The 219,805-nt window shown below is 68.9% G+C and carries 222 protein-coding genes, 3 tRNA genes, 3 rRNA genes, 1 other RNA gene and 1 pseudogene (1 of these 230 cut by a window edge); 138 read left to right on the forward strand and 92 right to left on the reverse strand.

What is annotated here, in order from left to right; all coding sequences use genetic code 11:
- Positions 1–151 precede the first annotated feature (151 nt).
- From ACV7GQ_RS00005 to ACV7GQ_RS00035, 7 genes are all read left to right on the forward strand, one after another.
- A 16S ribosomal RNA gene (locus tag ACV7GQ_RS00005) occupies positions 152–1,622 on the forward strand.
- Between the two features lie 103 nt (positions 1,623–1,725).
- Positions 1,726–1,797: transfer RNA gene (locus ACV7GQ_RS00010), tRNA-Ala, on the forward strand.
- 203 nt (positions 1,798–2,000) lie between these two features.
- Positions 2,001–4,926 (forward strand): 23S ribosomal RNA (locus ACV7GQ_RS00015).
- 132 nt (positions 4,927–5,058) lie between these two features.
- Positions 5,059–5,181: ribosomal RNA gene (gene rrf, locus ACV7GQ_RS00020) — 5S ribosomal RNA — on the forward strand.
- The 16S, 23S and 5S rRNA genes sit together here with 1 tRNA gene alongside, the layout of an rRNA operon.
- 107 nt (positions 5,182–5,288) lie before the next feature.
- Positions 5,289–5,546 (forward strand): DUF5789 family protein, encoded by a 258-nt coding sequence (locus ACV7GQ_RS00025; RefSeq protein WP_470311519.1) that lies wholly within the window; start codon positions 5,289–5,291, stop codon positions 5,544–5,546.
- Between the two features lie 46 nt (positions 5,547–5,592).
- Positions 5,593–5,668 (forward strand) — tRNA-Cys (locus ACV7GQ_RS00030).
- Between the two features lie 191 nt (positions 5,669–5,859).
- Positions 5,860–6,720: a hypothetical protein gene (locus ACV7GQ_RS00035; protein WP_470311520.1), complete on the forward strand. Its 861-nt coding sequence runs from the start codon at positions 5,860–5,862 to the stop codon at positions 6,718–6,720.
- 25 nt (positions 6,721–6,745) lie between these two features.
- On the opposite strand, the gene ACV7GQ_RS00040 is transcribed toward ACV7GQ_RS00035, so the two are convergent.
- From ACV7GQ_RS00040 to ACV7GQ_RS00055, 4 genes are all read right to left on the reverse strand, one after another.
- Positions 6,746–6,961, reverse strand: coding sequence for a DUF8123 family protein (locus tag ACV7GQ_RS00040; protein WP_470311521.1), 216 nt, complete (start codon positions 6,959–6,961; stop codon positions 6,746–6,748).
- Between the two features lie 340 nt (positions 6,962–7,301).
- A tRNA-Lys gene (locus ACV7GQ_RS00045) sits at positions 7,302–7,375 on the reverse strand.
- Between the two features lie 34 nt (positions 7,376–7,409).
- The gene (locus ACV7GQ_RS00050) at positions 7,410–8,075 is read right to left on the reverse strand and encodes a DUF7119 family protein (RefSeq protein WP_470311522.1); all 666 of its coding nucleotides are present in this window, start codon (positions 8,073–8,075) and stop codon (positions 7,410–7,412) included.
- A 49-nt stretch (positions 8,076–8,124) separates the two neighbouring features.
- Positions 8,125–8,274, reverse strand: coding sequence for a hypothetical protein (locus tag ACV7GQ_RS00055; protein ID WP_166966917.1), 150 nt, complete (start codon positions 8,272–8,274; stop codon positions 8,125–8,127).
- Between the two features lie 267 nt (positions 8,275–8,541).
- Here ACV7GQ_RS00055 and ACV7GQ_RS00060 point away from each other — a divergent pair, with 267 nt between their 5' ends.
- The 19 genes from ACV7GQ_RS00060 (at position 8,542) to ACV7GQ_RS00150 (ending at position 26,653) form a co-directional block, all read left to right on the forward strand.
- Complete coding sequence (locus tag ACV7GQ_RS00060) at positions 8,542–8,883, forward strand: DUF8134 family protein (protein ID WP_470311523.1); 342 nt, start codon at positions 8,542–8,544, stop codon at positions 8,881–8,883.
- Positions 8,884–8,976: 93 nt separating this feature from the next.
- Positions 8,977–10,740 carry a nitrite/sulfite reductase gene (locus ACV7GQ_RS00065; protein ID WP_470311524.1) on the forward strand — a complete coding sequence of 588 codons (1,764 nt, stop codon included), beginning with the start codon at positions 8,977–8,979 and terminating at the stop codon, positions 10,738–10,740.
- Positions 10,741–10,846: 106 nt separating this feature from the next.
- Complete coding sequence (locus ACV7GQ_RS00070) at positions 10,847–11,785, forward strand: AAA family ATPase (protein WP_470311525.1); 939 nt, start codon at positions 10,847–10,849, stop codon at positions 11,783–11,785.
- A gap of 45 nt (positions 11,786–11,830) precedes the next feature.
- Positions 11,831–12,221: RNase P RNA component (gene rnpB / locus ACV7GQ_RS00075), an RNA gene on the forward strand.
- Positions 12,222–12,268: 47 nt separating this feature from the next.
- Positions 12,269–13,261 carry a matrixin gene (locus ACV7GQ_RS00080; protein ID WP_470311526.1) on the forward strand — a complete coding sequence of 331 codons (993 nt, stop codon included), beginning with the start codon at positions 12,269–12,271 and terminating at the stop codon, positions 13,259–13,261.
- A 40-nt stretch (positions 13,262–13,301) separates the two neighbouring features.
- Positions 13,302–13,913 carry a rubrerythrin family protein gene (locus tag ACV7GQ_RS00085; RefSeq protein WP_470311527.1) on the forward strand — a complete coding sequence of 204 codons (612 nt, stop codon included), beginning with the start codon at positions 13,302–13,304 and terminating at the stop codon, positions 13,911–13,913.
- A gap of 162 nt (positions 13,914–14,075) precedes the next feature.
- Positions 14,076–16,142, forward strand: a complete 2,067-nt coding sequence (uvrB, locus tag ACV7GQ_RS00090) for an excinuclease ABC subunit UvrB (protein ID WP_470311528.1) — start codon at positions 14,076–14,078, stop codon at positions 16,140–16,142.
- A 94-nt stretch (positions 16,143–16,236) separates the two neighbouring features.
- Positions 16,237–17,772, forward strand: coding sequence for an ATP-binding protein (locus ACV7GQ_RS00095; protein ID WP_470311529.1), 1,536 nt, complete (start codon positions 16,237–16,239; stop codon positions 17,770–17,772).
- A 64-nt stretch (positions 17,773–17,836) separates the two neighbouring features.
- Complete coding sequence (cbiT, locus tag ACV7GQ_RS00100) at positions 17,837–18,421, forward strand: precorrin-6Y C5,15-methyltransferase (decarboxylating) subunit CbiT (protein ID WP_470311530.1); 585 nt, start codon at positions 17,837–17,839, stop codon at positions 18,419–18,421.
- Entirely contained in the window at positions 18,418–19,203 is a 786-nt protein-coding gene (locus ACV7GQ_RS00105; RefSeq protein WP_470311531.1) for a cobalt-factor II C(20)-methyltransferase, read from the forward strand. Before cbiT ends, ACV7GQ_RS00105 begins: the two co-directional genes overlap by 4 nt.
- Positions 19,200–20,075, forward strand: coding sequence for a cobalt-precorrin-4/precorrin-4 C(11)-methyltransferase (locus ACV7GQ_RS00110; RefSeq protein WP_470311532.1), 876 nt, complete (start codon positions 19,200–19,202; stop codon positions 20,073–20,075). The genes ACV7GQ_RS00105 and ACV7GQ_RS00110 overlap by 4 nt, the downstream gene beginning before the upstream one ends.
- Positions 20,075–21,040, forward strand: a complete 966-nt coding sequence (gene cbiG, locus ACV7GQ_RS00115; protein WP_470311533.1) for a cobalt-precorrin 5A hydrolase — start codon at positions 20,075–20,077, stop codon at positions 21,038–21,040. The genes ACV7GQ_RS00110 and cbiG overlap by 1 nt, the downstream gene beginning before the upstream one ends.
- The gene (locus ACV7GQ_RS00120; protein ID WP_470311534.1) at positions 21,037–21,954 is read left to right on the forward strand and encodes a precorrin-3B C(17)-methyltransferase; all 918 of its coding nucleotides are present in this window, start codon (positions 21,037–21,039) and stop codon (positions 21,952–21,954) included. The genes cbiG and ACV7GQ_RS00120 overlap by 4 nt, the downstream gene beginning before the upstream one ends.
- Positions 21,955–21,957: 3 nt before the next feature.
- Entirely contained in the window at positions 21,958–22,917 is a 960-nt protein-coding gene (gene cobJ, locus ACV7GQ_RS00125) for a precorrin-3B C(17)-methyltransferase (protein WP_470311535.1), read from the forward strand.
- A complete protein-coding gene (locus ACV7GQ_RS00130; RefSeq protein ID WP_470311536.1) occupies positions 22,917–23,180 on the forward strand; it encodes a ferredoxin in 264 nt (87 codons plus the stop codon). The genes cobJ and ACV7GQ_RS00130 overlap by 1 nt, the downstream gene beginning before the upstream one ends.
- Positions 23,177–23,836: a cobalamin biosynthesis protein gene (locus ACV7GQ_RS00135; protein ID WP_470311537.1), complete on the forward strand. Its 660-nt coding sequence runs from the start codon at positions 23,177–23,179 to the stop codon at positions 23,834–23,836. The genes ACV7GQ_RS00130 and ACV7GQ_RS00135 overlap by 4 nt, the downstream gene beginning before the upstream one ends.
- Entirely contained in the window at positions 23,833–25,056 is a 1,224-nt protein-coding gene (locus ACV7GQ_RS00140) for a CbiX/SirB N-terminal domain-containing protein (protein ID WP_470311538.1), read from the forward strand. The genes ACV7GQ_RS00135 and ACV7GQ_RS00140 overlap by 4 nt, the downstream gene beginning before the upstream one ends.
- Positions 25,057–25,062: 6 nt before the next feature.
- On the forward strand, positions 25,063–25,434 hold the full coding sequence (locus ACV7GQ_RS00145) for a DUF3209 family protein (protein WP_470311539.1): 372 nt from the start codon (positions 25,063–25,065) through the stop codon (positions 25,432–25,434).
- Positions 25,427–26,653, forward strand: coding sequence for an outer membrane protein assembly factor BamB family protein (locus ACV7GQ_RS00150; RefSeq protein WP_470311540.1), 1,227 nt, complete (start codon positions 25,427–25,429; stop codon positions 26,651–26,653). The genes ACV7GQ_RS00145 and ACV7GQ_RS00150 overlap by 8 nt, the downstream gene beginning before the upstream one ends.
- Before the next feature lie 100 nt (positions 26,654–26,753).
- On the opposite strand, the gene ACV7GQ_RS00155 is transcribed toward ACV7GQ_RS00150, so the two are convergent.
- From ACV7GQ_RS00155 to ACV7GQ_RS00165, 3 genes are read right to left on the reverse strand one after another with little or no spacing between them, the layout of a single operon-like run.
- The gene (locus ACV7GQ_RS00155) at positions 26,754–27,620 is read right to left on the reverse strand and encodes a carbohydrate ABC transporter permease (protein WP_470311541.1); all 867 of its coding nucleotides are present in this window, start codon (positions 27,618–27,620) and stop codon (positions 26,754–26,756) included.
- Positions 27,620–28,639: a carbohydrate ABC transporter permease gene (locus tag ACV7GQ_RS00160; RefSeq protein ID WP_470311542.1), complete on the reverse strand. Its 1,020-nt coding sequence runs from the start codon at positions 28,637–28,639 to the stop codon at positions 27,620–27,622. The genes ACV7GQ_RS00155 and ACV7GQ_RS00160 overlap by 1 nt, the downstream gene beginning before the upstream one ends.
- 6 nt (positions 28,640–28,645) lie before the next feature.
- Positions 28,646–29,998 (reverse strand): ABC transporter substrate-binding protein, encoded by a 1,353-nt coding sequence (locus ACV7GQ_RS00165; protein WP_470311543.1) that lies wholly within the window; start codon positions 29,996–29,998, stop codon positions 28,646–28,648.
- A 113-nt stretch (positions 29,999–30,111) separates the two neighbouring features.
- Between ACV7GQ_RS00165 and ACV7GQ_RS00170 the strand changes: the two genes are divergently transcribed.
- The 6 genes from ACV7GQ_RS00170 to ACV7GQ_RS00195 all read left to right on the forward strand — a co-directional run bounded on the left by ACV7GQ_RS00170 (position 30,112) and on the right by ACV7GQ_RS00195 (position 35,793).
- The gene (locus ACV7GQ_RS00170; RefSeq protein ID WP_470311544.1) at positions 30,112–32,040 is read left to right on the forward strand and encodes an amylo-alpha-1,6-glucosidase; all 1,929 of its coding nucleotides are present in this window, start codon (positions 30,112–30,114) and stop codon (positions 32,038–32,040) included.
- 33 nt (positions 32,041–32,073) lie between these two features.
- Positions 32,074–32,766, forward strand: coding sequence for a DUF624 domain-containing protein (locus tag ACV7GQ_RS00175; protein WP_470311545.1), 693 nt, complete (start codon positions 32,074–32,076; stop codon positions 32,764–32,766).
- Positions 32,763–33,212, forward strand: a complete 450-nt coding sequence (locus tag ACV7GQ_RS00180) for a hypothetical protein (protein WP_470311546.1) — start codon at positions 32,763–32,765, stop codon at positions 33,210–33,212. The genes ACV7GQ_RS00175 and ACV7GQ_RS00180 overlap by 4 nt, the downstream gene beginning before the upstream one ends.
- A gap of 62 nt (positions 33,213–33,274) precedes the next feature.
- On the forward strand, positions 33,275–34,432 hold the full coding sequence (locus tag ACV7GQ_RS00185; protein ID WP_470311547.1) for an ABC transporter ATP-binding protein: 1,158 nt from the start codon (positions 33,275–33,277) through the stop codon (positions 34,430–34,432).
- 25 nt (positions 34,433–34,457) lie between these two features.
- Positions 34,458–35,513: a TrmB family transcriptional regulator gene (locus ACV7GQ_RS00190; protein ID WP_470311548.1), complete on the forward strand. Its 1,056-nt coding sequence runs from the start codon at positions 34,458–34,460 to the stop codon at positions 35,511–35,513.
- A gap of 112 nt (positions 35,514–35,625) precedes the next feature.
- Positions 35,626–35,793 (forward strand): zinc-ribbon domain-containing protein, encoded by a 168-nt coding sequence (locus ACV7GQ_RS00195; RefSeq protein ID WP_470311549.1) that lies wholly within the window; start codon positions 35,626–35,628, stop codon positions 35,791–35,793.
- A 1-nt stretch (position 35,794) separates the two neighbouring features.
- Here ACV7GQ_RS00195 and ACV7GQ_RS00200 read toward each other — a convergent pair whose 3' ends face one another.
- From ACV7GQ_RS00200 to ACV7GQ_RS00210, 3 genes are read right to left on the reverse strand one after another with little or no spacing between them, the layout of a single operon-like run.
- A complete protein-coding gene (locus ACV7GQ_RS00200; RefSeq protein ID WP_470311550.1) occupies positions 35,795–36,502 on the reverse strand; it encodes a CbtA family protein in 708 nt (235 codons plus the stop codon).
- On the reverse strand, positions 36,502–36,690 hold the full coding sequence (locus tag ACV7GQ_RS00205; RefSeq protein ID WP_470311551.1) for a CbtB domain-containing protein: 189 nt from the start codon (positions 36,688–36,690) through the stop codon (positions 36,502–36,504). Before ACV7GQ_RS00205 ends, ACV7GQ_RS00200 begins: the two co-directional genes overlap by 1 nt.
- Before the next feature lie 53 nt (positions 36,691–36,743).
- Positions 36,744–38,837 carry a VWA domain-containing protein gene (locus ACV7GQ_RS00210; protein ID WP_470311552.1) on the reverse strand — a complete coding sequence of 698 codons (2,094 nt, stop codon included), beginning with the start codon at positions 38,835–38,837 and terminating at the stop codon, positions 36,744–36,746.
- A gap of 35 nt (positions 38,838–38,872) precedes the next feature.
- Here ACV7GQ_RS00210 and cobN point away from each other — a divergent pair, with 35 nt between their 5' ends.
- The 3 genes from cobN (at position 38,873) to ACV7GQ_RS00225 (ending at position 44,360) form a co-directional block, all read left to right on the forward strand.
- On the forward strand, positions 38,873–42,829 hold the full coding sequence (gene cobN / locus ACV7GQ_RS00215; protein WP_470311553.1) for a cobaltochelatase subunit CobN: 3,957 nt from the start codon (positions 38,873–38,875) through the stop codon (positions 42,827–42,829).
- A complete protein-coding gene (locus ACV7GQ_RS00220; RefSeq protein ID WP_470311554.1) occupies positions 42,819–43,535 on the forward strand; it encodes a precorrin-8X methylmutase in 717 nt (238 codons plus the stop codon). Before cobN ends, ACV7GQ_RS00220 begins: the two co-directional genes overlap by 11 nt.
- 66 nt (positions 43,536–43,601) lie before the next feature.
- On the forward strand, positions 43,602–44,360 hold the full coding sequence (locus ACV7GQ_RS00225) for a cobalt-precorrin-7 (C(5))-methyltransferase (RefSeq protein ID WP_470311555.1): 759 nt from the start codon (positions 43,602–43,604) through the stop codon (positions 44,358–44,360).
- Here ACV7GQ_RS00225 and ACV7GQ_RS00230 read toward each other — a convergent pair.
- Positions 44,357–45,133 carry a CbiX/SirB N-terminal domain-containing protein gene (locus ACV7GQ_RS00230; protein WP_470311556.1) on the reverse strand — a complete coding sequence of 259 codons (777 nt, stop codon included), beginning with the start codon at positions 45,131–45,133 and terminating at the stop codon, positions 44,357–44,359. The genes ACV7GQ_RS00225 and ACV7GQ_RS00230 overlap by 4 nt on opposite strands.
- Before the next feature lie 139 nt (positions 45,134–45,272).
- On the opposite strand from ACV7GQ_RS00230, the gene ACV7GQ_RS00235 reads away from it, so the two are divergent.
- The 4 genes from ACV7GQ_RS00235 to ACV7GQ_RS00250 all read left to right on the forward strand — a co-directional run bounded on the left by ACV7GQ_RS00235 (position 45,273) and on the right by ACV7GQ_RS00250 (position 49,074).
- Positions 45,273–45,764, forward strand: a complete 492-nt coding sequence (locus ACV7GQ_RS00235; RefSeq protein ID WP_470311557.1) for a cation:proton antiporter regulatory subunit — start codon at positions 45,273–45,275, stop codon at positions 45,762–45,764.
- Positions 45,757–46,959 carry a cation:proton antiporter gene (locus tag ACV7GQ_RS00240; RefSeq protein WP_470311558.1) on the forward strand — a complete coding sequence of 401 codons (1,203 nt, stop codon included), beginning with the start codon at positions 45,757–45,759 and terminating at the stop codon, positions 46,957–46,959. Before ACV7GQ_RS00235 ends, ACV7GQ_RS00240 begins: the two co-directional genes overlap by 8 nt.
- Positions 46,960–47,110: 151 nt before the next feature.
- A complete protein-coding gene (locus ACV7GQ_RS00245; protein ID WP_470311559.1) occupies positions 47,111–48,004 on the forward strand; it encodes an FAD-dependent oxidoreductase in 894 nt (297 codons plus the stop codon).
- 227 nt (positions 48,005–48,231) lie between these two features.
- Positions 48,232–49,074 carry an alpha/beta fold hydrolase gene (locus tag ACV7GQ_RS00250; RefSeq protein WP_470311560.1) on the forward strand — a complete coding sequence of 281 codons (843 nt, stop codon included), beginning with the start codon at positions 48,232–48,234 and terminating at the stop codon, positions 49,072–49,074.
- A 178-nt stretch (positions 49,075–49,252) separates the two neighbouring features.
- Here ACV7GQ_RS00250 and ACV7GQ_RS00255 read toward each other — a convergent pair whose 3' ends face one another.
- The 4 genes from ACV7GQ_RS00255 to ACV7GQ_RS00270 all read right to left on the reverse strand — a co-directional run bounded on the left by ACV7GQ_RS00255 (position 49,253) and on the right by ACV7GQ_RS00270 (position 56,699).
- Positions 49,253–49,408: a DUF7331 family protein gene (locus ACV7GQ_RS00255; RefSeq protein WP_470311561.1), complete on the reverse strand. Its 156-nt coding sequence runs from the start codon at positions 49,406–49,408 to the stop codon at positions 49,253–49,255.
- A gap of 3 nt (positions 49,409–49,411) precedes the next feature.
- Positions 49,412–49,711 (reverse strand): HalOD1 output domain-containing protein, encoded by a 300-nt coding sequence (locus ACV7GQ_RS00260; protein ID WP_470311562.1) that lies wholly within the window; start codon positions 49,709–49,711, stop codon positions 49,412–49,414.
- Positions 49,712–49,789: 78 nt separating this feature from the next.
- Positions 49,790–52,708, reverse strand: coding sequence for a bacterio-opsin activator domain-containing protein (locus ACV7GQ_RS00265; RefSeq protein ID WP_470311563.1), 2,919 nt, complete (start codon positions 52,706–52,708; stop codon positions 49,790–49,792).
- 88 nt (positions 52,709–52,796) lie between these two features.
- Entirely contained in the window at positions 52,797–56,699 is a 3,903-nt protein-coding gene (locus ACV7GQ_RS00270) for a PAS domain S-box protein (protein WP_470311564.1), read from the reverse strand.
- Between the two features lie 241 nt (positions 56,700–56,940).
- On the opposite strand from ACV7GQ_RS00270, the gene ACV7GQ_RS00275 reads away from it, so the two are divergent.
- Both ACV7GQ_RS00275 and ACV7GQ_RS00280 read left to right on the forward strand, forming a co-directional pair.
- Positions 56,941–57,246 (forward strand): DUF7344 domain-containing protein, encoded by a 306-nt coding sequence (locus tag ACV7GQ_RS00275; protein ID WP_470311565.1) that lies wholly within the window; start codon positions 56,941–56,943, stop codon positions 57,244–57,246.
- Positions 57,247–57,285: 39 nt separating this feature from the next.
- Complete coding sequence (locus tag ACV7GQ_RS00280) at positions 57,286–58,218, forward strand: hypothetical protein (protein ID WP_470311566.1); 933 nt, start codon at positions 57,286–57,288, stop codon at positions 58,216–58,218.
- Here the strand turns inward: ACV7GQ_RS00280 and ACV7GQ_RS00285 are convergent, their stop codons facing one another.
- The 3 genes from ACV7GQ_RS00285 to ACV7GQ_RS00295 all read right to left on the reverse strand — a co-directional run bounded on the left by ACV7GQ_RS00285 (position 58,219) and on the right by ACV7GQ_RS00295 (position 62,341).
- Positions 58,219–59,160, reverse strand: coding sequence for a M48 family metallopeptidase (locus tag ACV7GQ_RS00285; RefSeq protein WP_470311567.1), 942 nt, complete (start codon positions 59,158–59,160; stop codon positions 58,219–58,221).
- A 790-nt stretch (positions 59,161–59,950) separates the two neighbouring features.
- A complete protein-coding gene (locus ACV7GQ_RS00290) occupies positions 59,951–61,687 on the reverse strand; it encodes an excinuclease ABC subunit C (protein ID WP_470311568.1) in 1,737 nt (578 codons plus the stop codon).
- A 33-nt stretch (positions 61,688–61,720) separates the two neighbouring features.
- Positions 61,721–62,341: a hypothetical protein gene (locus ACV7GQ_RS00295; protein ID WP_470311569.1), complete on the reverse strand. Its 621-nt coding sequence runs from the start codon at positions 62,339–62,341 to the stop codon at positions 61,721–61,723.
- Between the two features lie 79 nt (positions 62,342–62,420).
- Between ACV7GQ_RS00295 and ACV7GQ_RS00300 the strand changes: the two genes are divergently transcribed.
- The 3 genes from ACV7GQ_RS00300 to ligA all read left to right on the forward strand — a co-directional run bounded on the left by ACV7GQ_RS00300 (position 62,421) and on the right by ligA (position 66,360).
- Entirely contained in the window at positions 62,421–62,936 is a 516-nt protein-coding gene (locus tag ACV7GQ_RS00300) for a hypothetical protein (RefSeq protein ID WP_470311570.1), read from the forward strand.
- Between the two features lie 69 nt (positions 62,937–63,005).
- Positions 63,006–64,112 (forward strand): pyridoxal-phosphate-dependent aminotransferase family protein, encoded by a 1,107-nt coding sequence (locus ACV7GQ_RS00305; protein ID WP_470313125.1) that lies wholly within the window; start codon positions 63,006–63,008, stop codon positions 64,110–64,112.
- A 145-nt stretch (positions 64,113–64,257) separates the two neighbouring features.
- Positions 64,258–66,360 carry an NAD-dependent DNA ligase LigA gene (gene ligA / locus ACV7GQ_RS00310; protein WP_470311571.1) on the forward strand — a complete coding sequence of 701 codons (2,103 nt, stop codon included), beginning with the start codon at positions 64,258–64,260 and terminating at the stop codon, positions 66,358–66,360.
- Positions 66,361–66,426: 66 nt separating this feature from the next.
- Here ligA and ACV7GQ_RS00315 read toward each other — a convergent pair whose 3' ends face one another.
- From ACV7GQ_RS00315 to ACV7GQ_RS00325, 3 genes are all read right to left on the reverse strand, one after another.
- Positions 66,427–67,452: an ABC transporter permease gene (locus ACV7GQ_RS00315; RefSeq protein WP_470311572.1), complete on the reverse strand. Its 1,026-nt coding sequence runs from the start codon at positions 67,450–67,452 to the stop codon at positions 66,427–66,429.
- Positions 67,449–68,372, reverse strand: a complete 924-nt coding sequence (locus tag ACV7GQ_RS00320) for an ABC transporter ATP-binding protein (RefSeq protein WP_470311573.1) — start codon at positions 68,370–68,372, stop codon at positions 67,449–67,451. Before ACV7GQ_RS00320 ends, ACV7GQ_RS00315 begins: the two co-directional genes overlap by 4 nt.
- A gap of 72 nt (positions 68,373–68,444) precedes the next feature.
- Positions 68,445–68,720 (reverse strand): DUF7967 family protein, encoded by a 276-nt coding sequence (locus ACV7GQ_RS00325; protein ID WP_470311574.1) that lies wholly within the window; start codon positions 68,718–68,720, stop codon positions 68,445–68,447.
- A 142-nt stretch (positions 68,721–68,862) separates the two neighbouring features.
- Here ACV7GQ_RS00325 and ACV7GQ_RS00330 point away from each other — a divergent pair, with 142 nt between their 5' ends.
- From ACV7GQ_RS00330 to ACV7GQ_RS00340, 3 genes are read left to right on the forward strand one after another with little or no spacing between them, the layout of a single operon-like run.
- Entirely contained in the window at positions 68,863–70,149 is a 1,287-nt protein-coding gene (locus tag ACV7GQ_RS00330) for an O-acetylhomoserine aminocarboxypropyltransferase/cysteine synthase family protein (RefSeq protein WP_470311575.1), read from the forward strand.
- Positions 70,146–71,351 carry a homoserine O-acetyltransferase MetX gene (metX, locus tag ACV7GQ_RS00335; protein ID WP_470311576.1) on the forward strand — a complete coding sequence of 402 codons (1,206 nt, stop codon included), beginning with the start codon at positions 70,146–70,148 and terminating at the stop codon, positions 71,349–71,351. The genes ACV7GQ_RS00330 and metX overlap by 4 nt, the downstream gene beginning before the upstream one ends.
- Positions 71,352–71,385: 34 nt before the next feature.
- Positions 71,386–71,688, forward strand: a complete 303-nt coding sequence (locus ACV7GQ_RS00340; RefSeq protein ID WP_470311577.1) for a DUF7130 family rubredoxin-like protein — start codon at positions 71,386–71,388, stop codon at positions 71,686–71,688.
- A gap of 28 nt (positions 71,689–71,716) precedes the next feature.
- On the opposite strand, the gene ACV7GQ_RS00345 is transcribed toward ACV7GQ_RS00340, so the two are convergent.
- Complete coding sequence (locus ACV7GQ_RS00345) at positions 71,717–72,280, reverse strand: hypothetical protein (protein WP_470311578.1); 564 nt, start codon at positions 72,278–72,280, stop codon at positions 71,717–71,719.
- Between the two features lie 81 nt (positions 72,281–72,361).
- On the opposite strand from ACV7GQ_RS00345, the gene ACV7GQ_RS00350 reads away from it, so the two are divergent.
- Positions 72,362–73,270 (forward strand): ketopantoate reductase family protein, encoded by a 909-nt coding sequence (locus ACV7GQ_RS00350; RefSeq protein ID WP_470311579.1) that lies wholly within the window; start codon positions 72,362–72,364, stop codon positions 73,268–73,270.
- Between the two features lie 54 nt (positions 73,271–73,324).
- On the opposite strand, the gene ACV7GQ_RS00355 is transcribed toward ACV7GQ_RS00350, so the two are convergent.
- A complete protein-coding gene (locus tag ACV7GQ_RS00355; RefSeq protein ID WP_470311580.1) occupies positions 73,325–74,191 on the reverse strand; it encodes a beta-keto acid cleavage family enzyme in 867 nt (288 codons plus the stop codon).
- 125 nt (positions 74,192–74,316) lie between these two features.
- On the opposite strand from ACV7GQ_RS00355, the gene ACV7GQ_RS00360 reads away from it, so the two are divergent.
- Both ACV7GQ_RS00360 and ACV7GQ_RS00365 read left to right on the forward strand, forming a co-directional pair.
- Positions 74,317–74,541, forward strand: coding sequence for a hypothetical protein (locus ACV7GQ_RS00360; RefSeq protein ID WP_470311581.1), 225 nt, complete (start codon positions 74,317–74,319; stop codon positions 74,539–74,541).
- The gene (locus ACV7GQ_RS00365; protein WP_470311582.1) at positions 74,531–75,646 is read left to right on the forward strand and encodes a GNAT family N-acetyltransferase; all 1,116 of its coding nucleotides are present in this window, start codon (positions 74,531–74,533) and stop codon (positions 75,644–75,646) included. Before ACV7GQ_RS00360 ends, ACV7GQ_RS00365 begins: the two co-directional genes overlap by 11 nt.
- A gap of 115 nt (positions 75,647–75,761) precedes the next feature.
- Here ACV7GQ_RS00365 and ACV7GQ_RS00370 read toward each other — a convergent pair whose 3' ends face one another.
- From ACV7GQ_RS00370 to ACV7GQ_RS00380, 3 genes are all read right to left on the reverse strand, one after another.
- Positions 75,762–76,787: a lysylphosphatidylglycerol synthase transmembrane domain-containing protein gene (locus ACV7GQ_RS00370; protein WP_470311583.1), complete on the reverse strand. Its 1,026-nt coding sequence runs from the start codon at positions 76,785–76,787 to the stop codon at positions 75,762–75,764.
- A 1-nt stretch (position 76,788) separates the two neighbouring features.
- Positions 76,789–78,291, reverse strand: a complete 1,503-nt coding sequence (locus ACV7GQ_RS00375; protein WP_470311584.1) for a sulfatase-like hydrolase/transferase — start codon at positions 78,289–78,291, stop codon at positions 76,789–76,791.
- A 77-nt stretch (positions 78,292–78,368) separates the two neighbouring features.
- Positions 78,369–78,590: a hypothetical protein gene (locus ACV7GQ_RS00380; RefSeq protein ID WP_470311585.1), complete on the reverse strand. Its 222-nt coding sequence runs from the start codon at positions 78,588–78,590 to the stop codon at positions 78,369–78,371.
- Between the two features lie 312 nt (positions 78,591–78,902).
- Between ACV7GQ_RS00380 and dgoD the strand changes: the two genes are divergently transcribed.
- Complete coding sequence (dgoD, locus tag ACV7GQ_RS00385; RefSeq protein ID WP_470311586.1) at positions 78,903–80,051, forward strand: galactonate dehydratase; 1,149 nt, start codon at positions 78,903–78,905, stop codon at positions 80,049–80,051.
- Between the two features lie 72 nt (positions 80,052–80,123).
- Positions 80,124–82,124, forward strand: coding sequence for a beta-galactosidase (locus tag ACV7GQ_RS00390; protein ID WP_470311587.1), 2,001 nt, complete (start codon positions 80,124–80,126; stop codon positions 82,122–82,124).
- Between the two features lie 235 nt (positions 82,125–82,359).
- On the opposite strand, the gene ACV7GQ_RS00395 is transcribed toward ACV7GQ_RS00390, so the two are convergent.
- Positions 82,360–82,725: a NifU family protein gene (locus tag ACV7GQ_RS00395; RefSeq protein WP_470311588.1), complete on the reverse strand. Its 366-nt coding sequence runs from the start codon at positions 82,723–82,725 to the stop codon at positions 82,360–82,362.
- Positions 82,726–82,839: 114 nt separating this feature from the next.
- On the opposite strand from ACV7GQ_RS00395, the gene ACV7GQ_RS00400 reads away from it, so the two are divergent.
- Positions 82,840–83,421: a peroxidase-related enzyme gene (locus ACV7GQ_RS00400; RefSeq protein ID WP_470311589.1), complete on the forward strand. Its 582-nt coding sequence runs from the start codon at positions 82,840–82,842 to the stop codon at positions 83,419–83,421.
- 6 nt (positions 83,422–83,427) lie between these two features.
- Here the strand turns inward: ACV7GQ_RS00400 and ACV7GQ_RS00405 are convergent, their stop codons facing one another.
- Together ACV7GQ_RS00405 and ACV7GQ_RS00410 are read right to left on the reverse strand one after the other, a co-directional pair.
- On the reverse strand, positions 83,428–83,976 hold the full coding sequence (locus tag ACV7GQ_RS00405) for a halocyanin domain-containing protein (protein ID WP_470311590.1): 549 nt from the start codon (positions 83,974–83,976) through the stop codon (positions 83,428–83,430).
- A 272-nt stretch (positions 83,977–84,248) separates the two neighbouring features.
- The gene (locus tag ACV7GQ_RS00410; protein WP_470311591.1) at positions 84,249–85,865 is read right to left on the reverse strand and encodes a hypothetical protein; all 1,617 of its coding nucleotides are present in this window, start codon (positions 85,863–85,865) and stop codon (positions 84,249–84,251) included.
- On the opposite strand from ACV7GQ_RS00410, the gene ACV7GQ_RS00415 reads away from it, so the two are divergent.
- Both ACV7GQ_RS00415 and ACV7GQ_RS00420 read left to right on the forward strand, forming a co-directional pair.
- The gene (locus tag ACV7GQ_RS00415) at positions 85,855–86,598 is read left to right on the forward strand and encodes a DUF7407 domain-containing protein (RefSeq protein ID WP_470311592.1); all 744 of its coding nucleotides are present in this window, start codon (positions 85,855–85,857) and stop codon (positions 86,596–86,598) included. The two genes, ACV7GQ_RS00410 and ACV7GQ_RS00415, sit on opposite strands and share 11 nt — an antisense overlap.
- Before the next feature lie 145 nt (positions 86,599–86,743).
- On the forward strand, positions 86,744–87,571 hold the full coding sequence (locus tag ACV7GQ_RS00420) for a hypothetical protein (RefSeq protein WP_470311593.1): 828 nt from the start codon (positions 86,744–86,746) through the stop codon (positions 87,569–87,571).
- Here ACV7GQ_RS00420 and ACV7GQ_RS00425 read toward each other — a convergent pair.
- Complete coding sequence (locus tag ACV7GQ_RS00425; protein WP_470313126.1) at positions 87,568–88,290, reverse strand: alanyl-tRNA editing protein; 723 nt, start codon at positions 88,288–88,290, stop codon at positions 87,568–87,570. The two genes, ACV7GQ_RS00420 and ACV7GQ_RS00425, sit on opposite strands and share 4 nt — an antisense overlap.
- A 177-nt stretch (positions 88,291–88,467) precedes the next feature.
- Positions 88,468–89,679: pseudogene (locus ACV7GQ_RS00430) on the reverse strand (sodium-dependent transporter); the annotation flags it as partial.
- A 176-nt stretch (positions 89,680–89,855) separates the two neighbouring features.
- Between ACV7GQ_RS00430 and ACV7GQ_RS00435 the strand changes: the two are divergent.
- The 11 genes from ACV7GQ_RS00435 (at position 89,856) to ACV7GQ_RS00485 (ending at position 101,865) form a co-directional block, all read left to right on the forward strand.
- Complete coding sequence (locus tag ACV7GQ_RS00435) at positions 89,856–90,017, forward strand: hypothetical protein (RefSeq protein ID WP_470311594.1); 162 nt, start codon at positions 89,856–89,858, stop codon at positions 90,015–90,017.
- 102 nt (positions 90,018–90,119) lie between these two features.
- A complete protein-coding gene (locus ACV7GQ_RS00440) occupies positions 90,120–91,796 on the forward strand; it encodes a hydroxysqualene dehydroxylase (protein ID WP_470311595.1) in 1,677 nt (558 codons plus the stop codon).
- Positions 91,793–92,722: a pyridoxamine 5'-phosphate oxidase family protein gene (locus ACV7GQ_RS00445; protein ID WP_470311596.1), complete on the forward strand. Its 930-nt coding sequence runs from the start codon at positions 91,793–91,795 to the stop codon at positions 92,720–92,722. Before ACV7GQ_RS00440 ends, ACV7GQ_RS00445 begins: the two co-directional genes overlap by 4 nt.
- A gap of 737 nt (positions 92,723–93,459) precedes the next feature.
- On the forward strand, positions 93,460–94,530 hold the full coding sequence (gene gfo6 / locus ACV7GQ_RS00450; RefSeq protein WP_470311597.1) for a D-xylose 1-dehydrogenase Gfo6: 1,071 nt from the start codon (positions 93,460–93,462) through the stop codon (positions 94,528–94,530).
- Between the two features lie 99 nt (positions 94,531–94,629).
- The gene (locus ACV7GQ_RS00455) at positions 94,630–95,607 is read left to right on the forward strand and encodes a Gfo/Idh/MocA family protein (RefSeq protein WP_470311598.1); all 978 of its coding nucleotides are present in this window, start codon (positions 94,630–94,632) and stop codon (positions 95,605–95,607) included.
- A gap of 387 nt (positions 95,608–95,994) precedes the next feature.
- Positions 95,995–97,038, forward strand: a complete 1,044-nt coding sequence (locus ACV7GQ_RS00460; RefSeq protein WP_470311599.1) for a zinc-binding dehydrogenase — start codon at positions 95,995–95,997, stop codon at positions 97,036–97,038.
- 69 nt (positions 97,039–97,107) lie between these two features.
- Complete coding sequence (gene twy1, locus ACV7GQ_RS00465) at positions 97,108–98,091, forward strand: 4-demethylwyosine synthase TYW1 (RefSeq protein WP_470311600.1); 984 nt, start codon at positions 97,108–97,110, stop codon at positions 98,089–98,091.
- A gap of 187 nt (positions 98,092–98,278) precedes the next feature.
- Complete coding sequence (locus tag ACV7GQ_RS00470) at positions 98,279–98,977, forward strand: DUF120 domain-containing protein (RefSeq protein ID WP_470311601.1); 699 nt, start codon at positions 98,279–98,281, stop codon at positions 98,975–98,977.
- A complete protein-coding gene (gene ribB, locus ACV7GQ_RS00475) occupies positions 98,964–99,635 on the forward strand; it encodes a 3,4-dihydroxy-2-butanone-4-phosphate synthase (protein WP_470311602.1) in 672 nt (223 codons plus the stop codon). Before ACV7GQ_RS00470 ends, ribB begins: the two co-directional genes overlap by 14 nt.
- Positions 99,636–99,756: 121 nt before the next feature.
- Positions 99,757–100,752, forward strand: coding sequence for a hypothetical protein (locus ACV7GQ_RS00480; RefSeq protein ID WP_470311603.1), 996 nt, complete (start codon positions 99,757–99,759; stop codon positions 100,750–100,752).
- Positions 100,753–100,932: 180 nt separating this feature from the next.
- On the forward strand, positions 100,933–101,865 hold the full coding sequence (locus ACV7GQ_RS00485) for a branched-chain amino acid transaminase (protein WP_470311604.1): 933 nt from the start codon (positions 100,933–100,935) through the stop codon (positions 101,863–101,865).
- Here the strand turns inward: ACV7GQ_RS00485 and ACV7GQ_RS00490 are convergent, their stop codons facing one another.
- Entirely contained in the window at positions 101,866–102,525 is a 660-nt protein-coding gene (locus ACV7GQ_RS00490; RefSeq protein WP_470311605.1) for a DUF502 domain-containing protein, read from the reverse strand.
- 54 nt (positions 102,526–102,579) lie between these two features.
- Positions 102,580–103,416, reverse strand: a complete 837-nt coding sequence (locus ACV7GQ_RS00495) for a proline dehydrogenase family protein (RefSeq protein WP_470311606.1) — start codon at positions 103,414–103,416, stop codon at positions 102,580–102,582.
- Positions 103,417–103,520: 104 nt separating this feature from the next.
- Between ACV7GQ_RS00495 and ACV7GQ_RS00500 the strand changes: the two genes are divergently transcribed.
- The 5 genes from ACV7GQ_RS00500 to ACV7GQ_RS00520 are packed head-to-tail and all read left to right on the forward strand — an operon-like array spanning position 103,521 to position 107,968.
- Positions 103,521–104,066: a CDP-2,3-bis-(O-geranylgeranyl)-sn-glycerol synthase gene (locus ACV7GQ_RS00500; RefSeq protein ID WP_470311607.1), complete on the forward strand. Its 546-nt coding sequence runs from the start codon at positions 103,521–103,523 to the stop codon at positions 104,064–104,066.
- A 53-nt stretch (positions 104,067–104,119) separates the two neighbouring features.
- Positions 104,120–105,268: a hydroxymethylbilane synthase gene (hemC, locus tag ACV7GQ_RS00505; protein ID WP_470311608.1), complete on the forward strand. Its 1,149-nt coding sequence runs from the start codon at positions 104,120–104,122 to the stop codon at positions 105,266–105,268.
- Positions 105,265–106,023: a uroporphyrinogen-III C-methyltransferase gene (gene cobA / locus ACV7GQ_RS00510; protein ID WP_470311609.1), complete on the forward strand. Its 759-nt coding sequence runs from the start codon at positions 105,265–105,267 to the stop codon at positions 106,021–106,023. The genes hemC and cobA overlap by 4 nt, the downstream gene beginning before the upstream one ends.
- The gene (locus ACV7GQ_RS00515; RefSeq protein WP_470311610.1) at positions 106,023–106,775 is read left to right on the forward strand and encodes a uroporphyrinogen-III synthase; all 753 of its coding nucleotides are present in this window, start codon (positions 106,023–106,025) and stop codon (positions 106,773–106,775) included. The genes cobA and ACV7GQ_RS00515 overlap by 1 nt, the downstream gene beginning before the upstream one ends.
- Positions 106,775–107,968, forward strand: a complete 1,194-nt coding sequence (locus tag ACV7GQ_RS00520) for an MFS transporter (RefSeq protein WP_470311611.1) — start codon at positions 106,775–106,777, stop codon at positions 107,966–107,968. Before ACV7GQ_RS00515 ends, ACV7GQ_RS00520 begins: the two co-directional genes overlap by 1 nt.
- Before the next feature lie 9 nt (positions 107,969–107,977).
- On the opposite strand, the gene ACV7GQ_RS00525 is transcribed toward ACV7GQ_RS00520, so the two are convergent.
- Positions 107,978–108,703 carry a PspA/IM30 family protein gene (locus ACV7GQ_RS00525; protein WP_470311612.1) on the reverse strand — a complete coding sequence of 242 codons (726 nt, stop codon included), beginning with the start codon at positions 108,701–108,703 and terminating at the stop codon, positions 107,978–107,980.
- Between the two features lie 232 nt (positions 108,704–108,935).
- Between ACV7GQ_RS00525 and ACV7GQ_RS00530 the strand changes: the two genes are divergently transcribed.
- The 10 genes from ACV7GQ_RS00530 to ACV7GQ_RS00575 all read left to right on the forward strand — a co-directional run bounded on the left by ACV7GQ_RS00530 (position 108,936) and on the right by ACV7GQ_RS00575 (position 117,313).
- The gene (locus ACV7GQ_RS00530) at positions 108,936–109,196 is read left to right on the forward strand and encodes a hypothetical protein (protein WP_470311613.1); all 261 of its coding nucleotides are present in this window, start codon (positions 108,936–108,938) and stop codon (positions 109,194–109,196) included.
- Positions 109,197–109,199: 3 nt separating this feature from the next.
- Positions 109,200–109,745, forward strand: coding sequence for a hypothetical protein (locus tag ACV7GQ_RS00535; protein WP_470311614.1), 546 nt, complete (start codon positions 109,200–109,202; stop codon positions 109,743–109,745).
- A 119-nt stretch (positions 109,746–109,864) separates the two neighbouring features.
- Positions 109,865–110,395, forward strand: coding sequence for a hypothetical protein (locus tag ACV7GQ_RS00540; RefSeq protein ID WP_470311615.1), 531 nt, complete (start codon positions 109,865–109,867; stop codon positions 110,393–110,395).
- A 45-nt stretch (positions 110,396–110,440) separates the two neighbouring features.
- The gene (locus ACV7GQ_RS00545) at positions 110,441–111,901 is read left to right on the forward strand and encodes a DHHA1 domain-containing protein (protein ID WP_470311616.1); all 1,461 of its coding nucleotides are present in this window, start codon (positions 110,441–110,443) and stop codon (positions 111,899–111,901) included.
- 90 nt (positions 111,902–111,991) lie between these two features.
- Positions 111,992–112,225: a hypothetical protein gene (locus ACV7GQ_RS00550; RefSeq protein WP_470311617.1), complete on the forward strand. Its 234-nt coding sequence runs from the start codon at positions 111,992–111,994 to the stop codon at positions 112,223–112,225.
- A gap of 44 nt (positions 112,226–112,269) precedes the next feature.
- A complete protein-coding gene (locus tag ACV7GQ_RS00555; protein ID WP_166966725.1) occupies positions 112,270–112,590 on the forward strand; it encodes a DUF5783 family protein in 321 nt (106 codons plus the stop codon).
- A 168-nt stretch (positions 112,591–112,758) separates the two neighbouring features.
- Complete coding sequence (locus ACV7GQ_RS00560; protein WP_470311618.1) at positions 112,759–114,771, forward strand: heme-binding protein; 2,013 nt, start codon at positions 112,759–112,761, stop codon at positions 114,769–114,771.
- Between the two features lie 267 nt (positions 114,772–115,038).
- Complete coding sequence (locus ACV7GQ_RS00565; protein ID WP_470311619.1) at positions 115,039–115,692, forward strand: helix-turn-helix domain-containing protein; 654 nt, start codon at positions 115,039–115,041, stop codon at positions 115,690–115,692.
- 112 nt (positions 115,693–115,804) lie between these two features.
- Entirely contained in the window at positions 115,805–116,944 is a 1,140-nt protein-coding gene (locus ACV7GQ_RS00570) for an aromatic ring-hydroxylating oxygenase subunit alpha (protein WP_470311620.1), read from the forward strand.
- A gap of 6 nt (positions 116,945–116,950) precedes the next feature.
- Positions 116,951–117,313, forward strand: a complete 363-nt coding sequence (locus ACV7GQ_RS00575; RefSeq protein WP_470311621.1) for a hypothetical protein — start codon at positions 116,951–116,953, stop codon at positions 117,311–117,313.
- Between the two features lie 21 nt (positions 117,314–117,334).
- Here the strand turns inward: ACV7GQ_RS00575 and ACV7GQ_RS00580 are convergent, their stop codons facing one another.
- From ACV7GQ_RS00580 to ACV7GQ_RS00600, 5 genes are all read right to left on the reverse strand, one after another.
- Entirely contained in the window at positions 117,335–118,102 is a 768-nt protein-coding gene (locus ACV7GQ_RS00580) for a class I SAM-dependent methyltransferase (protein ID WP_470311622.1), read from the reverse strand.
- 325 nt (positions 118,103–118,427) lie between these two features.
- Positions 118,428–118,856 (reverse strand): Fe-S cluster assembly sulfur transfer protein SufU, encoded by a 429-nt coding sequence (gene sufU / locus ACV7GQ_RS00585; RefSeq protein ID WP_470311623.1) that lies wholly within the window; start codon positions 118,854–118,856, stop codon positions 118,428–118,430.
- Positions 118,857–118,927: 71 nt separating this feature from the next.
- Positions 118,928–119,932 carry an aldo/keto reductase gene (locus tag ACV7GQ_RS00590; protein ID WP_470311624.1) on the reverse strand — a complete coding sequence of 335 codons (1,005 nt, stop codon included), beginning with the start codon at positions 119,930–119,932 and terminating at the stop codon, positions 118,928–118,930.
- 93 nt (positions 119,933–120,025) lie between these two features.
- The gene (locus tag ACV7GQ_RS00595) at positions 120,026–120,940 is read right to left on the reverse strand and encodes a CheF family chemotaxis protein (protein ID WP_470311625.1); all 915 of its coding nucleotides are present in this window, start codon (positions 120,938–120,940) and stop codon (positions 120,026–120,028) included.
- A 123-nt stretch (positions 120,941–121,063) separates the two neighbouring features.
- Positions 121,064–122,032, reverse strand: coding sequence for a DUF7351 domain-containing protein (locus ACV7GQ_RS00600; protein WP_470311626.1), 969 nt, complete (start codon positions 122,030–122,032; stop codon positions 121,064–121,066).
- Positions 122,033–122,202: 170 nt separating this feature from the next.
- Here ACV7GQ_RS00600 and ACV7GQ_RS00605 point away from each other — a divergent pair, with 170 nt between their 5' ends.
- Positions 122,203–122,472 (forward strand): hypothetical protein, encoded by a 270-nt coding sequence (locus ACV7GQ_RS00605; RefSeq protein WP_470311627.1) that lies wholly within the window; start codon positions 122,203–122,205, stop codon positions 122,470–122,472.
- 75 nt (positions 122,473–122,547) lie between these two features.
- Here ACV7GQ_RS00605 and ACV7GQ_RS00610 read toward each other — a convergent pair whose 3' ends face one another.
- Positions 122,548–123,795, reverse strand: coding sequence for an aminotransferase class V-fold PLP-dependent enzyme (locus ACV7GQ_RS00610; RefSeq protein WP_470311628.1), 1,248 nt, complete (start codon positions 123,793–123,795; stop codon positions 122,548–122,550).
- Between the two features lie 135 nt (positions 123,796–123,930).
- Between ACV7GQ_RS00610 and ACV7GQ_RS00615 the strand changes: the two genes are divergently transcribed.
- The gene (locus ACV7GQ_RS00615) at positions 123,931–124,440 is read left to right on the forward strand and encodes a carbohydrate-binding protein (protein WP_470311629.1); all 510 of its coding nucleotides are present in this window, start codon (positions 123,931–123,933) and stop codon (positions 124,438–124,440) included.
- A 10-nt stretch (positions 124,441–124,450) separates the two neighbouring features.
- Here ACV7GQ_RS00615 and ACV7GQ_RS00620 read toward each other — a convergent pair whose 3' ends face one another.
- Genes ACV7GQ_RS00620 through ACV7GQ_RS00630 form a run of 3 tightly spaced genes read right to left on the reverse strand, consistent with a single transcriptional unit; the run spans position 124,451 to position 125,735 of the window.
- On the reverse strand, positions 124,451–124,741 hold the full coding sequence (locus ACV7GQ_RS00620; RefSeq protein ID WP_470311630.1) for a DUF424 domain-containing protein: 291 nt from the start codon (positions 124,739–124,741) through the stop codon (positions 124,451–124,453).
- A complete protein-coding gene (locus tag ACV7GQ_RS00625) occupies positions 124,738–125,469 on the reverse strand; it encodes a tetratricopeptide repeat protein (RefSeq protein WP_470311631.1) in 732 nt (243 codons plus the stop codon). Before ACV7GQ_RS00625 ends, ACV7GQ_RS00620 begins: the two co-directional genes overlap by 4 nt.
- Positions 125,470–125,501: 32 nt before the next feature.
- A complete protein-coding gene (locus tag ACV7GQ_RS00630; protein WP_470311632.1) occupies positions 125,502–125,735 on the reverse strand; it encodes a hypothetical protein in 234 nt (77 codons plus the stop codon).
- 82 nt (positions 125,736–125,817) lie between these two features.
- Between ACV7GQ_RS00630 and thpR the strand changes: the two genes are divergently transcribed.
- Positions 125,818–126,381 (forward strand): RNA 2',3'-cyclic phosphodiesterase, encoded by a 564-nt coding sequence (gene thpR, locus ACV7GQ_RS00635; RefSeq protein WP_470311633.1) that lies wholly within the window; start codon positions 125,818–125,820, stop codon positions 126,379–126,381.
- Between the two features lie 82 nt (positions 126,382–126,463).
- Positions 126,464–127,276: a ZIP family metal transporter gene (locus tag ACV7GQ_RS00640; RefSeq protein ID WP_470311634.1), complete on the forward strand. Its 813-nt coding sequence runs from the start codon at positions 126,464–126,466 to the stop codon at positions 127,274–127,276.
- Here ACV7GQ_RS00640 and ACV7GQ_RS00645 read toward each other — a convergent pair.
- Complete coding sequence (locus tag ACV7GQ_RS00645; RefSeq protein ID WP_470311635.1) at positions 127,273–127,788, reverse strand: hypothetical protein; 516 nt, start codon at positions 127,786–127,788, stop codon at positions 127,273–127,275. The two genes, ACV7GQ_RS00640 and ACV7GQ_RS00645, sit on opposite strands and share 4 nt — an antisense overlap.
- A 144-nt stretch (positions 127,789–127,932) precedes the next feature.
- Between ACV7GQ_RS00645 and ACV7GQ_RS00650 the strand changes: the two genes are divergently transcribed.
- Genes ACV7GQ_RS00650 through ACV7GQ_RS00660 form a run of 3 tightly spaced genes read left to right on the forward strand, consistent with a single transcriptional unit; the run spans position 127,933 to position 129,031 of the window.
- Complete coding sequence (locus ACV7GQ_RS00650) at positions 127,933–128,085, forward strand: 50S ribosomal protein L39e (RefSeq protein WP_166966678.1); 153 nt, start codon at positions 127,933–127,935, stop codon at positions 128,083–128,085.
- Complete coding sequence (locus tag ACV7GQ_RS00655; protein WP_220619105.1) at positions 128,085–128,363, forward strand: 50S ribosomal protein L31e; 279 nt, start codon at positions 128,085–128,087, stop codon at positions 128,361–128,363. Before ACV7GQ_RS00650 ends, ACV7GQ_RS00655 begins: the two co-directional genes overlap by 1 nt.
- 2 nt (positions 128,364–128,365) lie before the next feature.
- A complete protein-coding gene (locus ACV7GQ_RS00660; protein WP_470311636.1) occupies positions 128,366–129,031 on the forward strand; it encodes a translation initiation factor IF-6 in 666 nt (221 codons plus the stop codon).
- Positions 129,032–129,045: 14 nt separating this feature from the next.
- Here ACV7GQ_RS00660 and ACV7GQ_RS00665 read toward each other — a convergent pair whose 3' ends face one another.
- From ACV7GQ_RS00665 to ACV7GQ_RS00680, 4 genes are all read right to left on the reverse strand, one after another.
- Positions 129,046–129,207 carry a hypothetical protein gene (locus ACV7GQ_RS00665; protein ID WP_470311637.1) on the reverse strand — a complete coding sequence of 54 codons (162 nt, stop codon included), beginning with the start codon at positions 129,205–129,207 and terminating at the stop codon, positions 129,046–129,048.
- 224 nt (positions 129,208–129,431) lie between these two features.
- Entirely contained in the window at positions 129,432–129,776 is a 345-nt protein-coding gene (locus ACV7GQ_RS00670; protein ID WP_470311638.1) for a DUF5658 family protein, read from the reverse strand.
- 50 nt (positions 129,777–129,826) lie between these two features.
- On the reverse strand, positions 129,827–130,813 hold the full coding sequence (locus ACV7GQ_RS00675; protein ID WP_470311639.1) for a DUF7351 domain-containing protein: 987 nt from the start codon (positions 130,811–130,813) through the stop codon (positions 129,827–129,829).
- Positions 130,814–130,853: 40 nt separating this feature from the next.
- The gene (locus ACV7GQ_RS00680; protein WP_470311640.1) at positions 130,854–131,150 is read right to left on the reverse strand and encodes a hypothetical protein; all 297 of its coding nucleotides are present in this window, start codon (positions 131,148–131,150) and stop codon (positions 130,854–130,856) included.
- A 170-nt stretch (positions 131,151–131,320) separates the two neighbouring features.
- Between ACV7GQ_RS00680 and rpl18a the strand changes: the two genes are divergently transcribed.
- The 5 genes from rpl18a to ACV7GQ_RS00705 all read left to right on the forward strand — a co-directional run bounded on the left by rpl18a (position 131,321) and on the right by ACV7GQ_RS00705 (position 136,719).
- Positions 131,321–131,494 carry a 50S ribosomal protein L18Ae gene (gene rpl18a, locus ACV7GQ_RS00685; protein WP_220619100.1) on the forward strand — a complete coding sequence of 58 codons (174 nt, stop codon included), beginning with the start codon at positions 131,321–131,323 and terminating at the stop codon, positions 131,492–131,494.
- On the forward strand, positions 131,491–131,958 hold the full coding sequence (gene pfdA, locus ACV7GQ_RS00690) for a prefoldin subunit alpha (protein ID WP_470311641.1): 468 nt from the start codon (positions 131,491–131,493) through the stop codon (positions 131,956–131,958). The genes rpl18a and pfdA overlap by 4 nt, the downstream gene beginning before the upstream one ends.
- Before the next feature lie 7 nt (positions 131,959–131,965).
- Positions 131,966–133,204: a signal recognition particle-docking protein FtsY gene (gene ftsY, locus ACV7GQ_RS00695; protein WP_470311642.1), complete on the forward strand. Its 1,239-nt coding sequence runs from the start codon at positions 131,966–131,968 to the stop codon at positions 133,202–133,204.
- Between the two features lie 223 nt (positions 133,205–133,427).
- On the forward strand, positions 133,428–135,149 hold the full coding sequence (locus tag ACV7GQ_RS00700) for a nitrite/sulfite reductase (protein ID WP_470311643.1): 1,722 nt from the start codon (positions 133,428–133,430) through the stop codon (positions 135,147–135,149).
- Positions 135,142–136,719 (forward strand): Coenzyme F420 hydrogenase/dehydrogenase, beta subunit C-terminal domain, encoded by a 1,578-nt coding sequence (locus ACV7GQ_RS00705; RefSeq protein WP_470311644.1) that lies wholly within the window; start codon positions 135,142–135,144, stop codon positions 136,717–136,719. Before ACV7GQ_RS00700 ends, ACV7GQ_RS00705 begins: the two co-directional genes overlap by 8 nt.
- Positions 136,720–136,746: 27 nt before the next feature.
- Here ACV7GQ_RS00705 and ACV7GQ_RS00710 read toward each other — a convergent pair whose 3' ends face one another.
- The 4 genes from ACV7GQ_RS00710 to ACV7GQ_RS00725 all read right to left on the reverse strand — a co-directional run bounded on the left by ACV7GQ_RS00710 (position 136,747) and on the right by ACV7GQ_RS00725 (position 140,903).
- The gene (locus tag ACV7GQ_RS00710) at positions 136,747–138,591 is read right to left on the reverse strand and encodes a PDC sensor domain-containing protein (RefSeq protein ID WP_470311645.1); all 1,845 of its coding nucleotides are present in this window, start codon (positions 138,589–138,591) and stop codon (positions 136,747–136,749) included.
- Positions 138,592–138,886: 295 nt separating this feature from the next.
- Positions 138,887–139,537, reverse strand: a complete 651-nt coding sequence (locus ACV7GQ_RS00715; RefSeq protein WP_470311646.1) for a bifunctional 4-hydroxy-2-oxoglutarate aldolase/2-dehydro-3-deoxy-phosphogluconate aldolase — start codon at positions 139,535–139,537, stop codon at positions 138,887–138,889.
- Between the two features lie 45 nt (positions 139,538–139,582).
- Positions 139,583–139,957: a cupin domain-containing protein gene (locus ACV7GQ_RS00720; RefSeq protein ID WP_470311647.1), complete on the reverse strand. Its 375-nt coding sequence runs from the start codon at positions 139,955–139,957 to the stop codon at positions 139,583–139,585.
- A 37-nt stretch (positions 139,958–139,994) separates the two neighbouring features.
- Entirely contained in the window at positions 139,995–140,903 is a 909-nt protein-coding gene (locus ACV7GQ_RS00725; RefSeq protein WP_470311648.1) for an AEC family transporter, read from the reverse strand.
- 106 nt (positions 140,904–141,009) lie between these two features.
- On the opposite strand from ACV7GQ_RS00725, the gene ACV7GQ_RS00730 reads away from it, so the two are divergent.
- A complete protein-coding gene (locus ACV7GQ_RS00730) occupies positions 141,010–142,407 on the forward strand; it encodes a signal recognition particle protein Srp54 (protein ID WP_470311649.1) in 1,398 nt (465 codons plus the stop codon).
- Between the two features lie 96 nt (positions 142,408–142,503).
- Positions 142,504–142,905: a universal stress protein gene (locus ACV7GQ_RS00735; protein WP_470311650.1), complete on the forward strand. Its 402-nt coding sequence runs from the start codon at positions 142,504–142,506 to the stop codon at positions 142,903–142,905.
- 26 nt (positions 142,906–142,931) lie between these two features.
- On the opposite strand, the gene ACV7GQ_RS00740 is transcribed toward ACV7GQ_RS00735, so the two are convergent.
- The 6 genes from ACV7GQ_RS00740 to ACV7GQ_RS00765 all read right to left on the reverse strand — a co-directional run bounded on the left by ACV7GQ_RS00740 (position 142,932) and on the right by ACV7GQ_RS00765 (position 148,629).
- On the reverse strand, positions 142,932–143,606 hold the full coding sequence (locus ACV7GQ_RS00740) for a thioredoxin family protein (protein ID WP_470311651.1): 675 nt from the start codon (positions 143,604–143,606) through the stop codon (positions 142,932–142,934).
- A 1-nt stretch (position 143,607) separates the two neighbouring features.
- Positions 143,608–144,351, reverse strand: coding sequence for an ABC transporter ATP-binding protein (locus ACV7GQ_RS00745; protein WP_470311652.1), 744 nt, complete (start codon positions 144,349–144,351; stop codon positions 143,608–143,610).
- Positions 144,348–145,106, reverse strand: coding sequence for an ABC transporter ATP-binding protein (locus ACV7GQ_RS00750; protein ID WP_470311653.1), 759 nt, complete (start codon positions 145,104–145,106; stop codon positions 144,348–144,350). The genes ACV7GQ_RS00745 and ACV7GQ_RS00750 overlap by 4 nt, the downstream gene beginning before the upstream one ends.
- Complete coding sequence (locus ACV7GQ_RS00755) at positions 145,103–146,179, reverse strand: branched-chain amino acid ABC transporter permease (protein WP_470311654.1); 1,077 nt, start codon at positions 146,177–146,179, stop codon at positions 145,103–145,105. Before ACV7GQ_RS00755 ends, ACV7GQ_RS00750 begins: the two co-directional genes overlap by 4 nt.
- Positions 146,176–147,114 (reverse strand): branched-chain amino acid ABC transporter permease, encoded by a 939-nt coding sequence (locus tag ACV7GQ_RS00760; RefSeq protein ID WP_470311655.1) that lies wholly within the window; start codon positions 147,112–147,114, stop codon positions 146,176–146,178. Before ACV7GQ_RS00760 ends, ACV7GQ_RS00755 begins: the two co-directional genes overlap by 4 nt.
- A gap of 117 nt (positions 147,115–147,231) precedes the next feature.
- The gene (locus tag ACV7GQ_RS00765; protein ID WP_470311656.1) at positions 147,232–148,629 is read right to left on the reverse strand and encodes a substrate-binding protein; all 1,398 of its coding nucleotides are present in this window, start codon (positions 148,627–148,629) and stop codon (positions 147,232–147,234) included.
- Positions 148,630–148,765: 136 nt separating this feature from the next.
- On the opposite strand from ACV7GQ_RS00765, the gene ACV7GQ_RS00770 reads away from it, so the two are divergent.
- A complete protein-coding gene (locus tag ACV7GQ_RS00770; RefSeq protein WP_470311657.1) occupies positions 148,766–149,665 on the forward strand; it encodes a DUF7537 family lipoprotein in 900 nt (299 codons plus the stop codon).
- Positions 149,666–149,668: 3 nt separating this feature from the next.
- Here the strand turns inward: ACV7GQ_RS00770 and surE are convergent, their stop codons facing one another.
- Positions 149,669–150,541 carry a 5'/3'-nucleotidase SurE gene (surE, locus tag ACV7GQ_RS00775; RefSeq protein WP_470311658.1) on the reverse strand — a complete coding sequence of 291 codons (873 nt, stop codon included), beginning with the start codon at positions 150,539–150,541 and terminating at the stop codon, positions 149,669–149,671.
- 117 nt (positions 150,542–150,658) lie between these two features.
- Between surE and ACV7GQ_RS00780 the strand changes: the two genes are divergently transcribed.
- From ACV7GQ_RS00780 to ACV7GQ_RS00790, 3 genes are read left to right on the forward strand one after another with little or no spacing between them, the layout of a single operon-like run.
- Positions 150,659–151,237 carry a magnesium transporter gene (locus ACV7GQ_RS00780; RefSeq protein ID WP_470311659.1) on the forward strand — a complete coding sequence of 193 codons (579 nt, stop codon included), beginning with the start codon at positions 150,659–150,661 and terminating at the stop codon, positions 151,235–151,237.
- A 43-nt stretch (positions 151,238–151,280) separates the two neighbouring features.
- Positions 151,281–151,802 (forward strand): magnesium transporter, encoded by a 522-nt coding sequence (locus ACV7GQ_RS00785; protein ID WP_470313127.1) that lies wholly within the window; start codon positions 151,281–151,283, stop codon positions 151,800–151,802.
- A gap of 52 nt (positions 151,803–151,854) precedes the next feature.
- Positions 151,855–152,892 (forward strand): nucleoside recognition protein, encoded by a 1,038-nt coding sequence (locus ACV7GQ_RS00790; protein ID WP_470311660.1) that lies wholly within the window; start codon positions 151,855–151,857, stop codon positions 152,890–152,892.
- Here ACV7GQ_RS00790 and ACV7GQ_RS00795 read toward each other — a convergent pair.
- Both ACV7GQ_RS00795 and ACV7GQ_RS00800 read right to left on the reverse strand, forming a co-directional pair.
- Positions 152,889–153,623 (reverse strand): GNAT family N-acetyltransferase, encoded by a 735-nt coding sequence (locus tag ACV7GQ_RS00795; RefSeq protein WP_470311661.1) that lies wholly within the window; start codon positions 153,621–153,623, stop codon positions 152,889–152,891. The genes ACV7GQ_RS00790 and ACV7GQ_RS00795 overlap by 4 nt on opposite strands.
- 61 nt (positions 153,624–153,684) lie before the next feature.
- On the reverse strand, positions 153,685–154,578 hold the full coding sequence (locus ACV7GQ_RS00800; RefSeq protein WP_470311662.1) for a CBS domain-containing protein: 894 nt from the start codon (positions 154,576–154,578) through the stop codon (positions 153,685–153,687).
- A 75-nt stretch (positions 154,579–154,653) separates the two neighbouring features.
- On the opposite strand from ACV7GQ_RS00800, the gene ACV7GQ_RS00805 reads away from it, so the two are divergent.
- Positions 154,654–155,619, forward strand: a complete 966-nt coding sequence (locus ACV7GQ_RS00805) for a lamin tail domain-containing protein (protein WP_470311663.1) — start codon at positions 154,654–154,656, stop codon at positions 155,617–155,619.
- Between the two features lie 30 nt (positions 155,620–155,649).
- On the opposite strand, the gene ACV7GQ_RS00810 is transcribed toward ACV7GQ_RS00805, so the two are convergent.
- Positions 155,650–155,868 carry a hypothetical protein gene (locus ACV7GQ_RS00810; protein ID WP_470311664.1) on the reverse strand — a complete coding sequence of 73 codons (219 nt, stop codon included), beginning with the start codon at positions 155,866–155,868 and terminating at the stop codon, positions 155,650–155,652.
- Between the two features lie 161 nt (positions 155,869–156,029).
- On the opposite strand from ACV7GQ_RS00810, the gene ACV7GQ_RS00815 reads away from it, so the two are divergent.
- Complete coding sequence (locus ACV7GQ_RS00815) at positions 156,030–157,085, forward strand: molybdopterin-dependent oxidoreductase (RefSeq protein WP_470311665.1); 1,056 nt, start codon at positions 156,030–156,032, stop codon at positions 157,083–157,085.
- A 2-nt stretch (positions 157,086–157,087) separates the two neighbouring features.
- On the opposite strand, the gene ACV7GQ_RS00820 is transcribed toward ACV7GQ_RS00815, so the two are convergent.
- The 7 genes from ACV7GQ_RS00820 to ACV7GQ_RS00850 form a co-directional block, all read right to left on the reverse strand.
- Positions 157,088–157,702: an HAD family hydrolase gene (locus ACV7GQ_RS00820; protein WP_470311666.1), complete on the reverse strand. Its 615-nt coding sequence runs from the start codon at positions 157,700–157,702 to the stop codon at positions 157,088–157,090.
- Complete coding sequence (locus tag ACV7GQ_RS00825; protein ID WP_470311667.1) at positions 157,699–158,115, reverse strand: RNA-binding domain-containing protein; 417 nt, start codon at positions 158,113–158,115, stop codon at positions 157,699–157,701. Before ACV7GQ_RS00825 ends, ACV7GQ_RS00820 begins: the two co-directional genes overlap by 4 nt.
- A complete protein-coding gene (locus ACV7GQ_RS00830; protein WP_470311668.1) occupies positions 158,112–158,675 on the reverse strand; it encodes an AAA family ATPase in 564 nt (187 codons plus the stop codon). The genes ACV7GQ_RS00825 and ACV7GQ_RS00830 overlap by 4 nt, the downstream gene beginning before the upstream one ends.
- A 69-nt stretch (positions 158,676–158,744) precedes the next feature.
- Positions 158,745–159,587: a polyprenyl synthetase family protein gene (locus ACV7GQ_RS00835; protein WP_470311669.1), complete on the reverse strand. Its 843-nt coding sequence runs from the start codon at positions 159,585–159,587 to the stop codon at positions 158,745–158,747.
- Between the two features lie 124 nt (positions 159,588–159,711).
- Positions 159,712–160,665: an electron transfer flavoprotein subunit alpha/FixB family protein gene (locus tag ACV7GQ_RS00840; RefSeq protein WP_470311670.1), complete on the reverse strand. Its 954-nt coding sequence runs from the start codon at positions 160,663–160,665 to the stop codon at positions 159,712–159,714.
- The gene (locus ACV7GQ_RS00845; RefSeq protein ID WP_470311671.1) at positions 160,665–161,456 is read right to left on the reverse strand and encodes an electron transfer flavoprotein subunit beta/FixA family protein; all 792 of its coding nucleotides are present in this window, start codon (positions 161,454–161,456) and stop codon (positions 160,665–160,667) included. The genes ACV7GQ_RS00840 and ACV7GQ_RS00845 overlap by 1 nt, the downstream gene beginning before the upstream one ends.
- Before the next feature lie 71 nt (positions 161,457–161,527).
- Complete coding sequence (locus ACV7GQ_RS00850; protein WP_470311672.1) at positions 161,528–162,661, reverse strand: helix-turn-helix transcriptional regulator; 1,134 nt, start codon at positions 162,659–162,661, stop codon at positions 161,528–161,530.
- A 154-nt stretch (positions 162,662–162,815) separates the two neighbouring features.
- Here ACV7GQ_RS00850 and ACV7GQ_RS00855 point away from each other — a divergent pair, with 154 nt between their 5' ends.
- Positions 162,816–164,057: a DUF7096 domain-containing protein gene (locus tag ACV7GQ_RS00855; RefSeq protein WP_470311673.1), complete on the forward strand. Its 1,242-nt coding sequence runs from the start codon at positions 162,816–162,818 to the stop codon at positions 164,055–164,057.
- 80 nt (positions 164,058–164,137) lie between these two features.
- On the opposite strand, the gene ACV7GQ_RS00860 is transcribed toward ACV7GQ_RS00855, so the two are convergent.
- Positions 164,138–164,758 (reverse strand): methyltransferase domain-containing protein, encoded by a 621-nt coding sequence (locus ACV7GQ_RS00860; RefSeq protein WP_470311674.1) that lies wholly within the window; start codon positions 164,756–164,758, stop codon positions 164,138–164,140.
- Positions 164,759–164,913: 155 nt separating this feature from the next.
- Here ACV7GQ_RS00860 and ahaH point away from each other — a divergent pair, with 155 nt between their 5' ends.
- The 11 genes from ahaH (at position 164,914) to ACV7GQ_RS00915 (ending at position 175,449) form a co-directional block, all read left to right on the forward strand.
- Positions 164,914–165,246, forward strand: coding sequence for an ATP synthase archaeal subunit H (gene ahaH / locus ACV7GQ_RS00865; protein WP_470311675.1), 333 nt, complete (start codon positions 164,914–164,916; stop codon positions 165,244–165,246).
- The gene (locus ACV7GQ_RS00870) at positions 165,233–167,452 is read left to right on the forward strand and encodes a V-type ATP synthase subunit I (protein ID WP_470311676.1); all 2,220 of its coding nucleotides are present in this window, start codon (positions 165,233–165,235) and stop codon (positions 167,450–167,452) included. The genes ahaH and ACV7GQ_RS00870 overlap by 14 nt, the downstream gene beginning before the upstream one ends.
- 208 nt (positions 167,453–167,660) lie before the next feature.
- On the forward strand, positions 167,661–167,918 hold the full coding sequence (locus tag ACV7GQ_RS00875) for a F0F1 ATP synthase subunit C (RefSeq protein ID WP_470311677.1): 258 nt from the start codon (positions 167,661–167,663) through the stop codon (positions 167,916–167,918).
- Positions 167,919–167,939: 21 nt separating this feature from the next.
- On the forward strand, positions 167,940–168,524 hold the full coding sequence (locus ACV7GQ_RS00880; RefSeq protein ID WP_470311678.1) for a V-type ATP synthase subunit E: 585 nt from the start codon (positions 167,940–167,942) through the stop codon (positions 168,522–168,524).
- Complete coding sequence (locus ACV7GQ_RS00885) at positions 168,521–169,597, forward strand: V-type ATP synthase subunit C (protein ID WP_470311679.1); 1,077 nt, start codon at positions 168,521–168,523, stop codon at positions 169,595–169,597. Before ACV7GQ_RS00880 ends, ACV7GQ_RS00885 begins: the two co-directional genes overlap by 4 nt.
- Entirely contained in the window at positions 169,594–169,917 is a 324-nt protein-coding gene (locus ACV7GQ_RS00890; protein WP_470311680.1) for a V-type ATP synthase subunit F, read from the forward strand. Before ACV7GQ_RS00885 ends, ACV7GQ_RS00890 begins: the two co-directional genes overlap by 4 nt.
- 2 nt (positions 169,918–169,919) lie before the next feature.
- Entirely contained in the window at positions 169,920–171,680 is a 1,761-nt protein-coding gene (locus ACV7GQ_RS00895; protein ID WP_470311681.1) for an ATP synthase subunit A, read from the forward strand.
- Between the two features lie 2 nt (positions 171,681–171,682).
- Positions 171,683–173,098, forward strand: coding sequence for an ATP synthase subunit B (locus ACV7GQ_RS00900; protein ID WP_470311682.1), 1,416 nt, complete (start codon positions 171,683–171,685; stop codon positions 173,096–173,098).
- Positions 173,099–173,288: 190 nt separating this feature from the next.
- Positions 173,289–174,044, forward strand: coding sequence for a bacteriorhodopsin (locus tag ACV7GQ_RS00905; RefSeq protein WP_470311683.1), 756 nt, complete (start codon positions 173,289–173,291; stop codon positions 174,042–174,044).
- Positions 174,045–174,324: 280 nt separating this feature from the next.
- Entirely contained in the window at positions 174,325–175,017 is a 693-nt protein-coding gene (locus ACV7GQ_RS00910) for a V-type ATP synthase subunit D (protein WP_470311684.1), read from the forward strand.
- A gap of 39 nt (positions 175,018–175,056) precedes the next feature.
- On the forward strand, positions 175,057–175,449 hold the full coding sequence (locus tag ACV7GQ_RS00915) for a DUF6276 family protein (protein WP_470311685.1): 393 nt from the start codon (positions 175,057–175,059) through the stop codon (positions 175,447–175,449).
- Between the two features lie 179 nt (positions 175,450–175,628).
- Here the strand turns inward: ACV7GQ_RS00915 and ACV7GQ_RS00920 are convergent, their stop codons facing one another.
- Together ACV7GQ_RS00920 and prf1 are read right to left on the reverse strand one after the other, a co-directional pair.
- The gene (locus ACV7GQ_RS00920) at positions 175,629–176,894 is read right to left on the reverse strand and encodes a right-handed parallel beta-helix repeat-containing protein (RefSeq protein ID WP_470311686.1); all 1,266 of its coding nucleotides are present in this window, start codon (positions 176,892–176,894) and stop codon (positions 175,629–175,631) included.
- A gap of 123 nt (positions 176,895–177,017) precedes the next feature.
- Positions 177,018–178,271 carry a peptide chain release factor aRF-1 gene (prf1, locus tag ACV7GQ_RS00925; protein WP_470311687.1) on the reverse strand — a complete coding sequence of 418 codons (1,254 nt, stop codon included), beginning with the start codon at positions 178,269–178,271 and terminating at the stop codon, positions 177,018–177,020.
- A 291-nt stretch (positions 178,272–178,562) separates the two neighbouring features.
- Between prf1 and ACV7GQ_RS00930 the strand changes: the two genes are divergently transcribed.
- On the forward strand, positions 178,563–178,991 hold the full coding sequence (locus ACV7GQ_RS00930) for an ester cyclase (RefSeq protein ID WP_470311688.1): 429 nt from the start codon (positions 178,563–178,565) through the stop codon (positions 178,989–178,991).
- Between the two features lie 32 nt (positions 178,992–179,023).
- Here the strand turns inward: ACV7GQ_RS00930 and ACV7GQ_RS00935 are convergent, their stop codons facing one another.
- Positions 179,024–179,179, reverse strand: a complete 156-nt coding sequence (locus ACV7GQ_RS00935) for an FmdB family zinc ribbon protein (RefSeq protein WP_470311689.1) — start codon at positions 179,177–179,179, stop codon at positions 179,024–179,026.
- Between the two features lie 163 nt (positions 179,180–179,342).
- Between ACV7GQ_RS00935 and ACV7GQ_RS00940 the strand changes: the two genes are divergently transcribed.
- Complete coding sequence (locus tag ACV7GQ_RS00940) at positions 179,343–180,164, forward strand: MinD/ParA family ATP-binding protein (RefSeq protein ID WP_470311690.1); 822 nt, start codon at positions 179,343–179,345, stop codon at positions 180,162–180,164.
- A gap of 24 nt (positions 180,165–180,188) precedes the next feature.
- On the opposite strand, the gene argS is transcribed toward ACV7GQ_RS00940, so the two are convergent.
- The 4 genes from argS to pyrH all read right to left on the reverse strand — a co-directional run bounded on the left by argS (position 180,189) and on the right by pyrH (position 186,203).
- Positions 180,189–181,925 (reverse strand): arginine--tRNA ligase, encoded by a 1,737-nt coding sequence (argS, locus tag ACV7GQ_RS00945; RefSeq protein WP_470311691.1) that lies wholly within the window; start codon positions 181,923–181,925, stop codon positions 180,189–180,191.
- Positions 181,926–182,004: 79 nt separating this feature from the next.
- Complete coding sequence (locus ACV7GQ_RS00950; RefSeq protein WP_470311692.1) at positions 182,005–183,768, reverse strand: site-2 protease family protein; 1,764 nt, start codon at positions 183,766–183,768, stop codon at positions 182,005–182,007.
- A 94-nt stretch (positions 183,769–183,862) separates the two neighbouring features.
- Positions 183,863–185,512: a lysine--tRNA ligase gene (lysS, locus tag ACV7GQ_RS00955; protein ID WP_470311693.1), complete on the reverse strand. Its 1,650-nt coding sequence runs from the start codon at positions 185,510–185,512 to the stop codon at positions 183,863–183,865.
- Entirely contained in the window at positions 185,505–186,203 is a 699-nt protein-coding gene (gene pyrH / locus ACV7GQ_RS00960; protein WP_470311694.1) for a UMP kinase, read from the reverse strand. Before pyrH ends, lysS begins: the two co-directional genes overlap by 8 nt.
- Positions 186,204–186,541: 338 nt before the next feature.
- On the opposite strand from pyrH, the gene ACV7GQ_RS00965 reads away from it, so the two are divergent.
- The 3 genes from ACV7GQ_RS00965 (at position 186,542) to ACV7GQ_RS00975 (ending at position 188,417) form a co-directional block, all read left to right on the forward strand.
- The gene (locus ACV7GQ_RS00965) at positions 186,542–186,790 is read left to right on the forward strand and encodes a DUF7123 family protein (RefSeq protein ID WP_220619046.1); all 249 of its coding nucleotides are present in this window, start codon (positions 186,542–186,544) and stop codon (positions 186,788–186,790) included.
- 97 nt (positions 186,791–186,887) lie between these two features.
- Complete coding sequence (locus ACV7GQ_RS00970) at positions 186,888–188,072, forward strand: site-2 protease family protein (RefSeq protein WP_470311695.1); 1,185 nt, start codon at positions 186,888–186,890, stop codon at positions 188,070–188,072.
- A 204-nt stretch (positions 188,073–188,276) separates the two neighbouring features.
- Positions 188,277–188,417, forward strand: a complete 141-nt coding sequence (locus ACV7GQ_RS00975; RefSeq protein WP_470311696.1) for a hypothetical protein — start codon at positions 188,277–188,279, stop codon at positions 188,415–188,417.
- Here the strand turns inward: ACV7GQ_RS00975 and thiL are convergent.
- Positions 188,414–189,280 carry a thiamine-phosphate kinase gene (gene thiL, locus ACV7GQ_RS00980; RefSeq protein WP_470311697.1) on the reverse strand — a complete coding sequence of 289 codons (867 nt, stop codon included), beginning with the start codon at positions 189,278–189,280 and terminating at the stop codon, positions 188,414–188,416. The two genes, ACV7GQ_RS00975 and thiL, sit on opposite strands and share 4 nt — an antisense overlap.
- 86 nt (positions 189,281–189,366) lie before the next feature.
- Between thiL and ACV7GQ_RS00985 the strand changes: the two genes are divergently transcribed.
- From ACV7GQ_RS00985 to hisS, 5 genes are all read left to right on the forward strand, one after another.
- On the forward strand, positions 189,367–190,407 hold the full coding sequence (locus ACV7GQ_RS00985) for a lysylphosphatidylglycerol synthase transmembrane domain-containing protein (protein ID WP_470311698.1): 1,041 nt from the start codon (positions 189,367–189,369) through the stop codon (positions 190,405–190,407).
- Between the two features lie 62 nt (positions 190,408–190,469).
- Positions 190,470–190,931 carry a 30S ribosomal protein S19e gene (locus ACV7GQ_RS00990; protein WP_470311699.1) on the forward strand — a complete coding sequence of 154 codons (462 nt, stop codon included), beginning with the start codon at positions 190,470–190,472 and terminating at the stop codon, positions 190,929–190,931.
- Positions 190,932–190,997: 66 nt separating this feature from the next.
- Entirely contained in the window at positions 190,998–191,348 is a 351-nt protein-coding gene (locus ACV7GQ_RS00995; RefSeq protein ID WP_470311700.1) for a DNA-binding protein, read from the forward strand.
- Positions 191,349–191,948, forward strand: a complete 600-nt coding sequence (locus tag ACV7GQ_RS01000; RefSeq protein ID WP_470311701.1) for a DUF7411 family protein — start codon at positions 191,349–191,351, stop codon at positions 191,946–191,948.
- Positions 191,949–192,032: 84 nt separating this feature from the next.
- Positions 192,033–193,331 carry a histidine--tRNA ligase gene (hisS, locus tag ACV7GQ_RS01005; protein ID WP_470311702.1) on the forward strand — a complete coding sequence of 433 codons (1,299 nt, stop codon included), beginning with the start codon at positions 192,033–192,035 and terminating at the stop codon, positions 193,329–193,331.
- Here hisS and ACV7GQ_RS01010 read toward each other — a convergent pair.
- The gene (locus ACV7GQ_RS01010; protein ID WP_470311703.1) at positions 193,328–193,834 is read right to left on the reverse strand and encodes a GNAT family N-acetyltransferase; all 507 of its coding nucleotides are present in this window, start codon (positions 193,832–193,834) and stop codon (positions 193,328–193,330) included. The genes hisS and ACV7GQ_RS01010 overlap by 4 nt on opposite strands.
- 232 nt (positions 193,835–194,066) lie before the next feature.
- Between ACV7GQ_RS01010 and tnpA the strand changes: the two genes are divergently transcribed.
- The 5 genes from tnpA to pan2 all read left to right on the forward strand — a co-directional run bounded on the left by tnpA (position 194,067) and on the right by pan2 (position 199,809).
- Positions 194,067–194,459 carry an IS200/IS605 family transposase gene (gene tnpA / locus ACV7GQ_RS01015; protein ID WP_470311704.1) on the forward strand — a complete coding sequence of 131 codons (393 nt, stop codon included), beginning with the start codon at positions 194,067–194,069 and terminating at the stop codon, positions 194,457–194,459.
- 1 nt (position 194,460) lies between these two features.
- Positions 194,461–195,732 carry an RNA-guided endonuclease TnpB family protein gene (locus ACV7GQ_RS01020; RefSeq protein WP_470311705.1) on the forward strand — a complete coding sequence of 424 codons (1,272 nt, stop codon included), beginning with the start codon at positions 194,461–194,463 and terminating at the stop codon, positions 195,730–195,732.
- A 108-nt stretch (positions 195,733–195,840) separates the two neighbouring features.
- Complete coding sequence (gene truA / locus ACV7GQ_RS01025; protein ID WP_470311706.1) at positions 195,841–196,644, forward strand: tRNA pseudouridine(38-40) synthase TruA; 804 nt, start codon at positions 195,841–195,843, stop codon at positions 196,642–196,644.
- 40 nt (positions 196,645–196,684) lie between these two features.
- The gene (gene pepF / locus ACV7GQ_RS01030; protein ID WP_470311707.1) at positions 196,685–198,475 is read left to right on the forward strand and encodes an oligoendopeptidase F; all 1,791 of its coding nucleotides are present in this window, start codon (positions 196,685–196,687) and stop codon (positions 198,473–198,475) included.
- A 113-nt stretch (positions 198,476–198,588) separates the two neighbouring features.
- Positions 198,589–199,809: a proteasome-activating nucleotidase Pan2 gene (gene pan2 / locus ACV7GQ_RS01035; RefSeq protein ID WP_470311708.1), complete on the forward strand. Its 1,221-nt coding sequence runs from the start codon at positions 198,589–198,591 to the stop codon at positions 199,807–199,809.
- 55 nt (positions 199,810–199,864) lie between these two features.
- On the opposite strand, the gene ACV7GQ_RS01040 is transcribed toward pan2, so the two are convergent.
- Entirely contained in the window at positions 199,865–201,367 is a 1,503-nt protein-coding gene (locus ACV7GQ_RS01040) for a hypothetical protein (RefSeq protein WP_470311709.1), read from the reverse strand.
- A 106-nt stretch (positions 201,368–201,473) separates the two neighbouring features.
- Between ACV7GQ_RS01040 and ACV7GQ_RS01045 the strand changes: the two genes are divergently transcribed.
- Positions 201,474–202,688, forward strand: coding sequence for an outer membrane protein assembly factor BamB family protein (locus ACV7GQ_RS01045; protein WP_470311710.1), 1,215 nt, complete (start codon positions 201,474–201,476; stop codon positions 202,686–202,688).
- 131 nt (positions 202,689–202,819) lie between these two features.
- Here ACV7GQ_RS01045 and ACV7GQ_RS01050 read toward each other — a convergent pair whose 3' ends face one another.
- Positions 202,820–204,223 (reverse strand): MBL fold metallo-hydrolase, encoded by a 1,404-nt coding sequence (locus ACV7GQ_RS01050; protein WP_470311711.1) that lies wholly within the window; start codon positions 204,221–204,223, stop codon positions 202,820–202,822.
- Between the two features lie 199 nt (positions 204,224–204,422).
- Between ACV7GQ_RS01050 and ACV7GQ_RS01055 the strand changes: the two genes are divergently transcribed.
- Complete coding sequence (locus ACV7GQ_RS01055; protein WP_470311712.1) at positions 204,423–204,893, forward strand: pyruvoyl-dependent arginine decarboxylase; 471 nt, start codon at positions 204,423–204,425, stop codon at positions 204,891–204,893.
- A gap of 75 nt (positions 204,894–204,968) precedes the next feature.
- Positions 204,969–205,322 carry a DUF5811 family protein gene (locus ACV7GQ_RS01060; RefSeq protein ID WP_470311713.1) on the forward strand — a complete coding sequence of 118 codons (354 nt, stop codon included), beginning with the start codon at positions 204,969–204,971 and terminating at the stop codon, positions 205,320–205,322.
- Positions 205,323–205,325: 3 nt separating this feature from the next.
- On the opposite strand, the gene ACV7GQ_RS01065 is transcribed toward ACV7GQ_RS01060, so the two are convergent.
- The 3 genes from ACV7GQ_RS01065 to ACV7GQ_RS01075 form a co-directional block, all read right to left on the reverse strand.
- A complete protein-coding gene (locus ACV7GQ_RS01065) occupies positions 205,326–205,526 on the reverse strand; it encodes a DUF8015 family protein (protein WP_470311714.1) in 201 nt (66 codons plus the stop codon).
- 145 nt (positions 205,527–205,671) lie between these two features.
- The gene (infB, locus tag ACV7GQ_RS01070; protein ID WP_470311715.1) at positions 205,672–207,477 is read right to left on the reverse strand and encodes a translation initiation factor IF-2; all 1,806 of its coding nucleotides are present in this window, start codon (positions 207,475–207,477) and stop codon (positions 205,672–205,674) included.
- An 82-nt stretch (positions 207,478–207,559) separates the two neighbouring features.
- A complete protein-coding gene (locus ACV7GQ_RS01075; protein ID WP_470311716.1) occupies positions 207,560–208,078 on the reverse strand; it encodes a plastocyanin/azurin family copper-binding protein in 519 nt (172 codons plus the stop codon).
- Positions 208,079–208,165: 87 nt separating this feature from the next.
- Here ACV7GQ_RS01075 and ACV7GQ_RS01080 point away from each other — a divergent pair, with 87 nt between their 5' ends.
- Positions 208,166–208,405, forward strand: a complete 240-nt coding sequence (locus tag ACV7GQ_RS01080) for a PRC-barrel domain-containing protein (RefSeq protein ID WP_470311717.1) — start codon at positions 208,166–208,168, stop codon at positions 208,403–208,405.
- A complete protein-coding gene (locus tag ACV7GQ_RS01085) occupies positions 208,406–208,864 on the forward strand; it encodes an NOB1 family endonuclease (RefSeq protein ID WP_470311718.1) in 459 nt (152 codons plus the stop codon).
- 4 nt (positions 208,865–208,868) lie between these two features.
- Here ACV7GQ_RS01085 and ACV7GQ_RS01090 read toward each other — a convergent pair whose 3' ends face one another.
- The 4 genes from ACV7GQ_RS01090 to ACV7GQ_RS01105 form a co-directional block, all read right to left on the reverse strand.
- Positions 208,869–209,015, reverse strand: coding sequence for a CopG family transcriptional regulator (locus ACV7GQ_RS01090; protein ID WP_470311719.1), 147 nt, complete (start codon positions 209,013–209,015; stop codon positions 208,869–208,871).
- 74 nt (positions 209,016–209,089) lie between these two features.
- On the reverse strand, positions 209,090–209,884 hold the full coding sequence (locus tag ACV7GQ_RS01095) for a lysostaphin resistance A-like protein (protein WP_470311720.1): 795 nt from the start codon (positions 209,882–209,884) through the stop codon (positions 209,090–209,092).
- A gap of 75 nt (positions 209,885–209,959) precedes the next feature.
- The gene (locus ACV7GQ_RS01100; RefSeq protein ID WP_470311721.1) at positions 209,960–210,169 is read right to left on the reverse strand and encodes a hypothetical protein; all 210 of its coding nucleotides are present in this window, start codon (positions 210,167–210,169) and stop codon (positions 209,960–209,962) included.
- A gap of 65 nt (positions 210,170–210,234) precedes the next feature.
- Positions 210,235–211,530 (reverse strand): glucose-6-phosphate isomerase, encoded by a 1,296-nt coding sequence (locus tag ACV7GQ_RS01105; RefSeq protein WP_470311722.1) that lies wholly within the window; start codon positions 211,528–211,530, stop codon positions 210,235–210,237.
- Positions 211,531–211,616: 86 nt separating this feature from the next.
- Between ACV7GQ_RS01105 and ACV7GQ_RS01110 the strand changes: the two genes are divergently transcribed.
- The 4 genes from ACV7GQ_RS01110 (at position 211,617) to ACV7GQ_RS01125 (ending at position 215,246) form a co-directional block, all read left to right on the forward strand.
- Positions 211,617–212,150 carry a DUF8056 family protein gene (locus ACV7GQ_RS01110; RefSeq protein WP_470311723.1) on the forward strand — a complete coding sequence of 178 codons (534 nt, stop codon included), beginning with the start codon at positions 211,617–211,619 and terminating at the stop codon, positions 212,148–212,150.
- 45 nt (positions 212,151–212,195) lie between these two features.
- Positions 212,196–212,663, forward strand: coding sequence for a DUF5812 family protein (locus tag ACV7GQ_RS01115; protein WP_470311724.1), 468 nt, complete (start codon positions 212,196–212,198; stop codon positions 212,661–212,663).
- A 163-nt stretch (positions 212,664–212,826) separates the two neighbouring features.
- Positions 212,827–213,690: a protein translocase subunit SecF gene (secF, locus tag ACV7GQ_RS01120; protein WP_220619017.1), complete on the forward strand. Its 864-nt coding sequence runs from the start codon at positions 212,827–212,829 to the stop codon at positions 213,688–213,690.
- Positions 213,687–215,246, forward strand: a complete 1,560-nt coding sequence (locus ACV7GQ_RS01125; RefSeq protein WP_470311725.1) for a preprotein translocase subunit SecD — start codon at positions 213,687–213,689, stop codon at positions 215,244–215,246. The genes secF and ACV7GQ_RS01125 overlap by 4 nt, the downstream gene beginning before the upstream one ends.
- 509 nt (positions 215,247–215,755) lie before the next feature.
- On the opposite strand, the gene rnhB is transcribed toward ACV7GQ_RS01125, so the two are convergent.
- Positions 215,756–216,391, reverse strand: a complete 636-nt coding sequence (rnhB, locus tag ACV7GQ_RS01130) for a ribonuclease HII (RefSeq protein ID WP_470311726.1) — start codon at positions 216,389–216,391, stop codon at positions 215,756–215,758.
- A 101-nt stretch (positions 216,392–216,492) separates the two neighbouring features.
- Between rnhB and ACV7GQ_RS01135 the strand changes: the two genes are divergently transcribed.
- Positions 216,493–216,840, forward strand: coding sequence for a DUF7344 domain-containing protein (locus ACV7GQ_RS01135; RefSeq protein WP_470311727.1), 348 nt, complete (start codon positions 216,493–216,495; stop codon positions 216,838–216,840).
- 100 nt (positions 216,841–216,940) lie between these two features.
- Here the strand turns inward: ACV7GQ_RS01135 and ACV7GQ_RS01140 are convergent, their stop codons facing one another.
- The 3 genes from ACV7GQ_RS01140 to ACV7GQ_RS01150 form a co-directional block, all read right to left on the reverse strand.
- The gene (locus ACV7GQ_RS01140; protein WP_470311728.1) at positions 216,941–218,149 is read right to left on the reverse strand and encodes a right-handed parallel beta-helix repeat-containing protein; all 1,209 of its coding nucleotides are present in this window, start codon (positions 218,147–218,149) and stop codon (positions 216,941–216,943) included.
- Between the two features lie 243 nt (positions 218,150–218,392).
- Entirely contained in the window at positions 218,393–219,598 is a 1,206-nt protein-coding gene (locus ACV7GQ_RS01145; RefSeq protein ID WP_470311729.1) for a right-handed parallel beta-helix repeat-containing protein, read from the reverse strand.
- A gap of 81 nt (positions 219,599–219,679) precedes the next feature.
- A protein-coding gene (locus ACV7GQ_RS01150) for a tRNA pseudouridine(54/55) synthase Pus10 (RefSeq protein ID WP_470311730.1) crosses the window boundary here: on the reverse strand, positions 219,680–219,805 show its 3' portion. 1,152 nt of this gene lie beyond the right edge of the window; 126 of the gene's 1,278 nt are visible here — the last part of the coding sequence; its start codon lies beyond the right edge, outside the window; its stop codon occupies positions 219,680–219,682.

Genomic DNA, 219,805 nt, shown 5'->3' on the forward strand with positions numbered 1-219,805 from the left:
CCCCTGCGGTCCGCCGTCAAGATGGGATCTGATGTTAGCCCTGATAGTTCGGTGACACCCGGTCGATGGGTGTCCTCGAACACCCTTCGATAGCGACCACACCCTTACGGGTGTGATCCCGCCTAACCCTCCCGGCCTCGCGCCGGGATACATTCCGGTTGATCCTGCCGGAGGCCATTGCTATCGGAGTCCGATTTAGCCATGCTAGTCGCGCGGGTTCAGACCCGCGGCGTATAGCTCAGTAACACGTGGCCAAACTACCCTATGGACAGGGACAACCTCGGGAAACTGAGGCTAATCCCTGATACAGCTCTCATGCTGGAGTGCCGAGAGCTGGAAACGCCCCGGCGCCATAGGATGTGGCTGCGGCCGATTAGGTAGATGGTGGGGTAACGGCCCACCATGCCAATAATCGGTACGGGTTGTGAGAGCAAGAGCCCGGAGACGGTATCTGAGACAAGATACCGGGCCCTACGGGGCGCAGCAGGCGCGAAACCTTTACACTGCACGACAGTGCGATAAGGGGACTCCGAGTGCGAGGGCATATAGTCCTCGCTTTTCTGTACCGTAGGGAGGTACAGGAACAAGTGCTGGGCAAGACCGGTGCCAGCCGCCGCGGTAATACCGGCAGCACGAGTGATGGCCGATATTATTGGGCCTAAAGCGTCCGTAGCCGGCCGTGCAAGTCCGTTGGGAAATCGACGCGCTCAACGCGTCGGCGTCCAGCGGAAACTGTTCGGCTTGGGGCCGGAAGACCTGGGGGGTACGTCCGGGGTAGGAGTGAAATCCTGTAATCCTGGACGGACCACCAATGGCGAAAGCACCTCAGGAGGACGGACCCGACGGTGAGGGACGAAAGCTAGGGTCTCGAACCGGATTAGATACCCGGGTAGTCCTAGCTGTAAACGATGCTCGCTAGGTGTGCCACAGGCTACGAGCCTGTGCTGCGCCCTAGGGAAGCCGAGAAGCGAGCCGCCTGGGAAGTACGTCTGCAAGGATGAAACTTAAAGGAATTGGCGGGGGAGCACCACAACCGGAGGAGCCTGCGGTTTAATTGGACTCAACGCCGGACATCTCACCGGTCCCGACAGTAGTAACGACAGTCAGCTTGACGAGCTTACTCGAGCTACTGAGAGGAGGTGCATGGCCGCCGTCAGCTCGTACCGTGAGGCGTCCTGTTAAGTCAGGCAACGAGCGAGACCCGCACTTCTAGTTGCCAGCAATACCCTCGAGGTAGTTGGGTACACTAGGAGGACTGCCGCTGCTAAAGCGGAGGAAGGAACGGGCAACGGTAGGTCAGTATGCCCCGAATGGACCGGGCAACACGCGGGCTACAATGGCTGCGACAGTGGGATGCCACGCCGAGAGGCGGAGCTAATCTCCAAACGCAGTCGTAGTTCGGATTGCGGGCTGAAACTCGCCCGCATGAAGCTGGATTCGGTAGTAATCGCGTGTCAGAAGCGCGCGGTGAATACGTCCCTGCTCCTTGCACACACCGCCCGTCAAAGCACCCGAGTGGGGTCCGGATGAGGCCAGGATACCCTGGTCGAATCTGGGCTCCGCAAGGGGGCTTAAGTCGTAACAAGGTAGCCGTAGAGGAATCTGTGGCTGGATCACCTCCTACTGATCGGGATCGAGGCTCTGCCTCGACCCACCTACGGTGTTCGAGAACACTCGTCGACCGGGCACCTATGAACTATCAGGGCTAACACCTGCGGATCTGTCGGGCCCATAGCTCAGCGGCAGAGCGCCGCCTTTGCAAGGCGGAGGCCCTGGGTTCAAATCCCAGTGGGTCCATGTCACGTGCCAGCCCCGAACCGTGCCCCTTAAGTGTGGGACGGCGATGGGATATGGTACGAAGACCGGTGCACTATCCCGGGTAAAACCGAGGATAGGAAGGGTCGATTCGCCCACCATCTACCACCTTGGGGGCGAGGATGAAACCGTGTGTACGTGCGATCCAGGCGTCCACTGGACTCGTTCAGTGTAACGAGTCACAACGACGTTGGCTACTATGCCAGCTGGTGGATAGCTCGGCTCGAGAGCTGAAGAAGGACGTGCCAAGCTGCGAAAAGCCTGAGGGAGCCGCACGGAGGCGAAGAACTCAGGATTTCCGAATGAGAATCTCTTCACAATTGCTTCGCGCAATGAGGAACCCCGAGAACTGAAACATCTCAGTATCGGGAGGACAAGAAAACGCAACGTGATGTCGTCAGTAACCGCGAGTGAACGCGATACAGCCCAAACCGAAGGTCTCACGACCAATGTGGTGTTTGGACTGACTCTCATCAGCAGACCATTTCGATGAAGTCCCTTGGAACAGGGCGTGATACAGGGTGACAACCCCGTAATCGAAACCAGTACGCTGTGCGTCAGTTCCGGAGTAGCGGGGGTTGGATATCCCTCGCGAACAACGCAGGCATCGACTGCGAAGGCTAAACACTCCTCGAGACCGATAGTGCACAAGTAGTGTGAACGAACGCTGCAAAGTACCCTCAGAAGGGAGGCGAAATAGAGCTTGAACTCAGTTGGCGATGGAGCGACGGGGCATACAAGGTCCCCTGACGAATGACCGAGACGCGAGTCTCCAGTAAGACTCACGGGAAGCCGATGTTCCGTCGTACGTTTTGAAAAACGAGCCAGGGAGTGTGTCTACATGGCAAGTCTAACCGGAGCATCCGGGGAGGCACAGGGAAACCGACATGGCCGCAGCCTCACGGCGAGGGCCGCCGTCTTCAAGGGCGGGGAGCCACGTGGACACGACCCGAATCCGGACGATCTACGCGTGGACAAGGTGAAGCGTGCCGAAAGGCACGTGGAAGCCTGTTAGAGTTGGTGTCCTACAATACCCTCTCGTGATCTACGTGTAGGGGTGAAAGGCCCATCGAGTCCGGCAACAGCTGGTTCCAACCGAAACATGTCGAAGCATGACCTCCGCCGAGGTAGTTCGTGGGGTAGAGCGACCGATTGGTGTGGCCGCCTCCGAGAGGAGTCGGCACACCTGTCAAACTCCAAACCTACGAACGCCGTTCGACGCGGGGATTCCGGTGTGCGGGGTAAGCCTGTGCACCAGGAGGGGAACAACCCAGAGATAGGTTAAGGTCCCCAAGTGTGGATTAAGTGTAATCCTCTGAAGGTGGTCTCGAGCCCTAGACAGCCGGGAGGTGAGCTTAGAAGCAGCTACCCTCTAAGAAAAGCGTAACAGCTTACCGGCCGAGGTTTGAGGCGCCCAAAATGATCGGGACTCAAATCCACCACCGAGACCTATCCGCACCCGTCAAAAGGTGACCGAGTAGGTTGGCGCTCTATTTGGATGGAAGCGGGGGCGAGAGCTCCTGTGGACCGAATAGTGACGAAAATCCTGGCCATAGTAGCAGCGATAGTCGGGTGAGAACCCCGACGGCCTAATGGATAAGGGTTCCTCAGCACTGCTGATCAGCTGAGGGTTAGCCGGTCCTAAGTCATACCGCAACTCGACTATGACAAAATGGGAAACGGGTTAATATTCCCGTGCCACTATGCAGTGAAAGTCGACGCCCTGGGGTCGATCACGCCGGGTTTTCGCCCGGTCGAACCGTCCAACTCCGTGGAAGCCGTAACGGCAGGAAGCGGACGAACGGCGGGATAGGGAAACGTGATTCAACCTGGGGCCCGTGAAAAGACGAGCATAGTGTCCGTACCGAGAACCGACACAGGTGTCCATGGCGGCGAAAGCCAAGGCCTGTCGGGAGCAACCGACGTTAGGGAATTCGGCAAGTTAGTCCCGTAAGTTCGCGATAAGGGATGCCTGCTCCGGAACGGAGCAGGTCGCAGTGACTCGGATGCTCGGACTGTCTAGTAACAACATAGGTGACCGCAAATCCGCAAGGACTCGTACGGTCACTGAATCCTGCCCAGTGCAGGTATCTGAACACCTCGTACAAGAGGACGAAGGACCTGTCAACGGCGGGGGTAACTATGACCCTCTTAAGGTAGCGTAGTACCTTGCCGCATCAGTAGCGGCTTGCATGAATGGATTAACCAGAGCATCACTGTCCCAACGTTGGGCCCGGTGAACTGTACATTCCAGTGCGGAGTCTGGAGACACCCAGGGGGAAGCGAAGACCCTATGGAGCTTTACTGCAGGCTGTCGCTGAGACGTGGTCGCCGATGTGCAGCATAGGTAGGAGACATTACACAGGTACCCGCGCTAGCGGGCCACCGAGTCATCAGTGAAATACTACCCGTCGGTGACTGCGACTCTCACTCCGGGAGGAGGACACCGGTAGCCGGGCAGTTTGACTGGGGCGGTACGCGCTCGAAAAGATATCGAGCGCGCCCTAAGGCTATCTCAGCCGGGACAGAGACCCGGCGAAGAGTGCAAGAGCAAAAGATAGCTTGACAGTGTTCTTCCCAACGAGGAACGCTGACGCGAAAGCGTGGTCTAGCGAACCAATTAGCCTGCTTGATGCGGGCAATTGATGACAGAAAAGCTACCCTAGGGATAACAGAGTCGTCACTCGCAAGAGCACATATCGACCGAGTGGCTTGCTACCTCGATGTCGGTTCCCTCCATCCTGCCCGTGCAGAAGCGGGCAAGGGTGAGGTTGTTCGCCTATTAAAGGAGGTCGTGAGCTGGGTTTAGACCGTCGTGAGACAGGTCGGCTGCTATCTACTGGGTGTGTCATGGTGTCTGACGGGAACGATCGTATAGTACGAGAGGAACTACGATTGGCCGCCACTGGTGTACCGGTTGTCCGAGAGGGCAGTCGCCGGGTAGCCACGCGGCACGGGGTAAGAGCTGAACGCATCTAAGCTCGAAACCCACCTGGAAAAGAGACACCGCTGAGAGTCCCTGTACAAGACAGGGTCGATAGACTCGGGGTGTACGCACTGAGGTAACGAAGTGTTGAGCCCACGAGAACTAACAACTCGAAGCCACAATCATACGCACTGTGACTCGCTTCACCGACGATTCACTCGTCGCTGAGCGAGTCCAGGCGCACACTGGATCGCACGGACATGCGGTGGGAAGACCACCGAGACTGGTGTATCACGGTTCGATTCCGTGACTCGGCGTTAGGCGGCCATAGCGGCGGGGTTGCCTCCCGTACCCATCCCGAACACGGAAGATAAGCCCGCCAGCGTTCCAGGGAGTACTGGAGTGCGCGAGCCTCTGGGAAAGCTGGTTCGCCGCCACCATTCATACTCATACTTTCATCGAGCCTCGCGGAGAGATATCTCTCCGCGGGGCTCTCTGTATTTCATAAGCTGTAGGTAACTATGCGCCCCCCGAGAGAGCCGTCTGTATGACACACGAGGTCAAACTGAACGAACTGACCGAGTTGCTCGGGCGCGTGTCGTATCCACTCTCGTGTGATTCGATGCGTGCGGAGTTCGACGACGTCACGCTCGTCTACGCCGACGGGTCCGAACAGCTCTCGACCGTCCTCGACCGCATCGAGAGCGACCAGTTCGACTCGGCGGAGGACGCCCAGACGTCAATTCTCAATGTGGTTCCCGTCGAAGGCGTGGGGGAACCGGGGCAGTCCGAAGGAGAGGGTTAGACGAATTCGCTAGCCTTAAGCGACCGACTTCACTACGTCTACTCGCGCCAAGGTGGCAGAGTCCGGCCTAACGCAGCGGCCTGCAGAGCCGCCCATCGCCGGTTCAAATCCGGCCCTTGGCTTTTTGAAACGACGTCGGAAGACGACCGATAGAATCGAGAGTGGTACGACCGGTCTCGGATTCCTCCCGAGCGGACCGATGTGTGGTGTCGTCCGTGGACAGTGAGCGCGTGGGAACCGTCCGGACGCGGGTGGTCGTCCTCCTGGGGTCGAAAAGTAATCATTAAACCGCGCGCCGACCGACCGTCAGAACATGCAACGACGAGCCGCGGCGGCATACTTCGCGTTCTTCCTCGTCGTCAGTGTCGCAGCCTACGCGTACATTGGCGTCGCGGAGAGCCAGCGGCCGGAGGTGGAGCTCGAGGCGAACGGCTTGAGCAACGACAGCACGTTCAGCGTCGACGGAACGACCTACACCGTCTCGAACATCCACATGTCCGGTGGTGGCGGCGGACACGGTGGTGGCGGCGGGTCGATGGTCGCGGACCTCTCGTGGACCAACGAGTCGTGGCAGTACTCCGGGACCTTGGAGAACGGGTCGACGACGTCGATAAACAACCAGACCTGGTTGGTCACGACGGACAACGAGTCCAGCACCGTGACCTACACCGAACAGTTGAACGCGACGCAACTCGCCGCCGAGGACCCGGCGGTGGAGAACTCGCTGGCGACCCAGAACGGGACGCAGTACGTCGTCTACAAGGAGAACGGGACGCTCCGCCCGGTCAGTGAGTGGCTCCCGGAACCGGAGACCCGGACCTACCAGCAGTCCGAGACGATTCCCTACCAGAGCGACAGTGGCGTCCAGCAGACGACGGTGTCGCAAGTGACCGGGAGCAGTGCGACCGTCACGTGGATCGCTCCACGTGAACGGACTGTCGAGCTCACCGAAGGTGGGAACCTCACGCTGCAGGGGCAACAGTACTTCGCCCACTTCCCGGACCACAGTACGGTGCAAGTCGTCAGCGTCGACCAGTACGCCACCTATCAGGAGCAACTCGATAGGCAGGATTACTTCCACGAACGCGAGAACGGGCTCTGGGGCGTCTCTATCCTCTCCGGTATCGCCGCCGTCCTCATGCTGGGGATGGCGTACCTCCCGACTCGCGGCTGACTGGAACGAGCCGTCTTTTCGTCGATCAGTCGCCGTCCGACAGTCCGAGGTAGGCGAGTCCGGCCCCGACGATGGCCATCAGGACGGCGCCGACGACCTGCACCACGGCACTCGCTATCGTCGCGTGGGTCGTCCACGGTGCGCCGGCGATCGTCCCCAGAGCGGCGAGGACGAGGAACGTACCGGCAGCGACGCCGAAGGGTTTGAGTGGGCCGCCGAAGCGCTCGGTGAGTGTGTCCATGTGCGACCGCTCGCCGGTGAGCGTGGTAAATCAATCGGTCTCTGAACGGACAGACAGCGCGTCCCGCGTGTCCGCACACGCGCCGCATCGGGGGCCACGCTCGCTCGCAGAGAGACGGACCGGGAGTTAACCACTGTTCCTCGCTCACGACGTTCGCGCGGACCGTAGAACGCCCTTGCTCGGTTCGGTCACGAGCCGCGACGCTCGTCAGTTCGTTGCACGGGCCGGGAGGGAGTTGAACCGGAGGAAGACATGCTCGCTCCGCTGTACGTGCCTTCCAGGGTTCAAATCCTTCCTGCCGGTTCATTCACTGACTCGCTGCGCTCCTCAGTTCGTTGCACGGGCCGGGAGGGAGTTGAACCCCCGACCATCTGGTTAAAAGCCAGACGCTCTGCCTGACTGAGCTACCGGCCCTCGGTAGTCGGTGGGGGAAGTGACGGTTAAGACCTTACGGTCCGTTGTCGAGCGTCGTCTCCAACGCGTCGGTGACGACGGTACTCGGGTCGGTAGCGTCGAGGGCCGCCCGCCGTCGGAGTTCGCAGTAGGCGTCGACGTCGACGTCGACAGTGAGGCGCCCCAGCTGGTACCCCTCCGTGGCGAGTGCGTCTTCGATACTCGCGCCGTCGTTGACGCTGCTCGCGACCGACCGGATCTGCCGGACCGTCAGGTCGTGGTCGAGTGCGGCCCACGCAAGCAGCAGGCGGGCCTCGCCGGCGACCCGGGCGATATGTTTGGCCGCGGTCGGGGCGATTTCGCCCTTCGCGACGTGGATACGGATCGAACGCGGGAGGTCGTGGACACGCGACCACTTCCGGATGAACGAGACGGTGGCCTCGCCGCCGGCCCGTTCGGCGGCGGCCTTGTACGACCCCTCTCCGCGGACCAGCGCCGCACACGCCGCCGCGCCGCGGAGCATGTAGACGTTGTCGTCGGCGCCAGCGGTGTTCTGGGAGAAGCGGCGAACCGTCTGTGCGGCGAGCTCGAGGCTCTCCGGGTCGTCGGGGTCGAACTCGACGGCCTCGTCGGCGTGCTGGCCGGTGAAGTTCGGGTCGCCACGGATGACCGGTTTCCCGACCGGTGATTCGCGGTCGGTCGACGGGGCGTCCTCTGGCATCGTCACGTGGTTGGCGGCCAGCGCACAAAAGTATCCCGTCCGGCGGGGGTCAGTCGTCCGAAGCGCTCTCGCGCTCCTCGCTCATGTGTTCCCAGATTTCGGTGCAGCCACACCCGTCCTCGACGTTGTCGAGGTGGTCGGTGGACGGTTCGTCGATTTCGGCGTCGGTTTCGTCGTGCGTCTGTTGTGCGTTCGTCATCGTTTCTGTTGGCACGGCGACGTGAGCCGCCGCGTGTCGGTATCCCTTCGTAACAGACCCACCATCATAAGGGCGCACTCTCCTGTAATTGTGACCCGCACTGCGGCTTACCGGCAACGCGTGCAGCTACCTTGTACGCGACCTGACAGAACACGAATCGTGGTAACTCGAATCACGGGGCGCACGACGGGAGTCGGATGCAGCCGACCCCGGCGAATCTTGCGAGCGCCGACGCGCTCAGGTAGTCGGGGAACCTAATGAGATGTAATGACGACCGACGTTCACCAGCTCGACGACGGGGCGTGGATATCCGTCAACGACTCCAGGGAGGTGAACGTCTCGGACCTGTGGCTTCTGGCGCGCAGTGACTTCTGTGACTGTGAGACGACCGATTTCCTCGCCGAGGGGTTCGTCAAGGTCGGCGTCGACCACCCGAACATCGAGGCTCGCATCGCGGGGCAGTGTATCGCGTGTGGCGAGAGCGGCGTCACGGACTGGCTGATCGTCGGGCGCGTCGTAGACCCGGACGTGGGTGATTTCTACGGTGTCGTCCACGAGAGCGTGCATTTCCCGGAGAAGCGCACCCGTCTCGCCCGTCCGCCGGAATAGGCAACATCATCCTGTTTCGGGGAGTGGGGGAGACGGTTGACGGCAAAGCGTGTCGTATAAGGCTGGGTCTCTAGTGACTGTACACGATCAGCCATGCCGAGCAAAGTAGAGAAATGGAAAGACGAAGTCTACGGTAACGAGATTCGGGAGCATCTTCTGGAGTTCGCGGAGCAGGGTTGGGAGTCTATCCCCGAGGACGAACACGACGCGTGGTTCGAGCGCTTCAAGTGGTGGGGCCTGTACCACCAGCGCTCCGGGCAGGAGTCGTACTTCATGATGCGTATCGGGACGCCGAACGGCGTCATCAAGCCGGGCCAGCTGGAGGTCATCGGCGAGGTCGCGAAGGAGTACGCCACCGGCCCCGCCGACAACCCCGAGTTCGGCGACGCCTACTGCGACTGGACGACCCGCCAGTCCATCCAGCTCCACTGGATAAAGCTGGAGGACATCCCGGAGATATTCGAGAAGCTCGAGTCCGTCGGGCTCTCGACCCAGCAGGCCTGCGGTGACTCCTGGCGGAATATCGTCGGCTGTCCGGTCGCCGGCAAGGACAAGCACGAGCACATCGACGCGTGGCCCGTCGCCGAGGAGCTCCACGAGACGTTCAAGGGCAACGACGACTACGCGAACCTCCCCCGGAAGTGGAAGGTCGCCGTCACCGGCTGTGACGAGGGCTGTGGCCAGGGCGACATCAACGACCTCGCCTTCGAACCGGCCGAGAAGGACGGCGAACTCGGCTTCAACGTCCGCGTCGGCGGCGGGCTCTCCCGGAAGGAGGCCCGCCTCGCCCGTGACATCGACGTCTGGGTGCCCCCGGAACAGGCGGCCGACGTCGCCGCCGGCATGTCCGCGCTGTTCAACGAGTACGGCGACCGCGAGGACCGCTTCAACGCCCGCATCAAGTTCCTCATGGACGAGTGGGGGCCCGAGAAGATGCGCCAGGTCCTGCAGGACGAGTTCGTCGACTTCGAACTGGAGACGGCGGGCGAGGACATGCGCGACCAGTACACCTACAACTCCGGCGGCAACGAGGGCCACGACGACCACGTCGGCATCCACGAACAGGACGACGGCAACTACTACGTCGGCCTGAACGTCCTCGTCGGCCGGATGGGCGCCGACGACACGCTGGAACTCGCCGACCTCGCCGAGGAGTACGGCTCCGGCGAGGTCCGTCTGACCCAGCGCCAGAACGTCATCATCATGGACGTGCCCGAGGAGAACCTCGAGGACCTCACGAGCGAGCCCCTGCTGGAGGACTACTCGCCCGAGCCCTCGCCGTTCATGCGTGGCTCCATCGCCTGTACCGGCACGGAGTACTGCTCGCTGTCCATCGTCGAGACGAAGAACCGGCAGGTCCGCTACGCCCGCTGGCTCAAGGACAACGTCGAACTCCCCGCCGACCACGAGGACTTCCACATCCACCTCTCGGGCTGTACGGCCTCCTGTGCCCAGCCCCAGATCGCCGACGTCTCCCTGCGCGGCATGAAGACGCGCAAGGACGGCGAACCGGTCGAGGCCCTGGACATCGGGCTGGGCGGCGGCCTCGGCGAGGACCCGCGCTTCGCCGACTGGGTGGAGATGCGCGTCCCCGCCGACGAGGTGCCCGGCGCGATTCGGAACCTCGTGGAGAACTTCAAGGACCTGCGCGAGGACGGCGAGACGTTCCGCGATTTCGTCGAGGCGCGCGACGAGGACACCCTCGCCGACCTCGTCGAGCCCGAGGAGACTGACTACCACGACCCGTACATGCACAACACGAAGATGACGTGGTACCCCTACGCCGAGGACGACGACATGCAGTCCTCGCCCGCCCCGACGAACGGGGAGGGCGAACCGCTGCCCTCGGACGACTGAGCGCTCTCCTGCTCGGCAGGCCCCTCTTCTACTCCGCTCGCTGGCCGACCGGCACACCGCTCGTAACCGTCGGTACGTATAAGCGAGTCCGTTCGCCCAACAGTGTATGGACGCGGCTGGGACGCAGACACAGGCGGAGTCGTTGGTCGACGCGGTGTCGGCTGTCGTCCCCGGCGACAACGCCACGCTCGACACGTTGCTGACCGCTCTCGTCGCCGACGCCCACGTTCTGGTGGCCGCGGGCTCTCCCGACGGCCTCGCGCGCACGGCACGAGAGGTCGCCGCGGCGCTGGACCTCGAGTGCTCGCGGCTGCAGTTCCCCACCGACCTCGAACCGGCGGCCATCGCCGGCGGGCAGGTGTCGGAGGGGAGCGACGGCGTCACCGGTTTCGTCCCCGGCCCGGTGTTCGCCAACGTGGTCGTCGTCGAGGGGTACGGTCGGGCCTCGCCCGCCGCCCGGTCGGTCCTGCAGGACGCGGTCGCGACGGGGACCGTCACCGTCGACGGCGAGCGCCACGACCTGCCGGACCCGTTCTGCGTCGTCGCTACGCCGGGGCGCTCCGAGAGCGCCCGCGCCACCGACGCGTGCTCCGACGGGTTCGGCCTGTCGGGGTTGATAGCCCACCCGGACCGGGCGGACGACCGCTCCCGTCGAGACGCCCGCCCGGTCCGTTCGCCGTTCCAGCAGGTGTCGACGGCGGCGGCGATACGGCGACGGCGGGCCCGCGCCGACGCGGTGACCGTCGCGGACGACCACCACCGCTTCGTCACCGACCTCGGCCGTGCGACCCACCGACACCCGGCGGTCGAACGCGGTGTCACGCCCGCCGGGATACGGCGACTGGTCGCCCTCCTCCGTGCGCGGGCGAGCGCCCACGGTCGGTCCGTGGTCACCACCGCGGACGTGCGGCGGGTCGCTCCGGCCGCGCTGGCACACCACCTCACGCTGTCGCGAGCGCGCGCGGACCGGCGGCGCGCACGCGCGGTGGTCGAGAGCGTACTCGACGGACTGGACGCGCCGGCCGAGACCCGACTGACGGCCTGACGCCGGGTGGTAAGTCTTATCGGCGGCAGTATCCTACGCTCACCCGGCAGCGGGAGGCCGGCTCCCGTGCCGAGAGGCATGAGGAAAGTCCCCCCACCCGCCGGACAGGTGACCGGGCGCAAGCCCGGGGCGGGAGACCGTCGGCTATGGAACAGCAACGACACGTCGTCGTGGGACCGATGAGGTGCGCGAATCCCGAGCGACGGGGCGTGTGCGGCACGCCGTACCGCGTCCCGGAAGCGAGGGAGAGCTAACCCACCGAGGGCTATCGAGGGCCACCGTCCGGTGCCCCTCGCCTACGACGGACCGATGGAACGGCGAATCCTCACCGGTGCAAGGCCGCGTCGACAGGTAGTCCGGTACCGCGCGCGAGCGCTGGACGCGGCCGCTGAGCCGAATGCCGGCCCGAACAGAAGGGGGCTTACTCCCCGCAGCCGTCTTGCGGCCACAACCGTCTAGTAGCGACGCCTCGATGGGTAGACGATGGACCGACGACTGGCCGCGCTGGTGCTGTGTCTCCTGCTCGGCGGCCTCGCCGGGTGTAGCGTCGCCTCAGAGTCGCTCGACTCGGCGTCCCGACTCGTCGACCAGCGACATCCGTTCGCCAACGAGACGGTGACCGTCGCCGTCGACGGGACGGCCCGCGAGCGAGCGCTCGCCGCGGACGGACTGGCCTACTGGGAGGCCCATGCGCCCGAATACGCCGGGTTCGCCGTCGACTTCCGCCTCCTCGAACCGGGCGAGACGCCCCCTGACGGGCCGCCGGACGTCGCGGTGACCTTCACCGAGACAGTCACCGACTGCGGCGGGTCCGACTACTCCGCCGGATGTGCGCCGCGCCTCAACGCCTCCACGCGGGTCGACCGGCCGGTCGAGGTGTCGATAAAACGCGGCTTCGCCAACGAGTCGACCCGGCGGGTCGTCGAACACGAGGTCGGCCACGTGCTGGGCCTGCGCCACGGCGACCCGCCCCGGGGGGTGATGCGCCACCGGAGCACGCTGGCGACGCTCCCGCGGCCGAACGCCAGCGAGCGTCCGGTCCCCTGGAACGACACGACGCTGACCGTGGCGGTCCGGACCGAGGGTCTCTCGGCCGCGGAACGGACGGCCTACCGCGAGGAGGTGGCCTACGCGCTGGCGTACCTGACCGAGGGTGCCGACGGCACCGTCCCGTCGAACGTCTCCGCGACCCTGGTCGACGACCCCGACAGGGCCGACGTCGTCGTGACCCCCGCCGCCTCGAGCGACTGCCGGAGCGACGCCGGCTCCTGCCTGCTCGTGGAGGGGACGGACCCGGACCGCGACGGCGCCATCGAGACGTACACGCGAGCGGAGGTCCTGCTCGTCGACCTCGACAGGGAGGCCGCCAGCTGGCACGTCGCCCGGCAACTGCTCGGCGTCCTCGGCGACGACCGCCTGCCCGACCGTCTCACCGACGCCAGCTACGAGACGCGCCGGGGTGCGTGGCACGGGTAGGTCCGACGGTTTCAAGCCCGCGCCGGGCGGAGTCGCCCCTATGACCGCCGACGACCTCATCGAAGCCGTCCGTGACGACCAGCAGACAGAACTCTCCCGACTCGGTTCCTCGAAGACGCTGTACGCCGACACCCGCGGCGAGATGGATCCGGACACCGTGCGCGCGGCCGCCGCCGCCCGGGAGCAGGCCGCCCACGACACGTTCTCGGCGTGGGCCGACGACGCCGACGACGCGGCCGGTGACCTGTTCGCCGACGCCGCCGCCGACGCCGCCGACCGACTGGACGACGTGGGCGCCGACCCGGCCGACCGCGAGTTCGCGATGCACGACGTACTCGACGACCTGACCGGCACCGTCGAGCGACTGGGCGGCCTCGTCGGGTGGGCGCTGGTCGACGAGAAGACGAAGGGGCAGCTCACCGGCTTCTTCACCGGGCAGGCCGACCCCCAGACCGCGAGCACGTTCCGGAGCGCCCGCAACGACGTCGAGGCCCTGCGCGAGGACGCGGCCGACCTGCTGGCGGAGACGTGTGCGGACGAGGACGACTGGGAGGCCGCCGAGGGCGCCGCCGTCGACGTGGTCGCGGCGGCCTACGACGACTACTTCGAGACGCTCGAGGACCTCGGCGTCAACCCGAAGCCGGTCTGCTGAGACGGTCTGCGGGTCCCTCGTCGTCTCCGGCTTCCCGAATCGCTGTACCGGTGACTCGCTCCTGCTCGCGGGTCGCTTCGCTCCCCACTGCGCGTTTTCGAGGAACCTCGTTTCACTCGGTTCCTCGCTAGCCTCAAGTCGCTCCAACCCTACCCCCACACAATGAGCGATGCCGGAGGCCCCCTCTCGATAGACCGCCCCGACGCCGACAGCGAGTTCCGCGTCGACGCGCCGTTCGACCCCGCCGGCGACCAACCCGAGGCCATCGAACAGCTGGCCGCGGGGTTCCGGCAGGGGATGGACAAGCAGACGCTGCTCGGCGTGACCGGGTCGGGCAAGACCAACACCGTCTCGTGGGTCGTCGAGGAGATCCAACAGCCGACGCTCGTCATCGCCCACAACAAGACCCTCGCCGCCCAGCTGTACGAGGAGTTCCGGAACCTGTTCCCGGACAACGCCGTCGAGTACTTCGTCAGCTACTACGACTACTACCAGCCCGAGGCCTACGTCGAGCAGACGGACACGTTCATCGACAAGGACGCCTCCATCAACGACGAGATAGACCGCCTGCGACACTCAGCGACCCGCTCCTTGTTGACCCGGGACGACGTCATCGTCGTCGCCTCCGTGTCGGCCATCTACGGCCTCGGTGACCCGCGCAACTACATCGACATGTCCCTCTCGCTGGAGGTCGGGCAGGAGATAGAGCGCGACGAACTGCTCTCTCGGTTGGTCGACCTGAACTACGAGCGCAACGACGTCGACTTCACGCAGGGCACCTTCCGCGTGCGCGGGGACACGCTGGAAATCTACCCGATGTACGGCCGCTACGCCATCCGCGTGGAGTTCTGGGGCGACGAGATAGACCGGATGCTGAAGGTCGACCCGCTGGAGGGGAAAGTGGTCCGCGAGGAACCCGCCGCGCTCATCCACCCGGCGGAACACTACTCCATCCCCGAGCAACGCCTCGAACGCGCCATCGAGGAGATCGAGGACCTGCTCGAACAGCGCATCCGCTACTTCGAACGGAAGGGCGACGCCGTCGCGGCCCAGCGGATCGAGGAGCGGACCACCTTCGACCTGGAGATGATGCAGGAGACGGGCTACTGTTCGGGCATCGAGAACTACTCGGTCCACCTCTCGGACCGCGAGAGCGGCGAGGCGCCCTACACCCTGCTGGACTACTTCCCCGAGGACTTCCTCACGGTCATCGACGAGTCCCACCAGACCATCCCGCAGATTCGCGGCCAGTTCGCCGGCGACAAATCGCGCAAGGAGAGCCTGGTCGAGAACGGGTTCCGCCTGCCCACCGCGTTCGACAACCGGCCGCTCACCTTCGAGGAGTTCGAAGAGAAGACCGACCAGACGCTGTACGTGAGCGCCACGCCCGGCGACTACGAACGCGAGGAGAGCGCGCAGGTGGTCGAGCAGATCGTCCGCCCCACCCACCTCGTGGACCCGGCCGTCGAGGTGGCCGACGCCACCGGACAGGTCGACGACCTCATGGACCGCATCGACGACCGCATCGACCGGGACGAGCGCGTCCTCGTCACCACCCTCACCAAGCGCATGGCCGAGGACCTCACGGAGTATCTGGAGGAGGCCGGCGTCGACGTGGCGTACATGCACGACGAGACGGACACGCTGGAGCGCCACGAACTCATCCGCTCGCTCCGACTGGGCGAGATAGACGTGCTGGTCGGCATCAACCTCCTGCGTGAGGGACTGGACATCCCCGAGGTGTCGCTCGTCGCCATCCTCGACGCCGACCAGGAGGGGTTCCTCCGCTCGGAGACGACGCTGGTCCAGACGATGGGACGGGCCGCCCGCAACGTCAACGGCGAGGTCGTCCTCTACGCCGACGAGCGCAGCGACGCCATGCAGTCGGCCATCGAGGAGACCCAGCGTCGCCGGCGCATCCAGCAACAGTACAACGAGGAGCACGGCTACGAACCGACGACCATCGAGAAGGACGTCGGCGAGACGAACCTCCCGGGGAGCAAGACCGACACCGGCGACGTGGCCGGCGACGGCCCCGCCGACGAGGACGAGGCCGCGCGCCGTATCGACCAGCTCGAAGAGCGCATGCAGGAGGCCGCGAACAACCTGGAGTTCGAACTCGCCGCGGACATCCGCGACCGCATCCGCGACCTGCGCGAGGAGTTCGACCTCGACGCCCCGGAGAGCGACGACGGCGGCGTCCCCGCGCCCGGCGCCGACGAGTTCTGACCGCCGACGCACAGTCCGGGGGAACACTTATCAATATCTATACAGCTATCTACGTGTAACCGAGCCGGTCAGTGACCGGCCGTCGACGCCCACTATGGATGTCTCCTCGCTCTCCCGGCGGTTCGCCCCGAGCGGACTGGTCGTCGCCGGCCTCGGCTTCTTCCTGACGCGCTTCACCGTGACGCTCGTGGCCTACGACGGCCCGCTGCGGTTCCTCGTCGGCGGGCTCGTGCCCCTGGCGCTGGGGCTCGGGCTCTCGGTGTTCGGCGTCTCGCTGGTGGTCGGGGACTTCGAGCGACCGTTCGTCCGCACGGTCACGGCGTGGTGTGTCGCCGGCACCGGTGCGATGTTCGTCCTCGTGGTGCTGACGCTCGTCGCCAACGACACGAACCTCGCGATGGAGCCGGTCCGCTCACAGACCTATCTCGCGAACTTCCTCATCGGCGGCAGCGCCGGCGGGGCACTCACGGGCGTCTACGCCGGCCACACGGCCCGGCAGCGCCGCCAACTCGAACGCCAGACCGGGCGGCTGGAGATGGTGACGCGGCTCCTCCGCGACGAGGTGCTCAACGCCGTCACCGTCATCCGCGGCCGCGCCGAGGTGTTACAGCGGACCCACGACGCCGACTCCGCGGCCGTCATCGAGCGGCGGACCGACGACGTGGCGACCACCGTCGAGAACGTGAAACACATCACCCGCGACGGCGACGCGCTCGGCGCGCTCGACACGATTCCCGTGACCGACTGCGTGCGGAGCGCCGTCGAGACGGTCCGGGACCGCTACCCCGCGGCGGACATCACCGTCGAGGCGTCGGCGGCCGACGGCGTCACCGTCTGGGCGAACCCGCTGCTGGAGGACGCCGTCGCCCACCTCGTCGAGAACGCCGTGGTCTACGACGACGCCGAGACGCCGGCCGTGGCGGTCCGGGTGACGGTCGAGGAGGCCAGCGTCGCCATCGCCGTCGCCGACGAGGGGCCGGGACTGCCCGCCGACCAGCAGGCGCTCGTCCAGAGCGGCGAGGTCGCGGTGTACACGGAGCGCTCGACGGGGTTCGGACTGAACCTCGTGCGCCTGCTCGCGGGCAGTTACGGCGGGCGCGTGGACGCGGCCGTCGACGAGACGGGGACGACCGTCACGCTGGCGCTGCGCCGGGCCGACACGGACGCCGGGCCCGGGGCCGACGCGCGGACGTCGTACGGACTCTCGCGGCGGGAGCTCGGACTCGTCGCCGGCGCGTCGCTCCTGGCGGGGGCGGTCATGGGTCTGTTGATGCAGTTCCTCGGCGGCGCCATCCCCATCATCGGGGCGCTGTACGGGGCGGCGGACCCCACGGTCGGCTGGATAACCCACGAGTTCCACAGCGTCGTCTTCGGGCTGACGTACGCGGGACTCGTCCGACTCGTCCCGTCGTCGGTCGACGACCGTATCCGGTACTACGGGACGGCGTTCGGGTGGGCGGTGGCCCTGTGGCTGGTCGCGGCGGGGCTGCTCATGCCCCTGTGGCTCCGACTCGTCGGCGTCCCCGCGCCGCTGCCGAACGTCGCCGCCACGACGCTCGCCAGCCACCTGCTGTGGGGAGGCACCCTCGCGGCCCTGTACCGTCACGGTCGACGGTACCTGCACGCGTAATCAACCTCGGTTTGGACTAATACAACCAAAATTGTTTTAGGTGCCACTGCAGTTGTATAGCGTGATGTCCCGCGTCTCGCTTCCCCACGACGCGAAGGCCGGCCCGACCAAACCGGAGGTCCGGGCCGTCCTCGCCAGCAAACTCGCGCTCACAGCGGCCGACCACTTCGTCGAAGTCGGGTCCTGTACCGGTGCGGTCACCGTCGAGGCGGCACGCCGCGCCGGCCGGGTCACCGCGCTCGAGCGGAAGCCCGACCGCCTCGACGTGACCCGGAAGAACCTCGCGGCCAACGACACCGGCGCCGACGTCGAGTTGCGCGAGGCCGAGGCTCCCGACGGCCTGCCCGACGACGCCGACGCGCTCTTCCTGGGCGGGTCGCGCAACTACGAGGCCGTCCTCGACCACGCCGTCGCGACGGGCGTCGACCGCGTCGTGATGAACGTCTCGCGACTGGAGGTCGCCGGCGCGGCGACCGAGGCGTTCCGCGACCGCGACCTGCTGGAGGCGGTCGTCCAGTTCCAGGTGAGCCACGGCTACGAACTCGCCGGCGCGACGAGTTTCGACTCGCAGAACCCGGTGTACATGCTCGTCGGGAGTGCCGGAGAGGCCGTCGCCGCAGACGGCGGCCGTACGGAGGGCAACCAATGACGCTGTACGGCGTCGGCCTCGGCCCCGGACGGGCCGACCTCGTGACGGTCCGCGGGAAGTGCGCCCTCGAAGACGCCGACGTGGTCTACTCGCCGGGGCGCCTCTCGCGGTCGGTGGCGACCGAACACGTCCCCGAGGCACGCATCGGCGACCTCGACTTCCCGATGACCCGGGACGAGGAGAAACTGCGGGCGGCGTGGAAGGCGGCCGCCGCCGAGATAGCGACGACCGCCCGCGACGGCGACGCGGCGTTCGTCACGCTGGGGGACCCGAACGTCTACTCGACGTTCGGCCACCTCCGCCGGACGCTCGCGGCGTTCCACCCCGAGGTCGACCTCGAAGTCGTCCCGGGCGTCAGCGCCGTCACCGCGTTCGCGACGGCACTGGGCGTCGAGGTGACCGCCGGGTCCAGCCTCGCACTGCGGGAGGCCGACGCGGGCCAGTCGCCGACCGGTCCCGACCGCATGGTGCTGTTCAAGGTGACCGACGCGCCGGCGACCCACGAGGGACTCGTCGAGGCCGGCTACGACGTGACCTACGGCCGCCGCCTGTTCATGGAGCAGGGCGAGACGCTCGTCACCGACGACCCGACCGACGTCGACGACCGGGACTACTACACGCTGGCGTACGCCGAGCGCCCCGAGGCCCGCGTCGAGCAGGCGACCGACGCGTTCCTCGAAGCGAGCGACGAGAGCGGGCTGGTCTCGGACGGTGGCGAACAGGCCATCGCCCGACGGGAACGCTCCGAGGGTGCGCTGTGCGGCGACGAGGTGGGCCGATGAGCGACGCCGGCGAGACCGACCCACAGGCGGCCATCGATTCGGTCGCCGGGAACCGCGACGACCGGGTGTACGACCACAGCGCCGGCGACGAACAGGACGGGATTCCCTTCGTCGGCGCCGGCCCCGGCGACCCGCGCCTGCTGACCGTCGCCGGGCGGGAACTGCTGGCCGACGCCGACCTCGTGGTCCACGCGGGGTCGCTGGTCAACAGCGAACTCCTAGACGAGTACTGCACCGACCCCGAGACGGTCACGTCCATCGGCAAGGACCTCGAAGAACTCGTTCCGCTGATGCGGGACGCCTACGAGGCCGGCGATACGGTCGTCCGCCTCCACAGCGGCGACCCGGCCATCTACGGCGCCGCGCTGGAGCAGATGGACGCGCTGGAACACGAGGGCGTCCCCACCTACATCGTCCCCGGGGTCACCTCCGCGTTCGCAGCCAGCGCCACCCTCAGGACGCAGCTGACGCTCAACGAGGTGGCCAACCACGTCGCCTTCACCCGCCCGCAGGGGAAGACCCTGAGCGAAGACGAGGACCACATCTCGGAGTTCGTCGGGATGGGCGACGTGACGACGTGTATCTACCTCGGGACGCACGCCGTCAGCGAGACGATGGACCGACTGCTGGCGGACGGCCACGATCCCGAGACGCCCGTCGCGGCGGTGTACCACGCGTCGTGGCCCGACGAGGACGTCGTCGAGGGGACGATTGCGACCATCGGCGAGAAACTGGAGGCGGCGGGCTACCGCGCCTCCGCGATGGTCGTCGTCGGCGACGCCGTCGGCGGCGAGGACTACGAGCGGTCGTTCCTCTACGGCGACTGGGCGAACAGGGGCGACGACGCGGACACGCAGGAGGCAGACGACTGATGAGCACGGACAACGACACAGACACGAACAGTTGCAAAGCGCCCGACTCGGACGGCGAGGTGGCCGAGGACATCGCCATCGTCGCCTTCGAGCGGAAGATGGACACCGCCCAGCAAATCGCCGACGGCATCGGCGACCGCTACGACTCCGTCGAGATTCTGGCGTACCACGGCGACGTCTTCGAGGAGCACTGGGGCGAGTACGACTGCTTCGTCGGGTTGATGGCCAGCGGTATCGCGATGCGCAAGACCGCCCACCTGCTGGACGACAAGTGGGACGACCCCGCCATCTGCGTCGTCGACGAGGCGCTGACGTGGGCCATCCCCATCACCGGCGGCCACCACGGCGCGAACCAGGTCGCCGACGACCTCGCCTCGATGGGCGCGGTGCCGGCGATGACCACCGCCAGCGAGGCGGCGGGCAAGCAGGGCGTCGAGAAGCAGGCGAAGGCGCTGGATGCCCACGTCGTCAACGGCGACTCGACGGTGGCGACCAACCTCGCGGTGCTGGACGACGAACTCGGCCCGGTCGAGCGACTCGACGGCCCGCGAGCGGTGTTGGTCGACGACGACGTGACCGTCCTCAAACGCAACGGCGAGGACGGCGTCGTCCTCGGGACCGGGAGCGTCGCCGGGGCCGACGTCGAGCAGTTCCACGCGGCGTGGGACCGCGCCCTCGACGAGGCCGGTCTCGACCGGAGCGACGTCGACTTCGTCGCCACCGGCACCCGGAAGGCCGACGAGGCGGGGCTGCTCGCGGCTGCCGAAGAGTGGGACCTCGGCGTCGTCGCCTTCGAGAAGGAGACCCTCTCGGAGTTCGAGGGCCCCTCGCCCTCGCGGTCGAAGGACCTGATCGGGTGGCCGGGCATCGCCGAGGCCTCGGCCATCGCCGGCGGGCGCGACCACGACCTGCTGGCCGCGAAGACGCGCTACGACGAGGCGGTAACGGTGGCGATAGGCGAATGAGCGGGGCCGACGAGGCGTCGGCCGCAACCACAACCGACGCTCCGCGGTCGGCGTACGGCACGCTCTCGGTCGTCGGCATCGGCCCGGGACTGCCCCACGACATGACCCAGCGGGCGAAGCAGGTCGTCCGCACCGCCGACTGCGTCATCGCCTCGAACCTGTACCAGGAGTTCCTCCGGCGAGACGGGACCCTCCCGCCGGAGAGCGCCGCACTCGACGTGAGTGACGACACCGACGTCGACGAGGCGGGGACCGTCCTCGAACGCCCCGACGGCACCCGCCAGACGCTCGTCCGGTCCTCGATGGGACGGCAGGTCGAACTCGCCCGCGAGGCGTTCGAGCGCGTGCGAGACGGCGAGGACGTGGCCCACGTCTCCGGCGGCGACCCGAACGTCTACGGGAAGTCCGACCTCCTCTTCACGATGGCGGAGGCCGAGGACGCCGGCGACGTCCCCATCGAGATCGTCCCCGGCGTGACGGCGGCGCTGGGCGGGGCGGCCAACCTCGGCGCGCCCCTCTCGAACGACTTCTGCACCGTCTCGCTGTCGGACAAGTGGCGCGGCTGGAACGAGATCGAGGAGAAGCTCCGGGCGGCCGCCATCAGCGGGTTCGTCGTCGTCCTGTACAACTGCTGGCGCGACTACGAACGGGCCGTCTCGGTCCTGCGGGAGGAGCGGGCCGACGACGTCCCAGCCGCCATCGTCAACGACGCCGGCCGCGGCGAGGCCGGCCGCAACGTCGACGGCGAGACACAGACCATCACGACGCTGGGCGCGCTGCCCGACCACGACGAGAAGGTCGGCGGGATGGGGTCGTCCATCCTCGTCGGCACCCACGAGACCGAGGTCTGGGAGAACGACTACCGCGAGTTTCTCGTCACCCCGCGCGGCGGGCGTGACGTGGAGGACTTCTGAGTCATGAGCACTGACAACACCACCGACGCGAGTACAGACACCGAATCGAACTGCGGAGCGAGCACGGAGCCCGACGACGGGAGCTCGAAGTGCGGCGCCAGCAGCGCCTCGTCCAGCAGTAGCGCGTGCGGCGCCTCGACCGACGACGCCGAAGAGGAGGTCGGCGCAACCGTCGACGACTTCGACGCCGACCCCGGCCGCCTCGTGGCCGTGGGTCTGGGCCCCGGCCAGCCGGAGGGGATGACCGCCCGCGCGAAGGCGGCCCTGTCCGACGCCGAGCACATCGTCGGCTACACGACCTACGTCGACCTGCTCCCCGACGACATCACGGAGAGCGCCGACGACGTCTACGACACGCCGATGTGCGGCGAGGTCTCGCGCACGGAGGAGGCCATCGACCGGGCGCTCGCCGGCAACGACGTCGCCATCATCGGCAGCGGCGACCCGAACGTCTACGCGCTCGCCGGGCTGGCGCTCGAAATCGTCGAGTCGAAGGGCGCGACGGCGTCGATGCTGGAGTTCGACGTCGTGCCGGGCGTCCCGGCGGCCCAGTCGTGTGCCGCCCGCGTGGGCGCGCCGCTGGTCAACGACACCGTCTCCATCTCCCTGTCGGACCACCTCACGGACATGCCGACCATCGAGTCCCGACTCCACGCCGCCGCCAAGGAGGGGTTCACCATCGCCGTCTACAACCCGTGGAGTCGCAAGCGCCGCGAGAACTACCAGAAGTGCTGCGAGATTCTACTGGAACACCGCGACCCCGAGACGCCGGTCGGCGTCGTCCACGCCGCCGGCCGCGAGGACGAACGGGTCGAAATCGTCGACCTTGGCGAGTTACCGGAACTGGGCGAGACGGACCTCGTGGACATGACGACGACGCTGCTGGTCGGCAACGAGGACACCTACGTCTGGGACGAGCGGATGGTCACGCCGCGGGGCTACGAGACGAAGTACGACTACTGATGTACCGAATCACCATCGACCGCGAGGCCTGCGACGGCGTCTTCGCCTGTCTCGTGCGCGACGACCGGTTCGTGGAGGATAGCGAGGGACTTGCCAGTCTCGACGTCGACGACGCCGAGGCCGTCGCGGCGACGTTCGACGACGACCGGCGCGCGTCGGCCGAGCAGGCGGCCGCCGCCTGTCCGCTGGACGCCATCAGCGTCACCGACGCCGACGATGCTGAGACCGGGACGGCCGCCGTGACAGAGGGGGCCGAGCCGTGAGCATCGAGACCGGCGCGCCCGGCGACCTGCTTTCGGCCCACCCGGAGACGGCGTACTTCTGGGGCCGGGTCGCCGCCGACGGGGCGTGCGAAGACGGCTGTGTCACCGTCAGGACGAGCGACGAGACCGCGGCCCGACGGCTGGCGTCCATCGCCGGGGCCGAGCGTGCCGACCACCGCATCGTCGAGCGCGAGTACGCCCACGACACGTCGATAACCCGGACAGAGGACGAGTACACGGTGCAGGTCCTCGGTGGCCTCGCCGACCGTGCAAGCGCGGCACTGGGACTGCCCTTCGACGGGGCGGCCGGCGGCTACCGCTTCGACACGCTCGCCGCCCACGACCGGCAACTCCTCCGGGGCCTGCTGGAGGGGTGTGGGACGGTGTGTTTCAAGTCCGACGACGAGGCGGTGGGCGTCTCCTTCGTCCACGAAGACGAGCGCCTGCTCCGGACCGTCCAGTCACTGCTCGACAGCGTCCCCGTCGACGCGCCGTACGACGACCTCGCCGACGCCTCGTCGGGCTACTGGTTCGGCGTCGACGACGACGCGGTGCCGGCCCTCGCGGACTGGCTCTACGACGGGAGCGAAGGGACCGGGCTGTTCGCGCCGAGTCGTCGGCGGAAGCTCCGACAGAGCGTGGACCGGGTCCGATGAGCGAAGCGACCGCCGCGCCCGACGGGTTAGACGACGAAGCGGTCCTGCTGGCCGGCCACGGCTCCCGCCGCGAGAAGTCCAACGAGCAGGTGCGCGAACTCGCGGCCGACCTCGAGGGCCGACTGGGTATCCCGGTCGACGCCGCCTTCCTCGAACTGGCCGACCCGGCCATCGACGAGGCCATCGCCGGGCTGGCGTCGACGGTGTCGCAGGTGACCGTCGTCCACCTCTCGCTCTTTGCCGCCAGCCACGTGAAGAACGACGTGCCGCTGGCGGTCCAGCAGGCCCGCGAGACCCACCCGGACCTGACCATCGACAACGGCGCGCACTTGGGCGTCCACCCGGCCATCCTCGACCTGCTGGACGACCGCGCGGCCGCCGTCGAGGCCGAGATGGGCGTCGACCGCGAGGCCGACGACGTGGCCGTGGTGCTGTGTGCCCGCGGCTCCTCGGACCCCGACGCCAACGCCGACGTCCACAAACTCGCGCGCCTGCTGTACGAGGGGCGAGCGTTCTCGCGGGTCGACGCGTCGTTCATCGGCGTCACCGAGCCGCTGTTGGACGAGACGCTCCACGACATCGCGAAGACCCGGCCCGACGCCGTCGTCGTCCTGCCGTACATGCTCGGCGACGGCGTGCTGACCGGGCGCATCGAGGACGGCGCCGACGAGTTCGACGAGGAGTACCCCTACGTCGACGCCGCCTACGGCGACCCGCTCGGCACCGACCCGCGCCTGCTCGACGTGCTCGGCGACCGCTGGCAGGAAGCGCGAACGGGGAGCGTCGAGATGTCCTGTGACACCTGCAAGTACAAGGTCGAACTCGACGGCTACGAGGCGGACCAGGGCGGCGCGCGGGCCATGCTCCGGGCGCTGACCCACCAGGCCGAACACGCCGACCGCAAGGACGTCGCCGACGACCCGCACGTCCACGACGCCCCGGAGAAACACGTCGCGGTCTGCACCAACCAGACCTGCGCGCAGGACGGCGCCCCCGCCGTCCTCGAACGCCTCCGGCAGGCTGCCCGCGACAGCGACCAGTGCGACGCCCGCATCACACGGTCGTCCTGTCTGGGTCGCTGTGGCGAGGGGCCGATGGTCGCCGTCTACCCCGACGGCGTCTGGTACGGCGGTGTGGACGAGGACGACGCCGACGGTATCGTCTCGTCGCATCTGGACCGCGACCGAATCGTGAGCGAGTTAGTCGACCAGACGCTCTGATACACTATGAGCTGCTACGAAATCGAGGCCCTCAGACTGGGCCTCATGAACGTTCTCGGTACCGAAGACGACCACGCGCGCCAGCACGCGGAACAGGAGCTGGAGGGCCACACGACCGGCCCCATCGAGGCGCTCGCCGACGCCGAGACGCTCGCCGATATCGAGCGCCACCTCGACGCGGCGCTCGTCGACTTAGAGGAGGAGATCGCACGGACCGACAGCGACGACCCCGAGTACGACTATCTCCGGGGCCGCCTCGTGGCGGTGCGGGACACCGAACGGGCGGTACAGCGGCTGACGACGCAGGGGGAGGACGTTCTTGCAGGGCTGGGCGAGGCCCACGACGTCCTCCACGAGGCGTTCCCGGTCGATGAGTGAACAGGCGCCGACCGTCTCGCTGGGCGAGGTAGCGCCGGCCCGCTCCCGTCAACAGGGCCGCCGCTCTGCGGTCGCCGTCGCGGACGGCACTGCACTCGTCGGGACCGCGGACGGGGACCTGCGGGCGGTCGACGTCTCGAAGCCGCGCCCGGCGGTCCGCTGGCACCACGAGAGCGACGGTCGGCGGAGCGTCGTCGCGGCGACGCCGTTCCGAGGGGGATGGGTCGTCGGCGAGCGCAGCGCCCGCGGCGAGATACGCTGTCACGACGGCGACGGACGCGTCCGCTGGCGCTACGAGACGCGCGCGGACGTGGGCACACCACAGAACGAGACGCGCTTTCTCCTGCCGTTCGTCGCCAGCCTCGCGAGTGACGGCGACCGACTGTACGCGGCCGCGCGCCGCTACGAACGCGGGTCGGACGGCGAGCGGACCTTCGAGAGCGTCGTCTACGCGTTCGCACCCGACGGCGATATCGACTGGACCTGCCGGACCGACGCCTCCCCCATCGCCCTGTCGGTCCGCGATGGTCGCCTCGCGGTGGCGTACAACCGCTGTCCCGGCGACCACCAGCACGGCCTCGTCGTCCTCGACGCCGGCGACGGGACGCCACGCTGGATGTGGGACCCCGGCACCGAGGGCCAGCGCCGGGTCGGCGACGTGGCGCTCCTCGATTCGGGCGCCGTCATCACGAGCCACGGTGACTACCGTGGCTACCGCCTCGACGCGGGTGGCGCCGAACGCTGGCGCGTCCCGCTGGCGACGCCGCGAGACGTGGACGGCGAGACGGTGTACGCCTATCCGAACCACGTCCACGCGGCCGACGACGGTGCGGTGTTCGTGACGGGCAACACCTACCCCGAGGACGGCCGCGAGACCGACGCGCGACACCCCCGCGAGCACACCGCTGTCGGCGTTTCTCTCGACGGAACCGAGCGCTGGACCGGCCCGGTCGGCGGGTTCGCGAGCGGTCTGGGGAGCGACGATTCGCTGGTCGCCGTGCCGGGCGCCCAGCACTTCAGAGACCGCGACCCCGACGCCCACGCGGTCCGCGTCTACGACGTCGGTAGCGGTCGAGTGGCGACCCACGACACCGACGGCGTCGTCACCGCGGCGGCCGTCGACGACGGGGCGGTCGTCGCCGTCGAGGAACCCGTCGTCTACCACGACGAGGGCCGCGAACGCGGTGCGTACCGTCTCCACCCCTTCTCCGCCGAGTGACGGGCTGTCGGCGACGCCGACTCGCGCTCCGTGCCGCGCTACACAGCCAGTAGGCCGGGAGTCCGGGCCGGCGAACGGGCACGGCCGGCGCGAGTCCGCGTCACCCCTTCATCCCCGAGAGGCTCATCCCGCGGATGAAGTAGTTCTGCGCCGCGAGGAACGCGACGATGACGGGCGCGACGATGATGAGCGCGGCGGCCATCATCAGGCCCCACTCCGCGAAGTACTGGTTGCGCACCGCGAACAGCGCGATGGGCAGCGTGTACATCTCGTTGTCGTTGGCGATGATGAGCGGCCACTGGAAGTTGTTCCAGGCGCCCATGAACGTGAAGATGCCCAGCGTCGCCAGCGCCGGCTTCGCGAGCGGGAGGTATATCTTGTAGAACGTCTGGAACTCGTTGCAGCCGTCTATCTTCGCCGCGTCGCCCAGCGCCGACGGCAGGCTCTTGAAGTGCTGGCGCAGCAGGAAGATGCCCAGCGGCTGGGCGACCAGCGGCGCGATGAGGCCCTGATACGTGTTTATCCACCCGAGTTCGACGAGGATGAGGTACACCGGAATCAGGGTCACCATCCCCGGAATCATCATCGTCGAGATGAACCCGAGGAACAGCTTGTCCCGGCCCCAGAAGTCGACCTTCGCCAGCGCGTAGCCCGCCAGCGAGTCGAACGTGAGGTTGAACGCCGTCACGGTCACCGCGAAGATGACCGTGTTGACGAACCACCGCACCAGCAGGATGTCCGGCCGCCGCCACAGCGTCAGGAAGTTGTCGAGGGTGAACGCCGCGGGGATGAACGACACCGTCGCGGCCGTCGGCGACGCCGACAGCGAGGTGGTCAGCGTCCACCAGAACGGCAGCGTCATCCACAGCGCGCCGGCGGTGACGAGGACGTACAGCAGCGTCGTCTTCGTCCAGTAGCCGGCCCCGCTGCGCTCGTAGCCGGGGTACTCGTAGTTCGACCGGGCCATCAGTAGTCCACCTCCGTCTCGTCGCGGTAGCGGTACTGGTAGTAGCTGAAGGCGAAGATGAGCAGGAACAGGAGGAACGCCATCGCGGCGCCCTCGCCGAAGGCGCCCTCCTCGAAGGCGCGCTGGTAGATGAGCAGCACCGTCGTCGTCGTCGCGTAGACGGGGCCGCCCTCGGAGAACACCAGCGCGATACCGAACACCTGAAACGCCGAGATGATGGCCATCACGAACACGAAGAAGTTCGTGTTGCCGAGGCTGGGCCAGGTGACGTGTCGGAAGCGGTACCAGGCGCCGGCCCCGTCGATGCGGGCGGCCTCGTACAGCTCCTCGGGGATGTTCTGGAGGCCCGCGAGGAAGAAGATCATGTTCGAGCCGATACCGCCCCAGACGGCCATCAGCATGACGCCGCCCAGCGCCGTCCCCGGGTCGCCGGCCCAGTTGTGTTCGAGGAACGTGGGCAGGACGCCGTTGATGACGCCGTCGCCGGCGAGGAACCAGCGCCACATCACCGCCGACGCCGCGCCCGACAGCATCACGGGCATGAAGTAGGCGGCGCGGTAGGTCTTCTTGAACCGCACGCGCTTGTCGAGCATCAGCGCGACCGCCAGCCCGCCGAATATCTGGAGCGGGACCGTCCCGATGGCGTAGACGAACGTGTTCTTCAGCGCGTACCACCAGAGGTTGGCGGACGGGCTCGTGAACACCTCGGGCCGCCACGTCAGTCCACTGCCGCTGTAGGCCACCGGGAGCGGGCGCAGCACCTCGACGTAGTTCGTCAGGCCGACCCAGGTGCCGGCGCCCGCGAGGATGCTCCACTCCTGGAAGGAGATGTAGAAGGCGTACAGCACCGGTCCCAGCAGGAACGCCGAGAAGACGAGGATGTTCGGTGCGACGAACGCGAACCCCATCAGGTTGTTCTGGTCCTCGTGGATGCCCACGCGCCGCTTGGCGCTGGTGAGTAGCCGGCGCGTACCGGCGAGGGCGTCCTCGACCAGGGACCGCTGGGACTCGGTCGCCATCGTCGGTTACAGGACCTCGTCGTTGATCTTCTGCTGGGCGGTCGACAGCGCGTCCGAGGGCGACTTCTCGCCGAGCATCGCGGCCTCGAGCTGCGGACGCACGCGGTTGACGATGGACTCGCTCTTGGGGCCGAAGGAGAAGGGGTGGGACCAGTCGCCGGCCTCCAGCAGCGTCTTCCGGCGCGGGTGCTCGTCGTAGTAGTCGAGGTCGGCGTGGGACTTCCGCGCCGAGAGCGCCAGCCCCTTCTTCGCCCAGCGGGCCATCCCCTCGTCGCTGGTGAGGCTCCGGACGAGCTCCTTCGTCGCCGCCGGGCTGTCGGTGGCGGCCGAGGCGCTGTACGACACCGTGTAGGCGACCGTCGCCTTCTGGCCGTCGCTCGGCTTCGGGAGGTGGGCGACGTCGACCTGGTCGTCGATCTCGGGGTTGTCCTCGTAGCCCTCGAGGAACGGCAGCCCCCACGGGCCGAGGACGGCCGTCGCGACCTCCTGACTGGCCAGTGCGGCCCCGTGCCACCCCGAACCGAGGTCGCTGGGGACCGCCAGCAGGCCGTCCTCCTTCAGGCCGGTGAGGAACTCCAGGGCCTCGACGCCGGGGTCGTCGGCGAAGACGGCCTCGCTCCCGTCGTCCGAGAGCACCTGCCCGCCGTTCTGGTAGAGGAAGGCCCACCACGAGCGGCCGTTGGCGTACTCTATCATCGGCGCCTTGAACTTCTCGTTGGAGACGTTGTCCTTCAGCGCCGAGAGGGCGTCCGAGAACTCCGACCAGGTCTCGGGCGGGTCCACGCTGGCCTCCTCGAACATCGCCGTGTTGTGGAACAGTCCGAGCGTCGAGAAGTCCTTTGGGACGCCGTACAGCGTGCCGTCGAACCGGAAGGCGTCCAGCAGCGGGTCGAAGAAGTCGTCGGTGTCGTAGTCCTCCGCCTCGGCCAGCGAATCCATCGAGAGCAGGACGTCAGCGGACGCGAACGACGGGAAGTACGACGAGTCCACGTAGAACGCGTCCGGCGCGTTGCCCGCCCCGAGCTGTGTCTTGAGCTTCTGCTTGTACTTCGACTGGATGGGGTTGTAGTCGACCGAGATGCCGTCGTGGTTGGACTCGAACTCGGAGACGAGGTCCGTGACGAGCGCGGACTCCTCGTTGTTGGCCGCCCACCCCGAGAGGGTGATGTCGGCGTTCATCGGCGTCGTCGTCCCAGCGCTCGTCTCCGTGCCACCGGACCCGTCACCGCCGGACCCGTCACCACCCGAACCGCCGCTGTCGTCGCTACACCCCGCGAGGAACGCCGCCGCCCCCGCCGTGCTCAGTCCCGTCACGAACCGCCGCCGTGAGAGTCGTCCGCTCGTGCTGTCGTCGGTCATGTACGTTCGTGCACAACGAAATAGCGAGAATACTTATTTCTTTCCCAAGTGCAACTACTCCAGTAGTAACACATACCGGGTTTTATTACCCACCGTCGGTATATCGCTGCACGATGAAGACCGACAGCACAGTCGTCACCGGCTCGACGTTCCTCGTGACGGACGAGGACGGGCGGCCGAGTCGTGACCACGACGGGTTCTATCACCGCGACGTCCGCCACCTCGACCGCTACGACCTCTCCCTGCCGACCGACCTGGACGCGCTGGAGGTCGTGGACGTCAGGCCGGGCGAACGGCTCCTCCACCTCGGCTCCCCGATGGAGACCGGGGCGCGCCGCTACCACGTCGCACGCCGCCAGTTCGTCACCGACGGCCTCTACGAGCGGGTCACCGTCTCGAACCTGACCGACGACCGGACGGAGACGACCCTGACGCTCTCGCTCGGGACGCGGTTCGACGACCTGTTCGAGGTCCGGGGCATGGGGACCGAGATAGCGCGGACGGTACAGGCCCGGGCTGGCGACGCCGGCGTGACCTTCGGCTACCACCCCGACGACGTGGACTTCGACCGCGAGGTTTCGGTCGCCGTCGACGGCCCGGCGGACGTGGACCCGGCCGTGACGACCGACGGCGCGCGGACCGACGCCACGCTGACGCTCTCGCTCGCGCTGGCCGCCGGCGAACACCGCGACCTCTCGATAGCGGTGACGCCGACGCCGCCGGTCGCGTCGCCGGCCGACGCGGTCGACGACGCCCGCCGCACCGTCCGCGAGCGCGAACGCCGCTGGCTGGAGACCACCACGCTCCCCGCCCACGACGAGAGCTGGCGGGACGTGCTCGCAGAGAGCCGGGAGAATCTCCTCGAGCTCCGCCTCGACACGGACCACGGCCCGCTGTACTCGGCGGGGGTCCCGTGGTTCGCCACCGCGTTCGGCCGGGACTCACTCATCGCGGCGTATCAGGCCCTCCCGCTGACCGCCGAGGTAGCGAAGGGGACGTGCCGGTATCTCGCCGCACAGCAGGCGACCGACGTCGACCCCGAGCGCGACGCCGAACCGGGGAAGATACTCCACGAGATACGCCACGGGGAACTCACCGCCCGGGAACTCGTCCCCCACCGGCCGTACTTCGGGACCGTCGACGCGACGGCGCTGTTCGTCGTCGTCGCCCACGAGGCGTGGCGGTTCACCGGCGACGACGAGTTCGCGGCCGACCTCTGGCCCCACGTCGACCGCGCGCTGACGTGGCTCGACGAGTACGGCATCGGCGACGGCGAGTTCGTCACGTACGACCTCGAGAGCGGCGAGTCCGGGCGCCTGCGCCACCAGGCGTGGAAGGACAGCGGCGACGGCATCCTGTTCCCGGACGGGCGCCACCCCAGTGGGGCCCTCGCCGCCGCCGAGGTACAGGGGTACGCCTACGACGCCATGCGACGCGGGGCGGAACTGGCCGACCACGTCGGCGCCCCGAACCGCGCCCGCGAACTCGAACGCGCGGCCGACGGCCTCCGAACGCGGTTCGACGACGCGTTCTGGCTCTCCTCGGAGTCGTTCTACGCCGTCGCGGTCACCGGCGACGGCGAGCGGGTCCCGTCGGTGACGACCAACCCCGGGCACTGCCTCTGGAGCGGTATCGTCCCCGAATCTCGCGCCGACGACGTCGTCGACCGTCTGCTCGCCCCGGACATGTTCACGGGGTGGGGCATCCGGACGCTGTCGGCCGACCACGACGCCTACAACCCCCAGAGCTACCACCTCGGGAGCGTCTGGCCCCACGACAACTCGCTGTGTGCGCTCGGGATGGCGCGCTACGGCCGGACCGACGCCGCCAGCACGGTCGGCGACGGACTGGTCGCGGCGGCCCGGGCGCGCGGCAACGACCGCCTGCCGGAGCTGTTCGCCGGCTTCGACCGGGAGCGGACGACCGTCCCGGTCACCTACGGCGAGGCGTGTGAACCGCAGGCGTGGGCCGCCGCGGCCCCCGTCGCGTGCCTGCGGGCCGTCGACGGGACCCCGGTCGAACCGCCGCTGCTCGTGGAGTAAGCACTTTCACCGACCCACTCCGGAGACACCACGATGACATCCCGCCCATCCCTCGACCCGGTCGGCACCCTCGCGGCGTTCGGCCGCGCGGCCTACTCCGACCTGACCAGCGTCGTCGCGCTGAGCCTCGCGTTCTCGCTGGCCGCGCTCCCGGTCGTCACCCTCGGGCCGGCCGTCGTCGCGCTGGTCGCGGCCCAGACCGAGGGGGTCACGGGTCGGACGGCGGGCGGGAAGGTCACCGAACGGGACCGCCTCCGCACGTTCCGAACGGCGTTCCGCGAGCAGTTCCGCCGCGGCCTCCCGCTCGGCGCGCTCGTGGTGGCCGTGGCCGCGACCACGCTGGCCTACGCCGGCCTCGCCGTCGCCAACCGGAGCGGACCGCTGCTGGTCGGCGCCGTGCTCGGCGGGTACGCGCTCGCCGCCACGCTCGTGACGGTGCTCCGGGCCGCGACGCTGCTCGTCCGGGAGGGTGCGCCGTCGGCCCGACAGGCGCTGTGGGACGCCGGGCGGCACCTCCTCTCGACGCCCTCGTTCTCGGTGCTGCACGCCCTGTTCGCCTCGCTGCTGGTCGTGCTGTGTCTCGGCCTCGGTATCGCCACCGTCCTCCTCCTCCCGGGACTGCTGGCGGTGCTCGAGGTGGTCGCGTACGAGGAGACCGCCGGCGACGGCGCGCTTCGTGTGGTCCGCGCCTACCAGGGCACGCTCCGGGTCGGTGGTGAGCCGTGACCAGCCGCGAACGCCACGTCGCGAGCGCCGTCCCCGTCGCGTTCCTCGCCGTCGTCCTCGGTCACCACCCCGCCGTCGCCGTCCCGCTGGTCGCGGGGACGCTGCTCCCCGAACTCGACGCCCTCGACGAACGGCTCCACCGGTCGTGGCTCCTCCACACCTTCCTCCTGCCGGCGCTCGCGTACGCCGCGCTCGACCGCGTGGGGCTGCTCCCGCCCCTGCTGGCGACGGCCATCCACTTCGTGACCCTCGGGATGGCCCTGCACTTCCTCGCGGACTTCGTCTACCCCCGCGAGAGCACGAACGAGGGCGCCCGCTGGCCGGTCCGTCCGGTCCTCGTCTCGGCGCCGTGGGGACTCCTGTGGCTGGGGCTCGCCTGGGCCGTCCAGTGGTTCGCCTACCTCTCGCCGGCGTTCGTCCCGTGGCTCGTCGGTTTCAACGCCTGAGAAAGCATCACTACTGGAGTAGTAACTACTAAGTCCCCGGCGCCTGAGTGAGACGATAGACAATGGCGAGCGCCAACGAGACACGCACCGCCGTCGAGTACGACGGCGTCACGAAACGGTTCGACGCCGACGACGGGCCGGTCGTCGCCGTCGACGACCTCGACATCACGGTCCGGGACGGGGAGTTCCTCGTCCTCGTCGGTCCCTCGGGCTGTGGCAAGTCGACGACGCTCCGCCTCCTGGCGGGCCTCGAAGAGGTGACCGAGGGCGAGGTCCGGGTCGGCGACGAGGTCGTCAACGACGCCAAGCCCAAGGACCGGGACATCGCGATGGTGTTCCAGAACTACGCGCTGTACCCGCACAAGACCGTCGAGGAGAACATGCGGTTCGGACTGGAGATGACGACGAGCCTCGACGACGCGGAGATAGACCAGCGGGTCTTCGAGGCGGCCGAGATGCTGAGCATCACCGAGCTGCTGGACCGTCGCCCCGACGCCCTCTCGGGCGGCCAGAAGCAACGCGTCGCGCTGGGGCGGGCCATCGTCCGCGAGCCGTCGGTGTTCCTGATGGACGAGCCCCTGTCGAACCTCGACGCGAAGCTCCGGACGGAGATGCGCACCGAGCTCCAGCAGCTCCACGAGCAACTGTCGGTCGCCACCGTCTACGTCACCCACGACCAGACCGAAGCGATGACGATGGGCGACCGCATCGCCGTCCTGAACGACGGCGAACTCCAGCAGCTCGGCACGCCGCTGGAGTGTTACCACGAGCCGGCCAACCGGTTCGTCGCCGGGTTCATCGGCTCGCCCTCGATGAACTTCTTCGAACTCGACTACGACGCCGGCTCCGGCGTCGGCACTACCGAGGGCGTCGAGTACGCGTTCACCGACGCGCAGGCCGACCGCATCGGTCGGGCCGGGCGCCTCACGCTCGGCGTCCGCCCCGAGGACATCGAGCTGGCGACCGAGTCGGGGCCCGACACCGTCGAGGGCGCCGTCGAGGTCGTGGAGCCGATGGGCCGGGAGAACCTCGTCCACCTCGACGTCGGCGGCACGGAAGTCGTCGCCTCCGTCGCCGGCGAGTACGACATCGACTTCGGCCAGTCGGTCCGACTGCGGTTCCCGCGGGAGCGCGTCCACGTCTTCGACGGGGAGACCGGCGCGGCCGTGTTCAACCGCGCCGTCGAGACGGAGTCGCTGCCCGAAGGCGTCACGCTTTAGCGACGAGGCGACACAGGTGCCGCCAATGGACACGGAGACACTCCGCACCACCCTCGAGGACATCGGCCTGACACAGTACGAGGCCGACGCCTACGTCACCGTGCTCGAACTGGGCAGCGCCTCGGCGACGGAGATAGCCGACGCGAGCGACGTCCCGCAGGCCCGCATCTACGACGTCCTCCGGAACCTGGAGGGGAGTGGCTACGTCGAGACCTACGAGAAGGGCAGTCTCCACGCTCGCGCGCGCGACCCCGAGGAGGTCATCGAGCAGCTGGACGCCTACGCCGACACGGTCACCGAAGCCGGCTCCGAGCTCCGCGAACGCTGGGAGAAGCCCACCGTCGAGAACCACCAGGTCAGCATCATCCGGCCCGTCTCGACCATCTACGACCGCGCCGCCGAGCAGATCGGCGACGCGGAGAACGAGGTCGAGGTGGCGCTGACCCCGGAGCAGTTCCGGGAGTTCCGCGAGCCGCTCGCGGCCGCCGTGGACCGCGGTGTCGTCGTCAAGGCCACCATCACCGGCGTCGAGGAGCTGCCCGACCTCGACCTCGACGGCGCCGTGACCGAGGTCCGCCACCGACGGCTTCCGACGCCGTTCCTCCTGCTGGCCGACCGGATGTCCGTCTCGTTCACGCCGGAGGAGACGCTCCACCCGCGCCAGGAGTACGGGCTCCTCGTCAACGACTACTCGCTGTCGCGGATGTTCGACTGGTACTTCCAGACGGCCTTCTGGGAGCCGTGGCCGATGGTCTTCGACGCCCGGGAGGACTCGCTCCCGCGGACGTTCACCAACATCCGCGAGTGCATCCGGGACATCCGACCGCTCCTCGATGACGGCCGAGAGGTCGTGCTGACCGTCCACGGACAGGTCCGCGGCGAGGGCGTCGAGCGCGAGTTCACCGGCCGCGTCACGGACATCACCTACACGGCCGGCGCGAACGGCCCGGCGCTCGCGACGTTCACCGACGAGGCGACCATCGCGCTCGAAACGCCGGACGAGACGTACACCGTCGGTGGCTGGGGCGCCATGCTCGAGGACATCGAAGCCCGCCGGTTCATCGTCGAGACCGTCGACTGACTGCCCGGCAGCGCGGCGGGCACCGACCGACCCGAACCTTTTGCCGCTACCGTCCGTGGGCCAGATATGGACAGTCCGACGGCCGACGGCGACGCGACCGGAGGTGCCTAGCGTGGGCTTCTTCGAGAGAGCGGGTCGAGAGGTCGAGAAGTTCAAACAGACGGCCAGCGAGGCGGCCGAGGCCCACCGGACCGGGGAGTGTCCGGCCTGTGGCGAGTCGGTCCCGGACGACGTCGAGGAGTGCCCCGAATGCGGGGCCGACCTGACCGGCGAGAACTGACTCAGTCGGCCGTCGCGGGGTAGTCGGCGTCGACGGTAGTCGTCGCTTGCCCACCCAGCCACGTGTGGACCGCCGCGAGCGTCCCCCACAGCACCAACTGCCCGAAGACGACGGTCCAGCGGTACGCCGCGACCAGCGCCGTCGGCACGTCGCCGTGGACGGGGTTCGCCGGGGCGAGGACGACGGGGACGGCCAGCAACGCGAGCGGTGCGACCGTCGCCGCGACGGTGACGGGCCGGGAACGGCCCGCACTCCGCTGATACGCGACCCCGCAGGACACGGCGACCAGCGCCCCGACGACCAGCAGGCCGCCGTACCACGCCAGTCGCATCTCCGTCGACAGGGCCTGCGCGACGCCCGGCGGTTGCGGCGGGAGGACGAGCCACGGTGCGCCGGAGACGGTCAGAAAGCCCGCGCCGGCGAGTGCCAGCCGTTTCGTCGCGCCGGTGCCGGGCAGCGCCGGTTCCAGGAGGTAGTAGCCGACGCCGAAGACGACGACGCCGAACAGCAGGCCCCAGAGGACACCGCCGCCGACGCTCGCCAGCGCCGTCGTCAGCCCCGAGACGACCGGGCCGCTCCCCCCGTGACCGTGTTCGAACGTCTCCAGCCCGGCGGTGAAACTGTTCCCGACCGTCGCCACGAACAGGCCGTACACGAGGCCGCCGGCGACGCCGGCCAGCGCGCCGCGTTCGAGGTGGTCGGTCGCCATCAGTGGCAGGTGACGCCGGCGCTGTGGCGGAAGTTGTGCAGCGAGTCGTGGAGCATCGGGTCCTGCACGAACAGGAGCGTGAAACCGAGCGCGGCCACCAGCGCGAGCGCCACGGCGACCTGTGTGCCGGTGAGACTGGCTCTGGCGCGTTCGATGCGGTCGGAGACGCTGTCGTCGGTTGCCTGCATTGAAATTCTACTTGCTAACAGAACAAGTAAGATTGTAAAACTTCCGCCTGACCTCATCGGTCGGCGGCGGTATCGACCCGGTCGGCGCTGAGCGCCGACAGCGGGACCACGTCGGCGGCCGTCTCGCGGGCGACGAGGTCGGTCACCCCCGCGCGCCCGTCGTCGCCCGCGTCGACGACGAGCGTCCGGTCGGCGACTGCATCGAGCGCTCGCGCCGCCTCGCGCGTCTCGTCGACCGGGCTGCCGTCGGCGGCGTTCGCCCGGCCGTCGGTGACGAGGACGACGACCGCGGCGTCGGGGTCTGCTCGGGTCACCACCTCGCTCGCGGTCCGCAGGCCGGCCGGGAGCGGCGTCCGGTCGCCGGTCGGCAGGTCCTTGAGATGGCGGGCCGCCCGCGCCACGCTGTCGGTGGGCGGCAACACCACGTCGGCGTCCCCGCCGGCGAAGGTGACGAACGCCACCGCGTCGCGGGCCCGATACGCGCCCTCCAGTAGCTCCATCACCGTCCCCTTCGCGGCCCGCATCGCCGGCCGCATCGACGCGCTGGCGTCGACGGCGAAGACGACCAGCGTCTCCGCGTCGCCCGCGCGGACCGACCGTCGGAGGTCCCGGGACTCGACACCGTCCGCGCCGCGTCTCGCCGCCGCCCGAACCGAGGCCGCGGCGTCCACCCGGTCCTCGGCGTCGGCCCGTTCCGTCCGCACCGTCGCACCGCGCTCGGTCCCGGTCGCGTCCGCTCGACCGCTCGCCGTCCCGCCGTCGGTGTCGACCGAGGGGGCGCCCATCGCCGGCGCGTCGCCCTCCCCGACCGACGCGCGGGACTGCCCGGGGAGGAGTGGCGGGGCCGCCTCGTCGGATGTTTCGCCGTCGTTCTCCCCGGATTCGCCGTCCTCTTCTTCGTCGTCGGCGTCACCGACGCCGTCCTCCGCGGGCGCCGGCAACCCGTCCCGGTCGTTCTCGTCCGGCTCGCCGCCGGCGTCGTCTCCCTGATTGTCGTCGGTAGGCGAGTCGCCGGTCGACCCGTCCGCCCCGTCGCCCTCGTCGGCCTCGCCGTCGCCGTCTTCGGTGTCGGACCCCCCGTCGTCACCTGTCTCGCCGTCGCTCCCCTCCTCGTCCGCCTCGCTCTCGTCGTCCTCGAAGTGGTCGTCGAGGACGTCGTCGACGTCCGGCGGCTCCGCGAACGGTTCGGCGGCCAGGCGGTGCGGGAGCGCGAACTCGGCGGCCCGCTCCACGTCGGACTCTAGTACGGTGGACCGGCCGTCGAGCGCGGCGAAGGTCCGCGCGGCCCGGGCCGTCGCGATGTCGCCGCGGTGGCCGTCGAGTCGGGCGTCCCGACAGAGTTCGGCTATCCGCTCGCGGAACTCGCGAGCGAGGGTGACGTCGGGGAGCAGGTCCCGGGCCGTCAGCAGGCGCTCGCGAGCGGACCGGGCGCGCCCGCTTTCGGAGTCCGACTCGTCGTCGTCGCCCAGCGCACGGTCGATGATGGCGACCCGGTCGTCGACGGCTTCGCATGCAGTCACCTCCGTCTGGAGGGCGAAGCGGTCGCGGAGTTGGGGCCGCAACTCCCCCTCCTCGGGGTTCATCGTGCCGACGAGCGTGAACTCGGCGGGGTGGGTCACCGTCACGCCGTCGCGTTCGACGCGGTTGACGCCGCCCGCGGCCGCGTCCAGCAGGACGTCCACGAGGTGGTCGTCCAGCAGGTTCACCTCGTCGACGTAGAGGATGCCCCGATTGGCCCGCGCCAGCAGGCCCGGGTCGAACTCGTACTCGCCGGCCAGCGCGTCGGCCACCGAGAGCGTCCCGACCACCCGGTCCCGGGTCGCGCCCAGCGGGAGCGTCACGAGCGGCACCGACCGCTCCTCGACCGGCGGGTCGGTACGCGTCCGACAGTCCGCACACTGCCGGTCGGCGTCGTCGGGCGGACAGCCGTACGGACAGTCGGCGACGGCCCGCTGGCTCGGCAGCAGGTCCGCCAGCGCCCGCACCGTCGTCGACTTCGCGGTGCCCTTCTCGCCGCGAACCAGCAACCCGTCGAGGCTGTCGTCGGCGGCGACCGCCAGCAGTCCGTCCTTGAGGTCGCGCTGGCCGACCACCGCCTCGAACGACGGCCCCTGCGAAGCTTTTTTGCCCGTACCGAATACAACCATACTTGTATTAGAGCAAACGGGAGTTTAACAACTTTATGCCACACATCGGACTCTACACCGCGACGGAGAACGAACTCGGGGCCGTCCAGCGCGCCGCCGCGGAGGTCGACGCCGACCTCACGGTGCGCTCGGAGAGCGACTTCGACGACGAACCCGCTGTCGAGGCGTTCCTCACGGACCTGGAGACGGCCGACGCCGTCGTCCTCTGGCTTCACGGCGCCGAGGACAGCATGCCGGGCTACGAACGCGCCGTCGAGCGACTGCGGGCGGCGGGCGTCCCGTTGGTCGTGAAGGCGACCGGCGACGCCTTCGCCGTCGAGGACACGTCCGTCCCCGACGACCACCGCGAGACGGTCTCCGAGTACCTAGAGCGGGGCGGTGCGAGCAACGTCGCCAACTGCGTGCGTTACCTCGTCGCGCAGTACGGCGACGCCGACCCCGCCTACGACGACCCGGTCCACCTCCCGACGGAGGGGGTCTACCACCCCGACCACCCCGCCGCGGGGTTCGAGGACCTGTACGCGACCTTCGACCCCGAGAAACCGACCGTCGCCGTCTGGTTCTACGAGTCCCACTGGACCCACGAGAACACCCGCTACGTCGACGCGCAGGTGCGCGCCATCGAGCGCGAGGGCGCGAACGCGCTCCCGGTCTTCTGCGAACCGGCGACCGACGCCGAGGGGCAGTGGAACGCCGAGCAGGTGACCGAGGAGTGGCTGCTGGACGCCGACGGGAACCCGCGCGTCGACGCCGTCTGCTCGTCGTTCATGTTCTCGCTGTCGATGGACGAACGCGGCCGGAGCGCCGACGACGAGGGCGACGGGGCCGAGGACGTGTTCCTCGACCGTCTGGGCGTCCCCGTCCTCCAGACGGTGACGACGATGCGCTCGCGCTCCCGCTACGACGCGAGCGATACGGGCGTGATGGGCTTCGAACTCGCCCTCTCGGTGGCGCTGCCGGAGTTCGACGGCAACGTCATCACACACCCCATCTCCGGCAAGGAGCGCACCGACGACGCCGCCGACATCGGGAGCGCTCCCAAACAGCACTTCCCCATCGACGACCGGGTCGACCACGTCGCCCGCCTCGCGGTCAACTGGGCCGCCCTGCGCCACACGCCCAACGACGAGAAGGACGTGGCCGTCGTCCTCCACAACTACCCGCCCAGCGACGACGGCATCGGGACCGCGTTCGGCCTCGACTCGCCCGAGAGTACGGTGAACCTCTTGAACGAACTCGACGCGCGTGGGTACGATACCGGCGGGGAACTGCCCGACTCCGGCCAGTCGCTCGTCGAGCGCCTGACCGCCCAGTTGACGCTGGACGACCGCTGGGTCGCCCCAGAGGACGTCCGCGAGCTGAGCGTCGACACCGTCTCGCCCGACCAGTACGCCGAGTGGTTCGACGCCCTCGATTCGGGCTTCAGGGAGAACGTCACCGACGAGTGGGGCGACCCGCCGGACCGGCCCTTCGCCGTCCCCGGCGTCGAGTTCGGCAACGTCCTCGTCACCGTCCAGCCCCCGCGCGGCTTCGGGATGGACCCCTCGAAGGTGTACCACGACTCGGACCTCCAGCCGCCCCACGACTACGTCGCGTTCTACCGCTGGCTCCGCAACGAATACGCGGCCGACGCCGTCGTCCACCTGGGCACCCACGGCAGTCTGGAGTGGCTCCCCGGCAAGACGGTCGGACTGGACGGGGAGAGCGCGCCCGACCAGCTCATCGACGACGTCCCGAACGTCTACCCCTACATCGTCAACAACCCCGGCGAGGGCACGCAGGCCAAGCGCCGGTCCTACGCCGCCATCGTCGACTACCTCACGCCGGTGATGGCCAACGCCGGCACCTACGACGACCTCGCGGAACTGGAGGAACTGGCCGACCGCTACCGCGAAGCGGGGATGGAGGACGCCCGAACGGACGACGGCGAGCACCTCGCTGACCTGCTCCGGGAGACGGTCGAGGAACTGGACCTCGCGGTCGAACTGGGTATCGAGGGCGAAATCGACGAGCGGGCCGACGTGCGCGGTCCGGACGAAGCCGGGACCACGCTCGCCGAGGGCGACGTCGACGGTGCGGACCTCGCTATCGACGAACTGGTCGAACGCGTCCACGAGTACCTCACCGACGTCAAGACGACCCAGATTCGGAAGGGCCTGCACACGATGGGCGAACCGCCCGCCGACGACCGCCTCGTCGACTACCTCGTCGCGCTCACGCGACTGGAGAACCCCGGCGCGCCCTCCCTGCGCGAGAGCGTCGCCGGCGTCCTCGGCGTCGACTACGACAACCTCCGGAACGCCCCCGGTGAGTACGACGAGCAGTTGGGGATGACCTACGCCGAGGCCGCCGACCACGTCCACGAGACGAGCAAGGACCTCGTGCGAACGCTCGCCGACCACGACTTCGACGTGCCCGAGAGCGAGCTCGACGACGGGGACAGCGAGGTCAACATGAACCTGCTCGTCGTCGACGTCGACCCGCTCGGCGACGCACGCGCCCGGTCGGGCGCCCACGACGACCTGCGCGAGGTGCTTTCCTACATCTGCGAGGAGGCCGCCCCGCGGGTCGCCGGCGCGGCCGACGAGATACCCCGGACCGCAGATGCCCTCGAAGGTGATTACATCCCGCCGGGCGGGTCCGGAGCGCCGACCCGCGGCGGCGTCGACCTGCTCCCGACCGCGCGGAACTTCTACACGCTGGACCCGCGGAAGGTCCCGGCCAGATCCGCGTGGGACGTCGGGAGCGAGGTCGCCGAGGGTGTCCTCGACCGGCACACTAGCGCGGCGCGAAGCGCCACGGACCAGTCGAGCCGAGAGTCAGACGAACCGCGAGACGAGACCGACGAAGGCGACTACCCCGAGGAGATAGGCGTCGTCGTCTGGGGGACGCCGACAGTGCGAACGCGCGGGGAGACAATCGCACAGGTGCTCGCGCTGATGGGTGTCGAACCCGTTTGGTCCGACGCCGGCCGCGTCGAGGACGTCGACCCGGTTCCGCTGGACGAACTCGGCCGCCCGCGAATCGACGTGACGACGCGGGTCTCCGGGCTGTTCCGGGACGCCTTCCCCGCAGCGGCGAGCGTCGTCCACGACGCCGTCGACGCCGTCGTGGACCGCGACGAGCCACCGGAGATGAACTACGTCAAGAAGCACGTCGAGGCGGAGACGGACGACCTCGTGGCCGACGGGATGGACGCAGACGACGCCCGCGACGCCGCGAAACACCGCGTCTTCACGACCCGACCCGGCGGCTACGGCGCCGGGACGAACAAGGCCGTCGACGAGGGCAACTGGGAGGACCGCTCGGACCTCGCCGACGTGTACGTCCAGTGGGGCGGCTACGCGATGGGGTCCCGGGGCCGCGTCAGCGACGCCCACGACGCCTTCGAGCGCCGTCTCGCCTCGGTGGAGGCGACGGTCAAGATAGAGGACACCGCCGAACAGGACGAGTTCGACTCCTCGGACTGGTACGCCTTCCACGGCGGGTTCATCTCGGCGGTGACCGAGATAGCCGGCGAAGAACCAGATTCCTACGTGGGCGATTCGTCGGACCCCGACGACGTCGACGTCTACACGAACGAGGAGAAGGTCCGCAAGGCGATGCGCGCCCGCGTCCTCAACCCGTCGTGGCTCGACTCCATGACGGAACACGGCTACAAGGGCGCCGGCGACCTCTCGACGACGGTCGACGTGGTGCTGGGCTGGGACGCCACCACCGGCGTCGTCAGCGACACGCTCTGGAGGGAGGTGGCCGACCAGTACGCCTTCGACGAGGACCGACAGGAGTGGCTCAGAGACGTGAACCCGTGGGCGCTGGACTCCATCACCGACACGCTCCTGGAGGCCATCGACCGCGGCCTCTGGGACGCCGACGCCGAGACCGAGGACCGACTGCGGGACCTCAACCTCGAGGTCGACGGTGATTTGGAGGCGCGTGCCGGGAGTGGTCCCGTCGGCGACCCCGCGGAGGTGACGAGCGATGACGACTGACCCGGACGACGCGACAGCCGAGGACGGGGCGGACTTCGAGGCGTACGCCGACCTCGGCGCGACCACGGCGAACGCGATGGACATCGCGGAGACGTCGATGGACCGGGTCCGGGAACTGGTCCCCGACGAGACGCTGGCCGACCGGATTCGTCAGAAGTCGGTCCACGCGACCGGCGACCCCGAGTTCCAGCACCTCGTCCGCTTCACCGGGGCGGACGACGCCGAACCGGTCCGGGCGGGCGCGCGTGCGGTCCTAGACGAGGCGCCCATCGTCACCGACATCACGATGGTGAAGGCCGGCATCACGGGCCGTGGTCACGACTGCCCGGTCCGGAAGGCCATCGGCAACGGCGCCGACCTCGCGGCCGAGACGGGGATGACGCGCACCGCCGCCTCGGTCCTCGAACTCGACAGCGAGGGCGTGTACGACGGGTCGATTGCCGTCGTGGGCAACGCACCGACGGCGGCGCTCGCGCTGGCCGACTGCATCGCGGCCGGGACCCGGCCCGCCGTCGTCGTCGCCACGCCGGTCGGGTTCGTGAAGGCCGCCGAGAGCCGGAAGCGGCTCCGAGACGTGGCCGCCGACCACGGTGTCCCGACCATCACGAACGTCGGCCGCCGCGGCGGGTCCGGACTCGCCGCCGGGCTGACGAACGAGTTGGTGCACGTGGCCTCGGACGCTCGCGAGGGAGCGGTCGACCTGTGACCGCTCCCTCGGGAAGAGCGAGCGGGGAGGATGGACCCGCGAGCCGCGAGGGGGCGGTCGACCTCGATGGCTGACGACTACGACCTCGACAGTGGCCCGGACCCGGCGACGTTCGCGGCCGCCGCGCCGGAGGCCCCCGACGCCGTCGACCCGGTCCACGCCGTCGGTATCGGCCCGGGGAACCGCGAGTACCTCACGCCGCGCGGCGAGCGGGCCATCCGCGAGGCCGACGTGGTCGTCGGCTTCGAGACGGTCGTCGCGTTCGTCGCCGACCGCACCGACGCCGACCTGCTGACCTGTGGCTACCGCGACGAGGGCGCGACGCTGGCGACGTTCGCCGACCGCGTGGCGGCGGGCGAGCGCGGGACGGCGGTCCTGATGGGCGACCCGAACCACTCGGGCTACCAGTTCGTCGGGAAGGTCCAGCGCGCCGTCGACGCGCCGGTCCGGGTCGTCCCCGGCATCTCGTCGCTCCAGCTGGCGGCGAGTCGCGCGCGGACGCCGATGGAGGACGCGACGTTCGTCACGCTCCACAAGAGCGGCGACCTCTCGGCCGACCGCGAGCGGTTACGCGCGGCCGTCGGCGAGCGTCACCTGCTGGTGTTGCCCCGCCCCTACGACGTGATGCCCGGCGACGTCGCCGCCGACCTCCTCGATGCCGGCGCGGACCCCGAACTCACGGCCATCGTCTACGAGCGACTGACACACGACGACGAGGCCAGAACCGCGACGACGCTCGCGGGACTCGCCGACCACGCCGGCGGCGACGGGCCGGGAGACACGCCCTTCTCCGACCTCTCCGTGCTCGTCGTCCGGCGCGCCTAGCGACCCTCGCCGTCGGTCGCCATCGCGCGGGTCGTCGCCGTCAACGTCGCCTCGAAGGTCTGTGGCGTCGGTCCGGTGTCGAGGGCGCGCTCGGTCTCGACGGTCGAGACGATGGCCTCGGTGACCTGCCGGTGGTCGCCCAGCGGGGCCGCGTACGCCAGCCCGCCGCGGTCGAGCTGGAGCTTCTCTGGGACGCGCTCGGCCGTCGCGGCACACTCGGACAGAAACAGCGGCACCGCGACGGCGTGGTCGCCCGTGAGGTTGTAGCGGACACACTCCACCGTCGGGTTCTGCCGCAGGTAGCAGGGGACGACCTCGCCGAACGACGACCGGCGACGGAGCCGCTCGGCGTGGTACTCCGTCACCTGTCGCTGGTAGGGCCGTCTGCTCGACCCCGCCGCGACCAGCGCCACCGACGTCCCGGCGTCGCTCGGGGCGGCCGCGGCCGCCCGGGCCTCGACGGCGGCGGTCACGAGCGCGTTCCGGCCGACCGGTTCGCAGTACCGGACCGTCGCGTCGAGGTCGCCCAGCAGCGTCGGCACCGTCTGGAGCGTGACGTGGTCGTGTGCGACCGTCAGCGGGACGGCGACGACCCGGTCGGTGTCGAGGTCGGTGACCGCCTCGGTCAGCGCCCGACGCGGCTCCTCGCCGTAGGTCAGCAACCGGACGTCGTCCACGAGGTCCCGGTCCCGGAGCCGTCGGGCGTGGGTCTCGAACGCGGTCGTCGCGCGGGCCGTCTCTCGACCGATGAGCAGGAGTGTGTCGTGAGGCATGGGTTCTCTGCCGACTAAATCAAGTGTGATTGATTTAGCCAAACTATTGTTGTTTTGAGGATGGAACCCGGCCACTAATAGCTTGTGGTCACCCCCTTCGCGGCCCGACGCTTATTTCGCTCGGGGTGGTTACTCCGGTATGACCGTCTACGAGACAGACGTCCCCGGCGTGGGCAAGAAGTTCGAAGTCGAACTCGACGGGGACGAGCGACTCGTCATCGTCATCCACCACGACGGGAAACGCGAAGTGTTCCACAAGGACGGGCCGGACGTCGACGCCGACCGCCTCTTCACGCTCGGTGGGCGGCAGGCCCGCGAGGTGGGGGCGATTCTGCAGGGCGCGTACTTCCAGCCGGTCGAGACGGACTCGGTGGACGTGCCGCTGGGCGACGCCATCATCGAGTGGGTCGACGTCGAGGCCGACTCGCCGCTCGTCGGCCAGACGCTGGCCGACGCGAAGGTCCGCCAGCAGACCGGGGCGTCGATCATCGCCATCCAGCGCGACGGGACGACGCTCCCGAACCCGGACCCGGAGGAGACCGTCACCACGGGGGACATCCTCGTGACGCTGGGGACCCGCGACGAGCAGTCGGCACTCGAAGACCTGGTGGCGCCCGACGACGATGGCTGAACTCCTGCTGGAGGTCGGCATCGCCGTCACCGGCGTCGCCCTCGCGGGCATGCTGGCGGGGCGTATCGGCCTCTCGGTCATCCCGGCGTACATCCTCGTCGGCGTCCTGCTGGGGCCCAACGCGCCGACGACGCTGTTCGGCGTCCCGGTCGCCCTCGTGAACGAGGGGGAGGTCATCGACGTGCTGGCGGAACTGGGCGTCGTCTTCCTGCTGTTCTTCCTCGGACTGGAGTTCAGCGTCGACCAGTTGCTCCGGGACCGCCGGAAGATATCCGCCGTCGGCGCGCTGGACTTCGTCGTCAACTTCGGCATCGGCGCGGCCATCGGCTTCGCCTTCGGGTGGACGCTCGTCGAGACGCTGTTCCTCGCGGGCATCGTCTACATCTCCTCGTCGGCCGTCGTCACGAAGTCGCTCATCGAGACGGGGTGGATAGCCAACGAGGAGTCCAGCCCCATCCTCGGGACGCTGGTGTTCGAGGACATCCTCATCGCCGTCTACCTCGCCCTGCTGGCGGCCATCACCGGCGGCGGTGGCTTGCGGGCGGCGGCCACCTCCGTCGGCGTCGCCTTCCTCTTCCTCGGGGGCCTGTCGGTCCTCGCCTGGTACGGCGCCGGCTGGTTCGAGCGCTTCTTCACCACGGGGTCGGACGAGCAGTTCGTCCTCCGGGTCGTCGGGCTGACCACCGTCGTCGCCGGGGCGGCGCTGGCGCTGGGCGTCAGCGAGGCCGTCGCCGCCTTCTTCCTCGGGACCGGCCTGAGCCAGACGACCCACGTCGAGCGCATCGAACACATCGTCGCGCCGGCCCGGGACCTCTTCGCCGCCGTCTTCTTCTTCGCCATCGGCCTCTCGACGGACGTGACGCTGCTCGCGGGCGTCGCCGGCCTCCTCGCCGTCGCCGTGGTGGCGACGACGGCCGGGAAACTGCTGAGCGGGACGCTCTCCGGGCGTGTGTACGGTCTGGACCGGCGGCGCTCGCTCCGCGTCGGGCTCGGACTGGTCCCCCGCGGCGAGTTCTCGCTGGTCCTCGTCGCGCTCGCGGCCAGCATCGGCACCGGCCGACTCGGCTCCGTCGTCCCGGCGTTCGCCGTCGGCTACGTCCTCGTGATGAGCGTCGTCGGGAGCGTCCTCGTCGACAGGGCCGACGGCATCACCGACGCCGTCCTGTCGGTGACCGGCGCCGACTCGCGGGGCTGACCGCCGCCGCCCCGCTGTCGGTCGTCCGTCGCAGCCCCACTGGAGGGATTTAGGGCGGCCAAAAAATCGCAAGCGGTATGTCCGGGTAGCCGGGTGTCCCCCGTATGGAACGGCAACTCGACGGCGGTTCGACGGGACGAGGTGACCCGGCGTGAGCGGCGACCGCGACGTCGTCGTGGTCGGCGGCGGCCCGGCCGGCTGTTCGGCCGCGGTCTTCCTGGCCCGCGACGGGCTCGATACGGTGGTCTTCGACCGCGGGCGGTCCTCGCTCAAGCAGTGTGCGTACCTGGAGAACTACCTCGGGTTCCCCGCCGGCGTCGACGTCGAGACGCTGTACGCGCTGATGCACGACCACGTCGCGGAGGCGGGCGGGACCGTCGTCCCGGACCTCGTCTCGTCGGTCGAGCGCCCCGACGACGGCGACGGATTCGTCGTCCGGACACAGGACGGCCGCACGGTCACGACCCGATACGTCCTCGCCGCGACCCGGTACGACGGCGCGTACCTCCGCCCGCTCGACGACGGGGCGATGTTCGAGCGCCACGAGTACGACGGCGAGGAACGCGAGCGGTTCGACCGTTCGTACGCCGACCACGACGGCACCACGCCCGTCGAGGGCCTGTACGTCGCCTCACCGTCCCACGAGGCGGACCGGCAGGCCGTCGTCGCCGCCGGGCGCGGGGCCCGCACCGCTCTCGAGCTCGTCGCGCACGCCCGTCGTGAACGCGGCTATCCGGACGCCGTGGCGGGCCACTACGACTGGGTCCGCCCCGAGAGCGCGCGTGACGAGGAGTGGGCGGACCGGGACCGGTGGCGCGAGTGGTTCGACCGCCGCCTCCCCGAGGACCACGGCCTCGCCGACGAGCGACGCGTCGAACTCCGGGCGGAGGCCATCGACCGGCGACTGGCGACCTACGTCTCCGAGGCGGAGATAGCGGCACGGACGGCCCGCGGCCAGCGGCGACTGCTGGACCACGTCGACGACGACCTCGTCCTCGAACGCGCTCGCGAGATAGAGGCGGCGGCCGGCACGGCCGAGGAGTGACCGTTCGCGGCCCTTCTCGACGCTGCTCGACGGTACCGCCACGATTCTGGCCCGGTTCGACGCCACGGGTGACGCGCGGATAGCACATTTCGTATAGCGTGATGCGATTTATCGGGCAGTAGCCCTGAGACACAGAATCGGTGAGGAGAACGCCCGCATCTTCCCGAAACCGGCGTCCTCGGCCGGAACGACGAAACCCTTCAGTGCGTGGCCGCCGACCACCAGCCATGGTCGCCGAGGAGACGCTCACGGTCGACGGCGCGCGCATCCACTACCGAACGGCCGGCGACGGCCGTCCCGTCGTCCTCCTCCACGGGGGTATCATCGACGCGGCGCACGTCTCGTGGCCGCCGGTGGTCGACCGCCTCGCGCCGGAGTACCGGGTCGTCGCGCCGGACCTGCTCGGCTACGGCGAGAGCGAACTCGTCGACGACACCTACTCGATTCCCCGACACGCCGAGGTCGTCGAAGGGCTGCTCGACTCGCTGGACTGCGGCCCGGTGACGTTGGTCGGGCTCTCGCTGGGCGGCGGGGTCGCCATCCAGCTCGCGCTGGACCGGCCGGACCTCGTCGAGACGCTGGTCCCCATCGACCCGTTCGGCCTCGGGCGCGAGTTACCGAACGGCCGCCTCTCGCTCCTCCTCGCGCGGGTGCAGGTGTGCAACCGACTCGCTATCGCGGCCTTCCGCCGGAGCCGCCGCCTCACGCGTGCGAGTCTGGGGGGTATCGTCCACGACCTCGACGCGCTCTCACCGGCGGCCGTCGACGCCGTGTACGAGGAGGTCCAGCGGCCGACTGCCGGGGCGGCGTTCCGGCGGTTCCGCGACGCCGAGGTGACCCGCCACGGCTACCGGACGACGTTCACCGGCCGCTACGGGGACGTGGCCGTCCCGACCCGCCTGCTCCACGGCGCCCACGACGAGCTGTTCCCGGTCGACTGGGCCGACCGCGCCGCCGCCGCCATCCCCGAGGCCGAACTCCACGTCCTCGAGAACTGCGCACACTGGGCGCCGCGAGAGGACCCCGACGCCGTCGCCGCTCACGTCGAATCGGCCGTCTCCGGGCGGTAGAACCCGTCTCGGCCGACAGCCGTCGGTTCCCCGATTCGGTCCGCAGCTCAGACGATAAACTATATGGAGCTATATCGAATCGGGAACGAGCGGCTATCCAAGCTCGGAGGGCGGGCACGCATCGCTGGCGACGGCCGCGGCGCTCGGTCCGACGAGTCGCCGCCAGCGGTGACGGCGGCTACCGACGGACCTCCGTCCTGACGTCCGACTGCACCCACGCATCCTCGTTCTCCGTGTCCTGGATGATGGTCACCAGGCCGTTCTCGCTCCGGTACTCGATGGCGCGGTACCGGTCCAGGTCAGGCGGCTCGGGCGCGTCGCTGTCCGCTATCATCGGTTATCGACGCTCCCGGTACGGAGTGCCAGAGACGGGGTCGTCCAACGTCTCGACGTCGAACGTCCCGTCGTGGTAGACACACACCTCGTAGTCCGCGGTCTGGAAGCGAACGTGGCCGTGCGACGCCGGGCCGTCGGCCCCGGCGGGGAACAGCGACGCGAGGGCGTCGACGTCGATGTAGTCGTTCAGCGGGGGGATGTCGGTCGGGTCGACGCCGCGTTTCGCGGCTATCGTTTCGGTGATAGCGACGACCAGCGCGTCGGCGTCGTCCGCGGTCGAGGGGGGCGTGGGACAGTTCATACTGTAGTGGACGCGTCCTACCCCCATAGCGCCTCTCGATAAGGGTATACTACCGAACGTCGGGCGGGTGCTAGATGGCTAGCCCCGCGTCGCCCCGTCGTCGAATATCAGGCCGAACAGCTCGCGCTCGCCGGTCCGGATGTGGCGGCTGACGGTCGGTTGGGAGACGTCGAGCATCGCCGCCAGCTCCTGTCCGCTGACGTCTCTGGGCCACTCGAAGAACCCGCTGAAGTAGGCCGTCTCGAGCACCTCCCGCTGGCGCTCGGTGAGCCGGCTCCGGTAGTTCGCCTCGAACTCGGCGAGCGTCTGGACGGGGCGTTCCCGCTCGGTCTGGGCGACCAGTTCGCTCCCCTCGTACCGCTCCAGGAACATCCGGACGAACGCCTGCACGTCGCCGCTCTGGGGCAACTCGACGCGCACCCGACCGCCGTCGGCGCCGGCGGTCATCGCCGTCGGGTGCGCGCCGTAGGAGATGAGGTCGGCGAGGAACCCGGAGTCGCCCACCAGAGCCTCGTAGCGGCACGCGTCCCCGCGGTCCGTGAGCAGGGAGAGCTGGTGGACGGACGGGAGCTGCTCGCTGTACCGGTAGATGGTCTCCGGGTCGGCCCCGGTGACGGTGAAGAACACCCGGACGGTCCCGTCGCTGTGCTGGACGAGTTCGTCGAACTCGAACTCGCTGCCGGTCCGGGCGGCGAACTCGAACGGCGGAATCGAGTGGTCGTCGACGCTGAAGGTGAGTTCGACGGCGGCGTCGCTGACCAGCGCCTTCTTGCGCTCGATGGCGTTGATAGCGTAGCCGACCATCCCCCCGAGCTCGGCCAGCACCGCCCGCTCCATCTCGTCGAACACGCCGGCCTCGTCGGCGTAGAGGTGCAGGACGCCGTACACCGTCTCCCGGAAAGTCAGCGGCACGGCGATGCTGGCGTCGAAGCCGCGTCTGAGGGCCTGTGTCTGCCACGGGTCCAGCGGCGGGTGGGCGTGGAGGCTGTTCTGGACCACCGGCTCGCGGGTGTCGATGGCCCGCTCGGTCGGGGTCTCGCCGGTCGCCGGGCGCTCCGCGTCGGCGAGCCAGTCCAGATAGCCGTCGTCCTCCCCCGCACTCGCGCGCACGACGACGTCGTCGCTGCTCGCCCGCTGCTCGGCGACCCACGCGAAGACGTACGGGTCGGCGTCGGCGAGCCGCTCGCAGACGGCCGCCTCGACGTCCGCACGCGTCGACGCCTGCGTGAGGTCCCGGGTGAGGCTCCGGATGATGTCGTTGAGGCGGTTGAGGCGCTGGAGCGACTCGTTGTGGTCGGCCAGTTCGGCCGTCGTCGCCCGCAGCTCGCGCTCCCGGTCGACCCGGTCGAGGGCGGCCACGGCGTTCGCGACGAGGATCTCCGCGACCATCACGTCGACGTCGTCGAAGGCGCGGGGCTCGGTCGCCCCGGCGACGAAGACGCCGTGGGTGCCCATCGGGAGCAGGATCGCGCTCTCCAGCGGCGTCTCGCCGGCGTCCATCGCCGTCTCGCCCAGGTCGTCGAGGACGCGCCCCTCGCTCTCGGCGTAGACCTGCCACGGGTACCCCCACTCGGAGGTGAACAGCGGCCCGTCCCCGACCAGCGACTCCAGCGCCGCCGTCCGCCGGGCCGGGCGGAGCCGTCCGGTCGCCTCGTCGTGGTACTCGACGGCGGTCAGCGGGAGGTCCAGTATCTCCCGCGCCCCCTCGACGACGATGTCGGCCACCGCCTCGGCCGTCTCGGCGGTCGTCAGCGCCTGCCCGACCTCGTTGAGGCTGGCGAGTCGCTCCTCGCGCCGCTTGCGGTCGCTGATGTCCCGGACGACGCCGGCCCGGCCGTGGCGTCCGTCCTCGAGTTCGAACAGGGAGATGCGCGCCTCCACCGGCACCTGCTCGCCCGACGCGGTGGTCAGGACGGCCTCGAGCGTGACGCTCTCGCGGCCGTCCGATTCGATGCGCGACTGGAGTTCGTCGGCCTGCTCGACGAGGCGCGTCTCGAAGAACTCGCCGGCCGGCCGACCCAGCAGTTCCTCGCGGTCGTACCCCACGAGGTCGGTGTAGGCGTCGTTGACGACGACGAACCGCCCCTCGTCGTCCAGGGCGTACAGACCGTCGTCGACGGTCTGCATCACGGCCTCCTGCTGCTGGAGGCGGCGCTCGCGTTGCTTCTGGTCGGTGATGTCCTCCAGCGAGAACACCGACGAACTCACCGCGCCGTCCGCGTCGTGGAGCGGTGCCCCGGCGACCGAGAGCCACCGGGTCTGCCCGTCGACGGCGACGCGCGCCTCGCCGCGGACCGTCACGCCGTCCTCGACGACGCGCTGGTGTGGCCGCCGGTCGTCGCCCTCGACGCCGCCGTCGAACGACAGCACGTCGACGTCCAGTGCCGTCTCCACGAGCGGGCCGTCGTAGCCGTCGATGCCGAGCATCTCGGCCGCCCGGTCGTTGATGTAGCGGACGGTGTCGTCGGCGTCGATGATGACGATGCCGACCGGACTGGTCTCGAGGATGCGGTCGGTGAGGCTCCGCGCCTCGCCGAGGGCGGTCTCCGACTGCAGGCGGCGCAGCAACCGGCCGCGGTCCTCGGTGTCGCGCGCCGTCGCGCTGGCGCCGAGATAGGACCGCAGGTGGTGCTCGAGGAGCCGCCGCTTCTCCGAACCCGTGTCGTGGACGAACTCGTCGACGCCGGCTTCGAACGCCCGGTCGATGAGCGACTGGGAGCTCTCCGTGGCGACGAGTATCGTGACCAGCCCCGGTTGGGCGTCGAGACAGTCGGCGAGGAACGAGACGCCGTCGCCGTCCGGCAGGTCGTACTCCGCCACGACGGCCGCCAGCGGCTCCTGTTCGACCAGTTCGAGCGCCGCCGCGGCCGTCTCGGCGGTCAGTTCGGTCCGCGACTCGCCGTCCTCCGCGAGCACCGACGCCGACGCCGCCGACCACAGCGACCCGGACCCGACGTAGAGGAGACGGTGCGGCGACCGTTCCTGATCGATACTCATGTGACTAGTGGTTAGTCTCCAGATGGAAGTGAGTCGGGCCTATCTCTATAGCCCCGCCGGGGGTGCCCTCACCGTAGCAGGGTCCCCCTCACTTGTGCGCCGACATCGCCGACGAGAGGACGTAGTCGAACGCCTTGCGCTCGGCCTTCCGGAGGTGCTGGTGGAACGTCGACGCGGCGATGTCCAGCGAGTCCGCCACGTCCTGCCCGGAGACGTCCCGCGGCCACTCGAAGAAGCCGGCGTGGTAGGCGGCCTCGAGGGCGGCCAGCTGGCGGTCGGTGAGCGCCTCGGTCAGTTCCCGCTGGAGGCGGTCGTCGCCGTCGCGGGTCCGCTGTCGACGCTTGAGGAGCTGTGCCGCGGGATAGGTGTCGGTGACGACGTCGATTATCCGGCGCGTGTCCACGGTCGGCGAGACGCGGATCGTCATCCGGTAGTCGCCGTCCTCGACGACGGCCGACTCGACGAGCCCGCCGACGGAGGCGACGACCGACAGCACCGGCGGTTCCGAGAGCCGGGCCTCGAAGTCGGTCCCGCCGTCCCGGAACGTCACCGACTCCCAGTGCGGGATGGCGTCGGTGACGGCGTGGACGCTCTCGACGGCGTCCGGCGCCGCCGACCCGTAGACGACGTACTCGTCGTCGGCGACGGGAATCGCGCGGTCGAGGCTGATGGCGCCACAGGTCCCGACGTCGACGTCGAGCGTCTCGAAGACGTCGGGGATGTGGAACTGCAGTTCGACGACCTCGTCGCTCATCAGCGCCTGCTTGCGCTGTGTGGCGGCGATGGCGTGGCCGACGACCTCGCCGAGCTGCTCGACGACGACGCGCTCCCGTCCCTCGAAGGCGTTCTCGCGGCCGGTGTAGAGGTTCAACACACCGTACACCGTGTCCTCGTGGACGATGGGGACGGCGGCCGACGCCCGCACGCCGTGCGCCTCGGCCCGGTCCCGCCAGCACTCGTAGCGGTCCGCCGTCCTGACGTCGCCGACCGTCTGTATCTCGCCCGTCCGGAACGCCTCCCCCGTCGGCCCTCCGCTCCGTTCGTCGTCCGGGTCGACGGACACCTCGAGGCCGTCGAGGTAGTCCTCCGCACCGGCTTCGGCCCGCGGGACGACCCGCTGGGAGCCGCGCTCGCCCTCGCCGACCCAGGCGAACTGGTAGGACGCCGAGTTCGCGAGGTGGTGACACACCGTCGCCTCTATCTCCTCGCGGGTCGACTGCTCGACGACCGCCGTGGTGATCTCGTTGAACACCTCGTTGAGCCCGTTGAGGGCCGAGAGGAGCTCGACGTGCTGCTGGCGTTCGAGCTCGCTGCCCACCCAGTTGCTGAGGAGGTCGACCAACGCGACCTCCCAGTCCGAGAACGACTCTCTCCGGGGCTCCGTACCGTAGAAACAGAAGGTCCCGTGGACGGCGTCGTCGACCGTGACCGGGGCGCCGAGGTAACAGGAGATGCCCCACTCCGCGTTCCCGGCCTTGTCGGCCAGTTCCGGCGCGTCCCGCTCGACGTCCTCGAGGGCGAGCGTCTCCTCCGTCGAGACGACGCGGTCGCAGTTCGTGTCCGACAGCGCCACGACGTCCCCGGCTTCGAGGGCCGCGTCGGCCGGCGCGTCGACCGACTCGAAGACGTAGTCGGTGCCCTGTACGTGCGACAGCGAGGCGTAGGCCGTGCCGACGGTCTCGCGGACGACCCCGAGGAGCGAGTCGATCTGCTCGTCGAACGACCGGTCGGCGTCGGCGATGATCTCGTGGGCGCGCCGCAGCGTCCGCTCGCGCCGGCGCAGCTCCGCCCGCTGGTCGACCAGCTCCTGCTCGTCCTCCCGTCGCGCGATGGCCGAGGCGAGGATGGTCGCGACCGACTGGACGAAGTTGACGTCGTGCTCGGTGAACGCCCGCTCGGTGGTGTCGTGTGTGCCGAGGATCCCCCACGGGTCGTCCTGGGGCCCGACGATGACGCTGATACCGCTCCGGACGTCGTGGTCCGTCAGCAGGTCGGGGCCGTTGAAGCGCCGCTCCGTCGTCAGGTCCTCGACGACGACCGGGGCGGACGAGGCAAGCGTGTAGGACGCCTGCGAGTCGTCGGCGACGGCGGACACCGTCGCCGACCCCACGAGGCCGTCGTCCCAGCCGACGCCCTCCCTGAGCAGCAGCTCCTCGGCCTCGGGGTCGAGGTCCAGCACCTTGCAGTACTCGTTGTCGAGCGTCTCGGCGACGAGTTCGGTCGCCGTCCGCATCAGGGCGTCCACGTCCCTGTCCGCGAGCGCCCGCTGGCCGAGGTCGGTCACGACCTCCTGCTGGTGGACCCGCCGCTCGAGCTCGGCCTCCCGTTCGAGGCGGTCGGAGATGTCCCGGACGACGCCACAGCGGCCGACCCCGTCGTCGACCGGGAACGGCGAGAAGCGGGCCTCACAGGGGACGGCGCCCCCGTCGCTGGTCCGGATGTCGAGGTCGAGCTGCGCGACGTCACGGTCGTCCGAGACCACCTCGCCCGCCATGGTCCGGGCTCGCCGGGAGATGGCCTCGTTGTGGACCGTCGTCGCGTCCGCCCCGAGGAGCTCGCTCTCCCCGTAGCCCGTCAGGTCGCAGAACTGCTCGTTGACGAGGACGAACTCCCCGTCGTCGTCGACCGCGTAGATGCCGTCGTCGACGGTCTCGACGATGGCCTCGTACAGCTCCAGTTCCCGCTCGCGCCTCGTGCGGTCGGTGACGTCGCGGACGACGGCGACGCGTTCGTGGCCGTCCTCGGTCTCGAACAGGGCGAACGTCGCCTCGCCGGCGAACGTCTCCCCGTCCGCCGTCTCCACCTCCGCCTCGAGGGCGGCCTCCGTGCGCTCGCCGGCCGCCAGTTCCCGTTCGAGGCGCTCGGCCTCCGCGAGGACCGCCTCGTCGTCGACGACCGTCGAGACGTGCTCCCCGACGATGGCCGACGGGTCGCGCCCGACCATCGACGCGTAACTCTCGTTGGCCTCGGTGAAGTAGCCGTCGTCGTCCACGACGTAGATGCCGTCGTCGACGGTCTCGACGATGGCCTCGTACCGTTCGAGCTCCCGCTCACGCTCGACGCGCTCGGTCACGTCCCGGAAGTACACCGAGAGGCCGGTCTCGGACGGGTAGGCGGTGACCTCGAACCAGGCCGCCAGCGGCGGGTAGTACGCCTCGAACGACCGGGACTCCTGTGTCTCGAAGGCCAGTTCGTACTCGGTCCGGAACCGGGAGTCGGCCGCCTCCGGGAACGCCTCCCAGACGCTCTGGCCCACCAACTCGTCCGCCGAGCGGTCCAGCAGCGTCGCGGCCCGGTCGTTGACCCGCGTGAACCGCCACGACTCGTCCAGCGCGAAGACGGCGTCGTCGATGCGGTCGACCATCTCGGTCAGGTCGTCAGCGAACTGCTCGCGCGCCCGTTCGGGTCCGTTCTGTGACTGGCACAGTGCGGTCACGTCCGTGCAGGCGAGGACCGCACCGCCGTCGGCTCTCGGCGATACGCTGACCCGTACCCACCGGCGGTCACCGGCCGGCGTCTCGTGGCCCAGTAGTCGGCCGCTGACGGTCGCGTCGTCGTCGATGACCGTCCGAACCGGGTGGTCCGACGGCGGGACGGGGTCGCCGTCCTCGTCGTCGAACCGCAGGTCCGTCGCCGTCGACCCGGCCGCCCCGTCGACGCCGAACGCCGTCCGCGCACGCGGGTTCGCACGGTCGACGGTCCCGTCTGCGGCGACGCCGACCAGTTCGACGGGCGCCGCCTCCAGCACGCGCCCCGCGTCCGTCTCGGCGGTGGGGGCGTCCGACGGCGGTCGCCACCAGACTCGCGCGCTCGCTCCGACCTTCTTCGTGTCGAGACGACCGCGGTCGACGAGTCGGTCGAGGCGGTCGTACGTACTCCGCCGACCGAGGTCGAGCCGCTCGGCGGCCTCCGTGGTCGTCAGCGGCGTTCCCGTCCCGTCGAACAGCGCCAGCGTCTCCCGGAGACTCTCGGTCAGCGACTGTCCAGTCATGGGCCCGGTAGCGGCGCCAGCGTGTTATACCCTCCGCCGGCGGAGTCTGTCTCCCGGCACGCCGGTCGGCACCCCCGTCCTGTCGTCGAGTGTGAACGTCCGCGGGTGGGACGACGCAGCCCACCGTCGAGCCCACGCAGTGCCTCCGGTATCGACCTAAAATATTCTAGACCACTCTTAGGACAACGTAGTGCGTTGCACAGTGTACGCCGCCGTCACGACCGGATCGGCGCTACGACCCATGACTCAGATACGCAGCGACTCCGACGGTGACCTCGCGGGTGCGGTCGATCTGACCGAGAGCGACCGTCACCGACTCCTGACAGACGAGCGTCGTCGCATCGCCCTCGAGGTGCTCTCTGACCGGGTCGGCCCGGTCCATCTCGACGAACTAGCGACGGAAGTCGCGGCCCGCGAGTCCGAGCACGGAACGGCCGACGCGGCGGCCGTCGAGCGCGTGGCCATCGCGCTCCACCACAACCACCTCCCCCGGTTGGCCGACACCGACGTCGTCGAGTACGACACGGAGACGAAGCTGGTCTACTAGAGCCACCGTTTTCCGCCCGCGGGACCGAGCGGTGGACACATGGCCCCGGTTCCACAGCACTGCCGGCTCGACACGACGCTCCCGGCCGCCGTCGCCGACTACTTCGCCCCCGAACGCCGCACGCTCGACGCCTACCTCGCGTCGGTCCCCGACCGCCTCGGCCCCGGTGCCGGCGACCCGACCGTCGGCCCCGTCCACGCCGTCCCCTGGTTCTACGTCCCCGACCTCACCGGCTGGCGCGGCATCACAATCGCGAGACTGCTCGCCGCCGACCGCGACTGCCCGTGCGTCCGACTGTCCGCGCTCGCCCGCGACGGCGTGGCGACGCTGTGGCGCGCCCTCGACCGGAGCGCCGACGGTCCGGTCGTCGTCCACGTCGAACTCCGGGGCGACACCGGCCCGATTCCGGGGACGCTCCGCGAGGCGCTCCGGCGGGGGTACGACCAGCCGGCACAATCAGCGGGCGACGGCGACCCGGTGTCGGGGGACCCGGCCAACGCGCTCGTCGTGTTCACGGACACGCGGCCCTCGAAGCGCCTGACGTCGCCGCTCCCCGACGCCACGGAACCGGTCAGCGGTGCCGTCCTCTCGTACGCGCCCCGCGACAGCATGACCCCGGAACAGCCCGAGGGCACCACCGTCCTCGACGGACCGCCGGCGCTGCAGGACCGCACCGACCGGCTCGAACGCCTGCTGGCCGCGGCGCTCGACGGCGTGGGCGACCCCGACGCCCGCGACCGGTTCGTCGAGAACGCCGTCGAGACGCTCGCCATCACGCACTCGACCATCGGCAAGCAGGACCTCCTGTTCGACGTCTCGCCGCGGGTCGCGCTGAAACACGGCCACCGGCTGGACGCCCTCGGCGTCGACGAGGCGCTGTCGGGCCTCCGGCGCGACGTCCTCGCACAGGTGCCACAGAGCCCCGGGAGCGCGGACCTCCGACGCACCCTGTCGGACCTCCTCTCGGAGTAGTCAGGGCCGCCGCGGCCCGAGCGTCGGCTGTGACCGAGCCCGCTCGACGAGCCGCTGTACCCGGTCGTCCATCGGCGGGTGCGTCGACAGGAGATTCGACAGCGCACCGTCCTCGTCGCCGTGCACGTACAGCGGCGTCAGCGGCCCCAAATCGGGCGTCGAGACCCGCTCTATCGTCCGGAGTGCGCGGGCGAGCGCCAGCGGCTTCCCGGTCACCTCGACGGCCCGGTCGTCGGCCGCCCACTCCCGCCGTCTGGAGTACGCCAGCACGCCCAGCGTCACCGCCAGGCCCAGCAGCGCGACCACCTGCAGTGCGGTGCGCTGGGTCCGGGCGAGCCACGACCGGGACCAGCTCGCGGGGTCGCCACGGACCAGCGCCCACGCCCGCGCGACGCCGCCGGTCAGGACGACCACGGGGAACAGCACCACGCTGACGACGCCGACGAGACCCTGCGTGAGGCTGTACGCGAGCGTCTGGACCAGCGCGTCGCGGCGCTCCAGGTGGGCGAGCTCGTGGGCCAGCAGCGTCTCCATCTCGTCGGCCGAGAGGGCGGCGAACAGCCGTCGGTCGACGACGATGGCCGCCCCGAACCCGCCGACGGCGAAGGCGTTGGGGACCGGCAACCGGGCGACCAGCAGCGTCGGCGTCCCGGCGTTCATCCGCTCGGTGAGCGCGTCGAAGCGGCGGTACGTCTCGGGGGCGCGCGAGCGCGGGAGCACAACCGCGTCGAGCGACCGTTTCAGCCGCGTCGTCCCGGACCAGTAGCTCACCAGTCCGAGGACGAGCGCCGTCCCGACGAGCGCCCCGGCCAGTACCACCGGCGACGGCCGGGACGCCCACACCGTCCGGAGGACCCGATACCCGACCACCGCCGCCGCGGCGTACGTCACGAGCGACACGATGCCGAGCACCGCGAGCACGACCCGCCGACCTGCGTCCATCGACCGAGCGTACGGGTGGGACGCCGAAACGCCTTCTGTTGCGGCCGGGCCGCAGGTCGGGGCTGCCCGGTCAGAGCGGAATTCTATATCGCGGATAGTGATTTATCGCGTGCCGGTCGCCGGCTCGACGACGGAACTACGAAACGCACCGTAGAGCTACGAGCACGGTCGAAACCGACTAAATCCGTCGGGTTACCGACCGGCACGGCTGGTCTGCCGCGGACGGGGGGCCCGCGCACGGCCGGTGCATCCACTCGCCGGGTCGGGGCGAAACCGCACAACGGCGGTCGCGAGGCTCCGCTCGGTGGCGTCCGCACGACGCGCCACCGACGCCCGCGGCCGTGCGTGCTGGGTCCGATGTGGGGCGTGCTGGCCGTGGCGGCGCCGGCGTGTCGTTCTCCCGGACACCGTCTTCGCGGGGGAGGCCGACCCACCGACGCGCCGATGGGCCACTCCCGTGCCGGTCGACCTCGTCGCTCCGTCGTTCGCCGTCGGCGAGACGTCGTTGGCGCTCCCGACACGTGACCGACGCGTACTGGACGGTCCGGGGCCCGGCGCCTGTCGACCTTTGGCCTCGAACCGGTCCGCACCGTGTCGTCGAGAACTGCCCGGCGCACTACGACCGTCTCGGCCGGGTGACCGCCGGCTCGTCGCTCCTCGGACCGTCGACGGGTCGCCGCTTCGGCGACGCAGCAGCAGATTCGTCCGATTGCGGAGCGCTGACGCCTCTCGACGCCGGTTCACGCAGACCGGCCTCGGCACAGGATAAATCGCTATCCGCGATACAGAATCAGCTCAGCCGGCTACGGATCGTCTCGGCCGTCGCCGCGCCGACCCCGTCGACGCTCGTCAGTTCGTCCGTCGAGGCCTCGCGGACGTTCTCGACGCTCCCGAACCGGCGGAGCAGTCGCTTGCGCGTCTCCGGCCCGACGCCGGGCAGGTCGTCCAGCGCCGTCGACACCTCGTCCCGGAGCGTCTGGTGGTACTGGACCGCGAAGCGGTGGGCCTCGTCGCGGACGCGCTGGAGGAGGTGCAGGTGCGGGGCGTCGTCGGGCCAGTCGTACACCCGGTCCGGCGTGATCACGAGCTCCTCGTCTTTCGCCAGCGCCACGGCGGGGACGTCCCAGCCGGTCTCGGCGAGGGCGTCACGGGCCGCGCCCAGCTGGCCGTCGCCGCCGTCGATGCACAGCAGGTCGGGGTCGGGACGGTCGTCCCTCCCCTCGACGGCGCGCTCGGCCCGCCAGCGGACCAGCTCGCGCATGTTCGCGTAGTCGTCGTTGCGTTCGGTGAGCTTCTTCCGGCGGTAGTCGGACTTCTCGGCGGTCCCGTCGACGACGGTGACGTTCGACCCGACGACGCTCTTGCCCTGCGCGTGGCTCACGTCGAACCCCTCGATGCGACGGGGGCGGTCGACGCCAAGCGCGTCGGCCAGCGCCCCGACCGCGTCGTCGGCACCGCCGCGCTGCTGGGCGTTCTTCAGCGCGAGGTCGACGAGCGTCGCCTCGCGGCCGGCGCCGGGCACTCGCAGGTCGACGCCCTCTCGTTCGAGCCACGCCTCGATGTCGGGGTCGGCGGGGTCCTCGGCACAGAGGACGGTGCCGGGCAGGTCCCGCTCGGCGTAGTACTGGGTGATGAACGCCCGATAGACGCCCGCCGGCCCCTCGCCGTCGGGCGCGTCGAGCGTGTGGCGCTCCCGGTCGACCAGTTTCCCGCCCTCGGCGTGGAGGCGGGCGACGACGGCCCGGTCGCCCTCGACGACGGCACCCAGTACGTCCGTCGCGGCGCTCCCGCCGGCGTCGCTGACCGCCGCGTCGCCCTCCCCGTGGAGGGCTTCGACGGCGCCGAGCTTGTCCCGCAGGTTCGCCGCGCGCTCGAACTCCTGTCGCTGGGCGGCGGCGTCCATCTCCTGCCGGAGCGGGTCCGCGAGGACGCCCACCTCGCCCTCGAAGAACCGCTCGACGCTCTCGACGTCGGCGGCGTAGTCGGCCGCGCTGATCTCGCCGGTACAGGGGGCGGTGCAGATGCCCATCTCGTAGTCCAGGCAGGGCCGGTCGCGGTTGCTGTACTTGTGGTCCGAACAGCCCCGCAGGCCGTAGGTCTCCCGCAGGGCCTTGACCACCGTCTCGACGCGGCCCTTGTCGGTGAACGGGCCGTAGACGGTGGCGCCGTCGGCCGGGTCCCGCGTCACCTCGATGCGCGGGACGGCGTGGTCGGTGAGCTGGACCAGCGGGTAGGACTTGTCGTCTTTCAGGCGGACGTTGTACGGCGGCCGGTGCCGTTTTATCAGGTTGGCCTCCAGCAGGAGCGCCTGCGTCTCCGTGTCGGTCACCGCGAAGTCGACGACGGCCGCGCGGTCGACCATCTTCGCGATGCGGCGGCTCCGCGGGTCGGCGTACGAGCGCACCCGGTCGCGCAGGTCGACGGCCTTCCCGACGTACAGCACCCGGCCCTCGTCGTCCTCGAACTGGTAGACGCCGGGCTCTCGGGGCAGGTCACCGGCCCGCGTGCGGACGCCCTCTGGGTCCATCGCCTCCGGGTTAGCGCTCGGTGGAGTTGAACGTCACGCCAGCGGGTCGTCCGTCACCGGGGGCTCGCTGGCGTCGGCCGACGGCGTGCCGGGGCGGACGGCGGCGCGGACCCGCTCCAGCACGGCGTCGTCCTCGGGCGCCGACAGCTCGACGTCCTCGCCGCCGGCCACCGAGACGACCAGCACCGTCTCGCGGCTCCAGAGGTAGACGCCGAGGACGACGGCGGCGAGCGCCAGCGCCAGTCCGCCGAACAGCGTCATGATGTCGTCCAGTTGCGCCAGCAGTCGGAGCAGCCCCTGCAGGAGTCCGAGCATCCCGCCCAGCCCCATCGCGCCAGCGCTTCCGACCCCGTCCAGCGAGACGCCCGCCACGAGGCTGTCGAGGCTGACCAGCTGTCCGGCCGCGACGAGGGCGACGCCGGCGACGAGCGCCTTCACGCCCTGTTCGAGGAAGGCGGCGTTCCCGGCGGTCCGTCTGTCGACGCCCTCTACGTTGGGCCGGTCGACCTGCCGGAAGTTCGGCCCCTCGCGGTCCGGCGTGAACGCCAGCAGGCGGTGGCTCGTCACGACGACGCCGCCGTCGCCCACCCGGACCTGCTCCCGTATCGTCTCGCCGTCGTAGAGGAGCTCCCCGGCCCGTTCGACCCAGTCCATACACCGTGTATGCCGACCGAGCGCTTTCAATGCTCCCCCATCCCAAACGGCTATCTCATCAGCGCCCCGACAGGCGTACATGGTGAGTGACCCTCGCTGTCCGCACTGCGACGGCAAGGTCAGCGCGACGGCGACGTGGTGTATGCACTGCGGGCGGGACTTCTCCGAACCGGTCGAGGCCGACGGGGGACGCGTCGTCGGCCACGGCCTCGAAGCGCCCTCCGACCTCCTGTCGGCGCTCGAGTCCGGGGACGCCAGAGCCATCGGCCGGACGTTCGAGGGCCGCGAGGACGGCCCGCGAATCGTCGGCGCCGCGCTGGCCGTCGTCGCGTTCGTGACCCTCCCGATAGTCTCGCCGCCGGGCGTGACGCTCCTCTATCTGGCGGCCGTCGCCGGCGTCGGCCTGTACGCGGCCCGCCAGCCATCCGTCGACGACGCCGTCCGGGACGGCGGTACCGCCCTCGCTGTCGCCCCGTTCGCGCTGTGGCTGGCGGCGGCCCTGCTCTCGGGGTTCGCCGGGGTCAGCGTCGCCGACCTGCTCGGCCCGGTGGTGTACGCGGGGCTGGTGCTGTTCGCGGTCCGACGGCTGAGCTAGTGACCCGCGCACCGGTATCAAAACTACCATGACTGCCGACGACGAGGGTCCACCTATCAGGTGGCTTCCGTGACCAAGAAACAGGAATACACTGGCGACTACCCCGAGAAGACGCTGTATCTCCCCGGCCCGACCGAAGTGCGCGACGACGTCGTCCAGGAGATGGCCCAGCCGATGTTCGGCCACCGCATGGACCGGATGACCGACCTCTACACGACCATCGTCGAGGACACCAAGGAGTTCCTCGGCACCGACAACGAGGTCATCGTCCTCACCGCCTCCGGTACGGAGTTCTGGGAGTCGACGACGCTGAACCTCGTCGACGAGAACATGCTCGTCCCCACCTCCGGCGCGTTCAGCGAGCGACAGGCCAACGTCGCCGAGCGACTCGGCAAGGACGTCGACCGCATCGAGTACGAGTGGGGCGAGGCCGTCAAGCCCGCGGACGTCCGCGACGCCCTCGAGAGCGGCGAGGACTACGACGCCGTCGGCATGGTGATGAACGAGACGTCGACGGGCGTGCGAAACCCCGTCGAGGAGATCGGCGACCTGCTGGGCGACTACCCGGACACCTACTTCGTCGTCGACGCCATCTCCTGTCTGGGCGGCGACCAGATAGACGTCGAGGGCCACAACATCGACTGCATCTTCACCTCGACCCAGAAGGCCTTCGCCATGCCGCCGGGTCTCGCGGTGTGTACCGTCAGCGACGACGCCTACGAGCGCGAACTCGACAAGGAGTCGGCCTCGTGGTACGGCGGCTTCCAGCGCTGCCTGGACTACTACGACCGGAAGGGCCAGACCCACTCCACACCGGCCATCCCGCTCATGCTGGCCTATCGCAAGCAGATGAAACACATGCTCGAGGAGGGCCACGCGGCCCGCGACCGGCGCCACCGCGAGATGGCCGAGTACACCCGCGAGTGGGCCCGCGAGCACTTCGGCCTGTTCCCCGAGGAGGGGTACGAGTCCCAGACCGTGACCTGCGTCGAGAACACGCAGGACATCGACGTCGCCGCCACCGTCGAACAGGTCAGCGAGGAGTACGACATGGTGTTCTCCAGCGGCTACGGCGACCTGAGCGAGGCGTCGTTCCGCATCGGCCACATGGGCGAGCACACCGTCGAGAGCATCGAGGCACTGACCGACGCCATCGAGGACGTCGCCGGTCTGTAACTCCGCTCCTTCGCCGTCGGCGTGTCGTAGCGGCTCGCCCGGACTGCCGTACCCGCATCCCGGGACGGTCGCGAGCGGTCACGCGGGCGCTCCGGTGGTGACCGACAGCAGTCCGTATTAGTGCCCGGGTCCCAGAGAACCGACAATGGCAGCCGTCGACGACCCCGAGACAGACAATCCCTACGTAGAGGACCCCCCGACGGAGTTCGACCCCGTCGAGGAACTCAGCGAGAGCGAGGCCCGCGACCAGGCCGCCCGGTTGCGCGAGGCCATCCGCTACCACGACCACCGCTACTACGTCGAGAACGACCCGCTCATCGGCGACCGGGCCTACGACGCGCTGTTCTCGCGCCTCCAGACCCTCGAGTCGACGTTCGGCCTCGACACCGAGGGCAGTCCCACACAACGGGTGGGCGGCGAACCGCTGGACGAACTCGGCGAGGTCGAACACGTCGCGCCGATGCAGTCCATCGACCAGGGCGGCGAGGCCGACGACGTCCGCGAGTTCGACGAGCGGGTGCGGAGACGGCTGACCGACGCCGACTACGACGGCGCCGTCGAGTACTTCTGCGAGCCGAAGTTCGACGGCCTCTCCGTCGAGGTGGTCTACGAGGACGGGGAGTACCAGCGCGCGGCCACCCGCGGCGACGGCGAGGTGGGCGAGGACGTCACCGAGAACGTCCGCACCATCGCCACCGTCCCCCAGCGCCTGCGCGGGGACTACCCCGACTTCCTCGCGGTGCGCGGCGAGGTGTACATGCCCCGCGAGGCGTTCACGCAGTACAACCGCGAACGCGTCGAATCGGGCGAGGACCCCTTCGCCAACCCCCGGAACGCCGCCGCCGGGACGCTCCGGCAACTGGACCCCGGCGTCACTGCGCAGCGCCCGCTCGCGGTGTTCTTCTTCGGCGTCCTCGACGCCTCGACGGAGTTCGAGAGCCACGCTGCCCTCCACGAGCGACTTCCCGAGTGGGGGCTCCGGGTCTGTGACCGGACCGAGGTGGTCGACGACGTCGAGGCGGCCATCGACTACCGCGACGCCCAGCTCGACGCGCGCGACGACCTCGACTACGAGATAGACGGCGTCGTCCTGAAGGTCGACGACACCCGGGCCTGTGACCTGCTCGGGTCGACCAGCCGCGCGCCGCGCTGGGCGTTCGCCTACAAGTTCCCCGCTCGGAAGGAGGAGACGACGGTCAGAGACGTCGTCGTACAGGTCGGTCGCACCGGCCGACTCACCCCCGTCGCGCTGATGGACCCGGTCGAGGTCGGCGGCGTCACCGTCACCCGCGCGTCGCTGCACAACCCCTCGCTCATCGCGGACTTGGGCGTCGGCGTCGGCGACCGCGTGCGCATCAAGCGCGCGGGCGACGTGATTCCGGACGTGGTCGAGGTGGTCGAGAAGGGCAGCGAGGGCCACTTCGCGTTCCCGGACACCTGCCCCGTCTGTGACAGCCCCGTCGAGCGCGACGGGCCGATGGCGTTCTGCACCGGCGGCCTGTCCTGTCCCGCCCAGCGCGAGCGCTCCGTCGAACACTACGCCAGCAGGGACGCGCTGGACATCGAGGGCCTCGGCGAGAAGGCCGTCGAGCAGCTGCTGGCGGCGGGCCTCGTCGAGGACGCCGCCGACCTCTACGACCTCTCGGTCGAGGAGCTGGCGGACCTGGAGGGGTGGGGCGAGACCAGCGCACGGAACCTCGTCGCCGAACTCGACGCCGCCCGCGAACCGCCGCTCGCGGACTTCCTCGTGGCGCTGGGCATCCCCCACGTCGGGGACGTCACGGCACGGAACCTCGCACAGGAGTTCGGGACGTTCGCGGCGATTCTCGACGCCGGCGACGCCGGGGACCGCGAGGCCTTCGAGGCCGTCCCCGACGTGGGCCCGGAGGTCGCCGAGAGCGTCGTGGAGTTCTTCCAGAGCGAGGGCAACCGCGACGTGCTGGACCGACTGCTCGACCGCGTCGACCCGCAGGCCGCAGCGGCGACCGGCGGGGACGCGCTGGCGGGGCTGACCTTCGTGTTCACGGGGTCGCTCGACGGCCTCACCCGGGGCGACGCACAGGACGTCGTCGAGCGCAACGGTGGCTCGGCGACCAGCAGCGTCTCGGGCAACACCGACTTCCTCGTCGTCGGCGAGAACGCCGGCCAGCGAAAGCGCGAGGACGCCGAGGCAAACGACGTGGCACTGCTGGACGGCCGCGAGGAGTTCGAGGCGAAACTCCGGGAGTACGGCATCGAAATCGAGTGACGGCTTTCCGGTGGTTCGTCGCCACGTTCGCCGTCGCGACAGCAGAAAGCGAACCGGCCGCCCGTCCTAGAGGTCCGCGAGGCTGAACGTGTAGTAACTGATGCTCGCGGCGACGCCGATCCAGGTGAGCATGAACACGACGACGGCGGGGTCGGAGTAGTAGAACGGCAGGGACCCCGACCCGGGCGCGCAGGTGACGACGGTGCCGAAGATGCCCTCCTGGGCCTGTGGCGCGCCGTTGAGGACGTCGGCACAGATGGTGCGACTCGCCTCCTGGCCCTGGCTGAACATCCCGTACCGGGCCGACAGCGCGGGGGCCTCCCCGGAGCCGAGCATCGAGTTGACGAGGGTCTTGTAGGCCTGGTTCGGGTTGACGAGCTTCAACAGCAGGACGACGTGCCAGCGGATGGCGCCGGTCACGCCCAGTTCGTTCGAGAGGATGTTCCCGACGCCGTTGGCGCCGGCGTTCCAGAGGAACGTGAAGTAGAAGTAGACGATGAAGTTCGCGGCGCCCGACCAGAGGCTCTTCTCGAAGGCCCCGGAGATGGAGACGACGATGGCGACGAACACCAGCGCGAACACCACGGTGAAGAACGAGAACAGGCCGAACAGCTCGGGTTTGAACGTCAGTCGCGAGGCGGTCAGGAAGACGGCGGTGATGGCCAGCGAGGCGACCAGCGGCACGCCGAGCACCGCACACCGGCCCAGCACCTTCCCGATGATGACGTCCTTCCGGGAGTGCGGGAGCGACAGCAGGAGCTTCAGCGACCCCGACGTGCGCTCCTTCGAGATGGCGGCGAAGCCGAGGAAGATGGCGACGATGGGCAACAGCAACGTCACCATGTTCAGGTACACCTGCGAGAGCAGGAGCTGCATCCCCAGGCCCTGTCCCTGCTGGCTCACGCCGATGTCGAAGTACAGCGCCAGCGCGACGGGGGCGATGAACGCCGTGGTGAAGATGAGGCCCAGCAGCCAGAGCCCCTTCGACCGGATGGCGTCCTTGAACTCCTTCTTCGAGACGGTGTACCACTCGAAGGTGTTCCGGAGGAGGCGGTCCAGCCCGGCGAGGCCGCCCTCGCTGGCGGTGCTCATGCCTCCACCTCCTGTTGCTCGGTGTAGGCGCTGAAGAGGTCCTCCAGCGACGCCTCCTGGGTCTCGAAGTCCTCGACGGCGACGCCGGCCTCCTCGAACGTGTTGAGGACGGTCATCTTCGCGCTGCCGTCGCAGTTGACGGTGACGCGGTCGGTGTCCGCCCGCACGCTGGACACTTCCGGGAGGGCGCGCACGTCCTCGACGGCGGCGTCGAGGCCGTCCGTGTCGCCGACGGTGACGACGAGCTTCATGTCGCCCTGTGCGGCCGCCCGGAGCCCCTCGACGCTGTCCTTGGCGACGAGTTCGCCGTCCTGGAGGATGCCGACGGTGTCACAGACGGCCTCGACCTGGCCGAGGATGTGCGAGGAGAAGAAGACGGTGGCGCCGCGCTCGCTCTCCTCGCGCACGAGGTCGCGCATCTTGCGGGCGCCGTTGGGGTCCAGCCCCGTCGTCGGCTCGTCGAGGATGAGGAGGTCCGGCTGGTCGACGAGCGCCATCGCCAGCACCAGTCGCTGTTTCATCCCCTTCGAGTAGCCGCCGGCCCGCCGGTCGGCGGCGTCGGCGACGCCGACCCGTTCGAGCAGCGCCTCGGGGTCGTCGTCGGCGTCCTTCGACTCGATGACGAACTCGACGTGTTCGCGCCCGGTCAGGCGCTCGTAGACGTCGTAGCCCTCCGGGAGGACGCCGATACGCTCGCGGATGGCCTTCGACTCCTCGTTGACGTCGTGACCGAGGACCGTCGCGGACCCCGCCGTCGGGCGGACGAAGTCGAGCAGGATGTTGATGGTGGTCGACTTCCCGGCGCCGTTGGGACCGAGGAAGCCGAAGACCTCACCCTCCTCGACCGTGAGGTCCACTCCGTTCAGGGCGACGACGTCCCCGAACTCCTTGCGGACGCCGTCCAGTTCGATGGCGGTCATACGCGCCGCTTGTGCCGGCCTCCGGTATAGTCTTTCGTGTTACGGACCGGTCGGTAACGGGCCGAGACGCCCTCAGACCTCCTCGTCCGGGCCGTGAGAGCCCGCCATCCGCTCTGCCTCGGTGGCGTACCGTTCCCGGGTCTCGGCGTCGTCGACCGGTTCCAACCGGGCCGGTTCGATGTCGATGGCGGCCGTCACGCGCTTTTTCATCAGGAGGTTCGTCGAGAACTGTTTGGTCACGTGGCGGTCGCCCTCCGGCGTGGCGTAGACGAGCGTCACCATGCGCTCGTCGCCGTAGCTGGAGCGCTCGACCAGCCAGCAGCGGACCGTCTCGTCGGCGTCGGTCATCGACTCGCCATTCCGGTGCCAGCGGTTTGTATCCTCCGAGCGCGGGCCTCGCCACCCCGTCCGGAGACGCTACCGTACCACACGGGGAGAGTTTTGCCGTAACTCGTGGTTATAGATGCGTAGAGATATATGCATACTGCACATGACCGACCGCTACGGATTCGGGACGAGATGCGTCCACGCCGGGCAGGAGGAGCCCGACCCGGCGACCGGGGCGCGTGCTCCGCCCATCTATCAGACCTCCTCGTACGTCTTCGAGGACGCGGAGACGGCCGCCGACCGCTACGCGCTGGAGGACGACGGCAACGTCTACTCGCGGTTCGACAACCCGACGGTGCGGATGCTCGAACACCGTCTGGCGTCGCTGGAGAACGCCGTCGACGCCGTCGCCACCGGGTCCGGGATGGCCGCACTCGACGCCGCGACGACGGTGCTGGCGTCGGCCGGCGACAACGTCGTCTCGGCCTCGTCCATCTACGGCGGTACGCACTCCTATCTCGCGACCACCGCCAGCCGACGGGGCATCGACACCCGGTTCGTCGACACGCTGGACCCCGACGCCTACGCCGACGCCATCGACGACGACACCGCCTACGTCCACTGCGAGACCATCGGGAACCCCTCGCTGGTCGTGCCGCCGCTGGAGGAGATCGCCGAGGTGGCCCACGACCACGGCGTCCCCCTGTTCGTCGACAACACGTTCGGGACGCCGGCGCTCTGTCGACCGCTGGACCACGGCGCCGACATCGTCTGGGAGTCGACGACGAAGTGGATCCACGGGTCCGGCACGACCGTCGGCGGCATTCTCGCCGACGCGGGGTCGTTCCCGTGGGGCGAGTACCCCGAGAAGTACCCGGAGATCGGCGGCCAGAACCCGGCGTTCGACGCGAACTTCGCCGAGCGGTTCGGCGACCGCGCGTTCTCGATGGCGGCCCGCCAGCGGGGGCTGCGCGCGCTCGGTGACGGGCAGAAACCGTTCGACGCCTGGGCGACGATACAGGGCAGCGAGACCCTCTCGCTCCGGATGGAGCGGCACTGCTCGAACGCGCTCACCGTCGCCGAACACCTCCAGGACCACCCCGACGTGTCGTGGGTCACCTACCCCGGACTGGCGAGCCACGAGACCCACGACCTCGCCGAGACGTACCTGGAGGGCGGGTACGGCGGCGTCGTCACCTTCGGGCTGGAGGGCGGCTACGACGCCGGCCGACGGTTCTGCGAGGAGACCGAGCTGGCGCAGTTCCTCGCGAACATCGGGGACGCGAAGACGCTCGTCATCCACCCCGCCTCGACCACCCACGCCCAGCTCTCCGAGGACGAACAGCGCGCGAGCGGCGTCAGTCCGGACCTCGTCCGGATGAGCGTCGGTATCGAGGACCCGGCCGACGTCGTCGCCGACATCGACGACGCTATCGAGCGAGCCACATGAGCGTCGAGTCACAGACCGTCTCGCTCGGCGAGTTCGAGTTCCAGTGCGGGGAGACGATTCCGGACCTCGAACTGGCCTACGAGACGTACGGCGAGTTCGAGGGCGACAACGCCGTGCTGGTCTGTCACGCCCTGACCGGGAGCGCACACGTCGCCTCGCGGGGCCGGTTCGAGGAGGGCGACCAGGCGTACGCGTGGTGGGACGACATCGTGGGTCCGGGGAAGGCCATCGACACGAAGGAGTACTTCGTCGTCTGTGCGAACGTCCCCGGCTCGTGTTACGGCTCCAGCGGCCCCGCCAGCGAGAACCCGGAGACGGGCGAGCCCTACGGGCCGGAGTTCCCCCCCGTCACGGTCGCCGACTGGACCGAGGCCCAGCGGCGACTGCTCGACGAACTGGGTATCCCGGCGCTGTACGCGGTCGTCGGCGGCAGCGTCGGCGGGATGAACGTCCTCGAGTGGGCGAAACGCCACCCCGACCACGTCGAGAAGATAGTGCCCATCGCCGCCGCCCCCCGACTCGACCCGCAGTGTCTCGCGCTCGACGGCATCGCCCGGCGTGCCATCACGACCGACGAGCACTGGAACGGCGGCGACTACTACGGCGACGGCGAACACCCCGACGAGGGCCTGGCGCTCGCTCGACAGCTCGGCCACGTGATGTACTTCTCGAAGTCGAGCATGGAGCGGCGGTTCGGCCGCCGCGCGGCCACGCGAGAGGCCGAACGCGCGTTCCCCACGGACCCCGCCGGGCGCTTCTTCCCGTACCGCGACGTGGAGTCGTATCTGGACTACAACGCCTCGAAGTTCGTCGAGCGCTTCGACGCCAACAGCTACCTCTACCTGACGCGGGCGATGGACAACTACGACCTCTCCTCGGGGTTCGAGGACGACGCCGACGCGCTGGCGGCCTTCGACGGCACGGCGCTGGTGATGTCGTTCACCGGCGACTGGCACTTCACGACCCAGCAGTCGGAGGCGCTCGCCGACGCCCTGCGGGAGACCGACACCGACGTCGCCCACCACGTCGTGGACTCGGACTACGGCCACGACGCCTTCCTCGTCGAACCCGACAGCGTCGGCCCGCCGCTGGCCGACTTCCTCGAGGAAGGGCTCGACGGGAACGCCATCTCCGACACGGAGGAGAGCCCGGAGGAACCGTCGGACTTCGCGCCGGTCCACAACAGTCTCTTTTCACGCTAGTCTTTAACACACTTCGGCGCGACTGTCTGTCTGTATGACAGACATGTCCACGGGCTCCGAGAGCAACAAGGTCGCGTTCGGCCAGACGGTGTACGACGACGCCGGCAACGAGATCGGGACCATCCGGGGGTTCGACGAGCACGGCTTCTACGTGACCGTCGACGAGGGCATCGAGGCGCTCTCCAGCGAACACGTCTCGACCGGCAAGGCGGGCGAGGCGGAACTGATGTGGCGCTGCTGGGAGTGTGGCGAGATGGGCCAGATAGAGAAACTCCCCGAGGAGTGCCCGTCCTGTGGCGCGCCGAAAGAGGAGATCTACTACTGGCAGGAGGACTGACCGGCGACCCACCTCGGTTTCTCGCGGCTCAGTCGCGTTCGACGCGGTCGGCCGTCGCCGCGTCGAGGTCCGTCGTCACCGCCGCCAGCGCGTCCTCTGGGACGGTGAAGCGGACCGTCTCCTCGCGCCACTCGACCAGCGCGTCGCCGTCGGCGTCCCGGACGACGAGGTAGGCCACCTCGTCGGCCAGCGTGGCGACGGCCTCGAACGTCTCGGCCGAGAACGGGACGGTGCCGGCGGTGTGGTCGGCGGCGACGGTGACGTCCGCGTGGCCCGAGAGCGTCTCCAGTTCGAAACGCGGGCGGCCGGTGAGGTCCGCGCGCCGGCCCACGTCGAGGTAGAGGAACGCCGTCTCGGGGTCGCGAGCGGTGGCGTCCAGAACCCCCGCGAGGACGTCGACGCGGGCGTCCGTGGCGTCCGCGGGCGGGCGCACCCGAAACCGTGGCTCGTCGTCGGGCCACGTCGGCGTCCCAGTGTCGAGTCCGGCTCGCTCCCACGCGTCGACGATGGCGTCCGTGAGGCGGTCGACGCCGACGGCTTCGATGGCCTCGGTCATCCGCTCGGCGTCCGACTCGGCGTCTCGCTCGTCCATACCCGCCCTTCGTGACGGGCGCTGTTGTGGCTGGCGGTCCGCGCTGGAACGCTTTTGTACGACCCTGCCCTCCGGTGGCGTATGGACATCGTCGTCGTCGGCGCGGGCAGTCTCGGCAGCCTCCTCGGCGGGTTGCTCGCCCGCGAACACGACGTGACGCTGGTCGGCCGGGAGCCACACGTCGGGGCCGTCCAGCGGGCGGGACTGGACGTGGTCGGTACCGAGTCCTTCCACGTCGACCCGGCGGCCGACACCGCCCCGCCGGCCGGCGCCGACCTCGCGCTGGTGGCGGTCAAGAGCTACGACACCGACGACGCCGCGGCGGCGCTGGCCGACTGCTCGCTGGACGCGTGCCTCTCGGTCCAGAACGGGATGGGCAACGAGACGACGCTGGCGGCCGAACTGGACTGCCCGGTGCTCGCGGGCACCTGCACCTACGGCGCGAACCTCGTCGACCCGGGTCGGGTCGACTTCACCGGACGCGGCGAGGTGGTGCTGGGGGCCCGCGGGGGCGGCCCCTCGACGGCCGCCGACGACGTGGGTGCGGCGTTCCGGGCGGCCGGCGTCGAGACGACGGTGGCGACGGACATGCCGACGCGTCTCTGGGAGAAACTGGCGGTCAACGCGGCCGTCAACGCGACGACGGCGCTGGCCCGCGTCGAGAACGGCGCGCTGGCCGACGGTCCCGGCCGGACGCTGGCCGCCGACGCCGCCCGCGAGACCGCCCGCGTCGCCCGCGCACGGGGCATCGACCTCCCGGACGACCGGGCCGTCGCGCTGGCCGAGCGCGTGATCCGCGACACCGCCGCCAACCGCTCGTCGATGCTGCAGGACGTCGAGGCGGGTCGACGAACGGAGATCGCCGCCATCAACGGCTACGTCGTCGACGCCGCGACGGCACCGGTGCCGGTCAACGAGACGCTGTCGCGGTTGGTGACGCTCTGGGAGACGCGGACGGCCCCCGGACACGAGGGCCGAGAGACGACGTGAGAGGGTCGGTAGCCACCGGCTACTCGGCCAGCGTGGACCGCCCCCGGTGACGACTCAGTCACCGTCGGCAGGCTGTTCGACGTGCTGCCGTGAGATGCCGAGCATCTCGCGGGCCTCGGCGGGCGTCGCCACCTCCCGGTCGAGCCGCTCGATGATCTCGACGGTCCGGCGGACGAGCTGCTGGTTACTCTGTGCCTTCTCGCCGCGGCGGTAGTAGAGGTTGTCCTCCATCCCGACGCGGACGTGTCCCCCCAGCAGGACAGCCATCGTCGTCAGCGGCAGCTGGTGTGGCCCGATGGCGAGGACGTTGAACTCCGCGCCGTCGGGGACGTTGTCGACCATCGTGAGCAGCGTCTGCGGGTTCGCGGGCGTGAACGACCCGCCGAAGATGAGATTGACGTACGGCGGCTCCTCGACCAGTCCCTCGTCGACCAGGCGCCTGACCTCGGCGAGCTGGCCGGAGTTGAACACCTCCAGTTCGGGTTTGATGCCCTTCGACTGCATCTCGACGGCGAGGCGCTCGATGTTGTTGCGGGTGTGGTTCGTGATGATGTGTTTGTCCCGCTTGAACGGCCCCAGGTCGAGCGAGGCCATCTCCGGGGGCGGGTCGGTCCGGATGCCCGCGACTCGCTGTTCGTAGGGACTCTGCCCGCCGGTGGTGTTCTGGACGATGATGTCGTCGCAGTGGTCGCGAATCGCGTCGTTGACCGCCTGCAGGCGCGTCGCGTCGTTCTCGCCGTGCTCGTTCCGGCCGTGGACGTGGGCGATGGACGCACCGAGCTCCTCGCAGGCCGCCACCTGCTGCGCTATCTCCTCCGGTTGCTCGGGCAAGTTCGGGTTCGCGTCCTTGCCGTGGACTGCCCCCGTCGTGGCGACGGTGACGATGACCTTCTTCTGCCGGTGGTAGTCCTCGTATGACACTGGTGAGGGTCAGACCGTTCGGTACTTCGTTACGACACAGCTATCTGACGAAGACGGTGGGTAACAAACTGCTAGCGGCAGAATGGCGTCCATAACCAAACGCACCGAACCTGTCGTTCACCCCGATGGTCTGCCCACATCTCGACTACCGCGACGCCGACGGGGAGCACTCCTTCGACCACGAGCGGCCCTACTGCGAGATACAGGAGGCGTTCGTGTCCCCGATGGCGGCCGACCTGTGCAACGACCGCGCGCAGTTCGACCACGAGACACACTGTGCGGTGTACCAGCGGTACCACCTCGACAGCGACCAGCTGGTCCCCGGTCTCGACCTCACCGATGCCGACTGAGACGACGACCGTCGAGCGGACCCGGTCGACCGACGGCTACACGATTCGGTGGTACCGGCCCGCCGACCGCGAGGGGTTCCTGACGCTGCACGACCGCGTCTTCTCGGGGTTCTCCGCCGAGTGGTTCGACTGGAAGTTCGCCGACAACCCGTACCTCCCGGAGGCCCCCATCGTCGTCGCCGAGCGCGACGGCGAGCTAGTCGGGGCGCGGCCGAACCTCGCCTTCCAGATGCGGGCGGGGGACACGTACCACACCGCCATCCAGTCCTGTGACACGATGGTCCACGAGGACCACCGGCGGCAGGGGCTGTTCAGTCGGATGAGCGAGCGCCTGTTCGAGGACTACGCCGACGCCGGCGTCGACTTCACGTTCAACGTCCCCAACCCGATGACGACGGCGGGCCTGGCCAAACTGGGCTGTGAGCGGGCCGGCGAACACACCACCTACTACCGCGTCCAGGACCCGGCGGCCTACGCCGACGTGGCGAACCCCGTCGCCGCGACCGCCGGCCGTCTGGCCGCCCGGGGGTACCTCCGAGCGCGCGGCCGTCGCGTCGACGTTCCCGAGGAGGTGAGCGTCGCTCGACACACCGAGATACCGGCGGCGACGCTGGCCCGTCTCTACCGGCGACGCCCGCCCAGCGAGATTCACGCCTACCGCGACGAGCAGTTCTTCGAGTACCGCTTCGGAAACCCGACCTGGGAGTATACGGCCTACACCGCCCGCCTGGGGGGTGAGCCGGTCGCCGGGGTCGTCACCGGAACACAGGAGTCGGACGGCCAGACGGTCACGCAAATCGCCGACGTGGTCCCGCTGGTCGGCGACGCCGAGCGCGACCGGGCGCTCCCGGCCCTGCTGGACCGGGTGCTGGCCGACCACGCGGACGCGACGGTGGTCGCGGTGCGGGGCGACTCGATACCGCGGGACCTGCTCGCGGCCTTCGGCTTCCACAGCGACCAGCGGCTCCCGCTCCGCCCGCTGGCGACCCAGACGACGATGATAGTCTCGCCAGTGCCCCTGGACGGCGACTGGCGCGTCGCCGGTCGGGACATCCGCGACCTGGAGAACTGGCGCCCGACGTTCGTCGAACACAACACGGCCTAGAACGGCGCGGACGCGCCGGACCAGCGGCCCACCAACGAACTGCCAGCGAGCCGCTTGGGCCGTCCGCGCGGACTGGTCGGCGGGGTTCTCGCTGGGTCTCGGAACCGGCCGGCCGCTAGTTCCGCTTGAGCACGTACAGCGCCGCCGCCCCGCCCAGCACGAGTGCGAACAGGTAGCTGGCGACCCGATAGAGGATGGCGACAACCGTCGCGTCGGTCTGGCCGACGCCGGTCAGCGCGACGAGCAGGACCACGAGGGCCGTCTCGACGGCGCCGGACCCGCCCGGGGAGGGGACCAGTCCGGCCAGCGTCGACGCCGGGACGACGAAGAACACGAGCAACAGCGTCAGGTCGGCGCCGATGGCCTGCGCCGAGAAGTACAGCGGGAGGGCGAAGAACACCCACCCGACGTACGAGAACAGCAGCGCCTTCACGAGGGCGCGGCGGTCACGCGCGATGCGCTGGAAGGCCTGTTCGGTCTCGCGCAGTCGCTCTCGCAGGCCCGCGAGGGTGACGCGGGGGGTCCTGCTGGCCAGCGGCGCGACGGCGCCGAGCAGCGCCCGCCCGAGTCGCTTCCGGAAGCGCCAGCCGACGGCGGCGACGACGGGAACGCCCACCGAGAGGACGACGAGACCGCCCGCGAGCGGTTCGATGGCCTCCGGGAGCGAGCTCCCGTACAGCAGGGCCGCGAAGCCGACGCCGGCGAACGTGACGAACGGGAACAGGTTCAGCAGGTCCGCCGTGACGACGCTCGCGAGGCTGTCCTGGTAGCTCGCCTCGGTGTCCCGCGAGAGGACGTAGGCGATGAACGGCTCGCCGCCGGCCTGCCCCAGCGGCGTGACGTAGTTCGCGAACGTCGCGGCGTAGTAGGTGACGACGAGCCGGGAGAACGACTCGTCGATGCCGGCCACGCCCAGTACTATCTGCCACGCCTTCCCCCACGCGGTGAGACACAGCGCCGTCGAGACGCAGGCCAGCGCCAGCCACCCGAGGTCCGCCCGGAGGAGGCCCGCGACGACGTCGGCCGTCCCGACGAAGTCCACGAGGAGGTAGACGACCAGCCCCGCGACGGCGAAGCCCAGCAGTATCTGGGCGACGGTGCGTCTGTCGGCGAAGTCGAGGGCGGGGCTGTCCGAGGGCACGTCAGTCGATGTAGCCGAGGTCCTGCAGTCGGTCTTTCGTGTCGTCGTCCATCTCGTCCAGGACCTCGCCGTCGGCGCCGTCGGCCTCGTCCGGCCAGTCGGCGTCCACCGACTCGACGAACTCCCACAGGGCGTCTTCGAGGTGGGTCGGTTCGTCGTCGGTGTCCACGAGGTTCTCCGTCTCGCCGGGGTCGTCGGCCACGTCGTAGGCCTCGTCCGGGATGCGCGTGCAGTGGATGTACTTCTCGCCGGCGGTGCGGGCCGCGCCCATCCGGGAGTAGAAGCGCGACTGCTCGTCCAGTTCGATGCCGGCGGCGTCTGCCTTCCCCTCCAGCTGACGCAGCTCGACGACCGGCTGGTGGTACTCGACGAAGCCCACCTCGCCGCGGGGCACGCCGCCCACGTCGCCGGCGAACTCGCGGTAGTCCGCCGACAGCAGGGAGCGGGCCGACTGGAGCGGTTCGCCGCGGCCCTCGGCACCGGCGGCGTCCAGCACCGTGTGGTAGAGGTCGACCAGTTCGACCACCGTCTCTTCGTCCCGCCCCGGTTCGACCTCGGGGTGTTTGACCATCAGCGGGACGTTCACCAGCGGGTCGTAGATGCCGAACTCGTGGCCGTAGAGGCCGTGTTCGCCGAACAGTTCGCCGTGGTCGGCACAGACGACGACGGTGGTGTCCTCCCACTGCCCGGTCTCCTTGAGGTGCGAGAACAGGCGGTCCAGTTGGTCGTCGATGTGGGCCAGTTCCGCGTCGTAGAGGCCCTTGATGTCGGCCCACTCCGCGTCGTCGATGTCCCGGGCCCCGCAGTTGTACTCCTTGGAGTTCTGGCACACCTCGGTCGAGTCGACGCCGGGCGCGAACTCCTCGGCGTACGCCTCGGGCGGGTGGTAGGGGAGGTGGGCGTCCATCAGGTTGATGAACGCGAAGAAGTCGTCGCTCTCGTCGACGAAGTCGATGGTCTTGTCGATGACCTGCGGGGTCTTCGTGTCGCCGCCGCCCCCCTCGGCGAGGTGCTCGTGGATCTTGTTGCCGACCTGCACGAGGCGGTCGGCGACGCCCCGGAGGGTGTCGTTGTCGTTCATCGTCTTCCAGAGCGTCGCCAGCGGCCCGGAGAGCAGTTCGCTGGGCATTATCTGGAAGAAGTTGTCGTGGTCGTCGAACCCGGCGGTGAGGTTCGTGTAGCTCGTGATCCACGCGTTCGAGGAGTAACAGGCGGTGTCGTAGCCGGCCGCCGACAGCGACTCCGCGAGCGTGGTCGACCCCTCGAGGTAGGGGTTCTCCTGGGTGGCCCCGTGTTCGCTGGGGTACTTCCCGGTGAACAGCGAGGCGTGGACGGGGAGGGTCCACGGGGCCGGCGCGACGGCCTGTTCGAAGACGGCGGCTTCCTCGGCGAACTCGGCCAACCGTGGCGTCGTCTCCATGTCGGGGTCGTAGACGGACAGCCGGTCCTTCCGGACCGTGTCCAGTACGACGAAAAGCACGTTCGACCCGTCCGTGTCGGTCATACTGGGACCATCTCCGCGACGACGTTAAAACGGTGTGATTTCGACCACGGGCGGCGAACTCCCGGTCTGCGAGCGGTTCAGACGCGCTCGAAGGAGAGCGTCGTCGTCCCCGGCCGTGCCGTCACGGCGAGGGTCGCCCCGTCGGCGTCGGGGTGGGTCCACCCATCGGGGACGGCCACCACCAGTTCCTGTGGGTCCTCGATGTCGAGCGAGATGCCCAGCCGACCGCCGGCGTCGTCGGCGTCCCACGCCACGCGTTCCAGTCGCGACCCGATGTCGGCGCCGATCACGAGTGACAATCGCGTCGTTCGACGGTAGCGGCCCGCTCCATACGGATTCAACTTACCCCCGCTTCCGTCCGACCGGATCTCGTTCACTGATACTAGACGGACGGTTATATCATAATTTGTACCGGTATCCACGCCATCGACGATATTTAGCCGGCTAACCGCACTAGAAAAACGGTATTATCGGATGGATGGATGTGTAGCAAAAATTATTAAATAACTGACTATCATGGCTGTAGGTACGTAGATGACTGACCGAAACCGACGACTGAACCGACGAGATGGACGTCGCTATAGACGACTACGTCACACAGACCGAATAACATGATTATCACTGACTACGATCTCTACGAAGTACCGCCACGCTGGCTGTTCCTGCGACTGGAGACGAGCGACGGCATCGTCGGCTGGGGCGAACCTGTCGTCGAGGGCCGCGCTCGCACCGTCCGGACGGCCGTCGAGGAACTGCTCGACACCTACCTGCTGGGCAAGGATCCCCTGCGCATCGAGGACCACTGGCAGACGATGTACCGCGGGGGCTTCTACCGCGGCGGCCCGGTGCTGATGTCGGCCATCGCCGGTATCGACCAGGCGCTGTGGGACATCAAGGGCAAGCACTACGAGACGCCGGTGTACGAACTGCTCGGCGGGCAGGCCCGCGACCGGATGCGCGTCTACCAGTGGGTCGGCGGCGACCGCCCCGAGGGCGTCGCCGAGGCCGCCCGCGAGAAAGTCGACGAGGGGTTCACGGCGCTGAAGATGAACGCCACGGCCGAACTCCGCCGGGTCGACTCCCCCGCGGCGGTGCAGGCCGCAGAGGACCGTCTGGCCGCGGTCCGCGAGGCGGTCGGCGACGACGTCGACATCGGCGTCGACTTCCACGGCCGCGTCTCGAAGTCGATGGCGAAACGGCTGGCAGCGGCTCTGGAGCCGTACGACCCGATGTTCATCGAGGAACCGGTCCTCCCCGAACACAACGACGCGCTGCCGGAACTAGCGGGCCACACGACCACCCCCATCGCCACCGGAGAACGGATGTACTCCCGGTGGGACTTCAAGGAGGTGTTCGAGGACGGCTGTGTCGACGTCATCCAGCCCGACCTCTCCCACGCCGGCGGTATCACCGAGGTCAAGAAGATCGCCGCGATGGCCGAAGCCTACGACGTGGCGATGGCGCCCCACTGCCCGCTGGGCCCCATCGCACTGGCGGCGTGTCTGCAGGTCGACGCCTGTTCGCCGAACGCGCTCATCCAAGAGCAGAGCCTCGGCATCCACTACAACGAGACCAGCGACGTGCTCGACTACCTCGAAGACCCCTCGGTGTTCCAGTACCGCGACGGCTACGTCGACCTCCCGAAGGGGCCGGGGCTCGGCATCGACATCGACCACAGCTACGTCCGGATGCAGGCCGGCGAGGTGGACTGGCACAACCCGGTCTGGCGCCACGACGACGGGAGCGTCGCGGAGTGGTGAGATGACCCGCTCCGACGACAGCCCCACCGCAGTCCTGCGGGACGACGCCTCGCCGAACGACGGAGGCGGGCGATGACCGTCGGCGTCTGCTACTTCCCCGAACACTGGCCCCGCGAGCGCTGGGCCCGGGACGTGGAGCAGATGGCCGACGCCGGCGTGGAGTACGTCCGGATGGCCGAGTTCTCGTGGTCCCGCATCGAGCCCGACCCCGGCGAGATACGGCTCGACTGGCTCGAGGAGGCCGTCTCGCTGGTCGGGGACCACGGCATGGCGGCCGTCCTGTGTACGCCGACGGCGACGCCCCCGAAGTGGCTCGTCGACGAGCACCCGACCATCCTGCAGGAAGAGCCCGACGGCACCACGCGCCACTACGGCAGCCGACGGCACTACTGCTTCAACTCCCCGGTGTACCGCGAGGAGACACGGCGCATCGTCTCGACGATGGCCGAGCGCTTCGCCGACTCTCCCCACGTCGTCGGCTGGCAGACCGACAACGAGTACGGCTGTCACGGGACCATCCGCTGCTGGTGTGACGACTGTGCGGTGGCGTTCCGCGAGTGGCTCGAGGCCAAGTACGGCGATATCGAGTCGCTCAACGAGGCCTGGGGGACGACGTTCTGGAGCCAGCACCTCCGCTCGTTCGCGGAGGTGGACCCGCCGCGCCACACCGCCGCCGAACACCACCCCTCGCGCCTGCTGGACTACTACCGGTTCAGCTCCGAGAGCGCCGTGGCGTACAACGCCGTCCACGAGGAACTGCTCCGGGAGGCAGACGACGACTGGTTCGTCGCCCACAACTTCATGGGCGACGTCGACTCCTGTGACGTCTACGGCTTCGCCGACGACCTGGACCTGATCGCGTGGGACTCCTACCCGACCGGGTTCGTCCAGGACCGCCGGCCAGGCGAGGCCAGCGCCGACGAACTCCGGGCGGGCGACCCCGACGAGGTGGGGCTGAACCACGACCTCTACCGGGGGGCCAAACAGCAGCCCTTCTGGGTGATGGAACAGCAACCCGGCGACGTCAACTGGCCGCCGTACGCGCCCCAGCCGGGGGAGGGCGCGATGCGGCTGTGGGCCCACCACGCGGTGGCCCACGGCGCCGACGCCGTGCTGTACTTCCGGTGGCGACGCTGCCGGGAGGGCCAGGAGCAGTACCACGCCGGCCTGCGCAAACAGGACGGCTCGCCCGACAGGGGGTACCACGACGCCGCCGACGCCGCCGCGGAACTGGCCGACCTCGACCTCGGTCCGGTCGACGCCGACGTGGCGGTCCTGCACGACTACGACAACCTCTGGGCGACCGGTATCCAACCCCACGCCCCCGACTGGGAGTACTGGAGCCACATGCGTCAGTACTACGCCGCGCTCCGGGCCCGTTCGGTGCAGGCCGACGTGGTCCACCCGGACTGGGACCTCTCGGGGTACGACGCCGTCGTCGCGCCCGCCCTGCACCTCGTCGACGACGCCCTCGCCGCGAAGCTGGCGGGCCTCGTCGCGGACGGCACCGAACTGCTGTTGACGGTCCGGTCGGGCTACAAGGACCCGTACAACAAGCTCCCGGACGCCCCGGCCCCCGGCCCGCTCGCCGAGGCCGTCGGCGCCACGGTCGACCAGCACGAGACGGTCCCGGCACAGATGGACCGCCGTGTCAGCTACGACGGTGGAACCTACGGCTACCGCACCTTCGCGGAGTGGCTGGACACCGACGGCGCCGCGACTGTCGGCACCCACGTCGGTGGGGTCGGCGACGGGCACGCGGCTATCACCGAACACGCCCTCGGCGAGGGCCACGTCGCGTACTGCGGCGTCTGGCCCGAGGCGGACCTGGCCGACGCCGTCGTCAGCGACCTGCTGGACCGGGCCGACGTGGCCCACTCCGAGCGCCTGCCGACCGGCGTGCGCGCCGCCGAACGCGACGGCTACACCTGGGTGACGAACTTCACGAGCGACCCGGTGGCGCTGGACGCCCCCGACGGCGCTCGCTGGGTCGTCGGCGACGACACCGTCGGCCCGTTCGACGCCGCCATCTACGAGGGCGCTTCGGCGCCCCTCTCGCTCGACGAGGGGTAAGCGGTCGTTCTGCCCGGGATTGCTCCCGACGGTTCACTGCGGATTCGTCAGGCGCAGGTGCCGCGACGACCGGCACGACGGAACGACGCGGGAGAACTCGGGCGACGACGGAGCGGACCACGCCGGAGACGCGGTCGCCACTGATTGGGAGCGAAGCGAACGGTCGGCCGGGTGCTCCACGTGGTCGCGTGGAGCGGTGAGGGCGGAGTGCCGACCCGACGGAGGAAGAACTGGCTCAGAACGGCGCTTCGGGGCCCTCGTCGTCGTCGCCGCCGATGTCGCCACCGCGGGACTCGCCGGGGAACGAGGGGCTGGCACCGCCGGCCATGCCCTCCTGCTGTTCCTGGCCGGTACGCGCGACGACTTCGCTGATCTCGGGGATCTCCTTGGTCATGCGCGTCTTGATGGCCTGGATGGTCATCGGCGAGATGCCACAGCCGGAACAGGCGCCGCCCAGACGGATGGTGACGCTCCCTTCTTCGCGGTCTATCTCCTCGATGGCCGCGCTGCCGCCGTGCATCTGAATCTGCGGGAAGTTCCGGCGCAGGAAGTTCGTGATGCGCTCTCGCAGGTCGTCCCCGTCCTCTGTTTCCGTGCTCATAGTGACAGTACGTCCGGGCCGGGGAGGCTTAGACCTTTGGACTGATGCGTTCGGCACCCCGTCAGTCCGCCGCTGGGGCCAAGTTTGAAGCGCGCCCGCGACGCCGATGTGGGTATGGCTAGCACGGACGACGCGATGCGGCGCTTCGAGGTCCCCGACTACGACGACTTGCCCGAGGACCTGCAGGCACGTATCGACGAGGAGACCGACCGCGCGGGCTTCACGCCGAACGTCTTCTCGGCGATGGCCTATCGCCCGTCGCACTTCCGGGCGTTCGTCGCGTACCACGACGCCCTCGTCGAGGAGACGGAACTCGAACGCGAGGAGGTCGAGATGATCGTCGTCGCGGTCAGCGGCGTCAACGACTGTCTGTACTGCATCGTCGCCCACGGGGCGCTGCTGCGCATCTACGCCGACGCGCCGAAACTGGCCGAGCAGATTGCCTCGAACCACCGGACCGCGGACGTCGGCGAGGCACACCGCGCGATGCTCGACTTCGCGGTGCAACTCACCGAGCGCCCCGCGACGGTGACCGAGGCCGACATCGAACGACTGGAGGACCACGGGTTCAGTCGCCGCGCCGTCTGGGACATCGGCAGCGTCGCGGCGTTCTTCAACCTCTCGAACAGGCTGGCCCACCTCGCGGACATGCGACCCAACGACGAGTTCTACGAGCTCGGTCGCGGCGACGGCTGAGGCCGGTCACTCCACCGCGATGCCGCCCTTCATCCCGAGCGAGAAGTGGGGCTCGCAGTGGTAGAGGACGATGCCGGCCTCCTCGAGAGCGCGCGTGTACTTCACGCCCGACCCGCCCTCGGGCTCGCCGGAGCTGAACTCGTAGTCGGACTCGCCGAGCTGCTCCTCCGGGAGCGCCTCGACGTTGTGCGGGTTCCCCTCGCCGGTCCAGTTCCACCGGACCTCCGTGCCGGTCGAGACGACGAGCGCCGAGGGCGCGTACGCGAACGCGCCGCCGTTGCCCTCGGCGCCGACGTCGACGGTCACGCTGTCGCTGTCCCGCTGGTCGACGAACGACCCGTCGTACGTGTCGTCGGCCCCGCCCAGTTCCGTCTCTGTCAGCCACTCGTCTATCGTCGGGTAGTCGTCCCCGGTGACGCTGTCGGCGCCGCCGTCGCCGCCGTCGCCACCGTCGCCGCCGTCGCCGCCATCGCCACCACAGCCAGCCAGACCAATCACGCCCGCCAGACTCGCCGCTCGGAGGACCTGCCGCCGTGACGCTGCTTGTCGGGTCATGGCTAACCATCGCCTACACCGTCTGATAGTTATCCGTACTCTTCCCGGCTCGAACGCCCACAGAGCCGCGTTTGGTACCCGCTACACACTGTCCGCCGCTTCCCGGCGGACCCCCGATGGCGGTCTGGAGCGGGACGGCTACCACGCCTCGACCGGTCGCAACCACGGCTTTCGACAGCCCCGGCCGCCGGCCTTCGACCCGATAAGTCGGGCTTATCGAATCCTTGCCTGCGGGTAACTAATCATACGATAGACGGAGGGGTCGCCATGGGTCACCGCCCGCTCTCGCGTCTCCTGCTGGCCCTCCTCCTGAGTCTCTCGGTCGTCCTCGCGACGGCGTTCGTGGGCGCCGGCGCGCTCACGGACACGTCTGCGACCGTCTCGTCACCGGATACGGCGTTACAGGTGGCGACGGAGACGAACACGCCGTCGATTCCACCGACATCGACGGATACACCCGAAACGACGCCGACACCGACCCCAGAGCCGACGGAGACGTCCACGCTGGAACCGGCTGCGACGCCCACGCCAACTCCCACGGACACGCCGACGCCCGAACCGACGCCTACGCCGACACCCACGCCTACGCCGACGGAGACGCCCACGCCGACAGCCACAGCGACGCCTACGCCGACACCCACGCCTACGCCGACGGAGACGGCGACCCCAGAACCGACTGCGACACCCACGCCCGAACCGACTCCGACGCCCGAACCGACGGCTACCCCGACTCCGGAGCCGACGGAGACGGCCACCCTGGAACCGACAGCTACACCGACGCCAGAACCGACTCCGACGCCTACGCCGACACCGACAGCTACACCGACGCCCACGCCGACAGATACTCCAACACCCACGCCCACGCCGACAGATACTCCAACACCCACGCCCACGCCGACGGATACTCCGACCGAGACACCGACGGAGTCGTCGACACCACCACCAACGCCGACACCTACCCCGACGCCGACACCCACACCAACGCCGACGCCTACTCCGACGCCGACACCGACCCCCACCGACACGCCCACCCCGACGCCGACGCCCACCCCGACGCCGACGCCCACCCCGACACCGACGCCCACACCGACACCCACGCCAACGGATACCCCGACTGAGACACCGACGGAGTCGTCGACACCACCACCAACGCCGACGCCTACTCCGACGCCGACACCGACCCCCACCGACACGCCGACGCCGACGGATACTCCGACCGAGACGCCCACGGACCCCTCGACCCCTCCACCGACGCCGACACCGACACCAACGCCGACGGACACGCCGACACCGACCCCCACCGACACGCCGACGCCGACAGAGACGCCCGCTCCAACCCCGACCGACACGCCGACGGACTCGCCGACGCCGACCGCGACACCGACTGACACACCGACGTCCACGCCGACCGACACGCTCACGCCGATACCGACCGGGACCCCGGACCCGCTGTTCCCGCCGCTGTTCCCGTCGTCGCCGACCCCGACGGACACGCCGACCCCAACGCCAACGCCGACGCCGACCCCGACGGACACGCCGACGCCGACCGACGCGCCGACGGCGGCACCGTCGAACAGCGGCGGTGGTGGCGGCAGTAGCGGTGGCGGCGGAGGGTCCTCGGGCGGCGGTGGTTCCAGTTCGAACGACGACGGCCCGTCGATTGTCTCGGGCGACGACGGCGGGGGCGACTTCGGGAGCAGTTCGGACGACTCCGGTGACGCGAACGCCCCGGGAAGCGACCAGCTGCGCGTCACGCAGTCCCAGACGGCCGACGGCGTCACGGTCACGATTCGCGGGGCCACCGCCGGCGACAGTGCGACGTCGTCGTTCGACCTCGGGGGGTCGTCCTCGCAGGCGTCGGGGGTGTCGCTCTCCAGCGTGAACGTCACGTTCGCCGCCGACCGGTCGACCGTCGAGGCGACGGTGTTCGAGCCGACGACCGACGCCGGGCCGCTGCCGCCGGTCCCGCGCGGCGACGCGATGGGGTACGTGGCCGTCGAGACGGACCTCGACGACGAGGCCGTCGGGAGCGTGGCCGTCGCGATGCGACTCGACGCACGGGCCATGCCCGCCAACCGCTCGCGCGACAGCGTCGTCATCTACCGGTACACGAACGGCAGTTGGGCGGCGCTACCGACGCGGTACGACAGCAGCGCCGGCTTGTACCTCGCCAGCGCCGACGGCCTCTCCTCGCTCGCGGTGGCCTCGCTGGAGCCGGGACAGGTCCGGGTCGTCAACACCTCCAGTCCCCCGGACTGGGCCAGAGAGGGGTACCGGACCAACGTCACCGCGACGGTCGAGAACCCCGGCGACCGGCCCGCCCAGCGCAACCTGACCGTCACCGTCGACGGGCGCCCGGTCGCCAACGAGACGGTCCGGCTCGAACCCGGCGAGCGCGAGGAGGTCACCATCGGGTTCCCGGCCGGCCGCGGTACCGTCGCGGTCGAGGGGACCGAAGCGGGGCGGATGAACGTCAGCGACGCCAATCAGTGGGACGACGACCCGCCCTCGGGGCTCTCCGCCGGCGACGGCCCCGGGTTCGACCTCGGACTGGTGGCGCTCCTGTTCGTCGGTCTCGTCCTCGTCGGGGTGGCCCGGCGACTCCGACGGCTCCGGCGCTGACGGCCTGTAGCGCAAGCGATTTGTCGCAGTCGAACGACGCTCCGGTGATGCCCTCCAGCCAGCCCCGCCACAGACGTAGCTCCGCGCTCGCCCAGCCACTGCACCGACCCGCCGCCGGCACGCGCCGGCACCCGCGGCGGTGACGATGCCGTCGTTCGTCACGCGACTCGGCGACGGGTGGCGGCGGGCGCTCGACGTCCTCCCCCTCGCGCTGGTCCCCGTACTGACCGCGCTGTTGAACACGGAGAAGCTCTGGTCGGTGCTGACCTTCGACGGCTTCCACGTCGGGTTCCGACTGTCGGCACCGGTCTCGGTCGTCGACGTCTGGACCTTCGTCGACCCGCCGGGGCAGGGGGTCACGGTCCAGACCGGCGTCCCGATGGTCGGTTTCCCGCAGGCGCTCCTGGTCGTCCCGGCGGCGCTGGCGCTGCAGGCGGCGCTGGTCGCGGGCTACTTCGGGAGTCTCCGTGAGTCGCTCGTCGCGGGCCGGTACGACTTCGCCGCCAACGTCCGCCGGTTCTTCCTGCCGTTCCTCGTGCTGACCGGCGTGCCGGTGCTCCTCTTCCTGCCGCTCGGCCTCGCCGCCGGCGGCGGACTGGACGTGCTGTTCCCGCTCGTCGTGCTGTCGATTCCGGTGTTCCTCGGCCTCGCGTACCTGTTCGCCGCGACGCCGTACCTCCTCGTCCTCCGGGAGACGGACCTCCTCGACGCGCTCCGGGCCTCCTACGGCCTCGCGATAGCCGGCGGTGCGTACCTCCGGTACCTCGTCGGGTTCGCCCTGTTCGTCCTCGTGCTCTCGCCGTTCGCGTCGCTGCTCGTCGTCAACGTGCCCGTCGTGGGACTGCTCGTCGGCGTCGCGGGCGGCGCCGTCATCGGCCTCGCCGCCAACCTCGCGACGATGCGGTTCGTCGCCGACGTCGACCCCGAGTCCCCGCAGGTGGGGCCGTGGGCCGACGGGGACGCCAGCGATTAGCCGTCGAGTTCGAACTCGATTCGCTCGACGTCGGCGCCCTTCGACGTGCGGTCCGTGACGCGGATACGGCCGATTTCGCCGGTGCGGTCGACGTGGGTGCCGCCGCAGGGACAGGTGTCGAACTCGGCTATCTCCACCACGCGCAGGGGGTCGACGTGGTCCGGAATCAGGTCGAGTTGGGTCCGCCCCTCCGGCGTCGCGGCCTCGACGTCGGCCCGCGGTCGCTCGGCCTTCGCGACGGGCAGGTCGGCCTCGACGACGCGGTTGGCCTCGCGCTCGATGGCCGCCACGTCCTCGGCGTCGAAGTCGGCGGGCTCGAAGTCGATTCGCGAGCGGTCGACGTGAATCTGGTTGCCCGCCGTCGCGGCGTCGAACTCGTCCAACACCACGCGGGAGACGACGTGCTGGGCGGTGTGCATCCGGCGCAACCGCTCGCGCCGGTCGGCGTCTATCTCGCCGGTGACGGTCGTCCCCGCCGTCGGCACCGCCCCCTCGATGTCCGCGACGTAGTGGCGCACGTCGCCGTGGTTCTTGCGCACGTCCCGGACCGTCGCTTCGCCGCCGTCCCACGAGAGGCGGCCGCGGTCGGCCGGTTGGCCGCCGCCCTCGGGGTAGAAGTACGTCCCGTCGAGGACGACGTACTCCTCGGTGGCCTCGGTCACCGTCGCCTCGAACTCGGTGACGCCGTCGGCGTCGGGGAGGTAGCGGAGGTCGGTCATGGGCGTCCGTTGGCGGGCCGGGTGCAAAAGCCGTGGGCCCGCGGTGAGGGCAGGTGCCGAGACCGCGACGGCCGACGGCCGCGTCCCCACACTGTCGATGAGTAGCCGCCACGCCGGTCGAGCGATACCCGCGACTCTGGCGGCGACGACGGCGACCAGCACCGTGGGGACGACGTACCTGACGAGTGGGTACAGCCCTGCGAGTTCCGTCCGGACGGCGTCGAGGTCCGCGGCGTAGACGAACGCGGCCACGATGAGGACGGCCGAGACGGGGAGCGCGAACGTCCCCACGGTCGCGTCCACGACGTCGAGGACGGGGACGCCGGCCAGCGAGAGGTCCAGCGGGCTGTAACTCAGCGCCGACGGCGTGCCCGCCAGCACCATCCCGCCGGTGAGCAGGGCCGTCGCGGCCCGGCGGTCGAGACGGGTCGTCGTGACGGCGGCGACGCCGACCTCCAGCATGGCGACGGCGGAGCTGAGCGCCGCGAACGCGAGCAGGCCGAAGAACGCGACGGCGACGGGCCGTCCGAACGGCATCGTCGCGAACGCCGTCGGGAGCGTGGTGAACGCCAGCTCCGTCCCGAGCGTCGGCTGGAGGCCGAAACTGAACACGATGGGGAAGATGACCAGCCCCGCCGTCAGCGCCGCGCCGACGTCGGCCACCGTGATCGCCAGCGCCGACCGCGTCAGGTCGGCGTCGTCGTCGACGTAGCTCCCGTAGGTCAGCATGATGCCCTGCCCGACCGACAGCGAGAAGAACACCTGCCCCACGGCGGCGCTCCAGAGGGCGGGGTCCGACAGCACCGTGAGGTCGGGCGTGAACAGGAAGGCCACGGCCCGGCCCCACTCGGGGAGCGTCGCCGCGTAGGCCGCGAGGAGGGCCAGCAGGACGAACACCAGCGGCAACAGGTACGTCGCGAGGCGCTCGATGCCGTCGCGGACCCCCAGCGAGACGACGCCGCCGGTCAGGAGCGCCGCGCCGACGAAGTACGCGACCGGCCGCCAGCCGTCGGTGAACGCCGCGAACGTCGTCCCGGGGCCGACGCTCCAGGACACCAGAAAGCCGAGCACCCACCCGGTGAGGACCAGGTAGTAGCTCAGGACGAGGAGGACGCCGGCGACGACGGCCCACCCGGCGACGGCGTAGCGGTCGCCGACCACGCGGAACGCCGAGACCACGTCCGTCCGGAGCGCGCGCCCGACGGCCAGTTCGAGGACGAGGAGCGGCACGGCACAGACGGCGGCCGCGACGAGGTACGGGACGAGGTAGGCACCGCCGCCGTTCTGGCCGACGACGGCGGAGAACCGCCAGATGTTGCCGAGGCCGACGGCGGCCCCGACGGCGGCGAGCAGGAACCCGACCCGGGAGGACCAGCGCTCGGTCGTCATACCCGTCTCTGCTCGCGCGACCGGGTTAAACGTCCGCTCGCACGGCACCCGCCGAACGGCCGTCGGGTGTCTGACGCTGGGCTGACGGCGGGCGCGTGGACCGACCGCTGTCGGCCGGTTTTCACTTCCGATGCGGTTGGCAGAGGTATATACTCGGGCCGCCCGTCCGCCCGGCTATGTTGGAGCAGTTGAAACGAGCCGTCGGCCGGGGGACACCGTCACAGACAGCTCCGTCCGGGGCGTTCCGCGAGTGTCGCCGGTGCGGGACGACCCTCGAGGAGGCCGTCGACGGCTGTCCCGCCTGCGGGTCGACGGACATCGCTCGCTACGACCTCTGAGGCCGCCGTCCCGGGCCGTGCCAGCGGACTCCGGCGACAGTGCGAATAGATACCGTACCTCGGAGATAGAACGGTTATTACGGTCCGGCCCCTCTCGGAGGCATGCATACCGGTTCGTCGTCGGTTGCCATCCTCGGGGGCGGGGTCGGCGGCCTGAGTGCGGCACAGGAGCTCGCGGAGCGCGGTTTCGCGGTGACGGTGTACGAGGCCGACGACGCGCTGGGCGGGAAAGCGCGGAGCTTCGAGTACGAGGCCGATACCGAGGGACCACCCCTGCCGGGCGAACACGGCTTCCGCTTCTTCCCGGGCTTCTACACCAACCTCAGGGACACGATGGCCCGGATTCCGCTGGCCGACGGCGGGACCGTCGCCGACAATCTGGTGCCGACCAGCGAGACGCTCGTCGCCGCCGTCGAGGGCGGCGAGTCGCTCTCCCGCTCGGCGACGCCGCGGACCGTCTCGGAGTGGGTCGACGCGCTGCGGCCGACCATCGGCAACGGCGAACTCACCGCCCGGGAGACGAACTACTTCCTCCGTCGACTGCTGGTGTTGCTCACCAGCGGCCGCCGTCGGCGCGAACGGGCGTTCGACGGCCTCACGTGGTGGGAGTTCGTCGACGCCGAGGCCCGGTCGCCGGCCTACCGGAAACACCTCGCCGAGAGCACGCAGGCGCTCGTCGCGATGCGGCCACAGATAGCGAGCGCCCGCACCATCGGGCGCATCTACGTCCAGTTGATGTTAGACCAGATAGAGCCCCGCCGACCGACGGAGGCGGTGTTGAACGGCCCGACCAGCGAGGTCTGGATACGGCCGTGGGTCGCGTACCTCCGCTCGCTCGGCGTCGCGTTCCGGACCGGGACGCCCGTGACGGCCATTGAGTCCGACGGCCACCGCGTCACCGGCGTCGTCGTCGCCGGCGCGGACGGTCCGGAGACGGTGACGGCCGACCACTACGTCGCGGCGGTCCCCGTCGAGGTGATGGCGCGGCTGCTCACCCCCGCACTGACCCGCGCCGCGCCGTCGCTCGCGGGCGTGCGGAAGCTCGACACCGCGTGGATGAACGGCCTCCAGTTCTACCTCACCGACGACGCGCCGCTGGCACACGGCCACCAGGCCTACACCGACTCGCCGTGGGCACTGACCTCGATATCACAGGGCCAGTTCTGGGCCGACGGCCCCTTCGACCTGACCGAGTGCGTCGACGGGTCGGTGCGGGGCGTCCTCTCGGTCATCGTCTCGGACTGGGAGACCCCCGGCGTGCTGTACGACAAACCGGCCAGCGAGTGTACGCGCGAGGAGATCGTCGACGAGGTCTGGGCACAGATGACCGCCCACCTCAACCGCGAGAGCGAACGGCTCTCCGAGGCGGCGCTGTACGACGTGGTCGTCGACCCCGCCATCGTCGAGGCCGACGGCGGGGGCCGGATGGACAACCGGTCGCCGCTGCTCATCAACACCGTCGGGTCGCTCCGGCACCGGCCCGACGCGGTGACCGAGGCGCCGAACCTCGTGCTCGCGGCCGACTACGTGCGCACAGAGACGGACCTCGCGACGATGGAGAGCGCGAACGAGGCCGCCAGACGGGCCGTCGCCGGCGTCCTCGAGCGCACGGGCGTCGGGTCGCCCCCGACGGTCTGGGGGCTCGACGAACCGTCGGTGTTCGAGCCACTGAAGCGACAGGACGACGTGGCGTGTGCGCTCGGCCTGCCACACCCCGGCGAGACCGAACGGGGCCTCGGTCGCCTCCTCCGCGGATTCAGAACTCGGGCGGGCGCGTGACCCCGACCCACGGCGCGGACGGCGATACGGTATCGACCGACGACCGACTGGCCGCGGCCGTCGCCACCTCGACCACCGCCGAGTTCACCACGGTCCGCGACGGGCGGCCGGCGACGGTCCCGGTGACGCCGACCTACGACCCGACGACCGACCGGATAGTCGTGAGCTGTGCGCCGGCCTTCGCCGAGAAGGCCGCACGGGCCGCGGCGACACCGACTGTCGGCCTCCTCCTCCACGGGCCCGACGGTCCCCTCCACGTCACGGGGACGGCGACGGTCGACGACGACGACCTCGAGGCGAACGCGCGCCGCCTCCAGCGACTGTTCGAGGCGGAACCCCTCTCGGAGAAGCGGACCGCGATGCTGGACGCGGCGTCGTTCATGCGGTCCCGCCTCGGCCTCCTGTTGCTCGACTGGTACGGGCTTCGCGTGCTGATAGAGATAGCGCCCGAACGAGTCGACCGACTCGACCGGCACGGAACCGGGCGCGTGGAGGCGTGGCCCGCGGCGGACGTCGGTGCCACCGAGGCCGCGCGCTACGACCGACTCGTCGCGACGGCCGTCGACGCCGACGGGCGACCCCGGACGTGGCCGGTCGACGGGTTCGACCTGTCCGAGGACGCCCTCGCGCTCTCGCCGCCGCCCGCGGTCTCGCTCACCGACGGCCAGCCGGTCTGCGTGCTCTGTCACTGGCACAGCGCCGGTCTCGACGACCTCGCACAACGTGTCGTCCGCGGCCGGGTCCACGTCGTCGACGGCGTCCCGCGTATCGTCCCGGGCAGCACCACCCGGTGGCGCAACGTGACGGTGCTCGACGCGCTCCGATTCGTCGTCGAGGGCAAGCGACGGACGCGCCGGTACTTCCGCGCCCGCGGCGAGACGTATCGGGTCGTCCCTCGGGCGCTCTTCCGCCGCCACCCGTTCTGACCGGGTGCGGCTCACGGTCCCGACAGCGGCCGGCCACGTGTCGTCATATATCCACTTCCCCGACTCTATCTGGCAATACACAATTCGAATGGACAGATATGGAGGCAAAATACGGGAGAAACTTACACTTTGGGATAGAAGGGTAGAAATTGAAAGTAGCAGATTCACAATTCGGGAAAATATTTCTACACGTGCAAAATATGGTATCACATTTGCATATTCTGGCGTATATACAGCTCGCGTCGGCGTGCCCGGCCGGTCGAACCGAGTCGGCACCGTCCGGGACATCGACGCCGTGGCGCGTTCGTGGTCGTCCCGCTTCGCCGCTATCTGCAGGCCGTCCACCTGCAGACGTGGTCGGTGTCGCTTCGAGAATGGACTGTCCGGGATGGCCGAACGACGTCTCATCCGAACCCCCACGACGACGGCACTTCGTCACACCGCTGTCTCGCTCAGGCGACCGATACCTGGCTCCAGCAGGTGTCGAGTGGCACGAACCGTCTACGACCTGGGATAACGAAAGTACTATTGTTACGAACGTCGTTAAGGGCCGCTGAACGAGTTTCCAGGCTGACGGCATGTTCGTCGCCCTCTCGGAACGGGGGTTCGGCTGGCGAGACGTCCGAACCGGTGGTCGACGTCTCCGAACTGTACGGGTGCCGTCGCCGTACGGCGACCGGTCCGTCAACCGATAGCTATCCGAAGCTTTTACTCACAGTCCTCGGTACGGCTACGCGATGAAAGACTGGCTCGACGGCTACGACGACCGCGACTGGCAGACGACCACGGACGGCACCGTCCGATACGCGCTCCTCGGCCTCGGGTGGTGGACCGTCGACGTCGCCCTGCCCGCTATCCGGAACTCCGACCTCGGCGAGGTGACGACGTTCGTGAGCAGTTCGACCGAGAAGGCCGAGCGACTGGCGGCCGACCACGACGTCGCCCACGGCATCAGCTACGACGAGTTCCACGACGGCGCCGCCACGGACGCCTACGACGCCGTCTACGTCGGCACGCCGAACGCCTACCACCTCGCGTACGTCGAGAGCGCGGCCGAACACGGGAAGGCCGTCCTCTGTGAGAAGCCCATGGAGTCGACGGTCGAACGGGCCGAACGGATGGTCGACGTCGCCGAGAGCGCCGACATCCCGCTGATGATAGCCTACCGGATGCAGACCGACCCCACGGTCCGGCGAGCGAAGGAGCTGGTACAGGACGGGTTCGTCGGCGAGCCGGTGTCGGTCTACGGCAACAACAGCCAGCCGCTGCTGGAGATGATACCCGACCACGACCAGTGGCGCCTCGACCCGGACCTCTCGGGGTACGGGACGTCGGTGATGGACCTCGGCATCTACTCGCTGAACACGACGCGGTTCATCCTCGACCGGGACCCGGTCACCGTCCAGTCACAGATGAGTTCCCACCACGAGGCGTTCCACGCGGTCCCGGACGAGCGGTCCGGGGCGCTGCTCACGCTGGAAGACGGCGTCCGGATGGTCACGACCGACAGCCAGCGCGCCCACGGGGACTCACAACTCAAGATAACCGGGACCGCGGGCCAGATCGACCTCCGGCCGGCGTTCCACGGCGAGTGCACGATGCACCTGTCCCGGGGCGACATGACCGCGACCGTCTCGCACGAGGGGTTCGACTCCCAGCGCGAGATGCGCGAGGAGTTCGACTTCTTCTCGGACCGCGTGCTCACCGACGGGGAGATAGTCGCCGACGGCCGCCACGGACTGGAAGACATGCGCACCATCCGGGCCATCCATCAGGCCGCCGAGAGCGGCGACGTCGTCGAGCTGTAACGGCCCGCCGACCCGCTGTTCGGGCCGTCGACGGGGCCGAGCGGTCGAGCCCTCGCGACAGACCACTAGCTTTATTCGCCCGTCGCTCGCCACTCCGGTATGCGATTCGGCATCCTCAGCACGGCAGCCATCGGGACCGGTTCGGTGATTCCGGGCATCCGCAAGAGCGACCACGAGGTCGGTGCTATCGCCTCCCGGGACGGGACTCGGGCCGAGGCGGTCGCGGACCGGTTCGACATCCCCGACGCCTACGAGGGGTACGAGACGATGCTCGCGGCCGACGACCTCGACGCGGTGTACATCCCGCTGCCCAACGGCCTCCACGCCGAGTGGATCCGCCGGGCCGCCGACGCGGGGCTGCACGTCCTCTGCGAGAAGCCGCTCACGGGCAGCGCCGAGGAGACGGCGGCGGTGTTCGACTACTGCGAGGCCCGGGACGTGACGCTGATGGAGGCGTTCATGTACCGGTTCCACCCGCTGACCGAGCGGGCGGTCGAGGTCGTCGACACCGAACTCGGGGCGGTCCGCAACGTCACGTCGACGTTCACCTTCCGGATGCCCGACGGCGCCGACGACATCCGACTGGACCCGGACCTCGCGGGCGGGAGCGTCATGGACGTGGGCTGTTACGCCGTCAGCGCCGCGCGCCAGTTCCTCGGCGACCCCGACCGGGTGTACGGCGTCACCAACGACTGCCGGGACTGCGGCGTCGACACCGAGATGACCGGGATTCTGGAGTACGAGGGCGGTGCGACGGCCCGCGTCCAGTCCGGGTTCGAGACGCCGCTCACGCAGTACTACCGCGTCGAGACCACGGACGGGTGGCTCCGGGCCGAACCGACCTTCGACATCGGCGCCGGGACCGCGACCGAACTGACCTACGGCGTCGGCGACCGGACGGTGACCGAGCGGTTCGACCCGACCGACCACTACACGCTGGAGGTCGAGCACTTCGCCGACTGCGTCGCGAGCGGCGAGACGCCGCGCGTCGACCGCGCCGAGAGCGTCGCCATCATGGAAATCATCGACGCCATCTACGAGAGCGCGGCGGCGGACGGTCCGGTCGGACTGGACTGAGGCGTCAGTTCTTCCAGTGGTTCCTCGATGCTGGTGGCACGTTCCGTCATGCTCTCCACGAGGATACCGGCCGACGATATAATTCTCAACCGTCGTATCACTCGCGGATACGAGTTTTTGAATCCACATTTAGGAATTCTGCACTTCGAAATCCAATTTATAAATATATTCTTGTGGTATTTGGGTCGAAACAGAGAGAAAATGCATAATACAACTCTCTATTAGAAAATAGCGGCACAAAAATACAATTCCGTTGAGGGTACGTGAAAATACGACACGCAACGCCACGCACCGAGCGACACCTCGAAACGTCGCTCCGTCCGGTGGAAGCGGACACTCGAACCGGAGACGGATGAATTAAGCACCTTGCCAGACATTGCCAGTCGTATGAAGTCAGTCTACTACGAGGAGACGGGCGGGACCGACGTCCTGCAGTACGGCGAGCAACCAGACCCCGAGATCGAGGACGACGAGGCACTCGTCGAGGTGAAGGCCGCTGGACTGAACCACCTCGACGTGTGGACGCGTCGCGGCCTCCCGACACCGCCGTCCTTTCCGCACATCCCCGGGAGCGACGCCGCCGGCGTCGTCCGCGAGGTCGGCGACCGGGTCACGCGGTTCGAGGCGGGCGACCGCGTCGCGGTGTACCCCTCGGTGTTCTGTGGCGACTGTGAGTTCTGCCGCCGGGGCGACGAGACCCGCTGTGACGAGTTCAAGATAATCGGCGAGCACACGCGGGGGGTCCAGTCCGAACTGACCGCCGTCGCCGAGGCGAACCTCGTCCCCCTCCCGGAGGGCGTCGACTGGGAGACGGCGGCGGCGACGCCGCTGGTCTTCCAGACGGCGTGGCGCATGCTCGAGAGCCGCGCGGAGGTGTCCCAGAGCGACCACGTCCTCGTGCAGGGGGCCTCCGGCGGCGTCGGCCACGCCGCGGTCCAGATAGCCGCCCACGCCGGCGCGACGGTGTACGCGACGGCCTCCAGCGAGGAGAAGCTGGACTACGCCCGCGACATCGGCGCCGACTACGCCATCAACTACGAGGACGAAGACTTCGTCGACGCCGTCCACGACCGGACCGACGGCCGGGGCGTCGACGTCATCGTCGACCACGTCGGCGGCGACAACTGGACGGCCAACATGGACGCGGTGGTCAAGGGCGGTCGTATCGTCACCTGCGGGGCCACGGCGGGCCCGACGCCGGAGACGAACATCTCCCGCATCTTCTGGAAGCAACTGGACATCATGGGGTCGACGATGGGCGACCCGGGCGAGATAGACGAGGTGTTCCCGCTGGTGTGGGACGGCACCTTCGAACCGCGCATCCGCGAGGTGCTCCCGATGAGCGAGATCGCGCGGGGCCACGAACTGCTGGAGGAGCGCGAGGGCTTCGGGAAGGTGGTCGTCGTCCCCGACGCCGAGTACGACGGCTGAGCGGTCACACGCCCTCGCGGCCGGCGTGACCACACGGCTTTTGCGTGTCCGCGGGCACTAGCCCTACCAATGAGCGACAGCGAGTCCGGCGGGCCCAAACAGGTCTCGGACCCGGCCTACCACAGCGAGAACCACACGGCCGCCCAGACCTGCGGGTGGACGAAGAACGCCATCCAGGGCGAAGGGAAGTGTTACAAGTACATCTTCTACGGTATCGAGTCCCACCGCTGCATCCAGATGACGCCCGTGGTCAAGTGCAACGAGCGCTGCGTCTTCTGCTGGCGCGACCACGCCGGTCACGCCTACGAACTGGGCGACGTCGAGTGGGACGACCCGGCGGCCGTCGCCGACGCCTCCGTCGAACTCCAGCGGAAACTCCTCTCGGGGTTCGGCGGCAACGAGAACGTCCCGCGGGACGTCTTCGAGCAGGCCATGGAGCCACGGCACGTCGCCATCTCGCTGGACGGCGAACCGACCCTCTATCCGTACCTGCCCGAACTCATCGAGGAGTTCCACGAGCGAGACATCACCACGTTCCTCGTCTCGAACGGCACGAACCCGGAGATGCTCGCCGAGTGCGACCCGACGCAGCTGTACGTCTCCGTCGACGCCGCCGACCGACAGACGTTCGACGCGACGGTGAAGGCCGTCGAGGACGACGCGTGGGACTCGCTGATTCGAACGCTTGACGTCCTCGCCGAGAAGGACGACACGCGCACCGTCATCAGGACGACGCTGGTGAACGGGCACAACATGCACCACCCCGAGTGGTACGCGGCGATGTGCGACCGGGCCGACGCCGACTTCGTGGAGATGAAGGCGTACATGCACGTCGGCCATTCCCGGGGGCGACTCGACCGCGACTCGATGCCCAGCCACGAGGATGTCCGCGCGTTCACCGAGGCGATGCAGGCGTACCTGCCCGACCACGACGTACTGAAGGAGGTCGAGGAGTCCCGCGTGGCGATGCTCGCCGAGGACGAACAGACGTGGGTGCCGAAGCTGGAGAAGTCCAGCGAGTTCTGGGAACGGGACGCGCTCGTGGAGTACTGAGCGGCCGGGAGTGGGTGCCGAGGATGAACACCCGTAGGTGTGAGGGACAACGTTCATTCCGGTGCTCCGCCAAGACTCGCCACGCGTCGGCCCGTGCGACAACCGCCGGGCGGTTTCTATCCGTTCCAATTCTGAGACGCATTCCATATTCGGTATGCTTATCCGAGGGGCGTCCGTAGCTCGGTGTATGGCTGAATCATCGGGACGGGCCGTCGGGCGCGACGAGCTCGCGACGCTGAAACTGCTCGCGCTCGACGGCGCCCTCGACGAGCGGACCAAGGTCTCCTGTGCGGACCTCGCGGGGCGGCTCGACGCCTCCAACCAGACGGCGTCGCGGCGCCTCCAGCGTCTCGACGAGGCCGACCTGCTCGACCGGGACATCGTCAGCGACGGGCAGGAGGTACAGATCACCGAGGCGGGCGAACACCGCCTCCAGTCCGAGTACGCCGACTACCGGCGCATCTTCGAGGCCGACGCCAGCGTCGACCTGAACGGCATCGTCACCTCGGGGATGGGCGAGGGTCGCCACTACATCACCCTCCCGGGGTACATGAAGCAGTTCATCGAGCGACTGGACTACGAGCCGTTCGCGGGGACGCTGAACCTCGAACTCACCGAGGAGAGCGTCCGCAAGCGGGCGCGACTGGGCGCGCTCGAACCGGTGACCATCGAGGGCTGGGAGGACGACGAACGCACCTACGGTCCGGCGTACTGCTACCCGGCCTCCGTCGTCAGCGGCGACGGCGAGTACGCCCCCGCCCACATCATCGCCCCCGAACGGACCCACCACGGGGAGGAGCAACTGGAGGTAATCGCGCCCGAGAAGCTCCGGGACGTGCTGGAACTGGCCGACGGCGACGAGGTGACTGTCCATGTCACGGAGTGAGCGCGCCGTGGACGCCGACAGCGCCGCCGACGCCGTCGCGGCGTTCGCCCGCGGCGAACCGGTCCTGATCCACGACGCCGCTGACCGCGAGGGTGAGACGGACGTCGTCTACCCCGCCGGCGCGGTCGACCCCGCCGCCGTCGCCCGCATGCGCAACGACGCCGGCGGCCTCGTCTGCGTGGCCCTCTCCGACGCCGTCGCCGACGCGCTGGAGCTGCCGTTCATGCAGGAGGTGCTCGACCACCCGACGTCGGCCGACCACGAACTGGGCTACGACGAGCGCTCCTCGTTCTCCATCACGGTGAACCACCGCGACACGTTCACCGGCATCACCGACGAGGACCGTGCGCTGACCATCCGTGAACTGGCCGACGCGGCGGCGGCCCCCGACGCCGGGGCGTTCGCCGACGCGTTCCGCTCGCCGGGCCACGTCCACCTGCTCCGGGCCGCCCCGGACCTGCTGGCCGACCGCGAGGGCCACACGGAGCTGGGCGTCGCGCTCGCTCACGCGGCCGACCAGCCGCCCGCGGTGGTCGTCTGCGAGATGCTCGACGACGAGACGGGGGCGGCGCTCCCGCCGACGGCGGCACGGGCCTACGCCGAGCGCGAGGGGCTGGTGTACGTCGAAGGGTCGAGCCTACTCACCGACCTCCCCTGACTCGGCCGTCTCTCTGTGGCGCGAATAAGCCCGGCTTTCACGCAGACCGCGCCGCCTGCGCCGACCTTACGGCTCGCTACGACGGGTATAACAAATGCCGTCTGTCGTGGGGTAGGTCGGTATGGACTCGGATTCCACACCGGAGCGACAGGTCGCCGTACTGGCCGTGGTGCTCACCGTCGTACTGGTCCCCCTCTCGGGCGTCGTCGTCGCACAGACCGCCGGGAACCAGACCGGAGACGCCGGGAACCAGACTGCGGCGGAGTTCGTCGCGGTGCAGGGCGAGCAGTGCACGCCGCTGACCGCCTTCGCCGGCAACGAATCGGCGCGGGCGTTCTACGACTACCGTGTCCCGTTCCCGACCAACCCCTACATCAACACGACCGGCCTGACCTACGGGTCCGAAGGGTTGGAGGGGCTCCAGCGGGCGAACGCGAGCGTGCTCTTCCTCTACCGGGACACCAACGGGACCGCGAACGAGAGCGACGACACCCTGAGCCTGGTGTTCGTCCACGGCGAGGAGGGCAACGCGAACTCCACGGGCGGGTCGGCGTCGTTCGACATCTCCGGCCTCCCCGAGAACGGGTCGTGGACCGTCAGAGACGACGACTACAACGCCTCGGACAACTACGACGTCTGGACCGTCGAGCCGGGTACGACCCGCGTCGACTGGACGTGGGGCGACGCCGCGACCGACGGCGGCGTCTTCAGCGGCCTGGGTGCCGACGAGACGATAACGGTGCAGCCGGCGTTCAACGAGGACGCGATGCTGGCCGGGCAGTACTACGACGGCACCGTCACGCGCTGGGTCGCCCTCTCGAACGAGACGGTCAACGGGACGAGCGTGCCGAACGAGACCACGCTGAACCGCACGCGAGCGCTGACGATAACGACCGACGACTGTGCGGCGGTCGTCGGCGCGACACCGACGGAGACGGGAACGGAGACGGAGACGCCGGGCGGTCTGTTCGACGACGAGACCGAGACGCCGACTGAGACCGAGTCAGAGACGCCGACCGATACGCCCGAGGAGGACGACGACACGCCGATCGACATCTTCGACGAGGAGACGGCGACGCAGACGCCGGAGAACGAGTCGACCGCCGAGTCCGACTGAGGCTCGCCCGGTCTCTCGCCCCCCGAGCGCCGCGCTCGCCGCCCCCTCGCCTTCGGGTGTGAAGCCGCGACACAGACCGTCAACACTCTTAACCGAGGGATTCAATGGGGGATATATGACACACGACGAGACACCTGCCGGTACAGAGGCGAGTCATCGCGAGACGCGGGGGGCGAGCGCATGAGCGACCGTCCCGAGATGTTCGAGGCCGTCGACGAGATATGGATGGACGGGGAGTTCGTCGACTTCGAGGACGCCAACGTCCACCTGCTGACCCACGCGCTCCACTACGGGACCGGCGTCTTCGAGGGCGTCCGGTGCTACGAGACCGAGGCGGGGCCGGCCATCTTCCGCTGGGAGGAACACCTCGACCGCTTCTACAACTCTGCGGAGGTCTACGACATCGAGATCCCCTTCGAGAAGCAGGAGCTCACCGAGGCGACGGAGGAGCTCATCCGCCGGGAGGGGCTCCAGTCCTGTTACATCCGCCCCATCGCGTTCTACGGCTACGGCCCGCTGGGGCTGAACCCCCAGAAGTCCCCGGTGCAGGTCGGCCTCGCCGTCTGGCCGTGGGGCGCGTACCTCGGCGAGGAGGCGCTCGAGGACGGCGTCGACGTCGCCGTCTCCTCGTGGCGCAAGTACGCCTCCAGCCAGATTCCGACCAACGCGAAGACCACCGGCACCTACGTCAACAGCGTCCTCGCGTCGCTGGAGGCCAAGGAGAACGGCTACACCGAGGCCATCGTTCTCAACAAGGAGGGCAACGTCGCCGAGGGGCCGGGCGAGAACATCTTCCTCGTCCGCGACGGCGAGATATACACCACCGGGCTGGCCGAGTCCATCCTCGACGGCATCACCCGCCGGACCGCCATCGAACTCGCCGAGGAGCGCGGGTACACGGTCCACGACGACGCCACCATCTCGCGGGGCGAGCTGTACACCGCCGACGAACTGTTCTTCACCGGCACCGCCGCCGAGGTGACGCCCATCCGCAGCGTCGACGACAACGAGATCGGTGCGGGCACGAAGGGCCCGGTCACCGACGAGATACAGACGGCCTTCTTCGACCTCGTCGAGTCGGGCGAGCGCGAGGAGTGGTTCCGCTACGTGTAGTCAGTCGTCGTCGGTGTTCGTCATCGGGAGCGGCGTCTCGCCCTTGTGCGTGTCGCCGAAGCCGGCGCTGAGTATCCGCGTGAGGGCCTCTTCGACGCGCTCGTCGGTCTCCTCGTAGTTCTCCGGTTCGATCTCGACGACGTAGCCGCTGGTGATGTTCGGCGCCGTCGGCAGGAAGAGCACGTCCCGGCCGTCGTCGGTCGTCTGCCCGGTCTTGAACGCCGTCATCCGCATCCCGTCCCACGCCTCGACCTTCACGGGGGTCTGGAGCTCCTCGGTGCCCGACACCGCCGTCTCGACGGCCATCTTCGAGGCGTTGTACACCACCCGGAGCCCCGGGACCTGGTTCATCGCGTCGTCGAGGGCGCTCTCGACGAAGTCGCCGAAGGCCGTCCGCATCAGGTAGCCAACCGAGAAGACGATGAGGACGAACAGCACGAGCGCGACGAACACGCGGGCGAACTCGACGGTCCGGACCGTGGCCACGTCGGCGGGCACGCCGAGGTCCATGAGCAGCTCCGTGTCGATGGCGGGGATGAAGAACGCGGCAGACGCGAGGATGCCGTAGAGGTAGACGATGACGTAGAGCGTGACGATGACCGGCAGCAGGATGATGAGGCCACTCGCGAAGTCACGCTTCCACGACGAAGAGGAGGCCATATCAGTACCAGACGGCCACGGATTATCAGCCCTTCCCTTTCTTGACAGCTCTCGCTACCCGCTCGCGATGGCCCGCAGCGCGAACAGCGCGTTCTCCTTGCGCTCGAGGACGCGCCGGTAGAAGTACGACAGCCACCTCTCGCCGTACGGCGCGTACTGCCAGACGTCGCAGGCCCCGGCCAGTTCCCGCTGGGCGTCCTCGCGGACGCCCATCAGCATCTGCACCTCGTAGGGCGTGCCGTGCTTGCTGTGGAGGTCGGCCGCCAGCGTCAGCATCGCCGGGTCGTGGCTCCCGACGGCGACGCCGTCGTCGAACTCCCGGAACATGAACTCGAGGTCGGTCCGGTAGGCCTCGTTGACCCGGGACTTCTCCGTGAACGCGACGTCTCTCGGCGGGTCGTAGGCGCCCTTGACCAGCCGGACCTTCCCGGGGCAGTCGGCCAACCGTTCGAGGTCGTCGGCGGTGCGGCGGAGGTTCGCCTGCACGCAGACGCCGACGCCGCCACCGCGCTCCCGGGCGTGGTGTTCGAACGCGTCCAGCGTGGCGTCCGTCGTCGTGTGGTCCTCCATGTCTATCCAGACGAACACGCCGTGGTCGGCGGCCGCGTCGACCACCCGGGCGAGGTTCGCCCGGAACACCTCCTCGTCGACGAACAGCCCCAGCTGGGAGGGTTTCACCGAGATACACGCACGGAGGTCCGAGCCGCCGATGTCGGCGACCAGCTGCTCGTAGGCCGCGGCGTCCTCGTCGGCGGGCGCTCGCTCGTGGTAGTGTTCGCCCAGTCGGTTGCAGATGACGCCGACGCCGGCCTCGTTCGTCTTGCGGGCGTGTTCCAGCACCGTGGCGGCCGATTCACCGGCGACGAACCGACTCGCGACTGGCGGCAACATAGGTAATATTTGCCGCCCCAGTGGCAAGAAGGTTGCCGTCGCCCTCCTGTGCGGCGTGCAGGCCGAGCCACACCGATTAAGACACCGGGCCGACAGGCGGGCATATGGACATCTTCGGGGTCGTCGCGACGGCGCTGTGGGCGATGTTGCCCGCCTACGTGCCCAACAACGCGGCGGTACTGGCTGGTGGTGGGCGACCGATAGACGGCGGTCGGACGATGGGCGGGCGTCGTCTCCTCGGCGACGGCAAGACGTGGCGCGGGACGCTGGCCGGGACGCTGGCCGGGACGGCCCTGGCACTCGCGCTCTCGGCCGTGACGCCGGCGGTGAGCACCGTCGTCGGCCACTCGCTCCCGCGGTTCCCCGTCCTCGCGGGGCTCGGACTGGCGTTCGGGGCGATGCTCGGCGACATCGGCGCGTCGTTCGTCAAGCGGCGGAGCGGCCGCGAGCGCGGCGCCGCCTTCCCCGGCCTCGACCAGCTGGACTTCGTCGTCGGCGCCCTCCTCTGTGCGTTCGTCCTCGCGCCGTCGTGGTTCGGGCGGACGTTCACGCTCCCGGTGGTCGTGGCCATCCTCCTCGTCACGCCGCTGTTACACGTCGTGACCAACGGTATCGCGTACCTGCTCGGCCTGAAGAACGAGCCGTGGTAGGCCGGCGAGCGGATGTGATGTGCTTTTCACACCGGCCCATCGAAGTGTAGGACATGACTACGCGCGCGGACACGCTGCGGCTGGCGACACGGGGGTCCGACCTCGCGCTGCGACAGGCGGCGACGGTCCGGGACCTCCTCTCGGGGCGGCGACTCACCGTCGAACTCACCGAGGTCGAGACGACGGGCGACCAGATACGCGACGAACTCATCCACCGACTGGGGAAGACGGGGGCGTTCGTCCGCAGCCTCGACGAGAAGGTCATCGCGGGCGAACTGGACGCGGCGGTCCACTCGATGAAGGACATGCCGACCGAGCGACCCGACGACCTCGTGGTCGCCGCCGTGCCCGACCGGGCCGCGCCGGGCGACGTGCTGGTGACGCCCGACGGCAGCACCCTCGAGGAGCTCCCCGAGGGCGCGACCGTCGGCACGTCGAGCCTCCGCCGCCGCGCCCAGTTGCTCGCCGAGCGCTCGGACCTGACGGTCGAACCGCTCCGGGGCAACGTCGACACGCGCGTCGAGAAGCTGCTGGCGCCGTCGCTCCAGCGCGAGCACCAGGAGCGCCACGAGGCCGAACAGGAGCGCAAGGAACATGCCGGTGACGAGGACGACGACTACGAGTTCCCCTACGACGAGGACGTCGAGACGTGGTTCGACGGACTCGCCGAACTCGAACGCCGCGCCATGGAGCGGGACCCGGACGTGGAGTACGACGCCATCGTCCTCGCGAAGGCCGGCCTCGACCGGGCCGGGCTCACCCACCACGTCGGGACGAGCGACCTCCCCCTCGACACGTTCGTCCCGGCGCCGGGACAGGGCGCCCTCGCCGTGACCGCCGTCGACGGCGACCTCGCGGAGACCGTCCGGGACCGCATCGACGACCCGCAGACCCGCGTCGAGACGACCGTCGAGCGGACCATCCTCGGGGAACTGGGCGGCGGCTGCGTCGCCCCAATCGGCGTCTACGCCACGCTGGAGGGCGGGGTCGTCCACACGAACGTCCGCGTGCTCTCCCGGGACGGTGACGAGGAGGTCCGGGTCAGCCGCGACCTCGCCGCGGAACGGCACGTCGACGCCGCCGTCGACCTCGCCGCGGAACTGGCCGACGAGGGCGCCGCCGACCTCATCGCGGAGGCCAAGCGCGACGCCGGGGCCGCCGACGACGACGCCGCGACCGCCCGGGAGGAGGACGAGCCATGAGCGACGAGGTGGGCGAGGTGTACCTCGTCGGGTCGGGGCCCGGCGACCCGGACCTCCTGACCGTGAAGGCCAAGCGCCTCCTCGAGACCGCCGACGTCGTCCTCCACGACAAGCTCCCCGGCCCCGAGATCCTCGGCCAGATTCCCGAGGACAAGCGCGAGGACGTGGGCAAGCGCGCCGGCGGCGAGTGGACGCCACAGGAGTACACGAACGCCCGGCTGGTCGAACTCGCCCGGGAGGGCAAGACCGTCGTCCGCCTGAAGGGCGGCGACCCGACGGTGTTCGGCCGCGGCGGCGAGGAGATGGTCCACCTCGCCGAGAACGAGATCCCGTTCGAGGTCGTCCCCGGCATCACCAGCGCCATCGCCGGTCCGGAGGCCGCGGGCATCCCGGTCACGCACCGCGACCACGTCTCCTCGGTCTCCTTCGTCACGGGCCACGAGGACCCCACGAAGGAGGAGTCGGCCGTCGACTGGGCGGCGCTGGCCGACACCGGCGGCACCATCGTCGTCCTGATGGGCGTCGGCAAACTGCCGGGCTACACTGCCGAACTGCTGGACGCGGGGATGGACCCCGACACGCCGGTCGCCCTCGTCGAACGGGCGACCTGGCCCGACCAGCGCGTGGCCACCGGAACCCTGGACACCATCGTCGACGTGCGCGACAGCGAGGGCATCGAACCGCCGGCCATCACCGTCATCGGCGACGTCGCGGGGCAGCGCGAGCGCGTCGTCGACTTCCTGGAGGGGGCCTGATGCGCGAGGAGCCACGCCTCCGGGTGGCGGCGTTCCGCCCGGACGACGAGCGACTGGCGGCGGCCGTCGAACTGCTGGAGTCGCTGGGGGCCGACCCCGTCGCCGACCCGATGCTCGCCGTCGAACCGACCGACAGGACGCCCAGAAGCGACGCCGACTACGTGGTGCTGACGAGCAAGACCGGCGTCGAACTCGCGGCGGACGCGGGCTGGGAACCGGGGGCGGCGACGGTGTGTGCCATCGGCGAGGCCACCGCGGCGGCGCTCCGCGAGGCCGGCTACACCGTCGACGTGGTCCCCGAGGAGTACTCCTCGACGGGGCTGGTCGAGGCGCTGGAAGCCGAGGTGGCCGGGTCGCGCGCCGAGGTTGCGCGCTCGGACCACGGCTCGGCGGTCCTGACCGACGGCCTCGAGGCGGCCGGCGCGTACGTCCACGAGACGGTGCTGTACCGCCTCGTCCGCCCGCCGGAGTCCGGCGCGTCCGCCGAACTCGCCGCCGACGGCGAACTGGACGCGGCGCTCTTTACCTCCTCGCTCACCGTCCGGCACTTCCTCGCCGCGGCCGCCGACCGCGGGGTCCGCGACGCGGCCATCGAGGGCCTGCGCGAGGCGACGGTCGGCGCCATCGGCGAACCGACGAGGGAGACGGCCGAGAACGCCGGCATCTCGGTCGACGTGGTGCCCGACCGGGCGGACTTCGAGACGCTGGCCTGTGACGTCGTGGAGACGGCGGCCCCGACCTACCACGACTGATGCGCGGCGAGGAGGGCGGTCTCGCCGACGTACTCCGACCGCTCGGTCTGGTGACCGGGTGGCAGGTCGTCGCCAGCACCTGCTTCTACGCGCTGTTCGCCGGCACGGCGCTACTCCAGGCGGAACTCAACCTCTCGCGGTTCCTCGTCGGCGTCGTCGTCACCGCCGGAACGCTCGGGTACACCGCCGCGCTGTTTCCGGTGGGTGCGGCCGTCGACGGCGTCGGCGAGAAGGCGGTGATGGTCGGCGGCCTCGTGGCGCTGGCCGTCGGCGTCGCGGGCGTGGGGCTGGCCACCGGGTTCCCCGCCTTGCTGGTCGCCGCCGCCTTCCTCGGCGCGGCCTACGCCACCGCGATGCCGGCGACCAACCGGGCCATCGTGACGAGCGTCCCCGGCGCGCTCCGGGGGCGGGCGATGGGCATCAAACAGGTCGGCGTCACCGGCGGGAGCGGCGTCGCGGCGGTCCTCGTCGTCAGCGCCGCGCCGTCGGTGGGCGCGTGGAATCTCGGCTTCCTCGTCGCCGGGGGCGTCGCTCTCGCGGTGGCCGCGGCCTTCGCCGTCGGCTACCGGGGGGCGCCCGGCGGCGAGTGGCGCCTGCCGGACCTCGACGGACTCCGGCAGAACCGCCCCTACGTGGCGCTCGCCGGCGGCGGGTTCTTCCTCGGGGCGGCGCTGTTCACGACCGTCGGCTACGCGACCCTGTACCTGACCGACTCGGTGGGCGTCTCCGTCGCCGTCGCCGGCCTCGGCTTCGCGGCGATGCAGGTGTCGGGGAGTCTGGGCCGGGTCGCCGCCGGGTGGCTGGCAGACCGTCGAGCGGCGTCGGAGGCCCGCGCGAACGCGACGGTCCTGCTCGGGCAGGCGGCGCTGGGCGCCCTCCTGCTGGCGGCGCTCGCCCTGCCGGACCTCCCGCGCCCGGTGGCGCTGGCGCTCGTCGTCGGCGTCGGCGCGACGATACTGGGGTTCACCGGGCTCTACTACGCCTGCATGACGGCGCTGGTGCCGGCCGACGAGGTCGGGGCGGCGACCGCCGGCGGCCAGACGGCGCTCAACGCGGGCGCACTGCTGGCCCCGCCCGCGTTCGGGTGGCTGGCCGACTCGGTGTCGTACCGCGCCGGGTGGCTGTTGCTCGCCGTCGGCGCCGCCGTCGGGGTCGGGTTCGTCGCGCTGGTCGCCCGCCGGACGACGCCGTAGCGGCCCGTCTCAGTCGGCGGTCTCGGCGGCCCGTTCGTCGGCTTCGACCTCCTCGCGGAGCGTCTCCAGTTCGTACTCGACGGCCCGTTCGTTCGACAGGCGGTCCAGTTCCCGGTCGATGTCGTCGCCCTCTTCGAGCACGGACTCCAGTTGGCCGCTCGCCTCCAGTTCCTCGAGGGCGGCGGCGCGGGCCTCCATGCGTTCGGTGCGCTCGGTGGCGCGCTCGATGGCCCGGTTGACGTCCGCCATCGTGTCGCCGACGCCGGTGAACGCCTCGGAGACGCGGGCCGACGCCTCGGCGGCCTCGTAGCGGGCCTTCATCGTCTCCTTGCGCGTGCGGAACTGCTCTATCTGGCTCGACAACTCCGCGCGCTTGCCCACGAGGCGGTCCTGTGTCTCCTGCAGGCTGTCTATCTGCTCCGTGAGGTCGGATATCTGGCCCACGTGGGTCTGTTTCTTCTCCAGCGCGCGCCGCGCGAGGTCCTCGCGGTCCTGTCGCATCGCCTCGCGGGCCTGTCCGTCGTACTTCTCGACGTTCTCGCGGAGGCGCCGGCGGTGTATCTCCAGCCGTTTCTTCTGGGTGGTCACGTCGGCGATGCCGCGCGTGACCCGCTGGAGTTCGTCGCGCAACTCCTCGTAGGAGTAGTCCAGTTCGGCCGAGGGGTCCGACGCCCGGTTCAGCAGGGCGTTCAGTCTCGCGCGGATGGCGAAGCCGATGCGACCGAGGAGGCTCATCGTCCCACCTCGTCGGTGGTCTCTGTGCGTCGGGCCACGAGTGAGGGTCCGGTGGAGAACATGCGACTGCCTACGAGTGACAACGAGATAACACCATCGGCGGGCCGGGCGGGCGTGTCCGGGCTCCGACCGTTAAACCGAGTTAAATCGGGGAAAGAGGCGCTAATTCGGGGTAATCTGCGTTCACCGTCGACTCCCTTGATACGGTCGTCGCCACAACGACCGGGTACAGATGACGCGACAACTGCTCCGAACGGCCGGCGTGCTCGTGGCGATACTGACGCTCCTGACCGGCGCCGCGGCGGCGGCGCCCGCGACGGACGTGACAGACGACGGCACCGAGGCAATCGGACCGCCCGGCGGCCTGCCCGACCCGGTGCCCGACTTCGTCTCGTCCATCCTCGACAGCATCACGCAGTTCCTCGAGGGCGCGCTGGGCGGCAACCCCGGTGACGAGGTCAGCGGGGCCGCGAGCGACGGGGCCGACAGCTAACCGATGCGTACGAAACTGCTCGCGGTCGGTGGCGTGGCGCTCCTCCTCGCGGGTGCCGCTGGAGCCGTGCTGACCGGGGTCGGCCCGGCACCCGGCGGCGACAGCGGGTCGGACATCGAGTCGTTCCCGACCGAGACGCCCGGCGAGCGGACGACCGACAGCGGCGGTGCGGACAGCGCGGCGACGACGGCCACGGCGACGCCGACGCCGCCGTTCGGCTTCGGTATCGACGACATCGAGAACTGCGGTCAGACCTGCCGTGACGTGACCTCGACGCTGACGAACCGGCAGGACACCGCGGCGACGGACGTCACCGTCTACACGCGCATCTACGCCGGCAACGGCACCGACGGCGACGTCGTGTGGGAGGGGTCCGAACCGGTCGGCACGCTCGACGCCGGCGAGTCCTACACGGCGACCGAGCGCGTCGAACTGTCCTACAGCGAGGCGCTCGCCGTCGAGAACAACGACGGCTGGATAACGGTCCAGACGACGGTCCAGACGGCCGACCAGACCGTGACGTTCACCGACCAGCGACAGGTCGCCTGACTCGACTGGCGGGTTTATCTTCCACCGCTTCGTACCAGACGTATGCCAACTTACCACGTCCCGGGTGGGGCGTCCGGACGTCCGGCGGCCCGACGACGGCTGGGAGCGTCGGTCTGACCGTGGCCGACGGACGCCGCGGGGCCGTCACCGACGCGCGGGTCGGCCTCGCCGTCGGACTCTTCGCCCTCCTCCTGGTCGGCGCGGGGGCGGCGTTCCTCCTCGGTGTCGGCCCGTTCGGAGCCGACGGCGGGACGGCCGGCCCACCGGAACCGGACGGTCCCCCACGGGCCACGCCCACCGAGGGACCGCCGCCGTTCACGCTCGCTATCGACCGGATAACCGAGTGCGGGCGGACCTGCCGCGACGTGACCTCGACGCTCCGGAACGAACAGCCACAGGCGTCCGCCGACGTCGGCGTCACCGCCACCATCTACGCCGGACGGGGCACCGACGGGAGCGTCGTCTGGTCGGGCTACGAGTGGGTCGGTGCCCTCGACGCCGGGGCGACGTACACCACGACACAGCGCGTCGACCTCTCGCTCGGCGAGGCGCTGGCCATCGAACGCGCCGACGGCTGGATAACCATCGAGACGACCGTCGAGTACGACGACAGGGTGCTGACGTTCTACCGCCAGCGGAAGGTCGCCTGACGACGACTGAAGGTTTTTATCCCGGGGCGCGCCTACCCCGGCACGATGAGTACACCCGGCCCCGTTCCAGCGCTGGCCGACCGCGCGACCGCCTCTGCCGACCGGCTACGGGCGGCCGACCGCGTACTGCTGGCCTCCCACATCGACGCGGACGGCCTCACCAGCGCCGCTATCGCCACGACGGCGCTGTCGCGGGCGGGCATCCCCGTCGAGACGGTGTTCAAGAAGCAACTCGACGCCGAGGAGATAGCCAGCATTGCCGCCCGCGAGTACGAGACGGTGCTGTTCACCGACTTCGGCTCCGGCCAGCTGGACGTCATCTCCGAGCACGTCGCCGCGGGGGACTTCGAGGCCGTCGTCGCCGACCACCACCAGCCCTCGGACCCCGAGGACTGCAACGCCGACGCCGTGGGCGAGACGGACGGGTACGCCGATTTCGACTACCACTGCAACCCGCTCCTCGTCGGCCTCGACGGGGCCTCGGAGCTGTCCGGCGCGGGCGCGGCGTACGTCCTCGCCCGCGCCCTCGAACCCGACGGGGGCGACAACCGCGACCTCGCGGCGCTCGCGGTGGTGGGCGCCGTCGGCGACATGCAGGCCGTCGGGGGGGAGCTGGTCGGCGCGAACGAGGGCCTCGTCGAGGAGGGCATCGCCGCCGACGTCCTGGAGGAAGGGACCGACCTCTCGCTGTACGGCAAGCAGACCCGCCCGCTCCCGAAACTGCTGGAGTACGCCACGGAGGTCCCGATTCCGGGCATCTCGAACGACCAGGCCGGCGCCACGAGGTTCCTCGAGGACCTCGGGCTCGACCTGAAACGCCACGGCGAGTGGCGGACGTGGGCCGACCTCTCGGACGACGAGCGCCAGACGGTCGCCAGCGCGCTGGTCCAGCGGGCGGTCACGCGCGGGGTGCCCGCCGACAAGATACAGTCGCTCGTCGGGACGACCTACACGCTCACGACCGAGCCCGAGGGGACGGAACTCCGGGACGCCAGCGAGTTCTCGACGCTGCTGAACGCCACCGCCCGCTACGAGCGGGCCGACGTGGGGCTGGCGGTCTGTCTCGGCGACCGACAGGCCCCCCTCGAGCAGGCCCGCAAACTGCTGGCGAACCACCGCCGGAACCTCTCGGAGGGCCTCGACCTGGTCAAGGAGCGCGGCGTCACCCGCTCCGAGCACGTCCAGTACTTCGAGGCCGGCGACGCCATCCGCGAGACCATCGTCGGCATCGTCGCGGGGATGGCGCTGGGCACCGACGGCGTCGACCCGGACAAGCCAATCGTCGCCTTCGCCGACGCCGACGGCGAGACGAAGGTGTCCTCGCGGGCGACCGGCCCCCTCGTCGGCCGCGGCGTCGACCTCTCCGTCGTGATGCGCGAGGCCGCACAGGCCGTCGGCGGCGACGGCGGCGGCCACGACATCGCCGCCGGTGCGACCATCCCGGCCGGCGAGGAGGACGCCTTCGTCGAGGCGGCCGACGACGTGGTCGCCGACCAGCTCGACTGAGGCGGGTCCACGGACCGGACCGTGTGTCGGGGTCCCACCGCCACCGTGGGCAGCAAGAGCTATACGGGCCGCTATCCGATGGAGTGACGAATGGACTCGCGCGAACTGTTCGACCTCGTGCTGGTCGTCGTCGCCGGCCTGCTGGCCTACACGGAGACGTTCGGCTTCGCCGACCCGCGGGCGACCCTCGCGGAGATTCTCGCCGTCCTCACGGGGCTGGACGTCCGGGTCTACCTCGTCCTCGGCGGCCTGTTCGGGGTGTCGTTCGTCGCCTATCTGGTCGTCTACCTGCCGAAGAAGGACGCCCGGTCGGCCCGCCCCTGAGCAAGTCCGGGCCACCTTTATCCTCGGCCGTCCTCGTCCCGACAATGACGGAGTTCGACCCCGAGCAGTTCGAGGACAAGTACGCCAACTACTTCCCGGAACTGCAGAAGGCCTACAAGCAGGCCTTCGAGGTGCTGAACGACCGCTACGACTCGGAACTCGTCCACGCCATCGACCAGCAGATCCTCAACGAGTCCGAACCGTTCTACGACGAGAGCGAAGGGTTCTACGTGGAACTGCCGGAGGACCCGCGGGAGCGGCTCACCGCCATCGTCGTCGACGACGAGAAGTTCGAGGTCGTCCTCGAGGAGTTCGTCGCCGAGATCGAGTCCCAACTCCACCGCATCTTCGGGGTCGAGGAGTAGCCGGCCCGACTGGCGCCGTCGCTGTCTCTCTCGCGGGTGGCGTCGGCCGGGCCCGGCAGGTCCCCGGCGTTTCCTGGCCGTTCGGAGCACCCGAGGGCCGACGACAGACGCCGGCAGGCGCTCGCCGACATGGGAAGGTTCGTTACCGTCGAACTGTAACCCGCCGGCATGGACCAACGGAAGCCCCCGCAGACGGAAGAGGGCTGGTACGTGCTGCACGACTGCCGCCGAATCGACTGGGACGCCTGGCGGGAGGCTCCCCAGCGAGTCCGCGACCGCGCGCTCTCGGAGGGCATCGACTTCCTCTCGGCCTACGAGGCCGTCGAGGACGCGGCGGAGGGCCAGACGGCCGTCTACACCGTGCTAGGCCACAAGGCCGACCTCATGGTCCTGCATCTCCGGCCGACGATGGGGGACCTCGACGCCGCGGAGCGTCACTTCGAGCAGACGGAGTTCGCGCAGTTCACCGAGCAGGTGTACTCCTACGTCTCGGTGACCGAAGCGTCGGGCTACACCGAGAAGGCCCGCGAGTACTTCGAGGGGGAGGTCGACGACGACTCGGGGCTGGCACAGTACATCCAGGCGCGGCTCCACCCCGAGGTGCCCGACGAGGAGTTCGTCTGTTTCTACCCGATGAGCAAGCGCCGCGACCCCGACCAGAACTGGTACGACACGTCCTTCGAGGAGCGGGCGGCCCACATCAAGCGCCACGGCGACATCGGCCGCGGGTACGGCGGCGACGTGAACCAGATGATCTGTGGCTCCATCGGGTTCGACGACTACGAGTGGGGCATCACGCTCTGGAGCGAGGACATGACCAGCATCAAGGAGCTGCTGACCGAGATGCGCTTCGACCCCTCCACCTCGAAGTTCGCCGAGTTCGGCCCCTTCTACGTCGGCCGCCGCTTCGACCCCGCGGACCTCCCGGCCGTCCTCGCCGGCCAGCGAGTTCCGACCGACGGGGAGACGGCCGGCGGGACGGCGGCCGCCGAGGCCGTCGACGCGCACGCGGAGGGCGGCGGGCAGGGACGGCCCGACGCCCACGCTGAGGGCGACGCGGGCCACGCCCACGCCGGCGACGCCGAGGACCACGGCAGCGCCCACCCGGGCGGTGCGAGCGAGGGCGACCACCCGCACGGCGAGGACCCCGCCGACGCCGACCACCCAGCGAGCGACCACGGTGGCGAGGCCGACGATTCGGGGTCGAGCGGCGGTCGGCCGGACGTCTCGGGCGACTTCGAGGAGATAGACGACGCCGCCCAGCGGCTCGGCCGGCTGGGCCTCCACGAGGGCGAGGCCTACGACGCCGGTGACTACGCGCTGGTCTTCCACTCCTCGGCGGACGCCGAGGCCATCGTCGACGATGTGGAGGAACTCGCCGAGAGCTTCGACCACTACGACCGGCACGTCACCACGACGGTCCGCGCCCAGAGCGGCCAGACCTACGTCGTCAGCGTCTGGACGGCGAAGGAGGCCGCCGAGACGGCGGCCGGGTTCCTCGGCGACCTCGACGGCGTCGAGGAGCGGCTCGGCGGCCAGCTGGGCGAGGGCGACGACGCGGACGACGACGGCGACCACGAACGGGCCGCGGCGTCCTCCCAGTCCATCCGCGAGCAACTCGAAGCCGAGGGCGTCTACGCCGGGCAGCCCCACGGTGAGGACGTCTACGCGCTGGTCGTCTACTCCGAGGCCGACCCCGACGAACTCGCCGACGAGGTGGCGGACCTCCGGAGCGCCTTCGACCGCTACGACACCCACGTCCGGACGACGGTGTACACGGACCTCGACTCCGACACGACGGCCGTCGCCTCCCTGTGGGATACCGAGGACGCTGCGGAGACGGCCAGCGGCTACCTCTCGGACCTCCCCGACGTCGTCCGCCGGCAGGGCGAGGGCGACGGCTTCGGGACGATGGGGATGTTCTACACCGTCAAGCCCGAGCACCGCGAGGACTTCGTCGAGAAGTTCGACACCGTCGGCGGCCTGCTGGCGGACATGGACGGCCACCGCGAGACGGCGCTGCTCGCCAACCGCGACGACGAGAACGATATGTTCATCGCCAGCCAGTGGGACAGCAAGGAGGACGCGATGGCGTTCTTCCGCTCGGACGCCTTCTCGGATACGGTGAGCTGGGGACGGGACGTGCTGGCCGACCGCCCGCGGCACGTCTTCCTCGCGTAGCCGGCACCGACTCCCACCCTCGGCCGGCCTCCCTGTCGGTATAAAAACCTGAGATAGTACGTCTCAAGAGTGATTCGTTCGACCGCCGTCCCGGTATCTGTGTGAACGAAGAGCACACGTACCGCGGCGAAACCGAACGATTGGCCGGGAGCGCGCCACGGAGTCACGGCGAGCGCCGCTTGCTCGGGACGCGGAGTCGAACCTGCCCGCGGGGCGTCGGCCGCTCGTCCGTCCCGAGACGCGGACGGGCCGTCTGAGGAGCGTACTATGAGTCTGATCGCTGTCATCCGCATCGACCACGAGAAACTGACGCTGGCACCCACCGTCGAACGGGTGCCGTCGGTAGACGTACGCGTCGTGACGAACTCGATGACCGACCCCGAGACGTCGATGTTCTTCTTCCTCGTCCAGAGCGAGTCGGGCGAGTTCGAGCGCTTCGAGGCGGCCGTCGAACGCGACGACACCGTCGCCGAGGCGATGGTCGTCTCCGAGTCCGATAGCTCACGGCTGTACCGGTTCACCCACCGCTCAGACACGCAACTCCTCTCCCCGAAGGTCACGGAACTGGGCGGGTTGGTGCTGGAGGCGCGGACGGCCGACACCGGGTGGCGACTCCGCCTGCAACTCCCCGACCGGCAGGCCATCGCCCAACTCTGGGAGCACTGCCGGTCCGAGGGAATCGCCTTCCATTTGGCCCGGGTCTACGACCAGCACGGGATGGCCGACGGCACCGTGACGGCCGTCAGCGAGGAACAGCGACGCGCGTTGACCGAAGCGTACCGGTGTGGCTACTTCGAGGAACCACGCGAGACGACCCAAGCCGAACTGGCCGAGCGACTCGGCATCTGCCCGACCGCCGTCGGCGGGCGCCTCCGCCGAGGGACGCGACAACTCGTCGAGGACGTCCTCGTCGACGAGTGAGTGGGGCCGTGCCGAGTGCCGTCCACGACGGTGCCGGGTCTCCGGAGGGGATTTAAACGGCGTGTCATCTGTGGTGAAGTCCCATGGGGAAACTGCCCGTACGTTTCGACACATGACGCGGTGGAACACCACGAATGACGACGTAGAGGCGGTCAGTCCAGACATCACCGACGAGACGAACGCGCTCCCCGCGCGGTACTTCACCGACCCCGCGGCCCACGAGATGGAGAAGGACAAGGTGTTCGGCCGGTACTGGGTCTACGCCGGCCACGCCAACGCGATACAGGAACAGGGGGCGTACTTCACCCGGACGGTCGGCGACAGACAGGTCATCGTCCACCGCGACGCCGAGGACGAGGTGCGCGCGTTCTTCAACGTCTGTGCACACCGCGGCTCGAAGATGGTCGAGGACACGCCGATGACCGACCCGGGGAACATGGGACGCATCCGGTGTCCGTACCACATGTGGACCTACGACCTCGACGGCGACCTCACGAGCACGCCCAAGAGCTTCGAGGAGGCGGGGCTCAACCCCGACCTAGACGACGCCGAGGTGTGTGGCTTCGACGCCGAGGCGAACGGTCTGCGAGAGGTCGAGACGGACCGCATCGGGCCGCTCGTCTTCCTCAACTTCGCCGAGGACCCGATGCCGCTGGCCGAACAGGCCGGGACGCTCAAAGACGAACTGGAGGCGCTGCCGCTCGGCGAGTACGAACACGCCGCCCGCTACGTCTCCGAGGTCGAGTGCAACTGGAAGACGTTCGCCGGCAACTACTCGGAGTGTGACCACTGTCACGCCAACCATCAGGACTGGATAACCGGCGTCGAACTGAACGACTCCGAACTCGAGGTCAACGACTACCACTGGATTCTGCACTACACCCACGCCGAGGACGTCGAGGACGAGATGCGAATCCACGAGGAACACGAGGCGAAGTTCTACTACTTCTGGCCGAACTTCACGGTGAACATGTACGGCACCGCCGACGGCTACGGCACGTACATCATCGACCCCATCGACGAGGGGCGGTTCCAGCTCATCGCCGACTACTACTTCCAGTCCGCCGAGATGACCGAGGCCGAACGCGAGTTCGTCCGGACGAGTCGCCAACTGCAGGAGGAGGACTTCGAACTCGTCGAACGGCAGTACGAGGGCCTCCAGTCAGGCGCGCTGGCGCAGGCCCAACTCGGGCCGAACGAGCACACCGTCCACAAGCTCCACCGACTGGCGCAGGAAGCCTACGAGGCCTGAGGGGACATGAGCCAACAGGACTCTCTCCCGTTCGTCGCACAGTGTACGGAGACCGGCGAACGCGTCGAGGCGGCGACGGCCAACGACGTCGTCGAGTTCTACCGCCGCCGACGCCGTCTCACCGGGGCCGACGTCGAGTGGGTCGTCGCCGACCACCCCGCCGTGACACAGGCACCCGAGGCCGGTGCCCTCGGACCGGTCCTCCACGCGCTCGACGAGCAGTTCGAACGCGGTATCCCCGTCGGCATCATCGCCGCGGCGACGAGCAAACAGGGGTGGACCGTCGGACAGACGCTCGACACGCTGTACGAACTGCGGATGAGCGGCGCGCTCTGGGAACCTCGCGACGACCACCTCCGCCCGGTCTGACACAGCGCCCGTTCGCCGCGCTCACCTCGTGGCGACGACCCGGAGCCGCCGGTAGTCCGCGGTCCACGTCTCGCTGTCGGCGTCGAACAGGTCGTCGCGCAGGCGCTCCTCGACGCCGTCGAGCACTCGCTCGCGCTCCGCTCCGGGGACCCCCTCGAAGAACTCGTCGCCGAACATCCCGACCCACTCGCGGAGGCCGTCCGCGCCGCCGTCCAGTTCCGTCGGCCGGTCGAACAGCCGTGCGAACGTCACCTCGAACCCGTGGGCCTCGAGCCGCGGCGCGTACTCGCCGATGCTCGGGAAGTACCACGGGTGGGTCACGTCGTGCCCGCGCTCGGCGAGTTCGGCCTCGAGTGCGTCGGTGATGTGCCGGACGTTCCCGTGCCCGCCGAACTCCGCGACGAACCGGCCGTCGGGACCGAGCGCGTCGGCGACGGTCGACAGCACGGCGTCGTGGTCCGCCCCGGGAATCCAGTGGAGCGCGGCGTTCGAGAGGACGGCGTCGAAGGCCCGCTCGGGCGTGTACGTCCGGGCGTCGGCCCGCTCGAACGCCAGCGACGGGTACGTCTCACCGGCCCGCCGGACCATCTCCGCCGAGGCGTCGATGCCGACCGTCTCGGCACCGCTGTCGGCGACGGCGGCGGTCAGATGCCCCGTGCCACACCCGATATCCAGGACCCGCTCGCCCGGCTTCGGGTCGAGTAGGTCGAGCAAGTCCCGGCCGTACTCGTGGACGAAGCCGTGGCCGTCGTCGTAGTCGTCGGGGTCCCACTCGTTGCCGTCGGTCATACCGTCACACACCGGGTCGGGGTCGATAAGCCTTCCCGACCCGTGGCAGCGCCACGCGCGAGACGGACGGCCGCCGTGATAACCCCACGTACAGATTAGGCCGGCTACTTATCCCACAGCGCGCGCTAGCTCCGTCCACGGGATGCTCTCCTCAATCCGACGGAGTAGCGAACGGCGGACGACCCCGTTCGGGCCGGACGGACAGCGTGGCGACAGGCTCGAATGTGAACTCTGCGGGGAAGAACACCAGTGTCTCGACCACTACGGCATCGTCGCGTGCCAGCGGTGCCGGGCACGACTCCTGCCGCGGCCGTCGCTGCTGTAGTCAGTCGTCGTCTTCGGTCGTCGTCTTGTCGAGGTCCTTCTCGCCGAAGTAGATCTCCGCGCCGTCCTGTGCGACCTTCTCCGCGAGGACGGCGCACTTGATCCGCATCGGGGAGATGTCGACACCGAGCATGTCGACGATGTCGTCGCGGTCCATCGCCTCCAGTTCCTCGACGGACATCCCGTGGAGTTTCTCCGTGAGCATCGACGCCGACGCCTGCGAGATGGCACAGCCGTCGCCGCGGAAGGCGACGCGCTCGATGGTCTCCTCGTCCTCGCTGAGGACGACGTCCATCCGTATCTCGTCGCCGCACATCGGGTTCTCGCCGACGTGGGTGAACGTGGGGTCCTCGATTTCGCCGGTGTTGCGAGGGTTCTTGTAGTGGTCGAGAATCTGCTGCCGGTACATGTCTGAGCCGCCGATACCCATTGTTGGATTCTGTTACGGTTCTGGCCCGGAAAAGGCTTCCGAGGCACCCTCCGGCGGCGACGGCGGCCGCGTCAGATGTCGTCGTAGGGGCCGCCCTTCGACTCGGCGAGGCGCTCGAACTGGGACTCGGAGAGGTCGACGGCCGCCGCCGCGAGGTTCTCCTCGAGCTGGTCGACCGTGCGGGCGCCGACGAGCGGCGACGCGACGCCGTCGTGGTGCATGAGCCACGCGAGCGACACCTGTGCGGGGGTGGCATCCACCTCGTCGGCGACGGCCCGGACCTCGTCGACGACGTCGAAGTTCTCCTCGGTGAGGTAGGCGTCCTTCCAGTCGTCGCTCCGGCCGGCCGAGGCGTCGGTGTCGCGGTCGTCGCGGGTGTACTTCCCGGTCAGCACGCCCTGTGCCAGCGGACTCCACGGGCAGACCCCGAGGCCGTAGTGGTCGCACATGTCCAGGTAGTCCCCCTCGACCTCGCGGTTGACGAGGTTGTAACGGGGCTGGGAGACGGTAAAGGGCTCCAGCCCCTCCCGCTCGGCGAGTTCGTTGGCCTGTGCGACCCGCCACGCATTGGGCTCGAACGTCGACGCCCCGAGGTAGTTCACCTTGCCGTCGTCGACGAGGCCGGTCAGCGTCCGCATCAGCTCGCGGGCCGGGGTCTCCTCGTCCCAGCGGTGGATGTACAGCACGTCGAGGTAGTCGGTCCCCAGTCGGTCCAGCATCAGGTCGATGTTGCGCCGGATGTGCTTGCGCCCGAGGCCGCGGCCGTTCGGGTCGTCCTCGCGGGTCGGCCAGTATATCTTCGAGGCGAGGACGTACTCCTCGCGGTCCCGGTCCGTGAGCCAGTCGCCGATCCAGTCCTCGCTGTCGCCGCCGCCGTAGACGTCGGCGGTGTCGATGAACCGCCCGCCGGCCGCCTCGTAGGCGTCGAGCAGGTCGTGGGCGCGCTCCTCGCCGATCTCGAGGGTCCCGTCCTCGGTCTCCCGGCCGAACCGCCACGTTCCGAAGGCGAGTTCGCTGACCGAGAGGCCCGTCTCGCCGAGTCTGACGTAGTCGAGGTCGATGTCGTCGAGTGCCATGGGGCGGGGTTCGTGCCTCCGCGGTTTGAATGGTCGGGCGGCGGTACCGTTGGCCGGTGCCCGGTCGCTCGCTCACACCTCGCCCCGCCGAGTTCAATCCGTCTGTCCGGTCGCCCGTTGCCCCGTCCCGTCGGTCGGCCCGTGGTCGCGGCCGCTCTGGCTCACGTGCTCGGTGACGAGAATCCACCCGCGCGACGTGAGGGCAACCTCCCCGTCGGCCGGCTCTATCAACCCCCGGCGACGGAGCGCCCGGACCAGCGCCGAGGTGGACACCGACTCCCCGTCGGCCAGCGACTGGGGCCGCATCCGCCCGCGGAGCGAGTAGAGGCGCACGAGCGCCCGGAGGCCGACGGGCGGTACGTCGAGCCCCCGTATCTCCCGCCTGGTCTCGACGTACTTCCGCTGGAGGTGCCGCCCCAGCAGGTGCTGCACGCGCGGCGGATTGAGCGCGAGGTCCAGCGACACCGCCACGCCGTCGCGGACGTACTGGATGTGGATGACCTGCTGACGGTCTCCGAGCAGCTCCTCGGTGGAGCGCCAGAAGTCGACGATCATCCCCAGTTCGAGGTCGAACGGCGCCTGCACGTCGCTGACGCCCACCCGACCGGGAACGACGTGGAGCCGGCCGATGTCGTAGCTCGCCTCGGTCACGCGCCCGCCGATCTCGGCGGGGTGGCGCACGGCCACCTCCTTCCCGTCGAGCAGGCGGCGGTACAGCAGGCCGGCGAACGTCGTCAGGGTGTCCTCGTCGGTCCGCACGAACAGCGCTTCGCGCCCCCCGTCCCGCTCGAACCCGACGGTCAGGACGGTGCCGCCGAACGCCGAGGCGGCCGCCTGCGGCGGCGCACCGACCCTGACGTCGAAGAGGTTGTCGAGGCGGAGTTGGTCGGCGAACCCGTCGCCCTCGACGGCGAGCGTGTCACTGCCCAGGGAGAGGGTGGTCGCGACTGGCTCGTCGCCGAGCGCGTGACACAGTACCGTCGCCGGGATCTCGACTCTGTCCGACATTCCCCGCCCGTCTGTTGTCTGGACTACATGATAAATACTCTGAACGAATTCTCACAGATTGAAACGGGACGACGGGGCGCTCGACCCGCCCCACCCGGTGTCGGCAGCCAGGACGGGGCGCGCTCACCGGTCGGTGGCCGTCCCGTGGTCTGACTCGACGACGGTCAGGTCGTCGTCGACGGTCAGGGTCAGGTGGTCCCCGTCGACGCTGAAGGTGAACCGGACCCGGAGGGGGTCCGTCGAGAGGAGCGTCTCGTCGTAGTCGGCGAGGACCTCGTTGAGGCGCCGGATGGAGTCGGGCGCCACGGGGTTGAGACCGTGGGCGGTGAGGAACGCGAGCAGGTCGGTGTCGGCCAACAGCACCACGACGAAGATGCCACCGCTCCGGAAGATGCAGTTCGTGCACCGGGCGCCGACGTTCACCGCGTGGGCGCCGTCACACCGGTCACAGAGGCCGTCGCTGGCGTCGTGGTCCTCGCAGACGAACACGTCGGTCTCGACGGGCGCCGAGCAGCGGGGACAGAGCCCACTCGACATGGCCAGCATCTCCAGATGCGACCACGTCCACGCCGCCCGGACCATCCCGTCGGGCGTCCGACCCTGTAGCCCCGCCGGGGGGAGCGGCATCCGACCGAGGTACCCCGACGCCACCGGCTCCGGCCGTTTTGTGGCCCCGTACGACTGCCCGTAACGGCCGGCACACTCGGTGCAGAACAGTTCCGCGTTGCCCGACCGCCAGCGGACCTCGACCGGCGCGCCACAGTACTCGCAGGCCTCCTCGATGCGGGTCCGCTCGAAGGCGGGCGTCTCCGTGACCGCGCCCGAGAGCACGGCCTCGACGACCCGGCGGCCCGACCGCCGGAGGGTGTACCCCTCGTCGCTCTTGGCGACGAAGTGGCCGACGACCTTCTCGAGGTGGTAGTTGAACTGGCCGGAGTCGTCGACCCCGACCCGCTGGCGGAGCTCCGAGAACGAGAGTGGCTCCTCCGCCGCGCCCAGCGCCCGGAGGATGCCGATGCGGGTCTCGTCGCCGAGCACGGCGAACGCCTCGTCCGGGGCGAGGGTCGCCTCGGCCGCGTCCTCGTCGGTCATGGACCCCGGTAGGTCGCTTCGAGTTGTAAAACGCGGGGGCGACCGACCGCCGTCGGCGCGTCTCGTCCGAACCAGTCAGAACGCGAACAGAAGCGTCCTTCGGAAAGCTCGCTTACAGAAATGTCGTTCTGATTATAGTTAAGGCCGTCCGGCCCCACCGTTCGTATACGATGAACGACCCTCGTATCTCTCGTGGTGGACGAGCCCGGACGGCCGACCGGACCGGGCCGTCCGCCCGCGGAAGCCTCGGCCTCGCGGTGCTGCTCGTCGGCGTACTGCTGGTCGTCAGCTACCCCGTCTTCGCGCTCGGAGTCCTCCTCGGCGCCGTCGGGACCGTCGCCGCGATGCGGGTGTCCGCGGCGGTGAGGAGTCGCGCGCGTTCGCGTGCCCACACGGCTGGCGGTCGGCGCCGGCGCACCCGCGGGTCGCGGCCGGAGTGACGCCGCCGGGTGCGGGGCCGTCGCTCGCCACACACCGAACACAGGAGAAAACGGCGGCCGCTCCGCTCGTACCCGTCAGGCGAACAACTGCCGGGCGTCGTCGATGGCGTCGACCAGTTTGTCCACTTCCTCGCGGGTGTTGTAGACGTAGAAGGAGGCCCGCGCGGAGGCGGCCACCCCGAGTTTGTCGTGGAGCGGCTGGGTACAGTGGTCGCCGGCGCGGATGGCGACGGCGGAATCGTTCAGGATGGAGGAGAGGTCGTGGGCGTGGACCGACTCTAAGTTGAACGCGACGAGACCGCCCCGTTCCTCGCCGGCGGGCGGGCCGTACGTCTCGACGTCGCCCTCGTCGTGCAGGCGCTCCATCGCGTACTGGGCGAGGGCGTCCTCGTGGCGCTTGACGTTCTCCATGCCGATGTCGTCCAGGTAGTCACACGCCTCGGCCAGCGCGATGCCCTGACAGATGACGGGCGTGCCGGCCTCGAACTTCCACGGGAGGTCGTTCCACTTCGCGTCCTCGAAGGTGACCTTCTTTATCATCTCGCCGCCGTAGAGGTACGGCTCCATCTCCTCTAGGATGTGTTTCTTCCCGTAGAGGACGCCGATACCGGTCGGGCCGGCCATCTTGTGGCCGGAGAACGCGAGGAAGTCGGCGTCGATGGACTCAACGTCGACCGGGCGGTTCGGGACCGACTGGGCGCCGTCGACGAAGATGTAGGCGTCGTGGTCGTGGGCGATGTCGGCCAGTTCCGAGACGGGGTTGACCGTGCCGAGCGTGTTCGAGACGTGGACGACGCTGACCATCGCCGTGTCGTCGCCGATGAGCTCGCGGGCGTGGTCCATGTCCAGCGTGCCGTCCTCCTGGACCCGGATGAAGCGACACGTCGCGCCGGTCTTCTTCGCTATCTGCTGCCACGTCACGAGCGAGGCGTGGTGCTCCATCTCGGTGAGGACGACCTCGTCCTCGGGCCCGAGTTCGTTCAGGCCCCACGCGTAGGCGACGAGGTTCTCGCTCTCGGTGGTGTTCTTCGTGAAGATTATCTCCTCGCGCTCCCCGGAGGCGCCGATGAACTCGGCGACGCGGTCGTGGGCGTCCTCGTAGGCGATGGAGGCCTCCTGACTCAGCTGGTGGAGACCGCGGTGGACGTTCGCGTTCGTCGTCCGGTAGTAGTCGGCGATGGTCTCGACGACGGGCTCGGGCGTCTGCGTCGTCGCCGCGTTGTCGAGGTAGACGACCTGCTCGCCATCGAACTCCCGCTGGAGGATGGGGAAGTCCGCACGGATGCTCTCGACGTCGAGCGGCTCGATATCGGTCTGTCCCATTAGCGGAACACACGGGCTGGACGGGCAACTTTCCTTCGGTTCGCCTAAACCTTCGGCGCCGGGGGCGTAGTCACCGTCTACGGTACGGTTAGTTGCCACAATACAATGCCGGCTGTCGGTGTGTGACAGACCACCATGGGGGACCCAGAGACCGACGAGCAAGGACCGGTTACTCGCGTGGAGGCCGACAGGCCGGAACACGGCCACGAGTGGCACGGCCGGCGCGAGGGCGCCCACGAACAGCCGGCGATGCGCCGGCACGAGCTCCCGGGGACCATCCCGGCGGGCGCGTACCGTATCTACCACCACGACGGCCGCTGGCGCTACGACGACACCCCGCTGGGCACCGACGGCGACGCCGACCTGCTGGTCACCGACGAGTGGCTGGCCTACGCCGTCGACGCTGCCGAGGCCGGCCCGCACGACGTGACGCTCCGGGTCGCCGCGGCCGACGGGTTCGGCGGGGGCAGCGTGGGCGTCGCCGTCGACGGCGAACCGCGGACGCGGATCCGGTTCGACCCGACCGGCGGGTGGGACCGCTGGGGCGAGGTGACGACGCGGGTCGACCTCGCGCGCGGCGCGCAGACGGTGCGACTGGTGGTCCTCGAGGGCGGGTGGAAACTGGACCGCGTGCGGATACGGTGACGTCGCGTCCTCAGAGCCAGAGGAGCTGTGCGTGTCGCGTCCCGTCCACGTCGAGGACGTTCGTCTCGTCGACGAAGCCGTGTTCGACGGCGACGTCGACGCTGTCCTCGCCGACGATGTTGGCGACGCTACACCGGGCGAGGCTGTCGACGACCTCCTCCTCTGAGACGCTGTCCCCGCCGTAGAACGACTCGTCGACGGTGAGCGAGACGGGGCCGTCCTCGAACGTCTCGCCCATCACGTCCGGGTCACAGACCGAGACCAGCAGTCCCTCGTCGGTCTCTCGCTCGTTGAGTATCATTCCAGCAGCTGCTCTTCGGCGCTCTCGCGCATCTCCTTGACCTCGTCGGCCAGCTCCTCGGCCTCCTCGTACTCGCCCAGTTCCTCGAGGCCGCGGGCCTTCTCCTCGAGGACGTCGGCGTTGCGGAAGCCGAGCCGGATGGCGTTGTCGAACGCCTCGACCGCGTCCTCGGCGAGGCCACGTTCCAGGAGGAAGAAGCCGCGGTTGTACCACGCTTCGGCGAACCGCGGGTCGATCTCGACCGCTCGCTCGGCGTGTTCGAGCGCCTGCTCGGAGCGACCCGACTCCCACAGGGCGTACGCGAGGTTCGTCTCGGCGGTGGCGGCGTGCTCGGTGTCGTCGAGCTCCCGCAGGGCCTCCTTGTAGGCGCCGATGGCGGCGTCCCACTCCTCGAGTTCCGCGTGGGCCGCGCCCTTGTTCGTCCAGGCCTCCTGTTCGAGTCGGTCGTCGTCGGTGTACTGGGCGACCCGCTCGAACGTCTCGGCGGCCTGCTCGTGGCGGTTGATGTGCATGTACTCCAACCCGACGTCGAGCAGCTGCTCCGGGTCGACGGCGTCGTTCGAGACGTTCCGTCGGTCGAGCAGGTCCGTCACGACGCGCGAGTCGACGGGGTCGACCTTGTCGGGGTCCACCTCGAACTCCGGCGGTTCGAGGTCGAAGCCCTCGTAGGGGTCGTCGAACCCTTGTCCCTCGGAGAACTCGTGGTCCTCGGGCTCTCGGTCTGTCATACACTCCGATTGACGGTCAGGGCGGTTAAGGGCTACGTCCCGGACTCACGCCGGTCAGGCGGGCCGCCGTCGCCGTCGCTCGCCCCCTCGGACTCGGGGACGAAGACGAGGCTCCCGGCCAGATACAGGAGCGCGCCGAACGAGATGGCGACCCCGAACGGCGACGCCGGCGACCCGGCGAGGGCCGCTATCACGAGTCCGAGCATCGCCACCACGACGGCGGTACAGCGGCGGACGGTCCGACGGAGGAGGGCGACGTCGTCCATGCCGGTCGGTGGGGCGCCAGCGGAGTAAAGCACACGGCCGTCACCACCCACGACGAAGTGCCTGCCGGGCGTACGGCCGGGTATGAGCAAACGGCTGTTCGTCAGCGTCGACCTCGACGGCCTCGGAGACGCCGTGCGCGACGTCCAGGCGCGCTTCGAGGGGGCGTCGGGCCTCCGGTTCACCGACCCGGAGCAGACCCACGTCACGCTGAAGTTCCTCGGCGACACCGACCCGGACCGCGTCGACGACCTCACCGCCGAACTCGAACGGGCGGTCGCGGACAGCGGCGTCACGCCTTTCGAGGTCCGGTTCGGCGGCCTCGGCGTGTTCCCGTCGCTCTCCTACATCAGCGTCGTCTGGGTCGGCGTCCGCGCGGGCCACGGTGACGCCGAACTGACTGCTCTCCACGAGGCCATCGAGGACCGCACCGTCGCGATGGGGTTCGACCCGGAGGACCACGAGTTCACGCCCCACGCCACCATCGCCCGGATGGACCACGCCGGCGGGAAAGAACAGGTCCAGCGCGTCGTCGAGGACGAGGACCCCGACGTGGGTCGGTTGCAGGTCGAGGAGATACGTCTCACCGAGAGCGTCCTGCGCGAGGACGGCCCGGAGTACAGTACTGTCTCGTCGGTAACACTATGACCGGTCGACGACGGCTCTAGGCCGACCGAAAAACAATCAAGTTAGTGACAATTGTTATGAAGGCGACTCCCGTAGCTCCGACATGGTCGCCTTCGAGAACGTCGCGTTCGTCTTCGTCGCCGGCCTCCTCACGGCGCTCGCGACGGGGTTGGGCGCGATTCCGTTCTTCCTCGTCGAGGAGTTCTCGGACCGCTGGAACGTGGTGCTGTGGGGGCTGGCCTCGGGCATCATGGTCGCGGCGTCGCTGTTCGGCCTCGTCCGCGAGGGCCTCGCCTACGGAGGTGCGGTGCTCCTGGTTCCGGGCGTCCTCGCCGGCGTCGCCCTCGTCGAGGGGGCCGACCGCGTGCTCGACGACGTGGACCACAGTCCGAAGCAGTTCGAGCAGGCCGATTACAAGAAACTCCTGCTCATCCTCGGCATCCTCACCGTCCACAGTTTCCCCGAGGGCGTCGCCGTCGGCGTCTCGTTCGCCGAACTCGGACTCGTGGGCGTCTCCCCGGACGAGACGCTCCTCGTCGCCGGGACGGCCGTCCCGCTCCTGGCGGTGTTCATGACCGTCGCCATCTCCATCCACAACGTCCCGGAGGGCACCGCCATCGCCATCCCGCTCCGGTCGCTCGGGGTCAGCGAGTGGCGGATGGTCTGGTGGGCCGTCTTCTCCTCGCTCCCGCAACCGCTGGGCGCCGTCGTCGCCTACTACTTCGTCACGCTGGCCAAGCAGTTCCTCCCCTTCGGGTTCGGCTTCGCCGCCGGCGCGATGGTGTACCTCGTCGCCACCGAGTTCGTCCCCGAGGCGCTGGAGTACGGGGAGGACTTGCCGGGCGGCGGGCGGCGCGAACTCCTCACCGGGGTCGTGACGGGCGCGCTCGCGATGGTGCCGCTGGCGTTCGTCTAGAAGGGCGACCGACTGCGGATGACCTTCAGGTCGACGAAGGCCGTCAGCGGGTCGTCGTACTCGTCGACGCGCGTCTCCATCCGGTAGTTCGAGTGGTCGACGGCGAAGTAGTACGGTCCGGTCGCCTCGACGGACTCGCGGTTGCCGCCGTCCGTCGTCGACGCCTCGTAGAGGTCCGACCCCTCTTTCGGCAGTGCCGTCTGGCTGAACTCCGGGTGGCCCGCCGGCGTGCTGTCTGGTTCCCGCCCCTTGACGTAGGTGTCGTACGCGGCGAACGCCGCCTCGTCGGCGAAGAAGTAGACGTCGAACGGCGTCTCCGAGCGGACGATGTACTCGATGGCACCGCCGGTCTCGGAGAGGTCGGGGATGTCCTCCTCGACCCACGCGTCCCCCGGGTCGACGGTCACGTCCCGCTGGACGCTCACGACGACCTCGCCGCCACCGCCCAGACAGCCCGTCCCGACGGCTGCCAGCCCTGTGCCGAGTGTCCGTAGTACCGACCGGCGCTTCATCGACTCGGACTCGCCGATTCCGCCACTTAACTCTACGTGCCCGCTTACAAACCCTGATAACGAAAGGGGCGCGGCCGGCGTCGCCGCACGACGCGGCCTGAAAAGGAAGGAATTTAAGTCGTGGCGCGGAACACTCGGGACACCATGAGTAAGAAGTCGAAGGCCAAGAAGAAGCGTCTGGCCAAGCTCGACAACCAGAACAGCCGCGTTCCGGCCTGGGTCATGCTCAAGACCGACCGCGAGGTCCAGCGCAACCACAAGCGTCGCCACTGGCGGCGGAACGACACCGACGAATAATGAGCGCCGGTGATTTCGAGGAGCGCGTCGTCACGATCCCGCTCCGAGACGTTCGAGCCGAACCGAAGCACAAGCGCGCCGACAAGGCGATGGTACTCGTCCGCGAGCACCTGGCCAAACACTTCTCCGTCGACGAGGAGGCCGTCCGCATCGACCCCTCCATCAACGAGACGACGTGGGCCAAGGGTCGGTCGAGTCCGCCGAGTAAGCTTCGCGTGCGCGCCGCCCGATTCGAGGAAGAGGGCGAAGCAGTCGTCGAAGCCGAGACCGCAGAGTAACGTTGCTCCGCGCGGCATTCTCCGGGTCGTCGTACGTCGGTGTCTTCGCTCGTGCGACCGACGACTGCGTGCTGGTCCGCCCCGACCTAGACGAATCGCTCTGCGAGGACATCGGCGAGGAGCTCGAGGTCCCGGTCGTCCAGACGACGGTCGGCCACTCGGCGACCGTCGGCGCCCTCGCGACGGGCAACGAGAACGGGTTGCTCGTCTCCTCGCGCGTCCGCGAGTCCGAGATAGAGCGCATCCAGGACGTCGTCGACGTCCCGGTGACGGAACTGCCGGGCCGCATCAACGCGGCCGGCAACGTCGTCTGCTGCAACGACTCGGGCGCGTACGTCCACCCGGACCTCTCCCGGGAGGCCGTCCAGGCCGTCGGTGACGGCCTCGGCGTCCCGGTCGAACGCGGCGTCATCGCCGGCGTCAACACCGTCGGCACCGCCGCCGTCGCCACCAACAGCGGCGTCCTCTGTCACCCGAAGGCCACCGACGGCGAACTCGATGCGCTGGAGGACCTGCTCGACGTGCCCGCGGACATCGGCACCGTCAACTACGGCGGGCCGCTGGTCGGGTCCGGCCTCGTCGCCAACGACCACGGCTACGTCTGTGGCTCCGACACCTCCGGGCCCGAACTGGGCCGCATCGACGCGGCGCTGGGCTACATCGACTGAGCGGCCGTCGCTTCTCAGGAGGGATGCTGGTGGCTGAGTCGCTCGGCGACCAGCCCCGGGACGGGCGTCCCACAGTCCGAACAGGCCCACGTCCGACCGGTCCCGCCACGCTCTCGCGTCATGTCCTGCCGGTACCTGAGCGTCGCCCCACAGAGACACTCGTACGTCGTCGCCATACCTGCGGGTTGGGTCGGGACCGGCTAAACTCGCACGGCGACGGTTCGTGTCAACTGTTAATATCGACTAGCGTGAACGTCCGACTATGGTCCAGCGAGAGTCGTCTGCGACAGGCCGGAAGGTGCTCGTCTGCCGGAAGTGTGAGTACACGACCGAGGTGCTCCGGCCGTCCTGCCCGGAGTGCGGCGGCGACATGATCGCTGCCACCCGGGGGAGTGAGCGCTCAGAGCGAGGCCAGCGTCAGCGCGTTCGACGCGACGACGAGCAGCGAGACGAGCGCGAACGCGGCGAGGACGGCCGTCGCCCGCCGGTCGTCGAACCACGCCCAGCAGACCACCACGACGACGAGGGCGCTGAACTTCAGCAGACCGACCCCCGGCGTGCCGTAGGCCTCGACGAACGCGCGAGCGACGGCGTTGCCCTCGGTCAGGCCGCGTTCGAGCCCCACCATCGTCGTCACGATGTCGAACAGCGAGGCGAGGATGACGACGGTCCAGAGGACGGCGTGGGACTCCGAGAGCCGCCGCTCCATCGGCAGGGTCGACCAGATGCACTCGTCGGACTCCATCCTCTCTGGCGCACCCACGGCCGGCCGGTGCAAAACCGTGTCGCTCGTGGTCAGGACCGGCGATGCTCCGTGACCGCGAGCCCGTCGTCCAGCGTCAGCTCGAGGGTCTCCCCGTCGACGGTGACTGTCACGTCGACGCGGAACGGCTCCCGTGAGGTGACCGTCTGCTCGTGGGCCCGGAGGAGCGACAGCAGTTCTCTCGCCTGGTCGAACCCGGTCACCGGTGGCCCCACGTCGACGCCGTGGTCGTGGTAGAACGCGACCACCGGCGCGAGCGCCATCGCGGCCACCGCCGGCGTCGCCCCGCCGTGGTACTTGCAGACCGGACAGAGCCACCGGATGCGCGTCCCGGTGGCCCGGCCGCAGGTCCCACAGACCCCGTCGCCGCTGCAGTCGTGGGTCGGACAATCGTCGATGGTCGTCGTGATGGCCCCGGCACACCGGGGACAGAGCCCGCCGACCTTCGTCCGCATGGCCTCCAGCAACCTGAACACGCCGGCGGTGAACAGTTCCTCGGGGGTCCGGTCGGCCAGCGCCGCGGCCGGAAACGGTTCTGCGAACAGCCCCCCGGTCGGCACGTCGGCGCGCCCGCTCAGCGTCCCCGGACACTCGGTACAGCAGTGGAACAGCCAGCCGTCCTCGTAGGTGAGAACGGTGTCGGCCCCACAGCGGTGACACGGCACGTCGACTGCCGTCGGTGGGAGCGACGCCGCCGAGGCGGTGTCGGCCACGACGGTCTGGACGAGCGCCAGCCCGGCCGGCCGGAGGCGGTAGCCCAGCTCGGTGGCGTCCACGAACCGTCCCTCCAACCGCCCCAGATGGTAGTTGAACTGGCCGGAGTCACGGACGCCGACGCGCTTGCGGAGGGCCGCGAACCCGACACCGTCGGCCGTCGTTGGGTCGTACGCCTCCCAGAGGGCCAGCAGGATGGCCAGCCGCGTCTCGTTGGCCAGCAGTTCGAACGCGGCGACCGTCTCCGCAGCCGCGGTCCGGGCGGCGCTCGAGAGTGGCTGGTCCGGTCCGTCGGCCCCGGTCATGCCCCTCGAGTGGCGGTCAGCCAATATAAACCGGTCGGCGTCATCGACGGTCACGGTCCGGCCGGCCCACTCGCCCCCGGCCGAAGAACGGAGCGACGGGGCTGGCGAGGACCCGACCGGCGGCTGGGAGGGTCACGCAGAGGCCGAGCAGTCCCGCGAGCGCGAGCAGAGCGCCCGCCTGTCCGGGAACCACCGTCTCGACGGTCAGGACGACCACCAGACAGGCCAGCGGCACGAGCAGGCGGACGACCCGGCCGAGGGTGACTCGCGGGCGTCCGAGCGGGAAGCGTACTGTTCGTCCGAGGCGTGCGGTCAGTCGTCGGGTCGGGACACTCATCTGTTCGTCACTGCCACCAGAGACGCCGGGAGAGGGGATAAATAAAAGCAGAACGACAGTTCTGTCCGGCCGTCGACCGAAGCCGTATTCGGTCCGGGCGCTGACAGATGTTCCGGCCCGTCAGACGCCGAAGGGGAAGATACTTCCCTGTCCTGCACCCACCGGAGGACATGAGCACGTACACTGTTCGCGGTAGCTTCCCGGCCCGCGACGGGCCCCAGGAGTTCGAGACAGAGGTCGAGGCGCCCAACGAGGACGTCGCCGAGGAGCGCATCCTCAGCAACCTCGGTTCCCAGCACAACCTCAAGCGCACCCAGGTCACCATCGACGAGGTGGCAGCATGATGGGCGGCGGTGGCGGTGGCGGCGGTCAGATGCAGCAGATCTCCCAGGAGATCGAGCAGATGGACCAGGAGATAGAGGCCATCGAGAACGAGATCGAGAGCCTCCGTCAGGAGAAGACCGAGGCGGACGAGGCCATCGAGGCCATCGAGACGCTGGAGTCCGGGTCGACGGTGCAGGTCCCGGTCGGCGGCGACGCCTACATCCGCGCGACCGTCGACGACATCGACGAGATCGTCGTCTCGCTGGGCGGCGGCTACGCCGCCGAACGCGACCAGGAGGGCGCCGTCAGCTCGCTGGAGACGAAGAAGGAGACGCTGGACGACCGCATCGAGGACCTCCAGTCCGAGATCGCCGAGGTCGAGACCGAGAAGGAGGAGCTCGAACAGCAGGCCCAGCAGATGCAACAGCAGCAGATGCAGCAGATGATGCAACAGCAGCAGGAAGAGCAGGGCGACGACGAGTAAGGCCGCCATGTTCGACGGACTGAAGGACAAACTCAGCGGGTTCACCAGTGACGTCGAGGAGGACGTCGACGAGGAGGCCGTCGAGGGCGACGAGGACGACGCCGCCGACGAACAGCCCGTCGACGAGCCGCCTGCCGAGGCCGAACGCGACGGTCACGCGCCCGAAGGCGGACCCGGCGAGGAGACGGTCGAACCGACCGCCGAAGCGGTCGCGTCGCCGGAGACGGCGGCCGACGCCGACACGGCGGCCGAAGCACCGCCCGGCGGCGTCGACGCCGAGGACGCGGCCACCGAGAGCGACGCGCCCGCCGTCGCGGACGAACCCGACGACGGGGCGGCGACCGACGACGAGAGCTCCGGGCGCAGTCTGACCGAGAAGGCCAAGCTGATGGCCACCGGGAAGACGGTCATCGAGGAGGACGACCTCCAGAAACACCTCGACGACCTCGAACTGGCCCTGCTGTCCAGCGACGTCGAGATGTCCGTCGCCAACGAGATTCTGACCGGGGTCGAGGAGAACCTCACCGGACAGACGCGGCGGCGGCTCTCCAGTACGGGGAACCTCGTCCGGGACGCCCTGCGCGAGGCGCTGTACGACGTCATCAGCGTCGGCCAGTTCGACTTCGACGAGCGCGTCCAGCAGGCCGACAGTCCGGTCGTCATCATCTTCACCGGCGTCAACGGCGTCGGGAAGACGACGACCATCGCGAAGATGGCCCAGTACTTCGAGGACCGCGGCATGTCGACGGTGCTCGCCAACGGCGACACCTACCGCGCCGGCGCGAACGAGCAACTCCAGAAGCACGCCGAGAACCTCGGCAAGAAGATCATCACCCACGAGCAGGGCTCTGACCCGACGGCGGTCGTCTACGACGCCGTCGAGTACGCGAAGGCCAACGACGTCGACGTGGTGCTGGGCGACACCGCCGGTCGCCTCCACACCTCCGACGACCTGATGGCCCAGCTCGAGAAGATAGACCGGAACATCGACCCGGACATGACCATCTTCGTCGACGAGGCCGTCGCCGGACAGGACGCGGTCAACCGCGCCCGCGAGTTCGACGCCGCCGCCGAGATAGACGGCGCGGTGCTGACGAAGGCCGACGCCGACCCGCAGGGCGGGGCGGCCATCTCCGTGGCTCACGTCACCGGCAAACCCATCCTGTTCCTCGGGACGGGCCAGGACTACGACGACCTCGAACCGTTCGACCCCGAGCGAATCGTCGACAGCCTGTTCGACGAGTAACCGCCGCGACCTACCGGCAACTTTCTCTCCTACCGCCGACGCTGAGCGCTCGGTAGCGGCCGGACTTCACCCTCGATTGGCCGACGGCAGCGAGGCCGCCGCCGGCCGCGTACCGGCAACATTATCCGCGTCGGGGGAGGTGGGGCCGTATTCGCCGCCACGGGCGCGTTGATTGTGCGTGGGGTTGTGTACCATACCACACGCCCACGAGGTGGACTTCCCCATGAACACAGTCGAACGATGGAAACAGGAGAAACACCCGCTCGACGTCGTCGAGGACGTCAAACGCTACGCCGATGCGGAGATGACCTTCGAGGAGATAGAAGCCGCGGCCGGCGACGGCGAGTGGGAACGGCTGAAGTGGGCCGGCCTGTACGCCCACGGCCGGCAGGACGGCTACTTCATGCTGCGGACGAAGGTGCCCGGCGGTCGCCTGACGCCCGAACAGGCCCGCGTCGTCGGCGAGGTGGCCGACGAGTTCGCCACCGCCCCCGAGGAGTACGGCGGCGACGAGCAGAACCCGGTCTGGGGCGACGCCTTCCTCGACATCACGACCCGGCAGGACGTCCAGATGCACTGGATAGAGGTCGAGGACGTCCCCGAGATATGGGCCCGGTACGACGAGGTGGGGCTGACGACGATCCAGGGCTGTGGCGACTCCGCACGGAACGTACTCGGGTGTCCCGCCGCGGGACTGCACGACCACGAGTGCTTCGACGCCCAGCCGGTCGTCGACGCCGTCTCGGACTACTTCACGGAGAACCGCGAGTACGCCAACCTCCCGCGGAAGTTCAAGATGACCATCACCGGGTGTCGGGCCGACTGCGCCCAGTCCCAGATAAACGACGTCGGGATGACCCCCGCGAGACGCGAGGTGGACGGCGCGCCGCAGTACGGCTTCCACGTCCGCGTCGGCGGTGGCCTCTCCGACGGCCCGCGGATGGCCTCGGACCTCGACGTGTTCGTCCCGCCCGAGGACGCCGTGGAGTTCTGCCGGGCCGTCGCTCAGACGTTCAAGGAACTGGGCGACCGGTCGAATCGGGGCGTCTGCCGGATGCGCTACCTCGTCCAGCAGATGGGGGCCGAATCGTTCGAGGACGCCGTCAGGGACCGCTGTATCGTCGACCTGCCGACCCGGGGGACCGACCTCACCGAGGGGTACCGCGGCGACCACGTCGGCGTCCACGACCAGCGCGAAGACGGCCTGAAGTACGTCGGCTTCAACGTCGTCGCCGGGCGGATGAGCGGCGACGAGTTCGCCGCGGCGGCCGACGCCGCCGAGGAGTACGGGACGGACGAGGCGTCGATACGACTGGCGACCGACCAGAACTTCCTCGTCACCCACGTCCCCGAGGCGAACCTCGGTGACCTGCTGAACGAACCGTTCGCCCGGAACTACCGGCCCGACCCCGGCCCGTTCTCCCGCGGCGCCGTGGGCTGTACCGGGTCGGAGTTCTGCAACTACGGCATCATCGAGACGAAACAGCGCGTCCGCCGGTGGGCGAAGGCCCTCGACAGGCGCATCGACACGCCCGACGACCTCGACGTGGTCCGGATGCACATGTCCGGGTGTTCGGCCTCCTGTGCCCAGCCACAGATAGCCGACATCGGCTTCCGCGGGGAGACGGTCCAGATAGACGACCCCGAGGGGACGACCAACGAGGAGGGGGACAACATCGTCGAGGGGATGGACTTCGGCCTCGGCGGCAGTCTCGGGTCCGACAACGAGTTCCTCGACTGGGTCGAGCACGCCGTCCCCGCCGACGCCGTCGTCCCCGCACTCGAAGAACTGTTCGAGCGGTACGCCGCCGAACGCGAGGACGGCGAGCGCTTCTACCAGTGGTGTCGCCGGGTCGGGAACGACCGGCTCCGGCGGACTATGCAGCGAGCGGACGCCGACGTCGTCGGCGGCGTGGCTCGCGAGGAGGTGGCCGACGATGACTGAGCGCGAGCGAGACGACCCGCAGGTCGCGCCCGCGGACGCCGCCCCGGAACTCGTCGAACCGTCTCGTCCCCGCGGAGGACCCGACGACGAGCGCCGCCTCGTCACCGACGGGGGCCGCGACACCGGCCCGTTGCCGGGCGTTCCGGCGACCGATGCTGGAGAGGACGGCTGTGGCTGCGGGAGCGACTGTGGCTGTGGTGGCCACGACGTGCGACCAGACGGCGGCGCGGCGGCCAGCAACGTCGACGAGCACGGCAAACTCGAGCCCGTGGAGTTCACGCCGCCCGCCGAGGGCGTCAGTCAGGACGTCGAGGACGGCCGGCCGGACGAGCGGGTGAACGTCCCCGACGGCGTCGAGTTGGACACGCCGGGGTACGGCATCCGCGCGGAGATGAGCGACGTCGGGGAACCCGACGGGAAGACGTGGTTCATGGAACTCGACGAGGCGGTCATCCAGGCCGACCGCTGTATCCAGTGTGGCACCTGCGTCGCCGCCTGTCCCAGCGACTCCATCGGCATCGGCGAGGACGACCTGCCGCAACTGGTCAAGATGTGTACCGGGTGTTCGCTGTGCTGGGACATGTGCCCGCGCGGCGGCCTGCGCTACGAGCGCCAGTGGAAGATCACCGGCGGCGAGGACAACGTCAAGGGCGCGGGCGACCCCATCACGGAGTTCTCGGCGCGCGTCGAGGACGACTGGCGCGAGGACGCCCAGGACGGCGGTCTCGTCACGTCCGTCCTCTGTCATCTGCTGGAGGCCGGCGAGATAGACGGCGCGCTCGTCGCCACCGAGAGCGACGACGAGCCGTGGAAGGCCGAGTCCTTCCTCGCGACGACGCCCGAGGAGTGCATCGACAACGCCGGGAGCTTCTACAACCAGACGCTGGCGCTGGGCAATCTGGACCTCTCGCGGTGGGCGCACAAACTCGACGGGCCGCTCTCGGAGGCGTCGCTCGCGCTCGTCGGCACGCCGTGTGAAATCGAGGGCATCCGTGCCCTGCAGGACTTCGAGTGGGACTACGCGGCCCAGGAAGAGGGCGTCCGCGCCGTCGACTACACCATCGCCCTGATGTGTACGAAGAACTTCAACTACTACTCGCTCGTCGGCGAGCAACTCGCCGAGAAGCGGGACGTCCAGCCCGAGGACATCGGCAAGCTCGACGTCCTCGACGGCGAGATGCGGGTGTACGACCACGACGGCGACCCCATCCTCGTCGAGGACGTCGAGGCGTTCCACGACGCCGCGCTCAAGGGGTGTGACGAGTGTGCCGACTTCACGGGCTACTGCGCGGACCTCACCGTCGGCTCCGTCGGGTCCAGCGACGAGTACTCCTCGGTCATCGTCCGGACCGAGCGGGGGCTGCGGGCGTGGGAACTGACCGAACCGGACCTCGACTACCACGATCTGGAGGACCGGAGCGCCATCGGCGGCCTCCAGAGCTGGGACAAGAAGAAGGCCTTCGAGTCGCTGGAGCGGCCGTTCGACCCCGACGCGCCGCGGTTCATCGACTACGCGGACCACGCCGACCAGTACGGCACCGAACGCCATCCCCACGAGGCCGACCACTGAGTCTCCCGGCTCCGGTCCGGGGCGGCGTCAGTCGTCCGTCTCGCCCTCGCCCAGCGACGGGCCGCCGGTGAAGACGAACTGGTGTTCGGCCTCCGTCTCGAACCGGTCGAGGACGTCGTACAGCGGCTTGACGTAGCGGACGAGTTCGTCGGCCCGGCTGCTGACCTCGTTGAGTTCCGCGGCCTGTTCCTCGGCGGCGCCGGCGACGTTCTCGGCCTCGGACATCGTGTGGTCGGTGGCGTCGGCCACCTCGTTGAGCGTCCCGGCGACGTCGTCGAGGCTGTCGCGGGCGCGCTCGACGTCGCCGTCCTCGAGCGCGGCGACGGCCGCATCGACCGTCTCGGTGGCCTCCTGCAGGCGCTCGCGCTGGCCGGTGGCGTCGTCGGATATCCGCTGGATGGACTCGGCGACCTGTTCGGCGGCGTCCTTGACGCTGGCGGCGCTGGCCCCGACGACCTCCCCGGACTCCTCGACCTGTCCGGCGAAGCTCTTGAGCTGTCCCGTCGTCTTCTCCAGCTCCGCGATCATCTCGTTGAAGTCGGTGGCGATGGCGTCCATCGCGTCGTGCTGACCGTCGGTCTCCATGCGCTGTGTCAGGTCGCCGGCGGCGGCCCGCTCCATCACCTCGGAGTAGGTGGCGGCCGTCTGCTGGAGGTACGCGTTCGTCTCGACCACCTCCTCGTGGGCGACCTCGGCGCGCTTGCGCTCGCGCTCGACCTCCGCCATGCGCTCCTGCAGGGCGTCGCGCATCGCCCCGAACCCGTCGTAGAGCCGCCCGACCGTGTCGACGCGCTCGGACTCGATCTCGACGTCCAGCTCACCGTCCTGCATCCGTTCGGTCTTGCGGGTCAGGCGGTTGAGCGCGCTGGCCGTGTTGCGGCCCAGGACGGCGCCGATAGCGCCGATAGCGACGACGCCCAGCACCGTCGCGAGGAGCCCCCGGTCGGCGACGCTCCGGACGGTGCCGTAGGCCGTCTGGACGTCGGTGTGGACGAGCACCACCCAGTCCGTATCGAGCACCTGCGCGTAGCCGACGACGTACTCCTCGCCGGCCATGCTCGCGGACCCGTCGAGCGCCGCCGTCGCGGGCCCGGCCCGGACCGCACCGGGGTCGGCGGGGCCGCGCTCGCGGGCCGCGGCCGGCGCGCCGTTGGCCTCGCCGTAGGGCTGGAGGAACAGGTCGGTGTTCGACTGGTGGAACAGCACCTCGTTCGAGCCGTCGACCACCAGCGTGGTGCTGCTCCCGGTGCCCGAGAGCGTCCCGGTGCGCATCTGCAACGGGACGGTGTAGACCACGTAGTCGCCGGCCCCGTTGCCGGCGGGCGTGACGTAGGCGATACGCGGCTGTGGCGATTCGAGCGTCGGCGTGTCGGTGTAGGCCCCGGTGACGACCGTCGCTGCTCCCGAGTCGAACGCCGCCCTGACCGTCTCGTTCAGGATGGCGACGGACTCGCCACGGTAGTTCGACTTCGTCGAGGCCGCGACCACGCCGGCGTCGGCGTCGACGTAGTGGAGGTTGGGCTGGTCGTCGGCGTCGAAGTCGCGCTCGCGCAGCTCCCGGTCGAACCGCGACTGTATCTCGGAGACGTTCCCGGCCCGAACCGGCTGGGAGCGGGCCATCGTCTCGACGAACAGCGAGTTCTGGGTGTTCCAGTTCGAGAGGCTGTCGGCCTCCTGCTTGGCCGTCGTCGCGTGCTCGTCGAGTACCTGCTGTTCGAACTCGGCGGTCATCTGCTGGGTCCCGATGGCGCCGACGCTGCCGACGAGGACGCCGATACACAGCAGCGCGATGAAGAACTTGAGCGCGAAACTCCGGCGGACGAACCTCGGCGTCACGGACCGCACGACGCCTATCAGACCGCCGTCACGCATCCGTGTCCCCCCTCGACCCGGTCCCCGTCCCGCCCGGTCGAACCCCGGTCTCGGTCCCCGCGCGGCCCCACCGCGTCGGTGCTGTGCCCCCAGTCACTGCGCCATCCGTTGGCATGCGATTATCTGTGAAATACTATTTCATAATAGTTTTGCTCCTTTCCGCCGGTGAGAGCCAACGCCGTCGCTGGCCGGGCGACGTCCAGAACGAACCGTCCTCACGTGTGGCGTCCCGCCACTCCGCGGGTCACTTCGGTCCCCGCTCCGTCGAGGGTCCTCCCGGCTGGTCGTAACCTCGCTACTCTCTGGCGGCCTCGACGGCCTCGACGAACTCGGCGGCGCTCTCGCGGACCTGGTCCATGTCGTCGTTCTCGATGGCCTCGTAGTCGACCAGCGCGGACCCGGCGCCGACGGCGACGGCGCCCGCGTCGAAGTACTCCGCGACGTTGTCCGTCGAGACGCCCCCGGTCGGCATGATGGGCACGTCGCCCAGCGGTCCCTGGAGCGCGCCGATGTGGCCCGGGCCGACGGTGGAGGCGGGGAACATCTTCAGGATGTCCGCGCCGGCCTCCATCGCGTCGGCGGCCTCGCTGGGTGTCATGACGCCGGGGACACAGACGACGCCCTCGCGGTTGCAGACGTCGACGACGTCCTCGTTGAGGTTCGGCGCGAGGACGAACTCCGCGCCGGCCTCGATGACGTTGCGCGCGGCGGCGGCGTCCATGACGGTGCCGGCGCCGATGACGGCGTCGGTACCCTCGAGTTCCTTGTCGACGGCCGCTATCATGTCCGAACAGCGCTTGGCGTCGGCGGTGAGTTCGAGCGCCGTGACGCCGCCCTCGTGGACGGCCTTCGCGACGTCGACCATCTTCTCCTCGGGGATGCCACGGAGGACGGCCGTGACCCCGCTGTCTACGAGTTGCTGCTGGACTGCCTGTTTGCTCGTCATGAGAGAGCGTGTGCGGGCAGGGGCCAAAAGCGTAGGTGAAAGGCGTCAGCTATCGCCCTCGTAGGGGAGCGCGATGTCGGTCTTGGGCGCGCCGACGCCGAGCACTTTCGTCGGGCCGTCGGCGTCATCGGGGACGAACGCCCGATGGGGGCTCTCGGGTTCGGCGACGAACACCTCGTCGGCGGGCACGACGAACTCCCCCTCGGGCGTCTCGACGTGGAGCGTCCCGGAGACGACGTAGAACAGTTCCTCGCGCTGCCGGTGGTAGTGGTAGGTCCGAGGCAGCTGCTCGCCGGGCGCCATCTCGTAGGTGGCGGCGTGGAGCGCGTGGAGTTCGGCGGCGTCGGAGACGCCGCGCCGGTCGCAGGGGTAGTCCTCGGTCGCCGGGAGGTCGTCGGGGTCGAGGTGGTGGTAGCCCATGGCGGTGGTGGGGACCCCGGCAGACAAAAGCGTGCGGTCAGCCGAACAGCCAGACCAGCACCGACAGCGTCCCGAGGGAGGCGAGGGTCGTGGTGAACACGTTCAGCGACGCGAACGCCTCGTCGCCGCCGAGCTCGCTCGTGTAGACGTACGTCGAGACGGCTGTCGGGACGCCGAGCATCACGACGGCCGCGGCCAGCGCCGTCGACTCCAGTCCCAGCGCCGAGAACACCGCCCACGCGAGGACGGGCATCCAGACGACCTTCATCGCGACGACGCCGACGCTCTCGTCCAGCGACGACAGCGAGAGGTCGGTGTCGAGCGTGCCGCCGACGCAGACGAGCGCCAGCGGGAGCGCGAGCGTCGAGACGGCCTCCAGCCCGGTGAGGACCGTGGCCGGTACGCCGACGCCGGCCAGCGAGGCGAGGATGCCGGCGGCGAGGGCGACCAGCACCGGATTGGTCAGCAGCTCCCGGAGCTCCCCCGCGAGCGACGCCTCGCTGTCGTTGAACCGCACGAGCAGGAAGACGGTGATTGGGACGTGGGTCAGCGCGCCGACGCCGAGGACGACGCTGGCGACGGCGGCGGCCTCGCCCCCGAGCGTCGCGGCCACCAGCGGGAGGCCGAGAAAGCCCATGTTCCCGTGGTAGGACTGCACCAGGGCGACGCTCCGCCGGGCGTCGCTGTCGTGGTCGCGGTGGACGACCCAGCCGACGGCCAGCGTCAGCGCGAGCACGAGCCAGAACCCGCCCAGCAGGGCCGGCGAGACGAGGTCGCCCAGCGGCCGGTCGTACGTCGAGGCGAACACGAGCGCCGGGAGGGCGACGTAGAACGCGACCCCGGTCAGCAGGCTCGTCCGCTCCTCGTCTAGGACGCCGGCCCGGCGCAGGCCGACGCCGGCGGCGAGGAACGCGAGCATGTACGCGAGCTGCCCGAGGACGGCCATACCGGTTCCAGCCGGTTGGCCCTCTTGTCCCTTTCGTCCCCGCCGCGGCGCCGACTCCCGGTGACAACAAGCCTTTACCCGTGCGGTCGCGTACCTCGGGCTAACAATGGTACTCGACGATCTGGGGAGTTCCCTGCGGGGGACTCTCGACGACCTCCGCGGGAAGTCCCGCATCTCCGAGGAGGACATCGAGGACGTCGTCAAGGAGATACAGCGGTCGCTGTTGCAGGCCGACGTCGACGTCTCGCTGGTTCAGGAGCTCTCACAGAACATCAAGTCGCGCGCGTTGGACGAGGAGCCGCCCGCGGGCACCACGCCCCGGGACTGGGTGCTCCGCATCGTCTACGAGGAACTGGTCGACCTCGTCGGGGAGTCGACGGACCTCCCCCTCGAAGAGCAGACCATCATGCTCGCCGGCCTCTACGGGTCGGGGAAGACCACGACGGCGGCGAAGATGGCGTGGTGGTTCTCGACGAAGGGGCTCCGCCCGGCCGTCATCCAGACAGACACCGACCGCCCCGGGGCGTACGACCAGGCCAAGGAGATGGCCGACCGCGCCGAGGTGGAGTTCTACGGCGACCCCGACGAGGACGACCCGGTGAAGATAGCCCGCGACGGCCTCGAAGCCACGAAGGACGCCGACGTGCGCATCGTCGACACGGCCGGCCGTGACGGCCTGAACGAGGAGCTCATCGAGCAGATAGAGCGTATCGAGGCCGAGGTGAACCCGGACCGGAACCTGCTCGTGCTGGACGCGGCGATGGGCCAGAGCGCGAAGAGCCAGGCCGCGGACTTCCAGGCGGCCATCGGCATCGACGGCGTCGTCATCACGAAACTCGACGGGACGGCGAAAGGTGGGGGTGCGCTGGCGGCCGTCGACGAGACGGACTCGACCATCGCCTTCCTCGGATCCGGTGAGACGGTCAAGGACATCGAGCGCTTCGAGCCCTCCGGTTTCATCTCCCGGCTGCTCGGGATGGGCGACCTGAAGCAACTGACCGAGCGCGTCGAGCGGGCGATGGAGGAGACGGGCGAGGACGAGGAGGACTGGGACCCCGAGGACATGCTGGAGGGCCAGTTCACCCTCAAGGACATGCGCAAGCAGATGGAGACGATGAACAACATGGGGCCGCTCGACCAGGTGATGGACATGATTCCGGGCCTCGGTGGGGGGCTGATGGACCAGTTGCCCGACAACGCCATGGACGTCACCCAGGAGCGGATGCGCGACTTCGAGGTCATCATGGAATCGATGACCGAGGAGGAACTGGAGAACCCCCGCGTCGTCGGCCAGTCCCGCACCGAGCGCATCGCTCGCGGGTCCGGCAAGCCCGAGGAGCGCATCCGCGAACTGCTCCAGCAGCACAAGCAGATGGAGCAGATGCTCAAGCAGTTCCAGGGGATGGGCGACGGCGACATGGAGCGCATGATGAAACAGATGCAGCAGGGCGGCGGCGGTGGCGGCATGGGCGGTATGGGCGGCGGCGGCCCCGGCCCGTTCTGAGGCCGGCCGGTCGACCCGACGCTGGCGCGTTCACGCGGGGTCGCTCGACCAGTTCTGACCAGTAAAGTAAGGAGGTGGGCGCGCAAACTATCACGTATGTACGAGATAGTTGCCGGCATCGACACGAGCGAAGCGCGCGCACGGGCACAGGCCAAGGAGATCACCGGGATGCCGATGGACCACGACGAGGTTCACGTGACACTGCTGCACGACTTCCAGGACAATCCGGAGGGGGCCTCGGTCGAACAGGTGTCCTCGGTGCGCCGCGCGAAGAACATTCTCGAGGAGGCCGGCGTCACCGTCTCCCTCTCCGAGTCGAGCGGCGACCCGGCGTCGGCCATCCTCGACATCGCGGACGAGCGGGACGCCGACCTCATCGTCGTCGCGGGGCGCAAGCGGACGCCCACGGGGAAGGTGCTGTTCGGGAGCGTCACGCAGAGCGTCATCCTCGGCACCAACCGGCCGGTGCTCGTCTGTAGCGGCGAGGAAGCGGACTGAAACGGCCCCTGCGGTGCCCGCCCGCGTCAGCGACCGTACACTTCGTCGGTGCGGGCCGCCAGCGCGTCGGGGTCGGTCCGGCCGGTGACGATCTCGACCGGTTCGCCGTCCTCGAAGAAGACGAACCCGGGCGCGGCGTTGACGCCGACCGACCGGCAGAACTCGGGGCACTGCTCGCCGTCGACGCCACCCACTGGGATGCCGTCGAAGGCGGCCAGCACGTCGTCGAACTGTTCTTTCATCGCCTCACAGGGGTCACAGAACAGTTTCCAGACGGTGACGATGGCCCGGTCCCGGTCGACGAACGCGGCCCACGTCTCGTCGTCGAGGTGTTCGACGGCGTCGGGGACCGGCGTCGACGGGCCGGCCTCGGTGGCCAGTTGGGCCATCACGGTCAGCTCCGACTGGTCGTACCCCTCCAGCCGGGACCGCAGCGTGAGGAACGTCGCGAACTCCTCGCGGCTGACCTCCAGTTCTTCGACCCGCTCGGCGGCCGCCTCTGCGGAGGGGAGCCCGAACACGTCGGCGACGGACTCGTGGAACTCCGCGTCCGGCATCGTCAGGTAGGTGTCGTAGTACACCGACCGGTGGGACTCGAACTCGTCGGTCGTGCTGACGAGGTCGGTCTCGGGGTCGACGGTGACGACGTCCTCCTCGACGAGCGTCTCGAGCAGCTCCTCCGGGGATTGGTTCGCCGCCATCTCAGACCCCCAGGTACCGGTCGCGTATCTCTTCGTTGGCCCGTAGCTCCTCGGCCTCGCCCTTGAAGACGACCTCGCCCCGGTCGAGCACGTAACACCGGTCGGCGATGTTCATCGCGGCGACGGCGTTCTGCTCGACCAGGAGGACGGTCGTTCCGTTCTCGCTGATCCGCTCGATGGCGTCCTCGACGGCCTCGATGATCTGTGGCGCCAGCCCCTCGTAGGGCTCGTCCAGCATCAGCAGGTCGGTGCTCTGGTGGAGCGCGCGGGCGATGGCGAGCATCTGCTGTTCCCCGCCCGACAGCGTGCCGGCCTTCTGCGTGCGGCGCTCGTCCAGCCGGGGGAAGAACTCGTATATCTCGTCGGTCGACATCCCCTCGTCGCGGAACTGCAGCTTCCGCCGCCAGGTGTTGGTCTTGTTGCGGACCGTCTCAGCGAGGTGGAGGTTCTCGGCGACGGTGAGGTCGGTGAACACGCGCCGTTCCTCGGGCACCAGCGAGATGCCCCGGACGGCGATGTCCTCGGGGGGCTGGTTCGTGATGTCCACCCCGTCGAACTGGATGGAGCCGTCCCGTACCTCGGGGGGCGTCGCCCCGGAGATGCACCGGAGCGTCGACGTCTTGCCGGCGCCGTTGCGGCCCAGCAGCGCCGTTATCTCCCCCTCGTCGACGGTCATCGAGACGTCCTGGATGATGTGGCTCTCGCCGTAGTAGCCGTCGATACTGTCGACGTCCAGCAGCGTCATTCCTCGGCACCTCCCAGGTAGGCGTCCTGTACGGCGGGGTCGTCCTGGACCTCCGCCGGCGTGCCCTGCGCGATGACCTGCCCGCGGTTCAACACGACGATGCGGTCGGAGATGTCGAAGACGATCTCCATGTCGTGCTCGACGAGCAGGAAGGTCAGGTCGAGCTCCTCCTTGACCTCCTTGATGAGCTCGACCGTCGACTCGGTCTCCTCGGGGGACATCCCCGCGGTCGGCTCGTCCATCAGGAGCATGTCCGGCTCGGCCGCCAGCGCGATGCCGATCTCCAGCCGGCGCTTGTTCCCGTAGTCTAAGTTCTTCGCGGTCGCGTTGCGCTGCTCGTAGAGGCCGACGGACTCGAGCACCTCGTCGGCCACCCGCGTCACCTCCGGGTAGGCGTTGCGGTGCCGGAGGAAGTTGAACCGGAACGAGCCGTGTTCGGCCGCGAGCGCGGCGATGATGGCGTTCTCCTCCACGGAGAGGTCCGGGAAGATAGACGCCGTCTGGAACGACTTGCTCATCCCCCGCTGGACCACCTCGTGGGGGTCCAGCCCGAGGATGGACTGCTCGTTGAACTGGATGTCGCCCTCGCTGGGTTCCAGCCGCCGCGTGACGAGGTTGATGAACGTCGACTTGCCGGCGCCGTTGGGGCCGATGAGGCTCACGCCCTCGCCCTTGTCGATGCTCATGTCGACCTCGTCGACGGCGGTGAGGCCGCCGAAGCGCTTGGTCAACCCATTCGTTTGCAGGACCGTCATCGGCGCTCACCTCCGATGTAGTCGCGGATGGCTGTGACGCCGCCCCAGATGCCGTCGGGGAACAGCACGACGACGACGACGAACACCAGCCCGAGGATGAGGTGCCAGAACGGCCCGATGACGTCCATCCCGCTGACGATGAACTCGATGTAGAGGTACACCGCGGCCCCGAACAGCGGGCCGAACAGCGACCCGACCCCGCCCAGGACGGTCATGATGACGACCTCGCCGGAGGTGGTCCAGTACAGCGAGCTCAGCGGGACGTAGTTGCCCTCGATGGCGAAGAGGCTCCCGGAGATGCCGGCGAACAGCGCCGAGATGACGAACGCCATCAGCTTGTACCGCCAGACGTCGAGCCCGACGAACTCCGCGCGGGACTCGTTCTCGCGGATGGCCTTGAACACGATGCCGTACGGGGAGTTCAGGATGCGGTTCGCCAGCGCGATGGCCAGGACGGTGACCGCGCCCACGAACAGGTAGAGGGTGTTGCCCGGCAGCATCGCCAGCGGCCCCGACAGCCGCCCGCCGAGGTCGACGACCCCGAACAGCGGCGCGATGTCGACGGACGTGAACCCGTTCTCCCCGTTGGTGAGGAACGCCAGCGGCGACGAGGACAGGTAGAACGCCATCTGGCCGAACGTCAGCGTCAGGATGGCGAAGTAGATGCCGCCCCGGCGCAGCGAGAGGAAGCCGATTATCCAGGCCAGCAGCACCGCGATGAGCGTCCCGAAGAGGATGACGAGCACCGGTTGGCCGCTGACGCTGGCGCTGAAGATGCCGGCCGCGTACGCGGCGCTCCCCCAGAAGAGGGCGTGCCCGAACGACAGCAGGCCGGTGTACCCCAGCAGGATGTCGAACCCGAGCGCGAAGATGCCCCAGACGAGCACCAGCGTCGCGAGCTGGGTGTAGCCGTTCAGCAGGTTGTTGAACACCAGCGGAAAGACGAGCACGCCGACGACGGCGATGCCGACGACGGCGAGCTCGCTGTCCTGTATCGCCGCCAGCCGGCCGCCCAGGCCGGCCTCCTCGGATATCTCGGCGGTCGCCGCCGCGTCGCTCGGTTCGTCGCTCATTCGACGTCCACCTCCGAGCCGAGCAGTCCCTGCGGGCGGACCAGCAGGATGACGGCCGCGAGGACGTAGATGCCGACCCGGTTCCAGGCGGCGAAGCCGGTCTGGATGAGCAACACCTGTAACGTCCCCAGCAACAGTCCCGCCAGCACCGCCCCCTCTATCTTCCCGACCCCGCCGATGACGACGGTCAGGAACGCGGGCACCAGCTGTTCGGTGCCGATGTTGGGGTTGACGTTCGCCAGCGGGCCGCCGACGACGCCGGCGACGCCCGCAAGCGCCGCGCCGATGCCGAAGACGACCAGGTAGGGCCGGTCGAGCCGGATACCCAGCAGCCGGACCATCTCACTGTCCATCGTCCCCGCGCGCACGATGAGCCCGAAGTCGGTGTACTCGACGAGCGCGTAGACGAACAGCACCAGCAGCGCCGTGATGGCGATGACGCCGAGCCGCCACCGCGGGAAGTTCCCGATGACGGGCAGGGCGATCGGGCCCGAGGCCCAGCCGGGCTGGGGGAGCGACTGGCTGTCGCCCCCGATGAGCGCCCGCAGCGCCTCCTGGAAGATGACCGCCAGCCCGAACGTGACCAGTATCTGGTCGGTGTCCGGCCTGTCGTAGAACGGTTTGGCCACGAACCGCTCCATCACGATGCCGACGAGGAACGTGACGATTGGAACGATGACGAGCGCGGCGAGGAAGCCGAGCCCGAGGCCGAACGTCGTGATGCCCCACTCCGGGAGCATCCCGTTCGTCAACTGTATCTCGGTCGTGATGAACAACCCGAGGTACGCCCCCAGGAGGTACAACGCCCCGTGGGCGAAGTTGACGAACTTCAGCGTCCCCAGGATGATAGAGAGCCCCACCGCGAGTAGGACGTAGATGGCACCCTGCTGGAGTCCGTTGAGCAGGATCGTCAGTATCTGCGAGAGCAGACTCACCGTCGACGCCCTCCGAAGCTGTCGGTCGATTGGACGGTCTTACACATGTGTATCGGTATCGTATGGCATAACACGCTTCATGGAAATAAATACTGATGAATTCGCGAGGTCGCAGCGCTACTCGTCCCCGTACTCTCCGAGTTCACACTCGGCGGCCGGACCGGAGTCGCAGCTGTAACCGACGTCGTCGCGCGAGGTCAGCTCCACGATCTCGATGAAGTTCCCCTCGGACTGCTCGCTCGCGGGGAGGCCGCGCGCGACCGGGACGTCCCGCTGTGCCTGGTGGTCGCAGGCCCGCATGAGCTCGTCGCCCATCCCGATGTTGTCGTACTCGTACCCCTCGAGTTCGCGGATGACCTCGGGCGGGTAGAACGTCCCGGCCCGCTCGACGGCGGCCGCGTACTGCAGGGTCGACGCGTAGGCCAGCTGTGCCGGCCCCGACGGGACGCGGTCGTACTCGTCCTGGAACGCCTGCGTGAAGGCGTTCGAGGCCTCGTTGTCGATCTGGGAGTCCCACGCGATGGTGCCGAACACGCCATCGATGGCGCCGCCGGCGGCCTGTGCCATCGGGCGGTTGTACAGCGGGACGACGATCTCCATGTCCTCGTCGAGGCCGGCGTCGACGGCCTGGGAGACGGAGTTCGCGCCGTCGAGCCCGTAGTGGTCGAGCAGGAGCACGTCCGCGTCGCTGTTTGCGGCCTCCGAGAGGTACGACGAGAAGTCGCTGGTCCCCAGCGGCGTCGGCACGCTGTCGATCTGCTCCCAGCCGATCTCGGTGAGGAACTGGTTCATCGACTCCTGGACGGTCTGGCCCCAGCTGTAGTCGGCGTACAGCTGGTAGAACTTGTTGTCCGAGCCGTACTCGCTCTCGAGCACCGGTGCCAGCGCCTGTCCGGTCATGTAGGCGTTGAACATCTCACGGAAGCCGTACCGGACACAGTCCTTCCCGGTGGTGTCGTTGGAGTGGGTCAGGCAGGCCATGAACATGACCTTCTCCTCCTGACAGAGGCCCTGGACGGCGATAGCGACGGCGCTCGAGGAGCCGCCGGAGATCATCACCGCGTTGTCCCGGTTTATCATCCGCTGAGCGGACTGGCGGGCCGTGTCGGCGTCGGTCGCGGTGTCACCCTCGACGGACTCGACCGTCTTGCCGAGGACGCCGTCGCCGCTAAGGTCCGAGAACGACTCCACCCAGCCACCCCCGTTGTTGAGGTGTTTCTTCGCGAGGTTGTACGCCCGGAGCTCGTCCTGCCCCTCCGAGGAGTACGGCCCGGACGTGGGGACGTTGAACCCGAACGTGACGGTGTCTCCCTCCACTGGGAAGTTTCCGAGCGGCGGGTAGTCGCTGCCGCCGTCACCGCCGCCGTCGCCGCCGTCGCCACCACCGTCGCCGCCGTCGCCACCGCTACCCCCGTCACCGGAACATCCGGCCAGACCGGCGAGGCCAATCGTACTCGCTGCACCTGCTGTCTTCAGTAGCCTTCGACGACTTACGGAGCTGTCATCCTGTGACATACACTCACGGTACGCTTTAACCTTCATAATAGTTGTGGAAGGTGAACCACACGTTTCACAGTAGTTGTTGTCTGATTAGGTACCTTAACACAACGTTGTATGATAACTTATGTTCCACCATCCCCATCGTTAGCGCATGTACGGGGACCTGCGCCCCGTGGGGCTGGTCCTGCTGGTCCTGTTGACCGCCGGGTGTGCCGGGTTCGGGCTGGACGGCGACCTGACGGGCCGGTCCGGCGACACGGTGACCCCGGCGCCGCTGCCCGACGAGGCGACGGCGTATCCGCCCGGCGTCGGGCGCGAGGGCGTCCTCAGCCCGCGAGTACTCGGCGACGCACACGGACAGATTCTCGACGACACCGGGTACGTCGTGACGACCGACCGGACCGCGCGGTATCCGAACGGGACGCTCCACTCCCACTTCCGGGTCAGGGTCGAGCTGGCGGCCAACCGGACCCACGCCGTGACCATCGCCACCCGCGGTCCCGGCGCACCCGTGCTCCTCGGCCGCCCGCCGGCCAGCGCGACGTTCTGGTCCGACGGCGACAGATACCTACGACGGCTAACGCGTGACGACCGGACCGTCTACAACGAGTACACGCCACCGGACAGCTACGCCGGGACCTGGCGCTACTGGGTGTCCGACGTCGCACTGGACGGGCGGCCGGGATCCGACGTCGCCGAGACGGTCGGGTCCTTCCGGACCCGGACTGCCGGCAAGGCTCAGGACGGGACCGTCACGATTCGCGGGAAGGGCCTGCGCGACGACCGCGTCGGGGACGCGCTCGTCACCGACACCGCGAACGCCTCGCTGGTGGCCCGCGTCGAACCCGACGGCCTCGTCCGCTCCTACCGCGTCTCGTATCGGACGCGGACGCCCGAGGAGACGACGGTGCGCGTGACCCGGCGGGTGCGGTTCACGGCCGTCGGGAACACCACCGTCGGTCGGCCACCGTGGTACGACCGGGCGGTCGGCGACGACGCGGAACCGACCGAGACCGACTCCGCCGGGTCGAACCCGACGGCGACACCCTGACGGTCACTCGCTGTCGGCCCGGGTCCTCGCGGCCTCGTTCTCGTTGAACCCGGCCACCAGCGTCTCGAGTGCGGCCGACTGGACGCCGACGGCGGGTGCGGTCAGCGGCGAAACGCTCACCTCGCCCTCGACCAGCGCGCGGCGGTCGGTGCCGACCGGGTAGCGCTCGTCCAGATCGGCGTCGTTCGCGAAGGGGTTCTCCCAGCCGACGGTGTCGGGCCAGACCACGTCCCTGAGCGCGATGTCGCCCTCGGTGCCGAGGTTCAACTGCTCGTCGACGGCCGCGTCGGTGTCGTGTTCGACCTGCAGGTCGTAGTCGTGGTGCGGCTCGGTCAGGCGCATCGCCGGGTCGGCCACGTCGACAGGGACGTTGACGTTGAGGAAGTCGGCCGTCTCGAAGACGTCTCCGGCGAGCGCCCGGACGATGACCTCCGTCGCGACGCGGGCCGGCCGGTCGAAGTCGTAGCTCTCGGGCGGCGAGACGAAGAAGTCCTCGCAGTGGTACGCGGAGACGGCGACGCCGGGGGTGCCCAGGAAGCCGGCCTCGACGCACGCGCCGACCGTCCCCGAGCGACCGACGACGTAGTTGCCGGCGTTGGGGCCGTGGTTGCACCCGGAGACGACGAGGTCGAACGACGCGTCGAGGCCGCGCAGGCCGTAGGCCACGCAGTCGGCGGGCGTGCCGTCGAGCGCGTACCCCCACGGGTGTGACTCGCGGGCGGTGCGGTGGCTCCGCGTCCGGCCGACGCCGCTCTGGTTCTCGGTTGGCGCGACGACGGTGACGTCAGCGACGGCGGTCAGTTCCTCGTAGAGGCTCGCAAGCCCCGGCGCGTCGATTCCGTCGTCGTTCGTCAGGAGGACCCGTGGCTCGTCCATCGACTGTTGGTTCGCCCCTGCGGGCGTGAACGTGTCGGTCCGAACCCCCGCTCGCCGCTCCGGCGAACCGGCACCGAACACCCCTCTTTTTGCGAGTGGGGCCGGTTGGACCCGACAATGACCGTCCGCGAGGTCGCCGTCGAGGCCTATCGGGAGTCGATTCCGGTGTTGCTGCTCAGCGCGGTCGGGGGCCTGTTTGCGGGCGTCGTCCTCGGGGGGATGGACGCGGAACTGGAACAGGTCGCCGGACTGCTGGTCCTCGTCCCGGCCCTGCTGGCGACCCGTGGCAACGTCTACGGGTCGCTCGGCGCGCGGCTCGGCTCGGCGCTCCACCAGGGGCTCGTCGAACCGCGCTTCTCGCTGGCGGACCACCGCGTGAACGCCGCCGTCGCGGCGGCGCTGGCCAACGGCGTCCTCGTCAGCGGCGTGGCCGCGGTGCTGGCCGTCGCCCTGCTCGTGGCGCTCGGCCGGCCGTCGGCCCCGCTGATGACCCTTGTGGGCATCGCGCTGGTCGCCGGCCTCGTCTCGGGCGTCCTGTTGACCATCGCCGTCGTCTCCGTCGTCTTCGTCGGCTACCGTCGGGGGCTGAACCCGGACACGCTGGCCGGCCCGGTCGTGACGACCACCGGCGACGTCGTCGGCATCGCGACCCTGCTGGCGGCGACCCGCCTCGTCCTCGCGCTGGGGGGTGGCTGACGTGGCCGCCTCGGAGTGGCGGGTCCGCGGCATCGTCCGCCGGATGCTGCCCGTGCTGGTCGTGCTCACCGCCATCGAACTCGGGAGCGGGCTCGTGCTGGACACGTTCGAGTCGACGCTGTTGCGGTACCCGTCGCTGCTCGTCCTCGTCCCCGTCACGATAGGGATGGCCGGCAACCTCGGGAGCATCCTCGCGGCCCGCCTCTCGACGGCGTTCCACCTCGGCCTGCTCTCGTTCGACGCGACGGACGACCGGCTGGCCGGCAACGCCGTCGCCACCGTCGGCCTCGCGGTCACGGTGTTCCCGCTGGTCGGCGCCGGCGCGTGGGCGGTACAGGCCGTCGTCGGCGGCACTCGCCTCTCGCCGACGCTGGTTGTCGCCGTCGCCCTCACCAGCGGCGTCACGCTGGCGGTGCTGGCCATCGCCGTCACCACGCTGACGACGTACGCCGCCTACCGGTTCGAACTCGACCCGGACGACGTGGTCATCCCCGTCGTCACGAACGTCTGTGACGTGCTCGGGGTGCTGGTGCTGTTTGGCGTCGTGCGAGTGCTGGTGACCTGACCTGTCTGCCCCGACCGACGGACATTTGCCGCCCTCGGCCCGACTTTCACTCGTGCAGTCAGTCGTCGCCGACCTCCTGGCACACCCGGTCGCGGGGCTGCTCGCCGACGTCGCTTACCGGGTCCTCCGCATCACCGTCTTCCTCTCGCTGGGGGTGTTCCTCGCGAACCTCGCGGTGGCGTTCGGCCTCGTCGACAAGATCGCGACCGTCTCCCGGTACCTCACCGGGCCGGCGAACCTCCCGGACGAGGTGGGGACGGCCATCCTGACGACGACGGCGTCGCCGACCGCCGGCTACGGCATGCTCGCGGACTTCCGGGAGTCTGGCGTGCTGGACGACCGGGCGACGCTCGTCGCCGTCACCATCAACACGTTCTTCGGGTTCGCCCAGCACATCGTCACCTTCTACGCCCCCATCCTCGTCCCGATTCTGGGTGCGCGGGTCGGCGTGCTCTACGTGACGACGCGCGGCCTCGTGGCGCTGGCCATCACGCTGACCGGCATCGCGGCGGGCGCGCTCCTGCTGGACGAGTCCAACGTCGACGCGGCCGGCGTCCCGGCCGACCACGAGGCGAGTCCGGACGGCGGCACCGACACGGAGGCGGGACCGACCGGCCGCGAGGCGAAGGTCCGAGAGGCCTACGCGGAGACGGTGGCGAAGGTCCGGGACATCCTCCCCCGACTGGCCGCCATCTACGCCGTCGTCTCCCTGCTGGTGGCCTACTCCGACCAGTTGCTCGCGCTGTTCGGTGCGGGCGGGGCGAGCGTCGTCGGCGCCGCGGGCGACCTGACCGGCCTGCTCGGCCTGCCCGGGGCGGCGGTGCCCGTCGTCGCGGCCTTCGCCCTCGACACGACGTCGGGCGCGGTGGTCATCGCGCCGCTGATCCGGGACGGCACGTTCACCGCTCGCACCGCCGTGGCGACGATGCTGGTCGGCGGCATCGTCTCCTTCGCCGTCTCGACGTTCAAGCGGTCGATTCCCTTCCAGTACGGCATCTGGGGCCGGGAGTTCGGGTCGAAGGTCATCGCCGTCAACACGGGACTGAAAATCGTCTGGATAGCCGTCGCGCTGGTCCTCTTGCTGGCCTAGTCGAAGGTGTAGGCCATCATCACCTCGTCGACCTCCTCGTCACCGACGGTGTAGTGGTTCCGGCGGATGCCCTCGGTGTGCCAGCCGTGGGCCTCGAGGAACGCCAGCGCGTTCTCGGAGACGGCGGGGACGCTGTTGTACAGTTTCCGGTAGCCGTTGGCCCGCGCCCACTCCATCCCGCGCTCCATGAGCTGACTGCCGATGCCGTGGTCCCGGGACGCCTCGACGACGCCGACGGTCAGCTGGGCCGTCTCGCGGAGCTTGTCCAGTTGGGGCAGGTCCAGGTGGCACCAGCCCACCACCTCGTCGTCGACGGTGGCGACGAAGAACACGCGCGACTCGACGGTGTTGTGGCGGGTGACGGCGTCCTCGTACAGCAGCTGCTCGGCGACGCTCTCGGCGACGACGTAGGTGCTCTCCGCGGAGACGTCGCGGATGGCCTCGACCAGTCCCTCGAAGTCGTCGGGCTGGGCGGGCCGGATGACGTAGTCGATGCCGTCCGACCGGTGGGTCTCGACGGAGCCGACGTCCAGCGCCAGCGCCAGCGTCCCGCCGTCGTCTTTCAGATACCCCTTCGAGAGCAGGTGTTCCAGCGCCTCGTCGAACGTCTCGCTGTCCAACTCCGTCGCCGTCCGCGCCCGGTGTCGCGCCGCCGTCCCGTGCCGCTCGACGTACTGATACACCGTCCTCGCCGCACTCGTCTCGAACGTCGGCCGCTCGAAAGCGTCCATACGTATGACATGTCGTAGCGTGCGCTTAATTATTGCTACCAGTTACCAATCCACACGCCGCTCACCCCGTCTCGGGGATGGGGTCCGAGATGACGACGGCGTCGCCCTCCACGACGCAGTCGCCGTCGGCGTCGTCGACGGCCGTCGCGAGGCGGAACCGGTTCGCCTGCAACTGCTCGACCACCTCGCAGTGGGCCGTGACCCGCTCGCCGATGTCGACGGGGCCGCGGTAGCTGAGTTCCTGCGAGAGGTAGATGGTCATCCCCGGAAGGCGGGCGAGGGCGGCGCTGATGATGCCGGAGACCAGCGTCCCGTGGACGATGCGGCGGCCGAACCGGCTCCCCTCGGCGAAGGCCTCGTCCAGGTGGAGGCGGTTGGTGTCGCCGCTGACCTCCGCGAACCGCTCGACGTCGCGCTCCGAGAGCGTCTTCGAGAAGCGGACGTGGTCGCCGACGTCGATGCCGTCGGCGGTGCCGTAGCTCTCGAACGCCCAGTCCTCGTCCTCGTACAGCGTGTCCGGCCGGGTGAACCGGCGGCGCTCCGGTGGCGTCTCTCGGGACGGGGAGGGGTGCGCGAGGTGCGGGACGTAGCGGGAGATGTCCGTCGTCGTGACGATGCCGACGAGTTCGCCGTCGTCGACGACGGGCAGTTTCTTGACGCCGTGCGTGCGGAGGCGCTCGACCGCCGTCTCGACGTCCGCGTCGGGGTCGACCGTGACCAGCGCGGTGGCCATCACGTCGCCGACGGTCAGCGCGCGGGTGTCGCCCTCCTCCGCGGCGACGGCGACGACGTCGCTCTCCGTGATGATACCGACGCACTCGCCGTCCCGTTCGACGACGAGCGAGCCGATTCCCTCGTCACGCAGGCGCTGGGCGGCCGTTACGACGGGACTCTCGGGACCGATGGTGCGGGCCGGTGACTGCATGACCTCCCTGACGGGCAGTGGGACGAGCATCGTCCGGAACCTCTCGGTGCAGGCACATAAACTCCGCCCGGCAGACTTGTGTTCGTGGGCCCCCTCGCTCCGGCGATGCGACGAGTCCCGTCCGGTGTCGTGGTCGCGCTCCTGCTCGTCCTCGCCGGGTGTGCCGGGGTCGGTGGCCCCGCCGACCCCGCGCCGACGCCCGAGTCGACCGCCGCCGGCGTCCCGACCGCCGGCCCGCTCCCCGACGCGGCGGCCGAGGTGTCTGTCACCGCGGTCGTCGACGGCGACACCGTCCGCGTCGAGTACGACAACGGGACTAGAGACACGGTGCGACTGGTCGGCATCGACACGCCGGAGGTCACCGCCGAGAACGACCCGTCGGAGTTCGAGGGCGTGCCCGACACCGAGGCCGGGGCCGGGTGTCTCCACGACGCGGGCGTCGACGCCTCGACCCTCGCGAAAGAGCGCCTGCTCGGTGAGACGGTCGGCCTCGCGTTCGACCCCGACACCGACCGCCGGGGCTACTACGACCGCCTGCTCGCGTACGTCGTCGTCGACGACCGACTGTTCAACTACCGCCTCGTGGCGACCGGCCACGCCCGCGTCTACGACGAGAGCCCGTTCTCACGGAAAGACCGCTTCCTCGCGGCCGAGTCGGCCGCCCGCGAGGCCCGCCGCGGCCTCTGGGGCTGTGTCGACCCCGACGCCCTCAGTCGGACGACGCCGACGGGCACCGCCAGCAGGTCGGGACTGACCGTCGCCGAGATACACGCCGACGCCGCCGGCGACGACAACGAGCATCTGAACGACGAGTACGTCGTCCTCGCGAACCGCGGCGACGCCCCGCTGCCCCTCTCGGGGTGGACCGTCGCCGACGAGGCCGGCCACGTCTACACCTTCCGGAACTACACGCTCGGGGCCGGCGAGCGCGTCACCCTCCACACCGGGAGCGGCACCGACACCCGGAGCGACCGCTACTGGGGTCGCACGGGTGCGGTCTGGAACAACGGCGGCGATACGGTCGTCGTCCGGGACGCCGACGGTCGGGTCGTCCTCGAACGCTCGTACTGAGAACGGTCGGTCTCGTGGCTGTGCGTCTGGCTATCGCTCGGGGCGTCTCGTCGCCAGCGGCGACCTCGGCCGGTCCGTGACGCCGCCGACCAGCGTCCCGGCCATCGCGGCGAACAGCGCCGCGAGGGTGAGGAACGCCGCGGCGAACGCGGCGGTCGCGAGCGGGGTCGACCCCGCGAGGTCGGCCGCGACCAGCGTCAACAGGGCGAGTACGTGCCCGGCGAGCAGTCGTGTCTGTACTGTCTCCATTGCGGGTGTAGTTCGGCGCCGGAGGCTGTTAAGCGGCGCGCGAGCCGTGTCTACGAGGCACTGAGTGACACAGTCGCAGTAAGCTTGGCGTACCACTCGCGGGCGCTCGCGGGCGGGGCTCCGACCGGCAGTATAAGCGCGTCGAGGGCCAACACGGGTGTATGGACGTTGGCCGGTACGCCCCCTCGCCGCGGGCGGTCGACTGGGGACTGTTCGCCGCCGTCGCCGTCCTGCTGACGACGGGCGTGGCGACGATGTTCACCGGGACTCCGAGCACGGCGTGGGTCATCGACCTCCACGCTATCGCCGGGGTCGTCCTCGTCTGCCTGCTCCCGGTGAAACTGTGGCGGGTCCGCCGGCGGGTCGCGCCCGACCGCCTGACGGGGCGACGCCTCCTCTCGCTCCTGCTGGCCGCCGACGCGGCGGCGGCGCTCGCGACCGGCGTCTGGTGGATATTCGGCGGCTCGCTCGACCTGGGGCCCTGGGGGCTGTTTCACCTCCACGTCGGCCTCGGTCTCCTCGTCCCGCCGCTCCTGCTGGCGCACCTGCGCTACCGCTTCCACTCGCCGTCGAGCGTGACGCGCCGCGGGCGACGCGACGCCATCCGCTACGCCGGCCTCGTCACGGCGGGCGCGCTGGTCTGGCGGCTCCAGGGCCCGGTCAACGACGCCTTCGAGACGGCGGGGGCCGACCGGCGCTACACCGGGTCACGCGAGGAGGGGACCGACGCGGGCAACCGCTTCCCGGTGACCAGCTGGGTCGCCGACGACCCGGACCCCATCGACGCCGCGACGTGGCGACTGGCGGTCACGGGTCGGGTCGAGAGCGAGCGGGCGTACACGCTCGACGACGTGCCGACCGACGCGAGCGAGGACGCGGTCCTGGACTGCACGAGCGGGTGGTACTCCGGCCACGAGTGGCGGGGCGTCGGCGTCGGCGACCTGCTGGACGCGGCCGCGGCCGACGACGCCGCGAGGTGGGTGCAGTTCCGGTCGGTGACGGGCTACCGGTGGAGCCTCCCTATCGAGGAGGCCCGCGACGTGGTGCTCGCCACGCACGTCGACGGCGAGCGCCTCTCGCACGGCCACGGCTTCCCGCTCCGACTCGTCGCGCCGGGGCGCCGTGGGTTCCAGTGGGTGAAGTGGGTCGAGGAGGTCCGGGTGACCCGCCGGCGGGAACTCGGCGAGTGGCTGGCGATATTCGCCAGCGGGCTCTGAGCCTACAGCAGGGCCCCGATGGTCGCCCAGAGGTCCGGCCCTTCCGCCTCGTAGTGGATGGGGACGAACCCGGCGGCCCGGCCGCCCTCCACGTCGGCCTCGTACTCGTCGCCGACCATGACGTACTCGTCGGCCGGCAGGCGGTCGCGCAGGAGGTCGAACGGCGCGGCGTCGGGCTTGTGCGCCCCGGCCTCGTAGGAGGCGACGACGACGTCGAACAGGTCGGTCAGGTCGTGGTGGTCGAGCTTCCCGACCTGCCAGTCCCGGACCCCGTTCGTGATGATGGCGAGATCGTTGTCCTCGGCGAGCGCGGTCAGACTCTCGCGGGCGGCGTCGGGGACCTCCGTCGCGGCGTAGTCCTCCGTCCGGAGCGTCTCGACCATCGCGTCGGGGTCGGCGTCGACGCCGGCCTCCGCGACGACGGCGGCCATCGCCTTGCGGTGGGGGTCCGGTTCGAGCCCGTCGAAGGCGCGCTGGTAGGCCGACCGGCCGACGGCTTCGAGGTCGTCGTCGTAGGCGATGCCGTGGGCTTCGAAGGTGGCCTCGACCACGACCCCGTAGGGGTGCGTGTAGTGGACCAGCGTGCCGTCGAGGTCGAAACAGAGTGCGGTCGTCATTCGGGGTCGAGGGGCTGGCCGTCCTCCGTCGGCGGCGCGACGTAGTCGATGTAGCTCTCGGCGTCGGGTTCGCGCACGGTGACCTCGACGTGGATGTCGCCCAGTTCGGAGGGGTCGCCGACGGCGAAGTTGACCCGGCCCTCGAAGGCCGCCTGCTTCTTCAGGTCGAACGCGAAGGTGTCCCCGGCGAGCGAGTCGAAGAAGACGGACCGCGCGGTGTCGAGAATCTCGGCGCGGTGGAGCTCTTCGGAGAACCCCTCCATCGTGTGCACTTCGGCGACGAGCTCCCCGTCGCGGTGGTCGGGGTCGGCCTCGGGGAAGAGGTTCCGGATGGCGTCGGCGACGCGCGCGGTCACCTCGGTGTCGTTGACCGGCGCCGTTATCGACACGTCGACGCTGTAGACGGCGCTCACGAGTCGACCGCCCCCGGGCCGTCCCGCAACAGCGTGCGCACCTTCCGCTGGAAGGCCGCCAGCGACTCGGTGTTGTCCAGCGTGAGGTCGGCCATGTCCATGGCCTCGCCCATGCCGAAGCCCAGTTCCCGCTCGTCCCGTGCCTCTAGCGACTCGCCGCCGTCGTCCCCGCCGGCGTCGCGCCCGCGCAGGTCGAGCCGCTGTGCGCGCAGTTCGAAGGGGGCGTCGACTTTCACGAGCAGGAACGCCTCGCCGAAGGCGTCGCGGAAGGCGTCGACCTCGACGTCCGAGCGGATGCCGTCGACGAGGACGGTGTCGCCGTCGGCGCGTTCGCGTTCGATGACCGGGAGCGACCGCTCGGCGATGGCGCCCGGCCCGTTCTCCTCGCGGAGGGCCTTCGCGACCTCGCCGTGGTGGGTCGCGGGGTCCAATCCCCGCTCGCGACACTCCTCGCGGATGACGTCGCCCATCGTCACGACCGGCACCCCCATGTCGGCGGCGACGTTGGCCGCCTCGCTCTTGCCGCTGCCCGGTAGCCCGACGATACCGATGACTGTCATTGCCTGCGGTTTGTCGACAGCGGGCTAAAGACCTGCTGTTCTCGCAGTCGTCGGGCCGGCCGTCGCCAGTCAGCGCTCGCGGACGACGACGAACTCCGCGAGGTCGCGCAGGTACTCCATCGACTGGGAGTCCGGCGCGTTGACCGTCGAGAGCGCGTCCAGCGCGGCGTCGGACTCGGCACGCGCACGGTCGTTGGCCTCCTCGGTGGTCAGTTCGGTCACCTCGACCAGCGAGGGGCGTTCCATCTCGGCGTCGTGGCCCGTCGGCTTCCCCAGCGTCTCGGCGTCGGCCGTCGCGTCCAGCACGTCGTCGCGCATCTGGAACGCGACGCCGACGCGTTCGGCGTACTCGCCCATCGCCTCGACGGTGTAGGCGTCGGCGTCGGCGGCGATGGCGCCCAGCTCCGCGGCGGCCCGGAACAGCGCGCCGGTCTTGCGGCGGGCCAGCTGCATGTACTCCTCCTCGTTGCTGGGCTGGGCGACCAGTTCGGTCGCCTCGCCCTCGCCCAGTTCGACCATCGCCTCGGAGACGGTCTGCATCGCCCGCTCGTCGGCCGAGAAGAGGGCGAAGGCCTCTCCCAGCAACCCGTCCGAGGCGATGATGGCGGGGCCGTGGCCGAACTCCGCCCACGCCGCCGGGGTGCCGCGGCGCAGCTCGGACTCGTCGATGATGTCGTCGATGACCAGAGAGGCGTTGTGGACCAGTTCGATGCCGACGGCGAAGTCGACGGCGTCGGCGGGGTCCCCACCCAGCGCCTCGCAGGCGAGCACCGTCACCGTCGGTCGCACGCGTTTCCCACCCGAGAGCGCGACGTGACGGACCTCGTCGGCGAGTTCCGACGGTTCGACACCGTCCAGGACCGCCTCCAGTCGCTCTTCGACGCGGTCACGACGCCGCTCGAGATACTCCATTACGTACCGGTTGGGGCCTCCGGAAAAAGTACCTGACGACCCGCTTCGCCGGTCGACGTCACGCGACTCACCGGGAGCAGGAGAGACACCGACGTCGGCCGGCTATCCGTTCAGGAACCTCCTACTAGCCGCCGAACTCCTCGATGAGCGCGGGCACGACCTCGAACAGGTCGTCCTGGATGCCGTAGTCGGCGATGTCGAAGATGGGCGCGTTGGGGTCGGTGTTGATGGCGACGATGGTGTCGCTGCCCTTCATGCCGGCGACGTGCTGGACCGCCCCGGAGATGCCGATGGCGATGTACACGTCGGGTGTGACGACCTTCCCCGACTGCCCGACCTGCCGGTCCTTCGCCAGCCACCCGTTGTCGATGAGCGGCCGGGAGGCCGACACCGTCGCGTCCAGCGCCTCCGCGAGGTCGAATATCAGGTCGAGGTTCTCCTCCTCCTCGATACCGCGGCCCACCGAGACGAGGACGTCGGCGTCGGCGATGTCCACCTCGCCGCCCCCGACCTCTTCGAACCCGGTGACCGTCGACCGGACCGCCGACTCGTCGACCTCGGCGTCGAACGCCTCGACGGCGGCGTCACCGGTCCCCTCTGCGGTCGGCCACTCGGCTGGTCGGACCGTCACCGCCGCCCGGTCGGCGTGGACGTCGATGGTCGTCTCGACCTTCGACCCGTACAGCTCGCGGGTCGCCGTGAGCTCGTCGCCGTAGTCGAGGTCGACGACGTCGGTCACCAGCGGCCAGTCGAGACGCCCGGCGACGGCGGGCGCGTAGTCCAGTCCGTTGACGCTGTTGGGCATGACGAGCAGGTCGGGGTCGACGGCGTCGACCAGTTGGGGCACGACCTGTGTGTACACGTCGTGGTTGAACTCCTCGCCCTCGTCGACGGTGTGTATCGCGTCGACGCCCTCGCGGTTCAGCCGCTCGGCGAACGCGTCGACGTCGCCGCCGACGACGGCCGTGTGCAGGTCGCCACCGGTCGCGTCGGCCAGTTCGCGGCCCGCGGTCAGCAGCTCGAGGCTCACGTCGCGCAGTTCGCCCCGGCGGTGGTCCGCGACGGTGAGGACCGTCATCAGCTCCCCACCCCCTTCTCGCGGAGCAGCGCAGCCAACTCGCCGGCCGTCTCCTCGGCGCTCCCCTCGAACACCGTCGCGTCACCCTCGCTCTCGGGTTCGTAGAGGTCGGTCTGTTCCAGCGGGCTCTCGATGTCCGCCGCCGCGAGGCCGAGGTCGGCGAGCGTGTACTCGGCCAGCTCCTTGCTCTGGGCCTGCCGGATGCCGCGGAGGCTGGCGTAGCGCGGCTCGTTGATACCCGTCTGGATGGTCAGCACCGCCGGGAGCTCCACGTCGGTCAGCTCCTCGACGCCGCCCTCCAGTTCGCGGTGGACGTGTGCGACGCCGGCCTCGCGGTCGAGGTCGAGGTCGTTGACGACGGCCGCCCACTCCATGCCGAGGTGTTCGGCCAGCGTCACGCCGGTCGCCCCGAACCCGTCGTCGGCCGACTGCACGCCCGTGAGCACGAGGTCGGGGTCCTCCTCGGCGGCGACGGCGGCGATAAGTCGAGCTTTCGTCTCTGGGTCCAGCAGTCCCGCCGCCGCGAGTGCGTCGTCCCACACACGGACCGCGCGGTCGGCCCCCTTCGCCAGCGCCTGCCGGATCGTGTCCTCGGTGTCGGCGTCACCGATGGTCACGGCCACGACCTCCACGTCCTCGCCGGCCTCCTGTATCTGGACGGCCGCCTCGACGGCGTAGTCGTCCCACTCGTTGAGGTCGTACGTGACGTACCGGTCGTCGATGCCGAGTCCGTCTATCTCGAACTCGTCGTCGACGTCTGCCACCTCCTTCACCGTGACAAGTATTTTCATACCACGCAGTGGGACCGGACGGCGAATAAACGTTTCCGAACCAGAAACCACTACGCTGGGGTTTACGCGGACTACTCGTCTATCTCGGTGACGTCCTCGTCCGGGAAGGAGATGAGGTTCTCCCGGCCGATACGGAGCTTGTCGATGCGGTCGTCCTCGTCCATCGCCGAGAGCAGCTGCGACACCTTCGCGTTCGACCACCCGGTCTCCTTGACGATGCGGGCCTGCTTCATCCGGCCGCCGTTCTGCTCGAGGAGGTGCTCGACGCGCTCCTCGTCGCTCAGCAGGGTGAGGTCGACGTCATCGTCCGCGGCGTCGGCCGACTCCGCCGCCGACGCGCCGTTGGTCGCCTCCGCCGTCCCGGCGTCCGGCCCCCCGTCGTCGGTCGTGCTCGCCGCACCGGCCGCCGGGACCTCGCCGTCACGGTCGATGTACCGCGCCGCCACCACGAGTCCGATGACGAGCATCAGGGCGGCACCCAGCCACAGCGGCGGGTCGCTGAGCAACCCACCGCCCGGCGTCTCTTCGGACCCGGGGACTGACGTCTCGTCGTCCCCGGTGTAGACGATCTCGAGATAGCCGGGCTCGAACGTCCGGGGGCCGACGAACCGGAGTTCGCCGTTCTGGACGCCCATCGTCGGGGGCGAACTCTGGACGCCGTAGCCGGCCGGTGCCGAGATGACGAGCGTCTGGTTCGCCGTGAGGGTGTCGAGCCACGTCCCACTGGGCGTGTCGAACGCGTCGTCGATGACGAGCCGGTCGCCTTCGACCGTGGCGAAGTTCTCCCAGGTGAACTCGAGGACGAGGGTCCCGCGCTCCTCGTTGACGACGTAGTCCCTGCTCATCCCGGTGACGGCCATCTCGCGGCCCGTCGCCGCCGTCGCGGCCTCGTTGGCCTCCCGGAACGCCGTCTCCCAGCCGGTCTCGGCCTCGCCGTCGACGTACTGCTGGGCGAGTTCTTCGAAGGCCTCCGTGTCGTTCTGGTCGTCGAGCGCGTACGTGTCCGTGATCGTCCAGCGCGCGTCACCGTTCCGCTGTAGCTGGAGGTAGAACGTGGTGTTCTCGGTGACCGGCGTCGGCGTCTCGGTCGCCGTGGTCTGCGAGGCGGCGACGCCGCTCGACAGGGCGGGCGCCGCTGCGACCGACGACGTCGCCAGCGCCGCGACGAGGACGATGAGGAGGGCGGCGGATATCCGCGAGGACATTTCCACACGTGGATGCTCAGTCCGTCGGCAAAACCCTTTCCATCCGCGAATAAAACGTCAGCATCCTTTTTGAAACGTTTCGAGCCCTCTCATCCGTCTATCCGTGCTACGGCAATAGGGGGATTTTTGTACTCTCCGCATCAACCCGGTGGTGATGCGACTCCTCCCTGCCCTCCTCGTCGCACTGCTGTTCGTCAGTGCGGCGGTCGCCCCCGCCGCTGCCTGGGACGCGACGCCCGCGCAGTCGGTCCAGGAGACGTCCGTCGACCCGCGCATTACGCCGATTCCGAACACGACGAACCACCTCACTATCCCTCCCAGCGAGATCCAGTCGTCCGGGTTCAACGAGACCGGCGTCGACGTCGGCACGGCGGTTGCCGCCGGGTCCAGACAGCTCCACCAGCGTCACGAGGCGTCGGCGTTCGAGAAGCGGTTCCGGCGCGCCGACTCGGAGTTCGAACGGCGGCAGCTCGTCCGCGAGACGATATCTGACGCCGAGAGCACATCCGCTCGGCTACAACAGCGCCAGCGGACGGCCGTCCGGCGCTACGCCGCGGGCGAGATATCCGAGAGCGAACTGCTCCGTGTCCGCGTGCTCGTCGACGCGGAGTCGCGCGTCCTGCTCGACACGCTCGACCGCATTTCGTCGGCCCAGCAGCTCGAACCCGACTACTCGATGACAAGCGGTATGGAGACCCGCCTGCGGAACACCGAGGGGCACTTACAGCTACTGAACGGCCCAGTCAGCAAACAGGTGCGTGCGAGCGTCGCGGGCGCCGCCGACCCGAGCGTCGTGTACGTCGAGGGTGCCGCGGACGGGTACATGCTCGCGACCGTCGGCGACGCGTACGTCCGTGAGACGTATCTCGGCAGCGAGCGACGGCCGGCCCAACAGGACCAGTTCGTCGCGGACGCCTCCGAGGACACGAACCGTCTCGACCTGGCCGACAGCCGTGCCTCGGAACTGTACACGTGGCTCTACGAGCGACAGCGGCCGAGTTTCACGTACTACGGCACCTCGGGGATCTACGAACTGACCGCCAACCACCCCACCGGCAGGCTCACGGCGTACCTCGACGGCGGGACGACGAACGTCTTCTACGAACTCCAGCACCGCCAGTTGGCGACCGTCCAGCCCACCGCCTCTCGGCAGGCGGTCAACGGCTCGCTCAAAGTGGAGGTCCAGCGAGCGTACGAGACCGGCCCCCTCTACGTCTCGGCGACGGACAACGAGACCGGGTCGCCGGTCGGCGGCACCGTGCACGTCGACGGTCACCGTGTCGGTGCGACCGGGGCCGACGGCGTCCTCTGGACCGTCGAACCGCGCGGTCAGTACACGGTGACGGTGACGGCCGCCGACGGCACGCAGACGACGGTTACCGTGCCCGCACGCTGAACACTGGGCGGTAGTCGGGGCGTAACTGCCCGTCGAGCGCACTGCGGCCCGACGTGTGCTGACCGCCCGGCGATGCCGGCCTACTCCGGGACGTCGGCGATGGTGGTAATCGCGCGCGGACTGCCCGGTCGGGACTGCTGGATGTGGTGTTCGAACGACTCGTAGCCGGCGGCCTCGAACATCCGGTCGGCCTCGTCCTCGTCGTAGAACAGCATGATGGCGTCGGCCATCTTCTGGAAGATGGAGGAGTTGGGGTAGTCCGGGCCGACGATGAGCACCTTGCCGCCGGGCTTCGTGATGCGGCGACACTCCTCCAGGGCGTCGACGGGGTTGGGCCAGTACTCGATAGAGCCCGACGACCAGACAACGTCGAAGCTGTCGTCCTTGAACGGGAGCCGCTCGGCGTCGCCCATGTGGAACCTGACGTTCCCGTGTTTGCCGAACTTCTGGTAGGCTTTCGAGAGTTGGTGGGGGCTCTGGTCGAGTCCGTAGACGGTGTCGACGTGCTGGAGCAGTCCTTCGGTGGCGAAGCCGGTGCCACAGCCGACGTCCAGGACGCGGTCCTCGGGGTCCAGGTCCAGCATCTCGATGGCCTCGTCACGCATCCGCTCGTCCCAGATGAATGGGTTGATGGTATCGTACACCTTCGAGAGGTACTTGTAGAACGTCCGCGCGCGAGCTTTGTTCTCGAGGACTCCCATTACCGACTCGTTAGTGGTTCGCGGTCATAATTCCCCGGATTTCGGCCTGGGGACGCCTGCCGGTCCGATTCGGCGGTTGCGTGTGCCTGCCACGCACGCACCGAAAATTCGCAACTACCAAATAGGCGCTCTAACAACGGGCACACGATTAGAGAATGCCACGGCCAGAAGTTCTAGACCGGATAAAGGAGGCCGAGCAGGAGGCCGACGACATCGTCGCTGAGGCCGAAGAGTACCGCGAGGAGCGGATCGCCGAGGCTCGCGAAGAGGCCGACGAGATTCGCGAACAGGCCCGCGAGGAAGCCGAAGCGGAGGCCGAGGAGCGCCTCGAGGAGGCACGCGAGAAAATCGAGGCCGAGCGCGAGGAACTCATCGCCGAAGGTGAGCAGGCCCGAGCCGAACTCGAGGAACAGGCCGCCGGTCGCGAAGACGAGGTGGTCGAATACGTGACAGACCTCTTCGAGGAGGCGGTACATGCTCAGACCTGAGAAGATGTGCCGCGTCTCGGTGACGGGGTCGAAGCGGACGATGGAGTCGGTCATCGAGGCAGTCCACGACCTCGAGATGCTCCACGTCACCGAGTACGACGGCTCGTGGGACGGGTTCGAGCCGGGCGACCCAGTCGACGGGGCGGACGAAGCGTCTGACCTGCTGGTGACCGTCCGGTCCCTCCAGTCCATCCTCGACGTCGACGAAGAGAACGCCGGCCCGGCGCGGCTGGTGACCGACGACGCGCTGGAGGACGACCTCGAACAGGTCCGCACCGAAGTCAACGAACTCGACGACCGACGCGACGACATCCGGTCGGAACTTCGCGAGGTCGAAGAGCGCATCGACACGATGGCGCCGTTCGTCTCGCTGGGTATCGACCTCGACCTGCTGGGTGGCTACGACTCGCTCTCGGTCACCGTTGGGGAGGGCGACAGCGAGGCAGTCGTCGCGGCACTCGCCGAGAGCGAGATAGAGCAGTACGAGACCTTCAGCGAGGACGGCGTGGTCGCCGTCTTCGCACGGGCCGACGAGAGCACGCTACAGGACGCGCTGGTCGGCGTCTCCTTCACCGCACTGTCCGTCCCCGACGGTGACGGCGACCCGACAGAGTACTTAGAGGAGCTCCAGCACCGGAAACAGAAGCTCGAGTCGAAACTCGCGACCGTCGAAGACGAACTCAACGACCTGCGACTCGACTACGCGGGCTTCCTGCTCGCGGCCGAAGAGAAGCTCGCTATCGAGGTCCAGAAGGCCGAGGCACCGCTGACGTTCGCGACGACGGAGAACGCCTACGTCGCCGAGGGGTGGATTCCGAACGACCGCTACCCCGAGTTCGAACAGGACCTGCAGGCCGCCGTCGGCGACGCCGTCGACATCGAGAAACTCGAAGTGGCCGAGTACGACGACGAGGGCCACGCCGAGTCACACGAGGAGGTCGACCAGGAGCGCGGGAGCGGCGGCGAACCCGCCGACACCGGCGTGGTCGCCGAGACCGACGAGGACGGCGAACCCCGTGAGGCCGCCGCCGACGGCGGCGTCATCACGATGGGTGACGACGCCCCGCCCGTCATCCAGGACAACCCGGGTGCGGTCAAACCGTTCGAGTCGCTCGTGGAGGTCATCAACCGCCCGAAGTACAGCGAGTTCGACCCCACGGTCGCCTTCTTCCTGACGTTCCCGGCGTTCTTCGGGTTCATGATTGGCGACTTCGGCTACGGGTCGGTGTACCTGCTGCTGGGGTACCTCCTCTACACGCGCGTCGACAGCGACGTGCTCAAGAGCCTCGGTGGCGTCGCGATGTGGGCCGGTGGCTTCACGATGCTGTTCGGTATCCTCTACGGCGAGATATTCGGTCTCCACCAACTCGGTGAGATTCTCTGGGGCGGCAACCCGCCGATTCACAAGGGGCTGCAGCCACACTACGGTGAGTACGCGCTCGGCTGGCTGGTGCTCAGCCTGCTCGCCGGGATGGCCCACCTCGCAGTCGGATGGATATTCGACTTCATCGAGAACCTCGGCCACGGGCTGAAAGACGCGGTCCTGGAGAGCGGCTCCTGGCTCATGATGCTGTTCGGTCTCTGGGCCTGGATATTCGCCGGCGCCAGTGGCAGCGCGCCGGGACTGCTCGTCGGCCCCGAGAGCGTGTTCAACGGGCACCCGTTCCCGCTCGGCTTCGCTGGACTGCCCGACGCAGCCGGCCTACTCGGACTGGCCGTCTTCGGCGTCGGACTCATCCTGCTGGTCGTCGGTGAGCCCATCGAGGGCGTCGAGTTCCTCAACGTGCTGGTCAACGTCCTCTCGTACACGCGACTGGCGGCGGTACTACTCGCCAAGGCGGGGATGGCCTTCGTGGTCAACCTCCTGTTCTTCGGCGTGTTCGTGACCGGTGAGGGCGCAGAGGCCGAGTGGCACTTCGGTATCACCCACTCGCCAGCGCACATGCTCGAACAGGGGACCTACCACGGCCACGAGGTCACTGAGGTGATGTTCGGCGGGCTGATGCACTCCGGTATCGCCGGGGTCATCGGCGGCCTGCTCGTCCTCGTGGTCGGGCACCTGCTCGTGCTCGTGCTGGGTATCACCAGCGCCGGCCTGCAGGGGGTTCGTCTCGAGTACGTGGAGTTCTTCGGGAAGTTCTACGAGGGCGGCGGCAAGCCCTACTCCCCGTTCGGCTACGAGCGGACGTACACGACCGAAGACTAACTGTACCCGCGGCTCCGGCCGCGTTTTCGCTTCTCATCCCGTCTCAGTGACATCGCTTCCATCATCGTGAGACGACTGGTACCATCTCCCAATCCTACGCTTCTAAAACGCCCGAAACGCACGCTGACGAACCACTTTGGGAAGCTTTATGAACTACGTGGAATCACATACGCCTGTTCGGATACGACCAATCCAATAGTTCACATCCATGATAGAAACTATCGCACTCGTCGTCAACGCTGTACTGCAGGAAGGTGCCAGTGCCCCAGCTATCCCCCCGGCAGCCGGTGCCGCACTCGCGGTCGGTCTCGCTGCGCTCGGTGCGGGTATCGCCGAGCGTGGTATCGGAGCCGCCGCCGTCGGTGCCGTCGCGGAGGACGAGAGTATGTTCGGGCGTGGCCTCATCCTGACGGTCCTCCCGGAGACACTCGTCATTCTCGCGCTGGTGGTCGTCTTCGTCGTCTAATCACCCCTCCCTTTTCCAACAATGAGTCTTCAAACAGTCGTAGAGGACATTCGAGACGAGGCCCGCGCGCGTGCAGACGAGATACGCGACGAGGCCGAGGAGCATGCTGACGACATCATCTCCGAGGCCGAGGCCGACGCCGAACGCATCCGCGAGGAGCGCGAAGCGGCGGTCGAACGCGAAATCGAGCAGGAGCGCGAACAGCGTCTCTCTTCGGCGAAACTCGAGGCAAAGCAGGCCCGCCTCGGCGCCCGTCGCGACGTCCTCGAGGACGTACGCGAAGACGTCGAGGACGCCCTCGCCAACCTCGAGGGCGAGCGCCGAGAGGAGCTGACTCGTACCTTGCTCGACGGCGCTGTCGCCGAGTTCGACGACGACGCGCAGCTGGCGGTCCACGGGCGCGCCGAGGACCAGGACCTCCTCGAAGATGTCCTCACAGACTACGACGACGCAACGTTCGCCGGGGAGCACGACTGCCTCGGCGGGGTAATCGTCGAGAGCGAAGCCTCTCGTGTTCGTGTGAACAACACGTTCGACTCCATCCTCGAAGGAGTCTGGGAGGACAATCTGAAAGACATCAGCGAGCGACTCTTCGAAGACCAATGAGCTCGCGAGGATCGGCAAAGCGCGGCCAGGGAAGCAACTACGAGTACGTCGTCGCCCGCGTCCGCGCCCGTCGAGCGGCGCTGTTCGACGACGACGACTACCGGAAACTCGTTCGCATGGGGACGGGCGAAATCGCCCGTTTCATGGAGGAGACCGAGTACGAGACCGAGATGAACGCACTCGGGTCGCGGTACTCCGGTATCGACCTCGTCGAGTACGCGCTCAACCGGAACCTGGCGAAGCACTTCCACGACCTGCTGGACTGGGCCGAAGGTCAGCTGTACGACTACGTCGCCCGGTACCTCAGGAAGTTCGACGCCTGGAACGTCAAGACCGTCATCCGTGGCGTCTACTCCGAGGCCGAGGAGTCGGAGGTCGACGACGACCTCATCCGTGCCGGCGAGTTCGACGACAAGCTCCTCGACCAGCTACTCACGCTCGAGAGCATCGAGGAAGTCGTCGAGGCGCTCGACGGGACCATCTTCGGCGACTCACTCGAAGAGGCGTACGCGGACTTCGAGGAGTCGGGCGTCCTCGTCCCGCTGGAGAACGCCGTCGACCGTGCGTTCTACGAGACGCTGCTCGCAGACCTGCCCAGCGGCCCGGAAGCCGGCAGCGCGACGGCGCTGTACGTCGAGTTCCTCCAGGCCGAAGTCGACTTCCGGAACCTCCGGAACGCGCTGCGACTGGCCCGGAGCGGGGCCGACGTGGACCCCGGCGAGTACTACATCGACGGCGGTCGGCTGTTCGACGAGCGGACGCTCGCCCAGCTGGCGAGCGACACCGACCAACTGGTCAACGTGGTCCGCGAGAGCACCTACGGTGACGACTTAGAGGAGGCCCTCGAGACGCTCGAGGACGCCTCGAACCTCATCGACTTCGAGCGCGCGCTCGACGTGGCGCTGCTCGAGTACGCACACCAGTTGTCGAACCGCTACCCGCTGTCGGTCTGTCCGGTGCTGTCGTACATCCTCTCGAAGGAACGAGAGGTCGACAACATCCGCGCCATCGCACGCGGCCGGGAGGCCGGACTCGGACCCGACGAGATCGAACAGGAACTGGTGATACTATGAGCCAGGAGATAGCAGTCATCGGGAGCCCGGAGTTCACGACGGGGTTCCGACTGGCGGGCGTCCGCAAGTTCGCGGACGTGCCCGCAGACGAGAAAGACGAGCGGCTGGACGACGCCGTCGAGGAGATGCTCACGGACGACGACGTCGGCATCGTGGTGATGCACGACGAGGACCTGGAGCACCTCTCCCGTGGCGTCCGGAAGGACGCCGAGACGAGCGTCGAACCCGTCTTGGTGACGCTCGGCGGCGGCACCGGCAGCGGCGGACTGCGTGAACAGATCAAACGAGCCATCGGTATCGACCTGATGGACGAAGACTAACTATGAGTCAAGCAACAGAATCCGACGTCCGCGAGGACGGCATCATCGAAAGCGTCTCGGGACCGGTCGTAACGGCTCGAGACCTCGACGCCCGGATGAACGACGTCGTTTACGTCGGTTCGGAAGGGCTGATGGGCGAGGTCATCGAGATCGAAGGCAACATCACCACCATCCAGGTGTACGAGGAGACGTCCGGCGTCTCCCCGGGTGAACCGGTCGAAGGGACCGGCGCACCCCTCTCCGTGGACCTCGGGCCGGGGATGCTCGACGCCATCTACGACGGCGTCCAGCGCCCGCTCGACGTCCTCGAGGAGAAGATGGGCTCGGCGTACCTCGACCGCGGTGTCGACGCGCCGGGTATCGACCTGGAGAAGACCTGGGAGTTCGAGCCGACCGTCGAGGAGGGCGACACGGTCGAGTCCGGCGACATCGTCGGCATCGTCCCCGAGACGCCCAGCATCGACCACAAAGTGATGGTCCCGCCCGACTACGAGGGCGGCGAGGTCGCCTCGACCGAGTCCGGCAACTTCACCGTCGAGGAGACGGTCGTCGAACTGGACAACGGCGAGGAGATCCAGATGCGTCAGGAGTGGCCGGTCCGCAGTCAGCGCCCGGCCGAGGAGAAGGAGACGCCGACGGAACCGCTCATCTCCGGCCAGCGCGTGCTGGACGGCCTGTTCCCCATCGCGAAAGGTGGGACCGCGGCCATCCCCGGTCCGTTCGGCTCCGGGAAGACGGTCACCCAGCACCAGCTCGCGAAGTGGGCCGACGCGGACATCGTCGTCTACGTCGGCTGTGGCGAGCGTGGCAACGAGATGACCGAGGTCATCGAGGACTTCCCGGAACTGGAAGACCCCATCACGGGCAACGCCCTGATGGACCGGACCTGCCTCATCGCGAACACGTCGAACATGCCGGTCGCGGCGCGTGAGTCCTGCGTCTACACCGGTATCACCATCGCGGAGTACTTCCGCGACATGGGGTACGACGTCGCGCTGATGGCCGACTCCACCTCCCGGTGGGCCGAGGCCATGCGCGAGATCTCCTCGCGTCTCGAGGAGATGCCCGGCGAGGAGGGGTACCCCGCGTACCTCTCCGCTCGCCTGAGCGAGTTCTACGAGCGCGCCGGCTACTTCCAGAACATCAACGACACCGAGGGGTCGGTCTCGGTCATCGGGGCCGTCTCCCCGCCGGGTGGGGACTTCTCGGAGCCGGTCACCCAGAACACGCTGCGTATCGTCAAGACGTTCTGGGCGCTGGACGCCGACCTCGCCGAACGCCGGCACTTCCCCTCCATCAACTGGAACGAGTCGTACTCGCTGTACCGGGACCAGCTCGACCCGTGGTTCGTCGAGAACGTCCGGGAGGACTGGCCGGAGACGCGCCAGTGGGCCATCGACACGCTGGACGAGGAGGCCGAACTGCAGGAGATCGTCCAGCTCGTCGGGAAGGACGCGCTGCCCGAGGACCAGCAGCTCACGCTGGAGATCGCCCGCTACCTGCGTGAGGCGTGGCTCCAGCAGAACGCGTTCCACCCGACGGACACCTACTGTGAGCCCGAGAAGACGTACCGCATCATGAACGCCATCAAGACGTACAACGACGCCGCCTTCGACGCGCTCGAAGCCGGCGTCCCCGTCGAGGAGATCACCGACATCGAGGCCGCCCCGCGGCTCAACCGTATCGGTGTCCAGGAGGACTACAACGAGTACGTCGACGACCTCGAGGACGACATCACCTCGGAGCTCCGGGAGCTGTACTAACAATGAAAGAGTACCAGACAATCACAGAGATTAGCGGACCGCTGGTCTTCGTCGAGACCGACGAACCGGTCGGGTACGACGAGATCGTCGAGATCGAGACCGGCGACGGCCAGACGCGCCGTGGCCAGGTGCTCGAATCCGCGAGCGACTACGTCGCCATCCAGGTGTTCGAGGGCACGGAGGGTATCGACCGCGACGCCTCCGTCCGCTTCCTCGGCGAGACCATGAAGATGCCCGTCACCGAGGACCTCCTCGGGCGGGTGCTGGACGGGACCGGCCAGCCTATCGACGGCGGGCCCGAGATCGTCCCCGACGAGCGCCAGGACATCGTCGGCGCGGCTATCAACCCCTTCTCGCGGGAGTACCCCGAGGAGTTCATCCAGACGGGCGTCTCGGCCATCGACGGCATGAACACGCTCGTCCGCGGGCAGAAGCTCCCCATCTTCTCGGCGTCGGGGCTGCCCCACAACGACCTCGCGCTCCAGATCGCCCGTCAGGCCTCCGTGCCTGAAGAAGAGGAGGGCGACGACGAGGACGGTTCGGAGTTCGCCGTCATCTTCGGCGCGATGGGTATCACGGCCGAGGAGGCCAACGAGTTCATGGACGACTTCGAGCGCACCGGTGCGCTGGAACGCTCGGTCGTCTTCATGAACCTCGCGGACGACCCCGCCGTCGAGCGGACGATCACGCCGCGACTCGCGCTCACCACGGCCGAGTACCTCGCCTTCGAGAAGGACTACCACGTGCTGGTCATCCTGACGGACATGACCAACTACTGCGAGGCACTGCGCGAGATCGGTGCCGCGCGTGAGGAGGTCCCCGGCCGGCGTGGCTACCCCGGGTACATGTACACGGACCTGGCCCAGCTCTACGAGCGGGCCGGCCGTATCGAGGGTCGCGAGGGGTCTGTCACCCAGATCCCCATCCTCACGATGCCGGGCGACGACGACACGCACCCGATCCCGGACCTGACCGGGTACATCACCGAGGGCCAGATCTACATCGACCGCGACCTCAACAGCCAGGGCGTCCAGCCGCCGATCAACGTCCTGCCGTCGCTGTCGCGCCTGATGGACGACGGTATCGGCGAGGGGCTGACCCGCGCCGACCACGCCGACGTCAAGGACCAGATCTTCGCCGCGTACGCGGAGGGTGAGGACCTGCGCGACCTCGTGAACATCGTCGGCCGCGAGGCCCTCTCCGAGCTCGACAACAAGTACCTCGACTTCGCGGACCGCTTCGAGGACGAGTTCGTCGACCAGGGCTTCGACGAGGACCGCGACATCGACGAGACGCTCGAACTCGGCTGGGACCTGCTCTCGATGCTCCCGAAGGACGCACTCAACCGCATCGACGAGGAGCTCATCGAGGAGCACTACCGCGAGGAAGAGCAGGCTGAAGAAGTCGCCGCCGACTGACGCCGGCTCCGTCGCCGTCCTGCCGACCGCCGTTCCGGTCGCTTTCGGGGCCGACCGAATCGCCGATTCTTCGATGTGACTCGATCCAGCCCAGAATTTGGAAGCAGCGGGGCCGCAATATTTGTCGACTGTCACCAAACTGTTTGGGTACATTAAACTTTACTTGTGCAGTCTAAAGTACGGATGCACTATGCCACAACCAGGAGGCGAATCGATATGGCTTTGGCTCGGCACAGCAGGCATGTTCCTCGGCATGCTGTACTTCATCGGCCGAGGGTGGGGAGAGACCAACGAACGGCGACAGAAGTTCTACATCGCCACGATACTGATAACGGCGATAGCGTTCGTAAACTATCTCGCCATGGCACTCGGGTTCGGCCTGACGATAATCGAGTTGCCGAACGACCCCGAAGCGCCCATCTACTGGGCACGGTACACTGACTGGCTGTTCACGACGCCGCTGTTGCTGTACGACCTCGGGTTGCTCGCCGGGGCGGACCGCAACACCATCGCGACGCTGGTCAGCCTCGACGTCCTGATGATCGGCACCGGCGTCCTCGCGACGCTGTCGGCCGGGAGCGGTGTCATCTCGCCCGGCGCCGAACGCCTCGTGTGGTGGGGCATCAGCACGGCGTTCCTGCTCGTGCTGCTGTACTTCCTGTTCAGTTCGCTGTCCGGTCGGGTCAGCGACTTACCGAGCGACACACAGAGTACGTTCCGGACGTTGCGGAATCTCGTGACCGTGGTCTGGCTGATATACCCGGTCTGGTGGCTCGTCGGTACCGAGGGACTCGGTCTCGTCGGCATCGGTATCGAGACGGCCGGGTTCATGGTCATCGACCTCGTCGCGAAGGTCGGCTTCGGGTTCATCCTCCTGCGGAGCCACAGCGTGCTCGACGGCGCCGCGGAGAGCGCGCCGACGGGCGCGACGCCCGCCGACGACTAGGCTGACCTGCGCAGTGCGAGGACGCCGCCTCGAGCGGCCCTCGCGCCGATAGAACGGTCGACCGCGGGACTCGCCGCGAGTTCCGTCGCGGGGATGGTGGGCAGTGACGGCAGACCGCCTCCATCCGGCCAACCAGCCGCCGGGGGTTCGACGACAGACGTCGCGCAGTGTCCGACGAGCGGTCGACCCCCGCTTTTTCGCCGTCCACACCGGATAGCCACCGCTATCGGCCCGGGCCGACTGAAAACGGTTAACTGGCTACGCCCGAAACGGCCCGGTAATGGCGAAGGACGTCAAACCCACCCGGAAGAACTTGATGCAGATAGAGGACCGCATCGAACTCTCCGAGCGTGGGCACGACACGCTGGAGAAGAAGCGTGACGGCCTCATCATGGAGTTCATGGACATCCTCGACCAGGCACAGGACGTCCGTGACGACCTCGACGACTCCTACGACCGCGCACAGCGCGCCATCAACATGGCCCGCGCGATGGAGGGCGACGTCGCCGTCCGGGGCGCGGCGGCCGCCCTGAAGGAGCACCCCGAACTGACCACGCAGTCGAAGAACATCATGGGCGTCGTCGTCCCGCAGATCGACTCGAAGGGCGTCCGCAAGTCGCTGGACGAGCGCGGCTACGGCGTGATGGGGACCTCCGCCCGCATCGACGAGGCCGCCGACGCCTACGAGGAGCTCATCGAGAACATCATCCTCGCGGCCGAGGTGGAGACGGCGATGAAGAAGATGCTCGAGGAGATCGAGACGACGAAGCGCCGCGTCAATGCGCTGGAGTTCAAACTCCTCCCGGACCTCTACGACAACAAGGAGTACATCGAGCAGAAGCTCGAGGAACAGGAGCGCGAGGAGATCTTCCGGATGAAGAAGATCAAGGCCAAGAAGGAGGAAGAGGAAGACGCGCTCGCCGCGGAGGAAGACGAAGACGAGGAAGTCGAACCGCTGGCCGCGGACGACTGAGGCCGGTATACCTATCCACACGCCGTCCGTCTGTTCTCTATGTCCTGTTCCGAGTGTGGTGGCGAAACGCTCGCCGTCCCAGTTCCCGCCGAACTCCGCGAGTACCTTCCCGGAAACGCCGCCGGTGCGACCATCTGTCGGACCTGTCTGGCGATGGGGCCGTCCGAGGACCCGCCCGAGTCCACGCCCGACTTGACGATCATCGACGACGCGATGCCCAGCGACGCCGCGGCCGGCGTCCCGATGGTGCTGTTGCTGGGGTTGCTGGACTCGCTGGCGCTCCACCGACAGGAAATCACGGCGCTGCTCGAGCGCGTCGAACGGGCCGGCACCGACCCGCTGCTCGTCGTCGACCGACTGGCCGACAACTACGGCGACGACGCCCACGTCGACCTCGCGCGCCGACGCCACCAGCTCGAACAACTGCTCTGAAGACTACCTCACTAGTAAGGTACAACGGGTTAGTAGTGACCACGACTGTATCTAGGCGCAGTTTCCGAGCGTGTGTATCCGTTCGCGGACGGACGGCCTCCCCACTACCCCCACTACGCCGTTCCGTCCACCCCCGTTCCCCATTCTGACCGACCGACCAGCGCCGTGGCCGTCCCGTCTCAGTCCGTGTCGGTACCACTGGACAGGACGGCGACGACCCCGTCGGCCTCGACCGACCCGGACACGGTGCCGGTGCGCTCGTCGACCGTGGCGTTCGAGCGTCGCGTCCAGTTCCCGTCCGTCCACTGCCAGAGGGCGACGCGCCCGCCCGTCCGCGTGACCGCCTGTCGGTCGTAGCCGAGGCGGACATCGACCGTCGCGTTGCGCCCGTCGGCCGTCCTGAGGCGCACGCCGTCGCTGACGACCGTCGCGTTCGCGGGCGGGGCAGGTGGCGTGGACACCACGGCGATTCGCTCGACACCGCCGGTCCAGTCCACCGTCGTCCGTGTGCCGAGGCGGACGTCCTCGGCGACGACGCCGCCGACGGCGCTCCTGCTCAAGTAGGCACCACCACCGTTGTCCCGGACCGTCACGGTCCGGAGTCTGTCCTCGTCCGCGGGGTCGCTCAGGACGCCGGGGCCGCTGTTGCCCGCCACCGTCGCGTTCGTGACGACGTTCCCGGCACTGTCGGCGAACTCGATACCGGGGCCGCCGTTTGCCAGCACGCGCGCCCCAGACAGTCGGTTCCGAGCGACGGCCGTCGAGAAATAGACCCCCTCGTCGTCGTTGTCGAGCGCGGTCACGTCACGGAACGCGCTGTTGGTCACCTCCTGTGCGAGATACAGGCCAGTGTCGTCGTTGCCGGTGACCGCGAGGCCCGTGGCGCGAACGTCGGCGGTCTCCCAGAGGAGGACGCCGTCGGACCCGCCGCTCGCGGTGACGTTCCGGAGCGTCGACCCGTCGGCGTCCAGTACCCGGACGCCGAACCGGTTCCCGGTCGCGGTGACGTCCTCGAGCGTCGCCCGGGGACCGTCGCGAGCGAAGACGCCGAGCGCGACGCCGGTCCGCCAGCCCTCGACGCGCACGTCGCGGACGGTGACGTTCGACAGTTCGGGGCCGCGGCGACGCTGCTCGGCGGTCCCGTTGAACACGAGGATGCCGGTCCCGTCGGCGGACCCGCTCCCCGTGACGGCGTGCCCGTTCCCGTCGATGGTCACGTCGTCCGACCGGACGTACAGGCAGACGCCTCCCTCGGCCGAGAGGTCCGCGGTCAGCTCGTACCGACCGGGGTCGTCGACGACGGTACACGACGACACCGGCGTCCCGCCGCCGGTCGACTGCTGGGCGAGGCCCGTCCCGGCCAGTGCGAGGCCGACGCACAGTCCGACGCCGAGGAGACAGTACAGCACGACAGTGCCGGGTCTCGCGGCTGTTTCGCGGTACATACCGACCGGTCAGGCAGCGGCCGTATTGTTATCGAGGTGCCACTCAGAGTAGGACCGTCTTTGCGCCGCCCGATGGCCGGTAATCGGGGCTTAGCTGTCGAGAATCCGGGTCGCGGACGGGGCTCAGACGCCCGTCGAGTACCGCAGGAGTCCGGCGACGCCGCCGAACGCGGTCAGGAGCTGTTCGCCCTTCTCGAAGTCCGTCGAGATGAACATCGTCTCCGTGCCGCGCTGGTCGGCCAGCTCCATCAGGTGGTCGATGGCGTCCTCGCGCTCGCCCTCCTCTGCGTCGACGCCCGCGGCACACCGCGTACAGTCGTGGTCGGGCGTGGCCGTGCTGCTGTCGATGAGTTCGAACTCGTCGTGGCCGTTCTCGCAGGTGTAGGCGACGACGTCCTTCCGGAGGTCCTCGGAGATGAGAAGCGTCTCCACGGCGCCCATGTTGAGGTTCTGCCGCGTCTGGTCGAACCCGTAGGTGGCCTTGTCGCCGTCGTGGAGCTGTTTGAAGAACTCCTCCATGACCTGCTTGTCCTCCAGCATCTCGTGCTGGGCCAGCACCTCGTCGGCGGCGTCGACGAGGTCGTAGAGGCCGGACTCGTCGGTGTAGGCCACGTCGAACTTCCCCAGCACCATGTCCTGTAGCTCGTGGTGGAGGTAGTCGCCGTCGAGGAACTCGTCTTTCGTCGGCGAGGGGCCGCCGACGAGGACGCCGTCCATCTCGTGGCGGTCGGGGACGAACAGGTCGTTGGCCATCCCCGCCACCTCCTGGTAGAAGTTGTCGATGGCTTCCAACCGGAGACGGGCGAACCGCTGGGCGGACTGACCCCCTTTGCGCTGTTTGCCGGGCACCAGCGATGAGGCGGACTTGACCGGTTCGACGCGCTTGCCCTTCAGCCACCCGACGTTGGCCTCGCGACGGTCCAGCACGATGAGGCCGAACAGCCCCTTGTCGGCCAGCATCTCCTCCAGCGGCCCGGTGAGGAAGTTCGAGTCGCAGTGATAGCGGAACGACTGGATGGGGTCCGGCGGGCTCTCCAGCACCTTGGTCACCATGTCGGTGCGGCCGCCGCCGGTGTCGATGGCGCCGGAGAAAAGCACCATCCCGTTCGCCGGTGCGGTGTCGTAGTAGCGCAGGCGGTCCTTGATGGAGGTCAAGGCGTCCTGCACCGCGGTGCGGGTGTCCTTCGACTTGATGTTCGAGGCCTCGGAGTGCTCCTGAGTGACGTGGGCGACGACGTCGCTCAGCTGCTTGTCCTCGGGAACGTAGATAGAGACGAGCTGTGTCCCCGAGCCCTGGTAGCCTTTGAGTTCCTCGATTACCTTCCGGAACTCGTACTTCTGTTTGTCCGACTGCTCCTGTCCTTCCTGCTCGCTCATTACCCTGTTTTCGCCGACGTTGCGTAAGAACCTGTTGACAGCGAGGGGCGCGACCCTCCGAGACAGAGCACGGCCGAACGGCCCGCAAACCGGTAGTGCGTGCGTCTGCGTCCCGGGCGGCGGCAGTACCGCCGGACGGTGAGTGACTCGGCGTCGTCGGTCGACGGACGCGCACCCGACGAAATTGTACTGTGGTAACAATTAACAGAGTAGCGAACGATAGCCGAGGTGCGTACCGACGGCACTCGTCGGACACCGACGTTCTCGGCAGGGCGCGCACGAGGTACGACAATGTCCACAGAAGCCAACACGGCACTGGTTCGGCGGTATCTCGACGCGTTCAACCAGCGTGACCGCGAGACGATGACCGACATCCTCGCCGACGACGTGGTCGAACACGGCCCCCACGAGACACTGCGGGGCGTCGACGAGATCCTGGAGTTCCTCGACGTCCACTTCGAGGCCTTCCCGGACTACGCGGGACAGACGGACCACGTCGTCGCCCAGGACGACAAGGTGGTCGTCAGGTACACCGTCAGCGGGACACACTCGGGGACCTATCAGGGCATCGAACCGACCGGTCACACCGTCGAGTGGACCGGACTCGTCATGTATCGCATCGCCGACGACGAGATCGCGGAGATCTGGCTCGAAGCCGACCGACTGGGGCTTCTGGAGCAACTCGAGGCGTTCGACCCGCCGGCACACCTGCGGGTGTGAGCGCGGTCGGCGGCCGAGAGGGCCACCCGCCCTCACTCCTGCCAACCCGGCTCTGGTGGCCCGCCACAGTCGGGGCACTCGGCGTCGTGTCGCAGCGCCGTGGACTCGAACTCCCGACCGCAGTCGTAACAGCGGTACGTGTAGGTCGTTTCCGGCCTGAGGAGGCCTTTGAGCGTTTCCAGCACCATAAATGTAGAAGTTCCAACTGGTGCGGGTTAAATAGTGGTACTAGTTACCGAAACACGTGCGGAGTTCCGGCTCGACTCCGCCCGTCTGGCCAGGGTGTGGCACGCAGACGCAGGGACAGCCGGGTTTATATGAGTGCCCGTACAGGGGACACACAATCAGATTATGGCGGGGTACGTATGTACTGTCGCGGGCGGGAAAGGCGGCGTCGGGAAGACGACGACCGCGGTCAACGTCGGTGCCGGCTTGCAGGAACTCGGCTACGACGTGGCCGTCGTCGACGCGGACCTCGGGATGGCGAACCTCGGCGCGATGCTGGCCGTCGAACCCGAACAGAGCCTCCACGAGATACTGGCGGGCAACGCGGCGGTCAGCGAGGCGCTGACGGACGCCGCCGGTGGGCTGACGGTCATCCCCGGCGAGCAGTCGCTGGAGGCGTTCGCCGACGCCGACCCCGCGAAGCTCCGGAAGGTCATCAAGACCCTGCGCAACGCCTACGACGTCGTCCTCATCGACACGGGTGCGGGGCTGAGCCACGAGGTGGCGGTCCCGCTGGGACTGGCCGACGGCATCGTCCTCGTGACCACGCCCGACGACGTCGCCGTCGGCGACACCGTCAAGACCGCCGAGCTCGCCGAGCGCATCGACGGGAAGGTCATCGGCGCCATCATCAACCGCGTCACCCGGCACACGGACGTCGCCGCCATCGCCGACCGGCTGGAGTTCCCGCTGCTGGCCGTCGTCCCCGACGACACGCAGGCGACGACGGATGAGCCCCTCGTCCTCAACCACCCCGAGAGTCCCGCCGCCGACGCCTACCTCCGCCTGACCGACGCGCTCGAGGGCCTGTTCTTCGAGGGGGCGACCGTCGAGGAGGACGTCGACACCATCGTCGACGACAGTTGGTTCGTCGACGAGGAGGAGGCCACGGAGGCGGACACCGACGAGGAGGAGTCGGGCGGCGGCGTCTTCGGCCTGTTCAACTGACGGCTTCGGCGTTTTCCACCCGCTTCACATCGACGTCGGCGCCTCGACCCCGACGGCATCGAGGGCGTTGGCGACCGTGTGGCGCGTACTGGCCACGAGCGCCAGCCGTGCCGCCCGCGTCTCTGGGTCGGCGTCCAGCACCGGACACTCCCGGTAGAAGGCGTTGAACGTCTCGGCGAGCGTGCGGGTGTAGGTGGCGACGCTGTGGGGTTGGAGGTCCTCGGCGGCCTCATCGATGACCGCGGGGAACCGGGCGATGACGCGAAGCAGGTCCCGTGCTTCGGGCTCGGTCAGCGCGTCGACGTCCGGGTCGCTCGGGACCGTCTCGACCTCGTCCAGAATCCCACAGCAGCGGGCGTGGATGTACTGGACGTAGGGGGCGGACTGGGCCTCGAAGTCCAGCGCGCGGTCCCACTCGAAGGTGATGCCCTTCGTCGGCTGCTTCGAGACGATGTCGTAGCGGACCGCACCGATACCGACCTGGTGGGCGATACGCTCGACGTCCTCGTCGTCCAGTTCGCCGCGCGAGCGGTCGTCGAGCCGCGACTCGACCTCCTCACGGGCGCGGGCGATGGCCTCGTCCAGCAGGTCGTCCAGGTCGATGCCGGTCCCCTCGCGGGTGCTCATCCCGCCCTCGGGGAGGTTGACCCACGAGTAGAACACCTGCCGGAGCTGGTCGGTGTCGTTGCCCAGCAGGTCGAGCGCGGCCGAGAGCTGGTCGGCCTGCAGCTTGTGGTCCTCACCTAGCACCGTGACGGCGCGGTCGTAGTTGTCGAACTTCCACTCGTGGTGGGCGAGGTCGCGGGTCGTGTACAGCGACGTGCCGTCCGAGCGGAGGAAGACGAGGTTCTTCTCGAAGTCGGGCAGGTCGAGTTGCCACGCGTCGTCCTCGTAGACGGCGCAGTCAAGCTCCTGCAGCCGGTCGACCAGTTCGTCGGTGCTCCCGTCGCGCATGAACCGCGTCTCCTTGACGAACTCGTCGAACTCGGCGGGGAGGCGGCCCAGCGTCGCCTGCATCCCGCCCAGCACGGTGTCGACGACCTCGGCGACGCGCTCGTACGCCTCCTCGTCGCCCGCCTCGAGGCCCTGCAGGATGGCCTGTATCTCGGCCTCGGCGGCCTCCACCTCGTCGGGGTCGCCGTCCTCGAGGAAGGAGTTGCCCTTCCGGTAGTAGCGGACCATCTCGTACTCGGGGGAGTCACGCTCGGGGTCGGGGAGGTCGGACTCGTCGAACGTCTCGTAGGCCCACGTGAACACCGCAATCTGGCGGCCGGCGTCGTTGACGTAGTAGTGGCGGTCGACGTCGTAGCCGGCGTAGTCGAGCACACGGGCCACCGCGTCGCCGATGATGGGGTTCCGGGCCCGGCCGACGTGGACCGGGCCGGTCGGGTTCGCCGACGTGTGTTCGACGACGACGCTCGTCTCGCGGTCGGGGAGGTGGCCGTAGTCGTCGTCGGTCGCCGCGTCGAGCGTCTCCGCGAAGTAGGCGTCGCTCGGGAGGAAGTTCACGTACGGTCCCTGCGTCGTGACGGCGCTGACGTAGGTCAGCGAGTCGACGTCGACGGCGTCGGCGACGTCGGCCGCGACCTTCGGCGGCGGCGCACCGACCTCGCCGGCGAGTCGGAACGCCGCGCTCGACGCGAGGACGGCGTCGACGTCTTCCGGCGGTTCCTCGATGCCGAGGTCCTCCGTCGGGAGGTCGAGGGCGTCCAGTGCGGTTTCGAGGGCGTCCTCGACCTCCGCACGCATCTGTAGAAACATACCGGGTGTATCGGAGGGCCCGATTTAGCCTTAACGAAGCGGAGTAGCGGCGCGGTGTGGCGACCGACGGCGGTGGCCGTCAGCCCAGCAGCTGCGGCGCGGCGATGATGAACACGAGACTGCCGATCATCGCGAGCGAGATGCCGAGCGTCGTCGTCGTTACGACGCGCCGCCGGTTCGATATCGGGAGCCTGGAGACGATCGACTCCGAGCAGACGCGCAGGATGTGGCCGCCGTCCAGCGGATACGTCGGCACGAGGTTGAACTGCCCGGCGACGAGGTTGATCCACCCGGTCCAGAACAGGAGGTTCGCGAGCAGGAACACGCCGCCGGTCCCGAGGACGCTCAGCGGGCCGGAGACGGTGAAGAAGTTCGTCGCGATGCCGGTGAACCCCGCGAAGTTGTACTGGAAGCCGAGCGCGGCCGTCGCGAACGGCAGGGCGATGGACGCCCCGACGAGCTGCGGGAAGGAGAGCGAGTCGAACCGCGTCTCCTCGGCCGGGTTCCCGCCGATGAGCGCGAGGAAGGTGTTCGCGGGGTAGGCCTGTATCCCGAAGTCGTTGACCGTGAACCCGCTGGTCCCGCGAGCGACGTAGTCGACGCCGATGCCCGGGTCGAGGTCGGAGCGTTCGGTCAGCGTGACGTCGTAGACCTGGCGTTCGCCGCCGGCGTAGCCGGTGATGCGCACCTGATCGCCGGGTTCGGCCCCGGAGAGCGACCCGAAGACGGCGCTGGCGTTGGGCGTCCGCTGGCCGTCGACGCTGGTGATGTAGAGAGCCTGGCCGACCGGCGCGCCCTCGGCGGCCAGCGGGCCGTCCTCGGAGACGAGCGCGTAACCGCCGACGGGCGTCGTGACCGTCTCGCCGTCGTCGAGCGTGAACGTCGCGACGCTCCGGTCTGCGACCGCGTCACGGAACTGCGTCGTCGTCCGCACCTCCGTCCCGTTCACCGCGACGACGGTCTGGTTGATGCCCAGCGGGCTCCCCTCGACGGCGCTGTTGACCACCACCGACCGGGTGACGGTTCTGGTCTCGCCGTCGCGGAGTCCGACCTCGACGGTGCCGCCGGCCCGCTCGAGGCGCCGGTCGAGTTCGCTGCTGTTCGCGACCGGCTGGCCGTCGACGGTCGTGATGACGGCGCCGCTGTCGATGCCGGCCTCGTCGGCCGGCGACTGGGGGAGCGTCCCGCCGATTGGGACGCCGCCGACGACGGAGATGGCGCCGACGACGGGACCGAACAACAGCGCCAGACACAGCAACGCGACGGCGAAGTTGTTGGTCACGCCGGCGACGTACATCCGGGCCTGCGCCCCGCGGTCGGCCTTCTGGACGCCCTCCTCGTCGGGCTCGACGAACGCGCCCAGCGGGACGAGCGCGACGCTCGCGATGCCCATCGACTCGATGTCGATGTCGCCCACCCGACACAGGAGGCCGTGGCCGCCCTCGTGGACCACGAGCGTGATGACGAACCCGGCGATGATCTCGGGTGCGACGGACAGCGGGAGGAAGTCGTTGACGCCCGGAATCACGAGGACGTTTCGGGGTTCGGTGAGCTGTGAGGGCTGGGGGTTGACCACGGCCTGATACGCGCCGAGGACGACCAGTAGGAACGACCCAACCATCACGACCAACGCGACGCCGAACCCGAGGTTGGTCCAGGCCCGCCAGAACCGCTTGGGTCTGGCCAGCCGCTCGAGGAGAATCTTCCCCTTCTGCGTGTGAATCGTCGTTATCGGACCGCTGAAACGGATGAAGTCGGGAACCACACCGCGGGCCTTCAGTGCCATCGCCACCAGCGTGTAGGCGACGACGCCGACGAGGACCCACGTGAGCGTGCTCACCATGTACCGGAACGTGGGGCCAGCAAAGCAAGAGGGTTCGGGTTCGGCCGCCTCCGTCGCCGGGTTTCCTCACCGGGCGGTGCGCCGCTTCCGGTCGCTACGCCTCGCGTCGCAACCGCTGTACGACGAAATCCCGGTCGAGTTTCGCGATGAACGGTCCGAGCTGTGGGCCCTCGGTGTCGTCGAACAGCAGGCGGTACCCGGCCGCGAAGAACTCGCCGATGTCGACGTCGTGGCGCTTGGCCGTCTCGTATATCTCGCCTTGAATCGCCTCGCCGTCGTGCCCCTCGGCGACGAAGGCCGCGAGGTCGTCGAGCGCGGCCTCGGTGGCGTCGTCGAACTCGGCGTCGGGCAGTTCGGCCCGCTTGAGTTCGTAGTCGAACTCGTTGTTCGTCCGCCGCGCCCAGTTGCGGGCGCGTTCGACGCGGGCCAGCGCGCCGTCGACGGCCCACTCGGGGGCGTCGTCGGGGATGTGGCCCTCCTTCCGGGCGATGTCCTCGCGAAGCGCGGGGTCGTCGGTCATCCCGAGGACGGCGGCGAAGGTGTAGGGGATGCGGACCCGTTCCTCGCGGGGGTCGTCGACGACCATCGGGTACGCGCGCTCGGCGCGCTCGACCTCGCTCTCGTCGCGTGGCTCGACCTCGCCGAAGTAGACGGCCTCGAAGCGGTCGAAGTCGTCGACCAGCCGGTCGACGCTCTCGACGGAGAAGTCACGCTGTTTCCGCGGGTTCTTCGTGAAGAAGTACCTGAACACCTCCGGTTCCAGTATCTCCAGCACCTCGTCGACGGTGACCACGTTGCCCGACGAGGAGGAGAGCGGTTCGCCTTCCAGCGTGAACCACTCGTACACCATCGGGACCGGGGGGTCGACGTCGAGGACGTTCCGGGCGATGTCCTCGCCGGAGGGCCACGAGCCCTCGGCGTGGTCCTTCCCGAACGGTTCGAAGTCGACACCCAGAATCTCCCACTGGGCGGGCCACTCGAACCGCCACGGGAGCTTGCCGTCCCGCAGGCCGGCGACGCCCTCGTGGCCACAGCCCTCGATGGTCTGGTCGCCCGCTTCTACGTCCTCGCAGACGTAGTGGACCTCGCCGGCCTCCAGGTCGACCGCTGTGACGCCCTCGGTGAGCTTTCCGCAGTTCTCACACTGGGGAACGAACGGGACGTACTCCTCGTCGACCTTGTTCTGGTACTCGGCCAGCACCTCGCGGGCGCGGTCCGCGCGTTCGAGGACGCGGCGGGTGACGGCCTCGAACTCGCCGGACTCGTACAGCTCGGTGTTCGAGACGAACTCGACGTCGACGCCGACCAGTTCGGCGCTCTTCTTCAGCAGGTTCGTGAAGTGCGCGCCGTAGGAGTCACAGCAGCCGAAGGGGTCCGGGATGTCCGTGTACGGCTTCCCGAGGTTACGGCCGAGGGCGCCGGCGTCCACCTCGCCCAGCCCGACGACGTTCCACTCCAGGTCGGCGAGTTGCCGGGGGACCTTCCGCAGGCGGTCCTTGTCGTCGGCGGTGAACACCTGTCGGACCTCGTGGCCCCGGTCGCGCAGGGCCTCGGCGACGAAGTACCCGCGCATGATCTCGTTGAAGTGGCCGATGTGAGGCACGCCCGACGGCGAGACGCCGCCCTTGATGACGATGGGGTCCGCGGGGTCGCGGGCCTCGACGGCGTCGGCGACGGCGTCGGCCCAGAAGGCGTGTTCGGAACTCCGGCCCACCTCGTAGGGGTCTAGCACCGTCTCACTCATCGTCGGGGAGGATGGTGGTACCGTCGTAGTCGCCGTCCAGTACGGCCCGTTCGACCGCGCTGGGGTCGCTACCGTCGACCACCGCGGCGGTGATGGACGAGCGCTTGAGCACCTTCGTCGCGAGCAGGTCGATGGGGGCGTTCGACCCGGCGGCGCCCAGCGACTCCCCGCGAGCGACCAGTTCGACGAGGTCCGAGGCCCGGATCTCGTCGTAGCGCTCGGCGTCGGGGTCCTCGTTGGGGTCGGCGTCGAACACGCCGGGGACCGACGTCGCGAACACGAGGCGGTCGGCGTCGACGTACTCGGCCAGCGCCGCGGCGACGGCGTCGGTGGTCTGGCCGGGGACGACGCCACCCATGACGGCGACGTCGTCGCGGTGGAGCGCCGACGCGGCCGCTTCGTAGTCGGTCGGGACCGACGGGGCGGCCACGTCGCCGTCGAGCGCAGACAGGAGGAGGCGGGCGTTCAGCCGCGTCGTGTCGATACCGAGCTGGTCGAGTTCGCCCTCGTTCGCGCCCAGCGAGCGGGCGGCCCCGATGTACTGACGAGCGACGGGGCCACCGCCGACGACGACGCCGAGCGTCTGGTCGGCGGCGACCAGCGACTCGACGACGTCGGCGTACGCGGCGACCCGGTCTGCATCCAGGTCCGGGACGAGGACGCTGCCACCGATAGAGACGACTGTCTTCATTGCCTCGCCGTAACCGCGATGCGTTCTTAAGGGTTATCAAGCCCGCTCACACGACCTACACCGCCGGACGGCAGACGGGCGTCTGACACGACACCAGCAACATACGCCGACAAATGTCCGGAAATCCGTTGAGAATGGGGTGTTTCACACCGTTCACTGTGCTCGTTTTCCGCCCCACGATTATAGCCTCAGATGCGATTATAAAACGTCTAAAAGATTCTGGAACCGTCGTAAAATATCCCTTTCACGCCGATTTGGCCTGAAAGGCCCCGAAGCGACGCGAAGCTTCCTTTCTTTATATACTCCCTCCGGCACAAGGCGTAGTCGAGGTGACAAAGATGAGCGCTACTGCAACGCCCTCCGGTGAGGAAGAGCCCTCCAAAGAACAGCGTCTCAAGTCCTTCCTCGCAGAGAAGGCCGCCGACGGTGAGATGTACTTCAAGAGCAAGTTCATCGCGGACGAGGTCGGCCTCTCCCCGAAAGAGATCGGCGCACTGATGGTGAAACTCAAGGACAGTGCCTCGGAGATCGAGGTCGAGAAGTGGTCGTACACGAGCGCGACCACCTGGCGCGTCGAACCCGCGTAACGTCGCTGTCTGGTGTCCGCCCGGCCCCAGCTACGGTCCCCCTGTTCTCCATCCGCGGGCACGGCATATTTGTGCCCGCACGCTGTACTGTTCGGTGATGAGTCGCCCTGCCGACGAACCTCCGTCGCCCGCCGACGTAGCGGGCGCGTTCCACGTGGCCGCCGTCCGTCAGGACGGCGACACGGTCCGCTACTTCGGTGACCCGCTGGTGCCGCCGGACACCGTCGTCGACGAACTCGCGCCGCTGTTCGCTCAGCGGGGGTTCGACCTCCGACTCGAACGCCAGTCCACAGCGGGGACGACCGACGGCGGGCACGACCTCGTCTCCGCACCGCCACAGCCGTACGCGCTCGTCGCGGAACCGGCGACCACGGGCCACGACGGCGTGCCGTGGCTCAACGTCGCCCTGCTGCTCGCGACCATCGGCTCGGCGCTGTACGTCGGCGCGAGCAGCTGGTACTACATCCCCGTCACCGAGCAGCCGCTCCGCGTCTTCGAGGCGTGGCCGTTCGTCGTCGCGATGCTCGGCGTGCTGGGCATCCACGAACTCGGCCACTACGCCGCCGCCCGCTACTATGGGGTCGACGTGACGCTCCCTTACTTCATCCCGTTCCCGTCCCTGCTCGGGACGATGGGTGCGGTCATCAACATCAAAGGGCAGATTCCCGACCGACGGGCGTTGTTCGACATCGGCGTCGCCGGACCGCTCGCGGGGCTGGTCGCGACGGTCGTGGTCACCGTCGTCGGTCTCACCCTCGAGCCCGTTCCCGTCCCCCAGAGCGTCCTCGACGGTGGCGCCGAGTACGCGTTCCGCTTCCACGACCCCTTGCTCATGCAGGGATTGCAGGGGTTCGTCGAGTTCGTCGGCTGGGGCGTCGAGTACGGCCCTAACGAGGCGGTCCATCCCGTCGTCTTCGCCGGCTGGGCCGGGATGTTCTTCACGTTCCTGAACCTCCTCCCCGTGGGACAGCTCGACGGCGGGCACATCGTCCGTGCCATCGTCGGGCAGCGACAGGAGACCCTCGCGGCGGCGGTTCCGGGCGCCCTGTTCGCGCTGGCCGGCTTCCTGTACCTGACGCGCGAGGCCCCGCCCATCGGGTTCGGCGTCTGGTCGCTGTGGGCGTTCTGGGGTCTGTTCGCGACCGGGTTGGCCTACGCCGGCCCCGCGCGGCCGATGGTCGACGAACCGCTCGACCGCCGGCGCACGCTCCTCGGCGTCGCCACGTTCGCGCTCGGTATCGCCTGCTTCACGCCCGTCCCGTTCGAGATCGTGCTCGCGTAAGCCGTCGCCACTCGCTCTCTCGATGGTCGTTCAAATCGCGTTAAATGACCCGATAAAGTGTCTCGGAACCGTTCGGCCGGCCTGACACCGCCTCGGTCCCTGTGGCGGTCGAATCCCGAGGGTGCATAAAACGTAACAGAACGCTAAGCGACGCGAACGGTCGGGGGTTTATACGTGACTGCGGGGCGTAGCCGGGAGTGGCCCATGAGTTCCTGCCACCGCGACGCCCCCACCGACGACTCTCCTACCGACCGCGAGCCCCCGGAGCTGACCCAGGAGGAACGCGCGGCGGCCGCCGCCAGAGCCGTCGAACAGGTCGCGACGGCGCTGGCACGCCAGCGCTAGTGCGAGTAGCCCCGGTCCGCGAGCGGGTCCCCGTCGAGCGTCACGCCCTCCTCGGTGACGGTCCCGATACGGTGTAGCGGACACGGGACCGCCGCCCGTGCCGCCGGGAGGTCCGCCGCCGGCACCGTACACACCAGTTCGAAGTCCTCGCCGAAGAACACGCCCAGTTCTCGGCGCTCTTCGGCGTCTTCGGCCACCGCGTCGACGGCGTCGGCTATCGGGAGCGGGCCCGAGAGGTCCGCGCCGCAGTCGCTGGCCGCACAGAGCTGATGCACCGACCGCGCCAGTCCGTCGCTCGAATCGAGCATCGCCGTCGCGTAGGACCGGAGCGCGACGCCCGCCCGCACCCGCGGCTCGAACCGGAACAGGTCGTTGGCCCGCTCGGTCTCGCCGCGCTCGAACAGGCGGAGGGCGGCCCCCGACCGACCCAGCGTCCCGGTGACACACAGCGCCTCTCCCGGGGAGGCCCCCGACCGGAGGACGGGGTCGTCGGCGTCGCCCAGCGCCGTCGTCGCGACGGTGAACTCCTCGTGCCCGTCCAGGTCGCCGCCGACGTACTCGGCGCCGACCGACTCGCAGACCTCGACGGCCCCGTCGAGGAACGCCGTCAGTTCGTCGGCGTCGAACGCGGGGGCGGCGTAGACGGCGACCGCGGCCGTCGCGTCGGCGCCCATCGACGCCACGTCCGACAGCGACGCACCGACCGCCCGCCAGCCGGCGGTGTAGCGGGTCGTCCCCGCGGGGAAGTCCGTCCGCTCGTGGAGCATGTCGGTGGTGACGACCTGCCCGTCGACCACGGCACAGTCGTCGCCGGCGGCCGGGAGGCGGTCGCCGACGAGCGCGAGCGCTGCCTGCTCGTCCATACGCGTGGGTCGTGGCCGGGGGGCAAAACCCCCGTGGATGTCCCGCCGTCGATACGTTGAAAGCCGAGACGCCCGACGGGCACCCTATGGACGGCAATCGGCTGGCGACGGTCGCGGGGTTCGCGGGGGCGTCGCTCGTCCTCGCCGTCCTCGTCTGGGTCGTCGGCGTCGACCGGACCCTGCGCGCGCTCCTCATGGCCGACCCCGGGGCACTGGCCGTCGTCGTCGGTATCGCGGTCGTCTGGCTGACCGCCTGGGGGATGGCCCTCTGGTCGGTCCTCCGGGCGCTCGGGACCGAGGTGCCCGCTCACACCGCCGTCCTCGTCTACGCGGCGGCCGTCTTCTCGAACAACGTCACCCCGTTCGGGCAGGCCGGCGGCGAACCGCTGTCGGCGCTGCTCATCTCCTCGGCGGCCGACAGCGAGTACGAGACGGGGCTGGCGGCCATCGCCAGCGTCGACACCGCCCACTTCGTCCCCTCCATCGGCTACGCCATCGTCGGGTTCACGTTCGTCGCAGCGGGCGCCGTCCGGTTGGGGCGGAACCTCGTGTTCGCCGCCATCGCCGTCGCCGTCCTCGCAGTGGGGCTGCCCGTCGCGGCGTACCTGGGGTGGCGCTACCGCTACGAACTCGAGGCCGCCGTCGTCAGGCTGTTCACGCCGGTCATCAAGCTGTTCGGCCGAGTCGTCCCCCGTCGGTCGCCGCCGACGACGGCCGTCATCGAGACGCGTATCGAGAGCTTCTTCGCGGCCATCGACCGCATCGCCACCGACCGGGCGACGCTGCTCCAGACGCTCGGCTTCTCCGCGCTCGGGTGGGCGTGTCTGGCGGCCTCGCTGTGGACGTCGCTGTACGCCGTCGGCCACACCGTCCCGGTGGCGACGGTGTTGCTCGTCGTCCCGGTCGGGAGCATCGCGAGCATCGTCCCGCTGCCCGGCGGGTCCGGCGCCATCGAGACGGTGCTGGTGACGCTGCTCGTCTCGACGGTGCCGCCGCTCGCCGGACCGGCGGCGGCGTCGGCGGTACTCATCCACCGCGGTGCGACCTACCTGCTCCCGACGCTCGTCGGCGCCGGCGTCGCGAGCGCCCTCGGCGCGGACCGTGCGGCGGCCAGCGCCGGGGAGTGAACGGTTCACGCCCGGAGCCGCGAACGATGCGCTTAAATGACGCCGACGGAAAGCAAGTGCCAATGACGACACTCTACGACGCGCCCGCCGAGGACCTCATCGAGGCCCTCACCGAGAAGCTCGAAGCCGAAGACGACATCGAGGCCCCCGAGTGGGTGGCCGTCGCCAAGACCGGCGTCGACCGCGAACTGCCGCCCGAGCAGGAGGACTTCTGGGCACGACGCGCCGCCAGCCTCCTCCGGAAGGTCGCCGTCGACGGTCCCGTCGGCGTCAGCTCGCTCCGCTCGGCGTACGGCACCTCGAAGCAGGGCACCACGCGCTACCGTGTCCGTCCCCACCAGAAGTCGAAGGGCTCGGGCAACATCATCCGCACCGCGCTCCAGCAGCTCGAGGATGCCGGCTACGTCGAGACCAGCGAGAACGACGGCCGCCGCGTCACCGGTGACGGGCAGGCGCTGCTGGACGACACGGCCGGTGAGGTCATCCAGGACCTCGACCGCCCGGAACTCGAACGCTACGCGTAACGCCGCTCTCTCCTGTTTGGCGGTCCGAAATCGTTTTCCGACCGTCACCGGTAGTTTCTGGTACTCATGAGTGGCGACCCCAGCGAGGAGGAACTCGACGAACTCCGCAAGAAGAAGATGGAACAGCTCAAGGAACAGCAGCAGGACGAAGGCGACGCTGAGGCCCAGCAGGCCGCTCAGGAACAGGCCGAAGCCCAGAAGAAGGCGGTGCTGCGCCAGCACCTCAGCGACGGCGCGCGCAAGCGGCTCAACACGGTCAAGATGTCGAAGCCGCAGGTCGGCGAGCAGGTCGAACAGCAGGTCGTCGCGCTGGCCCAGAGCGGCCGCATCCAGGACCAGATAGACGAAGAGCAGATGAAGGAACTCCTCTCGGAACTCACGCCCGACTCGAAGAGCTTCGACATCAAGCGCCGGTAGATGCACTGCGGACTGCTGTACAGTGCCGGCAAGGACTCGACGCTGGCGGCGCTCTTGTTGGACCCGTTCTACGACGTGACGCTGGTCAGTGGTACGTTCGGCGTCGTCGACCCGGACCCGGCCCGCGAGTCAGCCGCCGCGGTCGGGTTCGCCCACGAGACGGTCGAACTGGACCCCGACGTGGCCCACGCCGCCGTCGACCGGATGTACGAGGACGGCTACCCTCGCAACGGCATCCAGCAGGTCCACGAACACGCCGTCGAGAGAGTGGCCGCCGGCGGGTGGACAGACTCGCTCGACGCCGTCGCCGACGGGACCCGCCGGGACGACCGGGTGCCGACCGTCGACCGGCCGCTGGCCCAGAGCGTCGAGGACCGCTTCGACGTGGACTACCTCGCGCCGCTCGCGGGCGTCGGCCGCGGCGCCATCGACGCGATGGCCGCCGACCGCCTCGACGTGGAGTCGGGCCCGAGCGCCGAGATTCCGAAGGCCGACTACGAGGTGGAACTGCGGGCGCTGCTGGCCGACGAACACGGCGCGTCGGCCGTCGACGAGGTGTTCCCCGAGCACACGCAGTCCCGGGTCGTCGGACTGCGGTGAGTGTCCCCAGCGCTGCCCTCACGCACGGCGGCCGCCCGGTCCAGAACGGACAGGTTCAAGCGCGCCCTACCTGTACGCGGGTGTATGTACGACCGCGTCAAGGGCTTTCGCGACTTCTACCCCGAGGAGATGCAGGCGCGTCGCTGGGCCATGGACACGCTGGAGTCCGTGGCCAAGCGCTACGGCTTCCGTGAAATCGGGACGCCCGCGCTCGAACCGACGGAGATGTACACGGACAAGAGCGGCGAGGAGATCGTCGAGGAGCTGTACAGCTTCGAGGACAAGGGCGGCCGGAGCGTCGCGCTGACGCCGGAGCTCACGCCGACCGTCGCCCGGATGTTCGTCGAGAAGCAACAGGCGCTCTCGAAGCCGGTCAAGTGGGTCTCCACGCGCCCGTTCTGGCGCTACGAGCAGGTCCAGCAGGGCCGCTTCCGGGAGTTCTACCAGACCAACGTCGACATCTTCGGCTCGTCGGACCCCGCCGCCGACGCCGAGGTGCTGGCCGTCGCCGTCGACATGCTCACCGACCTCGGCCTCACGGACGAGGACTTCGAGATCCGCGTCTCCCACCGGGACATCCTCTCGGGCCTGCTCGACTCGTTCGACGCCGAGGTGGACACCCGCGAGGCCATCCGCGCCGTCGACAAGCGCGCGAAGGTCGACCGCGAGGAGTACCTCGACTCGCTGTACGAGACCGGCCTGAGCTACGACCAGGCCGAGGAGTTCGACGACCTGCTCCAGAGCGGGGAGAGCGAACTCGACGCGCTGGCCGAGCGCTCCGAGGCCGTCGCCGAGGCGACCGAGAACCTGCGTGCGGTCCTCGCGGCGACCGAGGACTTCGGGGTCCGGGACCACCTCACGCTGTCGCTGACCACCGCCCGCGGACTGGACTACTACACCGGCGTCGTCTTCGAGTGTTTCGACTCAACAGGCGAGGTCTCCCGGTCGGTGTTCGGCGGCGGCCGCTACGACGACCTCATCGAGGGCTTCGGCGGCCAACCGACCCCTGCGGTCGGGTTCGCGCCCGGCCACGCGACGCTCCAACTGCTCTGCCAGCGCGCCGGCGTCTGGCCCGAGGAGGCGCTGTCGACGGACTACTACGTCCTGCAGGTCGGCGACACCCGCGCCACCGCCGCTCGCATCGCTCGTGACCTGCGCGAGCTGGGCCACGTCGTCGAGTCGGACGTCGCCGACCGCTCGTTCGGCGCGCAGATGGGCTACGCCGACGGCATCAACGCCGAGACGGTGGTCATCGTCGGCGAACAGGACCTCGCGAACGACGAGGTGACGCTGAAGGAGATGGACGAGGGCGAGCAGGTCTCCGTGCCGGTCGACGACTTCCCCGGCGACCGCGACCGGCCGACGTTCGAGGACTACGTTTAGAGCGGCCGTTCCATCTCGTGTTCGGCCCGGTCGCGCAGGCGCGTCTCGAAGCCGACCTTGTCGTACAGTTTCATCGCGACGTGGTTGGTCCGCGAGACGGCCAGCCAGACGTGGTCAAGGCCGTTCTCCTGCCCGTAGCCGAGCAGCACCTCGATGAGCCGCGTCCCGATGCCGGCCGACTGGTATGCCGGGTGGACGAAGATGGCCAGCTCCGAGCCATCACCTTCCGGAACTAGGACGGCGTGGCCGACGGCGTCCTCGCCGTGCCAGACGACGACGTTCAGCCCCTCCTCGAGCAGCGTCTCGACCCACTCGCGTATCTGTTCCTCGCCCCGCGGCGGGACCCCCTGTGCGCGGGAGTCGGAGTCGAAGTCGGCGTACATCGACACGAGCGGCGTCGGGTCGCCGGCGTACGCCTCGACGTCGACGGTTCGACCGTCCTGGTCGGTGAACGTGACCGGTGGGCGCGGGAACTGACGGACCTTATCGGCGGACGGAGCCATTGTATAAGGGTACGGTGCGGACAGTCCTAAACCCGTTTATTTTGATTCAACGAGAGAATCTCGCCCTTCCCATGAGTGACGAGTGTTCCGACGCTCTATCGGAACCGAGGAGCGAATAGGGCGGGAGTGAATCGCCTGAATACTGTGCAACAAACCACTCGGCTTCTCTCTGGTGAATACATTACGCCACAAGAATTATTTGAATTGGGTGTCCTGAATCAGGTAAGGCCAAATGGAGTCTTATCTGCAAACCGGGTCCCACACAGTGCACGCGCTCCAATATCACTTCGTGACCGTCACGAAGTACCGCGCTGACATTCTTACCGATGAGCGATTGGAGCGTGTCGCTGAAATCGCCCACGACATTGCAGAAGACTTCAAGGCCGAAATCAAGAACGTGGACGGTGGTACCGACCACGTTCACATCCTGTTTCGGACCAAACCAACCACAGACCTCACGAAGTTCATCAACTCACTCAAAGGTGTCACCTCCCGCCGGGTTCGTAAGGAGTTCCCCGAAGTGACACAGACGCTCGAAGATGCGTTCTGGCAACCGGGGTACTTCCTCGCTACGACAGGCCAAGTGAGCATTGACGTGCTGATGGATTACGTGACCGACCAGTAGCATGACCGGGACTACCACGAAAACGCTGGAAGCTACGCTCGCCCCGCCGACAGCACACAAAGAGCGGAAACTGTGTGACCTAATCGACACCTACCGTGAGGGGCTACATGAGGCGTTTGACGCCGGGTGTGACACGATGAGCGCAACCAGCGACGTGGTGACGCCCTACAATCTGCCGTATCAGGCGAAAGCGGCACTGTGCAACTACGTCCCGAAACTGCACGACACCTACGACGCACAGGAGTTAGACGACGACCACCCGGTTCGGCTCACCAACCAAGCCGCCGAGTTCGACCACTCGGCGGCGCGTGACTGCGAGTTCACATGGTGGGCACCGCAACCCGGTCGCGGGACGAATTTCTGGATACCGCTTCGTATCAACCCCGAACAAGACGGTCTGTGGCACGACCTCATACACGGTGACGCTTCGGCGGGGCAACTCCGATTGCAACGCCACCGCACGTCGTGGACGCTCCACGTCACCGTCGAGTTTTCGGTCGACCAACCGGACTACGAACCGACAGACGACGATGTAACACCAGTCGGCTTCGACATCGGCGAAGCACACCTGCTCGCGGGCTGTGCCGGCGAGCAGGGGACTCCGACTGACCCACTGCTCATCAACGGTGGTCGCGCTCGGCATCTTCGCAAAGAGATGTTCACGACGCTCAAACGCCTCCAAGAGCGTGATGCCGCCGAGTGGCGGATTGACGAGCGATTCGGCTACTACCAGAACGCACTCACTGACATCATCGAGAAGGCGTCTCGACGTGCCGTCGAGTACGCCTCCCAGTTCGAGAAACCAGTCCTCGTACTGGAAGACCTCTCGGACATCCGTGAAGACCTCGATTACGGCGAGTGGATGAACCGACGCCTCCACACATGGGCGTTCGCTCGCCTCCAACAGCGCATCGAGGACAAAGCACGAGAGAACGGACTTCCGGTCAGATACGTGCGACCGGAGTACACGAGCCAGACGTGTCACGAGTGCGGCCACATCGGGCACCGGAACGGCGACGAGTTCCGGTGCCAGAACGAGGAGTGTTGGGTGTCGGAGTACCACGCAGACATCAACGCGGCGGTCAACATCGCTGACCGCCACGACCCGTGGGGTGAGAGCCTGCCGCTGAAACCGGCGGGCGATGACATCTCACGGGATGGGAGCGCCTGTGACAGCGCCACGACCCACCGAGAGACGAGCGAGGAACCCTCGCAGATGACCCTCTCGACTTTCCACGGGTCGGAACCCTCTGCCAGCAACAGCGAAACGTAGCTGGTATTCCCATGCCGGGAAGCCGCGCCGTTTACGGTGCGGAGGATGTCACCGTTCCCAGTGACCGGGAGTCGGGCCGCACAAGTGCCCGCGCGGCGAACGTCGCCCATGCGCGCCTATCGGGTCGCCTACGACGGCCGGCCGTACAACGGGTTCCAGCGCCAACCCGACGTCCCGACCGTCGAGGACGCACTGCTGGACGCGCTGGACCGACTCGGCGTCCGCGGACGCGCTGCGGGCCCCCCTGCGGGGTACGCCGCCGCCGGCCGGACCGACGCCGGCGTCTCCGCACTCGCCCAGACCGTCGCCTTCGAGGCCCCCGACTGGCTCTCGCCGGCGGCGTTCAACAGCGAACTGCCGGCGCGCGTCCGGGCGTGGGCCAGCGCCGACGTGCCCGCGGACTTCCATGCAACCCACGACGCCAGCGAGCGGACCTACGCCTACCACCTCTACGCGCCCGACGCCGACGACGGACGGGCGCGAGCCGCGTTCGCGGCGCTCCGTGGCGACCACGACTTCCACAACCTCACGCCCGACGACGACGGGACCGTCAGGGACCTCGACGGCGACCTCGTCCGCGACGGCGACTACCTCGTCCTCGAACTCCGGGCCGGCGGGTTCTGCCGGCAGTTGGTCCGGCGCGTCGTCGGCCTCGTCGCGGCGGTCGCCCGCGGCGAGTCGCCGCCGTCGAAGGTCGACCGGGTGCTCGACGATGCCCCACTCTCCGGCCCCGAGGGCGTCGCGCCCGCCCCGGCCTACCCGCTGGTCCTGACGGCCGTGACCTACCCCGGCGTCACGTTCTCGGTCGACCCCGACGCCCGGGCGAGCGCACGCGAGGTGTTCGGAGACCTGCGGGCCGAGCGCCAGACCGCGGCGAGAATCGCCGGGACCGTCCGCGACGGCCTGCCGTAGGCCGGAAAGGCTTACTTCGGCGCCTCGCCTAGGCCGGGCCATGAGTTCGGTACCCGCACGCAGCGACATCGACGAGAGCTACAAGTGGGACCTCGAGTCCCTCTTCGCCACCGACGAGGACTGGGAGGCCGCCTACGAGGAGGCCGAAGCCCTCATCGAGGACCTCGAAGCCTACGAGGGGCGGGCGACCGAGGACGCCGCGACCCTGCTGGCGACGCTGGAAACCTACGAAGAGCTGATGCGGACCGTCTCGAACGTCGCCTCCTACGCCCGGATGCGCAAGGACGAGGACACGACCGACGACACGTACCAGGCCCTGACCGCCCGCTCGCAGTCGCTCTCCTCTGACGCGAGCAGCGCCGCCTCGTTCCTCGAACCGGAGCTGCAGGACCTGGCGTGGGACGATGTCGAGGCGATGATGGACGCAGAACCGGACCTCGCGGCCTTCGAGCACTACTTCGACGACGTCCTGCGGATGAAGGAACACACCCGCTCGGCCGAGGTCGAGAACCTGCTGGCCGAACTGGGCGAGGTCACGGGTGCGCCCGGTGAGGTGTACAACATGCTGGCCAACGCCGACATGGAGTTCCCGACCGTCGAGGACCCCGACGGCGACGACCAGCCCATCACGCTCAACAACTTCACGACCCTCCAGAAACACCCCGACCGCGACTTCCGACAGCGGGTTTACGAGGCCTTCTACGACGAGTGGGAGGGGGTCCGCAACGCCGTGGGCACGGCCTACAAGAACGCCGTCAAGACCGACGTGAAGATGGCCCGGGCCCGCAACTACGACACCGCCCGCGAGGCCGCACTCGACGGGCCGAACGTCCCCGTCGAGGTGTACGACACGCTGGTCGACGCCGTCAACGACAACCTCGACACGCTCCACCACCACGCCGAACTGAAACGCGAGGCCATCGGCGCCGACGAGCTACGGATGTGGGACCTCTACACGCCACTCGTCCAGGAGGAGTCCCCCGAGATAGAGTACGAGCAGGCCTGTGAGTACGTCACCGAGGCCGTCGCGCCGCTGGGCGAGGAGTACCAGTCCCGGCTCGCGGAGGGTCTGGAGTCCCGGTGGGTCGACGTCTACGAGACGAAACACAAGCAGTCGGGCGCCTACTCCGGGGGCACCTACGACTCCCAGCCGTTCATCCTGATGAACTATCAGGACGACGTCGAGTCGATGTACACGCTGGCCCACGAACTGGGCCACTCGATGCACTCGGAGTACACCAGCGAGGAGCAACCGTTCGTCTACTCGGGCTACGAGATCTTCGTCGCCGAGGTCGCGAGTACGGTCAACGAGACGCTCCTGACCCACCACCTGCTGGAGACCGTCGAGGACGAGCGACTGCGCCGGCACGTCCTCAACGAATACCTCGAGCGGTTCCGGTCGACGCTGTACCGCCAGACCATGTTCGCCGAGTTCGAGCACAAGACCCACGAGATGGCCGAGAACGGCGAACCGCTGACGCCCGACAGGCTCGACGACCTCTACGCCGACCTCAAGGGTGAGTACTACGCCCCCGCCGAACTGGACGACCGCATCGCCCGCGAGTGGATGCGCATCCCGCACTTCTACCGGGCGTTCTACGTCTACCAGTACGCGACGGGCATCTCCGCCGCGGTGGCGCTGGTCGACGGTATCCTCGAGGAGGGCGAACCGGCCGCCGAGCGCTACGTCGACTTCCTCCGCAGCGGCTCCCGGGAGTACCCGCTGGACCTCCTGCGCGGCGCGGGCGTGGACATGGCCAGCCCCGACCCGGTGAACGCGGCGCTCTCGACGTACGGCGACTACCTCGACGAGTTCGAGCGCCTACTCTAGGGGGCTCTGCCGGAGGCGGCGGGTCGGCGACCGCTGGAGCGTATAAATACGTTTCACTCAGTACACCACCCAAAGGCACTTTGTGTCTCAACCGTGTAGTACCGGTCAGCCAAATGTCGCGTAGTCCCTCGCTTCCGGAGCGGCCACGGTTGGACCTCGACCCCGACATGACGCCCGAAGAGCGTCTGGAGGCACTCCGGGACCACTTCGAAGACATCGTCCGCGTCAACGAACAACTCACAGAACAGCTGAACGACGCCCGCGACCGCCGGGAGGACCTCACCGACGAGGTCGACCAGCTCGAGCGGGAGAACGAGACGCTGAAGACCTCCTCGCTGTACATCGCGACGGCCGAGGAGCTCACCGACGACGGCGTCGTCGTCAAACAGCACGGCAACAACCAGGAGGTTCTCACCGAGGTCTCTCCCTCTATCCGCGACTCGCTCGAGGCGGGCGACCGCGTCGCCATCAACGACTCCTTCTCGGTCAAGCAGATCCTCGACCCCGAGACCGACGCCCGCGCACAGGCCATGCAGGTCGACGGGTCGCCGGACGTCACCTACGACGACATCGGCGGTCTCGAGGAGCAGATCCGCGAGGTCCGCGAGGCCGTCGAGGAACCGCTCGTCAACGCCCAGCAGTTCCGCGACGTGGGCATCGAGCCGCCGAGCGGCGTCCTGCTGCACGGCCCGCCCGGGACGGGCAAGACGATGCTGGCGAAGGCCGTCGCCAACGAGACCGACGCCACGTTCATCAAGATGGCCGGCTCCGAACTGGTCCGGAAGTTCATCGGCGAGGGCGCGCGACTCGTCCGCGACCTGTTCGAACTGGCCAGCGAGCGCCAGCCGGCCATCATCTTCATCGACGAGATAGACGCCATCGCGGCCAAACGGACCGAGTCGAAGACCAGCGGGGACGCCGAGGTCCAGCGGACGATGATGCAGTTGCTCTCGGAGATGGACGGGTTCGACGACCGGGGCGAGATCCGCATCATCGCCGCCACGAACCGCTTCGACATGCTCGACCGCGCCATCCTCCGGCCCGGCCGGTTCGACCGCCTCATCGAGGTGCCCAACCCCGACGTCGCGGGTCGCGAGCGCATCCTCGAGATCCACACCGCGGAGATGAACCTCTCGGAGGACGTCGACCTGCGAGCGATGGCCCGCGAGACAGACGGGCTCTCCGGCGCGGAACTGGCCTCGCTGGCGACCGAGGCCGGGATGTTCGCCATCCGCGACCAGCGCACCACCGTCGAACAGCGGGACTTCCGCGACGCCTACGAGAAGATCTCGCAGGACGAGGAGACGGGCAGCCAGCCCGTCGCCTTCGCCTGACCGTCACCTCGTACTCCGTCAGGTGGCCCTCGGCCACCGCCACACGCTCACTTTTTCATCGGTCGCTGGCACCACGCGAGACGACGTAGTCCCGTCCGCGGAACGTGTACCGACGCGTGTCACGCTCGTCGCCGACCACGCTGTCGACGACGTGGGCGTCCGTGCGGACCACCACCCGGTCGACGTCGGCCGAGAGGAAGGGGAGGGCGTTCCTGAGGCCGCGTCCGTCGCCCCCGAACCGGTTGGGTCGCATCACCTGCTCGGCGATGACGCGCTCGCCGCCGGTCTCGGCGTACCGGAGCGTGAACGTCGCGTCGGGCGGGTGGTCGTCGTCGGCGTACCGCTCGCTCGTCACCGTGACCGTCGTCCCGTCGCGCTCGCTGGTCACGTCCGCCGTGGGCACGACCGTCGCGGGTTCGCCGACGAGTTCGACCAGCGCGCCGCTCTCAGGTTCGGGGTGGCCGTAGTCGGCGACGGCGGCGTACTCGCCGCCGCCGAGGTACCCGCGCGTGAGGCCACCGTGACAGTCCTGCCCGGTCGGCACTCCCTCGCCGTTGAACGCTCGGAGCGGCCACTGCTCCTGACTGCCCGGCGACAGGAGCCGGCAGTCGGAGGTGTGTAGCCACGGCCCGACGTGGAACCACTCGCCGTCGACGAGCTTGTAGAGGTTCCAGTGGCCACACTGGAGGCGCTCGTGGCTGTGGTTGACCACCTCGAACTCGACGAGGCCGTCGAGTTCGACACGCTCGGCCGAGGGGCGGACGAACGCGACCGTCTCGGCGTCGGCCTCGTGGTACCACTGGACGTCGCCGTCGCCAGGGAACGCGGGGAGCGACCGCCCGGCGAAGCGCGACTCGGCTGCCGGGCCGGGGCGTGTCGTGTCCCAGACGGTCAGCGCCGCCCCCTCACTGAACTCGTAGGTGCCGGTCGGTCGCCCGGGCATGCCCGGCGACCCGACCACCTCGTACTCCAGTTGGACCCATTCACCGGGGACCAGCCGACGGGTATCGGTCATCCACGGGCCGACGTCTTCGACCCGCCAGTAACCCGTCTCGTCGCGGACGACGTCCGGGACCGTCGCCGCGAGGTCGTTGTTCTCGGTCGGCGCGAGGTGGAGGCTGGCCTCGTGGTCGTAGCCACGCGGTTGGCGGGCGTGGACCCCGCCGATGGCAGGAATCCGCTGCACCCGGAACGTGTTCTCGAAGTCGTTCCCGTTCCTGAGCCACCCCCGGAGCCGGGCCGGGTGGTCGGCCGTCGCGGTGCGGTCGAACCACAGGGCCACCCGTCCGCCGTCGTCCGCGCGGATGTACGGCGAGAGCGCATAGGTCCGCGGTCCGGTCTCCAGATCGACCACGTGAGATGGCTCTTCCGGCCGTGGCGGGTCACCGGTCCGCCGGTCAGTCCCGGTGTCCCGCTGTGGCTGTGAGTGCTCGGTCGCGTCTGTCTCCGGCGGGTCGACCGCCGTGTGTGTCGGGTCGCCCCCGCCGTCGCCGAACGAACAGCCCGCGAGCCCGGCTCCGGCGGCAGCGAGCGAGGTGAGGAGGGCACGTCGTCGCATGGTCCCGGAGTCGTCCCCTCGTAGTAAACGCTTTCTGGACGGTCAACCGCAGTTTGAGCGACGCGACGCCGCGCGATTTAAGCCACCCCGCCCGGTAGCGGGTCGCGTGCACGAACGCGGCCACACACGTCGGGCGTTCCTCGCCGGCCTCGGCACCGCCGTCGCCGGGTCGCTGGCCGGCTGCCAGTCCGGGTTCGACCCGCTGGCGTCGACGTCGTCGGACGAGTTCGCGGCGACGCAGTTCCGGCAGGGGCTCCTGAATCGGGGGTACACCGACCGAGCGATTCCGACGAGCGTCGAGAAAGCGTGGGAACTCCCCACCAACCGCGGCGACCACACCGCGGCGAAGGGGAGTCCCGTGTTGGCGCCGACGGGTGACCTCGTCGTCGCCGACGACACCGGCCGGGTGCGAGCTATCTCCACCGACGGCGAGGTGAAGTGGGCGACGACCATCACGCAGGCGGGTCGCGGGAGCCACGGCACCGCGGCCATCGCCAACGAGACCGCGTACGTCGGCGCCTACGACGGCGCGCTGTCGGCACTCGACCTAACGACCGGGAAGCGGCGCTGGCGGACCGACCTCGGCGACGCCATCGGCGCGAGTCCGACCTACTACAACGGCGTGCTGTACGTCGCCGTCGAACACGCGGCCCCCAGCGGGAGCGTCGCGGCCGTCGACGCCGCCACCGGCAGCGTGCAGTGGCGCGACTCGTGGCCGACGAACCACCCACACTCGACGGTGGCGCTCTCCCGGGACGACGGTCGCCTGCTGTTCGGGTCGAACGACGGCCACGTCTACGCGTGGTCGTTCCCCGACCTCGAACGCGCTTGGACCCACGACACCGGCGGCGACGTGAAGGCGCCCATCGCCGTCGCCGACGGGCTCGCCGTCGTCCCGTCGTGGGCCGGCACGGTCACCGCGCTGAACGTTGCCGATGGCTCCGTCGAGTGGGAGTTCGAGGCCGACGCCGACCTGATGTGTGCGCCGGCCGTCGATTCGGGCACCGTCTACGTCGGGAGTCACGACGACAACCTCTACGCGATCGACCTCGACAGCGGCGAGGAGCGGTGGCGCTTCGACACCGACGGGTGGCTCATCGGGAGCGCCGTCGCTACGCCCGACAACGTCCTCGTGGGGTCGTACACGTCGGCGCTGTACGCGCTCGAGCGGGAGACCGGCGACGTGACGTGGGCCGTCGACAACCGCGGGCACGTCACGAGCGCGCCGCTGGTCACCGAGGACGCCATCTACTACACGGAACGGGCGGTCGACGGCGACGCCGACCGGCCGGGGCACCTCTACAAACTAGTTCCCAACTGACAGCCCGACTTCTCCCCAGTGCCGCCACTTCCGAGACCTCCCATGTTAGCCGCTCATCAGGGGACGGTCCAGCGAGGCCGTCTGGTGGTCGGCAGTGGAGATAGCTTGACGCATCGCGGCTGCGAGCGTTCTTAGTCCGACTCGGCGGTGGCGTCGTGGCTCGCGGTGGCCTGCACGTCGGCGCCGTCGGCGTGGAACTCCCCGAGCGTGTTGTACAGACCTCGCTCGTAGATGTCCGGTTCCTTGCTGATGCCGATGTGCGAGCCGATCTTGGCGTCGGCCCAGTAGGCGCTGTGTGGCCCCTCGAACAGGCGCTTGAGCAGTCGCGGGGCGACGTCCATCTTCACCCACCCGTCGTCGTAGTCGTCGGTGTCGAGGTCCCGCGTGTAGTCGAACCCGCTGCCGTCCATCGACAGTTCGAGACAGACGCCGTCGACCAGCGGAATCAGCACCGTCGTATCCGTCTCGTAGCCGATGCGGGCGCGCTTGCCCTCCATGTTCTCGTAGGCCAGCGGGACGTACGCCCGGAACTCGTCGAGGGTCGGCATCGGGTCCGACTCGTAGTCGAACTCGCGTGGGGCCAGTTCTTCCTCGATATACCGCTGTTTCGCCTCGGGGTCGACCGGCTCGAACGGGGCCGACCGCTCGCCCGTCGTCACGTCGATGTGCTCGCCGGAGTTGAGGAAGACGCACTCGTGGGCGTCGTCGGTGTTGGCCTCGAAGAAGGCCTTCGCGTCCTTCCGCGGCGGGTTGGCGGTGTACTCGTTGAGGTGTGCGAGATCACCCGCGAGGACGTACTCGCCCGCGAAGGGCATGTAGTAGGTCGGTTCGAACAGCTCGATGAAGTTCAGCGCGAGTTCGTGTTTCTCCTGGATGACCCGGTCGCGCTCGGCGACCTTCTCCTCGTGGTCGTAGTTCGTCACCGCCTGCGGGTAGAACTGCGCGGCGCTGTACTGGTGACACAGCATGTCGACCTCGCCGTAGTCCGTCTTGATCTTCTCGCAACTGGGCTCTGCGATGGGGTACGGGCAGTCGTTCGTGTTGACGAGCGTCTCCTCGCCGTCGTCGATGACCGCCATCGAGTCCACCTGCGTCGACCCGGTCTGGTCGGCCTCCGTGTCGTACCACGTACACCCGAAGAAGTTGCCACAGCGCTCGGGGTCACAGCCGTCGGCCGCGAGGACGTTGATGTGGGTGTCGCCGCCGAGGTGGGTCCGCTCGTCGTGCGGGAGCTCTATCGCCTCGAACCCGAGGTCCTCGACGGCCTCCTTGAGGTAGTCCCAGCGGTAGTCGTGGATGAGCACCGGGATGTCCGTGTCCATCCGCTCCAGCGTCTCCGGGTGGAAGTGGTCCGGATGGACGTGGGAGACGTAGATGTAGTCGACGTGATTGAAGTCCTCAGGCTCGAACTCCGGGGCCGGGTAGTGGGCCCACGACCCGTAGTACGCGCCGTCGACGAGCCACGGGTCACACAGCACGGCCACGTCGTCCGTCTCGACCAACACCGCCGCCGATTCCAGATACGTCACTTGCATTGCCGGGGGCGAGGGCTGGACCGGCCATTGTTATCGCCGCATTGTCCAGAATTAGACGGTACTTTCGCGGCGCCGAAACCGGCCTACCGACGGTAAGGGGCTCGAAAGACGTGCGGAGTCGTGTCGCACGCCCGCAGTTCTGTGGGTGTCCGTGCGTGGAAACGAAACGCCTTACCGGTCGCGTCGTCGAAGCGGACACATGAGCACGATTCGGGTGGTGTGGGGGGCCGCCACCGGGCCGACCGCGCTGTCGTCGTACGACGCGGCGCTGGCCGAGGCGGGCGTCCACAACTACAACCTCGTGACGCTGTCGTCGGTCATCCCCGAGGGACCGGCCGTCGAGGTGGTCGAGACGGCGCCCGACCTCGGACCGCCGGGCGAGGCGCTGGAGGTCGTCCAGTCGGCGGCGACGGCCGCGCCGGGCGAACGGGCCGCGGCCGGCGTCGGGTGGGCCCGCAGCGAGGGCGGCCCGGGCATTTTCTACGAGGTCGACGGGACCGACCCCGACGCCGTCCGGACCGAGATCCGCGAGGGGCTCGCCGCCGGGCGCGACCTCCGGGACTGGGACTTCGTCGAGGAGTCGGTCCACGTCGAGTCCGTCGCCCCCGAGGAGACGTACGCCAGCGCCGTCGTGCTGGCGACCTACGGCGAGAGCCACCCGGTCGTCTGAACGCCGCGCTGCCGGCCGTATCTGACTAGTCACGGGGTTTTTAGTACCCTACCGCCTAAGTGGAGCAGAACGTCCATGTATGGGAATTCGCCGCTCGGTGGCGACACGGAGAAAGTGACGCTCACGCCGGAGCAACGCCAGACGCTGCGCGAGGACCTCGCCGGCGTCGCCGCTCGGACGCGGGAACTACTGCCGGGGGAGTACGTCGTCGGGTCCGAGATCAGCGACGGCCAGTCGGGGCCCCGGGCGACCATCGCCGTCCAGCCGCCGGTCGGGTCGGTCGTCAGCGCCGACTACACGCCCGAAGACCCCGAGAGTGCGACCATCACCGACGCCGAGCGCGACGACCTCGCTCAGGGCATCGCCGCCTCGGCGGCCCTGCAGGTCAAGCAGGTGATGGGCGACGAGACGACGCCGACAGCGCAGTAACTTCTAGACCGCCGTCGTCGCTTCCGGCGGGTTGTAGAACAGCGCGTAGCCGATGGTCCCGCTGGCCGGCAGCGACCCGGCCGCGAGCGCGGCGACGACGCTGAGCGAGGTGACGACGGCGCCAGCGGCGGCCACCAGCATCGAGAGCGCGATACTCGCGAGGACGAGGTCGGCCGTGGAGAGGGTGTGGGCGGCACCGAGCATCGTGCCTGTTCGGACACGCGCCAGCTAATTAAATATTATTACTGCGGTCGCCGCTCCGGTGTGGCTGTTCGTCACGCCAGGCTAGTTCGAGGAGTTCGAGGCTTCGCACGCCGTTTCGTGGGACCTCACCGCGGTCGGTGCTACACTACTTGCCCCAGAAGGGGTCCCGATTGCGGTGTTTCTCGAGGTACATCGACAGCGCCTCGCGCTCGTCGACGGAGATGTCCTCTTTCAGCTCCTGTTCGAGGATCTTCGCGTGTTTCTCGGGGATCTCCACCCAGAGGTCGTCGCCCTCCTCGACCTGCCGGCCGACGGTGGGGCCGTCGATGGAGACGGCCATGCGCTCGCCGGTGCGGGCCGAGTCGACGTCCTCGCCCTCGTCCTGGATGGTCTTGAGGCGTCCGACCCGCGTCGGTTCGCCGCCCTCCCACTTGACGACGTTGACGTTCCGCCGGAGTTCGCCGGAGAGTATCTCGACGCCGACGACGGCGGGGTCGGACTGGCGGAAAGTGTGGTCCTGCAGGATGCGGAACTTCGCGGGGCGCGTGATGTTCTCGAGGATCTGCTCCTGCTGGGCCTCCTCGATGGAGGTGACGTGGTCGTCGTAGCGCTCGACGAGCTGGTAGATGACGTCGTCCTCGAACAGTTCGACGTCCTCCTGCTCGGCGAGGGCACGAGCGTCGTCAAGCACCTCGACCGAGAAGGCGAGGATGGCCCGGTGGGTCGGTTCGTTGGCCGTCTCGGCGACCCGGACGTCCCGGGGCGCGACGGCGCCGACCTCGGCGCGCATGATGGGTATCTCCTCCTCGGCGAGCGTGCTCGAGATGGCCTCCAGCGAGCCGAGCGTGTCGGCCTTGACGACGACGCCTTCCTCCTGGGTGGTCACCTCGATCTCGGCGAGTTCCTCCTCGACCTCGGCGATGACCTCGCTCTGCTCGCGGTTCCGGACGACGCGAATCGGCGCGCCGGCCATGGCGTCGTCCAACTCCGGGGCGGCTATCTTCACGCCGTCGGCGGCCGTGACCTCGTCGACCTGTTCGAACTGCGCCTCGGTCCGAATCTCCTCGAGCGGGCGCGGGCGCAGAAGCGCGCGGACGTCGGTGACGATGGGACCCTGCAGGCCACCGACGACGATGGTGTCGTCCGCGCGGATGGTACCGTCGTAGACGATGGCGTCCAGCGTCGTCCCGAAGCCCTGCGTGTCCTTGACCTCGAGGACGGTCCCGACGCCGGGGCCGGCGGTGTCTATCTCCATCTCCTCTTTCATGTAGCGCTGGGAGAGGCCCATCATCACCGTCAGGAGGTCCGGGACGCCCTCGCCCGTCTCGGCGGAGACGGGGACGACGCCGATGTTGGCCTGGAAGTCCTGTACGCGCCAGTACATATCGGCGGAGAAGCCGTTGTCCGAGAGCTCGCCGATGATCTCGTACAGCTTCTGGTTCAGGTCGGAGGTGACCCGCTCGGACTGGGCGTCCATCGTCGCCTGCACGGGCATGTTCTCGTTGGGGTTCCAGCCCGGCACGGTGTCTATCTTGTTCGCGGCGACGATGAACGGCGTCTGGGTCCGTTTGAGGATGTCTATCGCTTCGAGCGTCTGTGGCTGGAAGCCGTCGTTGACGTCGACGACGAGGATGGCGATGTCGGCCAGCGCCCCGCCCCGCGAGCGGAGCGTCGAGAACGAGTGGTGGCCGGGCGTGTCGATGAACAGCAGGCCCGGCAGGTCGAAGTCCGTCGGGTCGACGAGTTCCCCGGCTATCTCCGAGATGACGTCAAGCGGCACGGCCGTGGCGCCGATGTGCTGCGTGATAGCGCCCGATTCCCCGGCGGTGACGGCGGACCCGCGGATGCGGTCCAGCAGGCTGGTCTTCCCGTGGTCGACGTGGCCCAGCACCGCGACGATGGGTGTTCGAAGGGTGTGGTCCGTCTCTGTGGTGGCGTCCGTGTCAGACATAGATGGCCCCAGAAGTTATCGGAACGAGTCGGTGACAGTAGTTAAGTTCGTCGTCATCGGGCGCACGGGCCGTGAGCCGCGCTCACTCGGTGACGGTGAACGACCCGGTCATGCCGACGCTGCGGTGTGGCGCACAGTAGTATTCGTACTCCCCCGCCACCTCGAACGTGTGGGTGTAGGTGTGTCCCGTCTCGAAGGTCCGGCCGGCGTCGCCGGGTGTCCCGGTCCAGTCGCTTTCGCTCGGCGTCGACGCCGGTTTGACGTTGTGGTTGCTGCTCCGCCACTCCCAGCGGACGGTGCTCCCGACCGGGACGGAGAACGTCTCCGGGTCGAAGACGAAATCCCCGGGCCCGACGAGCACCCGCTGGGCCGCATCGGTCGGCGTCGCCGTCTCTGTGGCCGTCGGTGAGTCGGTCGGCGTCGCCGTCGCTGTCGGTGTCGGTGTGTCCGTCGGCGACGGCGTCGGGGTGTCCGTGGCCGTGGTCGTCTCCGTCGCCGTCTGCTTGGGCGTCTCGCCACCGCCGTCGCCCCCACACCCGGCCAGCGAACCCGTGAGGCCGGTGGCCAGCGCTGCGAGGAACCGGCGTCTACTCTCGGTCATGTGCCTACTGTGGCCGCCGGTCGTAAAACACTACTCCGTCGTCTGACGGCCCGTGGCGTTTATGGTATTTCGCTCAGAAGGAGGCGTATGGCCGAGATACTCGCCGAGAACCTCTCGGGGAAAGACGTCATGGGCAGCGATGGGGCGGAACTGGGTAGCCTCTACAACATCACGATGGACCTCTCGTCGGGGTCGCTGAAACACCTCGTCATCGACCCCGCGGAGTCGCTCCGCAACACCGACTTCGAGTACAGCGACCAGGGTCGCCTGATGGTCCCAGTCGACCGCGTGAAGGCAGTCAAAGACCACATGATCGTCCAACGGTAGATGTACGTTCTCGATTCGTCGGCGTTCATCAACGAGTATCACACTGACGAGCAGATAGCGACGATTCCGCTCGTCCAGGAGGAGCTCGAGGGAGAGGCCGCCTTCCGCTTCGACGCCCTCGAGGGGTCGGGCATGCACCTCCACATCCCCGAACAGGACACCGTCGAGCGCATCGAACGCGCCGCCCGCGAGACGGGCGACCTCGCGGAGCTCTCGGAGACGGACATCCGCCTCGTCGCCGCCGCCTTCGAACTCGACGCCAGACTGGTCACCGACGACTACGCGATGCAGAACGTCGCCGAGAAACTCGATGTCGCCGTCGAGGTCATCGCCCGCGACGGCATCTCCGAACAGCGCGACTGGCTGTTCCAGTGTGCCGGCTGTGGGCGGGAGTTCGACGAGAACCACGACCGCTGCCCCGTCTGCGGGAGCTCGCTCTCCCGGAAGAACCCGGCCTGAGCAGTCACGCCGTCGACTCCTCGACGTCTTCCAGACCGAGGTCGATGAGCTGCTTGAGGACTTCCTCTTCGGTGATGCCGTAGCGGCGGGCCAGCACCTGAATCGCCCGGGCTTGGCCGTCGTCGCACACGACCGTGAACCGGGATGACATGTCACTACGTCTACCGGGCGAGCGCATAAATACCCGTCAGACAACCGTCACACGGCGAGTACGGCCGTCTGACCCTACACCGGGAGCGACGTCCCGGTCGTCGCGAGGTAGTAGTTCAGGACGAACAGCCCCGCGTTCCAGAGCCCGTGGGCCAGCGCCGGGACGGCGATGCTCTCCGTGTACTCGTATATCGTCCCGAGCACCAGCCCCAGCGCGCCGGCGGTGAGGATGTAGGTCCACGCGCTCCCGGAACTGATGGCGAAGGCGTGACCGAGGCCGAAGAGCAGACTGGCCAGAACGATTCCCGGAACGACGCCGAACGACCGGCGGAACAGCCCCTGCACGACGCCGCGGAAGACGAGCTCTTCGCCCGGCCCGACCAGGAACAGCGCGACGGGAATCATGTAGAGGAACAGCGGCGGGTTCTGCTGGCCCGCCTCGATGACGCTGTTCTGGCCGGACTCGACGCTGGTCCCGAACACTGTCTCGACGACGGTACTGAGGACCTCGACGACGACGCCCATCAGTATCGCGCCGACGAAGATGCCGGCGACGCCGACGAGCGCCCACCCGGCGTCTCCGAGCGACGGCGACCGGACGTGCAGGAGCGACCGCTCGTCCCGAAGCCCGACGAAACCCAGCGCGGCGACGACGAACCCGACGAACGAGACGGCGTTGACGGCCGCGTAGAGGGCCGCCGGCGTCCCGGTGGCGTCCAACGGGAGTGCGACGCCGAACAGCGCCGCGCCGACCTGTCCGAGAACCCCCGCGAGGAGGAACGCCGCGGCGACGACGGCCAGCGCTCGGACGCCGTTCACCGCGACTGTGCGGCCGTCGGCCACCGAGACGTACGGGGGAGTGAGTGCCATGGCGAGCGTTGGTAGACGGTAGTCGTCGGGTCCACAAGACCCCACCGATTGGGTGCGTCGACCGTGAGGGCCCCGCTACCCCGTCCGGTCGTCGATGTGGTGGACGGCGTTCGGCGAGAGGAGGCGGCCGGTCGGCAGTTTCACCCAGCCGTTGGCCAGGACGCGCAGGGCCCCTTCGTGCAGCACCGTCTCCTGAGCCATGTCCGCGTACACGACGGCGTCCGCGTACTCCTGTACGACGTCGTCGAGGGCGTCGCCCCAGACGGGCTCGTCCGAGATGACCATACCGTGCCGTCTCCCCGACGACACAAAACGGTGTCGCGGACGCCGTTCACGCCGCCCCTGGCGCTCTACTCGATGCGGTAGTGCGGCCGGTCGGCGACCGTCCGCGTCTCCTCGGTGTCCTCGCCGGCCAGCAGCCCGCGAGCGGCACGCTTGCCCCACTCGACGGCCGGTTGCGTAAACGTCTCCACGTCGGCGAGCTCGCCAACGAGGACGCAGGCGGCCTCCATCGCGTACAGCAGTTCGCCCAGATTGACGGCGTCGAGGCGGTCGAGTTCGAGTTCGACGGCCGGGCGACCGGCAGCCGAGAGGCTGGCGACCGTGGCGTCGTACTCGGCGTCCAGCAGTTCGCCGAGGTCGGCGCCGGCGAGATACTCGAGCGACTCGTGGCCCGGGTCCGGCACGGGCACGTCGGCCCGCTCGCGCGGGCGGACGACCGTGACCATCTTGTCCCGCGGGCCGGCCCGGTACAGCTGGAGCTGGGAGTGCTGGTCGGTCGCGCCGAGCGCCCGCGCCGGGGTCTGGCCGCGGCCCTCCTTCCCGAGGCTCTCGGCCCACAGCTGGGCGAACCACTCGGCGAAGTACTCCAGCCGTTCGGCGTAGGGCATGACGGCGTTGACGCTGGCCCCTCGCTCTTCGAGTGCGTAGGCGACGGCGCCGTAGGCGTAGGCCGGCGTGTCGTACAGCGACGGCCCGAGGTCGTCGGCCACGTCGCCGGCCCCCGCGAGGAGGCTCTCGATGTCGAGGTCCATGATTGCGGCCGGCACCAGTCCGACCGTCGACAGCGCGGCGAACCGGCCGGGCACGCCATCGGGCAAGGGGAGCGTCGGCAGGTCCTCCTCATCGGCGAGTTCCCGGAGCGGCCCGGACTCGCCGGTCGTGGCGACGGTCCGCTCGGTCCAGTCCACCCCGCGGGCCTCGTAGGCCTCGCGGACGACGAGGAAGTTCGCCAGCGTCTCGGCGGTGGTGCCGGACTTCGAGACGACGCTGATGGCGGTGTCCTCGAGCGGCAGGTCCGCGAGCGTCCGCTCGACGTGTTCCGGGTCGACGTTGTCGAGGATGACGTGTCGGTCGGGGTTGTCGGCCAGCGCGGCCGTAATCGTCTTCGCGCCCAGCGCGGAGCCACCGATGCCGACGGTGACGACGTACTCGGCGCCGGCGACGGGTTCGACCGCCTCGCGAATCGTCTCGGGGTCTGTGCGGTCTGGCAGGTTCAGCGCGGCGTAGCCGAACTCGTCGGCCTCGCGGCCCTCGGCGATGGTCTCGTGGGCCGCGGCGACCCGTTCGTCGAGGGCGTCGAGCGCGGCCTCGTCCACGCCGGGGTCGGCGACGGTACCGAGTGCGGCACCGATGTCTACGTGCATACGTGAGCGGTCGCCGGCCTCGTACATATGTCCCGGGGCCGCCGTCGAACGGGGCGTTTAACCGCCCAGTCTCCCAAGGGGCGACGATGACAGACGCGACGACCGTCGACCGCGGCGAGGAGGCCCAGCAGACGTACAATGGGCTTCCCGGCGCCTTCCTCTACGCCGTCCGCACGAGCGAGTCGTGGCTGTTCAAGGGGTACGTCGTGCTGGCGCTCCTCCTGACGCTGGCCATCGGCCTCGTGTTCGTCTTCGGTCTGATCTCGATACTGGCCCAGACCAGCACCGTCCGCGGCGGGACGTTCACCTTCTCCCGGTCCTTCTTCCTGTTCGTCGGCCTGCTCGTCGTCGCGCCCCTGCTGGCGCCGGTGTTGCTCGTCGCCCGCAGACACCGCCGCTCGGCGTCGTCGGTGACCTACGACCGCGGGCTGGCACTCTCGGCGCTGCTGTTCGTCGCGTCGCTGTACGTCGGCCTCGTCGTCTCGGTCCCGCCACAGTTGCAGGAACCGACCGGGAGCGGCGTCGTCGCGGCGCTGTACGATCTGCCCCAGATAGCGGGCCTCGTGCCGCCAATACTTGCCGTCGGCGTGATGTACCTCGTCCACAGACTGCTGCGGTGAGCGCGGGTCGAAACCCGGAAGGACGCCGACAGCGTACCCCCGTCCATGACCACGAAAGAGGGGACCTTCCTCGTCACGCACGCCGACGACGAGTCGGCGACACTGCGCGACGTCGCCGACTCGCAGGTACTGACGCTGTCGGAGAACCCGGGGCTTGACGCCGGGACCGTCGTCGACGCCACCGTCGAGGCGGAACCGCCGATGGAGGTGACCTACACCGTCGTCGAACTGGACGCCGAGCGCACCATCCCCGTCGAACGTGTCGACTTCGAACCGACGACACAGGTCAAGGACATCGCGGCCGACCAGCCCGTGGGCGACCTGACGACCCGCGAACGGGCCGGTGAGGGCGAAATCCACGTCCTGACCGTGCCCGACGAGGACACCGACGAGGCGGCCACCGAGGTCGTCGAGGACGAGGCCACCCTCTCGCGGGCGGCCCGCCTCGGCGTCGACCGGGTGGAGGTCCGCACCGCCGCGGGCGTCGTCAGTGTCCGCTACTTGCCCGACTGAGGGCTGCTTCGGCCGTCGCTGTCTCCGCAGTCGTGTGTCGAGACACACGCTCACGCTTTTCAAATGCCACTGGTCCGGTCGCCCGCTCCCACCGGCCGCGAACGGCGTTCGCACCCTTCCTAGATTGGGAAGGCTTATTCAAAGTCGTGCCACACTCTCGCCCATGGTCGAGTTCGAGGTCCCGGAAGTCGATTACACCCAGTACTCCAACCGCCAACTGGTGGCGGTTCCGCTGGCGGTACTGCTGGTGGCGCTCATCGTCCTCGCGGGCTGGTGGGCCATGACCGGGTCGCCGGTCACGCTCGGTGTCGACTTCAAGGGCGGGTCGGAGGTCACGGTCGAGACGACGCTCTCACAGCAGGAGATACGCCAGTCGTTCGACGAGCCGGTCGTCTCCGTGCAGGGCGTCCAGGGACAGAGCAACCAGTACATCGTCACGTTCGATTCGTCGAACATCGACGCCATCCGCCAGACGGTCGACGACACCGAGGGGATGGAGCGGCTCCGTAGCGGCACCACCTCGCCGCTCTTTGGCGCCGAGAACCAGCGCCTGGCCGTTGTCGGCGTCGGGGTCGCCTTCCTCGGGATGAGTCTGCTCGCCTTCGCCCTCTTCCGCACCTTCGTGCCGAGCATCGCCATCGTCATCTCGGCGTTCTCGGACATCGTCATCCCCGTCGCCATCATGAACCTCGTGGGCATCAAGCTCTCGCTGGGCACCGTCGCCGCACTCCTGATGCTCATCGGGTACTCTGTGGACTCTGACATCCTGCTGAACAACCACGTCCTCCGTCGTTCGGGCGGGTTCTACGAGTCCACCTACCGGGCGATGCGGACCGGTGTGACGATGACGCTGACCTCTATCGCCGCCATGGCCGTCATGGCCGTCACCGCGACGCTGTTCGGTATCGAGTTGATGGCCTCCATCGGCATCGTGCTGGTGCTGGGGCTGACCGCCGACCTGATGAACACCTACATGCTCAACGTCACGCTGCTTCGCTGGTACAAGTACGAGGGGGTCAACCGATGAGCACGCTCCGCGAGAACTGGCGCATCGCCCTGCTGGTCGTCCTCCTGCTGGGCAGTGCCGTCGCGCTGTTCGTCCCCGGTACGCCGCCGGGCACGACGCCCGAGGACGGAGCGGGCGACGCCTCGAAGGTGAGCAACCTCCAGTACGGCATCCAGCTCTCCGGCGGGACCCGCATCCGCGCGCCCATCGTCGGCACGACGGCCGAAGGTATCGACGTGGCGCCCAACCAGACGGCCGCGCTCGCACAGCGCGTCTCGAACGAACTCGGTATCGACCCCATCGACGTCGAGGTACGGGCGGGCCAGCGAGGCGAGAACGGCACCGTCGAAGTGTTCACGCGCAACGTCACGAATCAGGAACTCCGAGGTGCACTCGAAGCCGAGGGGTACAACCCCTCGACGATACGGCCCGGCGTGACACAGGCTACCCGCGAGGAGATGGTCGAGAGCGTCACCGACAAGATCCGGACCTCCGCGCTCAGCGGCGGCCGGGTACAGGAAGTCAGTGCGCCCGGCAGCTCCCGGAGCTTCATCAGCATCACCGCGCCGGACCGCGAACCCGAGGCGCTCGTCGACATCCTCGAAGAGCGGGGTGTCGTCCGGATGTACGCCGTCTACCCGTCGAACAACGGGACCTACGTCCGCGAACAGGTCCTCTCACAGGACGAGTTCGCCGGCGTGGCCTCGGACAACACGCAGTCGCGCGGCCCGGTCGCCCGGGTCACCGTCGAGCAGAGCGCCGCCGAGCGGTTCAGCAGCGAGATGGTCGACGCCGGCTTCGGGCAGGCACGGAGCTGTCGCAACTACAACCACAGCGACATCCAGCAGACCGAGGGCCGCTGTCTGGTGGCGACGCTCAACGGCGAACCGTTCTACGCCCGCGGTGTCGCACCCGGCCTCGCGGAGTCGTTCCGCGAGAACACGTTCAAGGACGACCCCATCTTCGTCCTCCCGGCCGACAGCATGGAGATGGCCCGCGAGATCGAACTGAACCTGAAGGCCGGCCGCCTGCCCGCGCCGCTCGACTTCGAGAACTCCGACCAGCTCTCCCTCTCGCCGGCGCTGGCCGAGCAGTTCCAGCAGAACTCGCTGGTCACCGGCCTGCTCGCCGTCGTCGCCGTCAGCATGGTCGTCTACGGCCGCTACGGCCGGCCGGAGGTGGCCTTCCCGATGATCGTGACGGCGCTCTCGGAGGTGTTCATCCTCCTCGGGTTCGTCGCGCTGGTCCAGTACCCGCTCAATCTCTCGCACCTCGCGGGGTTCATCGCCGTCATCGGGACGGGGGTGGACGACCTCATCATCATCGCCGACGAGATACTCCAGCAGGGGAAAGTCGAGACGGGCCGGGTGTTCCAGAGCCGCTTCCGCAAGGCGTTCTGGGTCATCGGGGCTGCCGCGGCGACGACTATCGTCGCCATGAGCCCGCTGATGGTGCTCTCGCTGGGGGACCTCTCCGGGTTCGCCATCATCACCATCGTCGGCGTCCTCATCGGTGTCCTCGTCACCCGGCCGGCCTACGGTGACATCCTCCGGAACCTCGTGCTGGACGAGGACTGAAACCGCCGTCTGCCGCCGTTCTCGTCGTTCCCGACGCCGGCCGACCTCGTTTCACACCGGCGCCGAGATATTCCTTGGTACTACGTGACAAATTCATTTAGATTGACTTATTGCCTCTCGCGCCCTATATTCACTTCCCGTTGAAACGCGGGGACACACTGGACGACGTATCTCAGACTGTCCGTTCCGGACGGAACGGGATGCGTTGGGGGCAACAACCAAGCAGTCCGTAACAGGATTCCGAGGTTAACGCTCCGAAGGAGAACCGCCACAGCCCATCGCCGGCCCGGCCGGCAGGGTCGGTAGGAAGGCCAAGTACCGGACGTCACGTAAGTGGCGCTCGGGAACCCAGCACGTCGGCAAAGGCTGGTGCAAGCCCAGCTAAAGCCCGCAAGGGCAATGCCGGTGGAAGCCCGGCTAAACGCTGACACGAGTGCTGGACGGGCCGCAGGGGCTGTTGAAAACATCTCCCGTCCAGGTCCAAACCGCGTTCGCGGGGTTTTCGGCTGTCAGAACTCGCCGAGCGTCGCCTGTTCGGCCGCCGCGAGGACGTCCTCGCAGGTCGACCACGACGCTCGCGCGCAGTCGGGCAGTTTTCCGTACTCACTGACGTACTCCGAGAGGAACTCCCGTGTCGTCGGGTCGCTCGGATAGCCCGACCCGACGTCGCCGTACGTCTCCGAGAGCGACGCCACGTGTGCGTCGCGGGCCACTTTCGCAACGATAGAGGCTGCACCCACCAGCGGGTCCGTCTCGTCGGCGCCGTGCTCGGCGTCGACGGTCACGGTCGCGTCGACGCGGTCCGCGACTCGCCGGCCGAACCGCTCGGCGTCGGTGTCGCCCGCGTCGACAGTGCCGGCGAGGCCATCGGTCGCGACGCCCGCGAGTGCCTCACCGTGGGCCGCGACGGTCAGCGTGTTCATGTCCGTCTCCGGGTCGTCGATGCGCTCGACCGGAATCTCGGCGACGGCGACGGCGTCGGCGACGTCGCGTATCGCCTCGTCCAGTTGCTCGCGACGGGCCGGCGGGATACCCTTCGAGTCGCCCACGTCCTCGGGGAGCGCCGCCGGGTCGGCCCGGACCGCGGCGGCGAACATCGACCCCAGTACGGGCCCCTTTCCGGCCTCGTCGACGCCGAATCGCATGGCTGGTCGGTCCGCGGGCGCGAGCAAAGTCGTTGCGGTCGGGTCCGACCGACGGCGACCATTCGTAAGATTGACAGTCGCGAGCGTGTTCCCGACCGACGATGGCCGATTTGGACCGCGTCTACCGGGCCCTCGCCGCAGAAGAGCGCCGACTGGCGCTCGCGTGTCTCGAACACCACCGGCAGCTGACGCTCCCCGACCTCGCGGAACTGGTCCTCGAGCGCCAGCAGGACGCGGACGTCGCGAATCTCTCGGGCGAACGGCTCCGCGATACGTACTTTCAGCTCTACCACACGCACGTACCGGTCCTCGAGGAGTGTGGACTGGTCCGGTACAGTCAGGAGGAGGACCTCGTGGCCGCGACCGAGCGGATTCCGGCGGCGCTGGACTCCGTCGAGGAGAACGTCGAGCGGTTGCGGGCGTCTCCGACCGACAGCCTCGGCGACTGACCGCGCCGTCGGTCACGGGTGCGTCGGCCTCGCCGGTCATCCGTCTCGTTGGCCCGTACCCAGTATTCCCGACGACCGGTAATCGTGTGCCCGCTCAGTTTTAGCGGCCCGGGATGTCGTTACCCCGCTCACTATCGTTGGTCGGCGGTTCCCGGAGAAAGGGCTCGAATTCGACGTTGCCGACGACGTCGCTCCGGCCGTCGTCGTCCGCGGCCTGATTGTACGCGGCTCGTTCTGGGCCGTCGGCACTCCCCCACCAGTTGTCCCTCGCATCGATTTCGGGGTCCTCGGACGGGTCCCTCCGCCCGCCATCGGTCCCGTTCCGGTTGTTGAGGCCGACGGCGACGAGGAACTGGTTCTCCCGGCACGTGAGTCCGCCCCCGTCGCCGTCGACTGTCACGGCCTCTGGGAGTATCCCCTCCGCGCTCGTGATCGCCTCGACGACGTTGCCGGCGATAGTCGTGTCTTCGGTCGTGCTGAGGGGCTGGCCACTGATATTGGCGGAGAGTCCGACACTGATGCCCTGTGCGAACGTGAAGCCGAAACCCTGGCCGTCTGACGGACCGGCGCCGGTGTCGCTTGCTGCGACGAGGTCGCGAATCGCGTTGTCCGCGACGCTGACGGTCGCGGTGCTGGGCTGCACGACGATACCCAGCGCCCCGAGGTCGCTCTCGATGGCTTCGACGGTGTTGCTGCGTACCACGGCGTCTGTGACGGTGCCGGGGCCGTCGGTGTCGGCAGCGAAGCGGATGCCGCTGGCCGTCGGGAAGCCCGCCCTCGCTGTCGTCGTCTGTTCGAGGTTCCGAACCGTGTTGTTCGCTATCTCGATGCCGGCGTGGTCGCCCTGGCCCACGACGATACCGGCGACGTCCCGCCGACCAGTCGGGCCCACGTCCTCGACGGTGGTGTTCACGATGGTCGCGTCGTCGACGCCACGACCGACTCTCACGCCCCGTCGACCGCCGGAGTTCGTGACAGTGACGCCGTCCAGCGTCACGCCGTCGGCCGCGACACTGACGGCCGTGTTCGTCCCGCCGCCCGCTATCGTTGGGTCGGCGTCCGCCTCGATGGTCACCGCGACGTCGACGGTGACTGGGTCGTAGGTCGCCGAATCGGTTACGGTGAGCGCGTCGCCGTCGCTGGCCGCGTCGATGGCGCTCTGGAGCGCGTCGCCACCACCGGCGACCGTACTAGCCGCGGCCGCCGGCCCGGCGAGGCTACCGAGGCCCAGCACGCCGGCCGCTATCGCTCCACGTTTCAGTACCGCCCGCCGCGAGACGGCGTCGTCTGTCTCTCGCAGATAACCCACGGTTGCCCCGACTGACCAGCGGGTCATAAGTGCAACATTACGTTCAGACAGTTCTACACGAGTTAGCGCCATCTTAACGGCCGCCTGGGAGGCGTTCGACGCCCCTGCTATTCCTTCAGGAACTCGGGTGTCGCGAACGGTTCGTCCCCGACGGCGAATCGCATGGCCGGTCGACCAACGGCCGCGAAGCAGACTGGCGGCGGCCGGTTTCTTTCGTCTTTACCGGCCCAGCACGTCGTTCATCTATCTGTTTCCGTTCCCCGGCGGTCGCCGGAGGAAGGGTTCGTACTCGACGTTGCCGACGACGTCGCTCCGGTCGTCGTCGTCCGCGTCTTTATTGAACTCGGCTTCTTCTGGGCCGTCGGGACTGCCCCACCAGTTGTTCTTCGCGTCGATTGTCGGAACATCATCCGGTCCCTCGGTCCCGTTCCGGTTGTTCAGGCCCACGGCGACGAGGAACTGGTTCGCACGGAACGTGATTCCGCTCCCGTCACCGTCGATTTTGACGGCTTCGGGGAGTATCGTCTCTTCGCTCGTGATATCCTCGATGACGTTGCCGACGATAGTCGTGTCTTCGGTTGTGCTGAGGGATTCGCCAGTATCATTATCGTTGATTCCGATATTTATCCCCTGCGCGAACGTGAAGCCGAAGTCTACGTCGTCGGACGGGTCGCTATCGGTGTCGTCGGCCGCGACGAGGTCACGTATTTCGTTGTTGTTGATGTCGACGCCATCCGTATTATGCTGGGTGACGATGCCCAGCGGTGCGATGTCGCTCTCGAGGCCCTCGATGGTGTTGTTGTTCACCGTCGTGTCAGTGACGGTGCCGGGATCGCTGTTGTCCGCATCGAAGAGGATGCCGTTGACCGTCGGGAATCCCGAGCCGTCCGTCGTTTCCTGGTCGAGGTTCTGAATCGTGTTGTTCGTTATCTCGATGCTGTTGTGGTCGCCCTGCCCGACGACGATACCGGTCACGCCGAATCGGCCGGTCGGACCGACGTCCTCGATGGTGTTGTTCACGATGGTCGCGTCGTCGACGTCACGCTCGACTTTCACGCCGAGCAAGCCATCGGGGTTCGTGACAGTGAGGCCATCCAGCGTCACGCTGTCGGAGTCTATGCTGATGGCCGCCCCTGTTCCGCCATCGCCCTCGATAGTCGGGTCGTCGTCCGCCTCGATAGTCACCGCAACGTCGACGACGACTGGGTCGTAGGTCGCCGAATCGGTCACCGTGAGTGTGTCGCCGTCGCTGGCCGCATCGATGGCGTTCTGGAGCGCCCCACCCCCGCCGGAGACGGTACTGTCTGCGGCAGCCGGCCCGGCGAGGCCGCCGAGGCCCAGCACGCCAGCCGCTATCGTTCCCCGTTTCAGTACTACCCGCCGTGAGATGCCAGTATCGCTCTCTCGCATATAAACCACGCAGGCTATTCCGACCGGCCCACGGGGCATAAGTACGGCATTCAGTTCAGAAGGTTCACACTAGCGTTAGAGCGGACCTAACTGGGGCTCGGGAGCGAGAGAAGGACCGCGTTACTCCTTCAGGAACTCGGGCTTCGCGAACGGTTCCGCTTCGCCTTCCACGTCGACGACGTCCAGCGCGGTCACCACGGCGCCGACCCCCAGCAGGCCGGCGAGACTCGGTTCGGTGCGCCCCTC

The sequence above is a fragment of the Haloarcula sp. MBLA0163 genome (genome assembly GCF_055632435.1).

Bases quoted from the DNA above. Each gene is read 5' to 3' on its own strand.
- ACV7GQ_RS00025 (WP_470311519.1), top strand. From the start codon at position 5,289: ATGACACACGAGGTCAAACTGAACGAACTGACCGAGTTGCTCGGGCGC.
- ACV7GQ_RS00080 (WP_470311526.1), top strand. From the start codon at position 12,269: ATGGACCGACGACTGGCCGCGCTGGTGCTGTGTCTCCTGCTCGGCGGC.
- ACV7GQ_RS00640 (WP_470311634.1), top strand. From the start codon at position 126,464: ATGGTCGCCTTCGAGAACGTCGCGTTCGTCTTCGTCGCCGGCCTCCTC.
- ACV7GQ_RS00965 (WP_220619046.1), top strand. From the start codon at position 186,542: ATGAGCGCTACTGCAACGCCCTCCGGTGAGGAAGAGCCCTCCAAAGAA.
- ACV7GQ_RS00425 (WP_470313126.1), bottom strand. From the start codon at position 88,290: ATGACCGACCTCCGCTACCTCCCCGACGCCGACGGCGTCACCGAGTTC.
- ACV7GQ_RS01020 (WP_470311705.1), top strand. From the start codon at position 194,461: ATGACCGGGACTACCACGAAAACGCTGGAAGCTACGCTCGCCCCGCCG.
- ACV7GQ_RS00975 (WP_470311696.1), top strand. From the start codon at position 188,277: ATGAGTTCCTGCCACCGCGACGCCCCCACCGACGACTCTCCTACCGAC.
- ACV7GQ_RS00740 (WP_470311651.1), bottom strand. From the start codon at position 143,606: ATGGCGGCGAACCAATCCCCGGAGGAGCTGCTCGAGACGCTCGTCGAG.
- ACV7GQ_RS01075 (WP_470311716.1), bottom strand. From the start codon at position 208,078: ATGACCGAGAGTAGACGCCGGTTCCTCGCAGCGCTGGCCACCGGCCTC.
- ACV7GQ_RS00105 (WP_470311531.1), top strand. From the start codon at position 18,418: ATGACGCTGTACGGCGTCGGCCTCGGCCCCGGACGGGCCGACCTCGTG.
- ACV7GQ_RS00085 (WP_470311527.1), top strand. From the start codon at position 13,302: ATGACCGCCGACGACCTCATCGAAGCCGTCCGTGACGACCAGCAGACA.
- ACV7GQ_RS00240 (WP_470311558.1), top strand. From the start codon at position 45,757: ATGGCTGAACTCCTGCTGGAGGTCGGCATCGCCGTCACCGGCGTCGCC.
- ACV7GQ_RS00820 (WP_470311666.1), bottom strand. From the start codon at position 157,702: ATGACGACCGCACTCTGTTTCGACCTCGACGGCACGCTGGTCCACTAC.
- ACV7GQ_RS01085 (WP_470311718.1), top strand. From the start codon at position 208,406: ATGTACGTTCTCGATTCGTCGGCGTTCATCAACGAGTATCACACTGAC.
- ACV7GQ_RS00360 (WP_470311581.1), top strand. From the start codon at position 74,317: ATGGTCTGCCCACATCTCGACTACCGCGACGCCGACGGGGAGCACTCC.
- ACV7GQ_RS00615 (WP_470311629.1), top strand. From the start codon at position 123,931: ATGGGGGACCCAGAGACCGACGAGCAAGGACCGGTTACTCGCGTGGAG.
- ACV7GQ_RS00550 (WP_470311617.1), top strand. From the start codon at position 111,992: ATGGACTCGCGCGAACTGTTCGACCTCGTGCTGGTCGTCGTCGCCGGC.
- ACV7GQ_RS00280 (WP_470311566.1), top strand. From the start codon at position 57,286: ATGGCCCCGGTTCCACAGCACTGCCGGCTCGACACGACGCTCCCGGCC.
- ACV7GQ_RS00440 (WP_470311595.1), top strand. From the start codon at position 90,120: ATGCATACCGGTTCGTCGTCGGTTGCCATCCTCGGGGGCGGGGTCGGC.
- ACV7GQ_RS00900 (WP_470311682.1), top strand. From the start codon at position 171,683: ATGAAAGAGTACCAGACAATCACAGAGATTAGCGGACCGCTGGTCTTC.
- ACV7GQ_RS00725 (WP_470311648.1), bottom strand. From the start codon at position 140,903: ATGGCCGTCCTCGGGCAGCTCGCGTACATGCTCGCGTTCCTCGCCGCC.
- gfo6 (WP_470311597.1), top strand. From the start codon at position 93,460: ATGAAAGACTGGCTCGACGGCTACGACGACCGCGACTGGCAGACGACC.
- ACV7GQ_RS00350 (WP_470311579.1), top strand. From the start codon at position 72,362: ATGGACATCGTCGTCGTCGGCGCGGGCAGTCTCGGCAGCCTCCTCGGC.
- ACV7GQ_RS00990 (WP_470311699.1), top strand. From the start codon at position 190,470: ATGACGACACTCTACGACGCGCCCGCCGAGGACCTCATCGAGGCCCTC.
- hemC (WP_470311608.1), top strand. From the start codon at position 104,120: ATGACTACGCGCGCGGACACGCTGCGGCTGGCGACACGGGGGTCCGAC.
- ACV7GQ_RS00710 (WP_470311645.1), bottom strand. From the start codon at position 138,591: ATGCGTGACGGCGGTCTGATAGGCGTCGTGCGGTCCGTGACGCCGAGG.
- ACV7GQ_RS00850 (WP_470311672.1), bottom strand. From the start codon at position 162,661: ATGTCCTCGCGGATATCCGCCGCCCTCCTCATCGTCCTCGTCGCGGCG.
- ACV7GQ_RS01065 (WP_470311714.1), bottom strand. From the start codon at position 205,526: ATGCTCGGTGCCGCCCACACCCTCTCCACGGCCGACCTCGTCCTCGCG.
- ACV7GQ_RS00225 (WP_470311555.1), top strand. From the start codon at position 43,602: ATGGCTGACGACTACGACCTCGACAGTGGCCCGGACCCGGCGACGTTC.
- ACV7GQ_RS00735 (WP_470311650.1), top strand. From the start codon at position 142,504: ATGTACGAGATAGTTGCCGGCATCGACACGAGCGAAGCGCGCGCACGG.
- ACV7GQ_RS00210 (WP_470311552.1), bottom strand. From the start codon at position 38,837: ATGGTTGTATTCGGTACGGGCAAAAAAGCTTCGCAGGGGCCGTCGTTC.
- ACV7GQ_RS01055 (WP_470311712.1), top strand. From the start codon at position 204,423: ATGAGCACGATTCGGGTGGTGTGGGGGGCCGCCACCGGGCCGACCGCG.
- pepF (WP_470311707.1), top strand. From the start codon at position 196,685: ATGAGTTCGGTACCCGCACGCAGCGACATCGACGAGAGCTACAAGTGG.
- ACV7GQ_RS00035 (WP_470311520.1), top strand. From the start codon at position 5,860: ATGCAACGACGAGCCGCGGCGGCATACTTCGCGTTCTTCCTCGTCGTC.
- ACV7GQ_RS01105 (WP_470311722.1), bottom strand. From the start codon at position 211,530: ATGCACGTAGACATCGGTGCCGCACTCGGTACCGTCGCCGACCCCGGC.
- ACV7GQ_RS00650 (WP_166966678.1), top strand. From the start codon at position 127,933: ATGAGTAAGAAGTCGAAGGCCAAGAAGAAGCGTCTGGCCAAGCTCGAC.
- ACV7GQ_RS00320 (WP_470311573.1), bottom strand. From the start codon at position 68,372: ATGACCGCCATCGAACTGGACGGCGTCCGCAAGGAGTTCGGGGACGTC.
- ACV7GQ_RS00920 (WP_470311686.1), bottom strand. From the start codon at position 176,894: ATGTACCGCGAAACAGCCGCGAGACCCGGCACTGTCGTGCTGTACTGT.
- ACV7GQ_RS00260 (WP_470311562.1), bottom strand. From the start codon at position 49,711: ATGAACTGTCCCACGCCCCCCTCGACCGCGGACGACGCCGACGCGCTG.
- pfdA (WP_470311641.1), top strand. From the start codon at position 131,491: ATGATGGGCGGCGGTGGCGGTGGCGGCGGTCAGATGCAGCAGATCTCC.
- ACV7GQ_RS00575 (WP_470311621.1), top strand. From the start codon at position 116,951: ATGAGCCAACAGGACTCTCTCCCGTTCGTCGCACAGTGTACGGAGACC.
- ACV7GQ_RS00795 (WP_470311661.1), bottom strand. From the start codon at position 153,623: ATGGACGCTTTCGAGCGGCCGACGTTCGAGACGAGTGCGGCGAGGACG.
- ACV7GQ_RS00345 (WP_470311578.1), bottom strand. From the start codon at position 72,280: ATGGACGAGCGAGACGCCGAGTCGGACGCCGAGCGGATGACCGAGGCC.
- rnhB (WP_470311726.1), bottom strand. From the start codon at position 216,391: ATGCGATTCGGCGTCGACGAGGCCGGAAAGGGGCCCGTACTGGGGTCG.
- ACV7GQ_RS00455 (WP_470311598.1), top strand. From the start codon at position 94,630: ATGCGATTCGGCATCCTCAGCACGGCAGCCATCGGGACCGGTTCGGTG.
- ACV7GQ_RS00275 (WP_470311565.1), top strand. From the start codon at position 56,941: ATGACTCAGATACGCAGCGACTCCGACGGTGACCTCGCGGGTGCGGTC.
- ACV7GQ_RS00810 (WP_470311664.1), bottom strand. From the start codon at position 155,868: ATGGAGACAGTACAGACACGACTGCTCGCCGGGCACGTACTCGCCCTG.
- ACV7GQ_RS00480 (WP_470311603.1), top strand. From the start codon at position 99,757: ATGGACTCGGATTCCACACCGGAGCGACAGGTCGCCGTACTGGCCGTG.
- ACV7GQ_RS00785 (WP_470313127.1), top strand. From the start codon at position 151,281: ATGCTGCCCGTGCTGGTCGTGCTCACCGCCATCGAACTCGGGAGCGGG.
- ACV7GQ_RS00985 (WP_470311698.1), top strand. From the start codon at position 189,367: ATGGACGGCAATCGGCTGGCGACGGTCGCGGGGTTCGCGGGGGCGTCG.
- ACV7GQ_RS01110 (WP_470311723.1), top strand. From the start codon at position 211,617: ATGACAGACGCGACGACCGTCGACCGCGGCGAGGAGGCCCAGCAGACG.
- truA (WP_470311706.1), top strand. From the start codon at position 195,841: ATGCGCGCCTATCGGGTCGCCTACGACGGCCGGCCGTACAACGGGTTC.
- ACV7GQ_RS00095 (WP_470311529.1), top strand. From the start codon at position 16,237: ATGGATGTCTCCTCGCTCTCCCGGCGGTTCGCCCCGAGCGGACTGGTC.
- ACV7GQ_RS00205 (WP_470311551.1), bottom strand. From the start codon at position 36,690: ATGCAGGCAACCGACGACAGCGTCTCCGACCGCATCGAACGCGCCAGA.
- ACV7GQ_RS00490 (WP_470311605.1), bottom strand. From the start codon at position 102,525: ATGGCCTCCTCTTCGTCGTGGAAGCGTGACTTCGCGAGTGGCCTCATC.
- ACV7GQ_RS00325 (WP_470311574.1), bottom strand. From the start codon at position 68,720: ATGACCGACGCCGACGAGACGGTCCGCTGCTGGCTGGTCGAGCGCTCC.
- ACV7GQ_RS00970 (WP_470311695.1), top strand. From the start codon at position 186,888: ATGAGTCGCCCTGCCGACGAACCTCCGTCGCCCGCCGACGTAGCGGGC.
- ftsY (WP_470311642.1), top strand. From the start codon at position 131,966: ATGTTCGACGGACTGAAGGACAAACTCAGCGGGTTCACCAGTGACGTC.
- ACV7GQ_RS01080 (WP_470311717.1), top strand. From the start codon at position 208,166: ATGGCCGAGATACTCGCCGAGAACCTCTCGGGGAAAGACGTCATGGGC.
- ACV7GQ_RS00700 (WP_470311643.1), top strand. From the start codon at position 133,428: ATGAACACAGTCGAACGATGGAAACAGGAGAAACACCCGCTCGACGTC.
- ACV7GQ_RS00620 (WP_470311630.1), bottom strand. From the start codon at position 124,741: ATGATACTCAACGAGCGAGAGACCGACGAGGGACTGCTGGTCTCGGTC.
- pyrH (WP_470311694.1), bottom strand. From the start codon at position 186,203: ATGAAGACAGTCGTCTCTATCGGTGGCAGCGTCCTCGTCCCGGACCTG.
- prf1 (WP_470311687.1), bottom strand. From the start codon at position 178,271: ATGAGCGAGCAGGAAGGACAGGAGCAGTCGGACAAACAGAAGTACGAG.
- secF (WP_220619017.1), top strand. From the start codon at position 212,827: ATGGTCGAGTTCGAGGTCCCGGAAGTCGATTACACCCAGTACTCCAAC.
- ACV7GQ_RS00420 (WP_470311593.1), top strand. From the start codon at position 86,744: ATGCCGTCGTTCGTCACGCGACTCGGCGACGGGTGGCGGCGGGCGCTC.
- ACV7GQ_RS00495 (WP_470311606.1), bottom strand. From the start codon at position 103,416: ATGTTGCCGCCAGTCGCGAGTCGGTTCGTCGCCGGTGAATCGGCCGCC.
- ACV7GQ_RS01090 (WP_470311719.1), bottom strand. From the start codon at position 209,015: ATGTCATCCCGGTTCACGGTCGTGTGCGACGACGGCCAAGCCCGGGCG.
- ACV7GQ_RS00600 (WP_470311626.1), bottom strand. From the start codon at position 122,032: ATGACCGACGAGGACGCGGCCGAGGCGACCCTCGCCCCGGACGAGGCG.
- ACV7GQ_RS00315 (WP_470311572.1), bottom strand. From the start codon at position 67,452: ATGAGCACCGCCAGCGAGGGCGGCCTCGCCGGGCTGGACCGCCTCCTC.
- ACV7GQ_RS00655 (WP_220619105.1), top strand. From the start codon at position 128,085: ATGAGCGCCGGTGATTTCGAGGAGCGCGTCGTCACGATCCCGCTCCGA.
- ACV7GQ_RS00400 (WP_470311589.1), top strand. From the start codon at position 82,840: ATGGCTAGCACGGACGACGCGATGCGGCGCTTCGAGGTCCCCGACTAC.
- ACV7GQ_RS00940 (WP_470311690.1), top strand. From the start codon at position 179,343: ATGGCGGGGTACGTATGTACTGTCGCGGGCGGGAAAGGCGGCGTCGGG.
- ACV7GQ_RS00565 (WP_470311619.1), top strand. From the start codon at position 115,039: ATGAGTCTGATCGCTGTCATCCGCATCGACCACGAGAAACTGACGCTG.
- ACV7GQ_RS00680 (WP_470311640.1), bottom strand. From the start codon at position 131,150: ATGAGTGTCCCGACCCGACGACTGACCGCACGCCTCGGACGAACAGTA.
- ACV7GQ_RS00815 (WP_470311665.1), top strand. From the start codon at position 156,030: ATGGACGTTGGCCGGTACGCCCCCTCGCCGCGGGCGGTCGACTGGGGA.
- ACV7GQ_RS01040 (WP_470311709.1), bottom strand. From the start codon at position 201,367: ATGCGACGACGTGCCCTCCTCACCTCGCTCGCTGCCGCCGGAGCCGGG.
- ACV7GQ_RS00170 (WP_470311544.1), top strand. From the start codon at position 30,112: ATGAAGACCGACAGCACAGTCGTCACCGGCTCGACGTTCCTCGTGACG.
- ACV7GQ_RS00630 (WP_470311632.1), bottom strand. From the start codon at position 125,735: ATGGACGACGTCGCCCTCCTCCGTCGGACCGTCCGCCGCTGTACCGCC.
- ACV7GQ_RS00830 (WP_470311668.1), bottom strand. From the start codon at position 158,675: ATGACAGTCATCGGTATCGTCGGGCTACCGGGCAGCGGCAAGAGCGAG.
- thiL (WP_470311697.1), bottom strand. From the start codon at position 189,280: ATGGACGAGCAGGCAGCGCTCGCGCTCGTCGGCGACCGCCTCCCGGCC.
- ACV7GQ_RS00535 (WP_470311614.1), top strand. From the start codon at position 109,200: ATGCGTACGAAACTGCTCGCGGTCGGTGGCGTGGCGCTCCTCCTCGCG.
- ACV7GQ_RS00860 (WP_470311674.1), bottom strand. From the start codon at position 164,758: ATGGGAGTCCTCGAGAACAAAGCTCGCGCGCGGACGTTCTACAAGTAC.
- ACV7GQ_RS00255 (WP_470311561.1), bottom strand. From the start codon at position 49,408: ATGATAGCGGACAGCGACGCGCCCGAGCCGCCTGACCTGGACCGGTAC.
- ACV7GQ_RS00895 (WP_470311681.1), top strand. From the start codon at position 169,920: ATGAGTCAAGCAACAGAATCCGACGTCCGCGAGGACGGCATCATCGAA.
- ACV7GQ_RS00520 (WP_470311611.1), top strand. From the start codon at position 106,775: ATGCGCGGCGAGGAGGGCGGTCTCGCCGACGTACTCCGACCGCTCGGT.
- ACV7GQ_RS00220 (WP_470311554.1), top strand. From the start codon at position 42,819: ATGACGACTGACCCGGACGACGCGACAGCCGAGGACGGGGCGGACTTC.
- hisS (WP_470311702.1), top strand. From the start codon at position 192,033: ATGTACGACCGCGTCAAGGGCTTTCGCGACTTCTACCCCGAGGAGATG.
- ACV7GQ_RS00395 (WP_470311588.1), bottom strand. From the start codon at position 82,725: ATGAGCACGGAAACAGAGGACGGGGACGACCTGCGAGAGCGCATCACG.
- ACV7GQ_RS00160 (WP_470311542.1), bottom strand. From the start codon at position 28,639: ATGGCGACCGAGTCCCAGCGGTCCCTGGTCGAGGACGCCCTCGCCGGT.
- ACV7GQ_RS01000 (WP_470311701.1), top strand. From the start codon at position 191,349: ATGCACTGCGGACTGCTGTACAGTGCCGGCAAGGACTCGACGCTGGCG.
- ACV7GQ_RS00590 (WP_470311624.1), bottom strand. From the start codon at position 119,932: ATGGCACTCGACGACATCGACCTCGACTACGTCAGACTCGGCGAGACG.
- ACV7GQ_RS00130 (WP_470311536.1), top strand. From the start codon at position 22,917: ATGTACCGAATCACCATCGACCGCGAGGCCTGCGACGGCGTCTTCGCC.
- ACV7GQ_RS00435 (WP_470311594.1), top strand. From the start codon at position 89,856: ATGTTGGAGCAGTTGAAACGAGCCGTCGGCCGGGGGACACCGTCACAG.
- ACV7GQ_RS00670 (WP_470311638.1), bottom strand. From the start codon at position 129,776: ATGGAGTCCGACGAGTGCATCTGGTCGACCCTGCCGATGGAGCGGCGG.
- ACV7GQ_RS00375 (WP_470311584.1), bottom strand. From the start codon at position 78,291: ATGACCGACACGGACGGGTCGAACGTGCTTTTCGTCGTACTGGACACG.
- ACV7GQ_RS00190 (WP_470311548.1), top strand. From the start codon at position 34,458: ATGGACACGGAGACACTCCGCACCACCCTCGAGGACATCGGCCTGACA.
- ACV7GQ_RS00610 (WP_470311628.1), bottom strand. From the start codon at position 123,795: ATGGGACAGACCGATATCGAGCCGCTCGACGTCGAGAGCATCCGTGCG.
- ACV7GQ_RS00300 (WP_470311570.1), top strand. From the start codon at position 62,421: ATGGTGAGTGACCCTCGCTGTCCGCACTGCGACGGCAAGGTCAGCGCG.
- ACV7GQ_RS00705 (WP_470311644.1), top strand. From the start codon at position 135,142: ATGACTGAGCGCGAGCGAGACGACCCGCAGGTCGCGCCCGCGGACGCC.
- ACV7GQ_RS00330 (WP_470311575.1), top strand. From the start codon at position 68,863: ATGACCGACCGCTACGGATTCGGGACGAGATGCGTCCACGCCGGGCAG.
- ACV7GQ_RS00515 (WP_470311610.1), top strand. From the start codon at position 106,023: ATGCGCGAGGAGCCACGCCTCCGGGTGGCGGCGTTCCGCCCGGACGAC.
- ACV7GQ_RS00730 (WP_470311649.1), top strand. From the start codon at position 141,010: ATGGTACTCGACGATCTGGGGAGTTCCCTGCGGGGGACTCTCGACGAC.
- ACV7GQ_RS00485 (WP_470311604.1), top strand. From the start codon at position 100,933: ATGAGCGACCGTCCCGAGATGTTCGAGGCCGTCGACGAGATATGGATG.
- ACV7GQ_RS01100 (WP_470311721.1), bottom strand. From the start codon at position 210,169: ATGGTCATCTCGGACGAGCCCGTCTGGGGCGACGCCCTCGACGACGTC.
- ACV7GQ_RS00055 (WP_166966917.1), bottom strand. From the start codon at position 8,274: ATGACGAACGCACAACAGACGCACGACGAAACCGACGCCGAAATCGAC.
- ACV7GQ_RS00120 (WP_470311534.1), top strand. From the start codon at position 21,037: ATGAGCGGGGCCGACGAGGCGTCGGCCGCAACCACAACCGACGCTCCG.
- ACV7GQ_RS00555 (WP_166966725.1), top strand. From the start codon at position 112,270: ATGACGGAGTTCGACCCCGAGCAGTTCGAGGACAAGTACGCCAACTAC.
- ACV7GQ_RS00500 (WP_470311607.1), top strand. From the start codon at position 103,521: ATGGACATCTTCGGGGTCGTCGCGACGGCGCTGTGGGCGATGTTGCCC.
- ACV7GQ_RS00845 (WP_470311671.1), bottom strand. From the start codon at position 161,456: ATGAAAATACTTGTCACGGTGAAGGAGGTGGCAGACGTCGACGACGAG.
- ACV7GQ_RS00805 (WP_470311663.1), top strand. From the start codon at position 154,654: ATGCGACGAGTCCCGTCCGGTGTCGTGGTCGCGCTCCTGCTCGTCCTC.
- dgoD (WP_470311586.1), top strand. From the start codon at position 78,903: ATGATTATCACTGACTACGATCTCTACGAAGTACCGCCACGCTGGCTG.
- ACV7GQ_RS00605 (WP_470311627.1), top strand. From the start codon at position 122,203: ATGAACGACCCTCGTATCTCTCGTGGTGGACGAGCCCGGACGGCCGAC.
- ACV7GQ_RS00155 (WP_470311541.1), bottom strand. From the start codon at position 27,620: ATGGCCCGGTCGAACTACGAGTACCCCGGCTACGAGCGCAGCGGGGCC.
- ACV7GQ_RS00140 (WP_470311538.1), top strand. From the start codon at position 23,833: ATGAGCGAAGCGACCGCCGCGCCCGACGGGTTAGACGACGAAGCGGTC.
- ACV7GQ_RS00665 (WP_470311637.1), bottom strand. From the start codon at position 129,207: ATGGCGACGACGTACGAGTGTCTCTGTGGGGCGACGCTCAGGTACCGG.
- ACV7GQ_RS01125 (WP_470311725.1), top strand. From the start codon at position 213,687: ATGAGCACGCTCCGCGAGAACTGGCGCATCGCCCTGCTGGTCGTCCTC.
- ACV7GQ_RS00885 (WP_470311679.1), top strand. From the start codon at position 168,521: ATGAGCTCGCGAGGATCGGCAAAGCGCGGCCAGGGAAGCAACTACGAG.
- cbiT (WP_470311530.1), top strand. From the start codon at position 17,837: ATGTCCCGCGTCTCGCTTCCCCACGACGCGAAGGCCGGCCCGACCAAA.
- ACV7GQ_RS00780 (WP_470311659.1), top strand. From the start codon at position 150,659: ATGACCGTCCGCGAGGTCGCCGTCGAGGCCTATCGGGAGTCGATTCCG.
- ACV7GQ_RS00910 (WP_470311684.1), top strand. From the start codon at position 174,325: ATGGCGAAGGACGTCAAACCCACCCGGAAGAACTTGATGCAGATAGAG.
- metX (WP_470311576.1), top strand. From the start codon at position 70,146: ATGAGCGTCGAGTCACAGACCGTCTCGCTCGGCGAGTTCGAGTTCCAG.
- ACV7GQ_RS00060 (WP_470311523.1), top strand. From the start codon at position 8,542: ATGACGACCGACGTTCACCAGCTCGACGACGGGGCGTGGATATCCGTC.
- ACV7GQ_RS00050 (WP_470311522.1), bottom strand. From the start codon at position 8,075: ATGCCAGAGGACGCCCCGTCGACCGACCGCGAATCACCGGTCGGGAAA.
- ACV7GQ_RS00165 (WP_470311543.1), bottom strand. From the start codon at position 29,998: ATGACCGACGACAGCACGAGCGGACGACTCTCACGGCGGCGGTTCGTG.
- ACV7GQ_RS00875 (WP_470311677.1), top strand. From the start codon at position 167,661: ATGATAGAAACTATCGCACTCGTCGTCAACGCTGTACTGCAGGAAGGT.
- ACV7GQ_RS00930 (WP_470311688.1), top strand. From the start codon at position 178,563: ATGTCCACAGAAGCCAACACGGCACTGGTTCGGCGGTATCTCGACGCG.
- ACV7GQ_RS00750 (WP_470311653.1), bottom strand. From the start codon at position 145,106: ATGACGGTCCTGCAAACGAATGGGTTGACCAAGCGCTTCGGCGGCCTC.
- ACV7GQ_RS00270 (WP_470311564.1), bottom strand. From the start codon at position 56,699: ATGACTGGACAGTCGCTGACCGAGAGTCTCCGGGAGACGCTGGCGCTG.
- ACV7GQ_RS00935 (WP_470311689.1), bottom strand. From the start codon at position 179,179: ATGGTGCTGGAAACGCTCAAAGGCCTCCTCAGGCCGGAAACGACCTAC.
- surE (WP_470311658.1), bottom strand. From the start codon at position 150,541: ATGGACGAGCCACGGGTCCTCCTGACGAACGACGACGGAATCGACGCG.
- ACV7GQ_RS00645 (WP_470311635.1), bottom strand. From the start codon at position 127,788: ATGAAGCGCCGGTCGGTACTACGGACACTCGGCACAGGGCTGGCAGCC.
- ACV7GQ_RS00040 (WP_470311521.1), bottom strand. From the start codon at position 6,961: ATGGACACACTCACCGAGCGCTTCGGCGGCCCACTCAAACCCTTCGGC.
- ACV7GQ_RS01145 (WP_470311729.1), bottom strand. From the start codon at position 219,598: ATGCCCCGTGGGCCGGTCGGAATAGCCTGCGTGGTTTATATGCGAGAG.
- ACV7GQ_RS00285 (WP_470311567.1), bottom strand. From the start codon at position 59,160: ATGGACGCAGGTCGGCGGGTCGTGCTCGCGGTGCTCGGCATCGTGTCG.
- ACV7GQ_RS00745 (WP_470311652.1), bottom strand. From the start codon at position 144,351: ATGACGCTGCTGGACGTCGACAGTATCGACGGCTACTACGGCGAGAGC.
- ACV7GQ_RS00765 (WP_470311656.1), bottom strand. From the start codon at position 148,629: ATGTCACAGGATGACAGCTCCGTAAGTCGTCGAAGGCTACTGAAGACA.
- ACV7GQ_RS00175 (WP_470311545.1), top strand. From the start codon at position 32,074: ATGACATCCCGCCCATCCCTCGACCCGGTCGGCACCCTCGCGGCGTTC.
- sufU (WP_470311623.1), bottom strand. From the start codon at position 118,856: ATGGGTATCGGCGGCTCAGACATGTACCGGCAGCAGATTCTCGACCAC.
- ACV7GQ_RS00880 (WP_470311678.1), top strand. From the start codon at position 167,940: ATGAGTCTTCAAACAGTCGTAGAGGACATTCGAGACGAGGCCCGCGCG.
- ACV7GQ_RS01095 (WP_470311720.1), bottom strand. From the start codon at position 209,884: ATGGCACTCACTCCCCCGTACGTCTCGGTGGCCGACGGCCGCACAGTC.
- ACV7GQ_RS01050 (WP_470311711.1), bottom strand. From the start codon at position 204,223: ATGCAAGTGACGTATCTGGAATCGGCGGCGGTGTTGGTCGAGACGGAC.
- ACV7GQ_RS00290 (WP_470311568.1), bottom strand. From the start codon at position 61,687: ATGGACCCAGAGGGCGTCCGCACGCGGGCCGGTGACCTGCCCCGAGAG.
- ACV7GQ_RS00460 (WP_470311599.1), top strand. From the start codon at position 95,995: ATGAAGTCAGTCTACTACGAGGAGACGGGCGGGACCGACGTCCTGCAG.
- ACV7GQ_RS00365 (WP_470311582.1), top strand. From the start codon at position 74,531: ATGCCGACTGAGACGACGACCGTCGAGCGGACCCGGTCGACCGACGGC.
- ahaH (WP_470311675.1), top strand. From the start codon at position 164,914: ATGCCACGGCCAGAAGTTCTAGACCGGATAAAGGAGGCCGAGCAGGAG.
- ACV7GQ_RS00580 (WP_470311622.1), bottom strand. From the start codon at position 118,102: ATGACCGACGGCAACGAGTGGGACCCCGACGACTACGACGACGGCCAC.
- ACV7GQ_RS00755 (WP_470311654.1), bottom strand. From the start codon at position 146,179: ATGAGCGACGAACCGAGCGACGCGGCGGCGACCGCCGAGATATCCGAG.
- ligA (WP_470311571.1), top strand. From the start codon at position 64,258: ATGGCAGCCGTCGACGACCCCGAGACAGACAATCCCTACGTAGAGGAC.
- ACV7GQ_RS00855 (WP_470311673.1), top strand. From the start codon at position 162,816: ATGCGACTCCTCCCTGCCCTCCTCGTCGCACTGCTGTTCGTCAGTGCG.
- ACV7GQ_RS00675 (WP_470311639.1), bottom strand. From the start codon at position 130,813: ATGACCGGGGCCGACGGACCGGACCAGCCACTCTCGAGCGCCGCCCGG.
- ACV7GQ_RS00835 (WP_470311669.1), bottom strand. From the start codon at position 159,587: ATGGAGTATCTCGAGCGGCGTCGTGACCGCGTCGAAGAGCGACTGGAG.
- ACV7GQ_RS00950 (WP_470311692.1), bottom strand. From the start codon at position 183,768: ATGGTGAGCACGCTCACGTGGGTCCTCGTCGGCGTCGTCGCCTACACG.
- ACV7GQ_RS00235 (WP_470311557.1), top strand. From the start codon at position 45,273: ATGACCGTCTACGAGACAGACGTCCCCGGCGTGGGCAAGAAGTTCGAA.
- ACV7GQ_RS00905 (WP_470311683.1), top strand. From the start codon at position 173,289: ATGCCACAACCAGGAGGCGAATCGATATGGCTTTGGCTCGGCACAGCA.
- ACV7GQ_RS00625 (WP_470311631.1), bottom strand. From the start codon at position 125,469: ATGACAGACCGAGAGCCCGAGGACCACGAGTTCTCCGAGGGACAAGGG.
- ribB (WP_470311602.1), top strand. From the start codon at position 98,964: ATGTCACGGAGTGAGCGCGCCGTGGACGCCGACAGCGCCGCCGACGCC.
- ACV7GQ_RS00065 (WP_470311524.1), top strand. From the start codon at position 8,977: ATGCCGAGCAAAGTAGAGAAATGGAAAGACGAAGTCTACGGTAACGAG.
- argS (WP_470311691.1), bottom strand. From the start codon at position 181,925: ATGTTTCTACAGATGCGTGCGGAGGTCGAGGACGCCCTCGAAACCGCA.
- ACV7GQ_RS00470 (WP_470311601.1), top strand. From the start codon at position 98,279: ATGGCTGAATCATCGGGACGGGCCGTCGGGCGCGACGAGCTCGCGACG.
- ACV7GQ_RS00890 (WP_470311680.1), top strand. From the start codon at position 169,594: ATGAGCCAGGAGATAGCAGTCATCGGGAGCCCGGAGTTCACGACGGGG.
- infB (WP_470311715.1), bottom strand. From the start codon at position 207,477: ATGTCTGACACGGACGCCACCACAGAGACGGACCACACCCTTCGAACA.
- ACV7GQ_RS01115 (WP_470311724.1), top strand. From the start codon at position 212,196: ATGACCACGAAAGAGGGGACCTTCCTCGTCACGCACGCCGACGACGAG.
- rpl18a (WP_220619100.1), top strand. From the start codon at position 131,321: ATGAGCACGTACACTGTTCGCGGTAGCTTCCCGGCCCGCGACGGGCCC.
- tnpA (WP_470311704.1), top strand. From the start codon at position 194,067: ATGGAGTCTTATCTGCAAACCGGGTCCCACACAGTGCACGCGCTCCAA.
- ACV7GQ_RS00870 (WP_470311676.1), top strand. From the start codon at position 165,233: ATGCTCAGACCTGAGAAGATGTGCCGCGTCTCGGTGACGGGGTCGAAG.
- ACV7GQ_RS00530 (WP_470311613.1), top strand. From the start codon at position 108,936: ATGACGCGACAACTGCTCCGAACGGCCGGCGTGCTCGTGGCGATACTG.
- ACV7GQ_RS00110 (WP_470311532.1), top strand. From the start codon at position 19,200: ATGAGCGACGCCGGCGAGACCGACCCACAGGCGGCCATCGATTCGGTC.
- cobA (WP_470311609.1), top strand. From the start codon at position 105,265: ATGAGCGACGAGGTGGGCGAGGTGTACCTCGTCGGGTCGGGGCCCGGC.
- ACV7GQ_RS00250 (WP_470311560.1), top strand. From the start codon at position 48,232: ATGGTCGCCGAGGAGACGCTCACGGTCGACGGCGCGCGCATCCACTAC.
- ACV7GQ_RS00560 (WP_470311618.1), top strand. From the start codon at position 112,759: ATGGACCAACGGAAGCCCCCGCAGACGGAAGAGGGCTGGTACGTGCTG.
- ACV7GQ_RS01060 (WP_470311713.1), top strand. From the start codon at position 204,969: ATGTATGGGAATTCGCCGCTCGGTGGCGACACGGAGAAAGTGACGCTC.
- ACV7GQ_RS00720 (WP_470311647.1), bottom strand. From the start codon at position 139,957: ATGGGCTACCACCACCTCGACCCCGACGACCTCCCGGCGACCGAGGAC.
- ACV7GQ_RS00145 (WP_470311539.1), top strand. From the start codon at position 25,063: ATGAGCTGCTACGAAATCGAGGCCCTCAGACTGGGCCTCATGAACGTT.
- ACV7GQ_RS00070 (WP_470311525.1), top strand. From the start codon at position 10,847: ATGGACGCGGCTGGGACGCAGACACAGGCGGAGTCGTTGGTCGACGCG.
- twy1 (WP_470311600.1), top strand. From the start codon at position 97,108: ATGAGCGACAGCGAGTCCGGCGGGCCCAAACAGGTCTCGGACCCGGCC.
- ACV7GQ_RS00295 (WP_470311569.1), bottom strand. From the start codon at position 62,341: ATGGACTGGGTCGAACGGGCCGGGGAGCTCCTCTACGACGGCGAGACG.
- cbiG (WP_470311533.1), top strand. From the start codon at position 20,075: ATGAGCACGGACAACGACACAGACACGAACAGTTGCAAAGCGCCCGAC.
- ACV7GQ_RS00525 (WP_470311612.1), bottom strand. From the start codon at position 108,703: ATGAGCCTCCTCGGTCGCATCGGCTTCGCCATCCGCGCGAGACTGAAC.
- ACV7GQ_RS00770 (WP_470311657.1), top strand. From the start codon at position 148,766: ATGTACGGGGACCTGCGCCCCGTGGGGCTGGTCCTGCTGGTCCTGTTG.
- ACV7GQ_RS00340 (WP_470311577.1), top strand. From the start codon at position 71,386: ATGACAGACATGTCCACGGGCTCCGAGAGCAACAAGGTCGCGTTCGGC.
- ACV7GQ_RS00915 (WP_470311685.1), top strand. From the start codon at position 175,057: ATGTCCTGTTCCGAGTGTGGTGGCGAAACGCTCGCCGTCCCAGTTCCC.
- cobJ (WP_470311535.1), top strand. From the start codon at position 21,958: ATGAGCACTGACAACACCACCGACGCGAGTACAGACACCGAATCGAAC.
- ACV7GQ_RS00390 (WP_470311587.1), top strand. From the start codon at position 80,124: ATGACCGTCGGCGTCTGCTACTTCCCCGAACACTGGCCCCGCGAGCGC.
- ACV7GQ_RS00185 (WP_470311547.1), top strand. From the start codon at position 33,275: ATGGCGAGCGCCAACGAGACACGCACCGCCGTCGAGTACGACGGCGTC.
- ACV7GQ_RS01135 (WP_470311727.1), top strand. From the start codon at position 216,493: ATGGCCGATTTGGACCGCGTCTACCGGGCCCTCGCCGCAGAAGAGCGC.
- uvrB (WP_470311528.1), top strand. From the start codon at position 14,076: ATGAGCGATGCCGGAGGCCCCCTCTCGATAGACCGCCCCGACGCCGAC.
- ACV7GQ_RS00840 (WP_470311670.1), bottom strand. From the start codon at position 160,665: ATGACGGTCCTCACCGTCGCGGACCACCGCCGGGGCGAACTGCGCGAC.
- ACV7GQ_RS00405 (WP_470311590.1), bottom strand. From the start codon at position 83,976: ATGACCCGACAAGCAGCGTCACGGCGGCAGGTCCTCCGAGCGGCGAGT.
- ACV7GQ_RS00545 (WP_470311616.1), top strand. From the start codon at position 110,441: ATGAGTACACCCGGCCCCGTTCCAGCGCTGGCCGACCGCGCGACCGCC.
- ACV7GQ_RS00595 (WP_470311625.1), bottom strand. From the start codon at position 120,940: ATGTCGGACAGAGTCGAGATCCCGGCGACGGTACTGTGTCACGCGCTC.
- cobN (WP_470311553.1), top strand. From the start codon at position 38,873: ATGCCACACATCGGACTCTACACCGCGACGGAGAACGAACTCGGGGCC.
- ACV7GQ_RS00150 (WP_470311540.1), top strand. From the start codon at position 25,427: ATGAGTGAACAGGCGCCGACCGTCTCGCTGGGCGAGGTAGCGCCGGCC.
- ACV7GQ_RS00800 (WP_470311662.1), bottom strand. From the start codon at position 154,578: ATGCTCGTCCCACTGCCCGTCAGGGAGGTCATGCAGTCACCGGCCCGC.
- ACV7GQ_RS00230 (WP_470311556.1), bottom strand. From the start codon at position 45,133: ATGCCTCACGACACACTCCTGCTCATCGGTCGAGAGACGGCCCGCGCG.
- ACV7GQ_RS00200 (WP_470311550.1), bottom strand. From the start codon at position 36,502: ATGGCGACCGACCACCTCGAACGCGGCGCGCTGGCCGGCGTCGCCGGC.
- ACV7GQ_RS01010 (WP_470311703.1), bottom strand. From the start codon at position 193,834: ATGGCTCCGTCCGCCGATAAGGTCCGTCAGTTCCCGCGCCCACCGGTC.
- ACV7GQ_RS00715 (WP_470311646.1), bottom strand. From the start codon at position 139,537: ATGACGAGCAAACAGGCAGTCCAGCAGCAACTCGTAGACAGCGGGGTC.
- thpR (WP_470311633.1), top strand. From the start codon at position 125,818: ATGAGCAAACGGCTGTTCGTCAGCGTCGACCTCGACGGCCTCGGAGAC.
- pan2 (WP_470311708.1), top strand. From the start codon at position 198,589: ATGTCGCGTAGTCCCTCGCTTCCGGAGCGGCCACGGTTGGACCTCGAC.
- lysS (WP_470311693.1), bottom strand. From the start codon at position 185,512: ATGAGTGAGACGGTGCTAGACCCCTACGAGGTGGGCCGGAGTTCCGAA.
- ACV7GQ_RS00265 (WP_470311563.1), bottom strand. From the start codon at position 52,708: ATGAGTATCGATCAGGAACGGTCGCCGCACCGTCTCCTCTACGTCGGG.
- ACV7GQ_RS00995 (WP_470311700.1), top strand. From the start codon at position 190,998: ATGAGTGGCGACCCCAGCGAGGAGGAACTCGACGAACTCCGCAAGAAG.
- ACV7GQ_RS00570 (WP_470311620.1), top strand. From the start codon at position 115,805: ATGACGCGGTGGAACACCACGAATGACGACGTAGAGGCGGTCAGTCCA.